This window comes from Arthrobacter sp. ISL-48 (assembly GCF_018613805.1).
Lineage (GTDB): Bacteria > Actinomycetota > Actinomycetes > Actinomycetales > Micrococcaceae > Arthrobacter.
On record NZ_JAGGPL010000003.1, the window covers coordinates 341,887 to 569,442 of the forward strand.

General features: G+C 64.6%; 218 protein-coding genes, 7 tRNA genes, 1 other RNA gene, 3 pseudogenes and 1 riboswitch (2 of these 230 cut by a window edge). Of the genes and pseudogenes, 82 read left to right on the top strand and 147 right to left on the bottom strand.

Annotated elements, in window-relative coordinates:
- Window positions 1-610 carry the 3' portion of a hypothetical protein gene (locus J7E83_RS05400; RefSeq protein ID WP_214959775.1) on the top strand. Its footprint begins 206 nt before the window's first position, so only the last 610 of its 816 coding nucleotides appear in the window; the start codon falls outside the window, past its left edge; its stop codon occupies window positions 608-610.
- A gap of 17 nt (window positions 611-627) precedes the next feature.
- On the opposite strand, the gene J7E83_RS05405 is transcribed toward J7E83_RS05400, so the two are convergent.
- On the bottom strand, window positions 628-1,620 hold the full coding sequence (locus J7E83_RS05405; RefSeq protein WP_214959777.1) for an NAD-dependent epimerase/dehydratase family protein: 993 nt from the start codon (window positions 1,618-1,620) through the stop codon (window positions 628-630).
- Window positions 1,621-1,741: 121 nt separating this feature from the next.
- Between J7E83_RS05405 and J7E83_RS05410 the strand changes: the two genes are divergently transcribed.
- Both J7E83_RS05410 and J7E83_RS05415 read left to right on the top strand, forming a co-directional pair.
- Entirely contained in the window at window positions 1,742-2,434 is a 693-nt protein-coding gene (locus J7E83_RS05410) for a mechanosensitive ion channel family protein (protein ID WP_214959779.1), read from the top strand.
- 4 nt (window positions 2,435-2,438) lie between these two features.
- Window positions 2,439-2,891: a globin gene (locus J7E83_RS05415; protein ID WP_285289310.1), complete on the top strand. Its 453-nt coding sequence runs from the start codon at window positions 2,439-2,441 to the stop codon at window positions 2,889-2,891.
- Window positions 2,892-2,895: 4 nt separating this feature from the next.
- On the opposite strand, the gene J7E83_RS05420 is transcribed toward J7E83_RS05415, so the two are convergent.
- Window positions 2,896-3,570: a hypothetical protein gene (locus J7E83_RS05420; protein ID WP_214959781.1), complete on the bottom strand. Its 675-nt coding sequence runs from the start codon at window positions 3,568-3,570 to the stop codon at window positions 2,896-2,898.
- Between the two features lie 63 nt (window positions 3,571-3,633).
- Between J7E83_RS05420 and J7E83_RS05425 the strand changes: the two genes are divergently transcribed.
- The gene (locus tag J7E83_RS05425; protein WP_214959783.1) at window positions 3,634-4,614 is read left to right on the top strand and encodes an acyl-CoA thioesterase II; all 981 of its coding nucleotides are present in this window, start codon (window positions 3,634-3,636) and stop codon (window positions 4,612-4,614) included.
- Window positions 4,615-4,805: 191 nt separating this feature from the next.
- Window positions 4,806-4,961, top strand: a complete 156-nt coding sequence (locus J7E83_RS05430; RefSeq protein WP_214959785.1) for an ATP-binding cassette domain-containing protein — start codon at window positions 4,806-4,808, stop codon at window positions 4,959-4,961.
- Here the strand turns inward: J7E83_RS05430 and J7E83_RS05435 are convergent.
- On the bottom strand, window positions 4,958-5,704 hold the full coding sequence (locus tag J7E83_RS05435; protein WP_214959786.1) for an SDR family oxidoreductase: 747 nt from the start codon (window positions 5,702-5,704) through the stop codon (window positions 4,958-4,960). The genes J7E83_RS05430 and J7E83_RS05435 overlap by 4 nt on opposite strands.
- Before the next feature lie 80 nt (window positions 5,705-5,784).
- Between J7E83_RS05435 and J7E83_RS05440 the strand changes: the two genes are divergently transcribed.
- Window positions 5,785-6,627, top strand: a complete 843-nt coding sequence (locus J7E83_RS05440) for a sigma-70 family RNA polymerase sigma factor (protein WP_214959788.1) — start codon at window positions 5,785-5,787, stop codon at window positions 6,625-6,627.
- 52 nt (window positions 6,628-6,679) lie between these two features.
- Here the strand turns inward: J7E83_RS05440 and ettA are convergent, their stop codons facing one another.
- The 5 genes from ettA to J7E83_RS05465 form a co-directional block, all read right to left on the bottom strand.
- Window positions 6,680-8,362 (bottom strand): energy-dependent translational throttle protein EttA, encoded by a 1,683-nt coding sequence (gene ettA, locus J7E83_RS05445; protein WP_214959790.1) that lies wholly within the window; start codon window positions 8,360-8,362, stop codon window positions 6,680-6,682.
- 44 nt (window positions 8,363-8,406) lie between these two features.
- Window positions 8,407-8,949 carry a DUF6993 domain-containing protein gene (locus tag J7E83_RS21050; RefSeq protein ID WP_251043457.1) on the bottom strand — a complete coding sequence of 181 codons (543 nt, stop codon included), beginning with the start codon at window positions 8,947-8,949 and terminating at the stop codon, window positions 8,407-8,409.
- Between the two features lie 64 nt (window positions 8,950-9,013).
- Window positions 9,014-9,568, bottom strand: coding sequence for a single-stranded DNA-binding protein (locus J7E83_RS05455; protein ID WP_214959792.1), 555 nt, complete (start codon window positions 9,566-9,568; stop codon window positions 9,014-9,016).
- A gap of 206 nt (window positions 9,569-9,774) precedes the next feature.
- Window positions 9,775-9,850, bottom strand: a tRNA-Arg gene (locus J7E83_RS05460).
- A gap of 84 nt (window positions 9,851-9,934) precedes the next feature.
- Window positions 9,935-11,164 (bottom strand): ROK family transcriptional regulator, encoded by a 1,230-nt coding sequence (locus J7E83_RS05465; protein ID WP_251043458.1) that lies wholly within the window; start codon window positions 11,162-11,164, stop codon window positions 9,935-9,937.
- Window positions 11,165-11,306: 142 nt separating this feature from the next.
- On the opposite strand from J7E83_RS05465, the gene xylA reads away from it, so the two are divergent.
- Window positions 11,307-12,494 (top strand): xylose isomerase, encoded by a 1,188-nt coding sequence (gene xylA / locus J7E83_RS05470; protein ID WP_214959794.1) that lies wholly within the window; start codon window positions 11,307-11,309, stop codon window positions 12,492-12,494.
- 122 nt (window positions 12,495-12,616) lie between these two features.
- Window positions 12,617-14,038, top strand: coding sequence for a xylulokinase (xylB, locus tag J7E83_RS05475; RefSeq protein ID WP_214959796.1), 1,422 nt, complete (start codon window positions 12,617-12,619; stop codon window positions 14,036-14,038).
- A gap of 125 nt (window positions 14,039-14,163) precedes the next feature.
- Here the strand turns inward: xylB and J7E83_RS05480 are convergent, their stop codons facing one another.
- From J7E83_RS05480 to J7E83_RS05490, 3 genes are read right to left on the bottom strand one after another with little or no spacing between them, the layout of a single operon-like run.
- Complete coding sequence (locus J7E83_RS05480) at window positions 14,164-15,021, bottom strand: sugar phosphate isomerase/epimerase (RefSeq protein WP_214959798.1); 858 nt, start codon at window positions 15,019-15,021, stop codon at window positions 14,164-14,166.
- Window positions 15,018-16,232: a dihydrodipicolinate synthase family protein gene (locus J7E83_RS05485; protein ID WP_214959800.1), complete on the bottom strand. Its 1,215-nt coding sequence runs from the start codon at window positions 16,230-16,232 to the stop codon at window positions 15,018-15,020. The genes J7E83_RS05480 and J7E83_RS05485 overlap by 4 nt, the downstream gene beginning before the upstream one ends.
- Complete coding sequence (locus J7E83_RS05490; protein ID WP_214959801.1) at window positions 16,232-17,401, bottom strand: Gfo/Idh/MocA family protein; 1,170 nt, start codon at window positions 17,399-17,401, stop codon at window positions 16,232-16,234. The genes J7E83_RS05485 and J7E83_RS05490 overlap by 1 nt, the downstream gene beginning before the upstream one ends.
- A 188-nt stretch (window positions 17,402-17,589) precedes the next feature.
- On the opposite strand from J7E83_RS05490, the gene J7E83_RS05495 reads away from it, so the two are divergent.
- Window positions 17,590-18,702, top strand: a complete 1,113-nt coding sequence (locus J7E83_RS05495; protein WP_214959803.1) for a LacI family DNA-binding transcriptional regulator — start codon at window positions 17,590-17,592, stop codon at window positions 18,700-18,702.
- A gap of 2 nt (window positions 18,703-18,704) precedes the next feature.
- Window positions 18,705-19,451, top strand: a complete 747-nt coding sequence (locus J7E83_RS05500) for an alpha/beta hydrolase (RefSeq protein WP_214959805.1) — start codon at window positions 18,705-18,707, stop codon at window positions 19,449-19,451.
- On the opposite strand, the gene J7E83_RS05505 is transcribed toward J7E83_RS05500, so the two are convergent.
- A complete protein-coding gene (locus J7E83_RS05505; protein WP_214959808.1) occupies window positions 19,427-20,221 on the bottom strand; it encodes a sugar phosphate isomerase/epimerase in 795 nt (264 codons plus the stop codon). The two genes, J7E83_RS05500 and J7E83_RS05505, sit on opposite strands and share 25 nt — an antisense overlap.
- Before the next feature lie 178 nt (window positions 20,222-20,399).
- On the opposite strand from J7E83_RS05505, the gene J7E83_RS05510 reads away from it, so the two are divergent.
- Window positions 20,400-20,564 (top strand): hypothetical protein, encoded by a 165-nt coding sequence (locus J7E83_RS05510; RefSeq protein ID WP_251043459.1) that lies wholly within the window; start codon window positions 20,400-20,402, stop codon window positions 20,562-20,564.
- A 35-nt stretch (window positions 20,565-20,599) separates the two neighbouring features.
- Here the strand turns inward: J7E83_RS05510 and J7E83_RS05515 are convergent, their stop codons facing one another.
- Complete coding sequence (locus tag J7E83_RS05515; RefSeq protein WP_214959810.1) at window positions 20,600-21,502, bottom strand: aldose 1-epimerase family protein; 903 nt, start codon at window positions 21,500-21,502, stop codon at window positions 20,600-20,602.
- Window positions 21,503-21,693: 191 nt separating this feature from the next.
- Here J7E83_RS05515 and J7E83_RS05520 point away from each other — a divergent pair, with 191 nt between their 5' ends.
- Window positions 21,694-22,404, top strand: coding sequence for a DNA alkylation repair protein (locus tag J7E83_RS05520; RefSeq protein ID WP_214959812.1), 711 nt, complete (start codon window positions 21,694-21,696; stop codon window positions 22,402-22,404).
- Here J7E83_RS05520 and mptB read toward each other — a convergent pair.
- A complete protein-coding gene (gene mptB / locus J7E83_RS05525; RefSeq protein WP_214959814.1) occupies window positions 22,387-23,943 on the bottom strand; it encodes a polyprenol phosphomannose-dependent alpha 1,6 mannosyltransferase MptB in 1,557 nt (518 codons plus the stop codon). The two genes, J7E83_RS05520 and mptB, sit on opposite strands and share 18 nt — an antisense overlap.
- Before the next feature lie 196 nt (window positions 23,944-24,139).
- On the opposite strand from mptB, the gene orn reads away from it, so the two are divergent.
- From orn to def, 3 genes are all read left to right on the top strand, one after another.
- Window positions 24,140-24,763 (top strand): oligoribonuclease, encoded by a 624-nt coding sequence (orn, locus tag J7E83_RS05530; protein ID WP_251043562.1) that lies wholly within the window; start codon window positions 24,140-24,142, stop codon window positions 24,761-24,763.
- Window positions 24,764-24,893: 130 nt separating this feature from the next.
- Window positions 24,894-24,966, top strand: a tRNA-His gene (locus J7E83_RS05535).
- A gap of 116 nt (window positions 24,967-25,082) precedes the next feature.
- Window positions 25,083-25,655, top strand: a complete 573-nt coding sequence (gene def / locus J7E83_RS05540) for a peptide deformylase (protein ID WP_214959816.1) — start codon at window positions 25,083-25,085, stop codon at window positions 25,653-25,655.
- A gap of 27 nt (window positions 25,656-25,682) precedes the next feature.
- Here the strand turns inward: def and J7E83_RS05545 are convergent, their stop codons facing one another.
- The 4 genes from J7E83_RS05545 to rnpB all read right to left on the bottom strand — a co-directional run bounded on the left by J7E83_RS05545 (window position 25,683) and on the right by rnpB (window position 29,048).
- The gene (locus J7E83_RS05545) at window positions 25,683-26,480 is read right to left on the bottom strand and encodes an HNH endonuclease family protein (RefSeq protein ID WP_214959818.1); all 798 of its coding nucleotides are present in this window, start codon (window positions 26,478-26,480) and stop codon (window positions 25,683-25,685) included.
- Window positions 26,481-26,594: 114 nt separating this feature from the next.
- The gene (locus J7E83_RS05550; RefSeq protein ID WP_214959820.1) at window positions 26,595-26,804 is read right to left on the bottom strand and encodes a hypothetical protein; all 210 of its coding nucleotides are present in this window, start codon (window positions 26,802-26,804) and stop codon (window positions 26,595-26,597) included.
- Between the two features lie 74 nt (window positions 26,805-26,878).
- Window positions 26,879-28,357 carry a glyceraldehyde-3-phosphate dehydrogenase gene (locus tag J7E83_RS05555; RefSeq protein WP_214959822.1) on the bottom strand — a complete coding sequence of 493 codons (1,479 nt, stop codon included), beginning with the start codon at window positions 28,355-28,357 and terminating at the stop codon, window positions 26,879-26,881.
- Between the two features lie 297 nt (window positions 28,358-28,654).
- Window positions 28,655-29,048, bottom strand: an RNA gene (rnpB, locus tag J7E83_RS05560) — RNase P RNA component class A.
- Window positions 29,049-29,183: 135 nt separating this feature from the next.
- On the opposite strand from rnpB, the gene J7E83_RS05565 reads away from it, so the two are divergent.
- Together J7E83_RS05565 and J7E83_RS05570 are read left to right on the top strand one after the other, a co-directional pair.
- Window positions 29,184-29,348 (top strand): hypothetical protein, encoded by a 165-nt coding sequence (locus J7E83_RS05565; RefSeq protein WP_251043460.1) that lies wholly within the window; start codon window positions 29,184-29,186, stop codon window positions 29,346-29,348.
- Complete coding sequence (locus J7E83_RS05570; RefSeq protein WP_214959824.1) at window positions 29,342-30,106, top strand: YaaA family protein; 765 nt, start codon at window positions 29,342-29,344, stop codon at window positions 30,104-30,106. The genes J7E83_RS05565 and J7E83_RS05570 overlap by 7 nt, the downstream gene beginning before the upstream one ends.
- 4 nt (window positions 30,107-30,110) lie before the next feature.
- Here the strand turns inward: J7E83_RS05570 and J7E83_RS05575 are convergent, their stop codons facing one another.
- The gene (locus J7E83_RS05575; RefSeq protein ID WP_214959826.1) at window positions 30,111-30,848 is read right to left on the bottom strand and encodes a zinc ribbon domain-containing protein; all 738 of its coding nucleotides are present in this window, start codon (window positions 30,846-30,848) and stop codon (window positions 30,111-30,113) included.
- Window positions 30,849-30,971: 123 nt separating this feature from the next.
- Window positions 30,972-31,904: a Nif3-like dinuclear metal center hexameric protein gene (locus J7E83_RS05580; protein WP_214959828.1), complete on the bottom strand. Its 933-nt coding sequence runs from the start codon at window positions 31,902-31,904 to the stop codon at window positions 30,972-30,974.
- Between the two features lie 99 nt (window positions 31,905-32,003).
- Here J7E83_RS05580 and msrA point away from each other — a divergent pair, with 99 nt between their 5' ends.
- The 3 genes from msrA (at window position 32,004) to epsC (ending at window position 34,153) form a co-directional block, all read left to right on the top strand.
- Window positions 32,004-32,528, top strand: coding sequence for a peptide-methionine (S)-S-oxide reductase MsrA (gene msrA, locus J7E83_RS05585; protein ID WP_214959830.1), 525 nt, complete (start codon window positions 32,004-32,006; stop codon window positions 32,526-32,528).
- Window positions 32,529-32,593: 65 nt separating this feature from the next.
- Window positions 32,594-33,529 carry a cysteine synthase A gene (cysK, locus tag J7E83_RS05590; RefSeq protein ID WP_214959831.1) on the top strand — a complete coding sequence of 312 codons (936 nt, stop codon included), beginning with the start codon at window positions 32,594-32,596 and terminating at the stop codon, window positions 33,527-33,529.
- Between the two features lie 39 nt (window positions 33,530-33,568).
- The gene (gene epsC, locus J7E83_RS05595; protein WP_214959833.1) at window positions 33,569-34,153 is read left to right on the top strand and encodes a serine O-acetyltransferase EpsC; all 585 of its coding nucleotides are present in this window, start codon (window positions 33,569-33,571) and stop codon (window positions 34,151-34,153) included.
- A gap of 3 nt (window positions 34,154-34,156) precedes the next feature.
- On the opposite strand, the gene J7E83_RS05600 is transcribed toward epsC, so the two are convergent.
- Window positions 34,157-34,990 carry an oxidoreductase gene (locus J7E83_RS05600; protein ID WP_214959835.1) on the bottom strand — a complete coding sequence of 278 codons (834 nt, stop codon included), beginning with the start codon at window positions 34,988-34,990 and terminating at the stop codon, window positions 34,157-34,159.
- A gap of 119 nt (window positions 34,991-35,109) precedes the next feature.
- Window positions 35,110-36,546, bottom strand: coding sequence for an NADP-dependent phosphogluconate dehydrogenase (gndA, locus tag J7E83_RS05605; protein ID WP_214959837.1), 1,437 nt, complete (start codon window positions 36,544-36,546; stop codon window positions 35,110-35,112).
- Between the two features lie 273 nt (window positions 36,547-36,819).
- Here gndA and J7E83_RS05610 point away from each other — a divergent pair, with 273 nt between their 5' ends.
- Window positions 36,820-37,545 carry a FadR/GntR family transcriptional regulator gene (locus tag J7E83_RS05610; protein WP_214959839.1) on the top strand — a complete coding sequence of 242 codons (726 nt, stop codon included), beginning with the start codon at window positions 36,820-36,822 and terminating at the stop codon, window positions 37,543-37,545.
- A 91-nt stretch (window positions 37,546-37,636) separates the two neighbouring features.
- Complete coding sequence (locus J7E83_RS05615; RefSeq protein ID WP_214959842.1) at window positions 37,637-38,701, top strand: D-2-hydroxyacid dehydrogenase; 1,065 nt, start codon at window positions 37,637-37,639, stop codon at window positions 38,699-38,701.
- Between the two features lie 155 nt (window positions 38,702-38,856).
- Here the strand turns inward: J7E83_RS05615 and J7E83_RS21585 are convergent, their stop codons facing one another.
- The 8 genes and pseudogenes from J7E83_RS21585 to J7E83_RS05650 form a co-directional block, all read right to left on the bottom strand.
- Window positions 38,857-39,186 (bottom strand): hypothetical protein, encoded by a 330-nt coding sequence (locus J7E83_RS21585; protein WP_396020494.1) that lies wholly within the window; start codon window positions 39,184-39,186, stop codon window positions 38,857-38,859.
- A gap of 340 nt (window positions 39,187-39,526) precedes the next feature.
- Window positions 39,527-40,282 (bottom strand): annotated as a pseudogene (locus tag J7E83_RS21590) (MFS transporter); the annotation flags it as partial.
- A gap of 89 nt (window positions 40,283-40,371) precedes the next feature.
- Complete coding sequence (locus tag J7E83_RS05625; RefSeq protein ID WP_214959844.1) at window positions 40,372-41,169, bottom strand: IclR family transcriptional regulator; 798 nt, start codon at window positions 41,167-41,169, stop codon at window positions 40,372-40,374.
- Between the two features lie 243 nt (window positions 41,170-41,412).
- The gene (locus J7E83_RS05630) at window positions 41,413-41,703 is read right to left on the bottom strand and encodes a hypothetical protein (RefSeq protein WP_214959846.1); all 291 of its coding nucleotides are present in this window, start codon (window positions 41,701-41,703) and stop codon (window positions 41,413-41,415) included.
- Window positions 41,704-41,843: 140 nt separating this feature from the next.
- Window positions 41,844-41,916: transfer RNA gene (locus J7E83_RS05635), tRNA-Val, on the bottom strand.
- Window positions 41,917-42,005: 89 nt separating this feature from the next.
- A complete protein-coding gene (locus J7E83_RS05640) occupies window positions 42,006-42,926 on the bottom strand; it encodes an NAD-dependent protein deacetylase (protein ID WP_214959848.1) in 921 nt (306 codons plus the stop codon).
- Between the two features lie 6 nt (window positions 42,927-42,932).
- Window positions 42,933-43,436 (bottom strand): peroxiredoxin, encoded by a 504-nt coding sequence (locus J7E83_RS05645; RefSeq protein ID WP_214959850.1) that lies wholly within the window; start codon window positions 43,434-43,436, stop codon window positions 42,933-42,935.
- The gene (locus J7E83_RS05650; RefSeq protein ID WP_214959852.1) at window positions 43,433-43,852 is read right to left on the bottom strand and encodes a DUF3052 domain-containing protein; all 420 of its coding nucleotides are present in this window, start codon (window positions 43,850-43,852) and stop codon (window positions 43,433-43,435) included. Before J7E83_RS05650 ends, J7E83_RS05645 begins: the two co-directional genes overlap by 4 nt.
- A gap of 399 nt (window positions 43,853-44,251) precedes the next feature.
- Here J7E83_RS05650 and aceE point away from each other — a divergent pair, with 399 nt between their 5' ends.
- The 6 genes from aceE (at window position 44,252) to J7E83_RS05680 (ending at window position 52,310) form a co-directional block, all read left to right on the top strand.
- Window positions 44,252-47,020, top strand: a complete 2,769-nt coding sequence (gene aceE / locus J7E83_RS05655) for a pyruvate dehydrogenase (acetyl-transferring), homodimeric type (RefSeq protein ID WP_214959853.1) — start codon at window positions 44,252-44,254, stop codon at window positions 47,018-47,020.
- 243 nt (window positions 47,021-47,263) lie between these two features.
- Entirely contained in the window at window positions 47,264-48,508 is a 1,245-nt protein-coding gene (locus J7E83_RS05660) for a CdaR family transcriptional regulator (RefSeq protein WP_214959855.1), read from the top strand.
- Window positions 48,509-48,595: 87 nt separating this feature from the next.
- Entirely contained in the window at window positions 48,596-49,525 is a 930-nt protein-coding gene (locus J7E83_RS05665) for an ACP S-malonyltransferase (protein WP_214959857.1), read from the top strand.
- Window positions 49,522-50,583, top strand: a complete 1,062-nt coding sequence (locus J7E83_RS05670; protein ID WP_214959859.1) for a beta-ketoacyl-ACP synthase III — start codon at window positions 49,522-49,524, stop codon at window positions 50,581-50,583. The genes J7E83_RS05665 and J7E83_RS05670 overlap by 4 nt, the downstream gene beginning before the upstream one ends.
- A gap of 82 nt (window positions 50,584-50,665) precedes the next feature.
- Window positions 50,666-50,911, top strand: a complete 246-nt coding sequence (locus tag J7E83_RS05675; protein ID WP_214959861.1) for an acyl carrier protein — start codon at window positions 50,666-50,668, stop codon at window positions 50,909-50,911.
- Window positions 50,912-51,074: 163 nt separating this feature from the next.
- Window positions 51,075-52,310, top strand: coding sequence for a beta-ketoacyl synthase (locus J7E83_RS05680; protein ID WP_214959864.1), 1,236 nt, complete (start codon window positions 51,075-51,077; stop codon window positions 52,308-52,310).
- 163 nt (window positions 52,311-52,473) lie between these two features.
- On the opposite strand, the gene J7E83_RS05685 is transcribed toward J7E83_RS05680, so the two are convergent.
- Window positions 52,474-52,977 carry a DUF3145 domain-containing protein gene (locus J7E83_RS05685; protein WP_214959866.1) on the bottom strand — a complete coding sequence of 168 codons (504 nt, stop codon included), beginning with the start codon at window positions 52,975-52,977 and terminating at the stop codon, window positions 52,474-52,476.
- Window positions 52,978-53,372: 395 nt separating this feature from the next.
- Here J7E83_RS05685 and J7E83_RS05690 point away from each other — a divergent pair, with 395 nt between their 5' ends.
- Entirely contained in the window at window positions 53,373-54,269 is an 897-nt protein-coding gene (locus tag J7E83_RS05690) for an SDR family NAD(P)-dependent oxidoreductase (RefSeq protein WP_214959868.1), read from the top strand.
- Window positions 54,270-54,290: 21 nt separating this feature from the next.
- Here the strand turns inward: J7E83_RS05690 and J7E83_RS05695 are convergent, their stop codons facing one another.
- Window positions 54,291-55,217 (bottom strand): tyrosine recombinase XerC, encoded by a 927-nt coding sequence (locus J7E83_RS05695; RefSeq protein WP_214959870.1) that lies wholly within the window; start codon window positions 55,215-55,217, stop codon window positions 54,291-54,293.
- Between the two features lie 77 nt (window positions 55,218-55,294).
- Window positions 55,295-55,774: pseudogene (locus J7E83_RS05700) on the bottom strand (DNA-processing protein DprA); the annotation flags it as partial.
- A gap of 45 nt (window positions 55,775-55,819) precedes the next feature.
- Between J7E83_RS05700 and J7E83_RS21060 the strand changes: the two are divergent.
- The 11 genes from J7E83_RS21060 (at window position 55,820) to J7E83_RS05750 (ending at window position 64,465) form a co-directional block, all read left to right on the top strand.
- A complete protein-coding gene (locus J7E83_RS21060; RefSeq protein WP_214959872.1) occupies window positions 55,820-57,235 on the top strand; it encodes a recombinase family protein in 1,416 nt (471 codons plus the stop codon).
- 1,326 nt (window positions 57,236-58,561) lie between these two features.
- A complete protein-coding gene (locus J7E83_RS05710; protein WP_214959873.1) occupies window positions 58,562-59,350 on the top strand; it encodes a hypothetical protein in 789 nt (262 codons plus the stop codon).
- 68 nt (window positions 59,351-59,418) lie between these two features.
- On the top strand, window positions 59,419-60,198 hold the full coding sequence (locus J7E83_RS05715; protein WP_214959875.1) for a hypothetical protein: 780 nt from the start codon (window positions 59,419-59,421) through the stop codon (window positions 60,196-60,198).
- Window positions 60,199-60,201: 3 nt separating this feature from the next.
- Window positions 60,202-60,327 carry a hypothetical protein gene (locus J7E83_RS21365; RefSeq protein ID WP_285289311.1) on the top strand — a complete coding sequence of 42 codons (126 nt, stop codon included), beginning with the start codon at window positions 60,202-60,204 and terminating at the stop codon, window positions 60,325-60,327.
- 5 nt (window positions 60,328-60,332) lie between these two features.
- Window positions 60,333-60,578: a hypothetical protein gene (locus J7E83_RS05720; protein WP_214959877.1), complete on the top strand. Its 246-nt coding sequence runs from the start codon at window positions 60,333-60,335 to the stop codon at window positions 60,576-60,578.
- A gap of 97 nt (window positions 60,579-60,675) precedes the next feature.
- Window positions 60,676-61,068: a hypothetical protein gene (locus J7E83_RS05725; RefSeq protein ID WP_214959878.1), complete on the top strand. Its 393-nt coding sequence runs from the start codon at window positions 60,676-60,678 to the stop codon at window positions 61,066-61,068.
- On the top strand, window positions 61,068-61,370 hold the full coding sequence (locus J7E83_RS05730) for an HNH endonuclease (RefSeq protein ID WP_214959879.1): 303 nt from the start codon (window positions 61,068-61,070) through the stop codon (window positions 61,368-61,370). Before J7E83_RS05725 ends, J7E83_RS05730 begins: the two co-directional genes overlap by 1 nt.
- Window positions 61,371-61,522: 152 nt before the next feature.
- Complete coding sequence (locus J7E83_RS05735) at window positions 61,523-61,918, top strand: hypothetical protein (RefSeq protein WP_214959881.1); 396 nt, start codon at window positions 61,523-61,525, stop codon at window positions 61,916-61,918.
- A gap of 171 nt (window positions 61,919-62,089) precedes the next feature.
- Window positions 62,090-62,395 (top strand): hypothetical protein, encoded by a 306-nt coding sequence (locus J7E83_RS05740; protein ID WP_214959883.1) that lies wholly within the window; start codon window positions 62,090-62,092, stop codon window positions 62,393-62,395.
- A gap of 685 nt (window positions 62,396-63,080) precedes the next feature.
- Complete coding sequence (locus J7E83_RS05745; protein WP_214959886.1) at window positions 63,081-63,995, top strand: DUF4393 domain-containing protein; 915 nt, start codon at window positions 63,081-63,083, stop codon at window positions 63,993-63,995.
- Window positions 63,996-64,084: 89 nt separating this feature from the next.
- Window positions 64,085-64,465 carry a hypothetical protein gene (locus J7E83_RS05750; protein ID WP_214959888.1) on the top strand — a complete coding sequence of 127 codons (381 nt, stop codon included), beginning with the start codon at window positions 64,085-64,087 and terminating at the stop codon, window positions 64,463-64,465.
- A 6-nt stretch (window positions 64,466-64,471) separates the two neighbouring features.
- On the opposite strand, the gene J7E83_RS05755 is transcribed toward J7E83_RS05750, so the two are convergent.
- From J7E83_RS05755 to J7E83_RS05835, 17 genes and pseudogenes are all read right to left on the bottom strand, one after another.
- Window positions 64,472-64,921, bottom strand: coding sequence for a hypothetical protein (locus J7E83_RS05755; RefSeq protein ID WP_214959890.1), 450 nt, complete (start codon window positions 64,919-64,921; stop codon window positions 64,472-64,474).
- On the bottom strand, window positions 64,918-65,685 hold the full coding sequence (locus J7E83_RS05760) for a TIGR02391 family protein (RefSeq protein ID WP_214959892.1): 768 nt from the start codon (window positions 65,683-65,685) through the stop codon (window positions 64,918-64,920). Before J7E83_RS05760 ends, J7E83_RS05755 begins: the two co-directional genes overlap by 4 nt.
- 80 nt (window positions 65,686-65,765) lie before the next feature.
- Window positions 65,766-66,497 (bottom strand): annotated as a pseudogene (locus J7E83_RS05765) (DNA-processing protein DprA); the annotation flags it as partial.
- Window positions 66,498-66,509: 12 nt separating this feature from the next.
- A complete protein-coding gene (locus J7E83_RS05770) occupies window positions 66,510-68,054 on the bottom strand; it encodes a YifB family Mg chelatase-like AAA ATPase (RefSeq protein ID WP_214959894.1) in 1,545 nt (514 codons plus the stop codon).
- Window positions 68,054-68,410: a YraN family protein gene (locus tag J7E83_RS05775; RefSeq protein ID WP_214959896.1), complete on the bottom strand. Its 357-nt coding sequence runs from the start codon at window positions 68,408-68,410 to the stop codon at window positions 68,054-68,056. Before J7E83_RS05775 ends, J7E83_RS05770 begins: the two co-directional genes overlap by 1 nt.
- 155 nt (window positions 68,411-68,565) lie before the next feature.
- The gene (locus tag J7E83_RS05780) at window positions 68,566-68,892 is read right to left on the bottom strand and encodes a DUF2469 domain-containing protein (protein WP_056335405.1); all 327 of its coding nucleotides are present in this window, start codon (window positions 68,890-68,892) and stop codon (window positions 68,566-68,568) included.
- Window positions 68,893-68,946: 54 nt separating this feature from the next.
- On the bottom strand, window positions 68,947-69,705 hold the full coding sequence (locus tag J7E83_RS05785) for a ribonuclease HII (protein WP_214959898.1): 759 nt from the start codon (window positions 69,703-69,705) through the stop codon (window positions 68,947-68,949).
- Between the two features lie 2 nt (window positions 69,706-69,707).
- The gene (lepB, locus tag J7E83_RS05790) at window positions 69,708-70,583 is read right to left on the bottom strand and encodes a signal peptidase I (RefSeq protein ID WP_214959900.1); all 876 of its coding nucleotides are present in this window, start codon (window positions 70,581-70,583) and stop codon (window positions 69,708-69,710) included.
- Window positions 70,584-71,261, bottom strand: coding sequence for a signal peptidase I (lepB, locus tag J7E83_RS05795; protein WP_214959902.1), 678 nt, complete (start codon window positions 71,259-71,261; stop codon window positions 70,584-70,586).
- An 84-nt stretch (window positions 71,262-71,345) separates the two neighbouring features.
- A complete protein-coding gene (rplS, locus tag J7E83_RS05800) occupies window positions 71,346-71,705 on the bottom strand; it encodes a 50S ribosomal protein L19 (RefSeq protein ID WP_214959904.1) in 360 nt (119 codons plus the stop codon).
- A gap of 249 nt (window positions 71,706-71,954) precedes the next feature.
- Window positions 71,955-72,767: a tRNA (guanosine(37)-N1)-methyltransferase TrmD gene (gene trmD / locus J7E83_RS05805; protein ID WP_214959906.1), complete on the bottom strand. Its 813-nt coding sequence runs from the start codon at window positions 72,765-72,767 to the stop codon at window positions 71,955-71,957.
- Window positions 72,768-73,346, bottom strand: a complete 579-nt coding sequence (gene rimM, locus J7E83_RS05810; RefSeq protein WP_214959908.1) for a ribosome maturation factor RimM — start codon at window positions 73,344-73,346, stop codon at window positions 72,768-72,770.
- Window positions 73,347-73,451: 105 nt separating this feature from the next.
- The gene (locus tag J7E83_RS05815; protein ID WP_056349097.1) at window positions 73,452-73,694 is read right to left on the bottom strand and encodes an RNA-binding protein; all 243 of its coding nucleotides are present in this window, start codon (window positions 73,692-73,694) and stop codon (window positions 73,452-73,454) included.
- A gap of 1 nt (window position 73,695) precedes the next feature.
- Window positions 73,696-74,118: a 30S ribosomal protein S16 gene (gene rpsP / locus J7E83_RS05820; RefSeq protein WP_214959910.1), complete on the bottom strand. Its 423-nt coding sequence runs from the start codon at window positions 74,116-74,118 to the stop codon at window positions 73,696-73,698.
- Between the two features lie 215 nt (window positions 74,119-74,333).
- Complete coding sequence (locus tag J7E83_RS05825; RefSeq protein ID WP_214960979.1) at window positions 74,334-74,783, bottom strand: hypothetical protein; 450 nt, start codon at window positions 74,781-74,783, stop codon at window positions 74,334-74,336.
- 103 nt (window positions 74,784-74,886) lie between these two features.
- The gene (locus tag J7E83_RS05830) at window positions 74,887-75,762 is read right to left on the bottom strand and encodes a VOC family protein (protein WP_214959912.1); all 876 of its coding nucleotides are present in this window, start codon (window positions 75,760-75,762) and stop codon (window positions 74,887-74,889) included.
- A 108-nt stretch (window positions 75,763-75,870) separates the two neighbouring features.
- The gene (locus tag J7E83_RS05835; RefSeq protein ID WP_214959914.1) at window positions 75,871-76,953 is read right to left on the bottom strand and encodes an amidohydrolase family protein; all 1,083 of its coding nucleotides are present in this window, start codon (window positions 76,951-76,953) and stop codon (window positions 75,871-75,873) included.
- Between the two features lie 74 nt (window positions 76,954-77,027).
- Window positions 77,028-77,135, top strand: a riboswitch (TPP riboswitch).
- Window positions 77,136-77,153: 18 nt separating this feature from the next.
- Between J7E83_RS05835 and thiC the strand changes: the two genes are divergently transcribed.
- Window positions 77,154-78,962: a phosphomethylpyrimidine synthase ThiC gene (gene thiC / locus J7E83_RS05840; RefSeq protein WP_396020519.1), complete on the top strand. Its 1,809-nt coding sequence runs from the start codon at window positions 77,154-77,156 to the stop codon at window positions 78,960-78,962.
- A 46-nt stretch (window positions 78,963-79,008) separates the two neighbouring features.
- On the opposite strand, the gene J7E83_RS05845 is transcribed toward thiC, so the two are convergent.
- Complete coding sequence (locus J7E83_RS05845; RefSeq protein ID WP_214959919.1) at window positions 79,009-79,743, bottom strand: alpha/beta fold hydrolase; 735 nt, start codon at window positions 79,741-79,743, stop codon at window positions 79,009-79,011.
- 103 nt (window positions 79,744-79,846) lie between these two features.
- Window positions 79,847-81,430, bottom strand: coding sequence for a signal recognition particle protein (gene ffh, locus J7E83_RS05850; protein ID WP_214959921.1), 1,584 nt, complete (start codon window positions 81,428-81,430; stop codon window positions 79,847-79,849).
- Between the two features lie 151 nt (window positions 81,431-81,581).
- On the opposite strand from ffh, the gene J7E83_RS05855 reads away from it, so the two are divergent.
- Entirely contained in the window at window positions 81,582-82,985 is a 1,404-nt protein-coding gene (locus J7E83_RS05855) for a glucose-6-phosphate dehydrogenase (protein WP_214959924.1), read from the top strand.
- 128 nt (window positions 82,986-83,113) lie between these two features.
- On the opposite strand, the gene J7E83_RS05860 is transcribed toward J7E83_RS05855, so the two are convergent.
- Window positions 83,114-83,452: a P-II family nitrogen regulator gene (locus J7E83_RS05860; RefSeq protein ID WP_003806050.1), complete on the bottom strand. Its 339-nt coding sequence runs from the start codon at window positions 83,450-83,452 to the stop codon at window positions 83,114-83,116.
- A complete protein-coding gene (locus J7E83_RS05865; protein ID WP_214959926.1) occupies window positions 83,449-84,825 on the bottom strand; it encodes an ammonium transporter in 1,377 nt (458 codons plus the stop codon). Before J7E83_RS05865 ends, J7E83_RS05860 begins: the two co-directional genes overlap by 4 nt.
- Before the next feature lie 225 nt (window positions 84,826-85,050).
- On the opposite strand from J7E83_RS05865, the gene J7E83_RS05870 reads away from it, so the two are divergent.
- Window positions 85,051-86,289, top strand: a complete 1,239-nt coding sequence (locus tag J7E83_RS05870) for an MFS transporter (protein WP_251043462.1) — start codon at window positions 85,051-85,053, stop codon at window positions 86,287-86,289.
- Between the two features lie 3 nt (window positions 86,290-86,292).
- Here J7E83_RS05870 and ftsY read toward each other — a convergent pair whose 3' ends face one another.
- From ftsY to coaD, 7 genes are all read right to left on the bottom strand, one after another.
- The gene (ftsY, locus tag J7E83_RS05875) at window positions 86,293-87,498 is read right to left on the bottom strand and encodes a signal recognition particle-docking protein FtsY (RefSeq protein WP_214959928.1); all 1,206 of its coding nucleotides are present in this window, start codon (window positions 87,496-87,498) and stop codon (window positions 86,293-86,295) included.
- Between the two features lie 60 nt (window positions 87,499-87,558).
- A complete protein-coding gene (gene smc / locus J7E83_RS05880; RefSeq protein ID WP_214959931.1) occupies window positions 87,559-91,158 on the bottom strand; it encodes a chromosome segregation protein SMC in 3,600 nt (1,199 codons plus the stop codon).
- Between the two features lie 163 nt (window positions 91,159-91,321).
- Window positions 91,322-92,269: a bifunctional DNA-formamidopyrimidine glycosylase/DNA-(apurinic or apyrimidinic site) lyase gene (mutM, locus tag J7E83_RS05885; protein ID WP_214959933.1), complete on the bottom strand. Its 948-nt coding sequence runs from the start codon at window positions 92,267-92,269 to the stop codon at window positions 91,322-91,324.
- Window positions 92,270-92,275: 6 nt separating this feature from the next.
- On the bottom strand, window positions 92,276-93,004 hold the full coding sequence (gene rnc / locus J7E83_RS05890; RefSeq protein ID WP_214960983.1) for a ribonuclease III: 729 nt from the start codon (window positions 93,002-93,004) through the stop codon (window positions 92,276-92,278).
- 21 nt (window positions 93,005-93,025) lie between these two features.
- Window positions 93,026-93,229, bottom strand: a complete 204-nt coding sequence (gene rpmF / locus J7E83_RS05895) for a 50S ribosomal protein L32 (protein WP_009356569.1) — start codon at window positions 93,227-93,229, stop codon at window positions 93,026-93,028.
- A gap of 36 nt (window positions 93,230-93,265) precedes the next feature.
- Entirely contained in the window at window positions 93,266-93,790 is a 525-nt protein-coding gene (locus J7E83_RS05900) for a DUF177 domain-containing protein (protein WP_214959934.1), read from the bottom strand.
- Between the two features lie 136 nt (window positions 93,791-93,926).
- Window positions 93,927-94,415, bottom strand: coding sequence for a pantetheine-phosphate adenylyltransferase (coaD, locus tag J7E83_RS05905; RefSeq protein WP_214959936.1), 489 nt, complete (start codon window positions 94,413-94,415; stop codon window positions 93,927-93,929).
- Between the two features lie 43 nt (window positions 94,416-94,458).
- Between coaD and J7E83_RS05910 the strand changes: the two genes are divergently transcribed.
- The gene (locus J7E83_RS05910) at window positions 94,459-95,688 is read left to right on the top strand and encodes an aminotransferase class I/II-fold pyridoxal phosphate-dependent enzyme (protein ID WP_251043463.1); all 1,230 of its coding nucleotides are present in this window, start codon (window positions 94,459-94,461) and stop codon (window positions 95,686-95,688) included.
- Window positions 95,688-96,473 carry a spermidine synthase gene (locus tag J7E83_RS05915; protein WP_214959940.1) on the top strand — a complete coding sequence of 262 codons (786 nt, stop codon included), beginning with the start codon at window positions 95,688-95,690 and terminating at the stop codon, window positions 96,471-96,473. The genes J7E83_RS05910 and J7E83_RS05915 overlap by 1 nt, the downstream gene beginning before the upstream one ends.
- Window positions 96,474-96,476: 3 nt before the next feature.
- On the opposite strand, the gene rsmD is transcribed toward J7E83_RS05915, so the two are convergent.
- The 5 genes from rsmD to J7E83_RS05940 form a co-directional block, all read right to left on the bottom strand.
- A complete protein-coding gene (gene rsmD, locus J7E83_RS05920; RefSeq protein ID WP_214959942.1) occupies window positions 96,477-97,100 on the bottom strand; it encodes a 16S rRNA (guanine(966)-N(2))-methyltransferase RsmD in 624 nt (207 codons plus the stop codon).
- A gap of 54 nt (window positions 97,101-97,154) precedes the next feature.
- Window positions 97,155-99,434 (bottom strand): ATP-dependent DNA helicase RecG, encoded by a 2,280-nt coding sequence (locus J7E83_RS05925; protein WP_214959944.1) that lies wholly within the window; start codon window positions 99,432-99,434, stop codon window positions 97,155-97,157.
- Window positions 99,424-100,416: a DAK2 domain-containing protein gene (locus J7E83_RS05930; RefSeq protein ID WP_214960987.1), complete on the bottom strand. Its 993-nt coding sequence runs from the start codon at window positions 100,414-100,416 to the stop codon at window positions 99,424-99,426. The genes J7E83_RS05925 and J7E83_RS05930 overlap by 11 nt, the downstream gene beginning before the upstream one ends.
- Window positions 100,417-100,438: 22 nt before the next feature.
- A complete protein-coding gene (gene thiL, locus J7E83_RS05935) occupies window positions 100,439-101,389 on the bottom strand; it encodes a thiamine-phosphate kinase (protein WP_251043574.1) in 951 nt (316 codons plus the stop codon).
- 206 nt (window positions 101,390-101,595) lie between these two features.
- Window positions 101,596-102,972 carry a hypothetical protein gene (locus J7E83_RS05940; RefSeq protein WP_214959946.1) on the bottom strand — a complete coding sequence of 459 codons (1,377 nt, stop codon included), beginning with the start codon at window positions 102,970-102,972 and terminating at the stop codon, window positions 101,596-101,598.
- 200 nt (window positions 102,973-103,172) lie between these two features.
- On the opposite strand from J7E83_RS05940, the gene J7E83_RS05945 reads away from it, so the two are divergent.
- Window positions 103,173-103,697, top strand: coding sequence for a DUF3515 domain-containing protein (locus J7E83_RS05945; protein ID WP_214959948.1), 525 nt, complete (start codon window positions 103,173-103,175; stop codon window positions 103,695-103,697).
- Between the two features lie 69 nt (window positions 103,698-103,766).
- Here J7E83_RS05945 and J7E83_RS05950 read toward each other — a convergent pair whose 3' ends face one another.
- The 6 genes from J7E83_RS05950 to leuC form a co-directional block, all read right to left on the bottom strand.
- Complete coding sequence (locus J7E83_RS05950; protein WP_214959950.1) at window positions 103,767-104,915, bottom strand: D-alanine--D-alanine ligase family protein; 1,149 nt, start codon at window positions 104,913-104,915, stop codon at window positions 103,767-103,769.
- A 2-nt stretch (window positions 104,916-104,917) separates the two neighbouring features.
- Window positions 104,918-105,970, bottom strand: a complete 1,053-nt coding sequence (locus J7E83_RS05955; RefSeq protein ID WP_214959952.1) for an NAD(P)H-dependent glycerol-3-phosphate dehydrogenase — start codon at window positions 105,968-105,970, stop codon at window positions 104,918-104,920.
- The gene (locus J7E83_RS05960; protein ID WP_214959954.1) at window positions 105,967-106,743 is read right to left on the bottom strand and encodes a 1-acyl-sn-glycerol-3-phosphate acyltransferase; all 777 of its coding nucleotides are present in this window, start codon (window positions 106,741-106,743) and stop codon (window positions 105,967-105,969) included. Before J7E83_RS05960 ends, J7E83_RS05955 begins: the two co-directional genes overlap by 4 nt.
- Before the next feature lie 10 nt (window positions 106,744-106,753).
- Window positions 106,754-108,079 carry a UDP-N-acetylglucosamine 1-carboxyvinyltransferase gene (murA, locus tag J7E83_RS05965; RefSeq protein WP_214959956.1) on the bottom strand — a complete coding sequence of 442 codons (1,326 nt, stop codon included), beginning with the start codon at window positions 108,077-108,079 and terminating at the stop codon, window positions 106,754-106,756.
- Between the two features lie 167 nt (window positions 108,080-108,246).
- On the bottom strand, window positions 108,247-108,849 hold the full coding sequence (leuD, locus tag J7E83_RS05970) for a 3-isopropylmalate dehydratase small subunit (RefSeq protein WP_214959958.1): 603 nt from the start codon (window positions 108,847-108,849) through the stop codon (window positions 108,247-108,249).
- Window positions 108,850-108,857: 8 nt separating this feature from the next.
- Window positions 108,858-110,312 carry a 3-isopropylmalate dehydratase large subunit gene (leuC, locus tag J7E83_RS05975; RefSeq protein WP_214959960.1) on the bottom strand — a complete coding sequence of 485 codons (1,455 nt, stop codon included), beginning with the start codon at window positions 110,310-110,312 and terminating at the stop codon, window positions 108,858-108,860.
- A 122-nt stretch (window positions 110,313-110,434) separates the two neighbouring features.
- Here leuC and J7E83_RS05980 point away from each other — a divergent pair, with 122 nt between their 5' ends.
- Together J7E83_RS05980 and J7E83_RS05985 are read left to right on the top strand one after the other, a co-directional pair.
- Window positions 110,435-111,154, top strand: a complete 720-nt coding sequence (locus J7E83_RS05980) for an IclR family transcriptional regulator (RefSeq protein ID WP_066292257.1) — start codon at window positions 110,435-110,437, stop codon at window positions 111,152-111,154.
- A 77-nt stretch (window positions 111,155-111,231) separates the two neighbouring features.
- Entirely contained in the window at window positions 111,232-111,771 is a 540-nt protein-coding gene (locus tag J7E83_RS05985) for a DUF1697 domain-containing protein (protein ID WP_214959961.1), read from the top strand.
- A 12-nt stretch (window positions 111,772-111,783) separates the two neighbouring features.
- Here J7E83_RS05985 and J7E83_RS05990 read toward each other — a convergent pair whose 3' ends face one another.
- The 4 genes from J7E83_RS05990 to J7E83_RS06005 all read right to left on the bottom strand — a co-directional run bounded on the left by J7E83_RS05990 (window position 111,784) and on the right by J7E83_RS06005 (window position 115,569).
- Complete coding sequence (locus J7E83_RS05990) at window positions 111,784-113,400, bottom strand: GTPase (RefSeq protein WP_214959963.1); 1,617 nt, start codon at window positions 113,398-113,400, stop codon at window positions 111,784-111,786.
- Complete coding sequence (locus J7E83_RS05995; RefSeq protein WP_214959965.1) at window positions 113,397-115,178, bottom strand: dynamin family protein; 1,782 nt, start codon at window positions 115,176-115,178, stop codon at window positions 113,397-113,399. The genes J7E83_RS05990 and J7E83_RS05995 overlap by 4 nt, the downstream gene beginning before the upstream one ends.
- 101 nt (window positions 115,179-115,279) lie before the next feature.
- A tRNA-Glu gene (locus J7E83_RS06000) sits at window positions 115,280-115,352 on the bottom strand.
- Window positions 115,353-115,497: 145 nt separating this feature from the next.
- Window positions 115,498-115,569: transfer RNA gene (locus J7E83_RS06005), tRNA-Gln, on the bottom strand.
- Between the two features lie 334 nt (window positions 115,570-115,903).
- On the opposite strand from J7E83_RS06005, the gene J7E83_RS06010 reads away from it, so the two are divergent.
- Window positions 115,904-117,289 (top strand): hypothetical protein, encoded by a 1,386-nt coding sequence (locus J7E83_RS06010; RefSeq protein WP_311379585.1) that lies wholly within the window; start codon window positions 115,904-115,906, stop codon window positions 117,287-117,289.
- Window positions 117,290-117,318: 29 nt separating this feature from the next.
- Here J7E83_RS06010 and J7E83_RS06015 read toward each other — a convergent pair whose 3' ends face one another.
- The 5 genes from J7E83_RS06015 to J7E83_RS06035 all read right to left on the bottom strand — a co-directional run bounded on the left by J7E83_RS06015 (window position 117,319) and on the right by J7E83_RS06035 (window position 121,800).
- A complete protein-coding gene (locus J7E83_RS06015) occupies window positions 117,319-117,564 on the bottom strand; it encodes a hypothetical protein (RefSeq protein WP_214959969.1) in 246 nt (81 codons plus the stop codon).
- A 278-nt stretch (window positions 117,565-117,842) separates the two neighbouring features.
- The gene (locus J7E83_RS06020) at window positions 117,843-118,592 is read right to left on the bottom strand and encodes an HAD family hydrolase (RefSeq protein WP_214959971.1); all 750 of its coding nucleotides are present in this window, start codon (window positions 118,590-118,592) and stop codon (window positions 117,843-117,845) included.
- Window positions 118,592-120,103, bottom strand: a complete 1,512-nt coding sequence (gltX, locus tag J7E83_RS06025; protein WP_214959973.1) for a glutamate--tRNA ligase — start codon at window positions 120,101-120,103, stop codon at window positions 118,592-118,594. Before gltX ends, J7E83_RS06020 begins: the two co-directional genes overlap by 1 nt.
- 80 nt (window positions 120,104-120,183) lie before the next feature.
- Window positions 120,184-120,960: a fumarylacetoacetate hydrolase family protein gene (locus tag J7E83_RS06030; protein ID WP_214959975.1), complete on the bottom strand. Its 777-nt coding sequence runs from the start codon at window positions 120,958-120,960 to the stop codon at window positions 120,184-120,186.
- Between the two features lie 42 nt (window positions 120,961-121,002).
- Window positions 121,003-121,800, bottom strand: a complete 798-nt coding sequence (locus J7E83_RS06035) for an MBL fold metallo-hydrolase (RefSeq protein WP_311379586.1) — start codon at window positions 121,798-121,800, stop codon at window positions 121,003-121,005.
- A gap of 125 nt (window positions 121,801-121,925) precedes the next feature.
- Here J7E83_RS06035 and J7E83_RS06040 point away from each other — a divergent pair, with 125 nt between their 5' ends.
- Window positions 121,926-122,522, top strand: a complete 597-nt coding sequence (locus J7E83_RS06040; protein ID WP_214959977.1) for a hypothetical protein — start codon at window positions 121,926-121,928, stop codon at window positions 122,520-122,522.
- Between the two features lie 110 nt (window positions 122,523-122,632).
- Here J7E83_RS06040 and J7E83_RS06045 read toward each other — a convergent pair whose 3' ends face one another.
- The 12 genes from J7E83_RS06045 to ilvD all read right to left on the bottom strand — a co-directional run bounded on the left by J7E83_RS06045 (window position 122,633) and on the right by ilvD (window position 139,554).
- Window positions 122,633-123,745: a branched-chain amino acid aminotransferase gene (locus J7E83_RS06045; protein ID WP_214959980.1), complete on the bottom strand. Its 1,113-nt coding sequence runs from the start codon at window positions 123,743-123,745 to the stop codon at window positions 122,633-122,635.
- Window positions 123,746-123,883: 138 nt separating this feature from the next.
- Window positions 123,884-124,936 (bottom strand): 3-isopropylmalate dehydrogenase, encoded by a 1,053-nt coding sequence (locus J7E83_RS06050; RefSeq protein ID WP_214959981.1) that lies wholly within the window; start codon window positions 124,934-124,936, stop codon window positions 123,884-123,886.
- Between the two features lie 47 nt (window positions 124,937-124,983).
- A complete protein-coding gene (locus tag J7E83_RS06055; protein ID WP_311379587.1) occupies window positions 124,984-125,739 on the bottom strand; it encodes a class F sortase in 756 nt (251 codons plus the stop codon).
- 116 nt (window positions 125,740-125,855) lie between these two features.
- Window positions 125,856-126,665: a hypothetical protein gene (locus J7E83_RS06060; RefSeq protein ID WP_251043466.1), complete on the bottom strand. Its 810-nt coding sequence runs from the start codon at window positions 126,663-126,665 to the stop codon at window positions 125,856-125,858.
- Between the two features lie 204 nt (window positions 126,666-126,869).
- A complete protein-coding gene (gene metG / locus J7E83_RS06065) occupies window positions 126,870-128,429 on the bottom strand; it encodes a methionine--tRNA ligase (protein ID WP_214959983.1) in 1,560 nt (519 codons plus the stop codon).
- Between the two features lie 33 nt (window positions 128,430-128,462).
- Window positions 128,463-129,218 (bottom strand): ABC transporter ATP-binding protein, encoded by a 756-nt coding sequence (locus tag J7E83_RS06070; protein WP_214959986.1) that lies wholly within the window; start codon window positions 129,216-129,218, stop codon window positions 128,463-128,465.
- Complete coding sequence (locus J7E83_RS06075) at window positions 129,215-132,010, bottom strand: ABC transporter permease (RefSeq protein ID WP_214959988.1); 2,796 nt, start codon at window positions 132,008-132,010, stop codon at window positions 129,215-129,217. Before J7E83_RS06075 ends, J7E83_RS06070 begins: the two co-directional genes overlap by 4 nt.
- Before the next feature lie 219 nt (window positions 132,011-132,229).
- Complete coding sequence (gene serA, locus J7E83_RS06080) at window positions 132,230-133,819, bottom strand: phosphoglycerate dehydrogenase (protein ID WP_214959989.1); 1,590 nt, start codon at window positions 133,817-133,819, stop codon at window positions 132,230-132,232.
- 125 nt (window positions 133,820-133,944) lie between these two features.
- Window positions 133,945-134,970 (bottom strand): ketol-acid reductoisomerase, encoded by a 1,026-nt coding sequence (gene ilvC / locus J7E83_RS06085; protein ID WP_214959991.1) that lies wholly within the window; start codon window positions 134,968-134,970, stop codon window positions 133,945-133,947.
- A gap of 91 nt (window positions 134,971-135,061) precedes the next feature.
- Window positions 135,062-135,574 carry an acetolactate synthase small subunit gene (gene ilvN / locus J7E83_RS06090; RefSeq protein ID WP_055796055.1) on the bottom strand — a complete coding sequence of 171 codons (513 nt, stop codon included), beginning with the start codon at window positions 135,572-135,574 and terminating at the stop codon, window positions 135,062-135,064.
- A 2-nt stretch (window positions 135,575-135,576) separates the two neighbouring features.
- A complete protein-coding gene (locus J7E83_RS06095) occupies window positions 135,577-137,484 on the bottom strand; it encodes an acetolactate synthase large subunit (protein WP_214959993.1) in 1,908 nt (635 codons plus the stop codon).
- 348 nt (window positions 137,485-137,832) lie between these two features.
- Complete coding sequence (ilvD, locus tag J7E83_RS06100) at window positions 137,833-139,554, bottom strand: dihydroxy-acid dehydratase (protein ID WP_214959994.1); 1,722 nt, start codon at window positions 139,552-139,554, stop codon at window positions 137,833-137,835.
- Window positions 139,555-139,833: 279 nt separating this feature from the next.
- Between ilvD and J7E83_RS06105 the strand changes: the two genes are divergently transcribed.
- The 3 genes from J7E83_RS06105 to J7E83_RS06115 all read left to right on the top strand — a co-directional run bounded on the left by J7E83_RS06105 (window position 139,834) and on the right by J7E83_RS06115 (window position 142,223).
- Window positions 139,834-140,940, top strand: coding sequence for a hypothetical protein (locus J7E83_RS06105; RefSeq protein ID WP_214959997.1), 1,107 nt, complete (start codon window positions 139,834-139,836; stop codon window positions 140,938-140,940).
- Entirely contained in the window at window positions 140,894-142,030 is a 1,137-nt protein-coding gene (locus J7E83_RS06110; RefSeq protein WP_214959999.1) for a PQQ-dependent sugar dehydrogenase, read from the top strand. The genes J7E83_RS06105 and J7E83_RS06110 overlap by 47 nt, the downstream gene beginning before the upstream one ends.
- 117 nt (window positions 142,031-142,147) lie before the next feature.
- Window positions 142,148-142,223 (top strand) — tRNA-Lys (locus tag J7E83_RS06115).
- 255 nt (window positions 142,224-142,478) lie between these two features.
- Here the strand turns inward: J7E83_RS06115 and J7E83_RS06120 are convergent.
- On the bottom strand, window positions 142,479-143,372 hold the full coding sequence (locus tag J7E83_RS06120) for an SDR family oxidoreductase (RefSeq protein WP_214960001.1): 894 nt from the start codon (window positions 143,370-143,372) through the stop codon (window positions 142,479-142,481).
- A gap of 272 nt (window positions 143,373-143,644) precedes the next feature.
- On the opposite strand from J7E83_RS06120, the gene J7E83_RS06125 reads away from it, so the two are divergent.
- The 3 genes from J7E83_RS06125 (at window position 143,645) to J7E83_RS06135 (ending at window position 144,991) form a co-directional block, all read left to right on the top strand.
- On the top strand, window positions 143,645-144,118 hold the full coding sequence (locus J7E83_RS06125; protein WP_214960004.1) for a hypothetical protein: 474 nt from the start codon (window positions 143,645-143,647) through the stop codon (window positions 144,116-144,118).
- On the top strand, window positions 144,115-144,297 hold the full coding sequence (locus J7E83_RS06130; protein WP_214960006.1) for a hypothetical protein: 183 nt from the start codon (window positions 144,115-144,117) through the stop codon (window positions 144,295-144,297). The genes J7E83_RS06125 and J7E83_RS06130 overlap by 4 nt, the downstream gene beginning before the upstream one ends.
- Before the next feature lie 151 nt (window positions 144,298-144,448).
- Window positions 144,449-144,991: a hypothetical protein gene (locus J7E83_RS06135; RefSeq protein ID WP_214960008.1), complete on the top strand. Its 543-nt coding sequence runs from the start codon at window positions 144,449-144,451 to the stop codon at window positions 144,989-144,991.
- Window positions 144,992-144,993: 2 nt separating this feature from the next.
- On the opposite strand, the gene J7E83_RS06140 is transcribed toward J7E83_RS06135, so the two are convergent.
- Window positions 144,994-145,449, bottom strand: a complete 456-nt coding sequence (locus J7E83_RS06140; protein ID WP_214961001.1) for a MarR family winged helix-turn-helix transcriptional regulator — start codon at window positions 145,447-145,449, stop codon at window positions 144,994-144,996.
- 95 nt (window positions 145,450-145,544) lie between these two features.
- Between J7E83_RS06140 and bcp the strand changes: the two genes are divergently transcribed.
- The 8 genes from bcp (at window position 145,545) to J7E83_RS06180 (ending at window position 155,525) form a co-directional block, all read left to right on the top strand.
- Complete coding sequence (gene bcp / locus J7E83_RS06145) at window positions 145,545-146,018, top strand: thioredoxin-dependent thiol peroxidase (RefSeq protein ID WP_214960010.1); 474 nt, start codon at window positions 145,545-145,547, stop codon at window positions 146,016-146,018.
- 131 nt (window positions 146,019-146,149) lie between these two features.
- A tRNA-Leu gene (locus tag J7E83_RS06150) sits at window positions 146,150-146,231 on the top strand.
- A 263-nt stretch (window positions 146,232-146,494) separates the two neighbouring features.
- The gene (locus tag J7E83_RS06155; RefSeq protein WP_214960012.1) at window positions 146,495-147,163 is read left to right on the top strand and encodes a fasciclin domain-containing protein; all 669 of its coding nucleotides are present in this window, start codon (window positions 146,495-146,497) and stop codon (window positions 147,161-147,163) included.
- A 140-nt stretch (window positions 147,164-147,303) separates the two neighbouring features.
- On the top strand, window positions 147,304-148,977 hold the full coding sequence (locus J7E83_RS06160) for an ABC transporter substrate-binding protein (protein WP_214960014.1): 1,674 nt from the start codon (window positions 147,304-147,306) through the stop codon (window positions 148,975-148,977).
- A 79-nt stretch (window positions 148,978-149,056) separates the two neighbouring features.
- Window positions 149,057-150,559, top strand: coding sequence for a malate:quinone oxidoreductase (locus tag J7E83_RS06165; protein WP_214960016.1), 1,503 nt, complete (start codon window positions 149,057-149,059; stop codon window positions 150,557-150,559).
- 24 nt (window positions 150,560-150,583) lie between these two features.
- Window positions 150,584-153,805, top strand: coding sequence for an efflux RND transporter permease subunit (locus J7E83_RS06170; RefSeq protein ID WP_214960018.1), 3,222 nt, complete (start codon window positions 150,584-150,586; stop codon window positions 153,803-153,805).
- A 113-nt stretch (window positions 153,806-153,918) separates the two neighbouring features.
- Window positions 153,919-155,043: an LLM class flavin-dependent oxidoreductase gene (locus J7E83_RS06175; RefSeq protein ID WP_214960019.1), complete on the top strand. Its 1,125-nt coding sequence runs from the start codon at window positions 153,919-153,921 to the stop codon at window positions 155,041-155,043.
- Window positions 155,043-155,525: a MarR family winged helix-turn-helix transcriptional regulator gene (locus J7E83_RS06180; protein ID WP_214961003.1), complete on the top strand. Its 483-nt coding sequence runs from the start codon at window positions 155,043-155,045 to the stop codon at window positions 155,523-155,525. The genes J7E83_RS06175 and J7E83_RS06180 overlap by 1 nt, the downstream gene beginning before the upstream one ends.
- Before the next feature lie 15 nt (window positions 155,526-155,540).
- On the opposite strand, the gene J7E83_RS06185 is transcribed toward J7E83_RS06180, so the two are convergent.
- Both J7E83_RS06185 and J7E83_RS06190 read right to left on the bottom strand, forming a co-directional pair.
- Complete coding sequence (locus J7E83_RS06185; protein ID WP_214960021.1) at window positions 155,541-156,347, bottom strand: transglutaminase family protein; 807 nt, start codon at window positions 156,345-156,347, stop codon at window positions 155,541-155,543.
- 69 nt (window positions 156,348-156,416) lie between these two features.
- Complete coding sequence (locus tag J7E83_RS06190; RefSeq protein ID WP_214960023.1) at window positions 156,417-157,268, bottom strand: hypothetical protein; 852 nt, start codon at window positions 157,266-157,268, stop codon at window positions 156,417-156,419.
- A 215-nt stretch (window positions 157,269-157,483) separates the two neighbouring features.
- Here J7E83_RS06190 and J7E83_RS06195 point away from each other — a divergent pair, with 215 nt between their 5' ends.
- The 3 genes from J7E83_RS06195 (at window position 157,484) to J7E83_RS06205 (ending at window position 159,904) form a co-directional block, all read left to right on the top strand.
- Window positions 157,484-158,473, top strand: a complete 990-nt coding sequence (locus J7E83_RS06195; RefSeq protein WP_311379588.1) for an alpha/beta hydrolase — start codon at window positions 157,484-157,486, stop codon at window positions 158,471-158,473.
- Between the two features lie 154 nt (window positions 158,474-158,627).
- Window positions 158,628-159,290 (top strand): DUF1684 domain-containing protein, encoded by a 663-nt coding sequence (locus tag J7E83_RS06200; RefSeq protein ID WP_214960027.1) that lies wholly within the window; start codon window positions 158,628-158,630, stop codon window positions 159,288-159,290.
- Between the two features lie 107 nt (window positions 159,291-159,397).
- A complete protein-coding gene (locus J7E83_RS06205; RefSeq protein WP_214960029.1) occupies window positions 159,398-159,904 on the top strand; it encodes a GtrA family protein in 507 nt (168 codons plus the stop codon).
- Between the two features lie 12 nt (window positions 159,905-159,916).
- Here the strand turns inward: J7E83_RS06205 and J7E83_RS06210 are convergent, their stop codons facing one another.
- The 6 genes from J7E83_RS06210 to J7E83_RS06235 all read right to left on the bottom strand — a co-directional run bounded on the left by J7E83_RS06210 (window position 159,917) and on the right by J7E83_RS06235 (window position 166,382).
- Window positions 159,917-161,074, bottom strand: a complete 1,158-nt coding sequence (locus J7E83_RS06210) for a cysteine desulfurase family protein (protein WP_214961005.1) — start codon at window positions 161,072-161,074, stop codon at window positions 159,917-159,919.
- Between the two features lie 7 nt (window positions 161,075-161,081).
- A complete protein-coding gene (gene nadC, locus J7E83_RS06215) occupies window positions 161,082-161,978 on the bottom strand; it encodes a carboxylating nicotinate-nucleotide diphosphorylase (protein WP_214960031.1) in 897 nt (298 codons plus the stop codon).
- Window positions 161,971-163,755, bottom strand: coding sequence for an L-aspartate oxidase (locus J7E83_RS06220; protein ID WP_214960033.1), 1,785 nt, complete (start codon window positions 163,753-163,755; stop codon window positions 161,971-161,973). The genes nadC and J7E83_RS06220 overlap by 8 nt, the downstream gene beginning before the upstream one ends.
- Window positions 163,755-165,071 (bottom strand): quinolinate synthase NadA, encoded by a 1,317-nt coding sequence (gene nadA / locus J7E83_RS06225; protein ID WP_214960035.1) that lies wholly within the window; start codon window positions 165,069-165,071, stop codon window positions 163,755-163,757. Before nadA ends, J7E83_RS06220 begins: the two co-directional genes overlap by 1 nt.
- Window positions 165,068-165,778: an NrtR DNA-binding winged helix domain-containing protein gene (locus J7E83_RS06230; RefSeq protein ID WP_214960037.1), complete on the bottom strand. Its 711-nt coding sequence runs from the start codon at window positions 165,776-165,778 to the stop codon at window positions 165,068-165,070. The genes nadA and J7E83_RS06230 overlap by 4 nt, the downstream gene beginning before the upstream one ends.
- A gap of 124 nt (window positions 165,779-165,902) precedes the next feature.
- Window positions 165,903-166,382: an Lrp/AsnC family transcriptional regulator gene (locus J7E83_RS06235; protein ID WP_214960039.1), complete on the bottom strand. Its 480-nt coding sequence runs from the start codon at window positions 166,380-166,382 to the stop codon at window positions 165,903-165,905.
- Window positions 166,383-166,556: 174 nt separating this feature from the next.
- On the opposite strand from J7E83_RS06235, the gene J7E83_RS06240 reads away from it, so the two are divergent.
- From J7E83_RS06240 to J7E83_RS06270, 7 genes are all read left to right on the top strand, one after another.
- Window positions 166,557-167,936, top strand: coding sequence for an amino acid permease (locus J7E83_RS06240; protein ID WP_214960041.1), 1,380 nt, complete (start codon window positions 166,557-166,559; stop codon window positions 167,934-167,936).
- A gap of 158 nt (window positions 167,937-168,094) precedes the next feature.
- Window positions 168,095-169,132: a thiamine pyrophosphate-dependent enzyme gene (locus J7E83_RS06245; RefSeq protein WP_214960043.1), complete on the top strand. Its 1,038-nt coding sequence runs from the start codon at window positions 168,095-168,097 to the stop codon at window positions 169,130-169,132.
- 82 nt (window positions 169,133-169,214) lie between these two features.
- Complete coding sequence (locus tag J7E83_RS06250; RefSeq protein ID WP_251043584.1) at window positions 169,215-170,180, top strand: alpha-ketoacid dehydrogenase subunit beta; 966 nt, start codon at window positions 169,215-169,217, stop codon at window positions 170,178-170,180.
- A complete protein-coding gene (locus J7E83_RS06255) occupies window positions 170,173-170,502 on the top strand; it encodes a biotin/lipoyl-containing protein (protein WP_214960047.1) in 330 nt (109 codons plus the stop codon). The genes J7E83_RS06250 and J7E83_RS06255 overlap by 8 nt, the downstream gene beginning before the upstream one ends.
- Window positions 170,503-170,506: 4 nt before the next feature.
- Window positions 170,507-171,334: an alpha/beta fold hydrolase gene (locus tag J7E83_RS06260; RefSeq protein ID WP_214960049.1), complete on the top strand. Its 828-nt coding sequence runs from the start codon at window positions 170,507-170,509 to the stop codon at window positions 171,332-171,334.
- A gap of 54 nt (window positions 171,335-171,388) precedes the next feature.
- Complete coding sequence (locus J7E83_RS06265) at window positions 171,389-172,372, top strand: serine hydrolase (RefSeq protein WP_214960051.1); 984 nt, start codon at window positions 171,389-171,391, stop codon at window positions 172,370-172,372.
- Window positions 172,373-172,509: 137 nt separating this feature from the next.
- The gene (locus J7E83_RS06270; protein WP_214960053.1) at window positions 172,510-173,157 is read left to right on the top strand and encodes a phosphoribosyltransferase; all 648 of its coding nucleotides are present in this window, start codon (window positions 172,510-172,512) and stop codon (window positions 173,155-173,157) included.
- A gap of 10 nt (window positions 173,158-173,167) precedes the next feature.
- On the opposite strand, the gene J7E83_RS06275 is transcribed toward J7E83_RS06270, so the two are convergent.
- The 3 genes from J7E83_RS06275 to J7E83_RS06285 form a co-directional block, all read right to left on the bottom strand.
- Window positions 173,168-174,499 (bottom strand): MFS transporter, encoded by a 1,332-nt coding sequence (locus J7E83_RS06275; protein WP_214960056.1) that lies wholly within the window; start codon window positions 174,497-174,499, stop codon window positions 173,168-173,170.
- A gap of 192 nt (window positions 174,500-174,691) precedes the next feature.
- A complete protein-coding gene (hpaB, locus tag J7E83_RS06280; RefSeq protein WP_214960058.1) occupies window positions 174,692-176,146 on the bottom strand; it encodes a 4-hydroxyphenylacetate 3-monooxygenase, oxygenase component in 1,455 nt (484 codons plus the stop codon).
- A gap of 59 nt (window positions 176,147-176,205) precedes the next feature.
- Window positions 176,206-176,742, bottom strand: a complete 537-nt coding sequence (locus J7E83_RS06285) for a flavin reductase family protein (protein WP_214961007.1) — start codon at window positions 176,740-176,742, stop codon at window positions 176,206-176,208.
- 162 nt (window positions 176,743-176,904) lie between these two features.
- On the opposite strand from J7E83_RS06285, the gene J7E83_RS06290 reads away from it, so the two are divergent.
- The gene (locus tag J7E83_RS06290) at window positions 176,905-177,639 is read left to right on the top strand and encodes an IclR family transcriptional regulator (RefSeq protein ID WP_214960060.1); all 735 of its coding nucleotides are present in this window, start codon (window positions 176,905-176,907) and stop codon (window positions 177,637-177,639) included.
- Between the two features lie 50 nt (window positions 177,640-177,689).
- Here the strand turns inward: J7E83_RS06290 and J7E83_RS06295 are convergent, their stop codons facing one another.
- From J7E83_RS06295 to J7E83_RS06310, 4 genes are all read right to left on the bottom strand, one after another.
- Window positions 177,690-179,039, bottom strand: a complete 1,350-nt coding sequence (locus tag J7E83_RS06295) for an MFS transporter (RefSeq protein WP_214960062.1) — start codon at window positions 179,037-179,039, stop codon at window positions 177,690-177,692.
- A 164-nt stretch (window positions 179,040-179,203) separates the two neighbouring features.
- The gene (locus J7E83_RS06300; protein WP_214960064.1) at window positions 179,204-182,329 is read right to left on the bottom strand and encodes an AAA family ATPase; all 3,126 of its coding nucleotides are present in this window, start codon (window positions 182,327-182,329) and stop codon (window positions 179,204-179,206) included.
- Window positions 182,326-183,516, bottom strand: a complete 1,191-nt coding sequence (locus J7E83_RS06305) for an exonuclease SbcCD subunit D (protein ID WP_214960066.1) — start codon at window positions 183,514-183,516, stop codon at window positions 182,326-182,328. Before J7E83_RS06305 ends, J7E83_RS06300 begins: the two co-directional genes overlap by 4 nt.
- A 56-nt stretch (window positions 183,517-183,572) precedes the next feature.
- The gene (locus tag J7E83_RS06310; RefSeq protein ID WP_396020497.1) at window positions 183,573-184,604 is read right to left on the bottom strand and encodes an MIP/aquaporin family protein; all 1,032 of its coding nucleotides are present in this window, start codon (window positions 184,602-184,604) and stop codon (window positions 183,573-183,575) included.
- Between the two features lie 161 nt (window positions 184,605-184,765).
- Here J7E83_RS06310 and J7E83_RS06315 point away from each other — a divergent pair, with 161 nt between their 5' ends.
- Window positions 184,766-185,869: an ADP-ribosylglycohydrolase family protein gene (locus tag J7E83_RS06315; protein ID WP_214960068.1), complete on the top strand. Its 1,104-nt coding sequence runs from the start codon at window positions 184,766-184,768 to the stop codon at window positions 185,867-185,869.
- Here J7E83_RS06315 and J7E83_RS06320 read toward each other — a convergent pair.
- Window positions 185,856-186,452 (bottom strand): DUF4395 domain-containing protein, encoded by a 597-nt coding sequence (locus J7E83_RS06320; RefSeq protein ID WP_214960070.1) that lies wholly within the window; start codon window positions 186,450-186,452, stop codon window positions 185,856-185,858. The two genes, J7E83_RS06315 and J7E83_RS06320, sit on opposite strands and share 14 nt — an antisense overlap.
- Window positions 186,453-186,536: 84 nt before the next feature.
- Window positions 186,537-187,550: an exonuclease domain-containing protein gene (locus tag J7E83_RS06325; RefSeq protein WP_214960072.1), complete on the bottom strand. Its 1,014-nt coding sequence runs from the start codon at window positions 187,548-187,550 to the stop codon at window positions 186,537-186,539.
- An 88-nt stretch (window positions 187,551-187,638) separates the two neighbouring features.
- On the opposite strand from J7E83_RS06325, the gene J7E83_RS06330 reads away from it, so the two are divergent.
- Entirely contained in the window at window positions 187,639-188,394 is a 756-nt protein-coding gene (locus J7E83_RS06330; RefSeq protein WP_214961011.1) for a VTT domain-containing protein, read from the top strand.
- A gap of 79 nt (window positions 188,395-188,473) precedes the next feature.
- On the opposite strand, the gene rdgB is transcribed toward J7E83_RS06330, so the two are convergent.
- The 6 genes from rdgB to clpS all read right to left on the bottom strand — a co-directional run bounded on the left by rdgB (window position 188,474) and on the right by clpS (window position 192,865).
- On the bottom strand, window positions 188,474-189,145 hold the full coding sequence (rdgB, locus tag J7E83_RS06335; protein ID WP_311379589.1) for an RdgB/HAM1 family non-canonical purine NTP pyrophosphatase: 672 nt from the start codon (window positions 189,143-189,145) through the stop codon (window positions 188,474-188,476).
- On the bottom strand, window positions 189,142-189,900 hold the full coding sequence (rph, locus tag J7E83_RS06340) for a ribonuclease PH (RefSeq protein WP_251043468.1): 759 nt from the start codon (window positions 189,898-189,900) through the stop codon (window positions 189,142-189,144). Before rph ends, rdgB begins: the two co-directional genes overlap by 4 nt.
- Window positions 189,901-190,022: 122 nt before the next feature.
- Window positions 190,023-190,820 (bottom strand): MBL fold metallo-hydrolase, encoded by a 798-nt coding sequence (locus J7E83_RS06345; RefSeq protein ID WP_214960074.1) that lies wholly within the window; start codon window positions 190,818-190,820, stop codon window positions 190,023-190,025.
- Window positions 190,817-191,887 carry a glutamate racemase gene (murI, locus tag J7E83_RS06350; protein WP_214960076.1) on the bottom strand — a complete coding sequence of 357 codons (1,071 nt, stop codon included), beginning with the start codon at window positions 191,885-191,887 and terminating at the stop codon, window positions 190,817-190,819. The genes J7E83_RS06345 and murI overlap by 4 nt, the downstream gene beginning before the upstream one ends.
- Before the next feature lie 32 nt (window positions 191,888-191,919).
- Window positions 191,920-192,489, bottom strand: a complete 570-nt coding sequence (locus J7E83_RS06355; protein WP_214960078.1) for a DUF2017 domain-containing protein — start codon at window positions 192,487-192,489, stop codon at window positions 191,920-191,922.
- On the bottom strand, window positions 192,482-192,865 hold the full coding sequence (gene clpS / locus J7E83_RS06360) for an ATP-dependent Clp protease adapter ClpS (protein WP_214960079.1): 384 nt from the start codon (window positions 192,863-192,865) through the stop codon (window positions 192,482-192,484). Before clpS ends, J7E83_RS06355 begins: the two co-directional genes overlap by 8 nt.
- Before the next feature lie 95 nt (window positions 192,866-192,960).
- Between clpS and J7E83_RS06365 the strand changes: the two genes are divergently transcribed.
- Together J7E83_RS06365 and J7E83_RS06370 are read left to right on the top strand one after the other, a co-directional pair.
- Window positions 192,961-194,289: a nicotinate phosphoribosyltransferase gene (locus tag J7E83_RS06365; RefSeq protein ID WP_214960081.1), complete on the top strand. Its 1,329-nt coding sequence runs from the start codon at window positions 192,961-192,963 to the stop codon at window positions 194,287-194,289.
- Between the two features lie 9 nt (window positions 194,290-194,298).
- Window positions 194,299-194,937 carry an isochorismatase family protein gene (locus tag J7E83_RS06370; RefSeq protein ID WP_214960083.1) on the top strand — a complete coding sequence of 213 codons (639 nt, stop codon included), beginning with the start codon at window positions 194,299-194,301 and terminating at the stop codon, window positions 194,935-194,937.
- Window positions 194,938-194,950: 13 nt separating this feature from the next.
- Here the strand turns inward: J7E83_RS06370 and J7E83_RS06375 are convergent, their stop codons facing one another.
- The 8 genes from J7E83_RS06375 to J7E83_RS06410 all read right to left on the bottom strand — a co-directional run bounded on the left by J7E83_RS06375 (window position 194,951) and on the right by J7E83_RS06410 (window position 204,451).
- Window positions 194,951-196,732 (bottom strand): DEAD/DEAH box helicase, encoded by a 1,782-nt coding sequence (locus J7E83_RS06375; RefSeq protein ID WP_214960086.1) that lies wholly within the window; start codon window positions 196,730-196,732, stop codon window positions 194,951-194,953.
- Complete coding sequence (locus tag J7E83_RS06380) at window positions 196,732-197,073, bottom strand: DUF3039 domain-containing protein (RefSeq protein WP_214960088.1); 342 nt, start codon at window positions 197,071-197,073, stop codon at window positions 196,732-196,734. The genes J7E83_RS06375 and J7E83_RS06380 overlap by 1 nt, the downstream gene beginning before the upstream one ends.
- A 136-nt stretch (window positions 197,074-197,209) precedes the next feature.
- Window positions 197,210-197,992, bottom strand: coding sequence for a glucosamine-6-phosphate deaminase (gene nagB / locus J7E83_RS06385; protein ID WP_214960090.1), 783 nt, complete (start codon window positions 197,990-197,992; stop codon window positions 197,210-197,212).
- A gap of 42 nt (window positions 197,993-198,034) precedes the next feature.
- The gene (locus J7E83_RS06390; protein WP_214960092.1) at window positions 198,035-199,606 is read right to left on the bottom strand and encodes a transporter; all 1,572 of its coding nucleotides are present in this window, start codon (window positions 199,604-199,606) and stop codon (window positions 198,035-198,037) included.
- Window positions 199,588-200,382, bottom strand: a complete 795-nt coding sequence (locus tag J7E83_RS06395) for an ABC transporter ATP-binding protein (RefSeq protein WP_214960094.1) — start codon at window positions 200,380-200,382, stop codon at window positions 199,588-199,590. The genes J7E83_RS06390 and J7E83_RS06395 overlap by 19 nt, the downstream gene beginning before the upstream one ends.
- A 139-nt stretch (window positions 200,383-200,521) precedes the next feature.
- Window positions 200,522-201,619: an NADH:flavin oxidoreductase/NADH oxidase gene (locus J7E83_RS06400; protein WP_214960096.1), complete on the bottom strand. Its 1,098-nt coding sequence runs from the start codon at window positions 201,617-201,619 to the stop codon at window positions 200,522-200,524.
- A complete protein-coding gene (locus J7E83_RS06405) occupies window positions 201,619-202,620 on the bottom strand; it encodes a tetratricopeptide repeat protein (protein ID WP_214960098.1) in 1,002 nt (333 codons plus the stop codon). Before J7E83_RS06405 ends, J7E83_RS06400 begins: the two co-directional genes overlap by 1 nt.
- A 70-nt stretch (window positions 202,621-202,690) precedes the next feature.
- Window positions 202,691-204,451, bottom strand: a complete 1,761-nt coding sequence (locus J7E83_RS06410; RefSeq protein ID WP_251043469.1) for a hypothetical protein — start codon at window positions 204,449-204,451, stop codon at window positions 202,691-202,693.
- Between the two features lie 206 nt (window positions 204,452-204,657).
- Here J7E83_RS06410 and J7E83_RS06415 point away from each other — a divergent pair, with 206 nt between their 5' ends.
- Window positions 204,658-205,968 carry an AI-2E family transporter gene (locus J7E83_RS06415; RefSeq protein WP_214960100.1) on the top strand — a complete coding sequence of 437 codons (1,311 nt, stop codon included), beginning with the start codon at window positions 204,658-204,660 and terminating at the stop codon, window positions 205,966-205,968.
- A 13-nt stretch (window positions 205,969-205,981) separates the two neighbouring features.
- Here J7E83_RS06415 and J7E83_RS06420 read toward each other — a convergent pair whose 3' ends face one another.
- Together J7E83_RS06420 and J7E83_RS06425 are read right to left on the bottom strand one after the other, a co-directional pair.
- Window positions 205,982-206,782 carry an alpha/beta hydrolase gene (locus J7E83_RS06420; RefSeq protein ID WP_214960101.1) on the bottom strand — a complete coding sequence of 267 codons (801 nt, stop codon included), beginning with the start codon at window positions 206,780-206,782 and terminating at the stop codon, window positions 205,982-205,984.
- 60 nt (window positions 206,783-206,842) lie between these two features.
- Window positions 206,843-207,211: an ATP/GTP-binding protein gene (locus tag J7E83_RS06425; protein WP_214960103.1), complete on the bottom strand. Its 369-nt coding sequence runs from the start codon at window positions 207,209-207,211 to the stop codon at window positions 206,843-206,845.
- A 102-nt stretch (window positions 207,212-207,313) separates the two neighbouring features.
- Here J7E83_RS06425 and nucS point away from each other — a divergent pair, with 102 nt between their 5' ends.
- Together nucS and J7E83_RS06435 are read left to right on the top strand one after the other, a co-directional pair.
- Complete coding sequence (gene nucS / locus J7E83_RS06430; RefSeq protein ID WP_214960105.1) at window positions 207,314-208,009, top strand: endonuclease NucS; 696 nt, start codon at window positions 207,314-207,316, stop codon at window positions 208,007-208,009.
- Between the two features lie 327 nt (window positions 208,010-208,336).
- Window positions 208,337-208,540, top strand: a complete 204-nt coding sequence (locus J7E83_RS06435; protein WP_011692441.1) for a cold-shock protein — start codon at window positions 208,337-208,339, stop codon at window positions 208,538-208,540.
- A gap of 189 nt (window positions 208,541-208,729) precedes the next feature.
- Here J7E83_RS06435 and J7E83_RS06440 read toward each other — a convergent pair whose 3' ends face one another.
- The 19 genes from J7E83_RS06440 to prmC form a co-directional block, all read right to left on the bottom strand.
- Window positions 208,730-211,279, bottom strand: a complete 2,550-nt coding sequence (locus J7E83_RS06440) for a bifunctional lysylphosphatidylglycerol flippase/synthetase MprF (protein ID WP_214960107.1) — start codon at window positions 211,277-211,279, stop codon at window positions 208,730-208,732.
- Window positions 211,276-212,586, bottom strand: a complete 1,311-nt coding sequence (locus tag J7E83_RS06445; RefSeq protein WP_214960109.1) for an alpha/beta hydrolase family protein — start codon at window positions 212,584-212,586, stop codon at window positions 211,276-211,278. The genes J7E83_RS06440 and J7E83_RS06445 overlap by 4 nt, the downstream gene beginning before the upstream one ends.
- A gap of 5 nt (window positions 212,587-212,591) precedes the next feature.
- Window positions 212,592-213,023 (bottom strand): DUF2550 domain-containing protein, encoded by a 432-nt coding sequence (locus tag J7E83_RS06450; protein ID WP_214960111.1) that lies wholly within the window; start codon window positions 213,021-213,023, stop codon window positions 212,592-212,594.
- Between the two features lie 10 nt (window positions 213,024-213,033).
- Complete coding sequence (locus J7E83_RS06455) at window positions 213,034-213,318, bottom strand: F0F1 ATP synthase subunit epsilon (protein WP_214960113.1); 285 nt, start codon at window positions 213,316-213,318, stop codon at window positions 213,034-213,036.
- Between the two features lies 1 nt (window position 213,319).
- A complete protein-coding gene (gene atpD, locus J7E83_RS06460) occupies window positions 213,320-214,774 on the bottom strand; it encodes a F0F1 ATP synthase subunit beta (RefSeq protein WP_214960115.1) in 1,455 nt (484 codons plus the stop codon).
- Between the two features lie 86 nt (window positions 214,775-214,860).
- Window positions 214,861-215,751, bottom strand: coding sequence for a F0F1 ATP synthase subunit gamma (locus J7E83_RS06465; protein WP_214960117.1), 891 nt, complete (start codon window positions 215,749-215,751; stop codon window positions 214,861-214,863).
- Between the two features lie 71 nt (window positions 215,752-215,822).
- Window positions 215,823-217,460 carry a F0F1 ATP synthase subunit alpha gene (gene atpA, locus J7E83_RS06470; RefSeq protein WP_214961025.1) on the bottom strand — a complete coding sequence of 546 codons (1,638 nt, stop codon included), beginning with the start codon at window positions 217,458-217,460 and terminating at the stop codon, window positions 215,823-215,825.
- 83 nt (window positions 217,461-217,543) lie between these two features.
- The gene (locus J7E83_RS06475) at window positions 217,544-218,371 is read right to left on the bottom strand and encodes a F0F1 ATP synthase subunit delta (RefSeq protein ID WP_214960119.1); all 828 of its coding nucleotides are present in this window, start codon (window positions 218,369-218,371) and stop codon (window positions 217,544-217,546) included.
- Complete coding sequence (locus tag J7E83_RS06480) at window positions 218,371-218,922, bottom strand: F0F1 ATP synthase subunit B (RefSeq protein ID WP_214960121.1); 552 nt, start codon at window positions 218,920-218,922, stop codon at window positions 218,371-218,373. The genes J7E83_RS06475 and J7E83_RS06480 overlap by 1 nt, the downstream gene beginning before the upstream one ends.
- A 53-nt stretch (window positions 218,923-218,975) precedes the next feature.
- Window positions 218,976-219,194: an ATP synthase F0 subunit C gene (gene atpE / locus J7E83_RS06485; RefSeq protein WP_003804776.1), complete on the bottom strand. Its 219-nt coding sequence runs from the start codon at window positions 219,192-219,194 to the stop codon at window positions 218,976-218,978.
- 79 nt (window positions 219,195-219,273) lie between these two features.
- Window positions 219,274-220,074, bottom strand: coding sequence for a F0F1 ATP synthase subunit A (atpB, locus tag J7E83_RS06490; protein ID WP_214960123.1), 801 nt, complete (start codon window positions 220,072-220,074; stop codon window positions 219,274-219,276).
- A gap of 81 nt (window positions 220,075-220,155) precedes the next feature.
- Complete coding sequence (locus tag J7E83_RS06495; protein WP_214960125.1) at window positions 220,156-220,497, bottom strand: hypothetical protein; 342 nt, start codon at window positions 220,495-220,497, stop codon at window positions 220,156-220,158.
- The gene (locus J7E83_RS06500) at window positions 220,490-220,972 is read right to left on the bottom strand and encodes a hypothetical protein (RefSeq protein WP_214960127.1); all 483 of its coding nucleotides are present in this window, start codon (window positions 220,970-220,972) and stop codon (window positions 220,490-220,492) included. Before J7E83_RS06500 ends, J7E83_RS06495 begins: the two co-directional genes overlap by 8 nt.
- Window positions 220,973-221,056: 84 nt before the next feature.
- Window positions 221,057-222,082: a glycosyltransferase family 4 protein gene (locus J7E83_RS06505; protein WP_214960129.1), complete on the bottom strand. Its 1,026-nt coding sequence runs from the start codon at window positions 222,080-222,082 to the stop codon at window positions 221,057-221,059.
- On the bottom strand, window positions 222,079-223,947 hold the full coding sequence (locus tag J7E83_RS06510) for a nucleoside-diphosphate sugar epimerase/dehydratase (RefSeq protein WP_214960131.1): 1,869 nt from the start codon (window positions 223,945-223,947) through the stop codon (window positions 222,079-222,081). The genes J7E83_RS06505 and J7E83_RS06510 overlap by 4 nt, the downstream gene beginning before the upstream one ends.
- 154 nt (window positions 223,948-224,101) lie before the next feature.
- Window positions 224,102-225,088, bottom strand: a complete 987-nt coding sequence (locus tag J7E83_RS06515) for a glycosyltransferase (protein WP_214960133.1) — start codon at window positions 225,086-225,088, stop codon at window positions 224,102-224,104.
- Window positions 225,089-225,094: 6 nt separating this feature from the next.
- Window positions 225,095-226,003 carry a glycosyltransferase gene (locus J7E83_RS06520; RefSeq protein WP_214960135.1) on the bottom strand — a complete coding sequence of 303 codons (909 nt, stop codon included), beginning with the start codon at window positions 226,001-226,003 and terminating at the stop codon, window positions 225,095-225,097.
- Window position 226,004: 1 nt separating this feature from the next.
- Entirely contained in the window at window positions 226,005-226,880 is an 876-nt protein-coding gene (locus J7E83_RS06525; protein ID WP_311379590.1) for an L-threonylcarbamoyladenylate synthase, read from the bottom strand.
- A 15-nt stretch (window positions 226,881-226,895) separates the two neighbouring features.
- A protein-coding gene (prmC, locus tag J7E83_RS06530) for a peptide chain release factor N(5)-glutamine methyltransferase (protein WP_214960137.1) crosses the window boundary here: on the bottom strand, window positions 226,896-227,556 show its 3' portion. The gene runs 209 nt beyond the window's last position; 661 of the gene's 870 nt are visible here — the last part of the coding sequence; its start codon lies off the right edge, out of view — the gene reads right to left on this strand; it ends in the stop codon at window positions 226,896-226,898.

A 227,556-nucleotide genomic window follows, 5' to 3' on the forward strand; every position in this document is an offset into this window, starting at 1 on the left:
GGTACCTCAACCGTTCGCCCTCAACCTCTACCAGGAGGGGGACTTCGTGCCGCAGTACACCATCAACTGGTGTGTTGCGGCGAGCATCCAGATCGCGCACAACCTCATCGACGACACCGGCGGCGGCACATGGGCCGATCCCGCTCAGCAGGGCGAATTGTGGGAGATGGCCCGGGCAGGGTCGTCCAACTCGTTCAACGGTGCCAACCCGTTCGGTTGGGCGAAGGTGCTGACCGAGGCGGGGATGGGGCCATACACCGTGGTCAGCATCGCCGACTATGAGGATGCGCTGCAGACCGCGGCGCGCGCCATCGCCGACACGGGCCGGCCGGTCGGTCTGGTCATGTGGAGTGGTCGCCACGCCTGGGTGATGAGCGGGTTTGAGTCGCTCGGCGATCCCGACACGTTCCCCGAGTTCCTGGTCACCGGCATCCGCGTCCAGGATCCGCTCCATCCGTACGGCAGCGGGCAGTGGGGTCCGTCGCCCGCGCCCAACAGCCTGCTCACCCCCGAGCAGCTGGCGACGCAGTTCGTGGTCCGCGAACCGCGACGCTGGAGCGGCGATCTGCCGACCGGCTACCTGTTGGTACTGCCGCTCGCCGAGGCCTGATCAGCCCTTCGCAGCCGTCATGTCGTTTCCATCAGTTCCCTGGTCAGGCGGGCTTCGGTGGCGGGCGCCAGCCCTGCCTTGCGGTGGCGGCCGAGGCCGCGGCTGCGTTCATCCTCGAGCGTGTCGCTGAGGGTTTCCTGCCATGGCCGCAGGGTCATTCCGGCAGCTTTCGCGGCCGTATTACTACGGCGGCAGAAACCGTCATGGTCCGGCGGCAGCCACAGGGGCATCGAATCGGGACCGGACCAGTAATCGATCCCATGGGCGGCCAGCCAGTCCTCCGGTGCCAGGAGGACCTGCCCCTGATAGCCTGCAACGCTCCCGGACGCCGCGACATACTCACCGAACGGGACCTGCTCCCCTACGGCGTTCAGAGCTCCGGTGATGCCGCGGGCCGCAGCGTCAAGAATCCATGTTGCGAGGTCCCTGACGTCGATGACCTGGGTGGACTGCCCTGCGATGTCCGGAACCAGGGCAGGCTCTTTGTCCCGCGCGAACCTGGCCGGCCAGTAACCGTACCTGTCGGTTCCGTCGCCCGGGCCGCCGATCAGGCCGGCGCGGCAAAGGTGGGCCTTACCGGCGGCAGCCTCCAGCGTGGCCTGCTCGATGGCCGATTTTGACTCCCCGTAATTCTCCGGCGTGGAGGCTGTCCCCGCGGGCACCGGCGGCAGGAGCTCCGCGTCTTCGTCCGCCTGGGGGGTGGAGTGGTCCGCGTAGACGGAGCAGCTGGAAACGAAGGTCCAATGGGCCGCCCGACCTGCAAGGCTCGCGAGGGCCTCTTTGGCCAGCTCTGCATCACGTGCGACTTCGATGACCGCATCCCAGTCTCCCGACGCCTCTGCATAGCTGTTCGCGCCCAGTGAACGGTCGGCTTTGAGCCACCGGACACCGCCGGGTGGCTCGGCCGCAGAACCGCGGGCCAAGCACGTGACCCTGTGACCTGCGGCAACGGCTTGACGGGCGATTTCTGCAGAGAGGAAGGCGGTTCCGCCCAGGATGAGGATGCGCATGAGTACACGCTACGGCGCTAGGGTTAAAGGAGAATAGAGCCTTATGCGCGCAGCGAAACACCGCGCCTGGCTTTCATCATCCCCGGCTGGCGCCGGAGAGCCCCAAGGAGCAGCCCCGCCTATGTTCAGCATGTTGTCCATCACCCCTCCCCTGACCTCCCAACCCGATGGAATCAGTGTTCCCGGCATTGTGATCAGCCTCGGCATCGGTGTTGCCGTGTGGCTGGTGGCAACTTTCCTGATTTCCCGGATCAGCAGGCGCGTGGCTTCCGGCAGCAACTTCTTCAAGAAACCCCATTTCAAATGGGTTGCCCCGGCGCTGCGGGCCTTGGACCACGAACGGCGCGTGCAGCGCGCAGAAACCATCGGCTCACTGCTCAACAGCATCGTCGGAGTCCTCGTGGCCGTGATCACCATCATGTACGTGCTGCAGAACCTCGACATCAACATCACCCCGCTGCTGACCAGTGTGGGAATCCTGGGTGTTGCCATCGGTTTCGGCGCCCAGCAGCTGATCCGTGACTTCCTGGCGGGGATCTTCATTACCATTGAGGATCAGTACGGGATCGGGGACGTCATCGAGACCAGCGAGGTCGTAGGTGTTGTTGAGTCCATGGGGCTGCGCATCACCCGGGTCCGTTCCGAGGACGGCGCCATCTGGTATCTCCGCAATGGCGAGATCCTGCGGGTGGGCAACCGTTCACAGGGCAATTATGTGCCGCTGCCGGATACATCCGGGGCCGGCTCTGACGAGGCCGCGGGCGGGCACACCTCCGCGGACAACAAAAAGACTGAACAAAAGGCCGGAGAATAGCGATATGACCACACCTGCCGAACCGCAGCAGCCGCGTCAGCTGATGCAGAACGATCCCTTCAGCCAGCCCGGATACACGGACAATTTCTACGATGCCGTGGGCGGCCACGAGACATTCGTGCGGCTCATTGACGTCTTCTACGACGGCGTGGCAACAGATCCGTTGCTGCGCCCCATGTACCCGGAAGAAGATCTGGCGCCCGCCAAACGGCGTTTCCTCATGTTTCTGGAGCAGTACTGGGGCGGCCCCACCACGTACGGCGAGGAGCGCGGCCACCCCCGGCTGCGGATGCGGCACATGCCGTTCCAAGTCACTCCAGAGGCCAAGGACCGCTGGCTGTTCCACATGCGGGCGGCTGTTGATTCACTTGAGCTGCCCCCGCTGTATGAAACAACACTGTGGGACTACATGGAACGTGCGGCGCTTTCCATGGTGAACAGCGCATCTGACGCCTGAGGCTTCAGGCCCCAGAGGTTAGCCCCAGGCCGCTGCCGGTCCGCACGAGGACATGCCCGCGCGTTCCGGTGAGACGGTACCATCGGCCCGCACGGTAGAGCTTCTGATCCCCGTCCGCGAGGAAGCCCAGGGTCAACGCGGCGAACGCTGCTCCGGCCGGTACTCCCGACTCATCGATTGCCCGGCCCCAGACCGCTGCCCGGGCGTTGTTGACGATCAGGGCTCCGGGTTTGTCCGGCACAATCCCGGCAACCTCGGTGATGCCCGCTTCGGCGGCCCGCCGCAAATCGGAATCGGGAACGGAAGTGACCAGCTCCCAGCCCGTCCTCGGGGCGCTGACTCCTGTCCATGATTCGGTGACAGTGGACGGCGGAACGGGAAGTTCGACGTCGTCCTCCCCCGCCCGGGCCAGCCTGTCCAGGACCGCCGCGAGTGGAACGGTAACATCCACGGCGGACCGTTCCGCCAATCCCATGGTGCGCAGGCCCAGGATGGTGGGCGTAGCCTCACCCAGCAGCCGGGGCCTGAGCACACAGACGTAGGCGGCGAGAACGGAACCGGCGGCCTGAAGCCGGATGGCGCCGTCGTCAATTGCTTTGGCTCGCGTCGCGAAGGTGCGCAGGTCCGCGAGATCGCGCGGATCTGCGAACCGAAAGGAGTGGGTGAGTAGATCAGACACACTAAGAACACTACCGTCTGCACCCCGGTTGAGCAGTGCCGGGGCGGCGTCTAGAGTCGAACCATGACTGAAGCCGAAGCCGGATTGCTGGCGCCGCCCAGCGGGGACCCCACCTCATCGCTCATCAAACTCCTGGATCTGGGCCAGCTTGAAGGCGCCCGGACAGACGAGGACATCTTCCTGGGACCCTCGCAGCAGCAGCCCCATCAGCGGGTGTTCGGAGGCCAGGTGCTTGCGCAGTCCCTCGTCGCCTCGATCCGGACCGTGGATGCTGACCGGTTTGTGCATTCGATGCACGGGTATTTCCTCCGCCCAGGGGATGCCAATCAACCCATTACGTTCGGCGTCCAGAGGCTGCGCGACGGGCGGTCATTCTCGGCACGCCGTGTCCACGCCTACCAGGACGGCGTGCCGATCCTCTCCATGATCGCGTCCTTCCAGGGCGAGGATGAAGGCGTCGAGCACGAATCCACGATGCCGAAGGGCATCCCGGACCCCGAGTCGCTTCCCAGCACGGCAGACTTGCTGGGGAAATTCGATCATCCCGTGGCGCGGCACTGGTCCTACGAGCGGCCTTTCGACATCCGGCATGTGGACCCGCCCCTCTACGTTTCCGCCAAGGGCAAAAAGGAAGCGCGGAACGCTGTCTGGATGAAAACATTCGGCCCAATGCCCGATAACCCCAACCTGCACAGGGCGGCCCTCGCCTACGCGAGCGACTACACCATCCTGGAATCCATCCTGCGCCGGCACGGGCTGAGCTGGATCACGCCGGGCATGAACGTTGCGAGCCTGGACCACGCCATGTGGTGGCATCGTCCCGCACGGGTGGACGAGTGGCTGCTCTACGTGCAGGAGTCCCCGAGCGCCCAGGGCGCCCGCGGGCTTGCAACCGGCAAGATCTTCAACCGGGACGGGCTGCATGTGGCATCAGTGGCGCAGGAGGGGATGGTCCGCGTCCCCACAGATCTGAAGAACAAGGTGGTAGGCGCCTTCCAGACCAAGGTGCTCGAACACCAGATCCGAAAAGCCGGGCGGGACTAACGCCTTGACCAGTGGGCTTACCTTGAGGACTCCTGTCCTATACGAACGATCAATCGCTGCCACAAGCCACTGACAGAAATAGGAATCGAATCCCTGTTCGCATCAACTGGCGTGCGAGAGCCGCGTCCTGAGGTACGTCCAGCGCGCCTGCCAACGTGGGCAGATCTTCGCGAGTATGCGGACCATAGGGCTTGAACAGGATTGGGCAAAAGGTTCAAGCAGTTGTCGGTGGGCAGCAGCAGCGCCTCGCGCTGTTTATTGCCACGATTCATAGCCCCCTTCTTCTGCTTCTGGACGAGCCAACGGCCGGTCTGGAGCCGCCGTCGTTGGACACTTTGCATTCCTAATTGGTGGCGAGGAAGGAGCTCCACGTGATGGAGGCTCGTTGTGGCGCGGCGGACAGGTTATGGCCGGCGCGGTAGGCGGTCCCGGCTGTGCCAGGCATGCCGAATCCGTGGATGCCACGAGAAAGTCGTTTCGCGTCGTTGTACATGCGCGTCACGGTGATGGCGTCGAGCACTTCAGGACCGGCCAGATCGCTGACCCGACCCGAGGGCGAGCCGCAAGCCAATTGCTGAACGTGCGCAGCGACCGCGTCAACGTCGATAGATTCGAAGTGCAGGTCGCGCGGAGCCAGTCGCAGCCGGGACATGGTACGCGCCACAGGAAGGACAAAGTCGTGCAATTGCGCAATCCGCAGGATGGTATTCGGAACACCGGAGTCCGCATACGCGTGCTCGGCGGCGGCCTTCTTGCGGAAGTAGCCGATGGGCATTCGGTCGGCGCCGACGACCGAGATAAGTAGCAGATGGTCGATACGGGCAATACGAGCGGCCTCCGCGAGCCTGTGGGCGGCGATGTCGTCTCCGCTGGCCCCACCGGCCAGATGCAACACCGTTCTGATGCCGTGAAGGGCGGCTTCGAGCCCTATGCCTTTGACGGTGTCGCCGTACACGTGTTCGATGCCCTGAGCGTTCTCGCGAGTGTGGCGGGTCAAGACTCTGACGTCGCTTCCCGCCGCTCTCAACAGCGGCACGACACGGCTACCGATCGTTCCCGTACCGCCCGTGACCAGAATTGGTTCGGTCATGTCACATTCCTTTCCGTGTCACACACCGGTTGGTGTGCTCGTCAATACAGTGATGACGAGCCGGCGAGGGAGAATGTGACATGGGCGAACACGTGCTGCTGGAGCGGCGTTTCGAAGAGGCACGACCACGACTGCTTCGGATTGCCACGCAACTGCTCGGGTCCAAAGTCGATGCCGAGGACGCGGTGCAGGAGACCTGGCTTCGCCTAGCCCGCGTCGAAACCAGCGATATCGACAACCTCAACGCCTGGCTGACAACGGCCGTCTCGCGCATCTGCCTCGACATACTGAGAACTCCACGCCGTCGGCGAGAACATTCATGGCACATCGAGCCGTGGCCCCTTGATCATGCCTCGACCAGCCCCGACCCAGTCGATGTGGTCGCCACCGCAGACCGTGTGAACGTCGCCCTGCTCGTCGTGTTTGAGACACTGACACCGATCGAAAGAATCGCATTCGTGCTCCACGACATATTTGGGCAACCGTATGCGGAGATCGCGCTCGCGGTAGGTAAGTCACCCCAAGCCACGCGCAAGATCGCATCACGAGCTCGTCAACGCCTGCGGGAAGCGCCAGAACCGGCGCCAATCGATCGCCGCTCCAACAGGAAAATCGTCGAAGCGTGGCTTGCAGCCGTCGAGCACGGTGACCTACGCGGCATCCTCGAACTGCTCGATCAGAACGCAGTTCTGCACGCGGATTTCGGCGCGACCACCCAAACTGTTGTGGGAGCAGACGACATCGCCGCTCAGGCAGTGCTCTCCGCAAGGCTGGCCTCCCACTCGACGCCCGTCCTCATCGACGGACGGCCTGGAGTCGCCGCGGTGATCAACGGCCAGCTCGTCTCAGTCATGGTGTTTCACATCGCCGACAGTGTCATCACGGCTCTGGACGTCCTCGCTGACCCGACGCGTCTTGCCTGACCACGAAAAGAAGCCGGCACCCTTGTGGGGTGCCGGCTTCTTTGTGCCTTAATCAGTCGCGGGTCAGGCGGCGGTGCGTGACGCGGTGCGGCTTGGCCGCATCGGGACCGAGGCGCTCCACCTTGTTCTCCTCGTAGGATTCGAAGTTACCCTCGAACCAGTACCACTTGGAGGGGTTCTCCTCGTCGCCTTCGTAGGCCAGGATGTGGGTAGCCACCCGATCCAGGAACCAGCGGTCGTGGGATACCACCACGGCGCAGCCCGGGAACTCGAGCAGCGCGTTTTCCAGGCTGCTGAGGGTCTCGACGTCCAGGTCGTTTGTCGGTTCGTCAAGGAGCAGCAAGTTGCCGCCCTGCTTGAGAGTGAGCGCCAGGTTCAGCCGGTTGCGCTCACCACCGGAGAGCACACCAGCCTTCTTCTGCTGGTCCGGGCCCTTGAAACCGAAAGCTGCAACGTACGCGCGGGACGGCATTTCGACGTGGCCCACCTGAATGTAGTCAAGGCCGTCTGAGACAACCTCCCAGAGGGACTTATTGGGGTCAATGCCCCCGCGGCTCTGGTCCGCATAGGAGATCTTGACCGAATCGCCTATCTTCAGGTCGCCGCCGTCGAGAGGCTCCAAGCCAACGATCGTCTTGAACAGCGTGGTTTTGCCAACACCGTTAGGGCCGATGACGCCTACGATGCCGTTGCGGGGAAGCGTGAAGGACAGACCGTCGATGAGAGTGCGGTCCTCGAAGCCCTTCTGCAGGTTCTTTGCTTCGAGCACCAGGCCGCCCAGACGGGGTCCCGGCGGTATCTGGATCTCTTCGAAGTCGAGCTTCCGGGTACGGTCGGCCTCTGCCGCCATTTCCTCGTAGCGGGCCAGGCGGGCCTTGGACTTGGTTTGGCGGCCCTTGGCGTTGGAGCGGACCCACTCAAGTTCTTCGGTGAGGCGCTTGGCCTGCTTGGCGTCCTTCTTGCCCTGCACTTCAAGGCGCGCGCGCTTCTTCTCCAGGTACGTGGAGTAATTGCCCTCGTAGGGGTACAGGTGGCCGCGGTCCACTTCTGCGATCCATTCAGCCACGTGGTCAAGGAAGTAGCGGTCGTGGGTGACGGCCAGTACTGCACCGGCATAGCTGGAGAGGTGCTGCTCGAGCCACAGCACGCTCTCCGCGTCCAGGTGGTTGGTGGGCTCATCGAGCAGCAGCAGGTCAGGCTTCTGCAGCAGGAGCTTGCAGAGCGCCACACGGCGGCGCTCACCGCCGGAAAGCAAGGTGACGTCAGCGTCTGCCGGCGGGCAGCGGAGGGCGTCCATGGCCTGCTCAAGCTGGGAATCGAGGTCCCAGGCGTCGGCGGCGTCAATGGCTTCCTGCAGGTGGCCCATTTCTTCGAGCAGGGTGTCATAGTCAGCGTCCGGGCTGGCCATTTCCTCCGAGATCTCGTTGAACCGCTGGATCTTGCCGTAGATCTCGCCAACACCTTCCTGGACGTTGCCCAGGACGGTCTTTTCCTCGTTCAGCGGCGGTTCCTGGAGCAGGATCCCCACTGTGTACCCAGGGCTAAGCCGGGCCTCACCGTTGGACGGAGTGTCGAGTCCGGCCATGATCTTAAGGATGGTGGACTTACCGGCACCGTTCGGTCCAACAACACCAATCTTGGCGCCCGGGAAAAAGGACATGCTTACGTCGTCGAGAATGAGTTTTTCGCCAACGGCCTTACGGGCCTTGGTCATTGTGTAGATAAATTCCGCCATGGTCCAAATCTAGTGGGTGGCGGGCATATCTCACATTCGCAGCGTCAGGGCGGTGACCCCACAAAGCACTTTCCGCTTGCCAGGACGGGAAGAATGCTCACCGTCACCCCGCCGTCACGGATCTGGCCCACCACGCAGTCTTTGCCCCGCACCACCCCAGCCTCGATAGCGTCAGCTTCCAGCCCGGTCGGGGTCCGGCTCTCCGATACTTCAAGGTCAGCGGCCGGGATACCCGCACCGGTCAGGGCGTCGGCCAGCTGGGCAGTAGCCGGCTTTGGCGTCCCAGCCGCCAACCGGGCGAGCACGTCCGTGACTGTCTGCCTCAACGCAGCCGTGGCAGGGTCCTCGACCGCCGCCGACGCGCTGGGGCCGGCTGTGGTGACGTCCGCCGATGTGGATGCGGGATCCGGCGTGGATGCTGCCGGGCCGGGCTGCTGCCCGACGGTGCATGCCGACAGCGCCACAACAACGGCAATGCAGCCAGCGGCAGCGAAGGAACCCAGGCGTGTCGGAACACCGGCGCCTGACGACGACCCCGGCCCGGCAACTTCTGGTTTTTTCCGCCGGGGATCGCTGGTGCTCGTCATGCCGCCCATTCTGCCATGCCACGGCGGAGGTGTTCGCCGACGCATGGAGGGAGGAGCGAATCGTTCAGGCCGCAGATCCTGCTAGTTCCCCGGTTTCCGTATCCACGGAGACGTAGTCGCCGTTTACGTCCTCTACCATGACATCCTCCGGCGTGGCGTCCTCCTCGGCGAAGTCGCGGTCTTCGAAAACGCTGCCTGCAGTATCAGGCCCGTCCTCAGCAGAAGGCACCTCATTCGGCGTCGCCTGCGGGCTGTTCTTGACCGTCCGGATGAAATTGGCCGAGCCCAGGGTCAGATCGTGGCCCACGGAGTCCGCATCGATTTCTGCAGAATGGTAGATCCGGCCATCCTTTTCCCAGCTGCGCATCCTCAGCCGCCCTGTGACAATGACAGGCTGCCCTTTGCGGATGCTGCAGGCCAGGTTTCCGGCCAGCTGACGGTAGCCCTGGACCCTGAACCAGTTGGTATGGCCATCGACCCATGCGCTCGCGGAGCGGTCGTACCGCCGGCCTGTGGAGCCAATCCGGAATGACGCCGTGGCGACTCCTCCGGGCGTAGTGGATGTGGAAATGTCCGTGGCGACGAAGCCGCGGACCGTAATGAAGTCACCCATGTTCATGTTCATGTCCTGTCTCGAATGGTGTTGCCTTAGCGGCAAATCCAGCTTCGCGCGGACATGGTTCAGGAGCGAGGGACGAGTTTTCCTATGTGCATAACCAAGCCCGGGAGCCCTTGTTGAGGACAAGAACCGGCAGGGCCGTTCCGGCAGACTATAGAAACCGAAAAGGCTCCGGCTGCGCTTCCGCAGGCCGGAGCCTCTCGTAGTGGTGCCCCAGGAGGGAATCGAACCCCCGACCGGCGGATTAGAAGGCCGCTGCTCTATCCCCTGAGCTACTGGGGCACGTGGCACCGAACGTGAAGTCCGGCGCATCAGAAAGTTTACATTGCCCGACGTGCAGGCCGTGTCATCCGCCTCCTTGGCCGACTATTGCTGGGCCCTGAGCCGGTAAGGGGCATCCACGAGGGAGCGGACCACGCTACCGGCGGCGCCCAGTAGAGCTCCGGCTTCCCCCACTGCCGACAGGCTGATGTCTTCCGGCCGCAGCTTTCCCGGCGCGTACCTTGCCAGGCTTTCGGTGAGGGCGGGCTGAATCCACTCGCCCAGGGTGGCAAAATGGCCGCCCAGCACCACCGACGAAATGTTCAGCAGCCTGGCTGTTGAGGCTAACGCCACGCCAAGGTAGTGCCCTGCCCGGGCCACAGCATCGGCGGCCGCGGCGTCTCCGGCTGCGAGCGCGGCCTGCAGCCGCGCCAGGCTGTCGGCCCTGCCGTGTCCTACCAGCCCGGCGGCGAAAAAAATCGCATCCTGGCCGGCAACGGTTTCCAGGCAGCCGGTACCGCCGCAGGAGCACGCCGCACCCTCCGGCTGGACCACCACGTGCCCCAGCTCACCGGCATGGCCGTCCGGCCCGGTGAAAAGCTCCGAACTGATCACCAGGCCGCCACCCACACCCACTTCACCGGAGACAAACAGGAAGTCAGCCCCTCCGGCCGGCCGGTACCCCAGCTCCGCCAGGGCCGCTGCGTTGGCTTCGTTGAAAAGCGTGGTTCCAAGTGGCACCCCCGGAAGCAGAGAGCCAAGATCCAGAACTTCCAAGTTCCAGCCAAGGTTGGGCGCCATGATCACGGTCTCCGCCTTGTCATCCACGAGTCCGGGAACTGCCAGCCCTCCACCCAGCACCTGGATTCCTTGCGCCTCCGCAGCAGCGCGTAATTCCGCCGTTAGGGCGGCGAGCGCTGCGACCACAGGACCGGCAGCACTGTTCCGGTTGTCCCGCTCCCGGGTCCGGTGAAGCAGGAGGGTGCCCGAAAGATCGGTCACGCCGGCAGCAATGTAATCCACATTGATCTCCATGCCCATCACAGCGCGCGCGGGGTTCAGCTCCATGCCCACCCCGGGACGGCCGCGTTCCCCCTGCGGGTTGAGCCCGATTTCGCGGATAATTCCTGCGTCCAAGAGGTCCAGGACCAGGCTGGAGACTGAGGCTTTGGTCAGTCCTGTGGCCGCGGCCACCTGAGCCCGGGTGACGTGGGTGCTGGGCGACGATTGCACGATGCACCCAAGCACCAGGGAGAGGTTGCTCCTGCGGACATCGCCCATGTTGCCGGGGGTCCCGGTATCGGGCGCACCCGCAGCCATTGTTGAATTCGCCATGCCCACCTCCTCGGAGTGAATCAAGGCATCATGATGCCCGTCTCTATTGACCTTAGCTCATTTACGCTTATATAGTTCAAGCGATAAACTAACTCGCGGAAACGCACGATTCCGCACTCCACCACGACTGCAAGGATGCATCATGACCCTCCAGCCCACACCCGGCGACAAGTTCACCTTCGGCCTCTGGACGGTTGGTTGGACCGGTGCGGATCCCTTTGGCGTAGCCACACGCAAGGCACTGGATCCGGTAGAGGCCGTGCACAAGCTCAGCGACCTTGGCGCCTACGGCATCACGTTCCACGACAATGACCTTGTCCCGTTCGATGCCACGGTCTCCGAGCGCGATTTGATCCTGAAGAACTTCCGGGCTGCCCTGCAGGAAACCGGCCTCAAAGTCCCGATGGTGACCACCAACCTGTTCAGCCACCCCGTCTTCAAAGATGGCGGATTCACCTCCAACGACCGCTCAATCCGCCGTTTCGCGCTGAGCAAGGTCCTGCGCAACATCGATTCCGCCGCCGAATTCGGCGCCGAAACGTTCGTGATGTGGGGCGGCCGCGAAGGCAGCGAATATGACGGCTCCAAGGACCTGTCAGCCGCCCTGGACCGTATGAAGGAAGGCGTGGACACCGCCGCCGCCTACATCAAGGAGAAGGGCTACAACCTCCGCATCGCGCTGGAGCCCAAGCCCAACGAACCCCGCGGCGACATCTTCCTTCCCACTGTCGGCCACGGCTTGGCCTTCATCGCCCAGCTCGAACACGGCGACATCGTTGGCCTCAACCCCGAAACCGGGCACGAGCAAATGGCCGGGCTGAACTTCACCCACGGCATCGCCCAGGCCCTGTGGGCCGGCAAGATCTTCCACATCGACCTCAACGGCCAGCGCGGCATCAAATACGACCAGGACCTGGTATTCGGCCATGGCGACCTGACCAGCGCCTTCTTCACGGTGGACCTGCTCGAAAACGGCTTCCCCAACGGCGGCCCGAAGTACGACGGCCCCCGTCACTTCGACTACAAGCCCTCACGCACAGACGGTTACGACGGCGTCTGGGAATCCGCTAAATCCAACATGTCCATGTACCTGCTGCTCAAGGAGCGCGCGCTCGCCTTCCGGGCGGACCCGGCCGTCCAGGAAGCCCTGGCAGCTTCCGGCGTCTTCGAGCTCGGCGAAGCCACGCTCTCAGCCGGGGAGACAGCCGGAGACCTCCTCGCAGACACGGCAGCTTTCGAGAATTTCGACGCCGACTCCGCCGGAGAGCGTTCCTTCGCCTTTGTGCGGCTCAACCAGCTGGCCATCGAGCACCTGCTGAACGCCCGCTGATCCTGCTGCCAGCAGCAGACCAGCACCAGCACCGAACAGCAGCACAACCGGCAATCTGCCGCTGAGCCGTTTCCGCCGCCGGGTCCTTCACCCGGCGGCGGACTTCAGAGAAAGTTCGACCCATGGCCCTCGTAGCCGGCATTGACAGCTCCACCCAGTCCTGCAAGGTGGTAATCCGGGACGCTGACAGCGGCGCCCTGGTCCGGCAGGGCCGGGCCACCCATCCCGACGGCACCGAGGTCCATCCGGATGCCTGGTGGGACGCTCTGCAACAGGCCATCAACCGGGCCGGAGGGTTGGCCGATGTCAGCGCCATCTCGGTCGGCGGCCAGCAACACGGCATGGTCTGCCTCGACCATGACGGCAACGTCATCAGGCCGGCGCTGCTCTGGAACGACACCCGTTCAGCCCAGGCCGCACTGGACATCATCCGGGATGCGGGCAACGGAGACCCTGAACTGGGCGCCTCCTACTGGGTGTCCGCCACCGGAACCGTGCCGGTGGCCTCGCTGACGCTCACAAAGCTGCGCTGGCTGGCAGAGAACGAACCGGAGAACGCCGCCCGGGTTGCCGCTGTCTGCCTCCCCCACGATTGGCTCTCCTGGCGTCTCGCCGGCTTCGGCCCCGGAACCGGGAAAGCTGGGCTGGCAGCACTTCGTACCGACCGTTCCGACGCTTCCGGGACGGGGTATTACTCCGCTTCCTCGGGTGAATACCTTGCCGATGCCCTGCGGGCGGCCCTCGGTCATCTCCCCCTGCTTCCCGCCGTCGTCGGCCCGCTGGACATCGCGGGCAAGACGCCCGAAGGGGCACTCATCGGCCCTGGTGCGGGCGACAATGCAGCCGCCGCACTGGGCGTCGGAGCGGGGGTGGGTGACGTGGTTCTGTCCCTGGGCACCTCCGGAACGGTATTCGCCGTCTCCTCAGGTCCGTCCGCTGACCCCTCCGGGCTCGTGGCCGGATTCGCGGATGCGACAGGCCACTACCTGCCGCTCGCCTGCACCTTGAACGCAACCCGCGTCTTCGACGCCACGGCGGCACTGCTGGACGTCAGCCTGGAGGAGTTCAACGAGCTGGCGTTGTCAGCCCCCGCGGGGGCCGGCGGCCTGACCCTGATCCCCTATTTCGACGGCGAGCGGACACCAAACCTGCCCGACGCAACCGGATCGCTGCACGGCATCACACGGACGAACTACACGCCCGCTAATCTGGCGCGCGCCGCCGTCGAGGGCGTGATCTGCTCGCTCGCCGACGGCCTCGCCGCCCTTCAGGCGCAGGGCGTTGAGGCCCGGCGCATCATCCTCATCGGCGGCGGAGCGCAGTCGCCGGCGGTCCAGCGGGCGGCCAGCCAGCTGTTAGGGCTGCCCGCCCTGGTCCCCACTCCGGGTGAATACGTAGCGGACGGCGCTGCGCGCCAGGCCGCGGCCGTCCTCGCGGGCGCGTTCCCCGACTGGTCGGCCTCTGGCGCCGAGCTTCCAGCGGAGCCTTCGGACGGCACCGTCCTGGCAAGGTACCGCACGCATGCGCACGCCTACATGCCATAAGGTTTGTGCCATCCAACGCAGAAGAGGACCCCACCGCCCATTTCACGGGGCGGTGCGGGTCCTCTCTTGTGGTGGGGCGCGGGCCGCTGCCGTGACGTCAACAGGGGCCCGCGGTCTGAATCAGGTCAGGCGTACGGGAGGACAAGCTCCGCGTAGCGCTCCTTGATCGTTTCCAGGACGCTGCCGCCGTCTGCGTCCCAGATCTCCTGATTGAAAATTTCAACCTCGATATCGCCGGTGTACCCGGCATCCCGCACCCAGGTGCCGATGGTCGCGAAGTCGACGATGCCGTCGCCCATGTATCCACGGGACAGCAACGGATCCGCCGCGATGGGCATGTTGAAGTCGCAGACCTGGTAGGAAGCAATCCTGTTCTCACGGCCGGCGCGTTCGATCTGCGCCTTCAGCTCCGGATCCCACCAGACGTGGAAGGTATCGACGGCGACGCCCACGGCACGTGCGTCATACGGCGCAGCGAGGTCCAGGGCCTGGCCCAGCGTGGAGATGAGGGCGCGGTCGGCTGCGTACATCGGATGCAGCGGCTCCAGGACCAGTCGGACTCCGTTCTCGGCTGCGAACGGAACCAGGTCAGCCAGGCGGTCGGCCACGCGCTGGCGGGCCGCCACCACGTCCTTCTCCCCCGGCGCCAGCCCGCCGACCACCAGGAACAGTTCCTGGGTGTCCAGCGCCACGGCCTCAAGGATCGCTGCACGGTTGTCTGCCAGCGCGGCGGCCTGGCCGGCGGCGTCAGCAGCCGTCAGGAATCCTCCCCGGCAGAGCGAGGAGACCCGCAGTCCGGCATCCTTGATCAGCTTTGCAGCCTTGTCCAGGCCCGCCTCCTCGACGCGGTCCCGCCACGGGCCGATAGCAGGAATTCCCGCGGTGACGCAGCCCTCAACGGCTTCGGCCAGCGTCCACTTCTTGGTGGTGGCGCTGTTCAGCGAGAGCCGTGAAAACGGGGACGGTCCTGAATTGGCTGTCATACTCCCACCCCGTTGATCCGCAGGTAGTCGGACATCCGGAACGCTGCCAGTGCGGGGTCCTTCAGCAGCCCCGCCCGGTCAGCGAGCTCGAAGGTTTTGGCCAGATGGCAGACCGAGCGGCCCGAATGCAGGCCGCCCACCATTTGGAAGCCTGGCTGCTTGCCGTTGAGCCAGGACATGAACGCGATCCCAGTCTTGTAGTAAAACGTGGGGGCGCTGAAGATGTGCTTACCCAGTTCCCGCGTTGTGTCCAGGATCTCGCGCGCCTTGACCGCGTTGCCGGCATCGTAATTCTGCAGGGCCACCGAAGCGGCCGGGTAGATGGCGGCGAAGATGCCCAGCAGGGCGTCCGAGTGGTGGCTGCCGTCGCCGTCGATCAGTTCCGGGTAGTTGAAGTCGTCACCGGTGTAGAGGCGCACCCCTTCCGGGAGCGCAGCACGGAGCGCCACTTCGTGGCTGGCATCCAGCAGGGACACCTTGACGCCGTCAACCTTGTCCGCGTTGTCACGGATCAGGCCCAGGAACGTGCTGGTGGCGGCGGCGACGACGTCGGAGCCCCAGTAGCCCGCGAGGGCGGGGTCGAACATGGTCCCGAGCCAGTGCAGGATGACCGGCTGGTCCACTTCCTGGAGCAAGGTGGAGTAAACCTTCAGGTAGTCTTCAGGACCGCTGGCCACCTTCGCCAGGGCACGTGACGCCATCAGGATGACCTTGGGTCCAGCCTCGCTGACGACGGCGATCTGCTCGCGGTAGGCCTCGAGGACTGCTGCGAGTCCTGCCTGGCCGGCGGGCAGCGTGGCGATGTCCAGCTGGTCGGTGCCGGCGCCGCACGACACCAGGTCGCGGACGGTCTTGCCTGCGGTGGCGGCGTTCCCCGAGGAGACCACCGAGGAGGCTTCCACGCCGGTGCGCTTGATGAGCTGCTGCGTGGCGGCCCAGTCCAGGCCCATGCCGCGCTGGGCGGTGTCCATGGCGTCGGCAACGCCGAGCCCATAGGACCAGAGCTCGTGCCGGTAGGCCATAGTGGCGTCCCAGTCGAGCCGGGCCGGTGCGCCCGGGGTGTTGTCGGCCAGGACTTCAGGAATCACATGCGCCGCGGCGTAGGCGCGTCGGGCCGTCAGCGGGGCGGACGGGCGCGCCCAGGAGGTGCCGCCCTGCAGGCGGTACTCGCGGGTGCCGCCGTCGTCGGAGGGAAGGATCAGGGACGTCATCAGAGCGTGATCTCCGGGATGTCGACGGTGCGGCGTTCCTCGTTGGACTGCAGGCCGAGCTCGGCGAGCTGCACGCCGCGGGCGGCCGAAAGCAGGCCGAAGCGGTGTTCGCGGCCGGCGACGACGTCGCGGAGGAACTCTTCCCACTGCAGCTTGAAGCCGTTGTCCAGCTCTGCATTGGCCGGGACTTCCTGCCACTGGTCACGGAAGGATTCGGTGACGGGCAGGTCCGGGTTCCAGACCGGTTTGGGCGTGTGGGCGCGCTGCTGCGCAACACACTTGTTCAGGCCTGCAACGGCGGAGCCGTGCGTCCCGTCGACCTGGAATTCGACCAGCTCGTCGCGGTAGACCCGGACTGCCCAGGAGGAGTTGATCTGGCCAATCACCGGCTCACCTGCCGGCGTCTCAAGTTCGAAAATGCCGTAGGAGGCGTCGTCGGCGGTCGCGTCGTACTCCTTGCCGGCCTCGTCCCAGCGGGCAGGGATGTGGGTGGCGGTCTTGGCGTTAACGCTCTTGACCTTGCCTATGATGCCTTCGAGGACGTAGTTCCAGTGGCAGAACATGTCGGTGGTCATTCCGCCGCCGTCTTCCTTGCGGTAGTTCCAGGAGGGACGCTGGGCAGCCTGGATATCGCCTTCGAAGACCCAGTAGCCGAACTCGCCGCGGATTGACAGAATGCGGCCGAAGAACCCTTCGTCCACCAGGCGGCGGAGCTTGACGAGGCCGGGAAGGTACAGCTTGTCGTGCACAACGCCGGCAGTGACCCCGGCTTCCCTCCCGATGCGGGCCAGTTCGATGGCCTCCTCGAGGGTCTCAGCGGTGGGCTTCTCGGTGAAGATGTGCTTGCCGGCCAGCATGGCCTTCTTGAGGGTGGCAGCGCGGAGGCTGGTCATGGACGCATCGAAGATGATGTCGACGGTGGGGTCGTTGATAACGGAATCGAGGTCCGTGGTCCACTCGGACACTTTATGCAGCTCAGCCAGTTCGCGGATTTTTGCCTCGTTACGGCCTACGAGGATTGGTTCGACCTGCACCTTGGTGCCGTCTTCATTCGTGAAGCCTCCCGCGTCACGAATGGGGAGGATGGAACGCAGCAGGTGCTGGCGGTAGCCCATCCGGCCGGTGATGCCGTTCATGGCAATACGGATCGTCTTTGTTTCGAAGCCCATGTGTCCTCCACGGTGAGTGAGCAGATTACTCAAGCTGATTGGGAAAGCGCATTCCCACTGCATTCAATAATGCCTCGAAGGGGGCGGAATTGGCAAGCGCTTTCCGGAAAGATCCTGAACTGCCATAATGTGGGCAGCCCGCAAAGGTGCGCACAACAGCACCGTCAGTACAAGGAACAGGAGATGCCGTGGCTGCAAGTACCCTCACCGAGGTGGCCCGGCTGGCCGGAGTGTCGCCGGCCACAGCATCCCGGGTCCTCAACGGTTCCGCCCGCAAACCCGGCCAGGACATAGCAGAAAGGGTGCGCCAGGCTGCCGATTCCCTCGGTTACATCCCCAACGCCCAGGCCCAGGGCCTCGCCAAGTCGAGCTCAGGGCTGATCGGGCTGATCGTCCACGACATCGCCGATCCATACTTTGCCGCCATTGCCTTAGGCGTGCAGGAGGCGGCAAGAGAACAGCGCAAAATGGTGCTGCTTGCCACCACCGCTGGCGCTCCCGCCGATGAAAAGGAAGCCGTGGCCGCTTTTGCCGCACGCCGCGCCGATTCGATCGTCATTGCGGGTTCCCGATCCTCCCGCCCCGAGGACAAGGAAGGCAATGCCGAACTGGCTGCTGAACTGGACCGATACTGCCGAAATGGCGGGCACGTTGGCGTAGTTGGCCATCCCGTGGTGGGCGCTACTGCCGCAGGCGGCTACCACGTGGTCACGGTGCCCAACGAGGAGCTGGCCGCCAGTCTCGCGGCAGAACTCACCGCCTCCCAGGAAGGCGATTTTGTCATCATCGGCGGCCCCGAGGGATTGTTCACGTCCGATGACCGCGTCAGAGGTTTCCAGCGGGGACTGGCCAAGGCTGGCCGGCACCCCGCTGAGGTCCTGCGCAGCGCCTTCAACAGATCCGGCGGCTACGAAGCCGGGCTCGCCCTGGCTGCCCGCATCAAGGACGCCCGCCGCGACGGCAGCAGTGGTGCAGGCTCAGAGCGTGCCGGTTCCAAAGGCACCAAGCGGATCTGTATTTTCGCCGTAAACGATGTCATGGCCATCGGTGCCGCCGCAGCACTGCGCTCCGAGGGGCTGCGCATCCCCCGGGACGCCACGATCGCCGGCTTTGACGATATCGAGACGCTGCGGGATTTCCGTCCCGCCCTCTCCACCGTGCGGCTTCCCCTCGAGGAAATCGGCAGGCAGGCCACCCGCAGTGCAGCCCGGGCGGACGCCGGAACGGACGACGCCGAAGGGGCCACTTCGCCAATTTCCGGCCAGATCACGCTGCGGCGAAGCACCGAGACGGCGGCCTGAGCATGAAACCCGGTTCCCTGACAGCGGTCCGCACCGAAGGCTCACTGCCTCGACCGGCCATCCTTGTCCTCCCCGGCGGCGGCTATGCGGGCCAGGCCGATCACGAGGCCGAGCCGGTGGCGCAGTGGCTCTCCTCGCTCGGAATCCATGCCTATGTGCTGCGCTACCGGGTTTCCCCGCACCGCCATCCCGCGCCGCTGGAGGATGCCAAGGATGCACTCCTTCGGATCCGAGGGGGCAGCCACGGACTTGCCGTGGACAGTTCCAGGGTTGGCGTCCTGGGCTTTTCTGCCGGCGGGCACCTGGCTGCCACGCTGTCCACAGCCACAGGCACTGGAAATGAGGAGCTGGATGTTCCGGCCGCAGTACCGGACCTGACCGTGCTGTGCTACCCGGTGGTCTCCTACCAGGAAGCAGCCCACCAGGGGTCCGTGGACAACCTGCTCGGGGAATCGCCGTCGGACGACCTGCTCCATGCGGTATCCGCCGACCAACATGTCACGGGATCCACTCCCCCGGCGTTTCTCTGGCACACGGCCGACGACGAGGCCGTGCCCCTCCATCACAGTCTTGCTTACGCCGGGGCGCTGGTCCGTGCCGGCGTGCCGGCTGAACTCCATGTCTTCCCGCACGGACGCCATGGCCTGGGACTCGCGCCGGAAGACCCGGGGCCGGACCAGTGGACCACCTTGTGCGCAAGCTGGCTTGCACGGGCCGGGTGGACTCAGTCTTCGCCCAGCGCGATGTGATTCAGGAATCCGGCATCCGAGCTGACATTGGCGGGAAGGTCCTCCGCGACGAACTCGAGCATCATGTCAAGCGGCCGTCCGGCCTCGCGCAGGATGTCTGCCACTGACTGCCAGAGCTGCTTCCGCCCGCTGAGGGGCAGCCGCTCCTGCTCCGGCCACCAGGAGAAGCAGTGTACGCCGGAAACGTACGGCAGCACGCGGCGAAGGGATTCGAGCGCAGCCTGGTCGGAAAGTCCGACCGCGGGCTGCCAGTAGGTCCTCACGTTGACCCGGTCCACCCGCTCCAGGAGCTGGAGGGTCGTGTCGGCGGAGTCCGTCAGCGTGCCGCCGTGGTATTCGAAGGCGATCTCCAGGGAGCGTTCGGACGCAAGCTCCGCTATTCGCCGTGCGTCCTGAACCACCGCGTCCCATGCGTCGGGGCCGGCTTGGGCCGAGCCGTGTTCACCGGCCCAGACCCTGATCCTGGGGGCGCCGAGGCGAACGGCAAGATCGGCGGGGGCGGCAAAGTCACCGAAGCTGCCCACACGGTAGTACGAACCCAAGGAGAGCACTTCGAGGCCGGACGCCGCCGTGGCATCCCGCGCCTCATCAGCAGAAGCGGCATCGCGGATGTGCACGTCCGTTCCCCACTCGATGCCGGCCAGGCCCGCCTCGCTGACCACATCCACGACTTCGCCGATGTTGCGCTGGCGCAGGGTCACAGAGCAGATACCGGGGATAAGGGCTGACCTGTTCCAGTCCGCCAGTTCCGGGTGCTGTCCAAGAGTCATAGACGTTCTTTCCGTTGCAGCAGCCCCCGTCAGGAGGAAGCGGAATGGTACGGGATCGCAGTCCAGATTAGGGGAATGCGCTTGCCAAGTAAAACGGCGCACCCGCGGACTCCGCAGCGGCGTTGCCCCCGCACTGCTGCAGGCCGCCGTCGAGCACGCCAGACTTCATGGCGCCGTGATGGTGGAAGGTTACCCCGTCGATCCCGCCTTGCGGCCAAAGGCGGGGGCGGCTGACCTCTATCACGGGACGCTGAACCTCTTCCTGAAGGCAGGCTTCAGGGTGGCCAGCACGGCCGTCCCCGGGCGTTCCGTAGTGCGCCTCCGCCTGGAAGGTACCGACTGATCCTGGGCACAGGAGCGTGGCGGAGGCTGGAGATCCTAGTTCAGTGCCCGGATGGTCCACGCCGCCTTGTGCGATTCGCCGGCGTGGAGATGGATCACGTCCGTTCCTGAGTTGAACGCGTCCGGCGGGCAGGTCATGGGCTCAACGGCAAGGCCTAGCCGGTCCGTGCCCGTGGGCTTGTCCGCTGTGTGGACCTGCACCCATGGCCAGGTCGCGTCCCATTGGAGTTCCACTCCGGTTCCGGCCGGATCCAGGAGACGGACAGCAGCAAGCCCGTCGTTGCCGCGGATAATGCCGGTGAAGGCGTGGTCTATCCTCACGGAACCCAGGCGGCGCGGGGCTCGGAAGTCGAACTCGTGTCCCTCCACCCCCTGCATGCCTTCCGGAAGCAGCCGGTCGGCGGAAACTGTCATGAACTCCTCCGCCGGCAGTTCCAGCGTCCAGTCATCCAGCGGTGACGGACCGGCCACAAGGTACGGATGCGGGCAAAGCCCGTACGGGGCAGCCTCAGTTCCGCTGTTCACCGTCTGGACCTCGCTGCGGAGCCCGTCGTCGGAGAGCGAATAGGTGACGGTCAGCTCCAGTCCGGACGGATACGCCTCGCTGGCTTCCACCGTGCAGCCGAGTGTGACCGCTTGGCCAGACTTGCCGCGCAGCTCCCACTCCGTCTCGGTGACCAGCCCATGGAGGGCGGCGCCGCGCTCGGGTTCGTTGATATCCGCCTGGAAGGTGTTTCCCGCGTAGCTGTACCTGCCGTCGGCGACGCGGTTAGGCCACGGGGCGCAGATGACTCCGCGATAGTCCGGGATTGGACCTTCGGCGCCGAAGCTGACCACAAGATCCCGACCTTCGTACCGGAGTTCGCGCAGGGCCCCGCCGCGGGTGGTAATGATGGCCGAGTACGGCCCGAATGCGATGCTGTGTTCCGTAACCGGCATAGTGGAGATCCTCTGCGTCACCGTCAAGTTGTTAGCGCTAACCACCATAGCGCACCCTTGTCCTCGCCGCTGGCCTGACCACGGGAGGTTGAGAGTTTCGGACAGTCGGGTGTTGCCCACCGTATAAGCATTGACGCAATTGCACCCGCCTGCTCTTCGTTACCCGGAGACCGTCTGGCTAAAGTGGCAAGATGTCGAACACGGAGGTGAACAGCGAACTGCTGGCCGCGATCCGGACGGCACTGCAGCAACGCGCCGACCCAGCCCGTGCCGCTGGAGCCCAGGCATACATGAAATCGTCCATCCCATCCCTGGGCGTCGTGGTCCCCGAGGTCCGGAAGCTGACGCTGGGCGCAGCCGCAGACTATCCCTTCGAATCACTGGAAGAGCTGCGCTCCAGCGTCCTGGAACTGTGGCGGGGGGCGACGGTCCGGGAAGAGCGTTACGCAGCAATCGACCTCACTGGCCTCCGCCTCGCTGCACGTGAGCCCGCGATGCTGCCCATCTACGAGGAAATCATCCGGAGCGGAGCCTGGTGGGACTTCGTTGACGGCGTCGCGGTACGGCTCTGTGCGCTGCTGCAGGCCCACAGGCCCATGATGACGGCGGTCCTCCATGACTGGAGCAGGGACAAAGACCTCTGGATCAGGAGGGCCTCCATCACCGCCCAGCTGAAGGCTAAAGCCCAAACCGACACCGAACTGCTCCGTGACGTCATCGAGGCGAACCTGGCGGATCCGGAGTTCTTCATCCGCAAAGCGATCGGATGGGCGCTGCGGGAGTACGGCAAGACCGATCCGGATTGGGTCAGGGACTTCGTAGCAGGCGCGGGGCTTAGTCCGCTGTCCCGCCGGGAAGCGCTGCGGAACCTGGAACCGGCTCAGCTAGATAACAGGGCGTGAGGTGACCGGCTGATCCGGCTTGCTGAACAGCTGCTTAGTGCGCGGATCCAGGAAAATCAGGTACAAGGCAAACATCAGCGCGATGATCGCGGCCGCGTTGCGTGCGAGCGCCAGTGCCAGGCCCAGGTCTTCCGTCTGAAGGTACGGGAAGACCTCCAACTGGTCCGAGATGGCGTAGACCATAAAGAAGGAGACGATGAAGTAGAGGGCCTTGACCTGCCAGTCGTCCCGGATACCGGTGACGGCAAACAGCGGGATCAGCCAGACCACATACCAGGACTGGATCATGGGCGCGAGGATCACCACGGCCGCAAATGCGAGCGTCAGCCGCCGCATCAGGCGGTCATGGTCACCCCTGAAAATTTGCCACGCGACGATGCCCACGGCAAGCAGCTTCCCGGCGTCGTACACCCATTTGGCGAGTCCCCAGCCATCCAGGCTGAACGTGTTGGCGATAGACGCGACCACCAGCCCCATCAGCCCCACCGGGGCGTACCAGATCCAGATGCTGCCCGGAGCCGACAGTCCGTTGATCCAGCCGAACCCGAAGCCGTTGACCCGGCTCATGGCATAGAGCAACGCGAGGCTCAAGCCCGCTGTGAGGCCCCAGAAGACGAACTTCCTGGGCCAGCTCGCACCCTTCCCGGCCCAAAGGAGTCCGATGAACGGCAGGAAAACGATCGTGATGGGTTTGACCGAGATGGACAGGGTGACCAGCACAATGCCGAGCACCACGCGCCGTGTGGCGCAGTAATACAGGCCGGCGAGGGCCAGCCCGATCATGAGGGCATCGTTATGGACACTGGCGATGAAGTTCGTGAGGAACAGAGGGTTGGCCGCCGTCAGCCAGAGGGCACGGTGCGGGTTGACGCCGTGCAGCTCGGCCAGTTTGGGGACATAGACGATGCAGAGCACAATGCCAATCATGGCTGCCAGCCTGAACAGCATCACGCTGGCTTCGGGTTGCACATTGGTGGACCAGACAACGAACTGCTCGATCCACAGGAACAGCTGGCCGTAAGGCACCGGAGCCTCCGTCCACATCTTGTCCGCACCAAGCTGGAAGTAGTTGGACAGGGCCGAAATGCCATTCTCGTAGGGGTTGAAGCCCTCCACCATCAGCCTGCCCTGCCCGATATACGCGTACACGTCCCGGCTGAACAGCGGGACGGTGAACATCATGGGCAGGCCCCAGGCCACCACCGCCTGCAGTGTTGCACGGCGGGCCTGAAGTCCCCAGACCCTGACCCGCTGGCCGAGGCGTAGCCACGCGCGAACCAGCAGCATGCCGCCGATCGCCAGGAGAATGATGGACAAGGCAACCCCGATTGCCTCGGTACGCATCCAGATAAAGAGCGGCATCCTCCGGAGTTCGGAGACGGGTGCAAGCCAGCCCACGCCCAGGGAGCCGATCATCATGAAGACCGAGCCGACAAACCCGGCAAAGAGTGGAGACAGGGGGTTGTCCACTTCGGCCGCAACAATCTCCGGCATCGTGTTGGCGGCCATCTCCCCCGTCGCAGGCACAGGCGCCGTCATCTCAGGATCGTCCAATCTCTTGCGATGTGCGCTTCTGCCCCGCGGACCGCGCACGCCAGCCATGGCATGTTACGACGGCGGAAAAGCCACCGCCGTCGTAACCGAAATCCTAGCATCGGACGGCTGCTGCGGGCCGAAACGGTAGGCTGGTCCGGTGCCTATAACTAACGAACGCATCGTCTGGATCGACTGCGAAATGACCGGCCTGGACATCAAGGACGACGCCCTGATCGAGGTGGCGGCCCTCGTGACGGACTCCGAGTTGAACATCCTGGGTGACGGTGTTGACGTGGTCATCAAGCCCGACGACGCCGCACTCGCCCAGATGAACGACTTCGTCCGCGACATGCATACCCGGTCAGGACTGCTGAAGGAACTGCCCCACGGAAAGACCATGGCCGAAGCGGAGGCCGCCGTCATGGAGTACATCGAAGCGTGGGTCCCGGACCCGCGCAAGGCGCCGCTGGGCGGCAACTCGGTGGGGACTGACCGGGTATTCCTCTCCCGGGACATGCCGGCAATCGTCGAGCACCTGCACTACCGAGTCATCGATGTGAGCACCATCAAGGAACTCTCGCGCCGCTGGTTCGCCCGCGCGTACTTCCAGTCCCCGGCGAAGAAAGGCGGCCACCGCGCGCTCGGGGACATCAAGGACTCAATCGACGAGCTGCGCTACTACCGCGAGGCGGTTTTTGTCCCCCCGCCGGGCCCGGACAGTGCAACCGCCCAGCGGATCTCCAGGCGGATTGCTGCGGGCACGGGCACCGGCGAAACTGCGCGGGAAGCCTCAACCACCACCACGGGGCCAGCGGATAAGTAATCTGCACCACGTTTGGGGGAATTTCCGGCAAAAACGGTAAAAGTGGCAAAACCAGCCCGGAACAGCAGGTAAGCTATTTGAGTTGCCTTCTCAGACAGCCGGCCAAACCGGAAGATCTGAACGGTACATGGTGGGCTTAGCTCAGTTGGCAGAGCGCCTGGTTGTGGTCCAGGAGGTCGCGGGTTCAACCCCCGTAGCTCACCCTCACAGGGCGGCAGTAGCAGTCGTCCGAATGGAGGCCGCACCGGATATCCGGTGCGGCCTCCATTTTTTTGCACGAGTGCCTGCGTCACGCCACAACCCGAAGGACCCGCCTGACATGACTGTTCTGCCAATTACCATTTGGGGCGAACCGGTGCTGCACCGTCGGGCGGCCGAGGTGGAGGTGTTCGACGACGACCTTCGCACCCTGATTGCCGACATGTTCGAGACCAACGACGCCGCCAACGGGGTGGGACTGGCAGCCCCACAGGTGGGTGTGGGCAAGAGGATTTTCGTCTACAAGTTCGCCAACGACGACGAAGCACCTCCCTCCGGCGTCCTTGTCAACCCGATCCTGACCCTTTCCAAGATCTCCGGCGCACTCCCCGATCCGGACGAGGAAGAAGAGGGATGCCTCTCATTCCCCGGCGGCACGTATCCCCTCAAGCGCGCAGAATGGGCGCGGGTGAAGGGCTTTGACGGCGAGGGAAAGCCCGTCGAATTCGAAGCGACCGGCTGGTTCGCCCGGGTCATCCAGCATGAATACGACCACCTGGACGGCAAGCTGTATGTCGACCGCCTGCTGGACCGGTACGCACGGAAAGCCAAGAAGCAGGCCAAGAAAAGCGGCTGGGGAGTTCCGGGGCTGACGTGGATGCCGGGCGTGGATCCGGACCCCTTCGGCCACTAGGTTTCCCGGACCATTCAGCGTTGATGGTCATCCGGCCGTGATGGTGGACTGGTCTGGGCAGGAGTCCAGGACCCGCTTCATGGCATCCTTCTCCGCCTGCGTCACCCAGAGGCCGTAGGCCGTCTTGACGGAAATCTGCCGGGCCACATAGTGGCAGCGGAAGTTCTTGTTTTTCGGCAGCCACGTAGCTGCGTCGCCTGCGCTCTTCTCCTGGTTGGCCGGACCGTCTGCGGCGATGAGGTTCAGCGGATCGTTGGCCAGGCTCTGGCGCTGCAGCAGGGTCAACTGCTGTGCGCCCTTCTGCCAGGCGTCGCCCAGCGCCACGACGTGATCGATCTGGACGTCCTTGCTGCTTTCCGGCCCGCGGCGGAAATCGACCATTTTCCCTGTGTAGGGCTCATGGAAAACACCCGAGGACACCTTGCATTTGGAGCCCTCGGTGAAGCCCACTGCCGTCAGGTCACGGCGCAGGATGTCGTTGCGGGTATCGCAGCCGTTCCGGTCGACGTCCAGCCAGGCCTGCCCGAACGCTTCGCGCTGGTAGTTATCCTTGGGCGCGCGTCCCTTGACGGCGAGTCTCTCCAAGGCTGCCACAGCTGAGCCGCCCGGCACAGGGTGGACAGGTGTGACGGGCTTCATCCACGAACTGTCGAATACCGGAGCCTGACTTGGCCCGGCAAGATCGGGTTCCGCGGCTGAGAACTGGCCAGCCGCGAAGAACCATACGGCCGAGGCCGCAACGGAAGCAGCCAACAGCAGCAACAGCGCCCAAGCCTGCCGTGAGCGGCGGCGGGCGCGGCGGTACTCGGACCAGCGGATGGTCATGGGCATCCTGCCCTTCCGGAAACGTAGTGCACCAGAAGAGCCTAGGCCACCCCACCGACTCCCAGACCGATATCCACAGTGTGGAGGACAGGTATCCTGCCAGGCGAGGCCTTCCTACTGCTCCCGGGTCACTCTTCGGAGGTCTTCCTCGGCCAGGTGCAGGAGGTCCTCGAGCTGACGCACGCGGTCCTCGCGCACGTCCCCGGCTCTGTGCGCCTCCCGGGCCTTGTCCAGAAGCCGGATGGCCTCCTTATGGTTGGCCTTGGCCACGTCCAGGGCGTGTTCGAGGGTGGTGTCGTGCTGGAGGGTAGTTTCGTTGTCCATGCCCCCAGTGTGGTCCCGTTTCCCGGCTGATTCCAGTGAATCAGCCGGGAAAATGCCCAGAACCGGAGGGCCGGCTAAACGGCGATAGCCGCGAGGGCTGCTGCAGTTTCCTTGGCGGGGAATGACGGCGGGTTGACGCCGGCCATTTCCTCCATCACACGGACCACCTGGCAGCTGTAGCCGAACTCGTTGTCGTACCAGACATAGAGAACCAGGTTCTTGTCATTGGAGATGGTGGCGAGGCCGTCAACGATGCCTGCCCGGCGCGAGCCGACGAAGTCAGTAGAGACCACTTCGGGGGAATCGATGTAGTCGATCTGCTTGCGCAGCTCCGAGTGCAGCGACATCTCACGCAGGTAGTTGTTGATTTCGTCCTTGGTGGTCGCCTGCTCGAGGCTGAGGTTCAGGATCGCCAGGGAGACGTCCGGGGTGGGGACGCGGATGGAGCTGCCCGTAAGCTTGCCCAGCAGTTCGGGCAAGGCCTTGGCGACAGCCTTGGCGGCCCCAGTCTCCGTAATCACCATGTTCAGAGCGGCCGAGCGGCCGCGCCTGTCGCCCTTGTGGAAGTTGTCGATCAGGTTCTGGTCGTTTGTGAACGAGTGGACGGTCTCCACGTGACCGTGGACCACGCCGAACTTGTCGTTGATGGCCTTCAGGACCGGCGTGATGGCGTTGGTGGTGCAGGAGGCAGCTGTGACGATCTTGTCCGAATCGAGAATGGTGCCGTGGTTGATGCCGTGCACGATGTTCTTCAGGTCGCCCTTGCCCGGAGCCGTGAGGAGGACGCGGGACACGCCGTTGCTCAGCAAGTGCTGGGAGAGTCCCTCGGCATCGCGCCAGCGGCCGGTGTTGTCCACCACCAGGGCGTTGCGGATGCCGTAGGACGTGTAGTCGATTGTGGCCGGGTTGTCCGAGTAGATGACCTGGACCTGGACGCCGTTGGCGGTGATGGTGTTGGCTTCCTCATCCACGCGGATGGTTCCCTCGAAGGAACCGTGCACCGAGTCGCGGCGCAGGAGGCTGGCGCGCTTGGACAGGTCCTTGTCCGAACCGCGGCGCACCACGATGGCGCGCAGGCGAAGGCCGTGGCCGCCGCCGGCCTTTTCGATCAGGAGGCGCGCCAGCAGGCGCCCGATGCGGCCAAAGCCGTACAGCACGACGTCGGTGCTGGTGCGGTCATCGCCACCGCGCTTGCCCACGACATCGGCCAGTTCGGCGCGGAGGAATTCCTCCAGCGTGGCGCCGTCGGCTTCGGCTTTGAACTTCTGGTTGAGGCGGGCAATGTCGATGGCCGCCGCTCCCAGTTCCAGCCCGGCTAGGGCATTGAGCAGAGGGGCGGTCTCCTCCAGGAGCAGTTCATCCTTGCTCATGCGCCGGGCGAAGCGGTGCGCCTTGAGGATGTTCATGGTGGATTTGTTGATCAGGCTGCGGCCGTGGATGCTGGTCACCACGTTGTTCTCGCGGTACAGCCGGCCGATCACCGGAATCATCGCCTCGGCGAGGGCCTCCCGGCCCATCCACGTATCAAGACAAGAATCTGACGTCTGGCTCACAGAACTACCTTCCTCGGTTCAGCCGCATACGTCTTCGTGTGCGGTTGTCTGCCACCTGATGATGTCCAGGGGCACCGGCACCGGCGGGATTCGGTCCACCCCGGGTGCCTGGATCGTGTGCAAAGAAAAACCGCCGGCTGCGAACGCGGCTCCGGCGGAGAACTTCTACGTCCGGTTCCATTCTAAATTGGCGGGCAGTCCCCGGAGTGCTTGAGCCGCGTGAAATCACTCACACGGACTGTCACACAAGCCGGCCGCGGGCGAAAGCCTGGCAGTGCGGGAAATCACGGTGGGTGATGGATGGGTTGACCGATACGCCGGGTTCTGTGCTCCCGTGCCGTTGCCAGCGCGGGAGTAGCGGCCATCCATCTACGAGCGCCGTTGCCGGCGCCCTCCAGCGGCCTACCCGGACACTCGGGCGAGCAGCCCTCAAACGTGCCCTGTCTGGCCTTGCTCCGGGTGGGGTTTACCTAGCCTTCCCGGTCACCCGGGAAGCTGGTGGTCTCTTACACCACCGTTTCACCCTTACCTGGTCTTCCTGCCGCTTTCAAAACGGCGCGAGGCAGGCGGTCTGTTCTCTGTGGCACTGGCCTGCGGGTTACCCCGAGTGGGCGTTACCCACCACCCTGCTCTGCGGAGCCCGGACGTTCCTCGAGCCACTTACGTGACGCGCGGCCGCCTGGTCAACCCATCCGTCACCCAGTCTACGGGCTCCCAGGTCCCGTCAGCCCCGTCAGCTGCCGCGCCGCGCTACAACAGGCCCACGGTGGGATAATGAGGCAAGGCCCGACTCTTCGTAAGGGAGGGCATCCAGCTTCCAGACAGCATGAAGCGCGCCATGGCCCGGCAGGCCGAGGCCGAACGCGAGAAGCGTGCCAAGATCATCGCTGCCGAAGGCGAGGCCATCTCCGCGGCCGCCCTGGGGGACGCTTCCGACACCACGATGGCCCCACCCGCTGGCTGCTCCGCCGGTAGGATCGTACGGTGCTGATTCTGCTCCCCCCATCCGAAGGCAAGACCCCCGCAGCCGGCGGATCCGCCGTCGACTGGCCTTCCCTGAGCTTCCCGGCACTCAACAGCTACCGCGCGAAAGTCCTCGAGGCCCTCGGAACGGTCAGTGCGCACGAAGACGCCCTCGCCCTGCTGGGCGTCGGCGCCTCGCTGAAGGACGACGTCGAACGCAACACGCGGCTGCACGCCGAACCGGCAGCGCCCGCGCACCGGATCTACTCAGGTGTCCTCTATGACGCGCTCGGCTACAAGAGCCTGACGCCAGCGCAGCGCCGGAAGGCGGATGACTCCGTGCTGGTGATTTCAGCCCTCTGGGGTGCCATCCGCTTCGACGACCGGGTGCCCGCCTACCGGCTGTCGATGGCGACGTCACTGCCCGACGTCGGCCGCCTCGCCTCGTTCTGGAAGCCGCAGCTTACGGACGCCCTTACCGAAATGTCTGCCGGGGAGCTGATAGTGGACTGCCGGTCCAGCACATACGCGGCCGCCTGGACGCCGCCGCCCGTCCGGACGGTGGCCGTCAACGTCTTTACCGAGGTCAACGGAGTGCGGAAAGTGGTCAGCCACTTTGCCAAGCACACCAGGGGCGAGCTGGCACGGCACTTGCTCGTGCGGCGAGGAAACGCCCCGCAGACGCCTGCGCAGCTGCTGAAGGCCGCCCGGGAGAAGTGGGATGCCGAGCTCGTGGACGGCTCAGCCAGGAAACCGCACGCCCTGAACATCATCCTGCCCAGCTAGGGGGTCAGTTCCATTCCGCCGAGCGGACCAGGATGCAGCCGGAATCCGGGCAGAAGACAATGTCATCCTCAGAAGCGGACTTGATCTCTGCCAGGTCCCCGGGGCTGAGCTTCATCCCGGAGGCCTCCGAGGTTCCATGGAACAGGCGGGCGGCGCCCACGCCGCGCTTGGCCAGCGTCTTCTCGTAGACCGCCAGCATTCCGGCCTCGAGCCCGGCCGCGAACTCGGCGCGCTTTCCGCGGACGACGGCAGCTTCGGCTTCAACTTCTGCCAGGGCTTCGTCAAGCTGGGCACGGATGGTGCCGAACGAGGCCTGGATGTCGTCCACGATCAGCTGCTGGGCGGCCTGCCTGGCACGGAGCGAATCGAGACGCTCCATCACTTCCAGCTCCACGTCCTCAAGGTCCGAGCGCCGCTTGTTCAACGAGGCAATGTCCTTCTGCAGGGCAACGAGGTCCTTGGACAGCCCTGTCCCACTGTTCAGCCGGGCTTCGTCGCGCTCGACGCGGGAGGCCACCTGCTCCACGTCCGCCTCTGCGCGCTTAAGTTCGGCTTCGGCGTCGTGGACGGCCATCTTGGCTGCGCCCAGTTCACCGCTGGCCACCGAAAGCGCCGACTGCAGGTCCTCGATCCGGGGATCGGATTCAAGGGCACGGCGGCGGTTGGACAGGGACTTGAGCTTAGCGTCCAGCCCCTGCAGTTCGAGCAACTTCAACTGTTCCGCCGGTGCTGCCTTAGCCACTGCTACCTCCGCTTGATCCATCCGGCCGGAGCCGGGCACCGTACCGGCGCTCTATAGACTCTAGCGCCTGGCCTGCTCCCCTGCCTCGCTACGCTCCGGCCGGGGCCCCCGCGCACGCCAGGCTTAGCCCGGAGTCAGAATGAAGTCCCACGGATCACTGTTGGTAGTGCTCACCTGGATCTCAACATCATGGCCTTGGTCGGCCAGCACGTTGCCCAGCGCGGACGCAGCGGCGGGTAGCCACAGCCATTCGCTGGCGAAGTGCGAGACGTCAATGAGGTAGGGCCGGCCATTCACCGCCTCTTCCCTGGCCTCGGAGGCCGGGTGGTGCCGGAGGTCGGCCGTGACATACACGTCAGCATTGCTGGCCCGCACCTCGTTGAACAGTGAGTCTCCGGCCCCGCCGCACACTGCGACGCGGCGCACCAGGCCATCCTTGTCCCCGGAGACCCGGACTCCCCCGGCTACCGACGGAAGGATGCCGAACACGCGTGCGGCGAATTCGCCAAGGCTTGTGACCTCCGACAGCTCCCCGACTCGCCCGATCCCTTCTTCCGGCAGGCCGTTGGTGGCTGCTGTCAGCGGGGCCACGTCCTCGAGCCCCAAGGCGTCTGCCAGGACATCGGAGACACCCCCGACGGCGGAATCACCATTGGTGTGGACTGTCAGCAGGGCGGTGCCAGATTCGATGAGCCGGTGGATCGCCTTTCCTTTTGCCGAGGTTGCCGCAACCGAGGTGACGCCTTTAAGGAGCAGTGGATGGTGGGTGATAAGCAGTTCGGCCCCCCACTCCACGGCTTCCTCAATGACCTCCAGCGTGGGGTCCACGGCGAACATCACCCTGGTGACAGGTGATGCGGGGCGTCCGGCCACCAGTCCCACTTCGTCCCAGTTCTCCGCCAGGGACTCGGGCCAGAGTTCCTCGACCGCCAGCAGCAACTGGCCCAGGGTGGGGGCGTCCGGCTTGTCGGGGGCAGCCGTTTCCCCTGACGCGGTGTCAGGGGTGCCACTGCCGTCTCTGTCCGCATCTGTAACGCCGGTATTTACGGGTTCCATAGTCTCAGTTTTACCCCATCGGTTCGTCTGGCCCGCACGTGTAACAGTCTCGTAAGGTGGTGGGGGAATCATCCAGGACCGCCGACCATTGAAGAGATCATGAAAACTTTTGTTCTTGGCGGAGGCTGCTTCTGGTGCCTCGACGCCGTTTACCAGAAAACCAAGGGCGTCAGTTCGGTGGTTTCCGGCTACACGGGCGGGCACGATCCGCAGCCGGACTACTACTCTGTCTGCAATGGCACCACAGGGCACGCCGAGGTGGTGGCCGTCACCTTTGACGAGGACATTATTCCTGCCGAGGTCATCCTGGACATGTTCTTTGCCCTCCACGATCCCACCACGCTCAACCGGCAGGGATATGACGTCGGCACACAGTACCGCTCGTCCATGTTCTACCAGACAACCGAGGAGAAGATCCTCTTCGAGGAAGCGATCGAACGGAACCAGGCGCTGTGGGCGCATCCGATCGTCACTGAAGTCAGCAGGCTGCCGAGGTTCCATGTTGCGGAGGATTTCCACCAGGACTACTACGCCAAGCACCCTGAACAGGGTTACTGCCAGGTGATCATTAACCCGAAGCTGGCCAAGGCGAGGAAATATTACTCTGCATGGCTTAATGCTTAGCGGCTGCTGTGCAGCCGTCGTTAGGCTGACCTCAGTATTCACTCTTCAGAGATAGGCATATCTACATGGCACGGATCTATGACGATGTAACGCAACTGGTCGGCGGGACCCCGCTGGTCCGCTTGAACCGGCTGACCGAAGGGCTGGACGCGACGGTTGCCGTCAAGCTTGAGTTCTATAACCCGGCCAACAGCGTCAAGGACCGCATCGGCGTAGCCATCATTGACGCCGCCGAAAAGTCAGGCGCCCTCAAGCCCGGCGGAACCATCGTCGAAGGAACATCCGGCAACACCGGCATCGCCCTGGCCATGGTGGGCGCTGCCCGCGGCTACAAGGTCATCCTGACCATGCCCGAGACCATGTCCACCGAACGCCGTGTCATGCTCCGCGCCTTCGGCGCCGAGATTGTCCTAACCCCAGGCTCCGAAGGCATGCGCGGGGCCGTGGAAAAGGCCCAGGAGATCGTGGCCAACACGGAGAACTCGATCTGGGCCCAGCAGTTCGCCAATGAGGCCAACCCCAGGATCCACCGCGAAACCACGGCCGAGGAAATCTGGGAAGACACGGACGGCAAGGTGGATATCTTTGTCTCCGGCATCGGCACCGGCGGTACCATCACCGGCGTCGGACAGTTCCTGAAGGAGCGCAACCCGGACGTCCAGATCGTGGCGGTCGAGCCGAAGGACTCCCCCATCCTGAACGGCGGCGCGCCGGGACCGCACAAGATCCAGGGTTTGGGCGCGAACTTTATCCCCGAACTGCTGGACACAAATATCTACGACGAGGTCCTGGACGCAACCCTTGAGGACTCCGTGGCCGTGGCGCGGGACCTGGGCGTCCGCGAAGGAATCCTGGGCGGCATCTCCTCGGGCGCCATCGTCTGGGGCGCGCTGGAACTGGCTAAGCGCCCCGAGAACGCCGGCAAGCTGATTGTGGCTGTCGTGTGCGACTTCGGTGAGCGTTACATCTCCACCGTGCTCTATGACGACATCCGCGGCTGATTAGTCCGCCATCCGCCCGTTTCCTGTAGAAAGATCTTTGTGGGCTTTTTCGCAAGACTAAAAGAAGACCTCGACGCCGCCCGGTCCCACGACCCGGCGGCTCGAGGTTCTTTTGAGAACTTTTTCGCCTATTCAGGGCTGCACGCCATCTGGGTCCACCGGCTGACCCACTGCATGTGGCAGAACCCCGGCCTGCGCTTCCCGGCACGGCTTGTGTCCCAGCTTGGCCGGTTCCTTACGGGCATCGAGATTCACCCCGGTGCCACGATCGGCCGGCGCTTCTTCATCGACCACGGCATGGGCGTGGTCATCGGGGAGACCGCCGAGATCGGCGAGGACGTGATGATCTACCACGGAGTGACCCTCGGCGGCCGTTCACTGGCGAAGATCAAGCGGCACCCAACCATCGGGGACCGGGTGACCATCGGTGCAGGGGCCAAGATCCTGGGCCCCATCACCATCGGGCGGGACAGCGCCGTGGGCGCCAATGCCGTGGTGGTGAAGGACGCTCCGCCGGAATCGATCGTCACCGGCGTCCCTGCCAGGTGGCGCCACCGCGACGCCCAGCGTGAAACCAAACCAGCAGTCGACCCGGCCGAGTACGACATCGAATACCGGATCTGACCCTCATCCGGCCACCCGTTTGAGCACCGCCATCACCGCCGCATCAAAAAGCCGGTCTGGCAGGAGACGCCTGAGGCCCAGAATGACTGCCGCTCCCCTGCCCGCCGGATACCTGGTCCTGGGGCGCACGGAGGTGGCGGCGTGCAGCACAGCGTCGGCAATGACCTCCGGCAGCGTGGACGTCTCCGGCCGGTCCGTGGAAGCCAGCACGGCTGCCATCTCCTTGGCCTGGGCTGCGTAGGGACCCCGGCCGCTGCTGGCCAGCAGGCCCTGGGCGGAGATCCGTCCCCATTCACTCTGCGTGCTGGCCGGTTCGATGATGGACACAGTGATGCCGTGCGGCTTCAGCTCCAGCCGCAAAGCGTCGCTCATCCCCTCAACAGCGAACTTCGTTGCGTGGTACCACGAGCCCAGTGGCTCATAGAACTTGCCGCCGATGGATGAGATGTTGATGATCCTGCCCCGGCCGGCCTGGCGCATGGAGGGCAACACCAGCTGGGTCATCCTGGCGAGTCCGAAGACATTGACGTCGAACTGCCGCCGGCCCTCTGCCAGGTCCACCTCCTCCAACGCCCCGAACGAGCCATAACCGGCGTTGTTGACGAGGATGTCGATCGCGCCGCTCTCGTCCAGGACCCGGCCGACGGCGGTACGCATGGATTCGTCGTCCGTCACGTCGAGTGCCAGGACGTGCACGCCGAATGCCTTCAGCGGTTCCATCCTCTCCACCCTGCGCGCCCCTGCAAAGACGGTGAACCCGTGGCTGCTGAGTTTCTTCGATGCTTCGAAACCAATCCCGGCGGATGCTCCGGTGATGAGGGCTACTGGGTTGGCCATGCTGGACTCCCTGGATGGACGGACACCGCAGCCGGGAACACCAACGGCCGGCAGCTCCCAGAATATCCGGGAAGTGCCGGCCGCAGTTTGTGCAGCTTGTTGCTGAACCTGGCCCGAAGTTAGTGCGTGTCCACGGCTTCGATTTCGGACTTGTCTTCGCCCCAAAGCGTGTGGAACGTGCCCTCGGCGTCGATGCGGCCATAGGTGTGTGCACCGAAGAGGTCCCGCTGCCCCTGGATCACAGCGGCTGGCAGGCGCTTGCGACGCAGGCCGTCGTAGTAGGCGAGCGAGGAGGAGAAGACAGGTACGGGGATGCCCAACTGGACGGCGGTGGAGACCACGCGGCGCCAGGCGGGCAGGACCTCGGCGATGGCCTTGGTGAATGCCGGAGCGAACAGCAGGTTGGCCGGCTTGTCCTCGGCGGCGTAGGCCTTGGTGATCTCCTTCAGGAGCTCGGCGCGGATAATGCAGCCGCCGCGCCACAGCGAAGCGATCTCATCCAGCTTCAGGTCCCAGCCGTACTCCGTAGCCGCTGAGGTCAGCATGTCCAGGCCCTGGGCGTAGGAGACCAGTTTCGACGCGTACAGCGCCTGGCGGACGTCCTCGACGAAGCTCTCCGGAACCTCGACATTGATTTCCTCACCGGCCAACAACTCCTGGGCAAGTTTGCGCTGCTCCGCCTGGGAGGACAGCGCGCGGGCAAACACGGACTCGGCGATGCCTGAGGTGGGCGAACCGAGCTCAAGGGCGGAGATGACGGTCCAACGGCCGGTGCCCTTCTGGCCCGCGGCGTCCACGACTACGTCAACGAACGGCTTACCAGTCTTGGCGTCCACGTGCCCCAGGACCTCGGCGGAGATCTCGATCAGGAAAGAGGCCAGATCGCCCTTGTTCCACTCAGCAAAGATCTTGGCCTGCTCGGCAGGCTCGATGCCCGCGCCGGAGCGGAGGAGGTCAAAAGCTTCGCCGATAACCTGCATGTCTGCGTACTCAATGCCGTTGTGGACCATCTTGACGAAGTGGCCGGCTCCGTCCGTGCCAATCCAGGCACAGCAGGGCTGGCCGTCAACGTTGGCAGCGATCTTCTCGAGCAGCGGGCCCAGTGCATCGTAAGACTCCCTGGAGCCGCCCGGCATGATGGACGGGCCGTTGAGCGCACCTTCCTCACCACCGGAGACGCCGATGCCCACGAAGTGCAGGTCCTTCTTAGCCAGTGCGGCCTCCCGGCGGCGGGTGTCCTCGTAGTGTGAGTTGCCGGCGTCGATGATGATGTCGCCGGCTTCCAGCAGCGGTTCAAGCTGCTCGATGACCGAGTCAACCGGCTTGCCCGCCTTGACCATGATCAGGACCCGTCGAGGCTTCTCGAGGGAATCAACCAGTTCCTGAAGGGTTTCAGTCCGGACGAAGTCGCCGTCCTTGCCGTGCTTTTCGAGCAGTGCATCAGTCTTCTCGACCGACCTGTTGTGCAGGGCGACAGTGAAGCCGTTCCGGGCCAGGTTGCGGGCCAGGTTGGCGCCCATCACCGCGAGGCCGGTGACACCGATGTGTGCTGACATCAAAACTCCAATTCATTTCTGTGCATTGTGTGTGCAGTGGGTTCCGCACTTCCTGCGGAACACGCTCTTAAGGACCAGTGGCTTTCAATAAACCATATGTATTTCCGCGGACTACGGGAAAGTGGCGCCCACGTGGTGGAAAGCTGCGCGTCACATTCAGTCTAGAATGTCTCCGCCAGCCTGCTCCGCGCGTCCGGGCGTGCCGTTGACGGGCTGCCACGGTCGGATCCTTGTTGCCTGTCGGCAGCTCTTCCTCCGATTATGCTTACCCCTATGTCAACCAGCCTCCACCACCGTGCCATCGAAAATCTTGGCACCAGGATCGTCACCGGCAATCTTCCCGCCGGATACGTCATGCTGGCCGAACAGCTCGAGGACGAGCTGAAGGTGTCCCGCTCCGTCGTCCGGGAGGCGGTGCGGGTATTGCAGTCCCTGGGCCTGGTTGAGACCATCAAGCGGGTGGGGATCCGCGTCCTGCCGTCCAGGAGCTGGAACCCCTTCGACCCTTTGGTGATCCGCTGGCGCCTCGCGGGGGAAGGCCGCGGCGCGCAGCTGCGCTCCCTCGCCGAACTGAGGTCCGCCGTCGAGCCTGTTGCCGCTGAGCTGGCGGCGGTTAATGCCCCAGCAGAACTGAGACGCGAGCTGGTGGACATTTCGCACGCAATGCGCGACGCCGGCCACAGGGGTGACGTGCCCAGGTTCCTGGAGTTGGACATCCACTTCCATTCCCTTCTCCTCTCCGGTTCCGGCAACGAAATGTTTGCAAACCTGATGGGCCAGGTTGCCGAGACCCTGACCGGCCGTACGGTGCACGGCCTGATGCCCGACCATCCTCACGAGACCGCCCTGCAGTGGCACGTGGATGTGGCAGAGGCCATCGCGGCGGGCGACGGCACCGGGGCACGGGACGCATCGGACCGGATCATGCGCCGCACCATGGCCGAAATGGAACCGGCCTGGGCGGAGCAGCCACGGGTTTTTATTCCTGTGAGCCGCTGACCAGTCACCCCGCCGGTCCTCATGCCCTCCTTGGGTCCCGCGTTGTGTCTTACTGAAGGGAAGCTGTTCAGTATCCTAACCTTCATTCAGTATGATGAACAGCATGACGTCTGAGACCATCATCGCGATCGCCGTTCCGCTCGAAGCGGAGCTGGTCGACGGGATCCGCGCTGTCGATCCTTCCATTACCGTTCTCTACGATCCGGAACTTCTGCCTCCAGAGCGGTTTCCGGCGGACCACTCCGGCGATCCCGGTTTCCGGCGCTCTGCAGAGCAGGAGCAGCGCTACTGGGCCATGCTTAACCGCGCCCAGGTGCTCTATGGCTTTCCGAACGAGAACCCCGCGGGCCTTGCGCGGATTGCCCACGAAAATCCGCGGCTCCAGTGGGTACACGCCATGGCCGCCGGAGCCGGCGGCGCCGTCAAGGCGTCCGGCCTGGACCAGGAGACGCTTCAGAAGTTCAAAGTCACCACCTCCGCCGGTGTCCACGCCCTGCCCCTTGCCGAATTCGCCGCGCTCGGGATCCTCAACGGCTTCAAGCGCAGCGCCGAACTGGCACAGGACCAGGCCGCAAAGGTGTGGCCCGAACTGCGGACCCCAACTCGGCTGGTGAGCGGTTCCACCCTGGTGGTGGCCGGCCTCGGCGAAATCGGTCTTGAGACCGCCCGGATTGCGCGTGCGCTGGGAATGAAGGTCAGCGGCACCAAGCGGACCGTGGAACCGATCGAGGGCATCGAGCAGGTCGCGGACAATGATGGCCTCACCGGGCTGCTGGCCTCCGCCGACGCCGTCGTGAACACGCTTCCGGGCACCGTGTATACGGAAAAGCTCTTCAACCGCCGGATGTTTGCCGCAATGAAGCCCGGTACCGTCTTCGTCAACGTGGGACGTGGCACGGTGGTGGACGAGGACGCCTTACTGGAGGCCCTGGACAACGGGCAGCTCTCGTACGCCTGCCTGGACGTCTTTGCAGTGGAGCCCCTCCCCCAGGACAGCCCGCTCTGGAGCCATCCTCATGTCATGGTGTCGCCGCACACCTCGGCGCTCAGTGCGGCGGAGAACCGCCTCATCGCGGAGCGCTTCTGCAGCAACCTGCGGGCCTTCCTCGACGGCGGCGACCTCCTCCATGTGGTGGACCCTGTTCACTACTACTGACCCACATTCTCTCAAGGCAGTCGGCACCGGAGTCCGCGCAGCAGTAACAGGAAACCCAGCAGTAACACGAAACCCAGCACTACCAGGAAACGGCACCGCAGTAAGGCGGCCTCCCCGTTACGGGAAGACCGCCTTCTGACAGCGTCCTGGCAGCTTTAGCTTGCGTCCTCCAGGAGGCCCAGGTCGCGGCCCCTGGTCTCCGGTGTGAAGAACGTGGTGCCGAAGGAGATCAGCGCCAGTACCAACGAATACAGGGCAGGGACCAGCCACGAATGGTTGGTGGCGGCCAGCAGCGTCACGCCGATCAGCGGCGCAAATCCCCCGGCCAGGACGGCGGAGAGCTCGCGGCTCAGTGCCACGCCGGTGAAGCGGTGCTGGGAGCCGAAAAGTTCTGGCAGCAGCGCGCATTGCGGGCCAAGCATGGACTGCACACCCAGGGCGATGCCCATCACCATGACCACCCAGACCAGGGTGACATTGCCCATGGTGACCAGCTAGAACGCCGGAAGCGCGATGATGGCTTGGAAGAGGGCGCCGTAGCGGTACACGGGAATTCGACCGAACCGGTCAGACAGGGCGCCGAAGGTCACCACCATTACGGCTGCGAATCCCGCGGCAATCAGCAGGCCTGTGGGGCCGATGAACTTGTCCCCCGGAAAGACGCCAGCTGGCATGCTGATGAAAGAGATCAGGAGCGCCGAGTAGATCGAGGAATTTCCGTTTTCGCCCATCCGCAGTCCGATACCGATGAGCACGTTTCTTCTTGGAGTGCTTCCAGATCTGCCCCACGGGATTCTTGACCACGGCCTTGTGCTTTTCGAGCTCCTGGAAAACCGGAGTCTCCTTGAGGCGGAGCCGGATGAACACGGCGATCGCAATCAGGATGACGCTCGCCAGGAAGGGCACGCGCCACAGCCACCCAAGCAGGATGCCCTTGTCAGCCAATGCCATCAGGGCGAACGTGCCGGCCCCCAGCAGGGTGCCGAACTGGATGCCGACGAAAGGCAGGGAGGCAAAGAAGCCACGACGGCGGCGCGGGGCAACTTCTGAGATTAGTGTCGTGGCGCCTGCCTGTTCGGCGCCCGCACCCAGGCCCTGGAGGATGCGCAGCGCCACCAGCAGCACGGCACCGAGCATGCCGGCCTGCTCGAATGTAGGCAGGAGGCCGATTGCGAAGCTGGCCATTCCCATGATGCCGATAGTGAGGATGAGCACCATCTTCCGCCCAAACCGGTCTCCGATGTAGCCGAAGACCACCCCGCCGAAGGGCCGGGCAGCAAAACCCACGCCGTAGGTCGCAAAGGAAGCGATGACTGCGCCGCTTTCCCCTAGCGGTGAGAAGAAGAGCGGTCCGAAAATGAGGGCTGATGCCAGGCCGTAGATGTAGAAGTCGTAGTACTCCAGCGCGGATCCCACAGAACTGGCAAGAGTTGCCCTTCGCAGCTGTTCCGGATCGGCTACGGCGCCGTTCACATCAGCTTGCGGTGAATTGGTACGGGTTGTCACATGCACTCCCTCAAAAACACTCCAGAACCCCCGTTGGCCTGGTGGGACAGCGACGACGCCTGCCGCGTCGATCACGATATTGAACAGAGTACAGTAAGTTGAACAGGCCGCAAGAGGGCGTCACGCATTGCAGTGAAGCTCGTGCAAATAACACCAAAGGGGCGTCAGCCCATGGGATTGCCCAGTGAGCGGGCTAGTTCCTTCAGTTCCTTCACCATCAACGAGCCCTGCTCGGGCGAGTAGGTTGCCTTCAGGGCCGTGACGGACAGGCCGAGGCTGGGGCCGTGTGCGCCCCGGGTAGGCACCGAGACGGCCAGGCAGACCACACCCGTCGTTGATTCCTCATCTTCGAAGGCATATCCCTGAGCCCGGATGGTGTTCAACTGGAACTTAAGCTCGGCACCGGTCCTCAGCGACTTCGGGGTGAGTACCGGAAGCGCGGCATCATCCGGGAACATGCTCTCAATATCGTGATCGTGCAGGCGCGCCACCAGCGCCTTGCCCACCGCACACAGCGAAACGGGCATCTTATCGCCAATGTTGGACGTAAGCCGGACGGCTGGATGGCCCTCATAACGCGCCAGGTAGATCACGTTGGTCCCGTCAAGCATGGCAATGCGGACCGTCTCGCCGGAAAGTGTGGGCGCCTGTTCACAGTAGCGGTAGAACTCCTGCACCTCGTCGAGCCGGCTGAGGTAAGCGGCCCCTAGTTCCACTAGCTTGCGGCCCAGGGTGAACTCGGCTCCCTGCCGGTTGATGAGCCGGGCCTCCTCGAGGGCCAACAGCAGATTCGACGTTGAAGACTTTGGGATGCCCAATTCGCGGGCAAGATCACTCAACGTCAGCCTCCCCGTCGCTGACGTGGCAAGCGCCTCCATCACCGCAGCCGCCCGGGTGACAGCTGGCGCCGGTGACGCGCTTCCCAGCCCCTCGGAGGTTCGGGAAGTGCGGGAATCTGCCATGATTCTCCTTAGTAGCGGGCGCAATTGCTCTTCTGCATCTATCGTTCATTCCAGTGAACAACGACCATCCTAATGGCTAGTCCGGTTGGAAGCACGGTGTGTGTGCTGCGCAACATTTCAGGGGGGATGGTTGTGGTGTTTTTTGTTTCAGGAAGTTCACGGTATATTCATTTCAGACCCTCCACCGCGGCATCCCCCAATAGTCGCGGTGGAGGGTTTTCCAATGCCCGGGATTCCGGGTAGTCAGGCGACGTCCGCCACGGACTCCCTTAGCCTCCAGCCGCCGCCAAGACCGTCCCGCTCGAGCAGCATGGTGGTCAGGGCTGACCTCGCGTTGTTTCCCAGCCGGACCTGGACCTGCAGGACCTCGACATCAACCCGGCTGAGGCCCCGGGGCATCCTGCGCTGGGCCTCCCACCACCGCACCCGCTCAAACCATCTGACCGTCTCGGCACCTACGGCCCATTCGCGGCCGTTGCTGACCACCGCCGTCGGCATTCCGTTTGCTGCCGTTTTCACCACCACATGTTCCATACCCGAAACAGTAGGCAGCGGCACGGACAATTAGGGGCAACCCTCGAGCAGCCCGTCAGGCCCGCCGGCGGAAGCGGTCCTGCGGCGCAAAAACCCCGCCGCTCCAGCCTCATGGACCTGGAACAACGGGGTTTCGTCTGTGGGTCCTACCGGGATCGAACCGATGACATCCACGGTGTAAACGTGGCGCTCTACCAGCTGAGCTAAAGACCCAAAGTGCCGGCTCGCGCGTTCTCCACGCTTCAACCAACGAACATAGACTCTACCCGAACAGCGGGACCAAATGCCAATCGGCGCAGAGCCTAAAGGGGCGGCAGTTCGGCGGCCAACCAGGTCAGGGATTCGCTCACGCCGGCATCCAGCTTGATCGTTGCCCGGTCGTCCCCGCGGGTTTCGCCCCGGTTGATGATGACGACTGGCTTCCCGTCCTTCGCGGCGTGCCGGACGAACCTGAGCCCGCTCATCACTGTCAGCGACGACCCAGCAACCAGCATCGCACCGGCGTCGTCCACTATCGCGTATGACCGCTCAACGCGGTCTTTGGGCACGTTTTCGCCGAAGTAGACGAAATCCGGTTTCAGTGTCCCCCCGCAGGCGGGGCAGACGGCGACCACAAAACTGCTGATCAGCGCGCGGTCCTCCACGGTGGCGTCGGCGTCGGGTGCCATTTCCACCAGTCCGGACTGTGTAGCCTGCTCCAGAAACCCCGGGTTGAGCTCCTCCAGCACCGCAGCAAGAAGATGCCGGGAGTAGGTCCGCCCGCAGTCGAGGCACACCACCTGGTCGTACCGGCCATGGAGGTCCACCACATTGAAGCTGCCGGCATCCTCGTGCAGCCGGTCCACGTTCTGGGTGATGACGCCGGAGAGCAGCCCGCGGCGCTCCATTTCGGCCGCCGCGCGGTGCCCCGGGTTCGGATCGGCGTGCCGCAGGTGGGACCAGCCGACGTGGTTCCGCGCCCAGTATCGCTGGCGGCTGGCCGCGTCGCGGACGAACTCCTGGTAGGTCATGGGCGAACGCGGCAGGGAGCCGGGTCCGCGGTAATCCGGAATGCCTGAGTCTGTGCTCAGCCCCGCGCCCGTCAGCAGCGCTATGCGCTTTCCGGCCAGGAGGTCGCGGATTCTTTTCAATGCTTCGAGATCCCGGTCCGATGGGGCGGCAGGGCTGACGGCCGGCATGCTGGCGAAGCCTGTAAGTCCGACGCCATGCCGTTTCTGTTCCATCCGGAGTCAGGCCGGTCCCAGGCCCGCCAGAGCGCTGCGGTACTCAGCCAGCTCGCGTGCCTGGCCACGGGGGTTCACCACGACATAGCGGATTATGCCGGCTTCGTCGATGATGAAGGTTCCCCGCCGCGCCATTCCGCTCTCAGGGTCGAAAACGCCATAAGCCCTGGCCACGGCCCCATGCGGCCAGAAGTCAGCCAACAGGTCAAAGCCGTAGGCTTCCTTCTCCGCATAGGCCCTCAGGCTGAACTTGCTGTCCACCGAGATGGCAAGGACGGTGGCGTTGGCGTCTTCGAAGGAAGCAAGGTTGTCTCTGATTTCGCATAGTTCCCCAGTGCAGATGCCGGAGAACGCGAAGGGGTAGAACACCACCACCACGTTTTTTCCACGGAACGATGACAGACTGATCGGTTCGCCGAACTGGTTGGTGAGTTCAAAATCAGGAGCAGACTGCCCGACTGCGGGGACAACTCCCTGGCTGGCAACCGTCCCGGTGAGGGCTGATGTCACTTGTTCTTCCTGGTCACCAGCCGCGTTGCGCTCCAGTCCTTGGAGACGCCCACCGATGTGGTGCAGTGAAGCCCGGCTGTAGGGGCCGCTTCCTGGATCTCGGCCGGCGACACGTAGCCGGAACGGCCGGACTTGGGTGTCAGCACCCAGACCACGCCACCCTCTCCGAGTGTCGTCAATGAATCAACAAGGGTGTCGACAAGATCGCCGTCGCGGTCCCGCCACCAAAAAATAACAGCGTCCACGACGTCGTGGTCGTCCTCATCAAGGAGTTCGGAACCCGTGAGTTCCTCAATATCGTCACGTAAGTCGAAATCGACGTCGTCGTCGTAACCGAACTCCTGAATCAGATCCCCGTTTTTGAAACCCAATTTTTCCGCCACATTTACCGAAGTGGCGGCGTCGGCCTCGCTCACGTGTTCCTCCAATGCCTAATACATGCAGTGCGCATAGTGATTTCCATTACTCCAAGCCAACACCCTTTGTGCCTGCGCTTCAAGCTGCCGGCACCGCGATCCGCCATATTCTGCGTCACATCCTGCGCCCGCAACCCACATCGCAGCGGCTTTTCGTCACACAACCATTATGAGGGCGAAATACAACAGGGGTGCCACGGACGCGGCTACGCATCGCACTGCGGTCAGAGTTAGAGTGACTCATGACAACTATGCCTGCGGGGCGACCGCCCTGGAACTCAAGGCAGACATAGGCGTGATAGGACCCTGCCCGGCGCACATGACCGGGCTGTTGTAACCGATACGTCGCACACGTCGCATTTACGCCGGACAGTCACCCTGCCCGGCCTGAGGGCGCCGATGCATGCGCGCAAAGAGAGGTTGGACGTGGCTGCAGGAGAAGATACCTCCCATATCCTTAGCGGGTTGACTGACCAGCTGCCCGATCGTGATCCGGAAGAGACCGCCGAGTGGGTTGAGTCCCTGGATTCGTTGATCAAGGAGCGGGGCACGGAGCGTGCCCAATACATCATGCGGAGCCTGTTGCAGCGTGCCGGTGCGCAGAGCGTCGGGGTGCCCATGGTGACCACCACTGATTACGTGAACACCATCCCGGTGGACCAGGAAGCACAGTTCCCGGGTAATGAGGAGTTCGAGCGCCGGTACCGGGCGTACATGCGCTGGAACGCGGCGGTGATGGTGCACCGGTCCCAGCGGCCCAATATCGGCGTGGGCGGGCACATCTCGACCTACGCCGGGGCAGCCACGCTGTATGAGGTGGGTTTCAACCACTTCTTCCGCGGCAAGGACCACCCGGGCGGCGGCGACCAGGTCTTCTTCCAGGGCCACGCGTCCCCGGGAATGTACGCCCGCGCATTCATGGAGGGGCGTTTGTCCGAGGAGGACCTGGACGGCTTCCGGCAGGAGAAGTCCCGCGCCGGACACGCCCTCTCGTCGTATCCGCACCCGCGGCTGATGCCGCACTTCTGGGAATTCCCGACCGTGTCAATGGGCATCGGGCCGATGAACGCGATCTACCAGGCCCAGTCCAACAGGTACCTGCATAACCGGGGGCTAAAAGACACCTCCGACCAGCAGGTCTGGGCGTTCTTGGGCGACGGGGAAATGGACGAGCCCGAGTCCCGCGGCCTGCTCCAGCTCGCTGCGAACGAGAACCTGGACAACCTGAACTTCGTGATCAACTGCAACCTCCAGCGCCTGGACGGGCCGGTGCGCGGCAACGGCAAGATCATGCAGGAACTCGAAGCGTTCTTCCGCGGTGCGGGCTGGAACGTCATCAAGGTCGTCTGGGGCCGTGAATGGGACGAGCTTCTCACCAAGGACACCGACGGGTCGCTGGTGAAGATCATGAACGAAACCCTCGACGGGGACTACCAGACCTACAAGGCCGAATCCGGCGGGTTCGTCCGCGAGCACTTCTTCGGCAAGACCCCGCAGACCAAGGACCTCGTCGCGGACCTGACCGATGACCAGATCTGGAACCTCAAGCGCGGCGGCCACGACTACCGCAAGGTCTACGCCGCGTACAAGGCAGCGACCGAGTTCAAGGGCAAACCCACCGTGATCCTGGCCAAGACCGTCAAGGGCTACGGACTTGGACCGCACTTCGAGGGCCGCAACGCGACCCACCAGATGAAGAAACTCACCCTCGATGACTTGAAGAAGTTCCGCGACCACCTGCGGATCCCGGTCACTGACGAACAGCTGGAAAAAGACCCCTACCAGCCCCCGTACTACCACCCCGGCACCGGCGCCCCTGAAATCAAGTACATGATGGAACGGCGCTCCGCCCTCGGCGGGGCCGTCCCGGAGCGCCGCGCCAAGCACCAGGGCATCGAACTGCCCGACGCCAAGACCTACGAGGTCGCCAAACGCGGGTCCGGGAAGCAGCAGGCCGCCACGACCATGGCGTTTGTCCGGCTCCTGAAAGAACTGATGCGGGACAAGAACTTCGGCAAGCACATCGCCCCGATCATCCCCGACGAGGCCCGGACCTTCGGCATGGACGCGTTCTTCCCGACCGCGAAGATCTACAACCCCAAGGGCCAGAACTACCTCTCCGTGGACCGGGATCTCGTGCTGGCCTACAAGGAATCCCCCGCCGGCCAGCTTATCCACCCCGGCATCAACGAAGCCGGCGCTGTCGCGGCGTTCACCGCGGCCGGCACCGCGTACGCCACCCACGGCGTGCCTCTGGTCCCGGTCTACGTCTTCTACTCCATGTTCGGCTTCCAGCGCACGGGCGACGCGTTCTGGGCCGCAGCTGATCAGATGACCCGCGGCTTCATCATCGGCGCTACTGCAGGCCGGACCACCCTCACCGGCGAAGGCCTCCAGCACGCTGACGGCCACTCCCCCCTGCTCGCTTCCACCAACCCGGCAGTGGTCACTTACGACCCCGCCTACGGGTACGAAATGGGCCACATCATCCGCGATGGCCTCGAACGGATGTACGGACCGGAATCGGCAGACCGGAACTTGATGTACTACCTCACGGTCTACAACGAGCCCATCATCCAGCCCGCCGAACCCGAGGAACTGGACGTCGAAGGCGTCCTAAAGGGCATCTATCTGCTCGCCCCGGCAAAGATCGATGGTCCCCGGACCCAGATCCTGGCCTCCGGGGTCTCGGTTCCTTGGGCGCTGGAGGCACAGCAGCTCCTCGCCGATGACTGGGGTGTCTCGGCCGACGTCTGGTCCGTGACATCCTGGAACGAGCTGCGCCGTGACGGCATGGCTGCGGAAGAGGAGGCCTTCCTCAACCCCGGCCAGACCGCCCGTGTTCCGTTTGTGACACAGCAGCTCGCCGGTGCCACCGGCCCGGTCGTCGCAGTCTCGGACTACATGAAAGCCGTCCCGGACCAGATCCGCCAGTTCGTACCCAACGAATTCGCGTCCCTGGGCGCCGACGGCTTCGGCTTCTCCGACACCCGCGCCGCGGCTCGCCGCTTCTTCAAGAACGACATCCACTCCATCGTGGTCCGTTCCCTGGAAATGCTGGCACGCCGTGGTGAGGTGGACGCCCAGGCGCCTATTAAGGCGATCGACAAGTACCGTTTGCACAATGTCAATGCCGGCTCCACCGGCAACGCAGGCGGCGAGTCCTAGGAACCTCCCAGAGTTTTTGTCCAGATATTGCCCCGAAACGGGCGTGAAGTCCCGATAAGGGGACAAAAACTCAGCGAGAAGAGATAACGGCGGCCCTCACCGAAAGGCGGGGGCCGCCGTCGTCGTCTGCTGTCATCTGCGGTCCCCTGTTCGTCCGGCAGAAGACAACTGTGACGCACCACCAGCCGCGTTGTAGCCTTTGCACAAATGGAGGTTGGTGGACAGGCACCGTATGCTCAAAGAATGCCAGAGCCAACCACCCCGCCTGTGAAGCGCAAGCCGTCCTCGCGCGGCACGACGCCGGAGAAATCCGAAACCCTGAAAAAGCTCCGGGCGAGCGTGGGCCAGCTGTCCACCACCACAATGCGCCAGCTGGAAAAATCACTGCCCTGGTACAGCCGGCTTAGTTCCGACGAACGCTCGGCACTCGGCATGGTGGCACAGAACGGCATCGCCGCATTCGTCACCTGGTACGAACGCCCCAGTTCGCCGTCGTGGATCCTCACGGATGTCTTCGGCACTGCCCCCACGGAACTGACACGGTCCATCAGCCTCCAGAAGGCCCTCCAGCTCATCCGGATCGTGGTTGAAGTCGTGGAGGACCAAGTCCCTGTCATTGCCCCCGAAGCTGACCAGCCGTCGCTCCGGGAAGCGGTCCTGCGCTACTCACGCGAAGTCGCCTTCGCCGCAGCGGACGTCTATGCGAGGGCTGCCGAATCCCGGGGATCGTGGGATACGCGGCTGGAAGCACTCATCGTTGACGCCATCCTGCGCGGCGAGAACACGGATGCCTTGCGTTCCAGGATCGCTGCCCTCGGCTGGAAAGCGCAGGAGCGTTTCACTGTGATGGTAGGGAATTCGCCCTCTGAACCCAGCGCGAGCTACGTCAGCGAACTCCGCCGGACCGCCGGACGCTATGCCGAGGACGCCCTGGTCGGCATCCAGGGTGACCGGCTTATCCTGATCCTGGGCGGTGTCCAGGACCGCGAGACGGCTTACCTGAAGCTCAGCGAAATGTTCGCGCCCGGGCCTGTCGTCTACGGGCCTGAGGCCAGCTCCCTGCTTGAGGCCAGCGGCTCTGCACAGTCCGCCTTTGCCGGTCTCACCGCCGCCCGCGCCTGGCCGTCCGCACCACGCCCGGTGGCAGCCGACGATCTATTGCCGGAACGCGTCATCTCCGGAGACGACGCCGCCCGCCGGTCCCTGGTCAAGAACATCTACCGTCCGCTGGTGGCGGCCTCCAACGGGCTCGTGGAGACGCTGGGCACCTACCTTGAGCTGGGGCATTCCCTCGAGGCGACCGCCCGCGAACTTTTCGTCCACGCCAACACTGTCAGGTACCGGCTGAAGCGCGTGTGTGACGTCACTGGCTGGGACCCGCTCCTTCCCCGGGAGGCATTTGTGCTCCAGGCGGCCCTCGTTGTGGGCCGGCTTTCTGCACCTCCGAAAGCTCCCGCGGAGCGTCATCCGGCGCGGAACCAGAGTTGATGCGTTGTAGACTTCCTACAACCTGATCCCATGAGCTTGGTGCAGTGAAACACCGCTGATCGCACACTAATTTGGAAAGCTGGACATGTGCTTGCAATAGTCTGCCCTGGACAGGGCTCACAGACCCCGGGTTTTCTGGCCCCCTGGCTGGAACTGCCATCGGTAGCAGGCCAGCTGGCCTCCCTGAGCGAGATAGCAGGCATCGACCTGACCGCCCACGGGACCACCTCCGACGCGGAGACCATCAAGGACACCGCCGTCGCGCAGCCGCTCATTGTTGCGGCCGGCCTCGTAACCGCGAGTTCGTTGTTCGACGTCGAGCTCAGCTCGCTTCCAGTCGTCCTTGCCGGGCACTCGGTCGGTGAGATCACGGCGTCCGCCCTCGCGGAGGTCCTCACCGAGCAGGAGGCCATGACCTTCGTACGGGAGCGGGCCAACGGCATGGCCGCTGCTGCTGCCGTGGCCCCTACCGGCATGAGCGCCGTGGTGGGCGGGGACCCGGCCGAAGTCCTGGCCGCCATCGAGGCCTCCGGCGCAACGCCGGCCAATGTCAATGGTGCGGGCCAGACCGTGGCCGCGGGAACCTTTGAACAGCTTCAGTCGCTGGCAGACAATCCTCCCGCCAAAGCACGGGTCATTCCCCTCAAGGTGGCCGGCGCCTTCCACACCGCCCATATGTCACCCGCAGTCAGCGCCCTCGAGGCACTGCAGCCGGAGCTCAAGCCGCAGAAGCCGCAGGTTCCCCTGCTCTCCAACTTCGACGGCCGCGAGGTCATCGACGGCGCTGCTGCCGTGGACAGCCTGATAGCCCAGGTGTCCCGCCCCGTCCGCTGGGACCTCTGCATGGAAACGCTGGTTCAGCGCGGCGTCACCGGTGTCATCGAACTGGCTCCGGCCGGCACCCTGGCCGGCCTCGCCAAGCGCGGGATGCCGGGCGTAAAGACGGTCGCCGTCAAAACCCCGGCCGACCTCGCTGCAGCCCTGGCACTCTTCGCAGAATTGGAGGGCAACGCATGAGCGTTCCCACACTGAAACAGGCCCCCGTCAACGAGCACACCCGGGTCCTCGGAATCGGCGCTTACCGCCCGGATATCATCGTGACCAATGACGATGTCTGCCAGTGGATCGATTCCTCAGACGAATGGATCCGCCAGCGCACCGGAATCGTCACGCGCCATCGCGCCCCGGCCGATGTCAGCGTCATCGACATGGCCGAAGGTGCGGCGCGGGAGGCACTGCTGAAGGCAGGAATCGAGGCTTCCCAGCTGGGGGCCGTCATCGTCTCCACGGTCACCCACCCCTACGCCACGCCGTCGGCGGCCGCCAGCCTCGCTGACCGCCTCGGAGCCACTCCCGCTCCGGCCTTTGACATCTCGGCAGCCTGCGCCGGGTACTGCTACGGCATCGCCCAGGGCGACGCACTTGTCCGCTCCGGCGCAGCCGACTACGTCCTGGTGGTGGGCGCGGAGAAGCTTTCCGACGTGATCGACAACCATGAGCGGACCATTTCGTTCCTTCTCGGCGACGGCGCCGGCGCCGTAGTGATCGGCCCCTCCGACGCCCCTGGAATCGGCCCCTCGGTATGGGGTTCGGATGGCAGCAAATGGGATGCGATCGGCATGACACGCTCCATGCTTGACGTCCGGGACCTCAGTGCCTCCGCCCGCCAGGCCGACGAATCAGATGACCTGGCCATTATCTCGGCGGCGCAGGACCTCTGGCCCACCCTCCGTCAGGACGGACAGACCGTCTTCCGCTGGGCCGTGTGGGAAATGGCCAAGGTGGCCCAGCAAGCCCTCGACGCCGCCGGAATCCGCGCCGAGGACCTTGTCGCCTTCATCCCCCACCAGGCCAACATGCGCATCATCGATGAAATGGTCAAGAAGCTTCAGCTTCCAGAGACCGTCACCGTTGCCCGGGACATCGCCGACGCTGGAAACACCTCGGCTGCCTCCATCCCCCTCGCCACCCACCGCCTGCTCCAGGAGAACCCTGGGCTCAGCGGCGGCCTCGCCCTCCAGATCGGCTTCGGCGCCGGCCTGGTGTTCGGTGCCCAGGTAATCGTCCTTCCCTAGGAACGCCCCAATCCAGCCCGCATCCGCGGTCTGCACCGTTTCCGGCAGCCCCTGCCGGCAATAACAAGAAAAGGAGCCATCAATGGCTAGCAACGAAGAGATCCTGGCCGGTTTGGCTGAAATCGTCAACGAAGAGACCGGCCTGGCCCCTGAGGCTGTGGAGTCGGACAAGTCCTTCACCGAGGACCTGGACATCGACTCCATCTCCATGATGACCATCGTGGTCAACGCTGAAGAGAAGTTCGGCGTGCGCATCCCCGATGAAGAGGTCAAGAACCTCAAGACCGTAGGAGACGCCGTCAGCTTCATCGCCGGCGCCCAGGCCTGACCAAGGCTCCAGCCACTTACGGCTGGCTGGACTGCCGGTCCGGTTCTTTTCACCGGACCGGCAGTCCACCGCATCCACACCGGCAGTCAGATGCCGCACACCCCTCACGCGGGACCGCCGGAGACAACCGGACACGGCCTGCCCACCGACAGAGAGTAATCCCATGACACGCAAAGTAGTCATTACCGGTCTGGGTGCCACCACGCCCATCGGCGGAGACGTACCCACTATGTGGAGGAACGCGCTTAAGGGGGTCTCCGGTGCCCGCACCCTGGAGGATGACTGGGTTTCCAAGTATGAGCTTCCCGTCCACTTCGCGGCACGTTGCAGCACTCCCGCCCTCGAGGTCCTGGGCCGGGTTGAGGCCAAGCGGATGGATCCGTCAACCCAGTTCGGCGTGATCGCCTCCCGCGAGGCTTGGGCAGACTCCGGTATCACAGAGATCGACCACGACCGCCTGGCTGTCGCCTTCGCTACCGGCATCGGAGGCGTCTGGACCCTCCTGGACGCGTGGGACACCCTGAAGGAAAAGGGACCCAGGCGTGTTCTTCCCATGACGGTGCCCATGCTGATGCCCAACGGCGTAGCAGCGGCGGTCAGCCTCGACCTTGGCGCCCGTGCCGGTGCCCACACCCCCGTCTCCGCCTGCGCCTCCGGAACCGAAGCCCTGCACCTTGGCCTGGATATGATCCGGTCGGGCAAAGCTGACGTTGTCATGTGCGGCGGCGCCGAGGCGGCTATCCACCCCATGCCCCTCGCGGCGTTCGCATCCATGCAGGCCCTCTCTCGCCGGAACGACGATCCGCAGGGCGCCTCGCGTCCTTACGATCGTGACCGCGATGGCTTTGTCATGGGCGAAGGCGCCGGTGCCCTGGTCCTCGAGGCCGAGGAACACGCCCTGGCCCGCGGCGCCCGCATTTACGGCGAGCTCGCCGGTACGTCCGTCACCGCAGACGCGTACCACATCACGGCCCCGGACCCCGCGGGCCTCGGCGCAACCCGGGCGCTGAAGGCTGCGATGTTCGACGGCCGGATCCAGGCTGAAGACGTTGTGCACGTCAATGCCCACGCAACATCCACTCCCGTGGGCGACAAACCCGAGTACACTGCGCTGCGTGCCGCCCTGGGCACCCATATCGATCATGTGGCAGTCTCTGCCACCAAGTCGCAGATGGGCCACCTCCTGGGTGCCTCAGGCGCCGTGGAGGCGGTCCTCACCGTACTCGCGGTTTATGAACGCAAGGCTCCGGTCACCATCAACCTCGAAAACCAGGATCCGGAGATCCCGCTCGACGTCGTCACCTCTGCCCGCGACCTGCCCGCCGGCAACATCGTGGCGCTGAGCAACTCGTTCGGCTTCGGCGGGCACAACGCCGTCATCGCTGTGCGGAGCATCTAGCACTCCACCTGAAAGAGGAGGCACCGCCAGTGGCGGTGCCTCCTCTTTTGCTATGGGGTCTTGCTGTGTGCGGACGCCAGACGACAAGGCGCCGAAGGGTGGGGATAGCCGACGGCTGGACGGTCGACGGATGGACCATCGACGGCTGAACGGTCGACGGCGGTCAGCCCACCTGGTGCAGCCAGCGCACGGGAGCGCCCTCGGCAGCATGCCGGAAGGGCTCGAGCTCTTCGTCCCAGGCCTCTCCGAGTGCCAGGGACAGCTCGTGGTAGACGGCAGAGGGATCGCCGGCGCCGGACTCGTAGGCGTAACGGATCCTGTCCTCTGACACCATGATGTTGCCGTGGACGTCCGTCACGGCATGGAAGATGCCCAGCTCGGGCGTGTGGGACCAGCGGCCTCCGTCCACGCCCTGGCTCGGTTCCTCGGTGACCTCGTAGCGGAGATGTGCCCAGCCGCGGAGTGCCGATGCCAGCTGCGATCCCGTGCCTGGAATACCCGTCCAGGAGAGCTCGGCCCGGAACATTCCGGGCGCGGCAGGCTGAGGGGTCCACTCAAGATCCGTCCGCTTGTCCACGACGGATCCGATGGCCCACTCGACATGCGGGCACAGTGCGGTAGGGGCCGAGTGCACGAACAACACACCGCGGGTCATTGCAGCAGACATTCCATCCTCCATAGCTGTAGGTACGTCTTCCCCAACGACCTCTGCCTGGATGGAACTGTCCTGTGCCGTCTCCCTCACGGCGCCGATTCCCTGCCTGATTATTAAGCTGTGTCCGGACTTGCCGTGACGCGCGAAGCGATTGAGCTTCAAGCGACACTTGAAAGTTGCCGGACGTGACTCTTATTGTGCCGTACACCGCCTAATTACGCCAGTGCAATTCACCATATCAACGTGCGGGTACGCATTTCTGCCTCACGGGCGCGGGACTCTGTGGGACGCTGTCTACAGAAATGGCTCCGGATGTACCATGACTGCATGACGGGCTCACGGATTCTGCGTTTCGGATCACCCCTGATCATCAATGCTTTCAAGGCCGGGCGATAACCGTGCCCTCAATGGATAGACGCGTGGCGCTCGTCACCGGCGCGACCGGAGGCCTTGGGAAGGCGATCGCTGCAGCGCTGGCGCGCGGAGGCGCGAACGTCGTGGTCGTTGGACGGTCGCAGGAGCGGGCCGAAGATGCGATGCGTGACATCCGGGCGGCCATCCCGGCCGCAAAGCTGGAGCCACTTGCCTGCGACCTCTCAAGCCAGGCATCAATCCGCAACGCGGGCCACGAGTTCCTTTCCCGCCACGACAAGCTGGACGTAATGGTCAACGCTGCAGGCGTGTTCCGAAAGGAACGTCACGAGACTGCCGACGGTCTCGAGCTTACGTTCGCCACAAACGTGATGGGCTACTTCCTACTCACGAACGTGCTCCTGGACCCCCTCAAGATAGCCGCAGCGCGAGGCGCAGACTCCGAAGTCCCCAATGTCCCGGCAGGCCCATTGAAGGCGTCGCGGATCGTGAACATCGCGTCCAGGTACTCGAATGGACCCTGGGCCACGAAGCTCGACTTCGACGACCTCCAGACTGCCAAGGCCAAATACAGCTTCATGCGGGCGACGCCCCCTACGATGCTTGCCCGCGTTCTTTTAACCCAAGAGCTCGCTGAGCGACTGCGCGGGTCAGGCGTGGTGGTGAACGCCGTCCACCCGGGGCTCGTCAAGCACACGGCACTGCTCCAGGACGTGGGCGGCCCGTTCCGCCTGATGACGAATACGTTCGGTGCGTCCGCCGAGAAGGGCGCCGACACCCCTGTGTGGCTCGCGACCTCCCCGGACGCGGCGGCGGTCACGGGTAAGTTCTGGGCGAAGCGCAAGGAACTGCCGACACCTGGCATGGGTTCGGATCCGGAGGCACGGAAGCGGTTGTGGGAGGAGTGCACGCGGCTGTCCCTGCCAGCATGACCCGGTTCCCACGCCCCCTCGTCAGGCCCGTGGGTGTGCCTGCTGGTAGCTCTTCCTGAGCCGGTCCACTGATACGTGGGTGTAGATTTGGGTGGTGGCCAAGCTGCTGTGCCCTAGAATTTCCTGGACCGCCCGCAGGTCCGCACCCCCGTCCAGCAGGTGCGTGGCTGCCGAGTGGCGGAGGGCATGCGGTCCTGTGGCGGAGGTGTCCCCCAGGGCCTCCAGCAGGTCCTTCACGACCGCCCGGACCTGGCGCTGGTCCACCCTGTTGCCCCGGGAGCCCAGGAACAGGGCGGGCCCGCTGCGCTCCTTGGCCAGCACGGGCCTTCCGCGGCGGAGCCAGTCGTCGACGGCGACGGCAGCGGGGACACCATAGGGAACGGTGCGTTCCTTATTGCCCTTGCCCACCACGCGGAGGGTGCGACGGTCCGGGTTGAGGTCATCCACGTCCATCCCTGCGAGTTCCCCAACCCGCAGGCCGGTGGCATACAGGAGCTCCACCATGGCACGGTTCCGGACAGCCAACGGCGAGCCGTCAGCCGCTGCCCTCTCCAGGCCGCCCAGCAGCCTGGCGATCTGCTGAGACTGCAGCACCCCGGGAAGTGACTTTTCCGTCCGCGGGGCACGGAGCCGCAAGGCAGGGTCGGTGTGGATGATCTCCTCCCGCATAGCCCATGCGGTGAAGGACCGCGCTGTGGCCGACCTCCGGGCCAGTGTGGAGCGGGACATCCCGGCCTGGCTCTGTGCCCCAAGCCAGCGCCGCAACGTCCCCAGCTCAAGTCCGGGAAGATCGGTGATGTCTTCGGAGGCGGCGTACTCCAAGAGGCTTCGAAGGTCCGAGATGTAGGCCCGCATGGTGTGGGCTGACCTTGCGCGTTCGCCTTCGAGGTACCTGCCAAAACTGCCGATTGCTTCTTCCAGCGCCGGGGGCAGTTTCTGATTCTCCACGTTCCTACTTTCCCAGCATTCGGCCCATAATCAGGGACGGACACAGTAAACTGCGGTGAATCCGGCGCCCATTCATATCAGCAGGATTCCTTGGCCCGCTTCCATCCTCCCCTCTCGGCGGCGGCAAGCCCCAGCAGCCCCAGCCTGCCCAGTCCCGCGCGCACTGATTCCGGACTCAGCCCGGCGACAGCACAGAGTTTATCCACGGAACTTGTGGTCCTCAGCGGGAGGGCATCGAGAAGGATCAGGTCCTCCAAGGTCAGCCCGTCGTGATCGGCCGAGCGACTCGCTCTGGGCTCGACGAGTGCTTCCCCGCTGGGCGAGGCCAGCTCAGCGACTTCGGCGGCGTCAGTGACGCAGACGGCGCCTCCCTCCCGGAGCAGCCGGTGGCAGCCTGCCGAATTGGCGCTGTGAACGGAGCCCGGAACGGCGCCCACCGCCCGCCCGAGGGTTTCCGCATGATGGGCCGTATTCAACGCTCCGGAGCGCCAGCGGGCTTCCACCACCACCGTCACTGCTGACAGGGCCGCGATGAGTCTGTTCCGCTGGCAGAAACGTAGAATACATGAGTCGTGTAAACGACGCCGAGAAGAGGAGCGCCAGTGACCACCGCCGCCATATATGCCCGCCAGTCGGAAGACGTCAAAGAGGGCATCGCCAATCAGCGCAAGCGCTGTCGCGCCCTGATCGAGGCCCGAGGCTGGACGGTCGCTCGCGAGTATCAGGACAACGACACGTCCGCCGCCAAGGAGCGCGGCCCCGGCACCGCATGGCATCAGATGCTCGGCGACCTTCGTCACGGCTCCCTCGACGTCGTCGTAGCCGTCGACCTCGACCGACTCCTCCGTTCAACCCGCGACCTGATCGCCATTACCGAATCCGGCGCCCGCGTGCTGACCGTCGACGGCGAGATTGACCTCACGACAGCCGACGGCGAGTTCCGCGCGACCATGCTCGCCGGTATCGCCCGCTTCGAGGTCCGCCGCAAGTCCGAGCGCCAGAAGCGAGCCAACGAAGCCCGCACGGCCAAGGGCCGCCCCGTTCCCGGCCGTCGCCGTTTCGGCTATGAAACCGACGGCATCACGCCGCGAGAGTCCGAGGCTGTGGCCGTCCGGCGCATGTTCGATCACGTCGCCACCGGCGGCTCCGTCCGCTCTCTCGCAATGACGCTCAGCGCTGAGGGATATACCACCGTCACCGGCCGTCCATGGACCGCCGTGCGAGTACGCGACGTCCTGCTAAATCCACATTACGCGGGAAAGGTCACCTACCTTGGCGAAGTGATCGCCTCCGATGTCGTTACACCGATTGTCGAGGAGTCCCTGGCCTCCGAAGTCGCCGCGATCCTCCGTGACCCGTCCCGCACGACGAGCCCCGGCCCGAAGCCTAAGCACCTGCTCAGCGGCCTGTCCAACTGCGGCGTGTGCGGCGCCCCGATCTTCTACATGCGGACCTACCTTTGCCGCGTATCGGCGGGCCACACGTCCATCACAAAGGACCGTCTAGAGGCCCGCGTCCGCGACGAGCTCGCCAAGACGTTTATCGCAGGAGGCCCCGGCCTCTTCCCGGCGTCAGGCAACGGCACCAACGTCGCCGCCCTGATCGCCGCCCACGAGAAGAACGCCGCCGACGTGGCCGCCGTGCTCGCCGACCGCGAGGACGGGCTCGTGCCGCCGAAGGTGGCCCGCGAGAAACTGATCGAACTGAAGGCCGCCCGCGAGGCTATCGAGGCCGCACTCGAACGCGCCCGCACCGAGAAGGGCGCCGCCTCGGCATTGCTCGAAATTGCCCAAGGGCTCCTAGTCCAGCCCACGGCGACCATGCACGAGTTCGCCGAGATGAAGGCGACCGTCCTCGAACGCTTCGACGCCCTCGACCTCGACCGTCAGCGCGAGATTATCCGCGCCCTCTTCTACATCGAGATCCGTCCCGGCCGCGACATTTCCCGCGTCTGGATCGAGCACAAGCTCGCGACCCACCTGAACCCCGACGCCGAGGAGGCGAGTTACGACGACTGAACCCAACCACGCCCGCGACCGCATCCACGGCGGCGGCCAGCCCTTCGAGGGCAGCTATCAACCCGACGCCGAGGACTTCCGCCGCTGGCTCCTAGTGGACGCCGAGCGCGTCGTCCGCGCCGAGGAGGAGCGCCTCGACCCGCACCCCGACGATTGACCGCGTGTAAACACCCTGAAAGGCCCTGCCAGCAACGGCGGGGCCTTTTTCGTGGCGCCAAGCGGCCCCCCGCTCCAGCGCTACTGGTCACATCTCACACTGTGTTGTTGAGCAGATCGGGCTCGCGGGGCAACCTCCTACCTAGGAGCACACGCCGAGGCGGCCGGTGCGGCGCCGAGCGGGAAACGTCCACGCCGACGACCGGGCGAAGCATGACGATATGACGGTTCTAACGTCATGCTCTATCTCCCCTAAAAGACTCTCTCTCTTATACCCCCTATAGGGGATGACGTTCGTTTCGTCATATCGTCATGCCCTGCCATTCCGCCGCCCACGGCCTCCTCCTCAGTTAGAAAAACTTCGCCGAGGAGTGAGCAAAACAGGCCCCCTGGCTCCCTCTCTCTATGTACCCACCTTTGCCGTTTCGCTCGGTGCCTCACGGCCAGCACGGCCTCAAACCGGATAGCCGCCTTCTGGCGATGCTCGGCTATCTCCCTCTCTCGGCGGCCCTTTCGAGGGGCGTACCGCCGCCGAGACGACGGGCGTGAGCTCCGCACCGTGGCCGCGTTAGATGCTCCGCCCGTCACCAACTTCCCGACCGCTCGCGGGTAACCGAGCGGCATTTTTCAGTCCTATTTCTGTGACACCGAGAAAGGAGCGACGCCGTGCTCTGTACCGTATGCCGAACAAGCAAGCTGGCCGGACGTCAGGAACTGTGTTCCGACCGATGCCGCCAGCGCCGTAGCCGCGCCCTACGCGCCGATCGCGTCAAGCGTGCCCGAGAGATCCTTGACCGGCAGAGCGTGGCGCTCGCTTCCGGCGCCGATCCGGCGCTCGTAGCCGCGCTCGCGAGAGACGCCAAGCGCCTTCTCGACGGCGTGTAAACGCATCGCCGAGGCGGGCGAGCCGCCCCTTCCCGGCCAACTTCCCGGCGTATGGGCCGAGAGAGGCCCGAAGGGTGGTCCAAACCGGTCACGATGACGAAACTACGTCATGTCTCTATTACTCCCTAAGAGTCTCTCTCTCTTTACAAAGTAATCAGTAATGACGAAGAAACGTCATCGTGACCAGTTTGCGCCACCCACCGCATATACCCCGCAAACCGGCCGCCACCGGCCCCCGCTACCGGCGTCCCCGCCGCCAACCCCTACTACCCGAAAGCATCGCCAGTGCTACCCTACGAACTTGCCCTAGCCGCCCTCCGAGACGGCCGCCGCTACGCCAAACGGGCCGAACAGCCCGTCAGGCTGAAGACCTACTCCGGCGCCTCGCTGGAGATCCCCGGCCCGCTCCTCCTCGCCGAGGTCTACGCCCTGCCGTGGCTCCGCTCCGGCGTCGATGCCTACCGCTCCGGCTCGGCGCTCCTGACCCGCCCGCTCGAAAGTGGCCTAAAACCCCTGGCCCTTCATCAAGGCGCCCTCTCCGACGAGCTTCTAGCCGCCCTCCAGCGGCTCCCAGAGCTCGCTACGACCCAAGCCGGCCGTCCTTATCGCAACCTCCGGCTCTACCTGACCGAGGCGACGCCCGCCGCCCGCACGGCCTACCTCGCCCAGGTCGTCGCCCACCTTCGGCGTCTCCTGCCCGTCTACCGCCCGCCAGCCTCCGAAGAGGAACGGACCCCGGCGAAGACCGACGCCGAACGCAAAGCCGCCAGCCGCGAGCGCGTCCGACAAGCCGAAGAGGCGTCAGCCCGCGAGTGGCTCAAAGGCTTCCTCACCGGCTGGGACGGCGACGTCGACACCCCCGCCCCCGGCTCCCGCTGGATCGCCTCCGAGCTCTACGAGACGGCCGCCGAGGTTATCGGCGACTACGTCGAAGACGAAGAGGAACGCGAGGACGGCGGACTCTACGCCGTACCCCGGCAACGAGTCTTCTACGCCGTCGCCGACGAGCTCCTCGGCGCCCGCCGACGCGGCGCGAAAGGCTCCGCAATGCTCTACCTGATCCCCGGCGCGTAGCGCCCCATAAGCCTCCGGCCCGCCCCGGCCGGAACCCAAGAAAACACCCCTCGAAAGGACCCCACACAATGAACGCAATGATCTCCGACCGCACCGAGCGCAAAATGACCGCCTACGACAGTAGCGGTATCGCCAAGTACGTTTTCGAGAGCGACGAGGCGCCTGCATGGCTCGTAGCTTCCGTTCCCGGCGCCGCTGAGGCCCGCGAGGCATGGCTGGCCGCCAACGAGCGAGGTCGCGAACTGACCCGCGCTAAGAGGGCCACCGAGAAAGCCGCCCCGGCTACGAAGTTGACGAAGATCCAGAATGGCGTCGGCGTTACCGCTGGCCCTGCACACGGCGTCACTTACGCCGAATGGGAATCAGGACAGTTTGCTATCCGCGAGGCCGAGAACGCCGTCGCTGCTCAGGCCCGCCGCTCCCTCGCGGCGCTGAAGAAGTACGACGGGGCTGTCTACGGCAACACACTCACGGCGGACGAGCTCCGCCAGTGCGCCGCTGAGCACGCGCTGAAGAAGCATGAAGAAGCCGTCGTCGCTTGGGAAGCCTTGAAGGCCATTCTCGGCGAACGTGACGCCGCACGGAACGCCGCTGGTCGTCCCGGTGCTCACTGGGCTACCCGCTCCAAAGCGGTAACTGGCGAGCTCGGTTCCGAAGCTAAGAGCGAGCGTATCCTCGACGCGCGTATCGAATCCTTCGACGTCGAAGCCGTGCGGCTTGCCTCGACCGGCGAGAAAGTTATGTCTGCCGCCGAGATCCTGGCCGCAGAAACGAAGGCCCTCGAAGACGCCTTCAAGGCCGGAGCCGTCGCCGCCCGCAAGCGTGGCCGCGCTCAGGGATTCAACTAGAACATGAGCGACGCAATCGCCCGAGGGCTCACGCAAGGCATGACCGGCGCCGCGCTCCTGAGCTACGCCATAGGCCAGCTTGACGCCCGCGTTACCGCAACAACCAACCCCACCGACAAAAGGAAGTAACCCTAATGGCCGACGTATACAACATCGTCAACGAGATCGTCTCTAAGGAAATCCGCAAGCGCGACGAACTCCCCGAGGACTACCGAGAGGCTGACGCGGGTACTCGCCGTCACGTCGAGCGCATGGCCGAAGAGAGCGGCGACACTCCGGAGAACGTCTGGAAGACAATCCGTGCCCGGCACGCGCAGGACAAGGCCAACGGCGACGGCGGGTTCGACGCCGCCGCGATCGCCAAGGCATCCCGCCAATAATCCTGGCCTCACCTAGAACCCGCCTCGAAGGGCGCTGAGAATCCACGCTCTCGGCGCCCTTCGGCGCACCCCGCCCCCGCACAGAAAGCCCCGACCCATGGAACGTCAGCCCCACCACAAGCCCCGCACGCGCACCGAGTGGCGCAACGCTTACCGAGACATCGTGCGCTCGAAGATGAGACACGCCCGCGCCTTCGTCGAGACCTGCCCTGAAAATACACCGAAGGGAATCCGCCAGCCGATGCAACTCAGCGAGTGGCTGGCCGCTTCGCCCGAGGAGCGCGATCAGGTAGCTTACGAAAACATGAGAGCCGAGGCGCTCGCTATCGTCGGCGAGCCGCCCGCGCCTTTGCCCGCTGGCAAGAACGTACTGACAATGTCCGAGCTTCAGCGCCGCATCCTCCGCGTTCCTGATTCTCAGCGCGGCGAGCTCTTCGATCAGTTGACAAAGCAGTACGCGATTATCGAAGACGCGGGAGTACCGGCGTAATGGCTTGGAACACAAGCAACCGCCGCGACCGTCTGCCCCGCGACTGGCATATCCGCCGTGCTCGTGTCCTCCGGCGTGACGGCTACGGGTGTCAGGCCCTCGACTCTCTCGGCGCTAAGTGCGGCGAGCCAGCGACGGACGTCGACCACGTCAACCCCGGCGACGACCACGGCTACGGCAACCTTCAAGCCTTGTGCCGCTGGCATCACGCACGCAAGAGCTCAGCCGAAGGCGCCGCCGCTCGGCGTCCGCGACCGACCCAACGCCGAGAGGCCGAGCGTCACCCCGGCATGCTCGCTTAGCTCGGCGACCGCCTAGACCCTGGCCTACCCCTCCCCCTACCCCCTTGCTCCTCTGTCGAAGGGGCATAGCGCCTAACAACGCGCGCAAGTCTGAGGGTTTTTCAAAAAATCGCACTTTTCCCAGCTTTTCATCCTTGAACGGAGGACCAACCTTGACCGAATCACAGCCACAGCACCGCAAACTCCGATCCGCCGCCGAGCTCAGAGAGCAAGCCCGCGCCACTCGTGCCGAATCCTCGAAGACCGGCGCCAAGACCGGCAACGCGAACGCCCGGGGCGATCACCACCGAACCATTCAGGCCGTGCGCCCGCCCGCGTCATCTTGGGTCACCCGCGCAACCGCCGACGTCGCGGCCCTGAGGAAAGACCCGAGCCCCCTCGGTCGCCGCTACGCCGCCGCTATCTCGGCGCCTCGCCCCGGCCAGCGGCTTCCGTACATCGACAAGCCCTACATCTACAGCGACGCCGACGGAGTAACCCGCTACGTCGCTACTCTCAGCCAAGCCAAACGAGGCGTCGACCTCGCCCACCTCCAGAGCGGCCGCTAGTGCACCGCTCGCGGCGCTTCCCTGGCCTCAGCCCCGGCGAAGGCCGCGCCCGCGAGGCCATAAAAATCAACGCCGTGTAATCGCCCTTGGCCTCGGCGCCGTGAGCATATCCGGCGCCGTGGCTCTCTTACATCCTGTAGTCCCGCCACCGCGCCACGAAGGAGCAACCCTATGAACTTCAACGAACCCGACCTCATGTTCGCCCTCGGTGTTCTGGAGCGTGACGGCAAGTTCCACCGTCCCCGCACGGCACCCGACGGCCGACGCCGGACGGTAGTCGAGGCGATCCTTGGCAAACGCGACGCCGACAAGCTCGCGGCCTTCCTCGGCGTCGAGGCGCGAGCGAACGGCTCGAAGTATAGCGTCCGCGTCCGTGGCACTAACGCCGAGGAACTCCTCACGGAGCTCATGCCCCGGCTCTCCGAGAGCTCGCAGGGCTTCGCCGTGGCCGCCATGACCCGAGGCCCGCAGAAGTAGACGCCGAACACCCCCGCTAGTCACCCCACACCTACAAAGGAGCTCCACGCATTGAAGCCCGCAACTTTCAACCACTACACCGGCCCGATTCTCCAGTCCTTCGACGACGACGGCGCCCTCGAATCTCAAACTTGCGTCCGTTGCCGCGTCGAGCGACGTGCTTGCAGATTCTCCCGGCGTGGTGCCTCGCCTACCGGTCGTGGAATCGTCTGTGATTCCTGCAAGCGGCGCCAGCGTGCCGCCGCCCGCAAGGCCGCATATCTCGCGGCGAACAGCACGAAGCGCGATGAATCCCGCAAACCGAACGGCTAGAAGCCGCCCAGACAAAAGGCCCCTCTCCGAGCCCAGGAATTGATTCCTAGGCCGCGAGAGGGGCCTTTCTGCGTTAATCAGCGGGGCTTACAGAGCTGCTCCGCGAGCGCCCGCAACAGCCTCCACCAAGGCCGCAAATTCCACGTCACTTATGGCGTCGCCGAGGATCGCGTCGAGCTCCGTTGCTACGGCATAGACCTGTTCCTGAATCACTGCTTGTCCCCTTTCAGCTTCGCCGATCGGCCTCTCCGCTCGGCGCCCAAGAGCACATTAACAGCTTTTGCGAACGGCTCTCACCACGAGCGGCGACCCTCGTATAGCGCCTCACGCGGGGCGGCCTACTTTCGCCCGAGTAGAGCGGTATGCTCTGGACATGACTGGAGATCCGATCATTGGGGCGGCTGGCGTCATCGCCGGGAAGATCGTAAAAGGGGCAGCGCAGGACATTCGCGAAACCGAGCAAACGATAAACAAGGAACTCGTGGCTGCCGCCAAGGAAACTGAGACTTTCAAGCAAGCGGCGAACACACGCGCCAAGCGAATTGCAGTCAAGGAAGCACTCTTCCTGCAACTCTTTCGACCTATTCGCGGACTTATTGGACTGAGCGCAGAGTACTTCGAGAATAACTTCGACGAGGACATGCGAGAACGCATAGCAGCCATTCCCGAAAAGCACCGCGTAGCGCCCAAGCCTATAATCGCTGCCCCTGCCATGCAAGGTCTTGCATTCAGCCTGGACGAGCCAGATCTGAAAAAGCTCTATTTAGACCTGCTGGCATCCGCCTCCGATGACCGTCAAATCAACCGCGTGCACCCTTCCTTTGTCGAAATTATTCGTCAACTTACCGGTAAGGAAGTGGAGTTACTCGAGTACCCACTCGGCACAGGAACTAGCGTCCCAGTAGCCAGAATTAGAAGAAAACTGACCAGCCCAGCAAGCGGCTGGTCAATCCTGCGCACTCACCTACTACCACTGACGGATTCCGAAACAGGGCTTGACGCGGAAAACGAACTCGACGCCACCTATGTTGACAACTGGATCCGACTTGGCCTCATAGAGGTTACGTACGGCACTTTCCTAACGCGGGAGGGCGCGTATGACTGGGTTGAAAACCGTCCTGAATTCAAACAGCTTCAATCCCTCTATACAAACGAAAGCTCGGCCGTTGAAGCAGAGCACGGCATTCTCCGGAGCACTGATTTTGGGTCTTCGTTCGCTGACGCTGTCGGCATGAGGCCAGCGAGTTCTAGGACTACTACAGAAAGCCCAACGGACTCCTCGGAATAGCAGAGGCTTACACGTAGGCAGGAACTGCCCTTGCCAATGTCGCGCGAGCGGATAGAGTGCGCAACAAGACTTCTAAGCATTGGGGGATCATGAAGCACTCACTCGCGCTATCGGTCGCGTCGGCAGTTCTATTTACCACCGGTTGCGGCGGCCCTGCCGCACCTCAGCAATCTCCGACACCGGCTGTAGCCCCCACCGTGGATAAGTACGCTCAAACGTGGAGCAAGAAGTATTCAGAGACGACCTGCACTGACTGGCTCAAAGTCATGACGCCCGCCCAGCAGTTTGCCGCCGCCGCCGACATACTAACGAGCGGGCGAAACAAGATAGACAAAGGCACCGGGATGCCCTCGGACTCCCTAATCAAAGACTTCCAAGCGGCGACAACTGACTATTGTGTAATCCCGAGCATGACGCTGACTGACGCGACCTATGCCGTTTACATGGACAGTAAGAAATACCGGCCATGACCGCCGCTAACGCCGCCGGTTTTCTTCGCGGATCTCCTCGGCGACTGCCGTAAGCGCCAGGTGCGCCTCAATGGACTTCTTAAGCCACTCCGGCGTTTCTTCCTCGGCTAGTACCGCCTGGATCTCCTCGGGCGTCTGGTCAACGAGGGACTCCCAGCTTCGCGGAACGCGATCCGGGCCCAGTGCTCCAACCAAGGCGCTCGCTTCGGCGCCCATGTCCCGGCTTACGGCAGTGTCGGAATGGCCGCCGCGAGTCAGGTTCTTCGTCAGTCTCAGTAGCGTTTCGAGCTCGAACATCAAGTGAGCTTGTTTCAGGGCGCCGCGCCGGTCCTCGTCGGCGATCCTGCGGGCGTTCCTGCGGTCCAGTGCCGACACAACCAGGGCCACAATCGAGGCGCCGACGGCAACCACAACGGCGGCGACCTGAACCCAGAGTGCAATTTCTTCTTTCGTCATGGCTGCACCGCCCCATCTACCGGCGCTGACATACCGCCGACCTCCACCCCAGCGGGCGGTGCCTCCTCAACGGAGCACTCTTCAATCCACCGGGCGATCACGGAGAACACCGCGAGTAGTTCAAGCGCTTGGTGTTCTCCAAGGTCTGTGTCGCCGTGGTGGGCCAGTGGGTTACGAATCGCCATGAACGCGCCCCGCGAGAAGGACACAGCACCGCTCTGGCGTGTTGCCCAACTTTCGCTTGTCCTATCCCCAGCGAACCGGAGCCTTGGAGCCTTTTCGGATGGTGCGTGCGGAGAAAAGGAATCAGCACAGAGTTTGGCGTCGCTCATATCCCGGCGTCCAACCTTGTTTTGAAGTTCCGCGTTTACCATCTTGGCAGCCGTTTCAACTGCGTCAGCATAGTGTCCGCTGGCCCACAACGACTGGGCGCCACGCCAAACCCACGGATGGAGACGATCCGCCCGTAATCCGGGTGCTACCGGCTGGAGGTTCTTCTCTATCTCAGCCGCGTAGATGAGCTCTCCTCGGATCTGCTGGATGCTCTGCATGAGGTATTCGTAGCTTCGGCCGTAATGCCAGCTCCATTCCTTGAAGAGGAACTCAGCAATGGCGGTGACAGGAACCATTTTCAGTTCTAATTCCTGTATCGCTGACCGCGTCGCTGCGGAATTCTTCGCGCCACGCGCCAGCCGCAGCATCTCAACGGCAACTTCCAAGTCATTGAGTTTGCTCTGAGCCCACTCAATACGTTCTACTTCCATGCTCACACCCTAGCGATTGTGGGTGACATTCAATCACTCAACGTTCGGCGTGGCAGTACGTGAAAACCGTGGTATACATATATTTGACGTTTCTGTTGCAGGAACCGATAGCGGGTGGGTGCCGACCCCGGCGGAACCTCCGCGATCACAGCTCCCTGGTTGCAGACCGCACGCAGGAGATCCTCATTGCCGGACGGGTAGAACCTGTCCACGCCGCCTGCCATGACCGCGATGGTGGGGACCGCCGCCGATCCCCCGGCTAAAGCTGCCCTGTGGGCGTGGGCATCGATGCCGTAGGCACCTCCAGAAACCACGGTGAAGCCGCGCTGCGCCAGCGAATAGGCGAGATCGCCGGTCACCGAGGCACCGTAGCTTGTGCTGTCGCGGGAACCGACCAAGGCGACGCATTTGGCGGCACTGGGCAGCTTCTGTTCCAGGCCGCGCCACCAGAGGCAGATGGGTTCGTGGATACCCAGGTCGGCGAGTTGTACGGGCCACAGTTCGTCAGAGGGCACAATCAGCCTGCCACCCAGACGTGCCATAGTGGCCAGGTCCCGCTCGGGTGCGAGGTCGGGAATCCGCGGCGCCCAACGTTTGAGTGCCGCGGCCATCCCGCCCCAGCCGGTCCCGGCGCCGGTGTCCGCCAGGAGTCCCGTGATCTCCCGTTCAATCGCCGGCCCTGGAGCCAGCTGGCCTGTTGCGATCCTCAGCGCGTCCTGGGCTCCGGCGGCGTGCACAAGGGCAAGGCCGGCAGCGTCCTGCGGCTCCATCAGCCGCGAGAGGGCAGCTCGCGCAAACCGTTCGTTATCCATTTGCCTTTTCCTTCATGCGGCTGCCGAGGCAGCCTGTCGGAGGCTGAGCGCCTGTCCAATGTCGTTGGTGTCCGGTCTCTCCCGATGCGCGAGATCGGCCACTGTCCAGGCCAGGCGCAGCACCCGGTCGTAGCCCCGGGCGGTCAGCACACCCCGCTCCAGTGAATGGTCCAGGATCCTGGTGGCGGCCGCAGGCAGCCGGAGCTCGCCGCGCAGGATCCGCCCCGGCACCTGCGAGTTGGTTTCCAGGCCGAGGGATATGAGCCGTTCGGCCTGGCGGCGGCGGGCCTCACCGACCCGCTGCGCCACGGACGCGGTATCCTCCTCCGAACCCGCCTGGCCAAAGTCGGCCAGGGAGACGCGCTCCACCTGGAGCTGGATATCTACCCGATCCAGCAGCGGGCCGGACATCCGGGCGAGGTACCGGCGCCGCATCATGGGGGAACAAGTGCAGTCGAGCCCCTTCCCCGAGGCCTTGCCGCAAGGGCATGGGTTCGCCGCAAGGACCAGTTGGAAACGGGCAGGATAGGCCGCGGTGCCTGCGGAACGATGGATCACCAGTTCGCCACTCTCCAATGGCTGCCGGAGGGCATCCAGGACGCGTCGTTCGTATTCGGGTGCCTCGTCGAGGAACAGGACGCCACGATGCGCCCGTGATGCGGCGCCTGGGCGCGGCAGCCCTGAACCTCCACCAATGATGGCCGCAGCGGTAGCCGAGTGGTGCGGGTTTTCGAAGGGCGGCCGCCGGAGTAGCTGGACGGCGGACGACGGGAGTCCGCACAGCGAATGAATGGCCGTGACTTCCATGGCTTCCTTGTCTGCCAGGTCAGGCAGCAGGCCAGGAAGTCTCTCCGCCAGCATGGTCTTGCCTGCGCCGGGCGGCCCGGTCAGGAGCAGGTGGTGCGCTCCGGCCGCGGCCACTTCCAGCGCCCGACGGGCATCTCCTTGGCCGGACACGTCGGCCATATCCGGTACCGTCAGGAGGCCCGCCGAAGCATCCGCGTGATCGGCCTCGTCCTCAGGGTCAAAGTCCAGGGCGAGCTCCTGCGGGTCGGCGCCGAAATCGAAGGCAAGCCGGGCCAGCGTGCGGTAGCCCCGGACGTCGGCTCCCGGAACGAGGGATGCCTCGGCCAGGTTGGCTTGTGCCACCACGACGTCCGCGTATCCGGCCTGCACAGCTGCCATGACGGCGGGAAGGATCCCCCGTACCGGCCTGAGCCGGCCGTCCAGCCCCAGTTCGGCGATGAAGACCGTCCGCTCCGTAGGTCTGATGTCATTCGCGGCCCGCAGCACCGCCATCGTGACGGCCAGGTCGAAGCCGGAGCCCCGCTTAGGCAGGGACGCCGGGATGAGGTTGGCCGTGATCTTTCTCCGGCTCAACGGTATCCCTGAGTTTTTTGCGGCGGAACGAATGCGCTCCTTGGCCTCATTCAGCGCGGCATCGGGCAGACCCAGAATCACAAACGCGGGAAGCGTCTGTCCGATGTCCGCCTCGACCTCCACGATGTACCCGTTCAGCCCCACGAGTGCCACCGAGTAGGTCCGGCCCAAAGCCATTAGCCCACCCCCTTGAGGTGTTCCACCAGGGGTTCGCCGGCGCCGTCGTCCAGCACGGCGATCACATCCACGCGGCGCAGCGGCATCCGCAATTCCCGATCCCGGCACCAGGCGGACCCGAGCCGGTGCAGACGGGCCAGCTTGTCCGGCCCCACCGCCTCAAAAGGATGCCCGTAGTCAAGGGAACGACGGGTCTTGACCTCGGCAATGACCAGGGCATCGCCGTCCAGCGCCACGATGTCAATCTCACCTTCGGTGCAGCGCCAATTGCGTTCCACGACCAGCATGCCCAGTGATTCAAGGTACCCGGCAGCGAGCTCTTCCCCGCGCCGGCCCAACAGGTCTTTGGATTTCATCTCTACCTCCGCAACCAGCCTGCAGGGGCAGAAGCACGGAGGACAGGGAGCTACTTCCCTATGTGGGTAACCCGGCTACCGCGCCGGTGTGTGGAGGAAGAGTCCCCCAGTGGGCGGCACCGGGCGACGGTACCGGCCGGAAGTACCTGCGGGCATCAGTTGCCGAGGTCAACGTCCTTCGGCAGCGCCAGTTCCTCGTTGCGTGGAAGCTCTTCCACGTTAACGTCCTTGAACGTCAGGACGCGGACACTCTTGACGAAGCGCGCCGAGCGATACACGTCCCACACCCAGGCGTCCTGCAGCGTCAGGTCGAAGTAGACCTCGCCGTCGGCACTGCGCGCCTGGAGGTCAACGTGGTTGGCCAGGTAAAACCGGCGTTCTGTCTCGACGACGTAGCTGAAGAGTCCGACAACATCGCGGTATTCACGGTAGAGCTGCAGCTCCATGTCGGTTTCATAGTTTTCAAGATCCTCAGCACTCATGCTTCCATCTTGCACCATCCATCGCGCCACGGGCGCCACGGATTGCGGCGGACATCAGAGTTCGCCGGGTTCGTCGCTGAGTTCGCCGCCCAGGAGGTTCCAGCTCACCCGGTGGTACGGCGTGGGCCCGGCAGCGCGGAGCACGTCGCGGTGGAATGCCGTGGCATATCCCTTGTTCACGTTCCAGCCGAAATCCGGGTATTCGGTGTGAAGCTCGCACATCCGCTGATCGCGTTCCACCTTGGCGATGACACTGGCCGCAGCGACGCTCAAGCACTGCATGTCTGCCTTAATGCGGGTGTGGACCGGCGCGTTGCATCCGGGTTCGGACGCCGCGTCGTCAAACAGGGAGAGCTGGGCGGCGGGCGAGAGCCAGTTGTGGCTGCCGTCCAAGAGCACCATGTCCGGTGTGACACCGGAGGCAAGGATGTCAAACCAGGCGCGCGTGCCCGCGAGGCGCAGGGCCGAGATGATGCCCAGCGCGTCGATCTCTGCCGCAGTGGCATGCCCTACGGCAGAAGCCACGCTCCACTTACGGACCAGCGGTCCCAGTCGCTCCCTGTCGGCCGGATTGAGCAGCTTGCTATCCCGCACGCCCGGGAGCGGCTTCTGCTTGTCAAGGTCCACAACGGCGATCCCGACGCTCACCGGCCCGGCCAGGGCGCCCCTGCCTACCTCGTCGACGCCGGCCAGGAAGCGGGCGCCCTGTGCTTTGAAGGTCCGCTCATGGCGGAGGGTGGGAGCTTTGGACCTGATACCTGTGGCGGGGCGCGCGGCCGCCCTGGCCGCGGTGGCTGGTATTGCTGGGGACATGGCTAACCGGCCGGCGGCACATTCCGGAACACGTCCGGGTAGTTGTCCAGGGCAGTAATCCGGTTCAGCGGCCAGGCAATGACAGCCGCCTTGCCCTCGATGTCCGGGAGGTCGATGAATCCGCCGTTGTACTCCAGATGGGAGCGCGAATCGGCGGAGTGGTTCCTGTTGTCGCCCATGACCCAGACTTTCCCTTGCGGAACAACGACATCGAAGTTGCGGATCTGCGGGACCTCGGCGCGGTTCACATAGGTTTCATCAATCGCGGATCCGTTGATGGTCAGTTTACCGCCGGCGTCGCAGCAGACCACGTGGTCGCCGGGGAGTCCGATGACGCGCTTGACGAGGTGCTGCTCCGAGTTGTCCGGCAGCAGGCCGACGAAGATCAGACCGTCCTGCACCCAGGGAAACGGGCCCTCGGACTTTGCCTGCGCCGCCGGCAGCCAGCCCTTGGTGTCCCGGAAGACCACCACGTCCCCGCGGGAAAGGGCGAACGGTTCGGGCACCAGGAGGTTCACAAAGATGCGGTCATCGATGTCCAGGGTGTTGACCATCGATTCGGACGGAATCCAGAACGCCCGGAACAGGAAGGTCTTGATCAGGAACGACAGAACCACGGCGATCACCACCACGGTGGCGATTTCCTTCAGCCAGAGAAACAGCGGGCTGGAGGCTGAGGCCTCGGACTGGGGGGCGGCCGAGCGCCTTCCCGAAGCCGGTGGCCGTGGACTGGCGGCATCGGCGGCGGTGTCGCCCTGGGCAGCCTCGGCGGCTACGTCGGGCACGGCAGCTGAGGTGCCGGCAACGCTGCCGGGAGCCGGGGTCTCCGGTGTCCCTTCATGGTGCGGATCAGGTGTCCCTGGCTGGTTCTCGGGCATCTACTGTCCGTTCTCTGTTGTTGTTCCTGCCGCTGCCGGCCGTGGTACTGCTGCAAATCTATCAAGCGGCCAGATGATCTGGACCGGCCGTCCGATAACCCTGTCCACCGGCACCATTCCGCCGCCTGGTGCGCCGAGCAGGCTTCGGGAATCCGCCGACAGTGAGCGGTGGTCCCCGAGCAGCCACAGCCGGCCTTCGGGAACGATAACACTGAAGGCCTGCTTGCTCGGAGCGTCACCGCTGTAGACGTAGGGTTCTTCGAGCGGCTCACCGTTAACTGTGACATGCCCGGTGGTGTCGCAGCAGACCACTCTGTCCCCGGGAAGTCCGATGACCCTCTTGACGTATGTGGTGTCGCTGCCCGCCAGGCCGAGCCATTGTCCGGCTGACGCCATGGAATCAGCGAGTGGGCCTCGCCCACTGTTGAGGGGGGCAAAGGTGCCCCGTCCGTCAAAGACCACAATGTCCCCTCGGCGGATGGGATCCGAATGGAAGTCAGTCCGGGAAACCAGGATGCGGTCCCCGCCTTCCAGGGCTGGTTCCATGGACTCGGACGGGATGTAATAGACATCCAGCCACAGTGACCGGACAAGCCCGCTGATGGCGACGGCCATCAGCAGGGCCAGGAACACAAAACGCCAGCCCATTCTTCTGGGCTGGCGTTGTGTTTGGTCCATGATCCGTATCCTGGGGCGCTGTTGCGAATGGCTCCGGCGCTTGGCCTGGTACAGCTGGGCCTTGCCGTGTAGGTCTCTGAAGACTTACTTGGCGGCGGTGAAGTCGCGCTTCTCCTTGATCTTCGCAGCCTTACCGCGCAGTGCACGCATGTAGTAAAGCTTGGCGCGGCGCACGTCACCCTTGGTGACGAGTTCGATCTTTTCGATGATCGGAGAGTGCACCGGGAAGGTACGCTCCACACCGACGCCGAAGGAGACCTTGCGGACCGTGAAGGTCTCGCGGATGCCGTCACCCTGGCGGCCAAGGACGAAGCCCTGGAACACCTGGACACGCGTGTTCTTGCCTTCGATGATGTTCACGTGGACCTTGAGGGTGTCACCCGCGCGGAACTCAGGAACATCTGTGCGCAGCGAGGCTGCATCTACGGAATCGAGAATATGCATAATTGCACTCCTGGTGAACGCCACAGGTCATTCACTTTGGGTCACGGCGGCCAGGCCCGGACGCGCAGTACGCGCCGGAAATTGCTGCCGAAAGTGTTTGGTCCGGTCCCGTCACTGACTGACGGGTACCGGTTGTCAGGCTGTTGGTTGCGCTCCCCCTGTGGCAGGTGCGGACCCAGCAGACACAAGGGTTAATTTTGCCACACTCGGAGGCATACAGCCAATTGCACTGGACACCGCGTGCACGCTTCAGGCGGGTCCGGAAGGCTCGCCGGCCCGCCGCGCACGGAGGTGACCGTCGACGACGTCGTACCCGAGGTCGGCGAGAACCGTCCGGTCCGGCCGCGGCAGCGTCCCGGCGTCGAAAGTCTCGAGCAGGTCCGGGCGGCGTTCAGCCGTCCGCCGGTACTGTTCGTGGCGGCGCCACTGCGCGATCTTTCCGTGGTTGCCGCTCAGCAAGACCGCCGGCACGTCACGGTCCCGCCAGCTGGCCGGCTTGGTGTAAACCGGATATTCCAGGAGGCCGTCGGAATGGGATTCCTCTACTAGGGAGTCGGGGTTCCCCACAACTCCCGGCAACAGCCTGCCGACGGCCTCCACCATGGCCAGCACGGCAACTTCGCCACCATTCAGGACGTAGTCCCCAAGGCTCACGGGCCGCACCGTGAAATGCTCCTCTGCCCATTCGATGACGCGCTCGTCAATGCCCTCGTAGCGGCCGCACGCAAAAACGAGCTGGTCCTCCTCCGCGAGCTCGTAGGCGAGCGCCTGGTTGAAGCGCTCCCCCGCCGGCGACGGAACAATGAGCACAGGCTTGGAGTCCTGAACTCCGCGGGCTTCAGCCACGGATACAAGAGCCTGCGCCCAGGGTTCAGCCTTCATCACCATGCCCGCGCCGCCACCGTAGGGAGTGTCATCCACTGAGCGGTGCTTGTCTGTGGTGAAGTCCCGGAGGTCATGGACGTGCAAGTCCAGCAGTCCGTCCTGGCGGGCCTTGCCAATGAGGGACAGTTCCAGGGGCGCCAGATACTCCGGAAAGATACTGACGACGTCGATGCGCATTTAGGCGTTGTCCTCGGGTCCGCTGGTCCCGGCTCCCCGATCCTCGGCATCTTCGGCCGCGTCTGCGTCGTCGGCGTTGACTTCGAAGAGGCCTTCCGGTGGCGTGACCAGCACAAATCCTTCGTCAACGTTGACCTCGGGGACAATCTGTTCCACGAACGGGATCAGGATCTCCTTGCCGTCCGGTGTTTGGACCACCAGCAGGTCCTGGACAGGCAGGGTATGGAGTCCGGAGACCTTGCCAACCACACGGGAGCCTACACGGGCCTCCAGGCCCACGAGCTCATGTTCGTACCAGCCTTCGTCGTCGTCCTCATCCAGCTCTTCGGTTTCGATGAACAACTTGGCGCCGCGGAGGGTCTCGGCCTGGTTGCGGGTTTCAATTCCGTCGAACGCAAGCAGGAGGATGTCCTTGTTCCAGCGCGCGCTGTCCACGGTCAATGGCCCCGCGGAGGCCGGTTCGACCACAAACTCGGTACCCGGAACAAAGCGGTCGGCCGGGGCATCGGTTAATACCTGGACCGTGACTTCCCCCCTGATTCCGTGGGGTTTGCCGATTCGTGCCACCTGAAGCTGCATCTGTTCCTCTGTTTCCGTCTTGCAAATTGCGCTGTGTGCTGAAAGCACTCCGGCCCCTCCACCTGCGGGTGGAGGGGCCGGAGCAAAACTGATATTGCCGAGCGCTTAGCGGCGGCGATCGGTATCGACGACGTCGACCCTGACCGGCTCGCCGTCTGCCAAGGCAGCCACCACAGTGCGCAGAGCGCGTGCGGTGCGGCCCTGGCGGCCGATCACCCGTCCAAGGTCATCCTGATGAACGCGAACCTCGAGGGTGTCCCCGCGGCGGTTGTTCTTCGAGCTGACCTTGACATCCTCCGGGGAATCAACGATTCCACGGACCAGGTGTTCGAGCGCTTCTGCCAGCAATCTACTCAGCCTCGGTGGTCTCTGCTTCGGCGTCGGCCGGGGCCTCTGCTGCCTCAGACTGCTTTGCCTTCTTGGTGATGGCTTCCGGGATGATCACGGAACCCTTCTCCGGGGCAACGAATGCAGCCTTCGGAGCCTTGGTCTTCAGGGTGCCTTCCTGGCCCGGGAGACCCTTGAACTTCTGCCAGTCGCCGGTGATCTTGAGGATCGCTGCAACCTGCTCGGACGGCTGGGCGCCGACGGACAGCCAGTACTGTGCACGGTCGGAGTTAACCTCGATGTATGAGGGCTCCTCGGTGGGGTGGTACTTGCCGATCTCTTCGATGGCGCGGCCATCACGCTTGGTGCGTGAGTCTGCGACGACGATGCGGTAGTACGGTGCGCGCATTTTGCCAAAGCGCTTAAGGCGAATCTTTACGGCCACTTTTGTGGTCACTCCTGTTTCAGAAAAAGGGGTGAACCCGGCGTTCTGCACCCGTGGGGCGGGCCATACTTGCGGGTTCGAAGGACAGGATCCGGACGTGGAGAGAGGGGCCACGCAGATCGAGTACCTGTTTATTGTGCCAGATCGGCGCCGGGATTTCGACTTGACCCAGGCGGCAGGCCCCAGAGGCCTGCCGCGAACTCCGGCGTGGACGGTCAGGAGGACCAGACGTACAGCCCCGTGCGGTGCGCGTCGTCGATTCCGGCCGCCAGCCCTGCCAGCTGCTGGACGTACTTCCGGGCCTCGTCGGCTCCGAACGGCATGTCGTCCTGCGACGCCCATTTCTCCGCCACATCATCCAGGACGTTGCCTTCGCCCTCGGTTTCGTAGCTGAGCAGGTCGGCGAGCGCCCGGATCATGGCGGGCGGGACTCCCAGCAGCGAGTCGCTGGCCACGTCCACCATGGCAAGTTCGTAGTCGGCGCCGCCAGCGTGGACGGCCGCGCCCGCGAGGTCGCCAAGCTGTTCGATTTCGAAGTCGCTGATCCCGGGAATCCGCAGGCCCTGCTCCGGGGGCGAGTCAGCCGATGAGCCTTCCTCGTCCAAGACGCGTGCGCGCTTCAATGCGGCGTCGTGGGTTGCAACAAAGATTTCGGTGAAGCCCATGGGGATCGCCCTCATTCCGTCGACGGTGCGGCCCTGGCAGGCGGCAAAGAGCGCCGCCCCGGCCGTTCGGAATCAGCCTAACGCACAGGGGAACCGCACTTACTCAGCGGACAGCGACACGGATGCGGTTGCGCCACGGATCCTCGAACCGCAGCTCGGCTCCCGTGTGGTGGGCCTCCACGCCGGCGACCTTCAGGCGGTCGGCAAGGGCGCCGACGTCGTCTTTGTTGGGGACTTCAATGAGCACCTCGCCGAGTCCGAGCGTGTCCTTGCGGGGACCCGCACCGCGGCTGTTCCACACGTTCATGGCCATGTGGTGGTGGTAGCGTCCAGCCGAAACGAACAACGCCTGCCCATGCCAGCCCGCAGTCTTCTCAAACCCCAGCGTGCCCACGTAGAAATCATGGGCGGAATGCACGTCGCCTACCTGGAGGTGGACGTGGCCCACGCCCGCTTCGCTCCGCTGCTGGCCGTCCACCGATTCCTGGGTCAGGTGCTCCTGCAGGTAGCGCTGGGGCGGCAGGGCCAGGCTGTCCATCACCACATCCTTGCCGTTCCACGACCACCGTTCACGTGGACGGTCCCAGTACAGTTCGATGCCGTTGCCTTCCGGATCGTTGAAGTAGAACGCCTCGCTCACAAGATGGTCGGCGCTGCCCGTAAAGGACCGGGGCTCATATTGTGCGGCAGTGGCTACGGTGGCCGCCAGCGATGCCTGGTCGTCAAAAAGCAGGGCGGTGTGGAACAGCCCGGCTTCGCCCCTGCCCGGCAGATTCAGCCCGGGCGCGGGCGCAAGGTGCACCAGCGGCCTCTGGAGCCTGCCAAGATAGAGACCGCCGTCCTGCTCGGCGACAATCTCCAATCCCAGCGCACGCTGGTAGTAGTCGGTCATCAGCTTCATGTCCCCCACCTTGAGCATCACGGTGCCCATGGCGAGGTCGGCAGGAAGAAGATCCTGGCTGGTGGCTTCTGCAGTCATTGAACACTCCCGGTTCACGCGGCCTCCGGACGAGGCCCTCATAGATCTAAATCACTTGAAGCTTCAATTTATTCCACAAGGCGGCGGCGGATTCCAGAGGTTTGTCGTTCACCGGATCAGATGCCCGCCCAGCACTACATGCTTGAGGCTGGAGACGGTCGACAGCATCTTTCGCGGGTCCTCCTGGCAAAGGACAACGTCTGCCGGAGCGCCTTCCACCAGGCCGTCCGCCCCAAGCCATTCGCGGGCACTCCAGCATGCGGCATCAAGGGCGGAACTTATGGGTAGCCCCGCCCAGTGAAGGGCCAGGATTTCATCCGCGATCCGGCCGTGCCTGATCACGCTTCCGGCATCGGTGCCGGCATAGATGCGGACTCCGGCCTCGAAGGCTTCCAGCACTCGCTCTGCCCGTCGTTCCCACAGCGCACGTATGTGCGAGGCGTAGCGGGGAAACTTGGGTTCCGCCCGGCGGGCAATGCCAGGAAAGGTGGCGATGTTGATGAGCGTGGGGACAATCGGGACTCCCTGGTCCACGAGCCTGGGAACATGCCGCGGCAGTAGCCCGGTTGCGTGCTCGATGCAGTCGATGCCAGCGTCAAGCATCTGGTCCAGGGTCTCCTCAGCAAAGCAGTGGGCTGTAACCCGGGCACCTTCGTCATGCGCCGCCTGCACGGCTTCCTTAACGACCGCAGCGGGAAACGACGGCGCCAGGTCGCCTATGTCCCGGTCGATCCAGTCCCCCACGAGCTTGACCCAGCCGTCGCCGGCCCGCGACTGCTTCCGGACGGCCTCGACCAGACCGTCGGGCTCCACTTCGATGGCGAAGTTCCGCAGGTAGCGGCGGGTGCGGGCGATGTGCCGGCCGGCCCGGATGATCCTTGGCATTGCGGGGTTCTGCTGTAGCCAGCGGGTATCACTCGCGGCGCCGGCGTCCCGGACAAGGAGTGCTCCCCCGTCGCGGTCGGCCCGGGCCTGCTCTTCGGCCACATGATCCGGCACCCCGCCGTCTGGTCCCAGGCCGATGTGGCAATGGGCGTCAACAAAGCCTGGGAGCACCCAGCCGGACACGACACTGTCTGGCGGGACGTCAGGACGGTGGAAGGTCAGCCGGCCATCCACCGACCACAATCCGTGGCGTTCCTGGTCCGGTCCCGTGAGGACTGTTCCGCTGAATTCGATGGTTTCGCCCATTGACCCAGCCTAATCCGCCCGAAACGCCGCCGGCCCCTGCACTCACCTTCAGAGCCTGGGCCGTGGTAGCTTCGTCTTGACCACACGGGTGCCCCTGCAGGGGCTGAGATCAGGCTGACGCAGCCTGCGACCGTTGAACCTGTCCGGGTAATGCCGGCGAAGGAAGTGAGTATTCCGTGAATACGCAAGAAACACAGCTGATCCATGACCAAAATGAAGCTGGCAACAGTGAAACTGGCCCCGCTGAATCCGGCCCGGCCGAGACGCAGTCGCTGAAGTCCCACTCACTGGCCTTCATCAGCGATGATGCCGCGGGAATCAGGGTCCCGGTAACGGAAATCGCCCTGGAGCCCTCGCCCAACGGACTGGCGAACGACCCTTTCCAGGTGTACCGGACAGCCGGCCCCGGTAGCGATCCCGTGATTGGCCTCCGGCCATTCCGGTCTGAATGGATTGAAGCCCGCCGCGACACTGAGCCCTACAGTGGCCGGGAGCGCAGCCTGCTCGACGACGGCCGGTCCGCCGTGCGCCGGGGCGCCGCGTCCGCGGAGTGGAAGGGGGCGCAACCGGTGCCCCGCCGCGCCGCCGAAGGCAAGACTGTAACCCAGATGCACTATGCCAAACAGGGCACCGTCACGCCGGAGATGCGGTTCGTTGCCCTCCGTGAGAATTGCGACGTGGAGCTTGTCCGCAGCGAAGTGGCCGCGGGCCGCGCCATCATCCCCAACAACATCAATCACCCCGAGTCCGAGCCGATGATCATCGGCAAGGCATTCCTGGTGAAGATCAACGCGAACATCGGCAACTCCGCCGTCACCAGTTCCATAGCGGAGGAGGTGGACAAGCTGCAGTGGGCCACCCAGTGGGGCGCCGACACGGTGATGGACCTATCCACCGGCGACGACATCCACACCACCCGGGAATGGATCATCCGCAATGCCCCCGTGCCGATCGGCACGGTGCCCATCTACCAGGCACTGGAGAAGGTCAACGGTGAAGCCAACGCGCTCACCTGGGAGATCTTCCGCGATACGGTCATTGAGCAGTGCGAGCAGGGTGTGGACTATATGACCATCCACGCCGGGGTGCTGCTGCGGTACGTTCCCCTGACAGCCAACCGCGTCACGGGGATTGTGTCCCGCGGCGGTGCCATCATGGCCGGCTGGTGCCTCGCGCACCATCAGGAGAACTTCCTCTACACCCACTTTGACGAGCTCTGCGAGATCTTCGCGAAGTACGACGTCGCGTTCTCGCTGGGCGACGGCCTGCGGCCGGGTGCGACGGCGGACGCCAACGACGCCGCGCAGTTCGCCGAACTGGACACCTTGGCCGAGCTCACCCAGCGCGCCTGGGAGTACGACGTGCAGGTCATGGTGGAAGGGCCCGGTCACGTACCGTTCCACCTGGTCCGCGAAAATGTGGAACGGCAGCAGGAACTCTGCAAGGGGGCGCCGTTCTACACCCTGGGCCCATTGGTGACCGATGTGGCACCGGGCTATGACCACATCACCTCAGCCATCGGCGCCACGGAGATCGCCCGCTACGGCACCGCCATGCTGTGCTATGTGACGCCGAAGGAGCACCTGGGCCTGCCCAACAAGGACGACGTCAAGACCGGCGTGATCACGTACAAGATCGCCGCACATGCCGCCGACCTTGCCAAGGGCCACCCCGGCGCGCATGAGCGGGACGATGCCCTGTCCAAGGCCCGGTTCGAGTTCCGCTGGCGCGACCAGTTCGCGCTGTCCCTGGACCCCGTCACCGCCGAAGCCTTCCACGACGAGACGCTGCCGGCGGAACCCGCCAAGACGGCACACTTCTGCTCCATGTGCGGGCCCAAGTTCTGCTCCATGAGGATCAGCCAGGACATCCGGGACGAATACGGGTCAGCAGAGTCCCAGGCAGCGCTAGCTGAGATGGCCGCAGGCATGCGGGAAAAGAGCCAGGAGTTCCTGGCGGCAGGCGGCAAGGTGTACTTGCCCGAGCTGGAACTGCCCGCGCCGCGCTAGCCTGACCAGGCTGGCCAGGCCCGGGCGGTCAGGGACTGCAAGCGCGTCAGGATGCCCGGGATGCCTGGCCGCGGCTGACCTCGCCGATGAAGGAACGGATCGCGCGGTCACCCTCGGCCGAGTCCTGGGGCCGGTGCCCTCCCGCAGCGATGCGGTGGAGGGCGCCGGTTTCACGCAGGTAGCCGGCAATTTCCTCGTAGAGGGGTTCCCATCCTCCGGTCAGGACAAGGGTGGGCACGCCCGGGACGATATGCAGCGGAGCTTCCCAGGGCGGGGACTGCAGCCGTAGCCGGCGCGCTGACCGTTTTTCCTCGGGCGTGGACGGCTGGTGCGGTCCGGCCGAGAACACGCGACGGACAAATTCCCGTTGGAAGTCCTCATCGCCCAGCTGGTGGCGGACGTCAAAGAGCGGCTGCATCAGCGTGCGGTGCGCCGCTGTGGCAGGCAGCTCAGCCGTCAGCGACAGGCATGCTGGTTCCACCAGCGTCAGGGAAAACACCAGGTCCGGACGTTCAACTGCGGCCATCATGGCAGAGATGGCGCCCTGGGAATGTGCCACGACGTGACCGCCTGCAGCGCCCCGGCCGTCGTCCGCCAACGACCGCAGGACGATGGCGGCATCTTCGGCGAAGGACGATTCGACCGGTTCAGCCACGGGATCGAAGCCGTGCCGCCGCAGGAAAAGCGCGTCATAGGCCAGGGCCATCCCATGCTGGCGGGGCCAAGCCGCCGCGCCAAAGCTTCCGGCGCCGTGGACGAACACTACCCTCTGCTTGAACATGACCCAACCCTATTCCACGGCTCCGACATCCCAACTGGATAGCAGTAAACGTCGTTCTGAGCCCCCGGAACAACGTTTTCTGCCAGCCAGCCGGGGGGTGTGACTATTTGCCGAGGAACTTGTCGAAGCCCTTGGGCAGGTTGAGCTGCGAGGGATCAAAGTCATCGGACTGCTGACCGAACGCCGCACCGGTGGGAAGCGCCTTCGCGGCGCCCGCGCGCCTGGCCTCGGCCTCCCGAAGTTCCTGGGCGGCCTTGGCTGGGTTGCCCGAGCGGGCCTTCTTCTTGGGTGCATTCTTGGCACCCTTTCGGGCGCCGCCGCCTTGGCCGCCCATTCCAGGCATCCCAGGCATCCCGGGCATGCCGCCGCCCTGGGCCATTTTCTTCATCATTTTTTGGGCCTGGGCGAAGCGTTCGAGCAGGCCGTTGACCTCGGAAACGTGGACGCCTGATCCGCGGGCAATACGTGCCCGGCGGGAGCCGTTGATGATCTTGGGGGCAACGCGCTCGTGCGGCGTCATGGACCGGACGATGGCCTCGACGCGGTCGATCTCGCGTTCGTCGAATTGCTCGAGCTGCTGGCGGATGTTCTGCGCGCCCGGCATCATCATCAGCATCTTTTTCATGGAGCCCATGTTGCGGATCTGCTGCATCTGGGCCAGGAAGTCGTCCAGGGTGAAGTCTTCCTGGTCGGCGAACTTCTTCGCCATCCGGGCTGCTTCGTCCTTGTCCCAAGACTTTTCGGCCTGCTCGATGAGCGTCAGGACGTCGCCCATGTCCAGGATGCGCGAGGCCATCCGGTCCGGGTGGAAGAGTTCGAAGTCGTCCACGCCTTCGCCGGTGGACGCAAACATCACAGGCTTGCCGGTTACGGACGCAACCGAGAGCGCGGCACCGCCGCGGGCGTCGCCGTCGAGCTTTGACAGCACGATGCCGGTGAAGTTGACGCCCTCATCGAAGGCCAGCGCCGTGTTCACGGCGTCCTGGCCGATCATGGAATCGATCACGAACAGCACTTCGTTGGGCACGATGGCCCGGCGGATCTGCCGCGCCTGCTCCATCATGTCCGCGTCTACGCCGAGGCGGCCGGCCGTGTCCACGATGACGACGTCGTGCAGCTTCTGGCGCGCTTCTTCAACACCTGCCCGCGCGACGGCGACAGGATCGCCGGCGGGATGATCGAGTTCGGAGGTAGCACCCGGGTGCGGGGCGAAGACGGGCACGCCGGCGCGTTTGCCCACTACCTGCAGCTGGGTGACAGCGTTGGGGCGCTGCAGGTCGCAGGCCACGAGGATGGGGCTGTGGCCCTGGGCCTTGAGCCATTTGGACAGCTTGCCGGCCAGCGTGGTCTTGCCTGCGCCCTGGAGGCCGGCGAGCATGATGACGGTGGGGCCAGTCTTGGCGAGCCGGATGCGCCGGGTCTCACCGCCGAGGATCTCGACAAGTTCCTCGTTGACGATCTTGACGATCTGCTGGCTCGGGTTCAGGGCCCCCGAAACCTCGGCGCCCAGGGCACGCTCACGTACGCGGCCCGTGAATTCACGAACCACCGATACGGCAACGTCGGCATCCAGGAGGGCGCGACGGATCTCCCGGACTGTGGCATCGACATCGGCCTCGGTGAGGCGGCCCTTGCCACGGAGATTCTTGAAGGTTGCTGTCAACCGGTCAGAGAGTGAATTGAACACGCGCCGTGCACTTCTTTCAGTGGATCTACGGATGGCGGCCCTTCGGCACACCAGCGTCTCGGCTGTTGCTTAGAAACTTCCAACTGCCTTGACAACGGGACTCGACTATCTAGGGTACCAAGACGGGCCTCCAAGATGGCATGCTGGCACAGTGACGAGTCAAACCACTGTTAAGACATTGCTGATTCTTGGCGCCTCAGGCGACCTCACGGGGCGGCTTCTGCTTCCCGGACTTGCCAGGCTGGTGGCCACCGGCAGGGCCAAGGGGCTCAAGCTTGTAGGTGCCGGGTCCGATCCATGGTCGCCGGACGAGTGGCGGGACCGGGTCCACTCCACCTTCGCCGAGGCGGGAAAGCATGACGCCGCGGGGGCGAAGGCGCTGGCCGCCGTCGAGAGGGACACCGCGTACCACCAGCTGGACGTCACAGCGGACGGACCACTCGCATCCCTGCTGGCGGAGCTTGAGGGTCCTGTGGCGGTCTACTTCGCCTTGCCGCCGCATATCAGCCAGAAGGCTTGCGAGGTGCTCCACCCGGGACAGGTTCCGGAGGGTACGCGGCTGGTCATGGAGAAGCCTTTCGGCTCCAGTGAGGAGTCAGCGCGGGAACTCAACCGGACGCTCCTGACCCTCGTCCCGGAAGACCACATTCACCGCGTGGACCATTTCCTTGGAAAGGCCACCGTCCTGAACATCCTCGGCCTCAGGTTCGCCAACAACTTCCTGGAGCCGGTCTGGAACCGCGAACATATCGCCAAGGTGGAGATCATCTTCGACGAAGATCTGGCCCTGGAAGGCCGTGCCCGTTACTACGACGGCGCCGGTGCCTTGCGGGACATGATCCAGAGCCACCTGCTGCAGGTCATGGCCCTGATGGCCATTGAACCGCCGGCGACGTTGGGCGAGCGGGACCTCCGCGATGCCGTCGCAGCCGTCCTCCGGGCCAGCAGCATCAAGGCACCCTACAAAACAAGCACGCGGCGCGCGCGCTACACGGCCGGAAGCATAGACGGCAGGCAGGTCATCGACTATGTCAAGGAGGAGGGTGTGGACTCGGGCAGGAACACGGAAACGCTCGCCGAGGTCCAGGTGGACATTGACAACTGGCGGTGGAAGGGCGTGCCCTTCATCCTGCGCTCAGGGAAGGCGCTGGGCGACCAGCGGAAAGAAGCCGTGGTCACTTTCAGGCCCGTACCGCACCTGCCCAAGGGCTTCTCCGGCGTTGACTCCCCCAACCAGCTCCGGATCGGTTTCGGGCCGGACACGCTTGAGCTCGACGTCGATGTCAACGGTCCGGGGGACATCTTCAGCCTGGACCGCGCCACCCTCAACGCGCAGTTGAATGCATCCGACCTGCTGCCGTACGGCGAAGTACTGGAAGGCGTCCTGACCGGCGATCCCTTGCTGTCGGTCCGCGGCGACACCGCGGAGGACTGCTGGCGGATTGTTGAGCCGGTACTCAAGGCCTGGTCCCGCGATACGGTCCCGCTGGAGGAGTACGACGCCGGCTCGTCCGGTCCGGCGCGATGGTCAGGGTCCGTACCCGCGGCGCAGTAGCCCTGGCGAGGTAACCGGCCAAGCCTGAAACCCGCCGCAGCGAACGCAGAAGGGCGGGCAGGGAACCTTTCCAGGTTCCCTGCCCGCCCTTTCCGTCTCTGTGTCCGCTGCTCCAGATCCCGGCGGCTCTAGATGGCGGCTACGCCGCGTTCCCCGGTGCGGACCCTGACAGCTTCGAACACATCAACGGTCCAGACCTTGCCGTCACCCGCGCGTCCGGTGTTGGAGCTGGCGATGATGACGTCCAGGATGTCATCGGCCTGCTCGTCCGTAGCCAGCACCTCGACCCGGATCTTGGGCAGGAGGTCCACGTTGTATTCAGCTCCGCGGTAAACCTCCGTGTACCCGCGCTGCCGGCCGTAGCCACTGGCCGCGCTGACCGTCAGCCCCTGGACGCCGTAGGCTTCCAGGCCTTCCCGGATGGATTCGAGTTTCTCCGGCCTGACGATTGCTGTAATCAGTTTCATGCCCCCACGCTTTCCTTGCCTGTTGCCGACTCGGCCTTCTTCGCTTCGCTCCTGGCACCGGCCTGGTCAGCCGCGGTCACGCCGTCTTCGGTGAAGCCCTTGCCGGTGATCAGTTCGTGCAGCGGCTGGAAGCTTCCGCCGTGGCCGCCCACACCGAATTCGTAGGCCGTCTCGGCGTGCAGGCTCAGGTCAACACCAACCACTTCCTGCTCCTGCGAAACGCGGAAGCCCATGGTCTTGTGGATGGGGTAGGCGATGATGAAGGTCATCACGGCCGTGAAGATGATGGACAGGACTGCAGCCAAAGTCTGCGCGACGAGCTGGCTTGTGCCTCCGCCGTAGAACAGGCCGGCCTGGCCCTGGCTGGGGGTTGCCAGGAAGCCGATCGCCACAGTTCCGACGACGCCGGAGACAAGGTGGACGCCGACGACATCGAGCGAGTCGTCGTAGCCGAACTTGAATTTCAGGCCGACGGCGAGGGCGGAGGCCACACCGGCGACGACGCCCAAGGCAATCGCACCCAGCGGGGAGACGTTGGCGCAGGCCGGGGTGATCGCGACGAGGCCGGCGACTACACCGGAGGCGGCACCAAGCGAGGTGGGGTGGCCGTCGCGGAAGCGTTCCACGGCGAGCCAGCCGAGCATGGCGGCGGCCGGGGCGGCCAGGGTGTTGATCCAGATCAGGCCCGCCTGCTCAACCGTGGCTGCGGCTCCGGCGTTGAAGCCGAACCAGCCGAACCACAGGATTGCAGCGCCGAGCATCACGAACGGGATGTTGTGCGGGCGGTGGTTCGGATCCTTGCCGAAGCCCTTGCGGTTGCCGATGATCAGGACCAGGATGAGGCCGGCCACACCGGCATTGATGTGGACCACGGTACCGCCGGCGAAGTCGATGACCGGAGCGAACGTCTGGCCGAACCAGCCGTCCTTCGAGAAGAGTCCCCCACCCCAAACCATGAATGCCAGCGGCGCGTAAACGAGCGTGGCCCAGATGGGTGTGAAGATGACCCAGGCTGAGAACTTTGCGCGGTCGGCGACCGCACCCGAGATCAGCGCCACAGTGATGATGGCGAAGGTGGCGGCGTAGCCTACCTTGAGCAGATCTGCGGGATCCGTGAAGTTGTGCAGACCGAAGTGGCTGAACGGGTTCGCGAAGATCTGGAAAAAGTTGTCTTCGTTGGTCGTGGCCATGGAGGCGCCCCACAGCACCCACGTGATGCCAACAGTTGCGATGGCGATGAAGCTCATCATCATCATGTTCAGGGCCGACTTGGCGCGAGTCATGCCGCCGTAGAAGAATGCCAGGCCCGGGGTCATGAACAGCACGAGTGCTGAAGCGACCAGGAGCCAAACGAGACCTGCGGTGAGTTCCATGGTCTGCGTCCTCTCTTGCTTTAGATGCGGAATTCTCCGCCTGTCCCAACGCCGTTTGCGTTCTGTTTCAAGTTTTGCCTCGCTGTGTTTCGCCGGCGGAGGTTTTACATTGCCGGTTTGTTACAACAACCTCTAGGAAGTAAATGGTGCATATCTGGCTTGTTACGGTTATGTTTCAGCAATTTCGCAAGGACTCCCCCGCCTGAACTGCAAGGACACCGCACCATGACGGCACCACCCCGCGTGAGCCGCGCCACAACACGGATTTTGGCCGTTCTGCGGCCCCAGCGCGCGCCGCTGCCGCGCGACATCAAGGTGATGCTCGCCGCGGCGTTCCTTATTGCGCTCGGATTCGGGCTGGTAGCGCCGGTGTTGCCGCAGTTCGCCACGACGTTTGACGTGGGGGCGACGGCCGCAGCAGTGATCGTGAGCATCTTTGCCCTCATGCGCCTGGTTTTCGCGCCCGCCGGCGGTGCGCTGATCGGACGACTCGGCGAACGGCCGGTGTATGTGGGCGGATTGCTGATCGTGGCGGCCTCAACGGCCGCGTGCGCCTTTGCCCAGGACTACTGGCAACTGCTGGTGTTTCGCGGCCTTGGCGGTGCTGGTTCGGTCATGTTCACAGTGGCCTCCATGGCACTCGTGGTCCGGCTGGCGCCGCCCGAAAGCCGCGGCAGGGTCTCCGGCGCCTACGCATCCGCTTTCCTGATCGGGAACGTGTGCGGGCCCATCGTCGGCGGAATGCTGGCCGGGTTCGGGCTGCGGGTGCCCTTCCTGGCCTATGCAGCCGCCCTGGTGCTGGCGGCCGCGGTCGTCCAGACCCAGCTCAGCCACCGGCCCGCAGCCGACCGGTCCGCCGGAAGCGGTGCGCCGGACATGCCTGTTGCCGAGGCACTTCGCCTGGGCACCTACCGTTCGGTGCTTCTCTCCAGCTTTGCCAACGGCTGGGCCACGTTCGGTGTGCGGATGGCCACGGTTCCGCTGTTCGCGGTATCGGCGCTGGGATCAGGCCCTGAAGCCGCCGGCCTGGCGCTGGCGGTCTTCGCGGCGGGCAACGCCGCGGCCTTGACGTTTTCCGGCCGCCTGACGGACAGCCTGGGCCGCCGCCCGATGATGGTTTCCGGGCTTCTTGTCGCCGGGATTTCCACAGCGGCCATCGGTTCCACCCGTGAGCTGGCCTGGTTCCTGGTGGCCTCAGCCCTGGCCGGCATCGGGTCCGGGCTGCTGGGACCGGCCCAGCAGGCCGCCGTCGCCGACGTCATTGGAAACGAGCGTTCCGGGGGACGGGTGCTCGCCATCTACCAGATGACCTCGGACACGGGCGCGATTGCCGGACCGATCCTGGCGGGCATGTTGGCGGACAGCCTGGGTTACGGATGGGCGTTCGCGGTGACCGGGGGCGTGCTGGTTCTGGCTGCGGCTGCGTGGACTGTCACACCGGAGACCCTGAAGGCCAGACGCTGAAGGTCAGTTGAGAAGCGCGTCAACGAAGCTTTCGGCCTCGAAGGGCGCGAGGTCGTCGGCGCCCTCACCCAGGCCGATCAGCTTGACCGGCACGCCGAGCGACTTCTGAATGGCGACGACGATGCCACCCTTGGCCGTACCGTCCAGTTTGGTCAGGACAATTCCGGTGATGTTGACCACCTCGGAGAAGACGCGTGCCTGGTTCAGGCCGTTCTGGCCGGTGGTGGCGTCCAGCACCAGCAGCACTTCGTCCACCTCGGCCAGTTTTTCGATGACCCGCTTGACCTTGCCTAGCTCGTCCATGAGGCCGACCTTGTTCTGCAGGCGCCCGGCGGTATCGATCATGACCACGTCGACTTCCTGGTCGATGCCTGCCTGGACAGCCTCATAGGCGACAGAAGCGGGATCGGCGCCGTCGACGTCGGACTTCACGGTGGGGACACCGACGCGCTGGCCCCATGTTGCCAACTGCTCGGCCGCCGCGGCCCGGAAGGTGTCCGCGGCGCCCAGGAGGACGTCCTTGTCTTCCGCCACGAGCACACGCGCAAGCTTTCCCACGGTGGTTGTTTTGCCCACGCCGTTGACACCAACCACCATCATGACGGCCGGCTTGTCCGCGTGCCGGTCGATATTGAGACTGCGGTCCATGGTGGGATCGACCAGCTTGATGAGTTCTTCGCGGAGCAGCGCCTTGACCTGCTCCGGGGTCCTGGTGCCGAGCACTTTCACACGCTCCCGCAGGGCATCGACCAGCTGCATGGTGGGCTCGGTTCCGAGGTCGGCCAGCAGGAGGGTCTCCTCGACTTCGTCCCAGACGTCTTCGTCAATCGTGTCGCTTGAGAGCAGGGCCAGGAGGCCTTTGCCGAGGATGTTGTTGGAGCGGACCAGCCGCTCCCGCAGGCGGGTGAGGCGGCCAGCTACAGGAAGAGGAGTCTCAACCCGGATCGTTTCCAGGCCCGCGGCGTCGTCGGGCACCTCAGTGGTTTCCAGGTCCTCGAGGTCGACGCCGGCAGGTGCCTTGCGTTCGGCCGGCGCCCCCAGTGGGTCCTCCAGCAGCGTTCCGGCGCCCTGCGGGCCGGGATCGTTGGCGTCGCGGGTGCCTGGGTAGCGCGTGATGTTCTTCCGCGTCTTCATCAGGACCGGAATCAGTCCGCCAACAACCACCAAGGCAGCAACAATGGACACAATTATGGGGAGGATGTCATTCACTCCCCTAGCTTCTCACAAACGCCGAAGGCGCTTCCCGGGCTGACCGGCGAACGCCAGGTGCTACACGTCTGCGCCCAGGCGCTGGCTGATGACAGTGGACACACCGTCGCCGCGCATGGTGACGCCATAGAGCGCGTCGGCCACTTCCATGGTCCGTTTCTGGTGGGTGATCACGATGAGCTGGCTGGACTCCCTGAGTTCCTCGAAGATGGTAATGAGCCGGCCAAGGTTGGTGTCGTCCAGGGCTGCTTCCACCTCATCCATGACGTAGAACGGTGAGGGCCTGGCCTTGAAAATGGCCACGAGCAGGGCGACGGCGGTCAGGGAGCGTTCCCCGCCGGACAGCAGGGAAAGTCTCTTGATCTTCTTGCCGGCCGGACGTGCCTCCACTTCAATGCCCGTCGTGAGCATGTCCGAAGGGTCAGTCAGGACAAGGCGGCCTTCACCGCCGGGAAAAAGTCGTTCAAAAACCCGGACAAACTGTGCCTGGGTGTCCTCGAAAGCTTCCGCGAAGACCAGCTGGACCCGGTTGTCCACTTCCTTGATGATGTCCAGCAGGTCTTTGCGGCTGGCCTTGAGATCCTCCAGCTGAGTGCTGAGGAACTGGTGCCGCTCCTCGAGCGCTGCGAACTCCTCTAAGGCGAGGGGGTTCACCCGGCCCAGGCTGGACAGGTCCCGCTCGGCCTTCCGAAGCCGTTTCTCCTGCTCCTCGCGGACGAAGGGCTTTCCCTCGACCACCGGAGCGCCGTTGTCATCCACCGGTGTCCTGAGCGCGGCCCACTTGTCTTTGGTTTCCTCGGCCGGTACCGGTACGGGTACGTGGGGGCCGTAGTCCGCCACCAGCATGTCGGGGCTGATCCCGAGTTCGTCGATGGACCGGGTCTCGAGGGCTTCGATGCGTGCCCGCTGCTGGGCCCGGGCCAGTTCGTCGCGGTGGACCGAGTCTGTCAGTTCCGCCAGTTCCCGGGCGAGGGCCTCGTTGGCGGTCCTGGCCTCGAGAAGAGCACGGTCCCGCTGCTCCCTGTTTTGTTCCGCCAGGTCGCGTTCCCGCCGGGCCAGCTCCACGGACAGGTCAACGAACCGGGTGGCCAGCTCCACCGCGGCTGACACGGCGGCAGCACGCCTGGCCTGGATGCGGCGGCGCCGGGCCCGTTCCGCTGCCTCTTCACGGGCGCGGCGTTCAGTGGCCGCTGCACGCTCCAGTGACACGGCGCGGTTGCTCGTGGCTGTCAGCTGCTCCTCGGCGCTGCGCAGCGCCAGCCTGGCTTCCATCTCGGCAGAACGCGCCAGCGAGGCCGCCAGTGCCAGGGCATCACGTTGTTCGGTGGACGGTTCCTCCTCTGCCGGCGCCTCCTGGGCGGCAGCAAGCCGCGCAGTAATGGCCGCGAGCGCCGCGTCCTCGGTCACCACGTTGGCCTCGGCTGTGGCGAGGGATGCGGCAAGCCTGTCGCTCTCGCCCACCGCGCTGCGCAGGACCGAGTTAAGGTGTCCCAGCCGTTCTGCTACGGCGGCGAGGCGGGCATCGGATTCGTGCAGCCTGTCCAGGGCGGCGTCGGCCCTGTCCTGGGCTTCCGCCCGTCTGTTCTCAGCGCCGGCCAAGGCGAACCTGTTCCGCTCCAGCTCCGCGGTGACGGCTGCAAGCCGGGTCTCGGCGTCGTCAACGGCCGCCTGCACCTCGAGGAGCGATGGCGCCTTCGCAGAGCCGCCGGTAACCGTCAGTGCAGTGAAGACGTCACCGGCCCTGGTGACAACAGTCAGTTCAGGCTGCTCTGCGACCACTTGGGCGGCTGCGTGCAGGTCCTCGACGACGGCGACCCCGGCGAGGAGGGCAGCGACGGCACGCAAGGTGGCGTCCGGCCCCGAAACGAGGCCAGCAGCACTGCGGGTGCCCGAGGGCAGCGCGCCTGGAACTAACTCCGTTCCGCTGGCCGGATCCTGGGACGCCGGCCCCGATTCCAGCAGGAGCGAGGCGCGTCCGGCGTCGTCGTCCTTGAGGAGCTGCACCACAGCCCCGGCCGTCGCCGGATCCCGGACCAAAATCGCCTCCGCAGCATCACCGAGGGCGGCGGCAATAGCGGTTTCGAATCCTGCCTCAACACTGAGCTTCGACGCGAGCGTTCCCGCGACGCCTGGCAGTCCTGAGTTGAGGGCGTGTTCGCCGCCGTCTTTGCGGTTCAGCCCGAGCTGGAGTGCATCCCGCCGCGCCACCAGCGTGTCACGTTCGCGCACAGCCTCCCCCATGGCGGAGGTGAAGTCTTTGATCTCCTGGAGTACCGCATCCAGCTGCGCACTGGCCAGTTCATAGTCGGCGTCGAGGGTCTCCTCGCCATCCTCAACGCCCGCTACCTGGCTCTCCAGTGCCGTGAACTCCTCCTGCGCCCGGCGGCGGCGCTCCCCGCCGGCCGCGACTGAATCCCGCAGCCTGCCCAGCTCGGCCTGGGCTGATTCCACCCGTGACCGGGCCGCGGCCACTTGACCGGCAAGCCGGGCCAGTCCCTCCCGCCGGTCGGCGGCGGCGCGCAGGACAGCCGTCAGCCGTTTCTCCTCGGCGAGCGAGGCCCGCTCAGCCTCCGCTTTAGCCTCGGTGGCGGCATCAAGGGCGCTGCGTTTATCCAGGATGTGGCGTTCAAGTTCCGCCAGCTCCTCCCGCACCCGGCCAGCCTGCCGCTCCAGCTGCTCCGGATCCCGGCCGGAATATGGTTCAGCGTCCACGGAGCCAAGCAGCCTGCTGCGCTCCTGGGCGAGCGATCCCAGGGAACGAAGCCGTTCCCGGGCCGTTGACAGGCGGTACCAGGTGTCCCGGGCAGCGTTGAGCCTGGGCGTTGCCTCCGCGGCAAGCTGCTCAAGGGCCGCCTGGCCCCTGCGGCCCGATTCGAGCTCCTGCTCCACAATGGCCCGGCGGGCCTTCAGGACCGCTTCGTCAGCTACGTCCTGCTCAAGGGAAGTCTGAAGCTGGACAAGGTCATCGGCCAGGAGCCGCGCACGGGCATCCCGGACGTCGAACTGGACGCGCTGGGCCCGACGGGCAACTTCGGCCTGCTTGCCCAGCGGCGTCAGTTGCCGACGGATCTCCCCGGTGAGATCACTGAGCCGCTGCAGGTTGGCCTGCATGGCCTCGAGTTTGCGGACCGTCTTTTCCTTGCGGCGGCGATGCTTGAGGATTCCTGCAGCTTCTTCGATGAAGCCGCGGCGGTCCTCCGGGGTGGCATGAAGCACTTTGTCCAGCTGGCCCTGGCCCACAATGACATGCATTTCCCGGCCCAACCCTGAATCGGACAGCAGCTCCTGGATGTCCAGCAGCCGGCAGCCGGCGCCGTTGATGGCATACTCGGAGCCGCCTGTCCGGAAGAGGGTGCGCGAGATGGTGACCTCGCTGTATTCGATGGGCAGCGCACCATCCGTGTTGTCGATTGTCAGGGAGACGTGTGCCCGGCCCAGTGGCGGCCGGCCGGACGTGCCCGCGAAAATGACGTCCTCCATCTTGCCGCCGCGGAGGGTTTTGGCACCCTGCTCCCCCATTACCCAGGCCAGGGCATCCACCACGTTGGATTTCCCGGAACCGTTAGGCCCCACCACGGCTGTAACGCCTGGTTCAAAATCGAAGGTCGTGGCGGACGCAAACGACTTGAACCCCCGGACGGTCAGGCTCTTGAGGTGCAAGGTGTTTCGGATCTCCTGAGTGGCTGAAGCGGCTTCTCTGCTGCCCCAAATCTACTGCCTGCTGGCGGATTTCCGCGGATTTCGGGGACCTCCACCCTACGGAACCGCAGAATCCGCACGCTTTAGTTTCCCGTACGAGCGTCCGCCGTCTACCAGCGCCCGTTTACCATCGTCCTCTTCGCGGCTTTGGCTGGCACACCGGACACGTGTAGGAGGAACGGTTCATGAATTGCTCCCGCCGGATGATTGAGGTAATTCCCTCAGTGGCGCAACGGCCGCAGGGCTGCCCTTCCCGGCCGTAGGCATTGAGCGAACGCTCGAAGTATCCGGAGGCACCATTGACGTTCACGTAGAGGGAATCGAAGCTGGTCCCACCGGCTGCAAGGGCGTCGAGCATGACGTCGCGTGCACAGCCCAGGACTTTTTCGGCCTCCTTCCGGCGCAGGGTGTCGGTGGGCCTGGCATAATGCAGTTTTGCCCGCCACAGGGCCTCGTCGGCGTAGATGTTCCCGATGCCAGACACCAGCCCCTGGTCCAGCAGCGCACGTTTTAGGCCCGTTTTCCGTTTCCGGAGCCTGCGGTAGAACAGCTCAAAGGAAAAGGCCGGGTCCAGCGGATCCCTGGCGATGTGGGAGGCTTCCTCCGCGATCAGCGGAAGGGGGGATTCAGCAAGGCCGCCAGGGGCGCCGTCGTCGGTGGGGACCAGTGATGTGACGAACAGGCCGCCGAAAATGCGTTGGTCCACAAACCGCAGCTGTTCGGGCGTCCCATCCCGGGTGCTCAGGCGCAGCCTGACCCTAAGGTGCTTCTCGTCAGGCACGCTGTCGTCCTGCATGAGTAGCTGGCCGCTCATGCCGAGATGCGCCATGAGCGCGACGGCGGGAGGTCCGGCGAAGTCAGCGCCCTCCTGCAGGGGCATCCACAGGAACTTTCCCCGACGGACCACGTCCATCACCGTGGCGCCCACGAGGTTGCCTGTGAAGTCCTCAGGGCCGAGGGCGTGGCGGCGGATGGAACGCTCGTCCAATACGTCCACCGCAGTGATGGTCCGGCCCCGGGCCCAGTTCACGAGCCCGCGGCGGACGACCTCCACTTCCGGAAGTTCCGGCACAACAGCCTAGATGCCTGGAGCAGAATCGGCGCGGCCGGCAGCCTGCACGGAAGCAACAGCCCCGGAGAGTACCCGCCAGGCGTCGGCCGCGGCTTCCTGTTCCGCTTCCTTTTTAGAGTGTCCGGATCCCTTTCCGTAGGCGGTGCCGCCTATTTCCAGTACAGCCGTGAACGTGCGGGCGTGATCCGGCCCGGACCCCTGCACCGCGTAGTGGATACTGCCGAGCTGCCGGCTCGCCGCCAGCTCCTGGATGCTGGTCTTCCAGTCTGTTCCCGCACCGAGGGCGGCGGCGTCCTGCAGGAGCGGCCCGATCAGGCGCATCACCAGCTGCCGGGCGGTCTCGATGTCGTTGGACACATAGGTGGCACCAATCAGGGCTTCCATGGTGTCCGCCAGGATGGAGGCTTTGTTCTTGCCCTCGGTAAGCTTTTCGCCCTGTCCGAGGTAGATGTAGTCGCCAATGCCGAGGCTGCGGCCGATACCGGCCAAGGCGCGGGTACTGACGACGGCGGACCGGCGTTTCGCAAGGTCGCCTTCGGGCAGGTTGGGGTTGTCACGGTAGAGGGCATCCGTCACGGAGAATCCAAGGATGGAGTCGCCCAGGAATTCCAGCCGCTCGTTCGTGGGGATACCGCCGTTTTCGTAGGCGTAGGAACGGTGCGTGAGCGCAAGACGAAGCGTCCCGGCGTCAATGGAGACACCGAGACGCTTCAGAAGCTCTTCAGTTGAAGACATCATGCCAGCCTGAATGGCCGATTAGACGTCTGCGACCTTGCGGCCCTTGTACTCAAGGAACAGCGCAGTGCCAGCCGAGTCGGTGACGACCTTTGCCTGGTGCGGCAGGCTGTAGGTCACCTGGCCGTTCTCTACGGTCTTCACCAGGTGGGGGGCGGTTGCCTTCCACTGGGAGCGGCGGGCGCGGGTATTCGAGCGAGACATTTTCCGCTTGGGAACAGCCACGGCTAACTCATTTCTCTCTAGACAAACACGTACAAATCAATTTTGCCGGTCAGGCTTAGCCATATCAGCTAGGGCAGCCCAGCGAGGATCCAAGACCTCGTGGTGGTGCCCCGGCTCGTCTTCCAGGCGAGCTCCGCATTCGGAGCAAAGGCCCTGGCAGTCTTCCCGGCACACCGGCTGGAACGGCAGCATGGTAACAACTGCGTCCCGCAACACCGGTTCAAGATCGATTACATCGTGCTCGACTCGACGTTGCTCTTCATCATCTTCTTCATCTGAAAGCAGGACGCCTTCATAGAAGAAAAGTTCTTGCACATTGACCTCGAGGTCATACGCAAGGGGATCCAGGCATCGGCCGCATTCGCCGGATACTTCGGCGACCGCGGTTCCTGATACCAGAATTCCTTCGTGTACGGCCTCAAGCCTCAGGTCCAGCCCGATATCCGAGCCTTCCTGAACGCCAATGAGTGCCACACCAAGATCACCTGGTGCGGGTACATGTTCCTGCAGTGTCCGCATGCTTCCCGGGCTGCGCCCAAGGTCCTTGACGTCGAACGCCAAGGGCGAACTAGCATCTCGTTTAATGAGAACTCCTGTTGAACATATGACCGACGTACCATCTTAGCCTGAAGAACCTTAGGGACTCAAACCAGGCCATGGAAGGCCGCCGAAGTACCGGACTAGCTTACCCTCTTGCCTATTGATCCGCCGCAGACTCGCCAGCAAGGAGCCTCTTTTGGACGGAACGGGGCACATAATCGGAGACGCTGCCGCCAAGGCCCGCCACTTCCTTGATGAGGGTGGAGGACAGGTGCAAGTAATGGGCCTCCGCGGGAAGAAACACTGTTTCCACGCCGCTGAGCTGGCGGTTCATGGTGGCCATGGGAAGTTCGTAGTCAAAGTCGGACGAGGACCTCAGGCCCTTGACGATGGCTGAAACACCCCTTTGGCGGCAATACTCCGCCAGGAGTCCGTCGCCGACCGGCTCCACCACGATCCCTTTCAGCGATGCCAGGGTTTCCCGTGCCATGTCGATCCGGTCCCCCAGGCTGAACCTGTACTTCTTCGCATAGTTGGTGGACACAGCCACGATGACCTCATCGAAGAGGCCGGCGGCCCGGGCAATGACCTCGAGATGGCCGTTGTGGATGGGGTCGAAGGATCCGGGGCAAACAGCGCGTCTCATGCTCCGAACCTATCGCATCGGGACGCCGGGATACCATGACTGGATGCATCCACCAAGGGAACTTTTCAAGGCCACGGCTCCGGCCCCCTGGCAGCGGGCGGCCCTGGGGGCCAACTTGCTGGGCCCCGAGGGCGGACTGGGCATCACCATCTTCGAAGAGATGACAACGCTTGCCCAGCAGACGGGCGCCATCAACCTTGGACAAGGTTTTCCTGACGAAGACGGGCCGGCGGAGATCAAGGCTGCCGCGCAGGCCGCGATAGCGGCCGGTGCCAACCAGTATGCGCCGGGCAAGGGCATTCTTGAACTGCGGGAGGCGGTGTCAGCCCACCAGCAGCGGTTCTACGGGCTCGCCCCGGACCCGCAGACTGAAGTCCTGGTCACCACCGGCGCAACGGAAGGCATCGCGGCTGCACTGCTGGCGTTCGCTGGTCCAGGTGATGACGTGCTGACCTTCGAGCCCTTCTATGACTCCTATGGAGCTGTCATCGGGCTCTCCGGCGCAAACCACATCACGGCGCCGTTGCTGGCCCCGGATTTCTTCCCGGACATGGACGCACTCGAGGCGGCCTTCAGCGGGCGCACACGGATAGTGCTCCTGAACAATCCGCACAATCCCACGGGAGCGGTTTTCCCGCGCGATGTCCTCGAGCGCGTAGTCGAACTCGCCCGGCGCCACGACTGCCTGATCATCACCGATGAAGTGTACGAACACCTTACCTTCGGCGTCAGCCACATCCCCGTAGCAAGCCTGCCCGGGGCTGCGGAGAGGACCATCACCATCTCCTCCGCAGGAAAGACCTTTTCCTTCACAGGCTGGAAGATCGGCTGGCTCTCCGGCCCCCGAGAGCTGGTATCCGCCATCCGCACGGTGAAGCAATTCCTCACCTACAGCTCCGGAACTCCGTTCCAGGCGGCCATCGCGACGGGCCTGGCGCTCCCGGATGAGTTCTACCAGGGCATCTCGGACACCCTCCGGCACAAGCGCGACATCCTCAGCGAAGGGCTACGGGCGGCGGGATTCGATGTCTTCACGCCACAGGGGACCTATTTTGTGAACGTGGATACGGCTCCACTGGGCATCAGCGACTCCGTTGACCTGGCCCGGAGACTACCGGCTCTGGTAGGAGTGGCCGCCATCCCCGTTCCCGTCTTCTGCCATCCGCAGGGCGCCGAAAGGACGCGGAGCCTGCTTCGGTTCGCGTTCTGCAAGAAGGTGGAGGTCCTGGAAGAGGCAGCCGCCCGGCTGGCAAGTCTCAGCGGAAAGCTCTGATGCCTCAGGCCGGCAACACACGCGCCAGGTTCCTCAGGACCACGGGCCAACACGCCTCCATCACGCCGGATGCTTTCACCGAAGGAGCCTTCGTCCTCAGCATCGGTGGCGCTGAACAGTCGCACGTGAACCTCGCGCGCCCCGAGGAGATCTTTTACGAATACCTGCGCAGGATCGGCCACTTGGTGGATCTCGCCGCGCCCGCGGGCAGGCCGGTCAGCGCGCTCCACCTGGGGGCGGGCGCGCTGACGCTGGCCCGCTACATCCAGGCCACCCGGCCCGGCTCCGCCCAGTATGCGGTGGAGCTGGAGCGCGAGCTCCTGGATTTTGTGCTGCAGCAGCTCCCCCTCCCGGAGGGAACAGAGCTGCACACTATCATCGGCGACGCCCGGCATGCCCTGGCCTGGCTGGATCCGGGTCTGCGGTTCGACGTCGTGATCCTGGACATCTTCTCCGGCCCCGACGCTCCGGAACACATCGCCTGCATGGAGTTCTACCAGGAGGCCCGCGCGCGACTGGCCCCTGACGGGCTGTTGATCGTGAACGTCGGCGACGATCCGGGACTCACCCTGGTGCGCAGCCAGGTGGCCGCAATGCGGCGCGCCATGGCCGACGTCGCCGCCTTCGCTGAAGCTGGAATGTTTGCCGGCCGGTACCCCGGCAACATCATCCTCGCCGGGACGCAGACACAGTGGCCCGTTGAATGGACAGCCGAACTGACAGCACGGGGCCCCCACCCGGCGAGGGTCCTGACCGGCGTGGACCTGGACCCACTGGCGGGCTGAGCCTCAGCTGCCGTGGGGTCCCTGTTCGTCAATAACCAGGTCCTCCTGGCTGGCGTCAGATACCGAGGGCTCTGCGAACCAGAGCCGGGTTTCGCCGTACTTCTTCTCCGCAAAGCGTTCCATACCGTCCGGCCAGCCCGGTTCCGGTGAACGGGACGACCTCTCAACAACTACCACGGCCGACGGTGCGAGGTGGGCGGAGAGCTTCTCCAGCACCGCAGACAAGGCCGGTTCGTCCAGCGGATACGGGGGGTCGAGGAAAACCAGGTCCCAACTGCTGCCATCCCCGGCCCGCTCCAGGAATGACTCCACCCGGGAGCGGTGCACCGTGACCGCCTTGCGTCCCACGACTCCGTTGATGAGGTCCGCGTTGCGCTGGCAGACGGCGCTTGCCTTGGCATCGAACTCCACAAGGTCCACGGCCTCCGCGCCCCTGCTGCCGCTCTCCACGCCCAACGACCCCGACCCCGCATAGAGGTCCAGGACGCGGGATCCGGCAATGATTCCGAAGGCGTCGAGGCGAGAGAACAGCGCTTCCTTGACCCGGTCTGTGGTGGGCCGGGTCAAGCTACCCGGAACATTTACCAGTGGAGTGCCGCCGGCGGCCCCCGCAATGATCCGGCTCATGTCCGGACCGTGCGTTTCCAGTCCGGGGTTCCGGCTGTTTTGTTCAAAGCCGCGCTATCCGCGTTCAAGGAACGCCTCCTTCTCAGGGTTCAGATACTCGTCGATTGCCTCGGCCAGCCATGGATGGCGGACCAAGGAGGGGTCCCGGCCCACGATGTCCTGGGCGTCCTCCCTGGCGCGGGCAATGACGTCTTCGTGCTCAAGCACCCTGAGCAGCTTCAGGGTGGAACGGCCGCCCGACTGCGACGCGCCAAGGATGTCCCCCTCGCGCCTGAGCTTCAAGTCCTCCTGCGATAGCTCAAACCCGTCAGTAGTGGCAGCAACGGCATCAAGCCTCCGCCGGCTCGGATGGCCGGGTTCCAGCGTGGTGACCAGCAGGCAGGTTCCGGGCAGGCCGCCGCGGCCGACGCGGCCGCGCAGCTGGTGCAGTTGGGAGATGCCGAACCTGTCGGCGTCGAGGATGACCATCAGGGTGGCGTTGTGGACATCGACGCCCACCTCGATCACGGTGGTGGAGACCAGCAGTTTGGTCCGGTTTGCCGTGAAGTCCGCCATCGCAGCCGACTTCACCGCCGGCTCCTGCCGTCCATGCAGCGGCGCCAGAGTGACTCCCGCAAGGGACGGCTCCTGCTGAAGATGTTCAACAACGGCGGTCACCGACGCGAGCTCGCGTGCGGCGCCGTCCAGGTCCGCCGCGGCCGGCTCCGCTTCCCCCGGACTGAAGTCGCCGTCATCGTCCGTTCCGATTCTGGGGCACACCACGTAAACCTGATGCCCGGCGTCGACCTCCTCGCGGGAACGGGACCAGATACGGCTCACCCAGCCGGGGTTCTCGGCGAGTCCCACCACATGGGTAGAAATGGGGGCCCTGCCCACGGGAAGTTCGTTCAGCACCGACGTTTCGAGGTCGCCGAAGACGGTCATGGCCACGGTGCGGGGAATGGGCGTGGCCGTCATGACCAGCAGATGCGGAGGCCTGCTGGCCTTGGACCTCAGGACATCGCGCTGCTCCACACCGAAGCGGTGCTGTTCGTCCACCACGATCAGCCCAAGGTCGTAGAACGACACATTCTCGCTGAGCAGTGCGTGCGTTCCGATCACGATCCCGGCCGTCCCGGATGCCGCGTCCAGCATGGCCTGCTTACGGGCCCCGGTGGACATGGAACCGGTCAGCAGGGTGACCTGCACGGCATTGCCCCCAAGGCCCGCCAGCAACCCGTCCCCGGACAGCATAGGATCGCGCGACAGGGAGCCCAGGGTGCGGCGGATCGATTCGAAGTGCTGGGCGGCGAGCACTTCCGTGGGGGCCAGCAAGGCTGCCTGCCCTCCCGCATCAACCACCTGCAGCATGGCCCTGAGGGCCACGATGGTCTTTCCGGAGCCCACCTCGCCCTGAAGCAGTCGGTTCATGGGGGCGTCCTGTCCAAGTTCCTCGGAGAGCGTCTTGCCGACGGCGGCCTGGCCAGCCGTGAGGGTGAACGGGAGCTGCTTGTCAAAGGCGGCCAGGAGGCCGTCCGCCACGGGACGCCTGGCCGTGGCTTCCTCAGCAGCAAGCTGCGCACGGCGCCTGGCCAGGGCGGACTGCAGCACCAGGGCCTCCTGGTACCGGAAGCGGTCCCTGGCGTGCTGCCAGTCGGCGGGAACCTGCGGTGCGTGGATGAGTCGGTAAGCCTCGGCGACGGGCAGGAATTTCTCCCGGGCGGAAACCGCTCCGGGTATCGGATCCGGCAGCGTGCCCAGGTCCACAGTTTCCAAAAGCGTGGAGATGACTTTCTGGATGGACCAGCTGGTGAGCTTGGCTGTGGCCGGGTAGACCGGAATAGGCATGGCAGCAAGCTGCTCCGGGTCCTTTCCCTGCGTGAAGGGGTCCTCGTCCAGGAGGAGGAAATCCGGGTTGGTAAGCCCCAGGGAACCACCAAACCGGGTGACCTTACCCGAGAACAAGGCTCTGCGCCCCTGCAGGAGCTCCGCTTTGGCGCGGTACCCGTTGAAGAAGCTGACCTTGAGGGTTCCCGGGACTTTGCCGCGGTAGTCGCGGCCGCCCACCAGCCGCAGGCCCGATTTCCCGTCGTCGTCGGAAATGACGACGTCGGTAATGTTTCCCCGGCGTGCCCGCATGGAGCGGGTGCTGCTGGACACGACCCGGGCTATCAGCGTGACTTCCTCATCCAGCGGGACGTCGCTGATGGGTGTCAGCTCGCCCCGGTTCAGGTACCTGCGGGGGAAGTAGTTCAGCAGGCCGCCAACGGTGGTCAGTCCGAGATGCTTCTCTATGACAGCAGCGGACCGCTTGCCGATCCGGCGTTCAAGGCCCAGGTCAAGTTCAGCGCTCATGCCCATTGGAGTTCACCGGGTCAGCTTCGGGGTCGCGGGGCAGTGCGAGCTCGCTGACCGTGATGTGGGTGGGGTCCCCGAGGGAACGGATCAGCCGGACGGCCGGGTCCGCATCCGGGACGTGCACGTGAACGCGCCAGCGGTAGTTGCCCTCGGCGTCCGAGGCGGCGCCGACCTGGCTCATGATGACGGATTCGCCGATCTCATCGAGGCGCTGCCGGAGGGTGGCCGCGTTCAGGGGTGAAAGGCTGATGGTGCACATGACTTCCACGCCGTCGTCGTCGGGCATGTCGTTATGGATGTGCGGATCCTGAACGTCGTAACCGTGCAGCCCGTCCAGGAGCTCGCTCTGCAGTTCCTCCCCCAGGACAGCGGAGCGGAGGCAGTCAAGAATGAGGAGCATGCCGACGCCTCCGGCATCTACCACGTGCGCGGCCTGCAGGGCGTCCAGCTGGCCTTCCGTGCGGATCACCGCCGCCAGAGCAGCCTCAACAGCAGCGTCCAGCGCCAGTCCGAGGGCGTGGTTGCTGTCGTCGCCATTTTGCCCGGCATCCACCGCGGCCGCAGCCCGGGCTGCAGCTTCCATCACCGAGAGCATGGTCCCCGGAACGGGGTCGCTCAAGGCGGACCAGGCACGGATCTGGGCGCGGTTAAGGGCTGCGGCAAGGAGCGTGGAGGTCAGGCGCGGGTGGCCTGCCAGCGGTTCAGCCGCTGCGCAGAGGAAAACGGAGAAAAGCGTTCCGGAGTTTCCGCGGGCCTGTTCCATGGCAGCCTGCCCGGCCAGGGCCAGCACCGCGCCCACGTCGGGCTGACGGACGTCGGACCGGCCCGCGTCCGTGTGGAGGGCCTGGGCGGCGGCGCGGACAGTCAGATAGAGGTTGGTGCCGGTATCGCCGTCCGCGACCGGGAAGATATTGATGGCATTCAGGCGGTCGCTGTGATTGCCGATAGCCGTTTCGGCCTTACCCAGCCACCGCTTCATCGCTTGCCCGTTGGCGGCAACCTTAGTCTGCAAAGTGATCCCATCCCCCGGTGCCACTGGCCCGGCCCGCAATTTTAACGCCCGGGTTTTCGGTGGACCCCAGGGCTTGTACTGAGCCTATCGCAGTGAATCCGGAAGGCAGCTGAATGCCCGGAGGGAATGTGGCAAGGAGCCCGTGGTCCTCTCCGCCGCCAAGTACCCACGCCAGCGGGTCGATGCCAAGCAGTTCCGACGCCGGTTCCAGGCGTTCGCCCAAACGTTCCAGCTCCCGGGGTTCCAGGTCAAGGACGACGGTGCTGGCACTGGCCAGCCGTGCTCCGTCCCGGACCAAGCCGTCCGAAATATCCAGCATGGCCGTGGCCCCTGCTGCCCGGGCCACGGGTCCGGCCCACAAGGGTGGCCGGGGCCTGCACTGGATGTCCAGAAGTCCCCGCTGTTCCGGTGACAGGGAATGCACGTCCACGTCCGATTCCAGGAGGGCCAGTCCCGCGGCAGCCTGGCCCACGGTGCCGGCCAGGGCCAGGACATTGCCGGGACGGGCACCCGAGCGCAGAACGGCACGGCCCCCGTTCAGAGTGCCCAGGACCGCGACGCTGACCGAAATTTCCCGGCCCCGGCCCAGGTCTCCGCCGGCCACCGAACAGTCCGCGGCGCCAAGATCCCGGATGCCGGCGATGAGGCCGTCAGCAAGGTCCTCCACCCAGCCGACCGGGGTATCCGGAGGCAAGGTGAGACTGACCACCATGGAGGTGGCGGTGGCACCCATGGCGTTGATGTCACTGAGATTCTGCGCGGCCGCCTTCCAACCTACGTCAAACCCCGTGGTGCGGTAGCCGTTGGCCCATTGAAGCCGGAAATCCTGGTCCTGCACCTGCGTATCGATGCTGATGACGGTCCTCCCGTCGGGAGCAGAGATGATGGCGGCATCGTCTCCGGGACCCAGCAGCGTGGCCGTGGAGTGCGCGCCACCCATGGAAAGACGCGGAAATATCCTGGCCAGCAGTTCGGATTCGGACAGGGCGCCGACGGCCGACGGCGGTTCAAAGTTGGTCTGGGGTTCTCGGTGGAGCAGATTCTCGGCGGGATCTTCGGGGCGGGTTACACGCTTTTCAGGCACGCCACTACGCTACAACGCGGCTGGGACATTCATTGCCGGTACAGGCTGTTGGCCGAACCTCCTCAAGAGGACCTGAGCTCGCTGCAGGGGATTTGGACCTGGTCAAATTTCCACGCCACCGGTGCTACCAGCACAGCCGCAGTGGGAAGGGACGGATCAGCTTCACAGGCCGCCCGGGCTTCGCTGACGCCGGCTGACCAGGACGGGCCGGCATCACGGACCGTCGAGGCCGGCAGGTAGCTGGCGAGGAGAAAGGCAACGAACATTCCGGCGACTGCGAAAGCCGTCCTCTGGTTGACGTGCCCCCGTGTGAGTGCCACGGCCGCGGCCAACGGCACCAGCAGCAGCAGGAACATGGCCGGCGCCGCCGCATAGCGGATGTAGACGAACTCGGTGGCCCAGTCCGTCGCCGTGTAATGGGCATAGTTGAATATGGTGCTGCCGCTAAGCACCACGGAGGCCACCCAGCAGAGCACCGAGGCGCCCAGGGCACCGAGCGCCGTGAGCTTCAGCCCGCGGCCGCCGGCTACGAGGACGTACGCGAGAAGGGCCACTACCAGCAGGCACGGAATGAAAAGCGCCCAGCCTCCAAAAGAGATGATGTTCGATGCCAGGGTCCGACTGTCGGCGTGCCAGATGGAGCCGATCGGCAAGAGCCCGAATCCTAGAAGCACCGATGGAATATCCACGGCATCAGAGGGGGCGGCACCGCTGAAACGCGGTTTCGTCAGAGTGGTCAGGACCTGCAGGACCACGCCCAGCGCCAGGCCGGCGGGGGCCGCGAAATTGCGGCGCCGGAAAGCGGCCCAGACGGCCAGAGGCAGGAACATGCCGGTGATGATCTCACTGGCAGCTGTAAGGAAGGCAGCAAGGAACATCCCTCCCGCTGCCGCGCGGGACTTGGGCTTGTATAGGAGGAGCCAGGGCATGAGCCAAAGGAGGTACCAGTGGAGGTTCGCGGCGTTCCCCAGCACCTCGTGCGGACCGATCGGCAGCAGTACGGGGATCGCTGCGATCATCAACCGGACAGGGACGGCCTCCGTGACCGAACGTGACAGGTGGACGACCGCCACGGAAATGGCTCCAACTGCCAAACAGGTCAGGAGTGACATTGCCAATGCATAACCTTGGAGCGGCACGACGGCATGGGCCAGGCTTGCCAGCATGCGCGGGATCACGTGGAGGTACCCGTCGTAAGAAAGCGGGATGCTCATCAGATCTCCATTGGCGAGAACGTCCCGCAGGAATACCCCGCCATTCTCAGCCCAGACGGTCCTCCGGGCCAGTAGCGGAAGCCTCCCCCAAGCCAGCAGCCCGAGGGCCACTGCGGCTACCGCCCACAGCAACACCTTGGTGCCTTTAATGACCGCCGGGCTGGCCGTCCTCGTCTCTTGGGGCCCTATTCTCCGCGGAGAAGAAGCGTCGATAACTTTAGTCATTTGGTCAGTAGCCTATCGCCCTGCAGCCTGGTGTTACGCCGCCGGACAAAGGACCCGACCCGGTGCAGGCGCGGCGGCTACGTTGATGCTCCTGCATCCCAGGAGGCTGACACCCTCGACGTGCGGAGATACGGATCCAAGCGTTCGAAGTGCAAATCCCAGGATTGGCGCAGCAATCGCTGAATGGAGATGATGGGTTGATGCGCCACACCCCCTTCTCTGCAATATCCGTGCCTGCCGCGGCGGCGTTCACCAGGGCTGCCGGCGCAGCGACCGTCGTGGTTGCAGCACTCTCCCTGACCGCGTGCTCTCCGGTTGTGGACGTGACCGCAGCGAAGGACGCCGCGAACCCCGCCTGCGCTCCCATGATGGTGGCATTGCCGGATGCCATCGGCGATTCCCGGCTGCGGAAGACGAACAGCCAGGCCACCGCGGCCTGGGGCGATCCGTCCCAGGTGGTCCTGCGCTGCGGCGTGAACGTTCCGGGTCCGACCACTGACCGCTGCGTCAGCGTGAACGGCATCGACTGGGTCATCAAGGAAGGCGACCCGGTATGGACGCTGACTACCTTTGGACGTGATCCCGCCACCGAAATCCTGATGGACCCGGACAAGATCAGCTCCGCCACTGTCCTTGCCGATCTTTCTGGGCCGGCTGGAAAAATCCCGGCCACCCGAAAGTGCGTTGGCCAGGAAGACCTGCAAAACCTGCCCGCCACCCAGTAGGCCACTGTTGGGCCCACGCCGGCAGGGTTCCCTTGCCGAAGCGGAGCGAGGTCAGGGTGCCGGTGGGGACTAGCGCAGGCCCGTCTTCCGGTGCAGTGCAAGGTAGATCAGTTCGTCGATCAGGTCCGCATAGTCCAGCCCCGATGCCGCCCACATCTGGGGGTACATGCTTTTGGGCGTAAATCCGGGCATGGTGTTGATCTCGTTAATGATCAGCTCGCCGTCGGGTGTGTAGAAGAAGTCGACGCGGCTCAGCCCTTCGGCGCCCACAGCGTCAAATGCTGCGGCCGCCAACTCCTGTACCCGGGTGATGGCCTCCTCCGGTATGTCGGCAGGGCAGCTCAGCGCTGCGGCGTCGTCCTCCACGTATTTGGCGTTGAAATCATAGAATTCGTGGCTGCCGCCGGCTACGGAAATCTCGCCCGGCATGGACGCGCGGGGCGTATCGGTCCCGCGGCCTTCCAGGACGGCGCACTCGATTTCGCGGCCTACGATGCCGGCTTCGATCACGAGCTTGAGGTCGTGGCGGCGGGCTTCCTTGATGGCGGCGTCCAGGCCGTCCAGGGAATCCACCTTGGAGATGCCCATGGACGATCCGGCCCGGGCCGGTTTGACGAACACCGGAAAGCCGAGCCGGTCCACCTGCTTGCGGACCGATTCGGCATCCTTGAGCCACTGCCGGTCCGTAACGGCGACGTAGGGTCCCACAGGAAGGCCTGCAGCCTCAAAGACCACTTTCATGTAGTGCTTGTCCATGCCCACGGCAGAGGCGAGTACCCCGGCCCCCACGTAGCGGGTGTCCGACAGCTCCAGGAGCCCCTGGATGGTGCCGTCTTCACCGAAGGGCCCGTGAAGCAGCGGGAAAACCACGTCAACTGTTCCGAGTTCCTGCGGAACGGCGTTCGGGGAGGCCACGATCAGCTGGTGCTCACCGCCGATTTCGGCCAGTGTGACCGTTTCCGACGACGGCGGTACTTCCGGCAGTGACGTCGCGGACAGTGACCACTGGGCTGTGTCGCTGGCAGCAAGCACCCATTGTCCCGACTTGGCGATACCGATGGGAATGACGTCGTATTTGTCTTTGTTGATCGCGCCGAGCACTCCGGCAGCCGTCACGCAGCTGACGGCATGTTCGCTGGACCGGCCGCCAAAAAGTACCGCCACACGGGGCTTGGCCCGAGGGGCTGATTCCGGTGGGGTCGGGGTGTCTTTGGACATCGTCAGTAATCGCCTTCAGGTTTCAGGTCCCGCGCCAGCAGCAGCGGCCCCAGTTGGTCAACGGACAGTTTGCCGGCGAGAACCGCAACCACGGCGGCGGTGATGGGCATTTCCACACCCAGCTTCCCGGCGAGCTCGTGCACGGCCTGGCCCGACTTGATGCCTTCCGCTGTCTGGGTCATCTTCTGGGCCACCTCCTCCAGGGTGAGGCCCTGGCCCAACAGCCGGCCGGCCGTATGGTTCCGGGACAACGGCGAGGAACACGTTGCCACGAGGTCGCCCAGGCCTGCCAGTCCAGCCATGGTCCGGGCTTCCCCGCCCAAGGCAAGGGCCAGCCTGGATGTTTCTGCCAGACCCCTGGTAATCACGGAAGCCTTGGTGTTGTCCCCCATCTGCTTTCCTTCACAAATACCCACGGCCAACGCGATAACGTTCTTGACGATGCCACCGATTTCGACGCCGACGATGTCCCCGGTGGTGTACGGACGGAAGTAGGGAGCCGTGCAGCTCCTGGCGATCCAGCCTGCCGCCGCCGGATCCGTGCAGGCCACGACCGACGCCGTGGGCTCCTCGCGGGCAATCTCCATGGCCAGGTTCGGCCCCGAAACCACCGCAACGCGGTCCTGGGGTATGCCCAGCTCCTCGCCGATGACCTCGCTCATCCTTGCGTCCGTGCTGAGTTCCAGGCCCTTCATGAGCGACACCACGACAGCATCCGGAGCAATCAGGGGCTTCCATTCCCGCAACTGGAGCCGCAAGGATTGGGCGGGCACAGCGAGGACCACGAGGTCAGCTCCCGCGAGCACTTCACGCACGTCGGTTGACGCCGTGATACTCACGGGCAACTCAGTGTCTTTCAAGTATTGGAAGTTGCGGTGGATGCTGTTGATCTGTTCCACCACTTCGCTTCGCCTGCCCCACAGCCTGATGCTCCGCTCGTCCCCGGACGCTGTGGCAGCGTCGGCGAGAATCTTGGCGAATGTGGTCCCCCAGGATCCGGCGCCCAGGACGGCAACAGACCGGGCCGAACCCAGGTGAATCCCGTCAGCAGTCACGGGGTACCCGCCCCTTCGTCCGGCTGGACCGGCTGGCCGCGTTCCACAAAACGTCCGTGCTTGGCCTGGTTGTGCTTGGCAGGATCCCACCGCTCAGCGGGCGCCTCCTGGCCCCTGATGCCGGCCAGCAGAGCGGTGACTGCGTCCATAATGACATCGGTGGCGGCCGCCAAGGTGGCCTTGTCCAGGGGACGGCCGGCGAAGGCGCTCAGGTCCACAGGATCCCCCACCACAACGCGCGATGTTTTGCGTGGGAACAGGTGGAACCGCTTTGCGTATCGAGGCAAGACCTCGTGCGCACCCCAGTGCGCGATGGGCACCACGGGGATTCCGCCTTCGAGGGCCAGCCTGGCCGCGCCGGTGTGGCCCTTCATGGGCCACAGGTCGGGATCGCGGGTGAGCGTCCCTTCGGGATAGATGATGATGGCGCCACCCTCAGACACGATCTCCTGGGCGAGCCGCAGCGAGCGGTTCGCACCCGCCGTCGAGCGTTCCACCGGGATCTGCTTGGTGGCCCGCAGGATCCAGCCCAGCACGGGGACCTTGAAAAGGCCGGCCTTGGCAAGGAAATGCGGGGCCCGCTTCTGGTTGTACAGCATGTGCCCCACGATGAGGGGATCGATTTCCGTGCAATGGTTGGGAGCCGCGATGAAGCCACCCGCAGGCAGCTTCTCGGTGCCCTCCCATTTCTTGTCCATCATGACGTTCAGCAGGCTGCGCGCTATCGCGGCGATGACTACAAACGTGGCCTGGCTCTTGGCCGTTTCCTTCACGTGCGCAGCGCTACTTGGTTGCGGTGATGTCGAAGTCGGCGCCGAGGCCGGCCAGTTTTTCAGTGAACCGCTCATAGCCCCGGTTGATGATGTCGATCCCGGTGACCCTGGAGGTGCCGGTAGCGGCCAGGGCGGCGATCAGGTGGCTGAACCCGCCGCGCAGGTCCGGGACGTCGATGTCGGTCCCCTTGAGCTGGGTGGGCCCGGAGATCACGGCGGAATGAAGGAAGTTGCGCTGGCCGAACCTGCACGGCACACTGCCCAGGCATTCCCGGTGCACCTGGATGCTGGCTCCCATCCGGATCAGGGCGTCGGTGAAGCCGAAGCGGTTCTCGTAGACGGTCTCGTGCACGATGGACACGCCTTCTGCCTGGGTCAGCGCAACCACCAGGGGCTGCTGCCAGTCGGTCATGAAGCCGGGATGCACATCCGTCTCCAGGACCAGCGGGTTGAGCTTGCCGCCGCGGTGGTAGAAGCGGATGCCGTCCTCGCCGATGTCCATACCGCCGCCCACTTTGCGGTAGGTGTTCAGGAACGTCATCATGTCCCGCTGCGAAGCGCCTTCAACGAAGATGTCGCCGCGCGTCACCAGGGCGGCTGATGCCCACGACGCCGATTCGTTGCGGTCCGAGAGGGCCCGGTGGTTATAGCCGCCCAGGTCCCGGACGCCTTCGATGCGGATGGTCCTGTCCGTCTGGACGCTGATGATGGCGCCCATCTTCTGCAGTACCGCGATGAGGTCAATGATCTCGGGCTCCGTGGCAGCCCCGGAGAGTTCGGTGATGCCTTCGGCGCGGGTGGCGCTCAGCAGGACCTGCTCAGTGGCGCCGACCGAAGGGTAGGGCAGGGAGATTTTGGCCCCGTGCAGGCCTTTGGGCGCCGAGATGTGGATGCCGCCGGGACGCTTTTCAACCACGGCGCCGAAGCGCCGCAGGACGTCGAGGTGGTAGTCAATGGGCCGGTCGCCGATCTTGCAGCCGCCCAGGTCCGGGATGAAGGCTTCGCCAATGGCGTGGATCAACGGACCACAGAGCAGGATAGGGATCCGGGAATCACCGGCGTGGGCGTCAATAGCCGTGCTCGGAGCAGTCTTAGCCGCCTTGGGATCCAGCGTCAGGTCACCGTTAACGGGATCCTTGACCACCGTCACTCCATGCAGCTGCAGGAGCGAGGTGACTACCTCAACATCCTTGATTTCCGGAACGTTCCGCAACACCGATGGTTCGTTTCCCAGCAACGCGGCCACCATAGCCTTGGGAACCAGATTCTTGGCCCCACGGACGCTGACGCGGCCTGTAAGCGGGACTCCGCCGCGGATTGTCAGAACACTACTCATATACCGGTTTCCTTACGATTACTCGCCCCCAAATACTTGCAAAGGCTCCAGCTAAGCATAGGAGGTCGTGTTACCGAACCGAAATACGGGGGCGTCCTCGATGAGAAACGCGGCCGCTCACGCGGCCCGGAACGCGCCGTCCCGAGCCGCCGTTCGGGGCCGGCTTTTCAGGACAGGCGGGCCGGGAGGGTCGTCGGTTTGAACGCTGGACGGGTGGCCTCGTAGGCGGTGATGTCCGCTTCGTGCTGGAGGGTGAGGCCAATGTCATCCAGGCCTTCCAGCAGGCGCCACCGTGTGTAGTCGTCAATCTCAAACGGCGCCACGATGTTGCCGCAGATGACCGTCTTGGAGACCAGGTCCACGGTGACTTCGGTGCCAGGGGCGTTTTCCAGCTCTTTCCAGATCAGTTCGATGTCGTCCTGGGCCACCTCGGCTGCCAGCAGCCCCTGCTTGCCCGAGTTGCCGCGGAAGATGTCGGCGAAACGGGACGAGAGGACGGTTTTAAAGCCGTAGTCCTTCAGCGCCCAGACGGCGTGTTCACGGGAGGACCCGGTGCCGAAGTCCGGTCCGGCCACCAGCACGGAACCGATGTTGAAGGGGGCCTGGTTCAGGATGAAGGATGGGTCCTTGCGCCAGGCGGAAAACAGCGCGTCCTCGAAGCCTGTGCGGGTGATGCGCTTGAGGTAGACCGCGGGGATGATCTGGTCGGTGTCGACGTTGCTCTGCCGCAGCGGAACGCCGATGCCCGTGTGCGTAGTGAACTTTTCCATGGCGTCTCCTAGGCTGCGTGGGTGCGGATGGCGGCGGATTCGGGGGCCGGATCAAGGTCCGACGGTGAGCTCAGTGTGCCCCGGACGGCCGTGGCTGCTGCCACCACCGGCGAAACAAGGTGGGTCCGTCCGCCCTTGCCCTGGCGTCCCTCGAAGTTGCGGTTGGACGTGGAGGCGCAGCGTTCCCCGACCTCCAGCTGGTCCGGGTTCATGCCCAGGCACATGGAGCAGCCGGCGAAGCGCCACTCCGCCCCGAAGTCCTTGAAGACCTTGTCCAGGCCTTCAGCCTCGGCTTCAAGGCGCACGCGTGCCGAGCCCGGCACCACCAGCATCCGGATGTTGGGGTCCTTCTGGCGTCCGCGGACGATGTCAGCGGCAGCCCGGAGATCCTCCATGCGCGAGTTGGTGCAGGAGCCCAGGAAGACCGTGTCCACGCGGATCTCCTTCATGGGCGTTCCAGCCTGGAGACCCATGTACTGCAGGGCGCGCTCGGCGGCGGCCTTGGCGTTTTCGTCGCCGAAGTCCTCGGGGGACGGCACCTTGGCAGAGAGTGAAACACCCTGGCCAGGGTTGGTGCCCCACGTGACGAACGGCTCCAGCGTGTCGGCGTCGAGGTCGACTTCGACGTCGAACGTGGCGTCGTCGTCGGTCCGCAGGGTATTCCAGTACTCGACGGCGGCATCCCACTCTGCCCCCTGCGGCGCGTGCGGGCGGCCAAACATGTAGTCGTAGGTGGTCTGGTCTGGCGCCACCAGACCGGCACGGGCGCCTGCCTCAATGGACATGTTGCAGATGGTCATCCGGGCTTCCATGGACAGCGCACGGATGGCGGAACCGCGGTACTCCAGGACGTAGCCCTGGCCTCCGCCGGTGCCGATCTTGGCGATCACGGCGAGGATGATGTCCTTGGCACTGACGCCGGGACGCAGCGCGCCTTCAACGTTAATGGCCATGGTCTTGAACGGCTTCAGGGACAGGGTCTGGGTGGCCATGACGTGCTCCACCTCGGAAGTCCCGATGCCCATGGCCAGCGCGCCGAAGGCTCCGTGGGTCGACGTGTGTGAATCACCGCAGACAACGGTCATGCCTGGCTGGGTCAGGCCAAGCTGCGGGCCCACAACGTGCACAATCCCCTGCTCCGCGTCACCTAGTGAATGCAGCCGGACGCCGAATTCGGCACAGTTGTTCCGCAGTGTCTGGATCTGGGTGCGGCTCGTCAGGTCGGCGATTGGCTTGTCGATGTCCAGCGTGGGAGTGTTGTGGTCCTCCGTGGCGATCGTGAGGTCGGGACGCCGCAGCTTCCGGCCGGCGAGCCGCAGGCCTTCGAATGCCTGCGGGGACGTCACCTCGTGGACAAGGTGAAGGTCGATGAAGAGGAGGTCGGGCTGGGCATTGGCTCCTTCGCCGTCGCCTTTGCGCACCACGTGTGCGTCCCAGACTTTCTCGGCCAGTGTCTTTGCCACGGCCATCTCCCTTCACTGCTGTTGGCTATTGTTTGACTGCTAGAACCACTGAATCAGCACGGCTGTGTAATATGCCAGCGGAAAGATTTGCATCTCAGATATTGAGACGGCAATATCATTACATGGACAATTCTAGTGGAGTCGGTGTCATTGATAAAGCGGCCCATGTGCTTGACGCACTTGAGGCAGGACCCACCACCCTGGCGCAGCTGGTAGCGGCCACCGGGCTGGCGCGGCCCACCGTCCACAGGCTGGCCCTGGCACTGGTCCACCACCGGCTGGTCAGCCGCGACATCCAGGGAAGGTTTGTCCTCGGAAGCAGGCTCGTTGAACTGGCATCCGCGGCGGGCGAGGACCGCCTGATCGCTTCCGCTGGACCTGTCCTGATGCAGCTGCGCGACGCCACCGGCGAGAGTGCACAGATCTTCCGCCGCCAGGGAGACTGGCGTGTTTGCGTGGCTTCGGCTGAACGCCCCATTGGCCTCCGTGACACCATCCCCGTCGGAACCCAGCTGTCCATGAAAGCCGGCTCCGCCGCCCAGGTCCTCCTCGCATGGGAAGACCACGACCGCCTCCTTGAAGGCCTTCAGTCTGCGCGATTTACGCCCACCGTATTGGCGGGCGTACGACGGCGGGGCTGGGGCCAGAGCCTCGGCGAACGGGAGCCGGGAGTCGCCTCGGTTTCCGCGCCGGTCCGCGGACCTTCCGGACGGGTAATCGCCGCCGTTTCCATTTCCGGGCCGATCGAGCGCCTGACCCGCCAGCCCGGCCGCCTGCACGCTGAGGTGGTGTGCAACGCCGGCCGTATCCTCACCGAGGCCCTGCGCAAGAACAACGACTGACGGAATCCCGGGGCCGGGTGCTCCTCCCCCGCCACCTGCCATCAGCCGCCCTGCCCCAAAAGGTTAGGCTGTTCGGCATGAGCAGCTACGCAGTCTTTCTCCGCGGCATCAATGTGGGCGGAATCAATATCAGGATGGCGGACCTCAAAGACGCCCTCAAGTCGTGCGGGTTCGGGGACGTGAAGACCCTGCTGGCCAGCGGAAATGTAGTTCTCACCAGCGAACAGGATGCTGGCGCCGTCAAGCAGCAGCTCGAAGAATGCCTGCGGAAATCATTCGGCTACGACGCATGGGTTGTTGTCCTGCCCGCGCAGCGCGTGTCGGAACTTGTGGACGCCTGCCCCTATCCGGAAGACGACAAGCGCACCCACACCTACATCACGCTGGCCTCGGACACTGCCATGCTGGATGAGCTTGATGCAGCGGGAGCCGCGCTTGAGGGCGCGGAACAGAAACGGCTCGGACCGGAGGCGCTGGCCTGGCTGGCCCCGGCCGGAGGAACTCTGGAGAGCCCTTTCAGCAAGATCTCTTCAAAGGCCAGATTCAAAGCGACAACCACCACCCGGAACCTTCGGACCCTGATCAAGGTCCGGGACGCCGCGGCAGCGCTGAACTAGCTCGTGGCCGGCTTATTTGCCCCCGGCCCGCTTCAGCGCGGCATTGAATGACCTGAGCCGGTTCACCTCTGCTTCCACGGGCTTCACCACCAGCTCATCAGCTACCCCTCCGACGGCGGTCCTGAGCCTTTTCCTGGCCTTCGTGGCCCGCGCCCGGGCTGCCGCCGCGCCTATGAACCGCCCTGTGACAGCCAGGAAGACCCCAAGAACCACTCCCCCGGCAATCATCAGGGTAGGGACCGGCCAGCCCTCCACGCGGGGCACTTCCGGGACAGGCATCTGGAAGTACCCCAGGGCAGCCAGCACACCAAGCCAGCCCAGCCCGCCCAGGACCATGAGCAGGGCGAGCCACTGGACCACGTTGAAAAGTGCCCACCACCAGGACTTCCGTGCCGCCATCAGGTCCGTCCCGGCAATAGCCTGATCCAGGGCGTCCGGCAGTTGTTCCCTCCCCTCGCGGGCGGCGCCCCGGATCACTGCGCGCCACGGCCCGGGAGCACCGGCACTCGCGTTGTCAGCGAATTCCCGGACGGCAGCATCCGTCCGCGCCCTCTCCGGGGCGCCTGCGGGAGGAAGCGATGTCCGGCTTAGCTCAGAGGGTGAGGACCTGCGCAGGTTGAGCCGCCGCAACGGATCCGGCCTGAACCGGAGCAGCCAGCGCGTTACTGGCCACCCAGTGCGCCGGGAAGATTCCAGGCTGTAGGACCGGGCGACGGCCTCAACCACCAACGGGACGTTGGCAGCCGTCGCCAGTTCATCGGCAAGCCGGAATCTTGCTGCGGGCCTGACGCCCGCGGCCTCACCATCGCCGGAAGCCTCCCTTAGCCGCCGGGAAGCGCGGGTAACGTCGGCCGCCAGCCGTTGTGACAGCGCCTGGCGCTGCACCGCCACGTTCCGGATCGCGCTCCGGACGCCGTCGACGCCCGTGCCCAACAGCGCCGAGGCTCCGAGGACCTGCACTGTCCCCAGTCCGTCACGGGCCAGGATCCCCTTAAGCGATTGCAGCACGGGCTGCACATCCCTTTCGGGCAGCCGGTCCACCTGGTTGAGCACCACCAGGGTCACGGCGCCATGCGCGGCAAGGGGCGTCAGGAATTCATTGTGCACCGCGGCATCTGCATATTTCTGGGGATCCAGCACCCAGACCAGGACATCCACCAGGCCCACCATGCGCTGCACAATTTCGCGGTTGGCAGCCCTGGTGGAATCGAAGTCCGGCAGGTCCAGCAGGATCAGCCCGGTACCCTCGTCCGCGAATCCGTCCACCGGGGCGGCGTGGTGCCGGCTGCGCACCTCCAGCCAGTCCAGCAGCGGTTCGCTGCCGCCTGCTCCCCACACTCCCGCCAATGGTTCCGACGTCGTCGGCCGGCGGGCCGCCGCCGTCGCGATTTCAGCGCCGCTGACCGCGTTGAAGAGGGATGACTTGCCGCTGCCGGTCGCGCCGAAGAACCCCACGACTGTGTGGTCGGCCGACAGGGAACGGCGGGAACTCGCACGTTCAAGGAGCTGGAAGACGTCCGCCAATGACTCGTCGGGCAAAACACCCTCGGCGAGTTCACGGGCGTCATTCAGGGCTTCAAGCCGGCGGTCCAGCTGCGACGATTCGCGTGCATCGCTGTGGCGGCTCATGCCTGGCCGGCCAGCAGCGCCAGGGCCGACGCGTGGCCGGTCAGCACAGGCTCGGCGTCCGGGTCGCCGTCGGGGAGCAGGTCAAGGAACTTCCGTTGCTCCGCCCTCAGCAACTGCTGGCACCGTGCATGGAGGTCCTCGCGGGCTGTCTGTGCAAGGCGGCGGACTGCACCTTCACCGAACACTGCTTCCAGCAGCTTCTGGCCAACAACGGCGGTGCCTCCCGCTACGCCGATCTCCAGCCCTGTGAGGCCTGCAGTCATAGAGAACACCACGATCATGAGCGCGGCACCCAGTCCGTTGATGCCGAAGGAAAGCAACCTGGCTTGCGTCCGCTTGCCCTGGCCTTCAGTCCGGATCAGTTCCATCAGGCTGCCCTGCCAGGCCCTGATCTCTGCCGCCGTCCGTTCGGCGAATCCGAAACTGGTCCCGGACAGATCCTCTACCCCCAACAGCTGGCGCCCCGCGGGGTCGGACCGCCACCGCTGGTCGGTTTCCTCAGCGGCCGTTGCCGCCTCGTCAAGGATTACTGCCTGCAGGCCTGTCTCGATGGCCACCTCCACCCTGACGGCCGGGGGCGGCTCGCCGCGGAAGAACGCCCCCGCACGGTCCCGGAGCCGTCCGATGTTCTGCTCGAGGTTCCGGAAAAACTCCCCGGTCCCCACGAAGTCCTGCCAGCGGGCCAGCACTTCACCCCGGAGCAGGGCACCGTCCTTGGTGGCGTCCAGGATGCGAACGGCTGCGTCACGGTACGCAGCCGTTGCCTGGGCCTCGAGCATGGCCGCGGCCCGTTGCTGCTCACCCGCCGCCTGTGCCACGCCGGCGACTCGTGCCGCGAGTGCCCTCACTGTTCCGTTGAGGGTCCGCCGGGCGATCGCGGCCCGGCCGGCTGCGTCCGCTGCCAGTTCCTGCAGCCACTGGCGCAGTGGATCCACGGCGTCGGGCGGCAACATCCCCAACGGGTCGAGCTCTGTCTCCCGCACGATGAAGAGCCGGGCTGCCCCCAGGCCTTCCTTGTGCAGCAGGCCGCGGAGATCGGCACTTACTTCCGCTTCTGCCTCCGGCGGGACCCGGTCCAGTACCACGGCCACCATAATGTCCCGCGAGGCCGCATCCAGGAGCAGCTTCCAGGGGACAGCGTCAGCGTAACGGTTGGCCGTGGTCACAAAGACCCACAGATCCGCGGCGGCCAGCAGCTGGCCGGCGAGTTTTCGGTTCTCATCGGAGATGGAGTCGATGTCCGGAGCGTCGAGCAATGCTATGCCTTGCGCAACTGCCGGATCAGCCACAAGAACCAGGGAGGAAACCGGGCCGGCATCGGGAGTGGCGCCAGCCGGGCTGGCAGGAATGGGATACGTGGAGACACTTCCCGTAATCCGGTTCAGGCTGGGCAGGATTCGTTGGCCTTCGAACCAGCCCCCATCTGCGGGGTGGTGAAGGAGGATGGGTTGCCTCGTGGTGGGCCTGATGGCGCCCGAACGTGTCACCGGATGCCCGGCCAAGGCGTTGACCAGCGTGGATTTGCCGGCACCGGTGGAGCCACCGACGACGGCGAGCAGCGGAGCATCCAGGTTGCGGTAGCGCGGCAGGATGTAGTCATCCAGCTGGGCGACGGCGTTCCGGACTTCCAACCGCGCCTGCGCCGCATCGGGCAGGGCAAGGGGCAGGGACACGAAGGACAGATCGTGCCGCACGGCCTCAAGCAGTCCGACGGCAGCTGCCGCGGACGGGTTCGGCTTTCGGGTTGGGGGCCGGGCCGGGTCAGGGTGGGAGGTCACAGCATCATCATGCCAGTTCAGCGTGCCCGCTGGCCCTGTCTATCAACAATTCAGCAACAACGAAAACGGCCCCGGGCACTTGCCCGGGACCGTCATATTCGTGACCCCAGCGGGATTCGAACCCGCGTTACCGCCGTGAGAGGGCAGCGTACTAGGCCGCTATACGATGGGGCCCTGCACTTCCAGGAAGCTCCTGCTTCCCACCAGCATTTCTACCGGTCAGCCAAGTGAGTATTTCACACACTCAGCACTTGTTTCAAACCGAAAAACCGTTCTGAAACCTCTGATTTCCGACCCGTTCCTGCGACTGAAATCAGAGCTGGGATACCAGGACTCGAACCTAGAATGACGGTACCAGAAACCGTAGTGTTGCCAATTACACCATATCCCAATGATACTTTCGGGCCGGATTTTCGGGCTTCAACCCGCGCTCCGTGCGCCTCAGCACGAGAAACTACTTTACCCGAGACTTTTGGCTCGCACAAATCGAAGCCAGCCATAGCCGCCGCGACCGCTAGGGACCACGTTGCTCAGTGCGAGCTCCTATGGCGTGACTCAAAACCCTTGCCATTTGCCCCTGCACAAGTTTACTCTCGGTAAGTTACCGGAGAGTAACCACCTGTCGAGTGATGCAGAGCCAAGCATTCGAGTGCCAGGCGCATCACCGCCAAAGGTGGCGGGCGGCAACTTTGGCTGCCCGCTTAAACCGTCGAGAGGATCCATCTGTGACACAAAGTCGTGGCGCCACTGCCGGCAAAACCCGGCCCCATGCACAGCAGCTCACCATCGGCACCCTTGCCTTGCTGCTGATTGGGCTGCTGGCGTTCTACACCCTGGTCACCGGCCGGATCACCGATGGGTCCGCCAAGCTCCGCGACGGGACGAGCCAAGCATCTGCGGGGGCCGAGCAGCTCAAGGACGGTGCTGGTCAGCTGGCAGTCGGCGCAGGCCAGGCTGACGCTGGCGCCGGCAAGCTCTCCTCCGGCGCGGAAAAGATCTATCTCGGCGTTACAGAAAAGCTCGCCCCCGGTGCCGACAAGCTCCAGGCCGGAGCCGATGAGCTGGCCTCCGGGGCAGTGAAGATCGAGACCGATGTCAACAACAAACTCGCTCCTGGTGTCTATAAGGTCGACGACGGCGCCAGGAAGCTTGCCTCCGGAGCCTCCCAGCTTTCCGCCGCCCTGACACCTACTGCAGGCGGTAACGCGGACAACAACCTGGCCGACGGTGCCGGCCAGCTCGACGCAGGTGCTGCCCGGCTGGCTGCTGGTACAGGTGACCTCGCCGCCGGCACCGTACAGCTGAAGGGCTACCCCGGGGCCAACAACAACCCCGAGGCAGGCACAGGCACGGCCGCCCTGGCGCAGGCCCTCGATCTCCTGCAGGCGGCAGCATCGGATCCCCTGCAGGGACTGGTCCCGCTGGCCGCGGTCAAGGACAAGATCGCGAAAATCGCCGCCGGCGCCCACAAGCTCGACGCCGGGGCGTCCCAGCTGCAGGCCGGGGCAGGACAACTGCGCGACGGGGCCGGGCAGCTGCACGCCGGAACGGGAAGGCTCACCGACGGCTTCAGGACACTCGCGGCAAAACTCAACAGCCAGGATCCCAACAACCCTGGTGTTGTTATGGGAACGGAACTGCTGGCGGATGGAACGTCGAAGATTCGGACCGGCATGGATGGTGTGCCTGGAGATCCCGAGCATCCGGGACTCATCAAGGCCGCAGCCCGGATGACGGACGGCAGCTCCCGGCTGGCGGATGGAACCGCGGCACTCAACGCCGGCATCAAGGGCGACCCGGCTGATGCTGCGAACCCCGGCCTGCTCCGAGGCACGGCGGCGCTTGCTGCCGGCGCCTCCGAGCTCTCTGCCGGCAACACCAAGCTGGCCTCCGGCTCCAGCCAGCTGTCCACCGGCGCGGTCAAACTGGCTGACGGCAATGCCCGGATCGCCGAGGGAACGGGCACCCTCTACTCGGGCGCGGCGGCCGTTTCGCCGTCCAACTTGGTGGGACAGCCCGATGCCTCGTTGGCCCTCGGCCTGGTGGGACTGCTGGGGCTGGGGTCGGTTGCTGCTTTCGTTGTCCTGCGGAAAAGGCGGGCTGTCTTGTAAAGCACCATGGCCCAGGCCTGCGCCCCCGCCTACGGGTTGTTGCCGCTTCCCGGTGTGGCGGGGTCCGTGGGCCGGGCCTGGCCGGTGCCCGGGGCGCGGCGGCCCTGTCCGTTGGCCCCACCCGGTCGCCCGTTCGGGAACCTCTGAGAGAACTGTTGAGCGGCATCCGACTTTGCCATCGAGTATCCGATGGCGCCCCCTCCTCCCCCGGCCAGCAGCACCGCAATGCCGGCTGCAACAAGAATCTTCGGAGTGCTCCACCATCTCTTCTTCACCGGGGATACCGGAGCGTAAGTCCCCGGGCCACCGGTATGGGTTCCGGCTCCACTGGGAGGCGGCCCCGGAATCGGACGCGGGGCATTGGCGGGCCCTGGAACGCTGTGTTGGTTGGTTTCCTGCTCCACGAAGTATCTCCTCAAGAACGAATGGGGTCTGCCCCATCAGTCAAGTGCAGGAAACTGGGGAAATACTGGGCACCAGCCGTGGGCTTCCTGCCGCCGGAAGATTGCCACGCCACGCAGTGGTGGAGCAGGACGGGCTGTAGTGGAGAGCGTTAAGGCGTTCGGATCTCCAGCAGCTCGGCCAGCGATCCGGCCGCGTACCCCTCGAAGCCGGGCGCAGGTTCCCCCGTCCGGTTGAGCCAGACACCCAGCAGGCCGGCCGCCGTCGCGCCTTCCGCATCAAGCAGCCGGTTGTCGCCCACGAAGAGGGTATCCGCAGGGGCTGTTCCCAGGAGCCGAACACCTTCGAGATAGATAGCGGGCTCGGGTTTGGCCACGCCGACCGTGTCCGTGCCGACAAGCCTCGTGACGCGTTCCAGGCCCGCGCTGTCGAGTTTGGCCCGCTGGTAGTCGTGCACGTTGTTGCTGACCGCCCCATAGGGAATGGCGGCATCGTCCAGGAAGTCAAGGAGCGGAACAACGTCATCAAAGGCCTTCACATAGGCCGGCTGCACGCGTCCGTACGCAGTAAGCCACTGGTGCGCTTCTTCGCCCTCGGCGAGATCCACGCCGAAGTGCCCCAAAGCGGCGCGGCCGCGCAGCAGTCGCTGGTCGTTGAACGTCAGCTCGCCGGCCAGGTACCTGTCGTAATAATGGGTGGTTTCGTGGGTGAAGATCCTGCCGAACCTCTCCCACCCGGCCTGGTCCAGGCCGGGCAGGAGGTGCTCGCTGACCTCGCGCAGGGCGGTGGTCATGGCGTATTCAAGGTCCACCAGGGTGTCATCGATGTCAAAAAGAACCCCCCGGATGTCCCCGAAGCGGGTGGCCAGGAAGCCACTCTTGACGTTATCCGGGCCAGCCATCAGCCGCGGAAGGTACGGAGCCGGTTCAGGGACGAATCCTTGCCCAGGATCACCATCGATTCGAACAGCGGCGGGGATATCCGGCGGCCCGAGATTGCGGTGCGGACCGGGCCGAATGCCAGCCGTGGTTTGATCCCGAGGCCTTCCACCAGTGCCTGTTTCAATGCTGTCTGGATGCTTTCCGGATTCCAGTCCTCCACGGGGTCCAGGGCGGCGATGGCGGCGTCGAGCACTTCGGTGAGGTTCTCCGGGAGGCCCTTGCGTGCGTCATCCGCGACGTCGATCGCGTCGTCATTCTTGAAAAGGAACGCCAGCATTTCCGGTGCTTCGCCCAGCAGGGAGATGCGCTCCTGGATCAGCGGCGCCGCCTCGGTAAGGATCTCCTCCTGGCGGGCCGTGAGGCTCTCCCCCACGAAACCGGCCGCGCGCAGGTACGGCACCAGCCGGCTGCGGAAATCCTCGGGATCGAGCATACGGATGTGGGTGCCGTTGATGGCCTCGGCCTTCTTGATGTCGAAGCGGGCAGGGTTGGCCAGCACGTCATGGACATCGAAGTACTCGATCAGCTGATCCACCGTGAAGATGTCCTCGTCCGCAGACAGGCTCCAGCCAAGCAGTGAGAGATAGTTCAGCAGCCCCTCAGGGATGAAGCCGCGGTCGCGAAGCAGGAACAGGTTGGATTGCGGGTCGCGCTTGGACAGCTTCTTGTTTCCCTCGCCCATGACGTAAGGGAGGTGCCCGAAGACCGGCAGGTAGCTGGCGACGCCAATCTCCATGAGTGCCTGGATCAGCACCACCTGGCGGGGCGTGGACGAGAGCAGGTCCTCGCCGCGGAGCACGTGGGTGATGCCCATCAGTGCGTCGTCGACAGGATTGACGAGGGTGTAGAGCGGGGAACCGTCGGCGCGGACGATGACGTAGTCCGGGATGCTGCCGGCCTTGAAGGTTATCTCGCCGCGGACCATGTCGGTGAACGTGACGTCCTCGTCAGGCATCCGGACGCGCAGGACGGGCTTGCGGCCTTCGGCCTTGAAGGCGGCAAGCTGCTCTTCGGTGAGCTCGCGGTCGAAGTTGTCGTAGCCGAGCTTGGGGTCGCGGCCTGCCGCACGGTGGCGCGCCTCGACTTCTTCCGGCGAGGAGTAGCACTCGTACGCATAGCCGGCGTCGATCAGCTTGGCCACCACGTCCTTGTAGAGGTCAAGACGCTGCGACTGCCTGTAGGGCTCATGAGGTCCGCCGACCTCAACGCCCTCTTCCCAGGTGATGCCCAGCCACTTCAGCGCCTCCAGCAGCTGCTGGTAGCTCTCTTCCGAGTCGCGTGCCGCGTCTGTGTCCTCGATGCGGAACACGAAGGTGCCCTTGGTGTGCTTGGCGTGGGCCCAGTTGAAGAGGGCCGTGCGGATCAGGCCGACGTGCGGTGTACCTGTGGGCGACGGGCAGAACCGGACACGGACCGGGGTATCGGCGGTGACGGCAGGGACGGCGACAGGAGCAGCGGAGGGGGTAGTCATAGTGGTATCAACTTTACCAACCGGGGCCCGCCGGTCCGGACCACCCGAACCGGGCGCCGGCTTCCGGTACGCCACAGGGCCTAGCGGCGGACCACCGGGTTGGACAAGCGCCCGATCCCCTCGATTTCCACTTCGTAGCGGTCACCGGCCTTCACCAGGCCCACACCTGCGGGAGTGCCTGTCATAATGACATCCCCGGGCAGAAGGGTGAACGCCTGCGACACGATGGACACGAGTTCCCGGACGCCGCGGATCATCTGGCTGGTGTTGCCGTCCTGGCGGAGCTCGCCATTGAGCCGGCCCTGGATCTGCAGGTCCTCGGTGTCAAGCTCCGTTTCGATCCACGGTCCCAGGGGTGCGGACGTGTCAAAGCCCTTGGCACGGGCCCACTGCAAGTCGGTCTTTTGAACGTCCCTGGCGGTGAGGTCGTTTCCGCACGTATAGCCGAAGATCACGTCGTCAACACGTTCTTCCGGGACATCCTTGCAGATTCGGCCGATGACGACGCACAGCTCGGCTTCGAAGGAGATTTCTTCAGAGAAGTCCGGCAGCACGATGGGATCGTTCGGCCCCACCACAGCGGTGTTCGGCTTCAGGAACAGCAGCGGCTGGGCCGGGACCTCGTTGCCGAGCTCGTGGGCGTGCTCGACGAAGTTGCGCCCGACGCCGACGACCTTACTGCGGGGAATGATAGGGGCCAGGAGCCGCACGTCTTCAAGCTTGTGGCGGACGGAGGTCCGTTCCACTCCATTGAAGAAGGGGTCGCCGTGGATGACAGTGATTTCCTCACTGCCGGGCTCGCCTTCAACAACGCCATAGAGGGGATCAGAATCGACTACAAACCGGGCAATACGCATGGTTCCAACCCTACAGTCTCCGGCCGGGGCCTCCGGGAAGGGTCAGTTGCGCCCGGGCTGTCCCCGCAGGTAGTCAAGCTGGGCAGCCACCGATGTTTCAGCCGCGCGCCTCACGGAAGGTCCGACGTCGGCATACACAGCGTCGGTGACCTCCGGCACCCCGGCGCTTCGGCCCAGTCGCTCAAGTGCTTCCCTAATCTGTGCGAGCCTCTCCTGCCGGTGGTCACGGTAGGCGCGGGTGACGGCGTCAAGGGAAGGCAGGACCGGACCATGGGCGGGCAGGACGGTCGCCGGCCCCAGGTTCTCCAGCTTGTCCAATGAGGCCAGGTAGTCCCCAAGCTTCCCGTCCGGGAAATCCAGCATCGTGGTGCCGCGGCCCAGGATGGTGTCGCCAGTCAGTACGGAACCGTGCGGGCCGTCTCCAGGCAGATGGAAGCATACAGAATCTGAGGTGTGGCCAGGAGTGGCCAGAACGGAGATATCCACCCCGGCTGCCCGGATGACCTCGCCGTCTGCCAGCGGGGACCCTGCATGGCAATGCGCCGGGTCAGCAGCCCTGACCGGGGCAGCCGTCAACTCGTGCAGGCGGCGCGAACCCGCGGTGTGGTCAGCATGCCGGTGCGTAACCAGGATCAGCACTATGTGTGCGTAGTTGGCCAAAGCACGCAGGTGACCTTCAGCCTGCGGTCCGGGATCCACTACAACGACGTCGGGCGATTCCGGCTGCCCGATCAGGTAGGAATTGGTCCCATCCAGGGACATGGGGCCGGGATTGGGCGCCAGGATGAACTTCGTCAGGGCTGAGCTGGGCTGCGGGACAGGGCCGGAAGCTGTAGTCACCGTCCTATCTTTGCATCGGCCGCCGCATTGCCCCCGATCACGCTGCCGGAATAGAAGAGCCTGCGGGCACGGTTGACCACCAGTGAAGACATACGATCTCCACCAGGAAGCCGGAACCAGACACCATGAGCACCACAACCACCCTTGCAGATCTGCTCGCCGAGGCTGATGCCGGCGGCCACGACCACGCCGCAACGGAGAAGAGCAGCGGACTCCAGCACATCCATAACCACGCGACGGGCAGCATCGTCTGGTTCCCCACGTGGAAAAAGTTCCGCGAGACGTCCGATTGGAGCGAGGAGGTAGATACTTTCGTCGAGGACTTCAGATCAGGTGCACGACCCGTGGAAGCAGGGGCGTCAAGATTCCTAACCGCTGACCTCGACGCGCTCCTGAACCGCGCCGCTGCGTCCAGTGATGCCAACATTTTTGTCCAGCAGAACCTTACGAAACACCTGACCCGGACCTGGGCAGTGGGCGACGCCGTTGCCAAAGCAACGGGAAAGGACCTGCCCACCGGCACGACGCCGTCGTCCGTCTTTGCCGACTATCCCTACGACGTGTATGCCCAGGATGGTGGAGCGTTCGCCACAGCGCTCTGGAACGATGTCATTGATGCCCGGCGAAACCGCACCCTGGCCGACGAAGCTGCCCGGAAGGCCCTGAAGCCTGTGTCCCGTAAGGCGCTCAAAAACGCTGCCCGGAAGGCCGCCCGGCGCTGATGCCCGGAGCGCCCTCCGCCATACGAACGACGGCGGCTGCCCGGCACAGTGTTTACGTTTAAACAGTGCCGGCAACCGCCGTCGTAATTCTTGGAGCCTGATGACCGAAACTAGGCCAGCCGGGTCAGCCAGCCGTGGGTGTCCGGAACGGTGCCGGTCTGGATGCCCAGGAGCTTCTCGCGGATGGCCATGGTGGTTTCCCCTGCCGTGGCGTCCTCGGATCCGATGAACTCGGTGGCGTCCTTCAGCAAGCCGATGGGCGTGATCACCGCCGCAGTCCCGCAGGCGAAGACCTCGGCGATCTCGCCGGATGCAACACCGTCGCGCCACTCATCCAGCGTGATCTTGCGCTCGGTCACTTGACGGCCCATATCCTTAGCCACCTGGACCACGGACATGCGGGTAATGCCTTCCAGGATGGTTCCGGTCAGAGCCGGGGTCACGAGGGATCCGTCCTTCATGACGAAAAACACGTTCATGCCGCCAAGCTCTTCGACCGCGTTGTCGTTGAACTGGTCCAGGAAAAGAACCTGCTTGCAGCCGTGTGCCTCCGCCTCCTGCTGCGCGATGAGGGAGGCAGCGTAGTTACCGCCGCACTTGGCGTCACCCGTGCCGCCCCTTCCGGCGCGGGCATACTCCCGAGAGATCCAGATGGAGACCGGTTTGAGTTCCTTGCCGAAGTAGTTGCCGGCGGGGGACGCGATCACCCGGAACGAAACCTCGCGTGCCGCCCGGACGCCCAGGAAGGCCTCCGTGGCGATCATGAACGGGCGAAGATAGAGGGCTTCGCCGTCGCCGGAGGGAACCCATTCCTTGTCCGCCGTGACAAGCTCGCGGATGGCGCCAAGGAAGTACTCCGCAGGAAGTTCCGGAAGGGCAAGCCTGCGGGCGGATTTATTCAGGCGGGCTGCGTTGGCTTCCGGGCGGAAGGTCCAGATGGAGCCATCTGCGTGCCGGTACGCCTTGAGGCCTTCGAAAATCTCCTGGCCGTAGTGGAACACCGCCGCTGACGGATCCAGGGAAATCGGACCGTACGCCTCGACGCGGGGGTTGTGCCATCCGCCTTCACCGTTAGCGTCCACGCTGTAGTCGACGATGGCAGTGTGGTCGGTGAAGTAATCGCCGAATCCCGGGTTGGCCAGGATGGCTGCACGCTCTTCAGCTGACTTCGGGGTTGCCGAGAGCTGCTGGTTGAATTCGACGCCATGGGCAGTCTGAGTCATGGTTCCTCCACGATCGGCCGCCCGTGAAGTGGTTCAACCTTGAACCAGGAGGCGGCATTTGGTGATTCGAAACTAGCTTACGCCGGTTGGCAGAGCCCTCCGAGCCGGGCCCTCAGCTCCGGGCTCTTGGAGCAGGGCCTACAGCGCCGCCGCAATGGCATCGCCGACCGCGCTGGTACTGCGGGTGCCGCCGTCGCGGTTTTCGACGTCGGCAATCACGGCGGCTTCGATCTTCCGTGCCGCCTCGGTGTACCCGAGGTGGTCCAGCAGGAGCGCTGCCGAGAGAATGGCGGCCGTGGGATCGGCCTTCTGCTGCCCGGCGATATCCGGAGCCGAGCCGTGCACGGGTTCGAACATGGACGGCGCGGTGCGGTCCATATTGATGTTGCCCGAGGCGGCCAAGCCGATGCCGCCGGTGATGGCTGCGGCGAGGTCCGTCAGAATGTCCCCGAAGAGGTTGTCTGTGACAATGACATCGAAGCGGGACGGGTCAGTGACCATGAAGATAGTGGCCGCATCCACGTGCAGGTAGTCGTGGGTGACCTCAGGGAATTCCTGTGCCACGGCCTCGACGGTCCGCTTCCACAAGTGGCCCGCGAACACCAGGACATTGTGCTTGTGCACCAGGGTGACGTGCTTGCGCTCCCGGCCGCTGGCGCGTCGGAAGGCGTCACGGACCACCCGCTCCACGCCGTGGGCTGTGTTGAGCGAGACTTCGGTGGCCACTTCGTGGGGAGTTCCGGCACGCAACGTGCCACCGTTGCCCACGTAGGGGCCTTCGGTCCCCTCGCGGACAACGATGAAATCGATGGTGCCGGGGTTGGCCAGTGGACTTCCCACGGTTCCGAAGAGCCGGGACGGCCGCAGGTTGACGTAGTGGTCCAGGCTGAAGCGGAGCTTGAGCAGCATCTCCCGCTCGATGATCCCCGACGGGATCCGGGTGTCACCGGGGGCGGCACCGACCGCACCGAACAGGATGGCATCGCGAGTGCGCAGGTCAGCCAGGACGTGGTCAGGCAGGGTCTCCCCGGTGGCGAGCCAGTGCTCGGCACCGAGCTTGTAGTGGGTCTGCTCGAGGACGACGCCTTCAGCTGCGACTGCCTTTTCGAGGACTTTCAGTGCCTCGGCGATGACCTCTGGGCCAATGCCGTCACCGGGAATGACAGCAAGGTTAATAGTGGATGCGCTCATGATCCAAGAATATTAAGGGGATCCGCATGCCGGACAATCCGTCTCAACTATTGAGACGCCGGGGCGGGTGCTTCCGGCGAGGCCACCACCACCACGTTGGTCCCCCAAAGGTCGTCCGTGTAGCAGGAGATCAGGACCAGCCTGTTAGGCACCACCTGCCAGATGGGGCTGTCCTTCAGGCCTGACTTTACGTAGGTGGTGACCGAGTCCACCCGGTAGGCCACTTCCCCGATGGCGGTGGTAACAGTGAGCCGGTCACCGGCCGCCGCCTTGGTGCTCAGCCTATTGAACGGTGCCTCCTGGTCCTGCCAGCTGTGGCCGGCCACGTACGTGGTATTGACCGAGCCTTCCCCCGGCATTCCGTAGGGGGCCAGCCAGTAGCCGTCCATCGTGGGGGGCGGAACGATGGTTTGGGTCGCCCGGTCGTCGCCACTGGGCTCCAGGGGATGGACCACTACGTCGATCCCGGCCGCGGGGTACACAAGTCTCTGGGGTGGAGCCGCCGGCGGCCCGGGCGGACCCTGGACGCTGGCGGTCTCCGACGGCGTGGGAATTGGTGTGGACGGGGCTGGTGCGGGGGACATCGGCTGCACCGCAACCTCGGTGGCCGGCCGCGGGGAGCTGTCCGGTCCGGCCAGCAGTGGAAAAAGGGCCAAGGCCAGATAGCCCAGGATGCCGCAAAACACCACGAACGCGATGCTCCTGGCAGTGAAGATCCTCCCCTGCCGGGCTTGCGGCACGCGGGCGGTCTCATCCGGTGCTGCAGTTGATGCCGTTGATTCCGGTGAGTGGTCAATGCCCACGGTGCCCCCGCCTGTTGTGCCGAAACGTACCTGGACTCCGGCAGGCGCCGTGCCCTTGCGGCCACGGCGCCTGCCGGAGTCTCATGCAGCGCCCTTGCGGGCGTCAGTTCCCGGTGTCAATCCTTCCGACGGCGGGACACCCCGCCGTTGCCCGGCAGCGTCTTGCGGGCAGCTACTCCCGCTGCTGCGACCAACATGGCAGCCAAGCCTCCCGCCCAGGGGGCAAGAGCAACGTCAGATGACCCTTTCACGGCAGTCTGGACATTGAATCCCTCGTTGATGGCAGCCACGGCACCTGCACCCGCCGGTGCTCCGACAACCGCCCCGCTTGGATTACCGGCACCCGGCACCACTCCCGGCGGCACCACTGGCGGTACGACAGGCGGTACGACTGGCGGGACGACAGGCGGTACGACTGGCGGTACGACAGGCGGTACGACTGGTGGTACCTCTGTGGGGACACACCCGTTGTTGAACGTGGCCTGCCCTTCGACCGTCCAGTTCTGGCCGCCCGGCACGACGGTTCCGCTGTTCGGCGGAATGATGTCCTCACTGAGCTGGTGGTTGGCATTGGCGTGACCGTTGAGGCCGTTCAAGTCAATGGTGATGACCACAAACGGGTTGGTGGTGGACCCGGTGGCGTGGCAGATGGTGATCTTGTCACCGCCATTGCCGTTCGGCTCCTCACCCGGCGCCACGCAGCCGGCGTTCCATATGTCGACCTTGTCCAGGTTGCTGCCCTCAGGAATGACGTCGCCGCCATTCTTCGGGATGATGTCTTCCTCAAGCTGGTGGTTGGAATTCGCATGGCCAGAAAGACCGCTGACGTTCAAGGTTATCTGCACATAGGGGTTGGTGGTTGAGCCCGTGGCGTGGCAGATGGTGATCATTTCAGCGTCGCCCGGTGATTCCGCTGGCGATGCCATAGCCGTTGCTGAGGCACCCAGGATTGCGAGGCCCGTGACACTTAATGCGGCAAGGATCCGTTTCGCTTACGAAACAAGGCTATATACCGCGATACTTGCTCGTCTCCAGTACTCAGTACTCGCTTTCGCGGACGGACACTGCTTGTTTCGACCCGTCAGCTACTCGTTCCGGGCCGGGGCAAGTAGCCCCGGCCGGAGCGTACTCTAGGCCTCGGCCGGTTCCTCGTACTTGGGGAACACCGGTGCCGGCGCAGGCAGCGGCGTTCCCGCGGCGATCGGCGTCGGAATAGCGGCAAACGCGCGGGCTTCGCCCTCAGGCTGGCCAAGGGTTTCCAGCAGCGCCGCCGTGGCGGTGGGCATGACCGGCTGGGCGAGGATGGCAACGATCCGCAGCACTTCCAGGGTCACGTACAGGACAGTGTTCATGCGTTCGACGTCGGTCTTCCGCAGCACCCAGGGCGCTTGCTCGGCGAAGTAGGCGTTCGTGTCCCCCAGCACGCCCCAAATCGCTTCGAGGGCACGGCTGAATTCCTGCTTTTCGAAGGCAGCTCTGGCGGCCTCCAGGAGCCTGTTGGCCTGAGCCAGGATCGCGGAGTCTTCAGCCGAGAACGCGCCCGGAACGGGGACAAGGCCTTCGCAGTTCTTGGCCACCATCGACAGCGAACGCTGGGCGAGGTTTCCGAAATTGTTGGCCAGGTCCGAGTTGGCCCGGCCCACGATGGCCTCGTGGTTGTAGCTGCCGTCAGCGCCGAACGGGACCTCGCGGAGGAAGAAGAAACGCACCTGGTCCAGGCCGTACTGGGAAACGAAGTCTGCCGGCGCAACCACGTTGCCCAGGGACTTGGACATCTTCACACCGTTGTTGTGCAGGAAGCCGTGGATCATCACCCGCTTGGGCAGTTCCAGCCCGGCACTCATCAGGAACGCGGGCCAGTAGATGGCATGGAAGCGGGAAATGTCCTTGCCGATCACGTGCACGTCGGCTGGCCAAAACTTCCGGAACGCATCCGAATCGACGTCCGGGTAACCCACTCCCGTGAGGTAGTTGGTCAGGGCGTCAACCCAGACGTACATCACGTGCTTGTCGTTGCCGGGGACCGGGACACCCCAGTCGAAGGTGGTGCGGCTGATGGACAGGTCCTCCAGCCCGCGCTTGACGAAGCTGATGACCTCGTTGAACCGGGACTGCGGAGCGCCGAACTCCGGCTGTGCCTCGTAGAGTGCAAGCAGCCGGTCCTGGTAGGCGGACAGCCTGAAGAAGTAGCTCTCCTCTGCCGTCCAGGTGACCTCGGTGTCTGTCTCCTTCGAGTAGCGCACGCCGTCGTCCTTGACCACGGTGTCGTCCTCGACGTAGAAGGCCTCGTCCCTGACGGAATACCAGCCCTCGTACTTTGAAAGGTAGATATCGCCGTTGGCTTCCATCTTCTTCCAGATCGCCTGGGAGGCCACATAGTGATCCGCGTCCGTCGTCCGGATGAACCGGTCGTAGGTGATCCCCAGGGCGGAATGAGCGGCCTTATAGACCTCGGCGTTGCGGTCCACGAGCTCCTTGGGGCTGATGCCTTCCTTTTCAGCCGCCTGTGCGATCTTCATGCCGTGCTCATCTGTGCCGGTCAGGAACATCACGTCATAACCGTCCAGCCGCTTGAAGCGCGCCATGGCGTCGGTGGCAATGTACTCGTAGGCATGGCCGATGTGCGGCACGCCGTTGGGGTAGGTGATGGCCGTGGTGATGTAGAACGGCGTTTTCTCTGAAGCAGTCACGAGCGGACGGTACCTTTGGTGCGGAGGGAAGGGCTAGATCAGTTCAGTCAGCGTATCGCTCAGGCGGACCAGTTCGTGGTCATGTGAAGCGACCAGCACTGCGATTCCGTCCGAGGTGGTGTCCTTGAGGATGCTGATGATGCGGTTGGCTGAGGCCCGGTCAAGGCTCGCGGTGGGTTCGTCCACCACCAGGACGCGGGTCCCCAGGATCAGGGCGCGGGCGATCGCCACACGCTGGCGCTCACCGCCGGAAAGCTGGGCGGGACGGTGGCGCATCCGCCGGCCCAGGCCCACGAGGTCCAACAGGTCCTTGGCCATGTCGCGGCGCTGGTCCACTTCGCCGTCCGGCACCGCCGGCAGGAGCACGTTCTCGAGGGCACTCATGCCGTCGATCAGGGCCCCGCCCTGGTCGACATATCCAATCAGCGCGCGGCGGCGGTCCGCGATCTCGTCATCGCCCATGCTTTCGAGCGAGGCGCCTTCCCAGAAGACACGGCCCGACGTCGGCAGTGTCAGTCCCGCTCCGACCGTCAGGATGCTGGTCTTGCCGGAACCGCTGCGGCCCGCCACGCAGTGCATCTCACCCGCGTGCAGGGCCAGGTTGAAGCCTTCCACCACGCTGACGGCTTCGGCTCCGCCCTTGCCGCCGCCATAGCGGATGGTGATGTCGCTCAGTTCCAGCGGTGTCCCGTGGTCCTCGGACTTGACGATGGTGTTGGCGCGGGTCTGGAGAGGGCCGTCGCCGGAGTCGGACCGGCGGCTCCGTTGAACATTCGTCTCGTTTGTCATTGGACCACTTTCGTTGCAATCGGTATCCAGCAAAGTACAGCCACAAGGCCGGCGACTCCGGCCCACAACGCGGCATACGGGGCGAGGAGCAGTCCTATGCCGAGGGCGCCCAGGACACCCAACGGCAGGGCCACGGTCCCCACGAGCGCGTTCTCGAAGAAACGCACCTGGCGGAGCATGTCCGGATTCCAGCCCATGGCCTCAAGGATGCCAAGGTACTGCCGTTTGGCGTTGAGTTCGAAGCGGCCGGTGACCAGGGTGAGCACAAGGCCCACGGCGACCCCTGCAAGGGCGAGAACGATGCTGGGCAGCGCGACGCTGGCTGCTGCCAGCCCGCTCAGCGCGCTGGCGCCGGCGGCTCGGGGAATGTCGATCAGCAGCGCAATCAACCCACCAACCGCTGCTCCGAACACACCTACGGCCACTGCAAGCGACAGGGTGTTGAACTTATTCGTGCTGAGCTGCCGGTTGGCGAACGTCAGTGGTGAATCAACCGGGATCAGCCGCTCATCGTGCTGCGGTTCCTGGTCCACCTCGTCCCGGTGGCGCAACTGTTGGGCGGCGAAGAAGGCAGCGGCGGCATACAGGACAAGGACCGACGCCGACACAATGGCAGTGGTCAAGCTCCAGCTCAGCAGGCTGAGGACTATCCCGGCCGCGGCGAGCAGCGCAGCACCCACACCAAATTCCTCAAGCACCCAGTTCCGGATCCGCCGCTGGGTCCACCCCATCGCGCGGAGGGTCCCGGCCTCCCGCTTGCGTTTCCGGATGTAGCTGACGGTGGACGCCCCGGTCAGCAGAGCTGCGCCACAGAGCGTCAGGAAAAGAAGGGTGACGTTGGTGCCGGTGAGCGAGCCGGAGACTGCGTCTGCGGCGTTCTGCCTGACCCAGGACTGCTGGACGGTGCCCAGCGGGGATTCCTTGCCGGCGTCGTCCTTGGAGTATCCGGGGACAAAAATGCTGACGTCCTCGCGGGCGGAACCGGCCACAACGGTGGCTTCCAGGCCCATCGCACGGATCTCGCCGGCGAGCTTCTCAACATCCGGCTGCGCCTGTTTCCAGCTGCCCGGAGCCTTGGCCCGGACACGCACGGCGTCGATGACCGAGGCGTTGTCCTTGTATCCGCGGGCGGCCGCCAGGCCGTAGAAGTCAGTGATGGCGCCGGCCGACTGGCTCGCTAGTCCCGTGGCGCTCAGCGAGGGCTTCAGTTCCGTGGCAGCAACGGCTTTGCCGTCGGCGTCCTTAGTCAGGCTCAGCGGAGTGGGGTCGTAGCCGCCCAGGGGCAGCCTGTTGACGTCTCCGGCGGCCTTTTCTACGGCGTCCGGGTCAAAGGTCCCGTAGACCATCGCGAGGGGCGCGGCGAGCTTCTCCCCCGTGGCAAGGTTGTCCCGGTAGGACCGTTCGTCCACGGGCTCGCGCTGCGTCCGGTCCACCGGCGCACCATTGGCGCCTTTATCCGGCAGCCGGTTGACGGTGACCCAGTCTCCGGGGACCGCGGACTTTTCGACGGCGCCGTTGCCGGCGGTGTTGCCGTCCTTGTATTTCGGCGCAGCCGCGAAGTCAGTACTCCACGTGGCCGGGGTGTAGAGGCCCTGGTTAAAGTTTCCTGCGCTGCCGAGCAGGCCGGAATGGTCGGTGGATCCCGGCCAGGACAGCGCGAAGGGGTCCTTGGACACAAACGGCAGGTAGTCCTTGCCAAGTGAGCGGCTGGCCGTGCCGACCTCCTTGACAACCTTGCCCGACCCGTCGATCTCCTCGATCTTGACGTTGTACTTCAGGTCCAAGGACGTGCCGGAACGCACAATCAGTGGAATGGCCTGGGAGTCTGCGGTCAGCTGCCCGTCACGTTTGACCTGCTGGTACTGGGTCATCAGGGGTGCCCAGTATTTGAGCTTGACGCCCAGGAAGTCGGGTCCGTCCTTCAGTTCCTCCATGCTGATGCCGTTGGTGAACAGGCTTTCAAAGTGACGGCCGATGGCACCGGCGTTCCGGGCATCAGCGGGCGGTGCCTTTTCCAGCGGCGCGAGGAAGTCGCCCGCAGAGCCGAGCAACGCCCGCTCCGATACCGGGTCGACGGCGACGACGGACTCCGTCACCTCGGGCGACAAGGGCAGGGACACCGACAGGTTGAAGAGATTGTGTTCGGACCCGCCCGCAGGTGCGGGAAACTTAATACCCGTCTCGCCGGCCGGGGCGGCAATGCGGATACTGCTTCCGCCGGCGACTTTCTCCTCAACGAGCTTGGCCTTGCCAAGGCTGCCTTCAGCGGTGGATTTGAACAGGGTCTGCTCTGATACGCCGTCCGAGCCGACGGCGCTGGCCGTGAGGCGGTACTTCTTCGGCGTATCACTCAGGACCGACTCGGCTGCCGGCCACTTACTGGGGTCCGTTGCGCCAGCCGCCTGGTCGGCCGTCGCCGTGCCTGCCAGCCCGGAGTTGTAGCCGAGGTAGTCCATGGCATCGAGCCGCGGCGCTTCCAGGTCCTGTGTCACCCGCGACACCAGGCTGATCGGAGCCGCCACCGAGGTCCCGGAAAGCTTCCGGATGGCGTCCAGCTGGTCAAAGCTGATCCCGCCGCTGCCGTTCGCAATCTCCGGCTGCATGAGCGCCCCGGAACCCGCCTTGGTCTGCACCAGAACGTCATACAGCCCGCGTGAATTCTGATCCACTGTCCGGTCGAGCGCGGCCTGCGACTGGCCCTGGACGAGGACCGACAAGCACATGGCTGCGATCAAGATGGCCGCGGTCAGCAGCAGCACTTTGCTTCTGATGAACCTCTGGACGGCGTTCATTGGGCTCCCTGAAACCTTGATAGCGTGCGCACACCACGGCCCGCGGGCGGCGGACATAGAGGCTTACAGCGGGTGGGCTGAAAGTCGGATGTGCAAAAAGTATTGGCCGGCCTGCCGGCCATGTCCTGAATCAGGACCAAGCCATTGTAAGCAGACCGGCCAATCATACGTGGCCGACGTTAAGACACAGCCACGCGTAATTCACGGTAGTGCGGATTGCTAGTCCTCGAGGTCCACTTCACGGACCATCTCTGCGCCGATGCCGGCCTTGATGGCATCCAGGACCTGCTGGGGAACGGAGCTGTCGATGGTCAGCAGCGCCAGCACCTGCCCGCCCTCGGCCTGGCGGGCCACCTGCATGCCCGCAATATTGATGTTGTTCATGCCCAGGATGTGCCCGATGGTGCCGATCACGCCCGGACGGTCGGCGTAGGCCACCACCACCAGGTGCTCACTGATGGGGATCTCGACGTCATAGCCGTTGAGGCCAACGAGCTTCTCCACTTGCTTGGGACCCGTCAGCGTGCCGGCCACGGAGATCTGGGAGCCGTCGCTCAAAGCACCCCGGATGGTCAGGACGTTCCTGTAGTCCTCAGCTTCCGGCGTCGTGATCAGGCGGGTGTTGATACCGCGCTGCTCAGCGATGACGGGGGCGTTGACGTAGGAGACCTGCTCGGTGACCACATCGGCGAAAATGCCCTTCAGGGCGGCAAGCTCCAGGACCTTGACGTCGAGGGCAGCGATCTCCCCGGCCACTTCGACGTCGATCTGGGTCAGGGACGCGTGCGTCAGGGCGGTGAAGATGCGTCCCAGCTTCTCGATCAGCGGGATGCCCGGCCGGACGTCGGGGGCGATCACGCCGCCCGCGACGTTGACGGCGTCGGGGACCAACTCGCCAGCCAGCGCCAGGCGCACCGACTTGGCGACGGAGACGCCTGCCTTCTCCTGCGCCTCGTCCGTGGAGGCACCCAGGTGCGGGGTCACCACGACGTTATCCAGGGCAAAGAAGGGCAGGTCTGTGCTGGGCTCCTTGACGAAGACGTCCACGGCGGCCCCGGCGATCTGGCGGTCCTGCAGGGCGGCGTAGAGGGCTTCCTCGTCGACGAGGCCACCCCGGGCGACGTTGACCACGTAGGCGGTCGACTTCATCTTGGTGAAGGCATCGGCGCCGAGCATGCCCACGGTTTCCGGCGTCTTGGGCATGTGGATCGTGACGAAGTCGGACTGGCTCAGCAGTTCGTCCAGGGTGACCAGCTTGACGCCGAGCTGCGCGGCCCGGGCGGACGTAATGTAGGGGTCGTAGGCGAGGATCTCTGTGTCGAATCCCTGGAGGCGCGCGGCCACCAGCGCACCGATGCGGCCCAGGCCGATGATGCCGATCTTCTTCTCGAAGAGTTCAATTCCGGTGTATTTGGAGCGCTTCCATTCACCGTTCTTCAGGGCGGCGCTGGCCTGCGGGATGTGGCGCGCCAGGCTGAGGATGTGGCCCACGGTCAGCTCGGCTGCGGAGACGATGTTCGACGTCGGGGCGTTAACCACCATGACGCCGGCCTGGGTGGCTGCCTTGATGTCAACATTGTCCAGGCCCACACCGGCGCGGGCAATGACTTTGAGGTTCTTGGCGGCTGCGATGGCTTCAGCGTCCACCTGGGTGGCCGAACGGACGAGGATAGCGTCAACGTCGGCGATCGCAGACAGCAGCTGGGAACGGTCGGCGCCGTCGGTCTGGCGGATTTCAAAGTCCGGGCCGAGGGCCTCGACTGTGGCGGGCGAAAGTTCTTCGGCGAGCAGTACTACGGGTTTTGACACGGCTGATCCTCTGCGTTGCAGTCCGGGGAGATGGAACAAGTCTAGGCCGATGGAAAGGCCGGGCCCACATTGTGAAGTGTGAACCCGGCCATTTCCGGTGCCTGGGCTATGCGAAAAGCATTGGCCTAGCGGGCTACAGAGCCCTCGGTGTAGTCGTCGTTCGTCTTGATCCAGGAGAACAGCTTGCGCAGTTCACGGCCGGTGGCCTCGATCGGGTGGTCTTCACCCTTCTTGCGCAGTTCGGCAAACTCAGGAGCGCCGGCGTCCTGGTCGTCGATAAAGCGCTTGGCGAAAGCACCGTTCTGGATGTCGGCGAGGACAGCCTTCATGTTTTCCTTCACCTCAGGGGTGATGACGCGGGGGCCGGAGACGTAGTCGCCGTACTCCGCGGTGTCGGAAACGCTCCAGCGCTGCTTGGCGATGCCGCCTTCAACCATCAGGTCAACGATGAGCTTGAGCTCGTGCAGCACCTCGAAGTAGGCGACCTCCGGCTTGTAGCCGGCCTCGGTGAGGGTTTCGAAGCCGTACTGGATGAGCTGTGAAGCGCCACCGCAAAGGACAGCCTGCTCACCGAAGAGGTCGGTCTCGGTCTCCTCGGTGAAGGTGGTCTCGATGACGCCTGCACGGGTGCCACCGATTGCCTTGGCGTAGGACAGTGCCAGCTCCTTGGCCTTGCCGGAAGCGTCCTGCTCGACGGCGATCAGGTCGGGAACGCCGCGGCCTGCTTCAAATTCGCGGCGCACGATGTGGCCCGGGCCCTTCGGAGCGACCAGGGCGACGTCAACGTCGGCCGGCGGCTGGATGTAGCCGTAGCGGATGTTGAAGCCGTGGCCGAAGAACAGAGCGTCGCCGGCCTGCAGGTTCGGGGCGATGTCCTCGGCGTACACGTGGCGCTGGACCTGGTCCGGGGTGAGGACCATGATGAGGTCCGCTTCGGCGACGGCGTCGGCAACGTTCAGGACGCGCAGGCCCTCCGCCTCGGCCTTGGCGCGGGACTTGGAGCCTTCCTTCAGGCCGACGCGGACGTCAACGCCGGAATCGCGCAGGCTCAGGGCATGGGCGTGGCCCTGGGATCCGTAACCGATGACGGCAACGGTGCGGCCCTGGATGATCGACAGGTCGGCGTCGTCGTCGTAGAACATTTCAGTCACTTTGGGTGTCTCCTTATGAGTGGATTCTCTGGGGTAAATAGTCTGTGGTGCTGCGGTACTGCACGGGCATTTGGGTTCCTGGGGCAGGGCCTCAGGCTGAACGCAAAGCCCTGTCACTCATGGAGCGGGATCCCCGTCCAACGGCCAAGGTGCCGGACTGCACAATTTCGCGGATGCCGAAGGGCTCGAGCACTGAGAGCAGCGCCGTGAGCTTTTCGGGGTGGCCTGTTGCTTCAATGACTACTGAGTCTGTGGAGACGTCAACCACTGAAGCGCGGAACAGGTCTGCAGCCTGGGTCACCTGCAGACGTGTTGCGGCATCCGCACGTACCTTGACCAGGATGTGGTCTCGCTGTACGGAAGATTCGGAGGTCAGCTCAACGATCTTGATCACGTTGACCAGTTTGTTGAGCTGCTTGGTGACCTGTTCAATCAGGTCACCGTCGGCGTCGACGACGACGGTCATCCGGGACATGCCCGGGACCTCAGTCGGTCCGACGGCGAGGGAGTTGATGTTAAAGGCACGGCGCGCGAAAAGGCTCGCAACGCGGGTCAGTACACCGGGCTTGTCTTCGACCAGAACGGACAGTGTGTGGCGGCTCATGATCAGTCCTCCTCTTCCCATTCCGGGGTCATGTTGCGGGCAACCTGGATCTGGTCGTTGCTCACGCCGGCGGGCACCATTGGCCACACCATGGAGTTGGGGCTCACCACAAAGTCGATGACCACGGGGCGGTCGTTGATTTCGAGGGCCTTCTGGATGGTTGCGTCGATATCCTCGTCGCGTTCGCAGCGGAACGAGGCGCAGCCGTAGGCGTCTGCCAGCTTCACGAAGTCCGGGATGCGGACGGTGTCGTGGCCCGTGTTCAGGTCGGTGTTGGAGTAGCGGCCTTCATAGAAGAGAGTCTGCCACTGGCGCACCATGCCCAGCGAGGAGTTGTTGATAATGGCAACCTTGATGGGAATCTTGTTGATGGCGCAGGTGGCGAGTTCCTGGTTGGTCATCTGGAAACAGCCGTCGCCGTCGATCGCCCAGACCACCCGGTCCGGATCCCCCACCTTGGCACCCATGGCAGCCGGTATGGCATAGCCCATGGTGCCGGCACCGCCGGAGTTGAGCCAGGCGTGGGGCCGCTCGTACTTGATGAACTGGGCAGCCCACATCTGGTGCTGTCCAACGCCGGCGACATAGATACCCTCAGGTCCGGTCAGGGCACCGATTCGCTCGATGACGCGCTGCGGGGCGCTGAGTCCGTCCTCTGGCTCGGTCCAACCCAGCGGGTAGGTTTCCTTGAGGTTGTTCAGGAAAGCCCACCACGTGGTGAGGTCCGGTGTGCCGGAAGCCTCAAACTGCGAGCGGACCGCCTCGGTGAGCTCGGGAATGATTTCCTTGACCGATCCCACGATGGGCACGTCGGCGGTGCGGTTCTTGGAAATCTCGGCGGGATCGATGTCAGCATGGATGACCTTGGCATAGGGTGCGAAGGTCTTCAGGATCCCGGTGACGCGGTCATCGAACCGCGCGCCCAGGGTAATGAGCAGGTCCGACTGCTGCAGCGCGGTCACGGCCGAAACGGTGCCGTGCATGCCAGGCATGCCCACGTGCTGCGGGTGCGAATCCGGGAAGACGCCACGCGCCATCAAGGTGGTGACCACCGGCGCGCCGGTCAGCTCGGCCAACTCCCGGAGTTCCGCGGAGGCATGGGCCTTCACCACCCCGCCGCCCACATAGAGCACGGGCTTGCTGGCGGCCGCGATCAGCTTCGCTGCTTCACGGACCTGCTTGTTGTGCCCGCGGGTCACGGGACGGTAGCCGGGAAGGTCGATCCTCGGCGGCCAGGAAAAGGTCATCTCGCCCTGCTGGGCGTCCTTGGCAATGTCCACCAGGACCGGGCCGGGGCGGCCCGTGGATGCCAGGTGGAAGGCTTCGGCCATCACGTGCGGGATGTCGTTGGGGTCCGTCACCAGGAACGAGTGCTTGGTGATCGGCATGGTGATGCCAACAATGTCCGCTTCCTGGAACGCGTCGGTGCCGATCACGCCGCTGGACACCTGGCCGGTAATGGCCACCAGCGGGACGGAGTCCATGTGGGCATCCATGATGGCGGTAACGAGGTTGGTGGCACCGGGGCCGGAGGTGGCGATGCAGACGCCAACCCGGCCGGTAACCATGGCATAGCCTTGCGCGGCGTGGCCGGCTCCCTGTTCGTGACGGACCAGCACGTGATTCATGCTGGAAGCCATCAAGGGGTCATAGGTAGGCAGGATCGCGCCACCGGGCAAACCAAAAATATCGTCGACGCCGAGTTCTTCGAGCGAGCGGACAATAGCTTGCGAGCCGGTCATCACTGTTGGGGGTACAACCGTGTTCGGCCCGAGGACAGGAGAGACAGCAGCAAGATCAGCGACGACGGCGGCAGTATCAGCCGATCGGTCGGCGCGTTCCGGAGCCTTGGGGGCTCCAGCGGACTTTGTAGCCATCAGCGAGGGGCTGATCGGCGATCCTTTGCTCATCGGACTCTTCCTTGTGGATCATCTGTTCGTGGAAACTGCGGGAAATAAAAAAACCCCTCAGCCTGGCGGCTCTTCGAGGGGTTTGCGCGTGACGGTTCGTTACCAGTCGGGCTATTGAGCCACGCGCTTGGTAAGGACGACTGCATCTGCAGCGGCGGTAACGAATGCGATCATGCGTTCAGTTTTCCCTCTCAGCAAGATACGTGTCAACGAGGCCCCACGCGATCTCACCATGTGGACACCGTTGTCCACAAATTGAACGCCATCCCAACCAGGCAGCAGCACGTGCCGTTACGAACGCTCGAAACGACAGTTGCCGCTGCCTGGTCGGGTCAGCGCAACAAGGCGCTACCCGCAGTATGCCCCGGTGGAGGCGCTGTGCACCAGCTTGGCGTACTTCGCGAGGACACCCTTGGTGAACTTGGCCGGCAGCGGCTCCCAGCCGACCTTGCGGGTTTCGAGTTCCGCTTCGTCGACCAGCAGGTCGAAGCTGCGCGCGGCAATGTCAACGCGGATGCGGTCCCCGTCCTTGACGAAGGCGATAGGGCCGCCGTCGACAGCCTCCGGGGCAACGTGCCCGATGCACAGGCCCGTGGTTCCGCCGGAGAAACGGCCGTCCGTGAGGAGCAGGACGTCCTTGCCAAGCCCGGCGCCCTTGATGGCGCCGGTGATGGCGAGCATTTCGCGCATGCCCGGTCCGCCCTTGGGGCCTTCGTAGCGGATCACGACGACGTCGCCTGCATGGATTTCACCCTTGTCCAGGGCATCGAGGGCGCCCTGCTCGCGCTCGAACACGCGGGCGGTACCTTCGAAGACGTCCGCGTCAAAGCCGGCGCTCTTCACGACGGCACCTTCAGGAGCCATGGAGCCGTGCAGGATGGTGATGCCACCGGTCTTGTGGATCGGGTTGTCCAGGGCCCGCAGGATCTTGCCGTCAAGGTCCGGCGGGTTGATGGACGCAAGGTTCTCGGCGAGGGTCTTGCCTGTCACGGTGAGGCAGTCGCCGTGCAGCAATCCGGCGTCGAGCAGTGCCTTCATGATGACCGGCACGCCGCCGATCTTGTCCACGTCCGTCATGACGTAGCGGCCAAACGGCTTGAGATCGCCGAGGTGCGGGATCTTATCTCCGATGCGGTTGAAGTCATCCAGGGTGAGCTCGACCTCGGCTTCACGTGCGATGGCCAGCAGGTGTAGGACGGCGTTGGTGGAGCCGCCGAAGGCCATGGTGACCGCGATGGCGTTCTCGAACGCCTTCTTGGTCATGATGTCCCGTGCGGTGATGCCCAGGCGGAGCAGGTTGACGACTGCTTCGCCGGACTTGCGGGCAAACTCGTCACGACGGCGGTCTGCCGAGGGCGGTGCGGCCGAGCCGGGCAGGGACATGCCCAGGGCCTCGCCGATGCAGGCCATAGTGTTGGCCGTGTACATTCCTCCGCAGGCACCTTCGCCCGGGCAGATGGCCTTTTCGATCCGGGTAAGGTCTTCCATGCTCATCTTGCCGGCGGCGCAGGCGCCCACGGCTTCGAAGGCGTCAATCAGGGTGACTTCTTTCTCGGAGCCGTCCTCGAGCTTGACCCAGCCGGGCATGATGGAGCCCGCGTACAGGAATACGCTGGCAAGATCCAGGCGTGCGGCTGCCATGAGCATGCCCGGGAGGGACTTGTCGCAGCCGGCCAGGAGCACGGAGCCGTCGATCCGCTCAGCCTGCATCACGGTCTCCACCGAGTCGGCGATGACTTCGCGGGAAACCAGGGAGAAGTGCATACCTTCGTGGCCCATGGAGATACCGTCCGAGACGGAGATGGTGCCGAACTGCATGGGGAACCCACCGCCGGCGTGGACGCCTTCCTTGGCGCCCTGTGCCAGCCGGTTCAGGGAAAGATTGCAGGGAGTGATTTCGTTCCAGGAGCTCGCAACGCCGATCTGGGGCTTCGCGAAGTCGTCGTCGCCCATGCCGACCGCGCGGAACATGCCGCGCGCGGGGGCGGCGTGGATTCCGTCGGTGACGACCCGGCTGCGGGGCTTGATGTCAGGCTTATTGTCGGTCGCGATCAGGGTGTCCTCACTCATGGGTCAAAGTCTATGACTCAGATCGGGAGGCCAACGACACGGACCGGTCCGTGAAGCCCAATTGCTTGAATATTTCGATCAAGGAATGGACTCTCGTCTCATATATTGAGAAGCATGAGTGTCTGGCCTGAATTGGCGTGTGCAAAATCACCCGCATGACTCCGGCGTTCCGAGCCTGTTATCGCCGGCGGCGCGCGGCGCCGAACCTAGACATGCAGGTTCGGGCCGACGTACCGTCAGGGAACGGCAACCTCGCCATCCGGACCGAAGGGCTCTGTTATGGATTTTGTCTTCTGGATCATCGTCATCGTGCTGATAGTCGGAGTTGTCTGGTGGCTGCTGAACCGCAGCAGCTCCGCCAGGAACAGCGGCGCCGGCAGGCAGGACCAGGCCGGTTCTTCAGCCCAAGGCGATGCGATCCGAGCAGACGGTGCCATGGCTGGCGGCAGCGCGGCGGCCTCCGCCGACGCGGCAGCCACTGCGGGAATCCCCAGTGCGGCAGGATTCGGACGGCCCGCCGAACCGGTTTCCCCAACGACTGCCGATGACGGGCCCGTGGTGTCCGCCGCGGCGCCAGGCTTGGCAACCGAACCGGCCCCCAGGTCTGCAGGCGCCAGCGTCGGCGCCCCCGGGGAGGTCCCGGCTGACGGCCAGGCATCCCCCGCCCGGGAGGATCAGGCTGGACAGGACACTCCTCGCCTGGAGGAGGACTCCAGCAGGCAGGAAAGCGCCCGCACTCAGGAAGACGCGGCAGAGTGGGAGACCCAGTGGTCCGAAGCCAGCGAGTCTCCGGCAGCGCCACATGCGGACTATCCGCAGTCTGGCGAGGGCGCGGGAACAACCGACGGATCATCTGTCCCGGCGGCCCAGGTCCATCACCCGGAGTACACCGGCCCGCATACCCCCACCCTTCCGGGCGCTGAATCAGCCGCAGGCGAAAGTGCCGACGAAAGCACTCTGGGCCCCGCGTTAACCCAGACGCAGGCAGTGACGCGGACTGACGTTCCGGGCGGCGCCGCCGCGGCGCCCGGCGTTCCGGACAACGCGCCGGAGGCCGAGACGATGGACCGCACACAGTCATCAGCGGCGGTTGAAACGGCTGCCAGCCATACGGAGGAACCTGCAGCGGCCGGTGGGGCCCACGGGACAGGTGCCGAACCGGTCGGCCATCTTGCCGCGGATCAGCCGTACGGCCAGGGATCGGCCTCGCCGGGCCCCAATGGCAGAGGCCCCGCGGACTACACCGTCAAAGGGGACGCCGGATCCATGGTCTATTACGAGGAGGGGCACCCGGACTATGAGCAGACCAGGGCCGAAGTCTGGTTTGAGTCAGCGGCCCATGCGGAGGCCGCAGGGTTCCGGGCCCCGAGGCGGAACCGGCTCTGATGGTTCGCCTTCCCGCAGGCACCCTGCCGCCGCCTGGACAGCGTGCTTTAGCCTACTGCTGTCCGGCTGCACAGGCGACGGAAATGGTCCGCCGACGGGCAGCAGCACCAACATCAGCACGGGAGGCAGTACACCGCTCGAAGTAGTGAAGAAACTCGACCTTCAGTTGGAGATTCCCTGGGCAGGCGTTTTCCTGCCAGACGGCACCGCCATCATCTCCGAACGGGGCTCGGCCCGGCTGAAGACGGTCCGCGATGGCAAGCCAGCCACGATCGGCCAGGTCCCCGGCGTCGTCCCGGCTGGGGAAGGGGGACTGCTCGGACTTGCCCTCTCCCCCGATTTCGCCTCCGACAAATACCTGTATCTATATTTCACCGCGGCCCAGGACAACCGGATCGCACGGGTGAAACTCCAGGAAAAGGCTGAAGGATCCTTGTCGTTCGGAGACCCTGACGTTATTTTTACCGGAATTCCCAAAGCGTCCACGCACAACGGCGGAAGGATCAGGTTCGGCCCGGATGGTTTCCTGTACGTGGGCACCGGCGATTCCCAGCGCCGTGAACAGCCGCAAGACCCCAATGCCCTGGGCGGGAAGATCCTGAGGCTGACGCATGAGGGTAAGCCGGCCCCCGGGAATCCGTTTGGCAACGCCGTGTATAGCCTGGGCCACCGGAACGTGCAGGGGCTGGCATGGGACAGTGCAGGCAGGTTCTGGGCCAGCGAATTCGGCCCTGACGTGAACGATGAGTTGAATCTGATCGTTCCAGGCGGCAACTACGGCTGGCCCGCCGTGACGGGCGCCCCTCACCGGGAGGAATTCCGCGACGCCAAGGCCGTATGGCCATCCACGGCGGACTCGTCACCCAGTGGACTCGAAATCGCAGGATCCACGGCCTACCTCGGCGCCCTTCGCGGCCAACGGCTGTGGACGGTTCCCCTGGACAGCGAAGACGCAGGCGCCCCTGTGGCCTATTTCACACGGCAGTACGGCCGGATCCGGGACGTTGTGCGGACGCCGGACGGCGGATTTTGGTTGCTCACCAACGACCAAAACCCTGACTTTGTAGTGGTGCTGGCGCCACCCGGATGAGCCTGCGGCGGACCCCCCGCATCGATTTCACTTGGGCTGAAACTTCGTGTAGAGTTTCATGTCGTTGCGGAGATCAACGGGGAAAGAAAAAAGGCCCCAGGCGATCAAAACAAAGATGCACCTCTAGCTCAATTGGCAGAGCAATTGACTCTTAATCAATGGGTTCCGGGTTCAAGTCCCGGGGGGTGCACCACTGAAGCCCCGCCCTCATTGGCCTAAAGCCATGAGGGCGGGGTTTCGCTTTGCCCACATCAGGCCGAGGGATATGTACGGCATATTTACTTCGCCGAACGTTCGAAATAGCCTGCCGGGTGGCCTGCTGGCATCAAAGCCGTATGTCCGCCACCTTAGCGACCACACTGGTGGTAAGCGGTCTGGTTGCAGTCTGCAGAGGCGGATCAGCCGACTTTGGACGACGTGCCACACCTCTTGCTGACAACCGCGTCCACTACCTAAATTGGTTAGCCTGCTCTCGAAGGAAGTCCGTGGCCGACTTAGCGTTGATCCCCCGCTGGCGCAGGGCCGTGTCGTCCCAAGTGGCCTCCTGCAGGTCCTGGAGCAGCCCGGCACCCAGGGCGGAGGCCAGCGCGTCGTTGCGGCGCTTGAGTAAACGCACGGCAAGGTGGGCTACGGGGCGCGGCATGCGCTGAACCTTCATCTTGCGGTGGGTGAGGTCTTGAGCGATCGCGAGGGCCTCATTCTTCGTCAGGGCCTCGGGGCCTCCGAACTCTATAAGCGCTGGCGGAGCAGGCTCGAGCGCTAACGCGCAAAGCAAAGCAGCAACGTCCTCCGTAGCAACCCAGCGCCTCTTTGTGTCGCCTCTGCCGATTATGGCTACCTTTCCGGCGGCAATGTCAAAGCGTCCCATCGGCGCGAGGTGGACTTCCTGGAAAGCGTCCGAGCGTGCGATGACCGTCTGCATAGACGAGGCGCCCAGGCGTTTCTCGATCGCAAGCTTGGCTTGCTCAAGTGGTGTGCCGATGGCCCCGTCAACCCCGGAGAAGGAAAGATAGACGAAGCGGCGAACGCCAGCGGCTTCCGCGGCATCGACCAGGGAACTCATGCCCTCCTCGTCTACCTCACGGATCGTCGAAGAGCTGGACCCATCAAGACGCCGAGCGATTGCCGTTGCGGTGGCGATCACGGTGTCGACGCCTTCGCATGCAGCCCTAAGGCTGGCAGGTACCGTCAGGTCGCCACGCACTACCTCGGCGCCGACACCGCGCAAAACTACCTCGCCCTCGCTCCCCCTTACAAGGCAGCGGACTGGCTGTCCCTCGGAGCGTAGCCGCCTAGCACAGCGGCTGCCGAGATCACCGGTGGCACCGACGACGAGAATCATGGCAGCTCCACTACAAAAAAGTACGCAAAATGGTTTGGAGGTGACGCGTTAGTCGGAGCCTAGGACCGCGCTTCTCGGGCGTCAACCCCCCGCGACTGTCGCAAGCGCCTGAGCTCAAGAGTTCCTGGGGCCGCTGGTGCTGGGCTTGGTGATTTTCCTGTTCACCAGTTGCAGCTTCTTCTTCGTCGCCGCGCGAAGCAGGAGGACCCCGCCAGAGCGGGACACGGTTCTGATACCCCGGAAGTGTCCGCGCCAGGTCCTAGGCTGGTCCAGTGAATCCGACACCGTCCCCGACACCGCTTGATGTCTTCGTCCACTCCGGCCCCGCCGAGTGGTGGCAAATCGTTGCGGCCCTGGGTCCGTTGGCGATACTGCTCGGTGCCCTCGTCGCCTGGTTCACCTTGCGTCAGCGTTCAAAATCCGACAGGCAGGCCCTGCAGCAGAAGACCGACGCCGACAGCCGGGCTGAATGGTGGAGGCGCACGCAATGGGCGTTGGATCAGGCCCTGGCCTCGGATAGAAACACGAAGGCACTCGGCCTGGCGGCCCTGGCGGTACTAACCCGCAGTGAACTTGCCAGGAAAGAAGAGCTTGAACTGCTCGACATCGCGTGGCAGGCGGTCAACGGGACCTCCGACAGCGACGATGAGCAGGAGACCTCCGACGAGACGGGAGTCATGGACTCCGATGACAACATCGGCGACAATGGAACCACCAGCGAAGACATCGAGGAGGGTAGGCCATGAGCACCAGCACACCGGAACAGAAGAAGGTCCGCGCTCGCCGCCATGCCTCCACTGAGAATTCTGCCGCCGCCGACCACCGGGTTCAAGTCGCGGCCGCAAAGCTGCGGGTGGCATTGGATGAACGTCTGGGCCGTCCGACACCGCAGAAAACGAAGGCTCTCGCCAAAGAGGCGTTTTAGATCCCAGCAAGACCAAAATGAGGCCGCCAGTATTTGGGGCGGCCTCCTCCCAATTTACGAGAGACCCAGCGACTCCACGGTGTCGAAGCAGGTGCTGCGCGTGGCGTCCACGCGGTGAACCCGAGGCCGACCTGGTCCTAGAATCAATCACATGGGCATACAACTTGTCGCCCTGGGAGCCGCGGCAATTCTCCTGGCGGGCTGCTCGCCCGGCAGCAGCGGTGCCACATCACCCGTCCCCGGCACCACAGCGACAGTTACCGCAACGCCGTCTTTACCGCGCGCTCCGACCCCAGTTCCGACGCGGGCGGCCGACGCTACCGCCGTCGGAACGGCGCTTAAGGCTGCTGTCCCGACGATCACGGCGGTCACGACCCTCACTGAGGCCATGGACACCGGCAGGCTACTGGGCCGGCCGGGCCAGTACCTCTCGGCTGCGTGGATCACAGATTCCGGGGCTGCCGAAGGGAGGACCGGCATCGACGGTGGCGCTGTGGTGGAAGTGTTTGCCAACGCCGCTGACGCCCAGGAACGATCCGACTCGATCCAAGGCGTCCTGAAGAAGGCCAGCCCCGTGTTCGGCAACGAATGGCACCATCTTAAGGGCGGCACCCTGTTGCGTGTCAGCGGCAAGCTGGCGGCGTCCACCGACGACCAGTACGCCTCAGCATTCTATGCAATCGGAGGAGCGTGACCTCAGGCCAACGGAGCCTCGTCCACCAGGGCCCTGGTGGCTGGTGCAGCGAACTGGTGCGCCAACTGCCGCACCACAGCCTGGAGTTCCTGCCGAAGTACATCGGGATCGATGGAAGCCGCGGCAAGCACCGAGCGCTCCATTTCCACAGCAGCGGCTGCTGCTTCCTTCCCGCGCTCAGTGAGGGAAACGACGTGGCTTCGGCGGTCCGACGTGCTGCGGACGCGGGCAATATGGCCGTGGGCTTCCAACCGGCTCAACGTCTTACCCATCGTCTGGGCCTGGACGCGCACATACTGTGCGAGCTGTGCTTGGGTCATGGGGCCCTGTGCCGCAAGAACCTCGATGGCGATAACACCGGCATGGGTTAATCCAATTGCGCCGAGCTTTTCATTCCACGAGTGTTCAACGAGGCGCGCCGCAGTGGACAAGAGGCGCCCCGTGGGCCAGCGATCCATATCAGGCATACCAGCAGTATAGCCAAGTGGCGATTAGCACCGGTCCAGTGCGCTTACTAAGCTGGTGTGTCCGGCCTGCTACAAGGAGATAAACATTGACTGACAGACTCATGACCGGAGCCGAGGCGCCCGGCTTCACCCTGAAGGACTCCAACGGCGAGGATGTCAGCCTGGCTTCGAGGCGCGGTCGCAGCACCATCGTCTACTTCTACCCGGCTGCTTCCACCCCCGGTTGCACCAAGGAAGCCTGCGATTTTCGCGACAACCTGGCATCCCTTCAGGCTGCAGGGTTCGAAGTCCTGGGCATCTCCCCCGACCCTGTCGCCAAATTGGCAGCCTTCGCCCACCAGGAGGCCCTGAGCTTTCCGCTGCTGTCCGACGAGGACCACGCGGTGGCGGAGGCGTACGGCGCCTGGGGCGAGAAGAAGAACTACGGCCGGACCTACCAGGGGCTCATCCGTTCCACCATCGTTGTCGATCCGGATGGCAAAGTGTCAGTGGCTCAGTACAACGTCCGGGCAACCGGCCATGTGGCAAAACTCCGCCGTGACCTGAAGCTTGACAAATAGCGGTTACGCCATCCCGGTACGGGCTGACGGGATGCCCGCCAGCCCGACGCTACAATGGAAACTGGCATCCGCCGTCGTACGTTTTCGCGAAGTTTGATTGCGGCTTACCTTGACGGTGTTACGGGTGTCGGGCGCGAGTGGTGAAATTGGCAGACACGCAGGATTTAGGTTCCTGTGCCTTCGGGCGTGGGGGTTCAAGTCCCCCCTTGCGCACAGCTACAGAACAGCAACTGGGAATCCCGGACCAATCGGTCCGGGATTCCGCTGTTTAAACCGCAGGCCACATGCGCATTTGGGGAAATGGCTTCCGGCCGCGAAAAAACTTCCTGATGTCCCACCCATCCACTCCGCTGCAGCGACCGAATACCCATTGAGACACCAGCCAAGGGCAGGTGCCCACCAGTCGGAACAGGCCACGCGGCAGACACCAGGCCAGTCGCAGGGCCAGTAGATCGGCACTAACAAGGAGAACCGAAATGCAGTCATTCCCGCGCACGACCTTCACCGTTGCAGGTGTTGCAGCTCTGCTCAGCCTGACCGCCTGCGGTGGAACCGCGGCCACGTCCCCGAACTCGTCCGCTCCGGCGGCCGCACCGTCCGAATCCAGCATGACGCCGCCGCCATCAGCAAGTTCGGCTGCCGCAATGGACCCGGCCCGCGACCTCGTCGGTGCAGGATGCGCCGGCTACGCGGCCAAAGTTCCCAGCGGCGCCGGATCTGTTACGGGCATGGCACTGGATCCGGTAGCCGTCGCAGCGTCCAACAACCCCATCCTGACAACGCTGACGGCGGCCGTTTCCGGCAAGCTGAACCCGAAGGTCAACCTCGTGGACACGCTGAACGGCAGCGAATTCACTGTCTTCGCGCCGGTGGATGACGCCTTCGCCAAGATCGATGCCGCCACGATCGAAACCCTCAAGACGGACGATGCGCTCCTGAGCAAAATCCTGACGTACCACGTGGTCCCCGGCCAGATCACTCCTGACAAGATTGTCGGCACTCACGCCACCGTCCAGGGCGGCTCGGTGACGGTCACCGGCAGCAAGGACGCCCTGATGGTCGACGGCGCCAACGTCATCTGCGGCGGCGTACACACCGCCAACGCCACCGTGTACCTGATCGACTCGGTGCTCATGCCTAAGTAGCACCAGGAGCATGCTGAGGCCCGGTCATTGCTGACCGGGCCTCAGTTCGTGCCGGGCCCGGGAGCATCAAGGTCCGTCAACTAGACTGGGCCCGGTCCGCAGTCCGCGGTGCCGGCCAGCAGCCCAGAGGTGATAAACGAGTGCCCAGCAGTACATCGCGGCGAACGGTGATCAAGACCGGCGCCGTTCTCCTCGCGTTGACGGCAACGTCCTGCACGGGAGTCCCGGCACCGTCGCCCTCGTCCACCGCTCCTTCCACAACACCGGCTGACGCCGCACCCACGGCCACCTTCAACTTCGGCACAGCATCCCAGCCGCTGGGCCTGGACCCTGCCCTCTCCAACGACGTGGAGTCCTACCGCATCACCCGGCAGATCCTCGAGGGCCTGGTTGGGGTGGACCAGACCACGGGCAAGCCCACTCCCCTGCTGGCCACCGAATGGAGCGAATCCGATGAAGGCCGCTCGTACACGTTCACTCTCCGCAGCGGCGTCACTTTCCAGGACGGGACCCCCTTTAACGCCGACGCCGTGTGCGCCAACTTCAACCGCTGGTTCACCTTCCCGGAAGCACTCCGGAAGCAGGCCCCGGGAAGCTCGTTCAGGGGCGTGTTCAAAGCCCACTCCGACGACGCGTCCCTGTCGATCTTCAAGGGCTGCACCGCCCTGTCCCCAGACAGAGTACAAATCGACCTCACCCAGCGCTTCACGGCCTTCCTCCAGGCGCTGACCCTTCCCGCTTTCGCCATTGCGTCGCCGGCAGCGCTCGCCAAAGGCACCGCCGACGTCCTGGACCGGACACGCGGGGGCCAGCCGCTGTCCGCATTTGCCAGCAGCCCGGTGGGTACCGGCCCGTTCAGCCTGTCGGCGTGGGACGACACCGGCGTCACACTGGTCAGCAACAACGGCTATTGGGGCGGCCGGGGCCAGATTGCCACGATCAACTTTGTCACCTACAACCACCCGGAGACGCGCCTCCAGGCGCTCCTGGACGGCAAGATTGACGGGTATGACGCCGTCACCGTGGGAAACTTCGACCAGTTGGTGAAACGTGGCAAGCAGATTGTCCAGCGTGACCCGTTCTCCGTGATGTACCTGGGCATCAACCAGGACGTGCCGCTCCTCCAAAACGACAAAATCCGCCAGGCGATCGAAATGGCGATCGACAAAGACACCCTGATCCGCAAGTTCTTCATCGACAACACGGCTCAAGCCACGCAGTTCGTCCCGCCCAAGATCAGTGGATTCAACAACAACGCCCCGTCGCTTGGCCACGACCCGGACAAGGCCAAAACCTATCTCGCCGACGCCGGCTACGCGGGTGAGGAACTGAGGTTCTACTACCCGCTCAACGCCACCCGGCCGTACCTTCCCACACCGGAAAAGGTCTATGCCGAAATAAGCCGGCAACTGACCGCCGTCGGACTGAACATCAAGCCCGTGCCGGTGGACTGGTCTGACGGATACCTTCAAAAAGTCCAGTCCCCCGGGGACCATGCCCTCCACCTGCTCGGTTGGAACGGAGCCTATGCGGATCCCGACAACTTCCTGGGACCGTTGTTCGGCGAGAAGAACGGCGAGTTCGGTTATCAGGACCCGCAGGTCTTCTCCAAGATCAACCGGGCACGCGGCATGCCCGAAGGCAAGGAACGCGATGACCAGTACCGCACGATCAATGCGCAGATCGCGGCGTCCATCCCGGCCGTGCCCATTGCCTTCCCCATCTCTGCGCTTGCCCTGTCGGACCGTGTGCTGAGCTACCCAGCGTCGCCTGTCTTAAACGAAGTTTTCACAAAGGTCCAGCTAAAGCCTTGACTGGCAGGGCCAATTTCAGTATGCGGGCTGCCCGGGGATATTCTGTGACAGCCAGAGCCGCTGCTATCGGAGACTGATTGTGACCTTCATTTCCAAGACCCAAAATGCCGACGTCGTCCTGATTGGCGGCGGCATCATGAGCGCCACGCTGGGGGCGTTCATCAAGCAGCTTGAGCCGAACTGGAGCATCTCCGTTTTCGAGCGGCTCGATGAACCCGGGCTTGAAAGCTCCGGCCCGTGGAACAACGCAGGAACGGGGCATGCCGCCCTTTGCGAACTCAACTACACCCCCGCAGCCAAAGACGGCTCAGTGGACCCTTCCAAGGCCTTGCTCATCAACGAGCAATTCCAGCTGTCCCGGCAGTTCTGGTCCCACCTCGTGGAACGGTCGCTGATCGGATCGCCCAAGGGATTCATTAACACCGTCCCGCACATGAGCTTCGTCATCGGCGAAGACAACACCAAATTCCTCCGGACGCGCCATGAGGCACTCAAGCCCCACACGCTGTTCCGCAGCATGGAATACTCCGAGGACCCTGCCCAGATCGCCAAATGGGCGCCGCTGATCGTAAAAGGCCGCGACCGCCAGCAGCGCATCGCCGCGACCCGCGCTGCGGAAGGGACCGACGTCGACTTCGGGGCACTCACCCGGGAGCTCACCACCTATCTGGGGAACAACGGCGTCGAGATCAATTACGGCCACGACGTCACCGGCATCTCCAAGGCTTCCGACGGCGGCTGGGACCTTTCGCTCAAGTACCCGGCTTCCGGGGAACACGGGAAGATCCACGCAAAGTTTGTCTTCGTAGGTGCCGGCGGCGGCGCACTTCATCTGCTCCAGGCCTCCGGCATTCCGGAAAGCAAGGGGTTCGGCGGCTTCCCCGTCTCCGGCCAGTTCTTCCGCTGCACGGACCAATCGCTTGCGGCGCAACACAGCGCCAAGGTTTATGGCCAGGCCTCCGTGGGCGCCCCGCCCATGTCCGTGCCGCACCTGGACACGCGTTACGTCGACGGCAAGCGCTCGCTGCTGTTCGGACCGTACGCCGGTTTCTCCACCAACTTCCTGAAAAGCGGCTCCTACTTGGACCTGCCGCTGTCCATCCGGCCCAGCAACATCATTCCGATGCTGGCCGTAGCCAAGGACAACATGGACCTAACGGCCTACCTGATCAAGGAAGTGGCCAAGCGCCACGGCGACAAGGTGGAGGCCCTCCGCGAGTACTACCCGGAAGCCAAGGACGGCGACTGGGAACTGATTACCGCCGGCCAACGTGTACAGATCATCAAGAAAGACCCGAAGAAGGGCGGCGTGCTTCAGTTCGGCACCGAAGTGATCGCCGGCCGCGACGGATCCATCGGCGCCCTCCTGGGGGCATCCCCCGGTGCCTCCACCGCGGTGCCAATCATGATCGAGCTGCTGCAGAAGTCCTTCCCAAAGAGCTTCAAGGGCTGGCAGTCCAAGCTCAAGGACATGATGCCCGGCTACGGCGTCAAGCTCGATGACAACCCGGACCTGGCGGCGGAGCTGGAGGGTGCAACGGCAAAGGCCCTGCAGCTGGAGAGCGTCTCCGCCTCCCGCTGACCCTCAACCCACAGGAGCTTCGCGATGTTCCGGCTGGCACAACTCTCACTTGCGAACCGGGCCCTGATTGCGCTGGTCACCATCTTCGCGTCGGTGTTCGGCGTGATCACGATGTCATCGCTGAAGCAGGAACTCATACCCTCAATTGAGTTCCCGCAGATCACGGTCCTGACAGCCATGCCCGGGGCTTCTCCTGAGGTGGTGGACAAGCAGGTCAGCGCGCCGCTGGAAAAGGCGCTGAACGGCGTCGAGGGCCTGGAGTCCACCTCCTCCACATCGCGCAATGGCGTGTCGCAGATCACCATGGTCTTCACCTACGGGTCAAACCTGGACCGGGCACGGAACCAGATTGACCGAGCAATCTCCAATGCCAAACGTTCCCTGCCGGAGGACGTCCAGCCACAGGCCATCGCCGGCAGCATCAGCGACTTCCCGATCGTGTTCCTCGCGGTCTCCTCCGACAAACCGCTCAGCGAGCTGAACGCGGACCTGCAGCGACTCAGCGTGCCCTCGCTCCAGAAGATCGACGGCGTCCGGGGAGCCGATGTGACCGGCGGCGCCACCCAACACATCGAGATTCTCCCCCGTGCCGACGCCATGGCCGCCAAGGGCGCCACCATCCAGTCGATCAGGGATGCACTGAGCAACAACGGGGCGCTGATCCCTGCCGGAAGCGTCGAAGAGCAAGGCAAGACACTGTCGCTCCAAATCGGCAGCCCGGTGGATTCCCTGGATGCCATCAAGGCCCTGCCTCTGGGAGGCGCGAAGGATGCCGCCACGATCGGCACCATCGCCGACGTCAATCTGAAGGAGGACGCGCGGACTTCCATCACGAGGACAAACGGCGAGGAAACCCTGGCCGTTTCCGTCACCAAGAAGCCCGAAGGCGATACGGTGGCGATTTCGCATGCCGTGAAGGACTCGCTCGCCGGACTTGAGGCCGAGCTGGGGTCGAACGCCAGGTTCACGGCCGTGTTCGATCAGGCGCCGTTCATCGAGAAATCCATCAAGGACCTCACCACCGAGGGCCTGCTGGGGCTGGGCTTTGCCGTCGCCGTCATCCTGGTGTTCCTGCTGTCTGCCCGCTCCACGCTGGTCACGGCGGTGTCCATCCCCCTGTCCCTCCTGGTCACATTCATCGGACTCACGGCCACGGGCTATTCGCTGAATATCCTGACCCTCGGCGCGCTCACCATCGCCATCGGGCGCGTGGTGGACGACTCGATTGTGGTCATCGAGAACATCAAGCGCCACCTCAGCTATGGCGAGGACAAGGTCACCGCCATCCTGACCGCCATCCGCGAGGTCGCCGGCGCCATCACCGCCTCCACGCTGACCACCGTGGCCGTTTTCCTGCCGATTGCCTTTGTGGGCGAACTTGCCGGCGAGCTCTTCCGCCCCTTCGCGCTGACGGTCACCATGGCACTGCTGTCATCTCTGCTCGTTTCGCTGACGATTGTCCCGGTCCTCGCCTACTGGTTCCTCAAAGGCCCCGCCGGATCCGTTGCCGGGCAGGCTGATGCCCGTGAGGCTGCTGCCGCCTCCCGGGCGAAGGCCCAGGAAGCTGAGCAGAAGAGCGTGCTTCAGCGCGGATACCTCCCCGTTCTGGAAAAGACCCAGAAGCACCCCGTAATGACGCTGATAGCCGCCGCCCTGGTCCTCGGCGGTACCGCTGCCATGACGCCTCTGCTGGCGACCGATCTCCTGGGCCGGTCCGGAGAGAACAGCATGACCGTCCGCCAGGTGCTTCCGGCCGGAACAAGCCTGGCGGATACCAGCGCTGCCGCCACAAAGTTGGAAGAGGTGCTCCGGCGCGTCGACGGGGTGAAGAATGTCCAGGTCACCTCAGGTAACGCCCAGACAGGCTTTGCCGCCCTGACTTCATCCGGTGCGTCCAACTCCACCTTTACGGTGGTTACAGATGAAAAGGCCAACCAGGCCAGGCTGCAGGACACCGTCCGGGCAGAGCTCGCCAAGGTGCCGGACGCCGGGAAGATTTCCGTCGGCTCCCAGCAGGGCGGCTTCGGCACATCCTCCACCGTAGACATCACCCTCAAGGCAGCGACCTCCGCTGACCTTCGCCAAGCCAGTGACGCCATGCTCAAGGCCATGACCGGGGTGCCGGGAACCAGCGAAGTGGCCACCAACCTTGCGGCCAGCCAGCCTGTGGTGCAGGTCAAGGTGGACCGGGCAAAGACTGTCGCGGCCGGACTCAACGAAGAGCAGGTGGCAGGAGTCCTGGCGGCCACCATCAGCCCTGTCCCTGCCGGGACCGTCCGGATCGACACTGATGACTTTCCCGTCCAGGTCGGCGCAGGAACCCGGTTCACCAGCCTCGATGCCGTGAGGAATATCCCGCTTCCGGCGGCCCGCGGACCCGTGACCCTCGGCAGCATTGCGTCGGTGGAGCAGGTGGACGTGCCCGTGTCCATCACGGCGAGCAACGGTCAGCGGACCGCCAAAGTGTCCGTGACGCCGTCGGGCTCCAACCTGGGCGCCGTGAATACAGAGGTGCAGGCCCGCCTGGCCAATGTCCAGCTGCCGCCCGGGGTCACGGCTGAGATTGGCGGCGCCACCACCCAGCAGGCAGAGTCTTTCCGGCAGCTGGGGCTGGCGCTCCTGGCCGCGATCGCGATCGTGTATGTGATCATGGTGGCCACCTTCAAATCCCTCGTCCAACCCCTGATCCTCCTCGTCTCGGTCCCGTTCGCGGCAACCGGGGCGGTGGCGATGCTTCTGGTGACCGGCATTCCATTGGGGTTACCCTCCCTGATCGGCATGCTGATGCTGGTGGGGATTGTTGTGACCAACGCAATTGTGCTCATTGACCTCATCAACCAGTACCGGAAGCCGCGCAACGGCCTTCCCGGCATGAGCGTCGCGGACGCTATCACCCACGGGGCAAGGCAGCGACTTCGTCCCATCCTGATGACAGCCCTGGCGACGGTCTTTGCGCTCACGCCCATGGCGCTCGGTCTGACCGGTGGCGGCGGCTTTATCTCCCAGCCGCTCGCAGTTGTGGTGATTGGCGGCCTGGTTTCCTCCACGGCCCTGACTCTCGTGCTGGTTCCCGTGTTGTACCGGCTCGTGGAGGGGCGGCGGGAAAAGAAGTCGCTGCTCCGCGCCATGCACGAGCGCCTGGAGATTGGCCCGGCGAACGACGTCGACGCCGAGTTCCGCGACTGGACAACCGGAATGACTCCCAAGGTCAGCGGACGCCGGGCCGCCGCCGGCGACGCCACCTAACTGACGGGAATATTCTCGCCGGGACTGCGTTGTATGCGTCAGTACATGCAAATGCATGTAAATCGGGTATAGTGGAATCAAGCCCGCAAAGCTCCCGCAACGGAAGGCACATCATGCAGATCGGCGTATTCAGCGTCAGCGACATCACCACCGACCCCACCACAGGCCGCACGCCCACCGAAAATGAGCGCATCAAGGCGTCCGTGGCGATTGCCAGGAAGGTCGAGGAAATCGGCATGGATGTCTACGCCATCGGCGAGCACCACAACCGCCCCTTCTTCTCGTCGTCGCCCACCACAACACTCGCCTACATTGCAGCCCAGACAGAGCGGATCACACTCTCCACGGCCACCACACTGATCACCACAAATGATCCGGTCAAGATCGCCGAGGACTTCGCCATGCTCCAGCACCTGGCCGATGGCCGGGTGGACCTCGTCCTGGGCCGGGGAAACACAGCACCGGTGTATCCATGGTTCGGCAAGAACATCCAGGACGGCGTGGAACTGGCCATTGAGAACTACAGCCTGCTGCGCCGGCTCTGGGACGAGGACACGGTCAGCTGGTCCGGCAAGTTCCGGACCCCACTCCAGAACTTCACATCCACCCCCCGCCCGCTCGACGGCGTTGCGCCCTTCGTGTGGCACGGCTCCATCCGCACGCCCCAGATCGCGGAAGTCGCCGCTTACTATGGCGACGGGTTCTTCGCGAACAACATCTTCTGGCCTAAAGAGCACTACCAGCAGCTGATCGGCCTCTACCGTGAGCGCTACGAGCACTACGGCCACGGCAAGGCCGACCAGGCGATCGTTGGCCTCGGCGGCCAGTTCTTCATGCGGAAGAACTCCCAGGACGCGGTCAAGGAGTTCCGCCCGTACTTCGACAACGCTCCCGTCTACGGCCATGGCCCGTCACTGGAGGACTTCACGTCACAGACTCCGCTCACCGTGGGCAGCCCGCAGGAAGTCATCGAGAAGACCCTGACGTTCCGCGAGTACTTCGGCGACTACCAGCGCCAACTCTTCCTGATCGACCACGCGGGGCTTCCCCTGAAAACTGTTCTCGAACAGCTTGACCTGTTCGGCGAGGAAGTCCTCCCGGTCCTCCGCAAGGAGTACGCGGCCCTCAAGCCGGCCCATGTTCCTGACCCGCCCACGCATGCCAACCGCGTTGCAGGGATGGTGGGCGCACAGAGCGCCGAAACCACTCCGGCCGAAACCGCAGTGTCGGGGGCGTGATGAACGCCTCCGGATCCGAATCGCCCGTGCGCCTTGCGGCTGAGACGTGGGAGTCGCTGTTCAGGGCGCAGGTAGCAGTAATGAGGAAACTCCAGGCCGGACCCGCCTTTCGGAAACTGGCCCTCAACGAGTATGACGTCCTCTTCACCCTCTCCCGGTGCCCCTCGGGTTGGCTGCGGTTGAACGAACTGAACGACCAAGTCCTGCTGAGCCAGTCGAGCCTCAGCAGGCTCGTGGAGCGGCTGGAGAAGCGCGGCCTCGTCGCACGGATGCCGGCCCCTGAGGACGGCCGCGGCGTGCTGCTGAAGCTGACGGAAGAGGGCGTGGAACTCCAGAAGGACATAGGCCGCGAGCACGTCCGGGACATCTCCGTACTCATGGGCCCCGCCCTGACTGCTGCCGAGCAGAGGGAACTTAAGCGCCTGACCGAGAAGCTCCGCAGTTCCGTGGGTGCGCGGCCGGCCAAACAGCCGGCCAGCTAGGCCCGGGGCAGCCCGTCAGGCCAACACAACCAGCCTGGCAGGATCTTCGAGCGGCAGGTTGCCGTTCACCACAGCGGTGACGCTCATCTGGTTCAACGTCAGGCTGCCACCCACAGTGGACAGGAAGGCTGTGTCGGCAGAGTCCCGTCCCGCAGTGATCCTGAGCATCGACTCACGCGGGGCAAGCCCTGTGGGGTCGATGATGTGCCACGCTCCGTTCACGTACGCCTCAGCCACAGCATGGAAATCCATGGGGCTCAACCCCGGGGCGTATACAGCCGCAAGACGGGCCGGGATGTCCTTTGAGCGGAGCAGGGCGATGGCCAGGTGGGCGAAGTCGCGGCATACTCCACGACGGTTCAGGAGTGTCTCCACAGCCCCATCTGTCCCCCGCGACGAACCGCTGATGTACCTCAGCTCACCGTGGACCCAATTCCGCACGGCATGGAGCAGTTCCTCACCGTGCAGCCCACCGAATTCCGTGTAGGAGGTGGGCAGGAGCCGGTCCGATTCGGCGTAGCGGCTAGGCCGAACGTAGCGGATGAGCTCGTCCAGCGTTGCCTCCTCGGGGACCGCCTGCCCTGTCACGGTCGCGGAATAATCGACGGTGACCTCAGAGGGATCGGCAAACTCCATATAGTGGAGCCGGCCGCCGTGGTGGTCCGGCAGTTCTGTCAGCCGGACGGGCTCCCCGCCCACAGTGACAGACAGGGCTTCGTCGAGCGAGGTGTAGCCGGGGTTCCTGGCCACCGCTATGGCCAGGGCTGCCTTGGTCTCGGCCACTGTCCTGAAAACCAGGCGGGCAGCTACGGTGCGTTCCATGTATCTCCGGGGGTGAGGTGGTGCGGAACAGCCGCTGTTCCGGCCCGGTATTGAGGACCGGCAGCGGGACTAGTTCTTGATCTTCAGAGACATTAGCATCCGTTGGACATTAGCGAATTCAGCGCTCTCGGCCACGTACTTGGCCGCCTGGTCCAGGGTGTCATAGGCCTTGGCGGGAGCCACCTTCTCATCCGGGGCAAACGCCTTGAGCGCTCCCACGTCACCGAAGGAATAATCACCCTTTCCGTCCGGACCGCGGACAACGTTGCGCAGCTCGCACGCCTGCCCGTCTGCCCCGCCCACGATGTTGGTGATGCCGTACGAGCCGAAGTACCGGTAGCCCTGGATCACACGGAACACGACATGCGGGGCTATGGTGCCCTCCCCCGCCAGCGCGGGAACTTCCACAGGCACGCTGCTGACAACCGTGTAGGGCCGGCGTGCCGCTTCAGCACACTCGGACGCCGACGGCGGCAGTCCTGTCCGCAGGGCCGCGACAAACGTGCCGTCCTGCTTCTTCACCTCGATCCTCAATGCCCCGGCCAGGGTCCCTTCCTCAGGGCTGAGGGATTGGGCGATCCACTCCTCCGGCAGCTCGAAGCTGACCGTCTTGCCGGGATCCGAGAAGGTCTTCCAGGCGGACGCCGTTGCTCCGGGTCCAGGGGAGGCGGGCGCCGTTGTGGGCCCACCCGTCGTTGGGCCTGCTGTTGCGGCCCCCGCCGCCGGGTCTGAGGCTGCGGAGCCCGGTGTTCCCGTTGAGCCGGCGGAACTGGCCGCCGCGGACGTGTCCGGCTGCGCCGTCCAGGAGGGCTGCGCGTTGCCCTGGTTGCTGCACCCGGCGGCGAGTCCGCCAGCGATCAGTAAAGCCGCGATTCGCAGCCCGAATAACGTGGCTTTGCCTGCCGTTGCCTTCCGTGTCATGGAGACAGCATAGTTGTGGAAAGTGATGCATCCGTGAAGCCAGGCCTTAGCATGGTCAAAACGGGGGCCAATGGGGGGAGCTTGTTATGGGTTCGTTGGAATCGACGCAAACTGGTACTCGTGAGCAGGAATCATTGCGAACAGCCCTGGCAGGATCTTCCGGTTTAAAAGCAGGGGCTTCCCGGCTAAAGGCAGCATCGAAGGTGCGCCGGTCGGTGCGGCTTCGGAAGAGGGATCTTTTCGTCGTCCTGGTCCTGGTGGTCCTCATCGCTGTTTCGGCCACGCCCTGGCCTTCCGCGCTCGTAATTCGCAGTGTTTTCGGGCGTGGGGCCGAGTCCACTGTTGACGAGATGACGCCGTACGTTCCGGATACTCCCTTGCGGACACGCAGCGGAGTCGTCTATAAACCCGGCGCAACTTTCGACGTTTTCACCCCGGAGAGCGCCACGGGCCCCCTTCCCACGATCGTATGGATCCATGGCGGCGCGTGGGTCTCCGGCGCACAGAGCGACGTAGAACCTTATCTTCGGATCCTGGCGGCCCAAGGCTACACAACTATAGGCATCGGCTATCCGATCGCCCCCGAGGCGGTTTACCCGGCTGCCGTTCAGGACATCAATGAGGCGCTCGCGTACATCAAGGCGCATGCCGGCGATCTGCAGGTGGATTCCAGCCGGATTGTGCTGGCCGGAGATTCTGCCGGCGCGCAGTTGGCCAGCCAGATGGCTACCCTGACAGTCAACCCTGAATACGCGAATCTGCTCGGGTTGGAGCCCGCACTTCAAAAGCAGGAACTTGTCGCAACGATCCTCCATTGCGGGGTCTATGATCTGCAGGCCATGGCGGATCTGAATGGAATTGCAGCCTGGGGCTTCAAAACCGCGTTGTGGGCCTACACCGGTACCAAAGACTGGTCCGACACCTACGCCGGCAGCACCATGTCCACAGTTGAATTCGTGACGGGTGACCTTCCTCCAACCTTCATCAGTGGGGGCAACGGCGACGGCCTCACCTGGTTGCAGTCCGTTCCGTACAGCAACAGGCTGAGGGCTGCGGGTGTCCCGGTGACGGAACTGTTTTGGGGCGCTAATCACGAACCCGCACTACCTCACGAGTATCAATTCCATCTGGACTTTGCAGAGGCCCGTGAGGCGCGGGACAAGACCTTCGACTTCCTGTCCGAGCACACGGCAAATCCACGCTGACCGATCCAGGAGCCTATGAGCGGGTCTGGCGAGCATTAGTCGACTGGACATGGGTGGCGCCGGTTGCGATCCGTTCTACCCACAGGGGGCCGCCACTCCCGGTGTGTCGGCCTCCTGACCGGGAGCGGGCGCGGAGGGGACTAGGCTTGGGGATATGGCGGATGAGCAGTACGGCGCGGCCGAAGACAGCCTGGCGGACATCTCCGCCATCGACATTGCCGACTGGCGGCTACGGACCTTTGCCATGTACGACACCGTCCGCAGGATTGCCGTGGAAAGTCCATCAGAGGCACACACATATTGGCGGCAGGAACGCGACCGCATGTTCGCAACCCACGCGGCGTCCGCGCTGACGCAACAGGATAAAGCCCGCTTTTCCGGGCTGAAGACTGCAGACTACGATCCTATCTACCGCTTCCACGTGCCGCTGACGAAGGAAGGGGCAGGCCGCGAGCTGAATGTGGAAACAGCCACCGACGGCGTGGTGCGGTTTGTCCGGCTAGGCACCTTCGACCTTCCTGAGATGGGCCAGCTGGCCGTTTGGAAGCTGCACGGCTACGGCGGCGGGATCTTTGTTCCCTTCCGGGATGCCACTGCGGGCCAGCCCGGCGGCAGTTACGGCGCAGGCCGGTACCTGCTGGACACCATCAAGGGCGCCTTCCACGGCGTCCATGGCTCCGGTCCGAGCGCGGAATTTGTCTTGGATTTCAACTTTGCGTACAACCCATCCTGCGCCTACAACGAGGCTTGGACCTGCCCGCTCGCTGGACCGTCCAACCGCCTTGCCGTCGACATTCGGGCGGGCGAACTGTACTGAATATCACCCCGCTCCAGAGATTTCACCAGCGGGTTCGGGACAGTCTGGAAGATAGTGAAGCTGCGCCGGCGAGGGGTTTCACAGCCTAATGTGTCAGGCTTGACCCCATGGAATCCCCTGCTGCGCCCGCCCACCAGCTGACCCAGCAGCCCCGGCTCGGTGAAGCACCGCGCCGGGCACCGGCGACCAGGCATTACCGTGGAATGCTCCGGTTTCCGGTAATCCGCCAACTCATCCGCTTTACGGGCGTGGGCATCGTCTGCACGGCCACATCCCTGGCGCTATACGCGGTGCTGCGTCCCTGGCTGGGGCCGCAGCTGGCAAATGCGGCCGCCCTTATCGTCACGTCCTTGATGAACACCGCACTGAACCGCAGACTGACGTTCAAAATCACCGAGCAGCGCAGGATGGCCCGCGACCATGTGAACGGCCTGTTCGTGATCGCGGTGGCCCTGGTCCTCACTGGCGGCAGCCTGGGAGTCCTGCATTGGCTGAATCCTGACGCCACGGTGGCCGATGAACTCTGGACCACCACGTTGTCAGGCTTCGTGGCAACCGCCGTCCGCTTCACCATGCTGCGGCACTGGATCTTCCGCCGCGCCCGCCACCGGTAGGACCCCTGCGGGTCAGCCGCGGCCCAATGTCCGGACGCTGGCAACGGCAGTTTGGATCGCCTGCGCGGCCGCCTCCAGCTCTGCGCCACTGACGGTGGAGTCGAAACTGAAGCGCACGGCCGTCTGGGCCACGTCCGCCTCGATGCCCAATGCGGTCAGGACAGGAGAGGGCGCATCGGAACCTGCGGCACATGCCGAACCGCTCGAGCACACCACGCCCTGCCGTTCCAGTTCCAGGAGCACCGATTCCCCGCTGGTGCCGGGGAAGCAGAATGACGCCACGGACGGCAGCCGTTCGGTGGGGTGCCCGGTAAGCACAGCCCCGGGAACGGTGCTCAGCACCGCTCCGATGAAGCTGTCCCGAAGGGCAGCGACGCGTTCCGCGGCCGGCGTCTGCTGGGCCTGTGCCAGTGTCAGGGCGTTGGCCAGGCCCACGGCGCCTGCCACGTTTTCCGTCCCGGAGCGGCGCCCCCGTTCCTGGCCACCGCCGTGCACAAGCGGCTCGATCCGCGTCCGGCCGCGGACATAGAGCACACCGCAGCCCTTGGGTGCCCCGAGCTTGTGGCCTGAAATGCTCAGCGCATCCACCCCCAGCGTCGTGACATCCAGGGGCAGCCAGCCGGCAGCCTGCACGGCGTCGGTATGGAAAGGGATGCCCCGCGAACGCGCCAGCGCCGCGAGCCGGGCGATCGGCTGCACAGTGCCTACCTCGTTGTTGGCGTACATCACGCTGACCAGCGCAGTCTCTGGCTGGAGCACGGCAGCGAGGGCCTCCGGCGTCACCCGTCCGGTCCCGTCCACTGGAACCACGTCCACCGCAAAACCGTGGAACCGCTCCAGATACCGGGCCGATTCCTCAACGGCGGGATGTTCGACGGCGCTGATCACCACCCTGTTCAGCATCGGCTCAGTGGCCTGCCGCGCCAGCGCAATGCCCTTCACGGCCAGGTTGTCCGCCTCCGTGCCGCCCGAGGTAAACGTCACTTCGCCGGATCTGCAGCCCAGCACGCCGGCAACAACTGCCCGCGCCCTTGCGAGCGCATTCGCGGCGGCTTCGCCCAATGAATGATGGCTGGACGGGTTGCCGAACTCGCCAGTCAGGTAGGGCCACATGGCGTCCAGCACTTCGCGCCGGACGGGCGTAGTGGCCGCGGCGTCAAGGAAGATCATGGCGTCCTCAATCCACGGCCAGCTCGACATCGAGGCCCAGGTCCAGAGCGGCCACGCTGTGCGTGAGCCCGCCGACGGAGATCACGTCCACGCCCGTGGCGGCGATCCCCGCCACCGTCTGCAGGTTCACGTTGCCGCTGGCCTCCACGCGGGCGCGGCCGCCAACCTGGGCAACGCCGGCTTTCAGCTCATCCACCGTGAAGTTGTCCAGCATGATGGTGTCCACGCCGGCGGCCAGTACCGGTTCAATCTGCTCCATGCTGTCCACCTCCACTTCGAAGTGCGTGGTGTGGCCGAGTTGCGCTTTCGCCGCGGCCAGGAGTTCCGTGAGCCTGGCGGGGTCCCCTCCTGTCATGACGGCAAGGTGGTTGTCCTTGGCCAGCACGGCGTCGGACAGGCTGTACCGATGGTTGGCGCCGCCGCCGCAACGGACTGCGAACCGTTCCAGCACACGCAGCCCGGGAGTTGTCTTGCGGGTGTCCGTGATCCGGGCGGAGGTGCCTTCTGCCAGCTTCACGAATTCCGCGGTTTTGGTGGCGATGGCGGACATCCGCTGCACCAGGTTGAGGGCGACGCGTTCGGCCAGCAGCACCGAGCGGGCCCTGCCGCTGACCCGCGCAAGGCTGGTACCGGCGTCGAACGCTTCACCGTCCGTGAGCAGCAGCTCCACTTCCGTGTCCGGATCGATCAGCAGCATGGCGTCGCGGAACACGGTCGCGCCGCTGAAGACGCCGGGCACTCGGGCGTTCAGCACGGCCGTGGCCTGCGCCTCGGCCGGAATCAGCAGCTGTGAGGTGATGTCGCCGGCTGGCGCGTCCTCGGCGAAGGCCCGTTCCAGGATTTCCCGCACGGGGGCCGACGGAAGGGACAGCCCAATCCTGGAGGCTTTAGAGGCTTTAGTCATGGACGAGGCTCGCTTTCGGGCGCATTCGGTAGGTCTCTTGAAATTCTTCGGCGCCGGCATCGTCAATGCCACCCTCGGGCAGACGGCTGTCACTGCGGTAGTGGGCTCCCACGGATTCCCGGCGCTCCAGCGCGGCGCGCACCAGCAGCTGCGCGGCCAGCAGCAGGTTGGCGTCCTCGATGGACTGCGGATCATCTGTACCAGGAACGCATTCAGGACGGACGACGGCGGCCCAGGCTTCCAGCACCAGCTCCGCCTCCCGCAAAAGCACCCCATTCCGCAGCACCCCGGCCTTGGCAGTCATCAACCGCCGAAGAGCATCCCGAGAGAACGGCTCAGAAACAGCTACACCATCCCAATCGGACGCTCGTTGTGTTTTCAAAGCGGCACCCAAGCGGCGCTGCCCGACGTCGTCCGAGGGTGTTCCGGAAGCGAGCGTCAAGGGGAGGCCGCCAGCGGCCGAGACAGCGAGCGGAGGAACAGCGTCGGACGGCGCCCCAACCGAGTCGTCCTGCCCAAGGAATCCTTCAACAGCGCGCCGTCCGAAAACCAACCCTTCGAGCAGCGAATTGCTGGCGAGCCTGTTGGCTCCCTGGACGCCGGTGCAGGCCACTTCGCCAGCAGCGAGGAGTCCGGGCACGCTGGTCCGCGCGTGGAGATCGGTAGTGACGCCACCCATCCAGTAGTGGGCGGCCGGAGCAACGGGCACGAGGTCCCGGGCCCAGTTTATGCCGGCTTCGCGGGTGCGCTGGCTGAGTGTGGGGAAGCGCTTCTCCAGGAAACCCGGGCCGTTGGCCGCCTCAATCAACCGTGCATCGAGGTACACGTGGCCGTTGGGGTCTCCCAGTTTGGCGAGGTGGAGGGCGATGCTGCGAGAAACCACGTCCCGGGGCGCCAGTTCAGCGTCCGCGTGGTATTCAGGCATGAAGCGGCGGCCTCTGGCATCGAGAAGCACTGCGCCTTCACCGCGTACTGCTTCGGAGATAAGCAGCGGATCCCGGTCGACCGCCTGATCAGCCGTCTCTCCGACGGGCACGAGGCAGGTGGGATGGAACTGAAAGAATTCCAGGTCGGCCACGGCTGCCCCCGCACGCCAGGCAAGGGCGAGCCCGTCTGCCGTTGCAACTGCGGGATTGGTGGTTTGGGCGAAGAGCTGCCCGGCGCCGCCGGTGGCCAGCAGCACAGTATCGCCCGCCACACTTTCCCTCCGGCGGTCATGGATGAACTCGACACCTGTCACCCTCCCCCTGGACAGGACCAGCGCGGTGGCACGGGCCTGCCCGATCAGCCGGATGGTTCCGTCAGCCCAACGCGCCAGCACGGCGCGGATCAGGGCATTCGCCACCCCGGCGCCCGTGGCGTCGCCGCCGGAATGCAGGATGCGCGGTGCAGAATGGGCTGCCTCGAGCCCCAGGGAGAGGCCGCCGTCGTGGTCCATATCGAAGTCCACGCCATAGCGCCGGAGCCCGGCGATGTCATGGCGCGCCTCCGTGCAGAGAACCCGCACGGCCTCTTCATTGCAGTGGCCGGACCCTGCCTTGAGGGTGTCGGCGATGTGCGCCGCCACGGTGTCTCCTGGCGCCGGATGGTCCAGGACGGCGGAAATGCCGCCCTGGGCGTAGTAGGTGTTGCTTTCGGCAAGGGCTCCTTTGGTCAGCAGCACGACGTCCACGCCCGCATCGGCGGCCAGGAGCGCGGCATACAGCCCCGCGATGCCGCTTCCGACGACGATGAGCCGCCGGCCCGCCGGGGTGTGCTTTACGTGGGCCCGGGTCATTACGGCTTGGCGGCGAGCATGCGCTCGAGCGCGGTCCTGGCATTCGCCTGTACGGCGTCCGCAACGGTGATCCGGTTGACGATGCGGCCCGCTACCAGTTCTTCGAGGACCCAGGCGAGGTAGCCGGGGTGAATCCGGTACATCGTGGAACACGGGCAGATGACGGGGTCCAGGCAGAAGATGGTGTGCTGCGGGTATTCGGCAGCCAGCCGGTTCACCATATTGATTTCCGTGCCGATGGCGAACGTGGTGGGCTCGGTGGCTGCAGCGATGGCCTTCTTGATGAAGTCGGTGGATCCGGCGGAGTCTGCCGCGTCCACCACCTCCATGGGGCACTCGGGGTGGACGATGACCTGGACTCCGGGGAAGTCAGCCCGCGCCTTGTCGATCTGTGCCACATTGAAGCGCTTGTGCACGGAGCAGAAGCCGTGCCAGAGGATCACGCGGGAATTGAGCAGTTCCTGTTCGGCGTTGCCGCCCAGTTCTTTCCGCGGGTTCCACATGGGCATCTGTTCCAGCGGCACACCCATGGCCTTGGCGGTGTTGCGGCCCAGGTGCTGGTCAGGGAAGAACAGGACACGCTGCCCGCGCTGGAACGCCCATTCGAGGACGGTCTTGGCGTTCGAGGAGGTGCAGACGATGCCCCCGTGTTCACCGCAGAAAGCCTTCAGGGCTGCGGAGGAATTCATGTAGGTGACGGGGATGACCGGGACCCGGCCGTCGGCGTCGGGCTCTGTCCCGAAGATTTCCTCGAGCTGCTCCCAGCACTCTTCCACCGAGTCGGTGTCCGCCATATCGGCCATGGAGCAGCCGGCGGCCAGATTGGGGAGGATGACCGCCTGTTCCGGCGTCGAGAGGATGTCTGCGGTTTCGGCCATAAAGTGCACGCCGCAGAAGACGATGGCCTCGGCGTCGGGTTTGGTCAGCGCCGCATTGGCCAGCTGGAAGGAATCGCCGACAAAGTCCGCATACTGGATGACTTCGTCGCGCTGGTAGAAATGCCCCAGTATTACGGCGCGGTCACCCAGAGCCGTCTTTGCGGCGCGGATTCGGGCATCCAGCTCGGCGTCGCCGGCCAGCTTGTATTCTTCCGGCAGCTGGCCCTGGCGGGGCGTGGCGGCCGGGGCGACATCCGCGCTGGACGCTCCGGGGCCGTAGGCGGGGACGCCGGCGAGCGACTCGGCAAGGTCGTAGTCCCACGGGCCTTTGGCAAGTGCAGGGCTGCAGGTGCTGCCTGCACCGTTGTGTGTGGCCAGTGCGCCCTTTTCGGCCTGCTCGCGCGTGATCAGCTGGATTGCTGTGTTGACGCTGCTCATGGTGTGCTCCTGTTATCTGGGTCAAGGCCGGGGCGGCCGGTGAAGCGGTAGAGGCGTGGGGGGCGGTGTTTTCCGCCCTGGAGGTACTCACCGGTCTCTTCGATCTCCGGCGTGGACATGATCTGGCGGCGGAAGTTGGCGGGGTCCAGCTGGCGGTCCAGCACCGCCTCATATACTTCCCGGACCTGGGCCAGGGTGAAGTACTCCCCCAGCAGGTGGTAGGCGACGGAACCGTAGGCAAGCTTGTTGCGCAGGCGCCAGAGGGCGTAGTCGACGATCGCGTTGTGGTCGAAGGCGAGCTCCCCGAGGCGGTCTGCCCGGAACCACTTGACGTTCTCGGATTCGTCGGCGAGTGCAGCTTCGGTGGGCTGGACGAGCGCCCAGTAGACGATCGAGACAACCCGCTGGCTGGGCGATCGGTGCAGGCCACCAAAGGCGTATAGCTGCTCCAGGTAGCTTGGGGCCAGGCCTGTTGTCTCCCGCAGATTCCTCGACGCCGCATCCTGCAGGGACTCAGTGTGGGTCAGCGGTCCTCCAGGGAGGGCCCACAGGCCCTTGAAGGGCTCGCGGATGCGGCGCACCAAGGGCATCCAGAGCGTGGGCCGGCCCGACGTTTCACTGGGCCGGAGGGCAAAGATGACAGTCGAGATAGCAAGTGAGGGGGGCGCCGTCTGACGCTCGGCAACGTTCGCTGAACTGGTGTACATCCGCCCTCCCCCTTCTCACCAACGCCGTTTTAGTTATAGTCATCTTGACCAAAACTAATTCTACGGCGGCGGCCCCCGGAATCAAAATGTTTCGGCGGAGCCGCCCATTAGCAGGAACTGTGGGCTATTCCGGCCTGGTGGAAGCTGCCGACTCCAGCAGACTGAGGGTCCTGCCTTGGAAATGGGTGTTGAGGACTATAACCGACGAGGCCCGCTGCACTGTCCTGGTTGCGATCATCGCATCCAGCACCCGCTGAAGGTCCGGGTTGGACCGTGCAGCAATTCTCGCCATCAGGTCCGAGCTCCCTGAGACCGTGTGAATTTCGATCAGCTCGGGAATCGCTGCCAGCGCCTCGGCTACAGCATCGTGGCCCAGATCCTGATTAATGGTCAGGGAACAGAATGCAACCACCGGGAATCCGAATTTGGCTGGATCCGGCTGGGGAACCCACGAACCGATCACGCCGGCCCCGGTCATCCTGTCGAGCCTCGATTGGATCGTTGCCCTGGCCACCCCAAGGATTCGCGAAGCCTCCAGTACCGATGCCCGGGGGCTGTCAGTGAAAAATCGGACAATTTTGGCGTCCAGAGCATCAACGTTCATGCATTCTCCTGTCAGCACGCGCGGTGAGGCAGCAATCTGGTATGCCTTTGGCGCCTTGATAAATCAAAGTGCATCCATGGTTGCACACGGTGGCGCTTCCCGCGACGGACAAGGCGGTAAATTCGAGTGGTCCCACAAGGACTGACCCCCTACACCCCAAGAAGGTTCAAAGCCATGACGATGAAGTCCACGCTGGTGGTCCCACAAGCCCGCCTCGGCCACAGCATGAAACCCCGCCAGCTCACGATGATGGGATTGGGCAGCGCCATTGGGGCCGGCCTGTTCCTGGGCTCCGGGGCAGGAGTGCAGGCCGCCGGCCCGGCGGTGCTGATCTCCTACCTTGTTGCGGGGACGTTGATCATCCTGGTGATGTGGGCACTCGGTGAAATGGCGGCCGCCGATCCCACCAGCGGTGCGTTCTCGGTATATGCCGAACGCGCCCTGGGCAAGACCGCCGGGGCAACCGTGGGCTGGCTGTGGTGGCTACAGCTGGTGGTGGTCATTGCCGCGGAAGCCCTGGGGGCGGCCGGATTGTTGTTCTCCATCTGGCCCGACATTCCGGTTTGGGCACTGGCCCTGATCTTTATGGTGCTTTTTACCGCCATCAACCTCGCCGGCGTCAGGAACTTCGGTGAATTTGAGTTCTGGTTCGCCATCCTGAAGGTTGCCGCCATCGTCCTGTTCCTGGCGGTAGGCGCTCTCGTCCTGCTGGGTCTCCTGCCGGAAGTGGAATCGCCCGGGCTGTCCAATATCACCACGGACTTCGCGCCGACGGGCCTCGGCGGAATCGCCACTGCGCTATTTGTGGTGATCTTCGCCTTCGGGGGGACCGAGATCGTCTCCGTTGCCGCCGCCGAAACCGAGGACCCGGCGCACAGCGTGGGCAAGGCGATCCGCACCGTCGTGTGGCGGATCCTGGTCTTCTACATTGGTTCGGTGTTCGTGATTGCAGCCGTTCTCCCGGCCACTTCCGGCGGACTCGCCTCACCGTTCGCGGGCGTCCTTGACGCCGCCCGCATCCCCGGTGCCGGAACGGCAATCACCCTGGTGGCCGTCGTCGCACTTCTTTCAGCCCTGAACGCTAACCTCTACGGTGCGTCCCGCATGGTGTATTCATTGTCCCTGCGCCGCGAAGCTCCGGCCTTCCTTTCCAGGCTGAGCGGCGCGGGCGTGCCCACGCTTGCAGTTTGGATTTCAGTGGCCTTCGGTTTCATTGCCACAGTCCTTGAGCTGATATTTCCGGAACGCATCCTGCCGGCCCTGTTCCAGCTGGTGGGCTCCACCTGCCTGGTGGTGTGGGGCACCGCCCTCGTCTCACAACTGATCCTCCGCCGGCGCGCGGACAGCAACGGCACTCCCCTGCCCCTGCGGATGAAGGGCTTCCCGGTGCTGACCATTGTGGGCCTGGTGCTCCTGGGCCTGATCTTCGCCGTCGGCTTCAGCGCCGAAAGCAGCCGTGGCCAGCTCCTCAGCACCCTCACGCTGGTAGCTTGCCTGGCCGCCGCGTGCTGGATCGGCGCCCGGCTCACCACCGGTGAGCGCGAACCCCATTAAGTAGCGCCGACGGCGAGCGCGGCCCCAGCCAGGACTGCAACCGCCCAACTGAACAAATTGCCATGCGCTTGGGCTGAAAAATCGGCAACTTCTGGCAGTCTGACCAACAATTACTGAGCTGATTGCGCGTCGCCAGGCCGGTGACTAAGGTCACAGCCATGGACACCCTTCCTCCCCCGGACTCCGGCAGTGCAGCTGTCCCTCTAACCTCCAGGCAGCTCCGCGAACTGTATTCGCTCATGGTTGCCGTCAGGCATCTGGACAGCTCCGCAGTCGCGTGGCAGCGGCAGGGCATCATCCCCGGCTACGCACCCGAACTGGGGCAGGAAGCAGCCCAGGTAGGCAGCGGCTACGCTGTCGACCTGGCCCGGGACTTCGTCTTCCCCACCTACCGCGAGATGGGCGTCGCTCGGGCCATGGGCGTGGACATGGTGGCCTACATGGCAACGCACAAAGCCACCTGGCACGGCGGGCTCTACGATCCGATCGAATCCCGGCTGGCCCCGATCCAGGCCGTGGTGGCCGGCTCGGTGCTGCACGCCGTGGGGTGGGCGCACGGCCAGACCCTGGCGGGTAGGGACGGCGTGGCAATGAGCTACTTCGGCGACGGCGCCTCCTCCCAGGGCGATGTCCACGAAGCCATGAACTTTGCCGCCGTGATGAAGGCTCCGGTGGTGTTCTTCGTCCAGAACAACGGCTGGGCCATTTCGGTCCCCGCGGACCGCCAGGTGGCCGGCGGCTCCGTAGCTGCCCGGGCGGGAGGCTACGGCATCCCGGCTATCCGGATTGACGGCAACGACGTCGTGGCAGTCTTCGAGGCAACCCGACGTGCACTGGCCCACTGCCGGGCTGGCAACGGTCCGGTCCTGGTGGAGGCCATGACGTACCGCCGCGGCCCGCACTCCACGTCTGATGACCCGGGCCGCTACCGTTCGCTCGCCGAAGAGCGCGACGGCGCAGGCGCAGATCCGCTGGAACGCTTCCGGCAGCGGCTGCTCGCCGACGGAACTGCGGACGAAGCGTTCTTCGCTGCCGCCATGGCTGATGCCAAGGCAGAAGAGGAAGAGATCCGCGCGGGCATCCAGGCACTCGGACCGCGCCCCGGCGAAGAGATGTTCAGCCTCGTCTTCCAGGAAACTACCCCTGTCCTGCAGGCCCAGGCCGCCATCTGGCGCGAGGAGTCGGAACATGTCTAACGCCATCGTTGAAAGCGGGGCCACCGTGCGCCATGGAGCTGAAGAGGGCGGACCCGGAGAGAATGGACGTGAACAGCTCTCCATGCAGCAGGCCCTGAACCGAGCATTGGATGAAGTACTTGCGGAGAGCCCGAAAACCCTGGTTTTCGGCGAGGACTGCGGCCGGTTGGGCGGCGTCTTCCGGATCACTGACGGACTGCAGGCAAAGTACGGCGAAACCAGGGTGTTTGACACCCCGCTTGCTGAGTCCGGCATCCTGGGCATGGCCGTGGGACTCGCCATGGCAGGCTTCCAGCCCATCCCCGAGGTGCAGTTCGACGGTTTCGCCTATCCGGCCATCAACCAGATCGTCTGCCAGATCGGCCGGATGAACTACCGCAGCCGCGGCACGCTTCCCATGCCCATCACGCTGCGCGTACCCAGTTTCGGAGGCATCCGCGCGCCGGAACACCACGGCGAATCCCTGGAGGCGCTCTTCGCGCACGTTCCCGGGCTCAAGGTAGTCTCGCCGTCGAATCCGCACGAGGCCTACCATCTGCTCAAATATGCGGCCACGCGGCCTGACCCGGTGATTTTCATGGAGCCCAAGTCCCGTTACTGGCAAAAGGACGGCGTCGACGTTTCCCACGGCGGCTCCCCCACCGGCGCGAAGGTCATGCGCCCGGGGCGGCACCTCACGCTGGTGGCGTGGGGTGCCATGGTGGGCCGCTGCCTTCAGGTGGCGGACCTTGCGGCCGAGGACGGGGTGGACGTCGAGGTCCTGGACCTGCGCTGGCTCAAGCCCATCGACGCCGAGACACTGGCGACGTCTGTACGGAAGACGCGGCGCGCCGTCGTCGTCCATGAAGCGCCCCTGACCTCGGGACTCGGCGCCGAAGTGGCGCAACTCATCACGCAAGGCTGCTTTGATACCCTCAAGGCGCCCGTGGAACGGGTGACCGGCTTTGACGTCCCTTACCCCTCAGGCGACCTCGAAGATGAATACATCCCCAACATTGACCGCATCCTCAACGGAATCCAGCGGGTCTTGGAGTACCGCCGTGGCTGAAATCTCATTCCCGCTACCGGACCTGGGCGAAGGCCTCATCGAGGCGACGGTGCTTGAATGGCTCGTTTCGGAGGGGCAACAAGTGGAGCGGAACCAGCCGCTCGTGGAGGTCGAAACGAGTAAGTCAGCCGTTGAACTGCCCAGTCCGCAGGCAGGTAAAGTGGTGCGTACCTTCGGTCGGCCCGGCGACAGGATCAATGTCGGCGAGCCCCTGATTGTGTTCGAGGTGCCGGATGACACTGCCGGGATTGTGGGCACGGTCCCGAAGGATGAGGCACCGAAGCGCCGGGTCCGCCTGAGCGCCGTACTTGATGAGGACTGACACCATGAGCGGCAGGCACACCGGCGGGCAGCATTCCCACACCGTGGAAGGGACCGATCCGCAGCTGTATGTGCAAGTGCATGATCCCGCGTCTGACGCCGGGCTCAGGCCCGTCCTGCTGCTTCATGGTTTTTCGTCGTCCAGCAAACTCAACTGGGAGGACACCGGGTGGGTGGCCGCCCTGCTCGAGGCAGGCCGTCGCGTCATCACTGTGGACCTGCCCGGCCACGGCCGCAGCGGCGCACCGGAGGACCGGGACTCCTACGCCCCCAGCCGGATCCGGGCGGATCTGCTCCAGATAGCGTTCGACGCCGGCGTGCGGCCTTTGCAGGACGGCGATCCTTCCAGCGGGCTGGACGTGGTGGGCTACTCGATGGGTTCCCGGCTGGCCTGGGAGTTCGGTGCCACCCAGCCGGAAATCGTGCACCGGCTGGTCCTTGGAGGCCCGAACATTGCTGATCCGCTGGCCGCTTTTGACCTGGTGGCAGCGCAGGACTATCTCGCTGACGGCACGCCCATCGCGGACGAATCCACCGCCGGCCTGCTCAAGATGGCCCAGCTGCTCCCGAGCAACAATATTTTCGCCCTGCTTTCCCTCATCGAAGCCATCAAGGCCGAGCCGTACGATCCGGCCGAAGCCGTCCCGCATATGCCGATGCTCCTCGTGGCAGGGGAAAAGGATGACCGCGCGGCCACCATGCCGCAGCTTGCCGAGCTGGGCATCAAGGCGGGGTCAATGGCTGAGCAGTTGGTGCTCCCCGGACGCAACCACACCAACGCCATCACCAGCAGGGCCTTCAAGCAGGGTGCCATTAACTTCCTCGCTGTCTGACTCCTGACAGGAGTTTCATAGCTACTGCAAAGCCTGTGTTGGTTTGATCGGCATATGTACGATCGATCCCAGCGCCGCCCCCGTCTCCGGAGGGTCCTCGCCGGACTCGTGGCGGCGCTCCTGGCAGGCACCGTTTACGCCGTGGTCCAGGCCTCGCCGTCGCGGCCGGCACCTCCGTCGGCTACCACGTCGGGGGTGAACTCCGCGGCGGCACCGCCCTCTGCCTCGGCGTCGCCCGCAGCGCCTCCACCCGCGCCTGTACCCGCGCCAGCCGTGGCGGCTGCAGCTCCGGCTGCGGCGCCGTCGACCGGTTCAACGGGCAGCAACCCGGTCCAGGTTGCTACCTCGGCAATCGGGAGTCAGCTCGGGACCGCGATTGCCGGCATCATCAGCGCCAACAGCCAGTACCAGGTGGGAGTGGCGCTTATTGACCTGGGCAACGGCGCTCTCCACCAATACGGTGTTGAGGAACCTTTCGAGGCGGCCAGCACGGCAAAGATCCTGACAGCGGCGGCCTACTATCAGCTGGTGGAAGCGGGCGCAGCGTCCCTTGACGACCCGCTGGGCAACTATACGTCGGGCTTCCAGCTCCAGGAGATGGTCCAGGACAGCGACAACGATTCGTGGAGCCTGCTGATGGATGCCGTGGGCCACCCCCGCCTCCGCGCCTATGCGGCATCGATCGGCGTCACCTATGACCCGGAGGTGAACACCCTCTCCACCGGAGACATGGCCCATATCCTCGCGCAGCTGTACACAGGAAAGCTCCTGGACCAGGAACACACTGCGCAGTTGCTGTCCTACATGCAGAACACCAACGATGAGGACCTCATTCCTGCCGCCGTTCCGGATAACGTAACCGTCTTCCACAAATACGGCCTGCTAGACGACGAACTTCACGACGCCGCCATCCTCACCGAAGGCGCCGCCAGTTTTGTCCTGGTGGTCTACACCAAAGGTCAGGACCTCAGCGATGATCCGGAGCGGACAGCGGTGATCCACGACATCACCCGCACCGTCACCGCGGCCCTTTTCTGACTTCCGGCTCCGTCTTCCGGCTCCGTCTTCAGGCTCCATCGGGCTCCATCTTCATCCGCCTGGATCCGCTGCAGCGCCTCCCGGCATGACCCCGGCGGAAGGTAGGCTGGAGACGGCGGAAAGCCGGAGAGGGACCAATGAACACGCGTTTTGAAGACCGCACAGATGCTGGCGAGCGCCTGGCCGCGGTACTGACGCAATTCCGCGAACGCCCGGACGCGATCATCCTCGGACTTGCCCGTGGCGGCATTCCCATTGCGGCGGCCGCGGCGAAAGCCCTCTACCTGCCGCTGGGAGCCGTACTGGTCCGCAAACTGGGCATTCCGGGCCATGATGAGACCGCCTACGGCGCCCTTGCCTGGTCCCAGGGCCGCGTTGTACGGCTGCTCAACAGACCCCTGGTGACCCGGATCCTGGAACAGGGCGTGCGCCGGGAGTGGCTTGACCAGGTGGAGAACCGGGAGCGCGCCGAACTGCTCCGCCGTGTTGGACGCTATCCCGGTACGGGTCACGACCTCACGGGCAGGACAGTCCTGCTGCTTGACGACGGACTGGCGACCGGAGCCACCATGAGGGCGGCGGCCGAGGCCGTCCGCGCCGGAGGCGCTGCCCAGGTGGTGGCGGCTGCCCCCGTGGGTTCCCTCGAGGCAGAGGCAGCCGTGTTAACGGTCTGCGACGCGGTCCTCTGCCTCCACCTGCCCGGAAAGTTCCGCGCGGTTGGCAGCTTCTACCGCCACTTCGAGCAACTGACGGACGACGAAGCAATCAGCCTGCTGCGGCAGTAGTCCCCGGACTCTAGTGCCGGCTGACTCCCAGCAGCTTTCCCTTGGTCTCCTTGGCCAGCACCACACCGATGGAGGAAATAACGCACAGGATCATGATGTAGATGCCGATGGAACCGGTCCATTTGGTGGTCTGGAGCAGCCACTCTGCGATGCTGGCGGCGAAGGCACCGCCCAGGATCGCCCCGAACGCATATCCGATCGAGATGCCGGAATAACGGACATTAGCAGGGAACATCTCGGCGTACATCGCGGACATGGGGCCATAGGAGAGCCCCAGGCCGATCGTCAGCACAAACAGTGCCAGCCCATACAGCAGGACGTCCTTGCTATCAATGAGGGCGAACATCGGGATCATCCAGGCGAAGATGATGGCGTAGCCCGCCAGGAAGGTCTTGACGCGGCCGATGCGGTCAGAGAGCCAGCCGCCGACCAGGGTGAAGATCAGCCAGCCGAAGGACGCGAGCGTCGTGGCGAGCAGCACCTGTGGCACAGGCATCTGCAGGGACCGCGTGGCGTAGGAAATGAAGAACGCGATCAGGAGGTATCCGGCAGCGTTGTTGGCGATAAAGATCATGGTTGAGTAGAGCACCGGTGTCTTGTGATGCCGGATCAGTTCGCCCAGCGGTGCCCGGCTCTCGGCCTTACGGGCCGCCATCTCCTGGAAGACAGGGCTCTCCGCAACAGCCCGCCGGATGAGGTATCCCACCACAATCAGCACGATGGACAGCAGGAAGGGTACACGCCATCCCCAGGCGGCAAAGTCCTCCTTGGACATGCCGCTGTTGAGGAAGAACAGCAGGCCCGTCGCCAGGATCATACCGATGGGGACGCCGATCTGGGGGTACGCTCCGAAGATGCCCCGCTTGCTCATCGGTGCATGCTCCACGGCCATCAGGGCGGCACCACCCCATTCGCCGCCAGCCGAAAAGCCCTGGATGACACGGAGGGTAATCAGCAGGATCGGGGCCAGGACACCGATCTGGCTGTAGGTAGGCAGGACGCCGATCAGGGCCGTGGCAGCGCCCATCATCACCAGCGTAAACACCAGCATTGCCTTACGGCCTAGCTTGTCTCCGAGGTGGCCGGCAATGACGGCTCCCAGCGGACGGAAAAGGAAGCTGATGCCGATCAGGGCGAAAGAGAGGATTTGCGCCGCGCCCGGATTGGACTGCTGCAGCGGGGTGAGGAACAGAGGTGACAGCAGGGTGCCCGTCAGCTGCGCAAAGATAAAGAAGTCGTACCACTCGATGGTGGTGCCGACCAGCGTCCCGGCGAGGACCTTGCGCTCCTCATGTTTGCTGCTGGGGCCCGTCTCTGAATCAACGGAGGAAGTTGCGGTCATTGGAACTCCATGGCTGGGGGCACTGTTCGTACCAAAGATTGGTTGTTGCCGCCGTACGCTTTACTGATCGAACGGTCAGTTAGTTTGAGAATACTATGAAAATGTGACAAAGGGCACTAAGTACGGGGCAGCGGATCGAGCCGCCCTGCTGGAGCCTCACCACGGGTGCCCAGGGTTACAGGGAGCGGCCCCTCATTCCTCACGCGCCAGGAACTCCCGGATCCGCGCTCGGACGGGCTCGCGGTCGTAGCTGTTGACCATCGCCCCGGCCATCCGGACAGGGTCTCCGAAGAAGAAGTACTCATAAAGGGACTGGCGGCCCGAGAACCCGGAGATGGACGCATCAAAGGCCAGCTTGAACAGCCGTACCCGTTCCGGTCCGGTGAGGGTCTTGCCCTGCAGGTACATATCGATATCCGCCCTGGCCTCGCTGTTGACGTCGGCTTCACCGGGCAGGGCCATCAGGCCGGACGCCGAGAACTTCCGGATGATCTGAGGGAAGCGCTGGGCGATCTTCGGATACCAGTTCCTTGCAGCGTTCAGTGTGGACCACTTGGGCAGCATCACTCCGGCCTCGTTCAGCTCGGCATCCGCCTCCGAAGCCCGCACCAGGGCCTTGCCGATTTCGACGTCGACAATCAGTTCGGCAATGTCCTCCTGGATGTGCTGGAAACCGTCGATTCCGATGGAATCTGCCAGCTCGGAAGCCAGCCCCAGGAAAAACTCGCTCTTCGCGATGGTGCGCGTGACCACCTGGTGGGTCATAAGCGCGCCGGCACCGGTCTCCGAATAGAACCCGTTGCACAGTTGCGGGTTGCCGAGCATGAAGATCCGGTCGCTGGGAACGAACACGTTGTCAAAAACGGCCACCGCGTCCATCTCCTCGTAGCGCGATGCCAGCGGCTCATCGTGCGTGCTGCCCCCGTTGTACAGCGAGGTGCGGCACAGATAGCGCAGGCCCGGCGCATCGTTAGGGATAGCGAAGGCATAGGAGTACGGCGCATCCTCGGGTGTCCCGCGCAGCACGGTGGAGGGGAACACCAGGAGCTCGTCCGCAATCGGCGCTATGGTGGCCAGCATGCGGGCGCCGCTGATCACAATACCGTCCTCACGCTCCTCGACGATGCGTGCCGAGAGCTGCCCGCCAAGCTGCTCGGATCCCGACACCGAACGGTTGACCTGCGGCGGGATCAGGGTATGGGTCGCCAGAACATCGTTTTCACGGGCCCACTCGTAGTAGCTGCGGATGTTTTCGCCGAATTTGGGGTCGGCCTGGGAAAACCACTTTTCCGCGGTACTGAGGGCCGTCAAGGAGGAGTTCATGTAGTCCCCGGTGCGGCCCAGGAAGCCGTTGGAGTATTCGGCCCAGGTTGAGATAGCGCGACGGCGGCGCTTCAGGTCGTCCACGCTTCTGGGCACGAGGAAGGATGCGTTCACCAGGTCACCGGTGGTGGGCGACGTGTAGGTCAGGGCCTCCTGATGGACCGGATCGTGCTGCATGTCGAAAAGCCTGGCGTAGGTGCGGGCCACGTTGGCAAAGGACGGATGGTCGGCAATGTTGTCGGTGACCAGTTCGCCGTCGATCATGACATGGGGCTTCATGGAATTGAGCTTGTCCAAGTACTGCTGGCCGGTGCGGATGCCCATGGTGTTTCTCCAGTCGTCGTTGAGCTGTTAAGGAGTTTCTTGCGGTTGCTTCCGGGGAATCAGAGGAGTTCTTCCATGCCGAGCTGACTCTCGGGAATGGTGGTGAAGCTGCTGTTGGCGAAGGCCAGGGCATCGCCGTTGCGGTAATCGAAATCAGCGACCTCCCCCACGTACAGGGTGTGGTCCCCGCCGTCGTACGCTGCCCAGGGCGTGCACTCGAAATAGGCCAGGACGCCGGAGAGCCGCGGCGCCGTCCTGCCCTCCACCCACACGGGATCCGGTCCAGGCCGGCCTGCAAAGTGCATTGCCAGCTCGCGCTGCTCCGCCCCCAGGATGTTGACGGTAAAGGGCCGCCCGGCCAGTTCATCGTGGGCCTTAGTGCTCCGTGCGATGCTGACGAGCACCAGGGGAGGTTCCATGGACACCGACGTGAACGAGTTCACCGTGATGCCATGACGCTTGGTGGCGCCGTCGAACGTCACGATAGCGACCCCCGTAGCGAACCGGCCCAGGCTGCCGCGGAAGTGGTGGTTCCGCGGGGCCGGGGTCCGGCCAGCAACCGGAGGCTCCGATTGGTTCCGGGACTTGGACATCATCATTGATCCTCAGCAGGGTTGGCGCTATGCATAAAGTTCTGGACTACCACGAGAGATAGTTCTATATTTGAACTACCAATTCATATATAGAACGCTACTCGAATGTGAGACCCACCACAAGACCCAGTGGCCCGCCCGGCGCCGCCGCCTAGGATGGACTCCATGAACCCCACAGCCTCCGCACCTGCAGGAGCAGCGCAAGCCCAGGCCTCGCCCTCGCAGACCCTGTCGAGGGGAATCCGCGCCCTGGAAATCCTGGCTGCCGCCCAGAACCCGATGACCATTGCAGAGCTCGCCGACGCCATGGGCGTGCACCGCTCCGTGGCCTACCGGATCCTGCGCACCCTGGAGGACCACTCGCTCCTGGTGCGCGACGACGCCGGCCGCGTGCAGCCGGGACCTGGGCTCGCTGTGCTGGCGCGCGGGGTCTCCCGGAACCTGCAGACGGCCGCCCTGCCCGAACTTACGCAGCTAGCCAATACTCTGGACATGACGGCATTCGTGACCGTGTGGGACCACCAGGAGTGCATCACCCTGGTGACCGCGGAGCCACGGCATTCCGGGGCGACTGTGGCCCAGCATCCGGGCACGAGGCACCCCATCAATGCGGGCGCCCCAGGCATCGCCATCCAGTCTGCTCTGACCGAATCCGAGTGGAACCAGCTGGCCACCGGTATCGCCTACAGGCCTGAAGCCGCTGAAGCCCGCAGGGCAGGCTACTCCAGCAGCCACGACGAGGTCATCGCCGGGGTTTCATCGCTCGCAGCTCCCGTCCGCGTTCCGGGCGGACGACCCGCCGCGTTGGCCGTTGTCTATATCCGTTCGGCTCATGACCCGGCCAACGTGGGCTCTGCCCTCGTTGAAAGCGCGGCCCGGATCGAGCGCCAGCTGGCGTGACGGACCCCGGCTCTTGGCCACTGCCCTTCGGCACCCTTGGCCGCGTTTCCTCACGCCTTCTTCCGGCGAGTACGACGGCGGAGTACGACGGCGGAGGCAGCGCCGAGCAGCAACAGGGCCATTGCGGCGCCCACAGGAACGAGGAAGGCGGTTGAGTAGCCGTGCACCTGCGCGAGCTGGCCGGCTACAGCGGATCCCAACGCAGTTCCGGCAACAATGCCGCTGGCAAGTGCGGTCATCACAGTGCCGAGCCGTCCCGGCGGGGCCACGAGCCCGCCGATCGTAAACACCGTAACCATCACCGGCCCCACGGGCAGGCCCAGGATGAGAAGCACCGCCACCATACCGCCGGCGGTCAGCGGCACCATCAGCAGGAAGGCCAGCCCAGCCATCAGGGCTGCACACGCCAGCCACCGGGCGGAGGCTGAGAAACCCCGCGGCCAGTAGGCCACTGACAGTGCGGCGCCCGCCGAACTCAGTCCCATCACGGCATACAGCAAACCCGCCATCTCGGACGTGGCGAAGCTGGCGGAGAAGGAGCTGAGGGCTGTCTGCGTGGAGCCGAAGAACGTGCCCATGCAGACCATGGCCAGGACGGGCAGGACGACGGCCGCAGAGATTTTCGGAGCGGCACGGCCAGCGGTCCGGGGTTGCCGGGTCATAGTTCTGCCCGGGGCGACCGGCTTGTTCCGGGCAACAGGCTTGTTCCGGGCGACCGCCGCGTGCGTGCGGTGGACCGCGAACGCTGGAACCAGCGTGATGGTCAGGGCGGCAGCGAGAGCCAGCGGCAGCCACGGCGCCACCAGGCTGGCGAGGACGCCCACCAGGGCCGGGCCCAGCACAAAAGTGAGTTCGTCGGCCGTGCTCTCATAGGACAGGGCTGTGTCCAGGTCTTTGACATTGTCTGCCCCGCCCCCCGCAGTGAGTGCCATCCAGCGCACGCGTGCCAGAGGACCCACCTGCGGGCAGCTTGCTCCTGAGGCGAAGGCGGCGGCGAGTACGGCTGCAGGGAAGCTGTCAACCGCGCCCATCACGGAAGCCGCGGCGATGAGCGCCAGGACAGCCACGGCATTCAGCACGGCCGCCACGAGCAGGACCGGGCGCTGGCCCCTCCGGTCGGCGAGGGCACCGAGCACCGGCGCCCCGATGGCAGAGCCTATTCCCACTGCGCCGGCAGCTGTGCCGCCCAGGGCAAAGGAACCGGTGACCGACGTAACAAGGGTCAGGGCCCCGACGGTGAGCATCGCGAGCGGGAGCCGGGCCAACAGGCCCAAGGGAATGAAGCTGCGGCCGGCCAGGAGGGGGAGCCTCGCAAACCGGCCGGGCGCCTGGGTCGCGGCAACGTCCTGATGATGGGCGGGGACCGATGGGCTATGGGACGGGAGGATTGAAGAGTTCATGATTCCGGGCTCGTTCAGTTCTGCGCATCGTCCCTCCTCCCGATGCGCGCAACCCGGTAACTGTCCGATTATATCCGTCTGCGCGGCTGGGCTGTGCCCGCACGCAGCCGATCGGCCGTCAGGGCACAGGGCATCCTGTCAGGCCGTACGGTCAGGGCATGATGTCAGGGCATACGGTCAGCAGTGTCGGAGATGTGAAGCGTTGAGCCGTTGCGGCCCTTGACCACCTGAAGCTGGGTCCCGATGCGCTGTTTCATTTCGCCCACATGGCTCACCAGGCCAACGACCCGGCCGCCGTCACGGAGGCCTTCAAGGGCGTCCATCACCTGTTCGAGCGACTGCTCGTCCAGGCTGCCGAATCCCTCGTCGACGAACAGGGTGTCGATCTGGATGCCCCCCGATTCCTGTTGGACGACGTCGGCGAGGCCCAGCGCCAGTGAGAGGGAGGCCATGAAGGACTCCCCACCGGACAGGGTGGAGGTATCCCTGCGATGTCCTGTCCACTGGTCCACCACTTCCAGACCCAGCCCGGATTTGGCGCCTCGCGCTGCCTTCGCGTCGCTGTGCTGCAGCAGGTAGCGGCCATCGCTCATCGCCACCAGCCGCTCCGAGGCGGCCAGTGCCACCTGCTCAAGACGTGCCGCCAGAACGTAGCTGTTCAGACTCATGCGGTAGGAGTTTTCACCGCGGCCTGCCGCGGCATCTGCCAAGGCAGTAAGCAGCTGCGCACGCTCCCTGGGCGCGTGCCCCGAGCGGGCAAGCTCCGCGTAGTCATGCCTGATCGCGGTCAGCGTCTCCAGGCACCGTGAAGCCAACCCAGCGGCGAGGCCGGCGTCGCGGGCCTCACTCCGGGCCCGCGTAGAGTCGGCGCGTAGCTCAGCCAGCCGGGCCTCGTCCACCACGAGGTTCCCCGCCTGTTCCTTCAGTGCCAGCACCACGTCATCGGAGGCGAAGAGTTCGGCAATCCTTGCCTGTTCATCGTGGCCCGCCCGGACTTCCGCCTGCAGGGACGCGGCCTCGTCCTTTGAAAGCAACTGCGCCCTGGCGTCCTCGGCTGAGCTGAACCCGGCTTCCGGCAACGCGAGTTGCAGCTGTTGCCGGGCCTCAGCGGCCCGGGTCCTGGCCTTCTCCAGCTGGGCTTGCGCTTCCACCGCCTTCTCGAGGGTGCCTGCGGCATCCTGGAGGGAACGCAGCCGGTGAGTGAGGCTGCGATGGCCGGCGCGAAGCCCTGATAGTGCTTCGTCCAGGGAGGCGCGCTGGTCCAGCACCTCGGAAAGGGCAGACTCCACCTGGGCGTGCTCCGTCCCGGCGCTGTTCCTTGCCGAGTCCGTGGCTTCAATCCTCGCCTCCACGGCCTCCAAACGCTGGCGCAGGTCCGCGAGTTCCTCCCCGGCCTGCCGCGAGCGTTCTGCTGCCGTGCGGGATGCTGCCGCAATTCTGAGGGCTTCTTCTTCCGGCGTGTCCCCGCCTTGGCTTGCGAGAACAGCTACCCGCTGGCTGGCCTCAGACAACTGTTCGCTGGCCCCGGCCAGCTGGGCCTCAGCGGCCTCATACGCCTTGCGGGCCGCCTCCTCCGCCTGGCCCAGCCCCAGGGCCGAGGCGGCTCCCTCCACCGGCGCCGGATGCTCCGGGCTGCCGCAGACAGGACAGGCCGTCCCGTCTGCCAAGTGTGTGGCCAGTTCGGCCGCGGCATTGGCAAGTCTTTCTTCCCGCCGGTCAAGCCAGCACCGCTTCTTCTCAAGCTGGACCTCCCGGGACGCGTCGTGGCGCTCCCTGGCCAGATCCTGTGCTGCCAGCGCTGACTGGAAGCGGCGGACAACGTCAAGCAATTCATCGGCCGCAGTGGCTTCCTTCGCGTGAAGAACCGCGGCCGACGCCAGTTCCTCGATCGGCGCAAGCCCTGCGGACAAGGCGGCCTGCTCGGTCCGGAGCGTGCCGAGCAGTTCCCCGAGCCTAAGTCGCGCCAGTGCTAGATCTTCCTGCTTCTTCTGCAGTGCTGCGGTTCTGGCAGCCAGGGATTGGAGCCGCTCTTCGTCAGGCAACCGGGCTTCCACGACAGCGAGGAGTGAACGAAGCCGGTTAAGTTCGCCGACTGCGTCAAGGGCGACCGCGTCCAAGGCACCGCTGTCCAAGGCGCCGCTGTCCAAGGCGCCGCTGTCCGCAGTGCTGGTGGGGCCGGACATTTTGGCATCCAGTGCGCCGAGGTCCAACTGCGCCAGCTCAAGGTCCTCCCCCGCGGCCATCCGCAGCAGCGTCATAGCTGACTCCATGGCTCCGGCTGCGTTGTGCAACTGTGCCTCACTGGTCTCTACGGCCCGGAGCTGACCGCCGAGAACTTCCGCGCGCCGGTGCTGTTCAAGACGCGCGGTGTGGGTTTCAAGGACAGGCAGTAACGCTGCTGCCGCAGTTTTCCGTGCAATTGCGGCCGCTAGCCTTCGGTGCCTTTCCGTGCGCGCCAGCTCGGTCTCCAGCTGGCCTGTCCGCAGCCGGCTCAGCGTTTCCGCCTCCTCGGCCACGCCAGCCAGCTCCGTGCCACGTCGGGTTACGGCATCCTCCAGCCAGCCCATCCTGGCCGGAGCGTCCTCCAGCGGCGGGCCGGCGGGGTCATCGATGCCGAGGGCGGATGCCTCAGCTTCGGCCCGGGCTGCCAGCAGGTCCAGCTCACCGTTGAGGCGCGCCACATCGTTTCGCGCAGCCTGCGCCCGGAGTATCAGTTCCTGTTCCACTGCTTCAAAACGCTGGGTCCCGAAGAGTTTCTGCAGCAGCTCCAGCCGATCGGCCGCCTTGGAGCGGAGAAAAGCTGCGAAGTCACCCTGCGGCAGCATCACCACCCGCGTGAATTGTTCCCGGTCCATCCCGAGAAGGGCGGTTATTTCCGCGCCGGCTTCGTCGTTGCGGCCCGATTTTTCCGTCCAGACCCCGCCGATCCGTTCCCGCAGGAGGGTCTTGGCCTGCTGGGTGGTGAAGCCGTTCTTGCCCCGCGCACTGGGCTTGTCCCAGGCGGGCGACCTCGTTACTTCGAACTGGCGCCCTTGGGCGGAGAATTCGCAGGTGACGGCCGGTTCCAGGGCCGGCTCTGCGTGATCGCTGCGAAGTCGCTTGCCGTCCTGGCGTGCGCCGGGAACGGATCCATACAGGGCAAAGCAGATGGCGTCCAGCACGCTGGTCTTGCCAGCACCGGTGGGGCCGTTGAGGAGGAAGAGCCCGTGCGCACTGAGCCGGTCGAAGTCGACTTCCTCTGTGCCGGCAAAGGGCCCGAAGGCGGAGATCCTCAGGCGGTGGATCCTCATTGCGAAGCCTCCTGCAGACGGACGTTGTCCAGTGCTGCGGCCAAGGCGGCGCGCTCGGCCGCGTCGGTTTCCCGCCCCCGCACGTGTTCCAGGAAACCACAGCAGACGGCGAGATCATCCTTGGCTTCGGCCAGCCTGCTGCTGTAGCTCGACGCAGCCTTGGCGGATCCGCCCTGGGGATCAAACCCTAGGACCAGCGTGTCCGGAAAGCGGGCGCGCAGCCGCTCCATTGCCTGGGCGGGCCTTTGGGCATCTGTCAGGGTGATCTGACAGTACGCTTCCTCCGCCCATGCGTGGTCCGGGGACTCGAGCAGTCCGGAAAGTTCGCCGCGGAGCACGGCCAGATTTCGGGGCGCTTTCCACTGGAGTTCAGAGATCCCTGTCACCCCTGCAGGTCCGACGTCGATGATCCAGCTTCCCTTGGTGTGAGTGGCCTCGGAGAAGGAGTAGGCGAGCGGGGACCCCGAATACCGCACCTGCGGTGAAAGGGACTGCCGGCCATGAAGATGGCCGAGTGCGGTGTAGCTGAAGCCGTCAAAGAGGTCCAGGGGGACTGCGCCCACTCCCCCGATGCTGAGGTCCCGTTCACTGTCCGAGCTGATGCCGCCGCTCGCGAATGTATGCGCAAGGACTACGGAGTGGACGGTCCCGACTGCCCTGCGGCGCTCCAGGTCCTGGCGGATGAGCCCGGTGGCCGCCCGGGTGACCTCGAAATGGCTGGCTGTTTCGACGCCCAGCCGCTCGGCGACCAAGCGGGGTTCCAGCCACGGTATGCCGTAGATCGCCAGCACGGCATCTGAGCGGGGCTCATCTTCAAGGCCCGGCTCTTCAAGGGGCAGGAGCAAAGGCTGGTCCAGGTCGGCCAGCCGGGTCCGGAGATGCACGCCCCCGCGTTCCAGCAGCCGGGACGCAAAACCCAGCCTGATAGCGGAGTCATGGTTGCCGCTGGTCAGCATCACCTTCGCGCCGGCGGCGGTCAGCCGGACCAGCGCATCATCCAGCAGGCCAACCACGTCCACCCCCGGCAGCGCGCGGTCGTAGACGTCCCCGGCTATCAGGACTACGTCAACCTCGTGCTCGGAAACAGCCCCGACGAGCTGGTCGACGAAGGACCGCTGGGCGTCCAGCATTCCGACCCCGTGAAACGACCGGCCCAGATGCCAGTCAGATGTGTGCAATAACCGCATATTCCTAAGCTATCGGCTGCCACTGACAGTTCGAGCAACCGCCGCAGCAGGCATCCCTAGCTGCGTTTTCCGTCGAAGAAGTCCTGCGCCTCATCGCGGCCGGCACCGTCTGCGCCGGAGGGGGTCGCGCCGGTGCTGCGCACGGTGTCATCACCAGCAGCCGCCGGACGATCCGCACCGAAAACACGGTCCTCATCTGAAACACTGTTTTCCGCAGGAACATTACCGCTGGCAGGAATAAGGTCGTTTTCGTCCTCGCGGGATTCTGCGTCTTCAACATCCTCAAGAGCGGCAGCGTCGGCATCTGTGGCCGGAGCAGCAGCCGGAGTTTCGGCGAAACCGCGGAACACGAGCCCGGCAATGGCTGCGCCCACCAGCGGTGCAACCCAGAACACCCACAGCTGTTCCAGGGACCAGCTCGAGCTGAACAGGGCTGAGGCCGTGGCACGGGCCGGATTGAAGGGAGCATTGCCCACCGACTGGCCCAGCTGCAGCAGGACGGCGAAGGCCAGGCCTACGGCGACCGGGGCAGCGGCTCTGTTGAGGTTGTTCCGGGCTGTCGTGCCGAGGAAAATGGCCATCAGGATGGCGGCGCCGAGCACTTCGAGCAGGAGGACACCCGCAAGCGGGGCCTGGATGACTGAGTGCTCGCCGAAGCCGGCCGTCACGGTGTCGAAGGCCGTCCGGCTGTCCTGAATGCTGGGCAGGGTCCGCAGGATTCCAAACAGCGTGAGTGCACCAAGTATGCCGCCCACCAGTTGTGCGCCGACGTAGGCAGCCGCCTCTCCGAGGCGGATTCGGCCCGCAACTGCGTTACCCATGGTCACTGCAGGATTGAAATGACCGCCGGATACATAACCAAAGGCAAACATGGCCGCGGTGACCGCAAGCCCCGCAGCCAGCGCCGCGGGCACAGGACTGGACTGCGGGATCGAGAACAGCGGCACACCAAGACCGGCGACCACCACGAACAGGCTGCCAAACGCTTCCGCCGCGAGCCTGGGCACCAGTCCGTGGCGGGCTTCGGAAGCGACGCCGGCCGGCGGCTCGGCGTTGTGTGCGTGATGAACGGGCACGGGCATCGTCATGGTGGGGCGGTCCTTTGGATTGGGGTTCTATGGATTTGGCAGGCCGAGCGGAAGATGCTCATCTGCAGCCTTGCATTCTGCCAGCGGAATCTGAACGTTGGCTGGATCCGAGCTTATCGCCCTGTAAGTCCAAGGGTTCCCGCCGCGGTAAATTTGCTGTCATGAGTACTGATCCTGGCGCCGATACGCGGCAACCCCCGTTGGAGTCCCGCATCCACGGCTGCCTTCTGGGCGGTGCCCTGGGAGACTCGCTGGGCTACGCCGTCGAGTTCGATTCAATCGAGGAGATCCGCGGCCGTTTCGGGAACGACGGTCTCAGGGAATTTGCTGCGCTCGACGGCGGCAGCCACTTTTCGGACGACACGCAGATGACGCTCTACACAGTGGACGGGCTGGTGGAGGCGCTTGAGTGGGCCAACTCAGGTGTGGGTGCCGACGTGAACGCCTGCCTGTGGCTCGCCTATCTTCGATGGCTGGCAAGCCAAGGTGAGGCCGCGCCGCCCTCGGCTCCGGAACCGCAGCCCCGGTGGATCGACAAACAGGCGGTCCTGAGGCACCGCCGGGCCCCCGGAAACGCCTGCCTCACCGGGCTGGCCAGCGGAGAAATGGGGACAGTTTTCCGCCCCGTGAATCCGCAGTCGAAAGGCTCCGGCACAGTGATGCGGTCCGCCCCGTTCGGCCTGGTTCCCCACATAACGCCCGACGCCGTCTACAAGTTGAGCGCCGATGCCGCCTCACTCACGCACGGACATCCCTCCGCCCGGCAGAGCGCCGGAGCCTTCAGCCTGCTGATCCATCGCCTGGTTGCCGGTGACAGTCTGCACGCGGCTGTCGCCGCGGTCCTGGCGGAGGTCCGTGGCCTCGACGGACTTGCCCCCGAGCTGCCGCAACGGCTGGAAGCCGCGGTGCGCCTGGCCGGTTCGGGCCCAACAACGCCGGAGGAACTTGTCCGGGAGCTCGGGGAGGGCTGGGTTGCAGAGGAGGCTCTCGCCGTCGGGCTTTATGCCGTCCTGGCCACAGCACCTGACCTGGACAGCAGTGGCGCCCGGAACCCGGATGACGCGCCCGAGAACCACTTCCGGGCCGCCGTCGCCCTGGCCGTCAACCACAGCGGGGACAGCGATTCCACGGGTTCCATCGCCGGGAACATACTCGGAGCCTTTTACGGCGAGGCCTGCTTGCCGGCGTCATGGCTGGACGCACTTGAGGCTCCGGAGGTCATCCGCGGCATGGCTGATCGGCTGGTAGCTGTTACGACTGCCTGAGCGAAATGTTGTTGCAGGCTTCGCAGACATCCTCGGGGATCAGGCCACGACGCTGGAGCAGACCGAAAATCACGCATCCAAGGCAGAAGCCGGCAAACGCCTCCAGCGACGCCGCTGCTACCAGTATGGCCAGCGCAACCCAGGCCGCCGGAACGGCGCCTGCTACGAACAGGACCAGGGCCGCGGTGGAAACGAAGGCCCCGATTCCCTGGGCAAAGCGCTTGGGCGGTCCCGGAACCAGTCGTGCCCGCCCCAGGCGTGGTGCCAGGACCTTGACAGAGAGCAGCGCCAGCGGCGAGATCCGTGGCCCGAAGAGCACCCGCAGCCAAAATCCGGCCGCTATGACCAGCAGTCCCCACCCTGAGCCGGACAGCAGCGTGACTGCGGCGAGCAGCACCACCAGGCCTGCGGTGATGCGGGCGGCGTATTCGTTGACTGGGTTGGGAAACGCGAACACGGCACGCCAGTCCACACCTGCCCGAATGGGCTCGGAGCGGACGGGATCAGGACTGACAGGCTCGGGACTCACGGGGGCAGGACTGTCCCATACAGCCGCGGGCTCCGTACTGCTGGGTTTGCTCATGCTGCAAGGCTAGGAGCGGGGACCCGCGGCTGGGAAGGTTTGTTGCGCCAGATGAACCTGCGCAAGGATGTCGGTACCTGGAACCTAGGTTGTCGCGGCGGCTGCGAAGCCGCCGACCATCTGCTGGAATTCACCCTCGGACAGGACTTCGATGGGTTGGCCACGCCCGTGCAGTTCCAAAACACGCCGTGCCTTGCCGGTCAGCCTGCCGGAGCGCAGATCGGAGGCCACGAAACCGTCCCCGACGACCAGCACGGTAGTCCGGGCAGTCACCCGGCTTTCCGGCCGGGCACCCAGCTCAGCCGACCGCACCTTGGCTTCCGGCCGTCCCATGGAGAGAACTCCGGTGAACACCACGGTCTGGCCGTATAGCGGATGCCCGGGGTCGGCATCCGGGTTCGGAAGCGGGTTGGTGCCTTCCTCCGGCCACCCGGACCGGAACGGCCGGACCAGCGCAGCGCCGTTTCCTCCGGCAGCACCGGAAAGCGCGGTGAGGCTGGGCTTGGACAGGGCGTCGTGGGCAGGATCAAACGCCTGCTGATGGGGCAGATTAAGCCCGAGCGAGAGGTACAGCTCGGCAATGCTGTTGGCACTGTTCCGCGCGGCGATGTCGATCAGGATGCCGGCGCAGGCACGGGCGTCTTCGGCGGCGTCGTGGTGGTTGACCAGCGGGACGCCTGCTTCCTCCGCGGCAAACGGCAGCGAATTGGAGACCAGCGAATAGCAGCGTCGGGAAAGCATCACGGTGCACACGTAATCGTAGGCCGGACCGGGTAGTCCGGAGACTTCGAGACCGGAACGGATGACCCCCAGGTCGAAAGCGGCATTGTGTGCGGCCAGGATGTCGCCGCCAATGAACGCACCGATTTCGGGAAAAAGCTCACCAAACCGGGGAAGGCCTGCCACGTCCTCGGCCCTGATGCCGTGGATCCTGACGTTGTGGTAATCAAAGTGGTCGTGGTTGGCGGGCGGGCGCATCAGCCAGGATGCCTCATCCACAATCCGGCCCCCACGGACCTTCGTCACGCCCACCGCGCACGGCGAGCCCCGGAAGCCGTTGGCCGTTTCGAAGTCGATCGCCGTAAAGTCCAAACCCACGGGGCAACCATACCGCCGAAAAGCGCACAGGCCCGTCAAGTACCCTTGAGGGGTGAACTTTCCTGTGACGAACCACCTCGCCGTGTCCATGCTGGGCGGTGCTGGACCGGTCCAGCCGCAGCTGGCCTCGTTCCTCCCCGACTGGCTGAACCCCCAGGTCTTCCTGGCCGATCCCGCCCTGGCGCCCTGGGTAGTGCTGCTCGTGTGCGGCATCGTTTTCGCCGAGACAGGCCTGCTGGTGGGTTTCTTCCTCCCGGGTGACTCGATGCTGTTTACCGCCGGCCTGCTGGTGGCTACCGACACCATCAAGTTCAATATCTGGCTTTTGGCCCTGCTGATCGTTGTCTCGGCTATCATCGGCAACCAGACCGGCTACCTCATCGGGTCAAAGGCCGGTCCGGCGATCTTCAACAAGCCGAACTCGCGCCTGTTTAAGCGCGAGAATGTCGATAACGCCCACGCCTTCTTCGAAAAGCATGGCGGCAAGGCCCTGATCCTGGCGCGCTTCGTCCCCATCATCAGGACTTTCGTTCCGGTCATCGTGGGGGTTGCCCAGATGAGCAAGCGGAAGTTCTTCCTGTTCAACGTCATCGGCGCGGTCCTATGGGGCGGCGGGGTCACCCTCCTCGGCTACCTCCTGGGCGACAAGGTGCCGTGGGTCCGGGACAACCTGGACATCATTTTCATCGCCATCGTGCTGGTCTCGGTCATTCCGATCGGCATCGAGGTGCTCCGGGGCCTGTCAGCGAAGCGCCAGGCTGCCCAGTTCGGAACCAGCGCTGTTGACGAGTTCATCGAGGAGCACGAACCCGAGGCTGAGCGGAAAACGCACCGGGAGAACTGACTCCCACTGGAGTTTTGTGCCAATATCGCCCTGTGAAACCCCACTTGACCGCGATAACCGGACAAGAACTCCGGGCTTGCTACTTCAGAGCCTCCACGATCGCAGGAAGCAGCGCCCGGAAGGCCTTGCCCCGGTGGCTGATCGCGTTCTTCTCGGACGGCGACAGTTCAGCGCAGCTGCGGTCCTCACCCAGCGGCTGCAGCACCGGGTCGTAGCCGAAGCCACCCGCGCCACGCGGCTCGCGCAGCAGCACCCCTTCAAGCTGGCCGTACTCCACCACTTCGCGGCGGGCGCCGCCGTCGCCCGCCGCCGGAACGGCCAGCGCCGCGGCGCACACAAAGGCCGCGCCCCGGTGCGCGTCCGGCACATCGTTGAGTTGGTCCAGCAGGAGCCTCAGGTTCGCCGCATCGTCACCGTGCCTGCCGGCCCACCTGGCGGAAAAGATTCCCGGCGCGCCGCCGAGGACATCCACTGCAAGCCCCGAATCATCGGCGATCGCCACCAGGCCCGTGGCGTCGGCCACCGCGCGCGCCTTCAACAGAGAATTCTCGGCGAACGTCACGCCCGTTTCGACGACGTCCGGCGCACCTGCCGCTGCGGCATCCACCACCTGGGTGTCGACGTCGAGCCCCGGGACCTGGTCACGCAGGAGTTCGCGGAGTTCCTTGAGCTTGCCCTTGTTATGCGTAGCGAGGACCAGACGCGGCGCGGCTCCGTCCGGCACCGACCCTTCCGGAACGGGCAGGCTCACAAGGCGTCCGCGAGGGTCTCACGCTGGATGGCCGCCAACTGCGTGGTACCCAGCAGTGCCAGGTCCAGCAGCTTGTTGAGCTCGTCCCGGTCGAAGGGCGCGCCCTCTGCGGTGCCCTGCACTTCCACGAACTTGCCGGATCCGGTGACCACCACGTTCATGTCCGTCTCGGCGCGTACATCCTCGACGTAAGGCAAGTCCAGCATGGGGATGCCGTCGATGATGCCCACGGAGACCGCCGCGATGGTGTCGATCAGGGGCTGGGCGTTCTTGGCGATGAGCTTGTTGTCCCTGGCAAACCGGATTGCATCAGCCAGTGCCACGTAAGCCCCGGTGATGGCCGCCGTGCGCGTTCCGCCGTCGGCTTGGAGGACGTCGCAGTCCAGCACAATCGTGTTCTCGCCCAGGGCCTTGGTATCGATGATGGACCGCAGGGAACGTCCGATCAGCCGGGAAATCTCATGCGTGCGGCCGCCGATTTTCCCCTTGACCGATTCACGGTCAGAGCGGGTGTTGGTGGCCCGGGGCAGCATGGCGTATTCGGCGGTGACCCAGCCGCGGCCTTCGCCCTTGAGCCAGCGCGGCACTCCTGCCGTCAACGAAGCCGTGCACAGGACCCGGGTATTGCCGAACTCGATCAGGGCCGACCCCTCGGCCTGCTTTGACCATCCGCGTGTGATGCTGATGGGGCGGAGCTGGTCGGGTATGCGACCATCGCCGCGCACTACGGGCACTGCCGTTGCTTCAGAAGTCATGCCTCTAGCTTATCGAGTTGCCGCAGGCCGTCCCGCCACCCGACGACTGCAGGGCTAAGGACGCCGGGGCGAAAACCTGCTGGAGTTTCCGTGCTCAGACCAGGGCCACGCCACAAGGCCGCCTAGATCGTGTAATGCACGCCGGCCACGGCAACCGCGACGTCGCCGCCGAATACCGGCCGCGCCTCGGCCATGACCTTCGTCTGTGACGTCCAGACCGGAATGTGGGTGAGCAGGAGCCTTCTGGCGCCCGCCGCGGCCGCAGCCTCCCCCGCACGCTTGCCCGTCAGGTGCACGTCCTTGATGCCGTCGTCCCTGCCTTCTTCGAACGCCGCCTCGCACAGGAACAGGTCCGCGTCCTTGGCTGCCTCCTCCAGCCCGGCGCAGGAGTCCGTGTCCCCCGAATAGGTCAGGACACGCATGGCCATAGTGCCGTTCTTGTCCGGCTCGCTGACTTCCACCCGGAGGGCGTAGGCCTCCTCCACCGGATGGTTCACCGCGAACGGGGTAATGGTGAAGGGCCCAAGCGCCACGGGCTCCCGCTCTGTCCAGTTCGTGAAGTCGAATTCCCCGTGCATGCCCGGGTCCAGGTCCAAACCGTACGCTGTGGCCATGCGGTCAGCCGTTGCCGCCGGGCCCCACACCGGGATCCTGCCGCGTCCCCAGCCGCCGGGCTTCCAGCGGACCGCCACGTGCAGTCCGCACAGGTCCATGCAGTGGTCCGGGTGAAGGTGCGTCAGGAAGATGGCGTCGATGTCTTCGAGGTCTGTGTAGCGCTGGATCGCCCCAAGTGCGCCGCTCCCCAGGTCCATCACGATCTTCCAGGTCCGCTCGCCATCGTGGGCAGTCAGGAGATAGCACGACGCCGGCGAACCCGGTCCCGGAAAGGAACCCGTGCAGCCGACGATGGTGAGCTTCACAGGCCGGGACCTCCGGTCCGGTTGCTGCCGACAAAGTTGGAGATCCGGGGCTGCGCGGCGCTGCCCCTCGCCGAGGCGCTCTGTGCCGCCGCGATCATCTCCGGCGTGATCCGGGCCAGGCTGCCGGTGGGGTATTGGGCGGCCACGTGGTCCACGTGCCGGACGGAGAGCACTTCCGGCCCCAGGAACCTGCGGGCAAGTGCCTCGAACTGGCCGGCGTCTCCGGTGGCGATGAAGTGGTGCTCCGGCGGCGTTGCCGTGGTGCGCTGCAGGTCATGGGTAACCAGGGCGCGGTAGACGTCCTTCGCTGTTTCCTCGGCGCTGGACACGAGCGTCACGTCCTCGCCCATCACGTAGGAAAGAACCCCGGTGAGCAGCGGATAATGTGTGCAGCCCAGCACAACAGTGTCCACACCGGCGGCCTTCAACGGTGCCAGGTATTCCTCCGCTACGGCCAACAGCGCAGGGCCTGTGGTGATACCGGCCTCCACGTAGCTGACGAAGTCGGGGCAGGCCACCGATGTGATCTCGAGGTCCGGAGCGGCGGCAAAGGTGTCCTCATATGCCCTGGAACCCACGGTGGCGGAGGTGCCGATAACGCCAATTCTGCCGCTCCTGGTGGCGGCCACGGCACGCCTGACGGCCGGCTGGATCACCTCGATGACCGGGATCCCGTACCGGGCGGTATACCGTTCGCGGGCGTCCCGCAGGACAGCGGCCGACGCCGAGTTGCAGGCGATGGTGAGCAGCTTGACGCCGGAGTCCACGAGTTCGTCCATCACGCCCAGGGCGTTCGCCCGGACTTCGGCGATGGGCAACGGGCCATAGGGCCCGTGCGCGGTATCCCCGACATAGAGAATCGACTCGTTGGGGAGCTGGTCGATGATGGACCGCGCCACGGTCAGCCCGCCAACGCCTGAATCAAAGACGCCGATGGGCCGCGGTCCCATCTGGCTGCCGGGAGTGCTGCTGGCTGGGGACTCCGCTGCAGCTGCCGCTGGCGGATCCATGCTCGAGGCTGTTGTCATGATTATTCGAGGATAGGTCTTCCCTGTTGGCTCAGCCATCACATTGTGGCGTCCGACTCATGTCTAATTTGTCACAATTGCCGGGAATCCAGTGTCTGGAGCATCGCCTGCACCAGGGACTCCTGCAGCCAGGTGGCGAAGTTGTAGACCAGTGCGAGGTAGCTTTCCACATCCTCGGCCTGGGACCAGTCCTGCATGAGGTGGACGTGCTCGGCGTCCTCCTCGTCCCGGATGTCCAGGCGTTCAGCCAGCACCAGGCGGACGTCGTTCAGGGCCATGGACCAGTGCCTTGCGCCCTCGGGGGTAAGGACGATTTCATCCTTATCCAGGTCAAGCGCGGCAGCCCGCAGGGCGCCGATCTTTGTTTCCCGCAGCGAACGCTCCGTGAGCTGGCGGAACTCCAGGGACGCGCCGTCGTCGTTCTTCATCACGTTGGGCAGGAGTCGCTTGACGGCCCGGTCCGTGGGCTCGCGGACATCCATGTCCAGCCCGATCATGGCGGCCAGCGGGTCCTGGCTGGCGCGGTCCTCCGGCTGGAGCATGGAGATGACGTCGTCCATCAGGCTCCGGAGCAGCTCGCGTTCGGCCGGTTCAAGGAAGCCGGTGATTCCCTTGAGTCCGTTCTTGAATGCCTTAGCCACGTTTCCCCCTGCCCTGCCCGGGACCGCCGGACCTGCCCGGTTTGCCGCCCTGGCCGCCGCTTGCCTTCTCCACCGTGGCCCACAGGCCGAAGCCGTGCATCGCGACGGCATGCCGCTCAACCTGCTCCTTGCTGCCGTGGGCAACTATGGACCGGCCCTTCTTGTGGACCTCCATCATGAGCTTGTTGGCCTTGCTCTCCGAGTATCCGAAATAGCTCTGGAACACGTAGCTTACGTAGCTCATCAGGTTGACGGGATCGTTCCAGACCACCAGGTTCCAGGGGATGTCCGGTGCGGTCAGGGAGTCCGAGGACGTCTCTGTTCCGGTCCGGGTGCCCTCCTGGGTATCAGGGCCGAGCGCAACGCTTGAAGTCATCTGTCTATTCTATGGGGATGCTGGGCCCACGCCCGCGAGGGTCCCGCGGCCAAGCGAAGCGAGACGTGGGAGCGGGTGGGGACTAGAGTGAATTTGTGAGTACCTCTGCCGGCTGGGACCATCCCCGCACGTCTTTTTACACAGACCACTACGAGCTGACTATGCTGCAGGCGTCGCTCCACTCAGGCGCCGCCCACCGCAGATCAGTCTTTGAAGCGTTTGCGCGGCGGCTTCCGGAGGGCCGGCGGTACGGCATCGTCGGGGGAACGGGAAGGCTGCTGGAAGGCATCGCCAACTTCCGCTTCGGCGAGGCTGAACTGGAGTTCCTGGGCCGGGCCGGCGTGGTCAACGCCGACACCCTGGATTATCTGGCCTCTTACCGGTTCTCCGGGGATATCTGGGGATACCCGGAAGGGGAAGCCTACTTTCCCTATTCGCCCGTACTGATCGTGGAGTCCACGTTCGCCGAGGCGTGCATGCTGGAGACATACCTGCTGTCCGTCCTGAACCACGACAGTGCCATAGCGTCGGCAGCGTCACGGATGATCACCGCCGCGGGCAACCGGCCCTGCATTGAGATGGGTTCCCGGCGGACGCACGAGGAGTCAGCCGTGGCTGCCGCCCGCGCCGCCGTGATCGCCGGATTCGACAGCACGTCCAACCTGGAGGCGGGCATCCGGTACGGCATCAAGACTGTCGGCACGGCCGCGCATTCCTTCACCCTCCTCCATGACACCGAGCGGGATGCTTTTGAGGCCCAGCTGGCCTCGCTGGGCGCCGGGACCTCACTCCTGGTGGACACTTACGACGTCGAGGCCGCTGTCCGCTCGGCGGTGGAGCTGGCCGGACCCAGGCTCGGCGCGGTGCGGCTGGATTCCGGGGACCTCGTGGCCCAGGCGCAGTGGGTCCGACAACTGCTGGACCAGCTGGGCAACGAGACCACCAAGATCGTGGTGACGTCCGACCTGGACGAGTTCGCTATTGCGGCGCTGCAGTCCGCTCCCGTCGACTCGTACGGGGTGGGCACGTCGCTGGTCACCGGTTCCGGCGCGCCCACGGCCAGCATGGTCTACAAGCTCGTGAGCCGCGCTGACGATTCAGGCGGCTTCGTCCCGGTGGCAAAGGCGGCCAAGAACAAGACCAGCACGGGCGGCCGCAAATACGCGCTGCGGAAACTCAACGAGCGCGGCATCGCCACCCAGGAAATCGTGGGGATCGGCCATCACCCCGAAGACGACGGCAACGACCGGCCGCTGCTGCAGCAGTTCATGAAGAACGGTGAACTGCTGCCCGGCTGGACAGGCCATGAAGGAGTGGTCCGCGCGCGGCAGCGGCACTCGGACAGCATGGCGGAACTGCCGGCGGTGGTCAACCGGCTCCAGCGGGGCGAAGCCGCCATCCCTACTCTCTATGAAGAAAACTGAGGAGAACTGATGTCCCGGACCCTGATCATCGTTGACGTCCAGAACGATTTCTGCGAAGGCGGTGCCTTGGCAGTAGACGGCGGGGCCGACGTCGCCGGCGCGATCAGCGAGTACGTGGACGCCCACCACGGCGAGTTCGACCACATTGTCGCCACCCAGGACTGGCACATCGATCCCGGTGCGCATTTTTCGGAGGCACCGGACTTCAAGGAGAGCTGGCCCCCGCACTGCGTGGCCGGCACCCGCGGCGCCGAGCTGCACCCGGACCTGGACACCGAATACATCCAGGCCTACTTCCGGAAGGGACAGTTCGCCGCAGCCTACTCAGGCTTCGAGGGCCTCCTGGCGCCCGAGGACGCGGTTCCCACGGGAGAACGCCAGCCGGGGGCACTCCCCGCATCTGGCGGCGAGGAACCGTTCGCACCAGCGGATGACGCCATCGGGCTGGACGACTGGCTGCAGAGCCACGATGTCGAGGACGTGGTGGTGGTGGGAATCGCCAGCGATTACTGCGTGATGGCCACCTCCCTGGATGCCGTCCAGGCAGGCTACTCGGTAACAGTCATCCGTTCACTGACCGCCGGGATCGCCGAGGACCTGGAAGACGCCTTTGCTGAGATGGAACTCGGCGGGGTGGACATCGCCTGACGGATTCCCCGGCCTATTTCCGGCCGACGAACCAGTCCTGGAGCTTCCGCAGCCTGGACTGGAGCTGCTCCTCGTTAGCCTGCGCCACCGGAGGGCCGCCGCAAACAGTGCGCAGCTTGGTGTGGACCACACCGTGCGGGGTACCCGTCCGGGCAGACCACGCTGCTACGTTCTTGGCCAGTTCGTTGCGGAGGTCCATCAGCATCCGATGGTCCGGTACCGCCGGCGCCGCGGGTGGCGCCGCGGCAGGAGACCTACGGTTTTTCCTGGTGAGCTGTTCGTGCTGGCGCTGCCGCAGGAGGGTACCCACCTGCTCTGCGTCGAGCAGGCCGGGGATGCCCAGGAAGTCCAGCTCATCCTCTGAGCCCACCTCTCCCCCAGTGCCGAACTCGCCGCCATCGAACAGTACCCGGTCAAAGGAAGCCTGCGAGTCGAGGGCCTCGAACTTTCCCTTTGTGAGGCTGTCGGAAGCCTTATCCTCGCGGTTTGCCTCCGCCATCAATGACTCTTCGGGGTTAAAGAGGCCGTCCCCGTCCTCTTTCTCCGGGCGGTCCAGGGCGTGGTCGCGTTCGGCCTCCATCGAGTTGGCCAGGGCCATCAGCTGCGGCACGGACGGAAGGAACACCGAGGCAGTTTCGCCGCGTTTCCGGGCACGCACGAAGCGGCCCACGGCCTGGGCGAAGAACAGCGGCGTCGATGTGGAGGTGGCATAAACCCCGACTGACAGCCGGGGAACGTCTACGCCTTCGGACACCATCCGGACGGCAACCATCCATCGCTTCTCGCTCGTCGTGAATTCCTCGATCTTGCTTGAGGCTTTCGCGTCATCGGAAAGGATCACGGTGGGCGATTCGCCCGTGATCCTTTTCAGCTGGCCGGCGTAGGCCCGTGCGTCCTCATGGTCGGTCGCGATGACAAGTCCCCCGGCGTCGGGGACAGTCCTGCGCACCTCGCTGAGTCGCTTGTCCGCCCCGGCCAGGACGGCTGGAATCCATTCCCCGGTGGGATTCAGTGCCGTCCGCCAAGCCTGCGAGGTGACGTCCTTGGTGACGGCGGCCTCGCCCAGGGAAGCGGCCATCTCTTCCCCTGCGCTGGTACGCCAGCGCATCTGGCCCGAATAGGCCATGAACATGACGGGCCGCACCACGTGGTCACGCAGCGCGTTGCCATAGCCGTAGGTGTAATCGGCCTTTGAGCGCCGGATGCCGTCCCTGTCCTCGGCATACTCAACGAAGGGTATGGGCGAAGTGTCCGAACGGAACGGCGTTCCGGTGAGGGAGAGACGCCGGACGGCAGGGTCAAAGGCCTCCCGCAGTCCGTCACCCCACGAGAGTGCTTCGCCACCATGGTGGATCTCATCGAGGATCACCAGGGTGCGGGCCGCTTCCGTCTTGGCCCTGTGCAGCATGGGTTTGCTGGCGACCTGCGCGTACGTCACGGCCACGCCCGTAAAGCCGCGGCCGTGCTGCCCGTCCGAGTTCTTGAAGTTGGGGTCGATGGCGATGCCGACGCGTGCGGCTGCGTCTGCCCACTGCCGCTTAAGGTGGTCAGTCGGTGCCACGATGGTCACCCGGTTGACGGCCCCGGACTCGATGAGCATGGACGCCACCCGCAGCGCGAAAGTGGTCTTGCCGGCTCCGGGCGTAGCCACGGCCAGGAAATCCCGGGGACCGGACCTGAAATAGAGATCCAGTGCTTCCTGCTGCCAGGCACGGAGTTTCTGGGCGGTTCCCCAGGCTGCGCGTTCCGGATAGGCCGGAGGCAGGGTGGGACCGCCAAAGAGTGTTTCCGTCACTACTTGTTGTTGCCCGGGTCCCCTCCGGGACCCTTGCCGCCGTCGTTGCCCGGGCGGAGGCCTTCATAAACCTCTTTGCACATCGGGCACACCGGGAACTTCTGCGGATCCCGGCCCGGCGTCCACACTTTGCCGCACAGGGCAATGACGGGATCACCCGTCAGCGCGGATTCCATGATCTTTTCTTTGCGCACGTAGTGCGAGAAGCGCTCCCGGTCGCCGGGCTCCACTTCCTGGCGCAGTTCCTCGCGCTCAATGGTGGCCGTGGACGTTCCAGCCCCGGAAAGCTCGCGCATCGGGTCGTTTTCGAGAGGGTCCGTCGTGCTAGTCATGGCATCCATCTTAGCCTTTCCGCCCGGCGGAAGTTCGACGCCGGCGGGAGCGTTTTTCGGCCAGCGCCGGGACCACCGGACAGCCGCCGTCGACATTTTTACTCCGTGCGCACCGCTAAAGGACCTGCGCCCACAGTCATTGCGCCTACAGTCCCTGCCAGGGGGGCTTGTTGTCGTAGGTATGCCGGTAAAAGTCCGCAAGCTTCAAGGACGATGCCGACGCCTCGTCCAGCAGGACAGTGGCGTGCGGGTGGAACTGCAACACTGAGGCGGCACAGATCGCCGCAACCGGCCCCTCCACAAAGTCCCGGACTGCCTGCGCCTTCTGCGCGCCCGTGGCCACCAGCAGTACGTGCCTGGCCTCGAGAATGGTGCCCAGGCCCTGAGTCACCACATGGTGCGGGACCTCGGCCATGTTGTTGAAGAACCGGGCATTGTCGCGCCGCGTCTGTTCGATCAGGCTCTTGATGCGCGTCCGGGACGCAAACGACGAACCCGGCTCGTTGAAACCGATATGGCCATCTGTCCCCACCCCCAGGATCTGGAGGTCCACCCCGCCAAGGGCATGCATCAGTTCCTCGTAAGCCTGGCATGCGGCCGGGAGGTCAGCGGCAGCCCCGTCCGGGCTGTGGACGTTTTCCGGGGAGATATTCACCCGGCTCGTGAACTCGCGGCGGATGACCTCGCGGTAGGATTCCGGATGGCCCGGCTCCAGGCCCACGTACTCATCCAGGGCAAAGGCGTGCGCCTGGCCGAAATCCAGTCCATCGCGTTCGTGCCTGGCCGCGAGCTCATCGTAGATCGGCAGGGGTGACGATCCTGTGGCCAGTCCCAGGACGGCATGGGGCTTGCGTCCGAGCAACGACTCTATGGCGTCGGCAGCAAGCTTCCCGATCTGTTTGGTACCCGGAAGAATAACGACTTCCATGGTCAACCGCCTTTCTGGTGAGAGGTTTCTGGTGCGGCGGAGTCAGCGATTAACGGTCAGCTGCGCCAGCAGCTCAGGTCCGCGGGCATCGAGCCACCGTCCGCCCAGCCGGACTCCTGCCACAAAGAAAACCAGTCCCAGTATCAGGCCCGCCGCGAGGTTGATCCATCCGAACAGCGTGTCGCGGGTGACAAGCTGGACGATCAGAAGCGCCACTTCAGGCAGCACCAGGAGCGCCAGGATCGCCATGCCGGCGAACTGCACGGCCATGGTCTGGCCGACGTTGCCCGGCGGCTTCTTGAAGGGGCTGTCCCCCGGCAAGGGAACGGCCACCGTGTAGCGGGCAGAGACTACCGACGACAGGCCAAGTCCCGTGAACAGGATCCCGAGGCTCAGGCCCAGCTGGCCGGGGAGTTGCTCCCAGCCGCCGGTGAACACGAAGTGTCCCACAGCGAAAACAAGCACCACAGGCAGCGCAAAAGCGAGGCAGGCGAGGGCCCTGCCCAGCCTGTCATCCACGCCGCGGACGCCCGTGGCCAGATGCAGCGCGAATGCGGTGTTGTCGTACGACACGTCGGCGGAGATCGACCAGGCCAGCAGGAAGGCAGCCAACGGAGCAGCGAAGGTGAGGCTGCCGTAGTCACCGGACTGGCTGCCCTGGAACAGCAACAGGATGGGCAGCAGCGGAATCACCACCAGCGAACCGGCGTAGCGGGGATCGCGGAGCCAGTACGTGAGGGACCTCGCGATCACAGCGCCTGCCGGGGTCGAGGGCAGAATCCCGAACAGTCCCATTTTCCCGCCCCTCCGGCTCCCGCTTCCGGCGTACGGCGGATTAACCAGGGCCCGCTCCAGCAGGAGCTTCCAGCACCAGGCGAGACCGGCCAGGGTGGCCAGGGCGATGAGCAGCTTGGCTGCCGCCTCGCCGGGCCGGCCGGCGGCAAGGTCGCCGCCAAGGGACCAGGGCGCGCCCAGGGGTGTCCAGGCCATGGTCCGGGCGAGTTCCGGGAGGAAGCCGGCGGAGGCTGAGATTCCCCGGGAGACCCCGGCCACGATGGGGCCCATCAGGACCAGGGGAACCATGAAGGCGATGCCGCTCACGTCCTTGAAACGGCGGGACGCTGCCAGGCTGGCCGTTGCCGTGGTCACTACTTTGGACAGCACGATGCAGCTGAGGACGCCCAGGCAGGCACCGGCCAGCGCTCCCAGGGCGGGAAAGAGTCCCCGGGACCAGGTCCACACGGTGGCGAGCGCCACGAGCGCGGTGGCCAGGCCAGGGATGCCGATCAGGCCGCCGAGTGCCAGCCCCGCCAGCATGTGCCGCATGGGGATGGCATACGTGGTGAAGCGGGCAGGATCGAGGGTGAGGTCGGCGGCCGAGGCCACCACCGGAATGAGGCCCCAGCCCAGGATGGCAGCGGAACCGCCCAACACTACCGCTGTCTGGGCGAGCCCGGGGTCCGCCTGGCGGAGCAGCACAAGTGCGACCACCAGCGCCGCGACCAGCCCGAGGGCATAAAGGCCGCCAAAAGCCATGCCAACCAGCTGCCACGGGCTCCGGCGCAGACCGTTGCGGAGCAGGGTCAGCTTGAGCCTCAGAAGGTGCGCAACCATTCGAGGCCTTCCGTGTGGTTGCGGCCGCCCACCAGCTGGACAAACCTGTCTTCGAGGGAGGCGCCCGCGCGGACTTCGTCCACCGTCCCGGCGGCCAGCAGCCGGCCCGACGCCACCACCGCCACATGGTCGCACATGCGCTGGACCAGGTCCATGACGTGGCTGGAGACGATGACAGTCCCGCCGGAGGCGACGTACCGGTCCAGGATGGCCCGGATATTGGACGCCGACACAGGGTCCACCGATTCGAACGGCTCATCGAGCACCAGCAGGCGCGGAGCGTGGATCAGTGCGGAGGCCAGGGCGATCTTTTTGGTCATGCCCGCCGAATAGTCCACCACGAGGGTCCCCGCGTCCTGGCTCAGGTCCAATGCTGCCAGGAGTTCCGCCACACGGGAAGACACCACATCCCTTTCCATCCCGCGCAACAGCCCTGCATAGCTCACCAGCTGTTCCCCCGTGAGCCGGTCAAAAAGCCTGATCCCGTCGGGAAGGATGCCCATCAGTTTCTTGGCCTCAAGCGGCCTGGCCCAGACGTCGACGCCGTGGACCACGGCCGTGCCGAAGTCTGGACGCAGGAGCCCCGTTGCCATGGACAGTGTGGTGGTCTTGCCGGCGCCGTTGGGCCCGACAATGCCGAAAAAAGAGCCTGCCGGCACATCCAGGCTGATGCCGTCCACGGCGATTTTTCCGCCGAATCTCTTGGCGAGGCCGCGGATGGACAGGGCGGGAACCGGGCCGGCGTGCGCCACCGGATCAGGGTGCGGAGCAGTCATACTGCCACCCTAAACCCACCGCCCCGCGGCGGGGGTCCTCCCCCGGGAGTAGGCAGAAAGGAGTAGGCAGAAAGGACGAGGAACAAAGCACCAGGGACAAAAAGCCCCGGGACAGATCTGGAACACCGAGGACCACAAGCTAAAAGGAATGCCGCGGCACGGCTCGTTCGTACTGGGGCGGCCAGGTGATGTCGTGGCCCAGCTCGAAGGCGGCACGCAGCCACCAGTGCGGATCACGCAGGGCAGCCCGGGCAATGAAGACGCCGTCAGCCTGCCCGGTGGCCACAGCGTGCTCGGCCTGGCCTGCCGACGTCAGCAGGCCCACTGTTCCGGTCGGGACTCCCGTTTCCCGTCGGATCCGCGCGGAGAACTCGGTCTGGTATCCGGGCCCCGGCCTGATCTCCTGGTGCGCCACTGCTCCCCCGCTGGACACGTCCACCAAGTCCACTCCATGCTCAGCTGCCTGCGCGGCCAGACGGACGGAGGCCTCGATGTCGATCCCGCCGGCCGCCCAGTCGGTGGCCGATATCCTCAACAGGAGCGGCATCGGCTCGGGAATGACATCGCGCACCGCATCGATGACGGCAAGGAGCAGCCGGTTGCGGCCGGTTTCATCTCCGCCCCAGGAATCGGTGCGGGTGTTGATCAGCGGGCTCTGGAACTGGTGCAGCAGGTAGCCGTGCGCACCATGCAGCTCCAGGGTGTCAAAGCCAGCGTCAACCGCCCGGACGGCTGCGGCAGCAAAGTCGGAAATCACGTCGCGGATCTGCGCCTCGCTCATCGCCGCCGGCTCGGCATAGCCGTCGAAGGCCAACGGCGACGGACCCACGGTGGCCCAGCCGCCGTCAGTCTCCGGCACGCTTCCACGCTTACCGGAGAACGGCCAATAGGTGGAGGCTTTCCGTCCGGCGTGCGCGAGCTGGACACCGATCTTCGCATCAGCGGCCCCCTGCCTGTGCACAAACCCGGTGATCCTTTGCCACGCCTCAGCCTGCGCATCGTTGTACAGTCCGGCGTCCCGCGGGCTGATCCGGCCCTCCGCGTTCACGGCCGCCGCTTCGGTCAGGATCAGCGCGGCACCGCCGGCCGCGAAGGATCCCAGATGCATCAGGTGCCAGTCGTTCGGAACACCTGGCTCGCCGTCGGGCCCGCAGCTGTACTGGCACATGGGTGAAACCCAGCCGCGGTGCCGGAGCTCCAGGGAGCGCAGCTTCAGCGGCGTGAAGAGGGCCGGCACTAGAAGAGGACCCTCGCCAGCCCCTGCCGGGCTTTGGCGACGCGCGGGTCGGAGGTGCCCACGACGTCGAACAGCTCCAGGAGCCGCACCCGGGCAGTGTCCCGCTCCGGACCGAAGTTCCGGCCAATAAAGCTGACCAGCCGGTTCAGGCCGTCTTCCACGTGCCCGCCCGCAATGTCCAGGTCCGCTACACGGAGCTGCGCCTCAAGGTTGTCGGGTTCATCGGCGGCCAGTGTGCGGAGTACCTCGGTATCCTGTGCGGACAGCGGCTGAAGCCGCCCCATCAACTCCACCTGGGCCAGTCCGGCCTTGGCCTCGGCATCAGCCGGCATCTCCAGCAGCGCCTGGCGGTAGGCGGCGCCTGCGGCCGCGTAGTCCCCTGCTTCAATGGCGTCGAAGGCCGCCTGATGCAGCGGGGGAAGCGGCACGGGGCCTGCTTCTTCCGGCACCCCGCCGCCGAGACTTCCGGTGACGCCGTTGGCGGCCGCCACCTTCAGCAGTTCGTCGAGGAGGCCGCGTACCTGCGCTTCGTCGGCGCTGCCCTGGAACAGCGGCACGGGCTGGCCCTTGAGGACGGCCACGGCGGTGGGCACGGCCTGGACCTGGAACGCCTGCGCCAGCTGGGGGAAAGCGTCGATATCCGCCGCCGCCAGCACCAGGCGGCCGCCGTAGCTTTCCACCAGCCCTCCAAGGGTGTCCAGCATGTGCGTGGATTCCGGTGAATAGGCGGCCCAGAGCGCAAAGACAACGGGGACCTGGGCGGACAGCTCCACCAGTTCCTGGAAGTTGCCTTCCGTGACGTCCACGCGCAACTCGCGGGCACCGGCGTCGACGGTTCCGGCATCGGAGAGGTCACCGGACGCGGCAGCAGTTGTCGGGCTGTTTCCGCCGCCTACAGGGGGCGCAGGTCGCTGTTTCAGCGAGGAAAGGTCGACGGCGCCTCGCAGGTTAAGCAGGCTGGCAGCGGCCGGAGGGACTGGACGGGAAGCAGGCGAAGTCATGCTTTCCACTCTAGCCACTCCGGCCGCTGCCGGGGGTAATCAGGGCTGTTCCGGGCCTGGCGGCCAGTGCCTACTTGAAGCTGGCACCCACGAGCCCGCGGGTTGCGGCAATGAGCTTCATGGGATCGGCTGAACCTGCGGGAGGAACGTACACGGCCATCGATTCGGCGAAGCTCAGGACCATTCCCGTGGTCGTTTCCTTGCCGCCAGCGAGGGCTGCAGCGTCGTCTCCGATGGTCAGCTTGTCCCCTGATGCCTTGGGCGTGCCGTCGAAGCCGAAGTTGAGCCGGCCGAGCACCAGGGCGCCGCCGTCGACCGTGCGGAATACGACGGTGCTTTCCGGTACCACCTTGTGGGTGAAGGAGAAGTTGCCGTTCTCGCCCGACTTCACAACTTCGGCCTGGTAGGACAGGGTATCTGCGATGTACGGCGAGGATTCGCCTTCCACCAACTTGTCCTTGAAGCTCGAATCCGGCGTTGTGAGACGGTCGGCGAGTCCGGCCAGTGCCTCCTCGCCGCTGTAGAGCAGGCCTGACTTGTCTTTCGCGGCCAGTGAGTCGGTCCCGCCCCGGGCGATGTTGGGCAAAGTAATGCCCGGCTGGAGCGGGGTGGCCTCGACCAGCTTGTAGTTTTCGCGGGGCGACGTCTGGACGAGCGTCAGTAGCTGCGGGACAACGTTCCCCTCGCCCTGGGTGACTGCCATGACAGATCTCGGCCAGTCCCGCTTACTCGTGACCACGGTGGTGAGGAGCTTGGTCGAGCGGACCGGCATCCGGGCCTCGTAGGAACCCACCTGTGAACGGATCTTGTAGTTCTGGGTGCGGACCTCAAGCTCCGTCCCGCCGACACGGGGGGCAAGTTTGCCGGCGTCCTTCGCCGCATCTCCGGCGTCTGTGGCGCTGGAGACCTGCTCCAGGATGCGTCGGAACTGGGCGTCAAGAAGGACGGGGGAGGCAGTCGCGGCGGCCGTCTGGGATGCGCCGGCGCTGGAATCCGTGGAAGGAGCAGGGGCGGGCGTCGTAGTGGCGCTGGCCGCCACGCCTGTTCCGGCCACAACCGCGGCGGTCACCGCCGCGGTGACGGCGGCCGTGAAAGCGGACTTGGAAGTAGTTGTGGACTCGCCACCTGCCTTGGTTTCGCCAGGCGTGACACTGCCGAGGCGGGCGGAGGACCGGGCTTCCGCCTTGGCGCGGGCCCGCTTGGCGAACCGGCTTCCTGCCCCGCCCTCGCCGTCGGGCTTGCGGGCAGAGAGCACGGCCAGGGCGATGCCGGCGAGGATCAGCAGCCCGCCGATGACCATCAGCGGGATGGCCCAGGGCGTGGAGGTGTCATTCGGAAATGTCATGGAGATGGACGAAGGCGCCGGCTTTGTGCCGTCCGAGGCAAGCAGCAGGGACCAATCGCCGTCTGCAGGAGGAGTCCACGAGTAGTCCAGTTCACCGCTCGCGTTTTCACTGGACACCCACAGGTCCGAACCGGCGGGGTTCGGTGCGGTGGCATCGCCGTCGGCGTGCTCCATCTGGAGCGACTTCCGGTCTTCAGAAACCCCCGTGACGCTGTTGTGGGCGGTCTTGCCCACCCACGCGTCCACATCATCGGGCCGGCCGGCTGCCAGGATGAAGTTGCCGTCACCCTTGATGCTGATCTTCACTGTGCCGCCGTGGAGCGCACGCAGGTGCTGGTCAATGACGGTCACAGGCGCACCCGCGGCATCGGCAGGGGCCGAGGCCGTAAAGGTCTCGGACGGAGCCCAGAAAGTTTTCTGGCCGATACCGGCCAAAAGTGTGAGGAGGCCGAGCAGCACGAGTGCGACTGCAGTCTTGAAACGCAAAGGAAACACCTATCATCAGCGGGGGTTTACCTTCAATAGTAACCGTTTTGTTACCAATAGCTCAGTTGGGTGCCTGAGACCGGCACCGCACCGCTTGATCCGGGCCCCGATCCCCTGCTGTTGACAAGGCTGCTGATAGTGTTTGCGATGATCATCACACAGGCCCGCAGCCGCGGCGCCACGCACGGACAGGCCCCAGAAACACAGTGACTGACAAAACGGACGAGTCCCCCGCGGGACAGGAGAATCCCGCCGCCCCCGACTCCCGGGAGGCCGGCCCGTCCCGGCCCGCTCAGGGCAGGCGCGGCGGATCCGCTGCGGCCGCCCTTCTGGTAGTCATACGCCGCCTTCGGCAGCCGCTCCCGGGAGCACAACCCAGGCTCCGCTTTGAGATGCCGCCGGAATATTCCCACCAGGACGAAGCCGACACGGACGAGTCAGCGCCGACGACCCCGCAGTTCGGCAACCCGGGCCCAAGAATGTCCACACAGCACCCGCTGTACCTTGGGTTCATGGGCACGGTGGGCGTGGGACTTGCCCTGCTGGTCTACTGGATCGGTTCCAACACCACCCAGCTTCTGCTGTGGATCATCGCGGCCCTCTTTATCGCCCTAGGCCTGGAACCGGTTGTGGGCTGGATGGAGAGCCGGAAGATTCCCCGTCCAGTCGGCATCCTCGTGGCTGTATCGGTGCTGGTCAGCGCAGTCGCAGGTTTCTTTGCCACCCTGATTCCCACCATCGTGGCTCAGGTCACCGAGATCGTTGCCCAGGCTCCTGTCTGGGTCCGGGACTTCATTGACTCCGACCTGTTCCGCAGCCTCGATGACCAGTTCGGCCTCCGGGACCGCATCAGTGAAGAACTCGACAAGTTCGTCAAAAATCCCGATGCGGTGGGGGGTATCTTCGGCGGCGTGGTGGGCTTCGGCTCGGTCCTGGCCAACGGACTCTTCGGCACGCTGATTGTTCTCGTGCTCAGTCTGTACTTCCTGGCGGCGCTCCCCGCAATGAAGAAATGGGGCTACCGGCTCGCGCCGCGCTCACGCCGGGCGCGGGTAGCGGCGCTCTCCGAGGAAATCACCCGTTCCGTGGGCAACTATGTGATCGGCCAGGCCTGTGTGGCCCTGCTGAATGCAGCGTTCGCGTTCATCGTGATGAGCATCCTGGGTATCCCGTTTGCGCTCCTGCTTGCCTTCGTGGTGGCACTCCTCGCGTTCATTCCCCTGGTCGGCGGTATGATCGCGGCTGTCGTGGTGCTCCTGGTGTCGTTGACCGAGGGATGGCAGACGGCCGCCGCCTACGGTGTCTGCTACTTCGCCTACCTGCAGTTCGAGGCCTACTTCATCTCGCCCCGCATCATGCAGAAGGCGGTGGCCGTCCCGGGAGCCGTGGCCGTCATCTCAGTCATAGCGGGAGGCAGCCTGCTGGGCGTCCTCGGTGCGCTGATCGCCATTCCCACGGCCGCCGCAATCCTGCTCCTGGTCAAGGAGATCTACATCGTGCGCCAGGACAAGCACTAGTTACTCACAAGCCCTAGGCAGCAGCCGTGGCCACCGGGCCGTCCCACTCGTCCGGAAGCCCGGCGGGACCGGAGCCGGCCTCGGTGACCTCATCCACGATCTCGTTGAGGACCCGGGCGGCATACTTCTCGCCCACCCAAAGGTGCTTGGCGCCGTCGACACCCACCACCCGGGCCTGGGGGACCAATCGGAAGCGCTCAGCAGCGGCGGCGGGCCGCAGATAGTCATCATGCTCGGGCACCAGCACGGTCAGCGGTTTGCCGGCTTCCGCCCATTGCCGTAGGTGGACGTCGGTGGCGCGATGGAGCGGCGGAGAAAGCAGCACAGCGCCCTCCACCTGGGAGGCTACTGGTTCCACCGCCCCGTACATGAGCGCCAGCTCGGTCCCGAAGGACCAGCCCACGAGCCAGCGGTTGGGCAGCTGGCGTTCGACGGCGAAGCGCGCCGCTGCCTCGACGTCGAAGCGCTCACCGATCCCTTCTTCGAACGATCCGTCGCTGGTACCGCGCGGCGAGGCCGTGCCCCGGGTATTGAACCTCAGCACGGCCACACCGGCCAGCGCAGGGAGCCGGTAGGACGCCTTGCGGTACACGTGGGAGTCCATGAAACCGCCATGGGTGGGAAGCGGGTGCAGGGTAATGAGGGTCGCCTGGACCGGACCTGATTCCGGCAACGCGAGCTCCCCCACCAGGGTGTGGCCATCCTCCGTATGGAGTTCAACGTTTTCGCGCCTGGCGGGGAGGACCGTGGACGCCCGGATCGGTGATGGACCCTCAGGCTGGTTGAATTCGTACGACGCCGGATCAAAAGTCATGCCAGCCAGCTTAGCGACCTTCGCAGCACCGTACCGAAGTCCGGGCCGCGCGATGAATGCTCAGCGGTAGCGGTAGCTCCGCGACAGCCAGCAGTTTGTGTGCCAGTGACGCCGTTCGGCGAGCCCGGCGGCCGCCCCGAACAGGTGGTCGTCTTTCCACACCACCAGATGGGCGATTCCCGGAGGCACGGCCGTTGAGCAGCCGGGGCAGATGTAGGTCTTCTCCGCGTTCCTGGCGGTGATGGTCCTGACCATCCACTCGCCGTCGGGCGCACTCTCCCGGCGGGCAATGCCTGCCCGGGCACGCTCCAGGTCCAGCTCGGGGACCTCCCCATTTCCCTTCTTGCCAGCCGCATTGCCTGTGTTCTTACCTGCGGGTCCCGCGCTCTTCCCGGAAACGGGACGGCGGGGACGGTTGGAGCGCGGCATGCTTCCATTCTGCCTCAGCACCAGGCTTGCCTCCGCCCGGAACGGTCGCGGACAGGCCCCGCCCGGCAGGCCGGCCCTCGATGAACCGGTAGTCTGTACGGCGTGCGACTTGTCATAGCCCGATGCTCCGTTGATTATGTTGGCCGGCTCAAAGCCCACCTCCCCCTTGCCACCAGGCTCCTTGTGGTGAAAGCCGACGGGTCGGTGCTGGTGCATTCGGACGGCGGCTCCTATAAGCCCCTGAACTGGATGAGCCCGCCAGCCACACTCCGGGTGTCCTCACCCGAGGACATTGACCTTGAGCTCGGGGTCATGGAGCAGTGGACGGTACAGTCCGCAAAGACCGACGACCGGCTCATCATTAATATCCACGAGCAACTCCACGAGTCCTCCCATGACCTGGGCGTTGACCCCGGCCTCATCAAGGACGGCGTGGAAGCGGACCTGCAGCGGCTGCTGGCCGAACAGATCGAGACCCTGGGCTCGGGCTTCTCGTTGATCCGGCGTGAATATTTCACCGCCATCGGACCCGTGGACATCCTGGCCCGCGACGCCGACGGAGCCACAGTGGCCATCGAGCTCAAGCGCAGGGGCGATATCGACGGCGTCGAACAGCTGACCCGGTACCTTGAACTGCTGAACAGGGATCCACTCCTTGCGCCTGTACGGGGAATCTTTGCGGCACAACAAATCAAGCCACAAGCCAAGGTCCTGGCCACAGACCGGGGAATCGACTGCATCACCCTGGATTACGACGCCATGCGCGGGGTAGATGACAGTGAATCCCGTCTGTTCTGAGTCCATTGTTTCGATCAAAGACCGGTTCAAAAATCCGTCCAACGGGCGCGCGCCGCACTCCCCGTGCCCCCGGCGAGTGGATTCACTCGCTTTTTACCCAAAATTTATCCAATTGGCCGCTTAGACCGTTGACCTAACGGAACTGTCATGGAATTCTTATCTAAGTCTTTGTGTAGGTGTTTTTCATGCTCGCAAGACATGTTGCGAGCGCGAAGCTCCTGCAGCGCAGGTTCCCGTAACCGGCAATCCAGGATTCTTCTCGCGGAGTGACCAAGTCCTGCACGAGGTGTGCTGGACTTAGACAAGTTCCATAATGAGGAGAAATAAATGGCACAGGGAACCGTCAAGTGGTTCAACGCTGAAAAGGGCTTCGGCTTCATCACCCCGGATGACTCCGATGGCGATGTCTTCGTTCACTACTCCGAGATCCAGACCGGTGGCTTCAAGACCCTCGACGAGAACCAGCGCGTTCAGTTCGAAATCGGTCAGGGCGCCAAGGGCCCCCAGGCTACCGGCGTAACGCTGGTCTAGTCCCTCGACGGACGGCCGCGCTTAAGCTTAAGCGCCCTTTCCGCGAATAAGTGGTCTCCGGCATCCGTGCCGGGGACTACTTTTTTATCCAGAGTTTTATTCTGCAGCCTGCCTGACCGTTCTGCTGCCAATATTCTTCAAGACATTATCTGTCACAAACGTTTTCAAATCCTGAACTATCAAAAGTCCTCAGCTCACCCGTCCACGCAGCAATCGGGCGCCCTGCCTGAGCGAGAGCCCGGGCAGATAGGCACGCGTAAGTGCCCTTCCGATCGCTGGCAGCTGCAACGGATCCTGGTAATACAGGTACAGCGTGCGGTAGTCGGGTTTGAAGCGCGATTTGAAGGCCGCCAGCGAACGGAACCCGTAGACAGGCTCCAATGCGTGGCCTACGACGTCGAGGATGCGGAGCACGTTTTCGGCGGGCATGGCCTCCCCTGGCTTCCCCGCCTCCTGCTCCCCGGGAAGTTGAGCCAGCGGCGATCCCGAGAGGGAAATAACACCCACGGTTTTCCGCAGTTCCAGCACTGCTGACGCGATCAGGAATTCCATGACCCCCGGAAATCCCTCTGGAGCCCGCCTCATGACATCGAGGGTTCGGCTGACCAGCCTGCCGCCGTCGTACACGGGGAGCCAGCTGGTAACGCCGTGCACTGTGCCCTCACCGTCCACGGCGAGGCAGCACAGCACTTCATCGTCCATCAACTCGTCGATGCCGCCCAGCGTAAAGCCCATTTCCGGAACAGATTTGGCCGCGGCCCACTCTTCCGACACCTCACTGAGCCTGGCACGAAGGGCAGCCGGCAGCCCGTGGTAAGTCCCCCAGACAGCCTTTACGCCGAGCTTGTCCGCCCGGTTCAGGGCGGTGCGCACGTTCTGCCACTCCTTTCCCTTGAATTCGACTTCCCTCACGGCGAGCCTGGTTTCCTGGGCCACGGCCACCCGGTGGAAGCCCCGCGCCTGCAGCAGCGGCCACAAGCTGTCACTGCAGGAGTAGAACGCCGGAATGAGGGCATGGCTGCTGCAATGCGCCAGGAAGCCTTCGGCCACGGCCTGATGGTTTCGCCGGGGGCCGAACGGGCCTGCGAGTGTGAGCGCGACGCTTCCGTGTTGCTGGTACGCCACCGCACCCCCGCCATCCGGACTGAACCAGTAACTGTTCGGTTCCCAGAGTGCCATCCAGGACAGCGAATCCCCTCCCTGATGCAGGAGGGTCCGGGCCACGGCCCGCCCGCTCCTGCCGGAGTCGTTATTGTGGTGCCGTCCCAGCAGCACCCACCAGACCCCCGCCAGTGCTACTACCCAGAAGACCAGCCCGGAATACGCAAAGACGAATGCTTCCACGCTGTTCCGGTCGGCAAATACCCGACGGTACAGGTTTGGAAGGGGAATCGGAAGGTACTGACGGGACAGTTCGGCCAGCAGGCCCAGCAGGCCTCCATCGCGCGACATTCCTCCGGCCGCCGTCCAGGCCAGGGCATAGCTGATCGAGAGGACCAGCCAGACGCCACACACCACTGCAGCGAGTATTCGGCGGGCAGATGGAACGGTCTCTACCCTGAAGTGGCGGCGGTTGGCCCACAACAGTACCGCCACCAACAACGGCACTGTCACCAGCGGAAGGATGTGGGCAAACCCCGAGCCCATGGCCGCGGTATGGGGGCGGGCCGGATAGTGCGGGATGAGGGCGAACAGGCCAAGGTAGACAGCCGCCAATGCAGCGACCGCCAACTGGATGACGATGGTGATGTTCAATGCCATCCGGCGGCCACGGCGCATTCCGTCGGCGCAGATCAGCAGCAGGACCACAGGAACCACCGCAAGTGCGAGTCCGAACGGCCCCGAGAAGCCTTGCCGTCCGGCCTCGAGGCAGGACGCTTCCACCGTCGCACCGCAATTGAACTCGAGCTGGGTCAGCGTCGGCAACGGGTTCAGGACCACGTCGCGAAGCATGGCAAGTGGACCGGTAGGCGTCGCCGCAACGGCCGTCAGGATGGGGCCCACCGCGAAGACGGCGGCAGTCAGTGCCAGGAGGTTTCTGGTCTCGCGGCCGGTTGAGCGATGCCGGTGAAGCTGACCGTGGTCGCCACGCATCCACCAGCCGGCCGCGAGGCCCAGGACGGCGCCCAAAAAGCCGATCACGGTCTCCGGGTGCCCCACGTAGAGAACCAGCAGCAGGGATGTGGACAGCACTGTGGTCCTGAGTCTCCGTTGCCACAGGACCGGGAGGCGGCCGCTCGCTGCAAGGGAGACGGTGAGGACGGCGGCGTAGGGGCCGATCAGGCTGTTATCCGCCATGAGTCCCAGCCAGCCGTCCCCCGCGTAGCGCGCCAGCTGGGTGAGCAGCAGGAAGACCGTGACGGAAGCGAACTGGCCGCCGAAGAACAGCACGGCAGTAGTAGGTGCCCCCAGCCTCTTCTCGGCAATGCCCACCAGAACAAGGATCATGAGGGCCGCTGATAGATAGGCCAGGGGGTTGGTGGCAAAGAACAACGAGGTGAACACTGACCACCAGTAACCGGACTTCAGCCCGGGTCCGCTGACCGCAGCGACGTAAAGCATTTTCTCCGGTGGCCCGCTCAGGAAGCTCCCCGTCAGAGCGCCGGCGAGGAGAAAAACAGCCAGTAGGCCCAGCGTGAACGGCACCGAACGCAGCCGCGCCACTGTTCTGCGAAGCGCAGGACGCGCCACAGTCGCCCACGCCAGACCTGCCGTTCGGATTCCCGTACCTGCAGTCATGGTTTCAGGCCCCAGTGGGCTGCCAGGAACGCCAACCCGTCGGCCATTCCCTTGGAGGGCGTGTCCCAGGAGTGGCCGGCGTGCTGCACCTGTTTCGACTCAACAGTGAATCCGGCCTTTCGGGCGGAATCGGCCAGGGTCTTCATATATCCGATGAACTCCGGGTCACGCTCACCTGCCGCGAAATACACTGCGCTTGAATCAAAACGGGACCTGGCCATCACAGCCAATGGTGTTTGGCGTTCAAAAGCCGCGGCGTCCCCCGGGAATGAGGCGTCGACCGTCTTCTGCCGCTCCTTGGCAAGGGCTGGTTCAAGTTCGCTGGAGAACGCCAGCACTGAGCTGTAGATGTCCGGATGCCGGGTACCCATCTGAAGTGCACAGGTTGCACCAAAAGAGAATCCTCCCACGGCCCACCGACGATGGTCTGGGCTGACATCCAGCGTGGCAGTGATCCAGGCCGGCACGTCCTTGGACAAGAACGTGTCAGCTCGAGCCATCCGGCTGTCCAGGCAGAGCGTGTTGGCCTGCTGGGAGCCGTTCGGGTCGGCTACCACAACAACGGGCGCCACCCCGGCGTGACCGGCAGCGTAGTCGTCCATGTGTGCACGCAGGGCTCCCCCGGAGAGCCAATCGGATGGACCGCCAGGCTGGCCCGCGAAAAGGAGCAGCACGGGGAGGGCCGGACGATTCACGGCGAAGTAGGCGGGAGGCAGGTAGATGTAGGCGTCGCGTGTGTCCAGTCCCGAGGCAGACCCGGGAATGCTTGCCTTCCGCAGGGCTCCCTCTTGGGGAAGGTCGCCCTGGGGTTGCCAGCCGTCCAGGGGGACGGCGGCTGCAGCACCGCCCTGCCGCATCAGGGCAGGCTCCAAAGAGCTGATCCTGGCCAAGGCGGTGCCCATGAGGTCGCTGACCGTGCGGTTGAGGCCGAAGTAGGCATTGATCTGCACGGTGGACAGCAGGGCCACAAGCAGAAAGGCTACGAATCCCGCACTTCGCTGTCGCCAGGAACTGAGCGGCAGTCGCAACAGCATGAGGACAAGGGCGGCGACGGCGGGAACTGACCATGTGAGGACGTCGAAGGGCAGGTCTTCGGGAAAGGTGGAGAAAACATCAATCAGTGCCCAATGCACCACGGCAACCAGGGCGACGCCGGCGATAACGGAAGAAACCACGTTTACCAGCGAGCGGCTGGTACCTAAAGTGGCGCGAGGCCACACCAGATAGAGTGCTGCGGCCGCACCAAGGATCCAGGCAGCCCAGAAAACCGGGCCGTCGGTCAGCCGGACGTCTGCGATGAAATCCACGCCGGTTAGCGCCAGGTGCCCACGCCGATAACCGGCCCGGCTTCGAGCCAGGAGGACAGCCCGGTGTACGCGTCGAACTTCATGGCCAGCTTCAGATCCAGGCCTTCGTATCTCAGCTCCACGATCACGACGTCGGGCTGGACTTTGACGGCCTCGGCTTCCGTCGGTTTGCGGCGCCCACGGAGTTCCAGGGAACTCCGTTTGAATCTGTGCTTGGGCCGGACGCTCAGCGAGAGCAGCCGGAACCATTCGAGGTCGTTGTCCTGATAACGACAAACCCCCATCTGCCAGCTGTTTCCAGCCATGCAAATGGAGGCGTCCACAGTGCCCAAGGCGCGCCGCAGATTGAAGCGGCGCACCCCGGAAAGGCACAGTGCAATTATCAGCAATCCGAATACGGCTGCCAGGGCGATGAACGGAAGACTCGGAGCGTCCATCAAGGTCGTGCTAGCGGATCCCAGCAGTAGCCGCGTCACCCAGCTGGGCGTTGTCAGCAACAATAACCACGCGGTCGTTGTCGACGGAGAAGAATCCGCCGTCAACAACTACGGCAATGCGGTCACCGGTAACCGGCTGGATTGCCAGTTCACCCTCGGCCAGGATCGCCAGCAGGGGCGAGTGGCCGGGCAGGATTCCGATTTCACCATCGCTGGTGCGGGCCTTGACCATCTTGGCCGCTCCGGACCACACAAAGTGGTCCGCTGCGACAATCTCAACCTCAAGCTCAGCCATATTACTTGGTCTGTTCCTGGATCTTGGCCCACTGGCGCTCAACGTCATCCAGGCCGCCGACGTTGAAGAACGCCTGCTCTGCGATGTGGTCAAGGTCGCCGTCGCAGATTGCGGTGAAGCCTTCTACGGTGTCCTTGATGGATACCGTGGAGCCCTCGACGCCGGTGAACTGCTTGGCGGTGTAGGTGTTCTGGGAGAGGAACTGCTGGATGCGGCGTGCACGCGACACGACGATCTTGTCCTCTTCCGAGAGTTCGTCGACACCGAGGATGGCGATGATGTCCTGGAGTTCCTTGTTCTTCTGCAGGATCTGCTTCACACGGACAGCCGTGTTGTAGTGGTCCTTGCCGATGTACTGGGGGTCCAGGATTCGGGAGGTGGACGTCAGCGGGTCCACCGCGGGGTACAGGCCACGCGATGCGATTTCACGGGAAAGTTCCGTGGTGGCATCGAGGTGCGCGAACGTGGTGGCCGGAGCCGGGTCGGTGTAGTCATCTGCGGGTACGTAGATAGCCTGCATCGAGGTGATGGAGTGGCCCTTGGTGGACGTGATGCGCTCCTGGAGGAGACCCATCTCGTCGGCAAGGTTGGGCTGGTAGCCCACAGCCGACGGCATGCGGCCGAGGAGCGTGGAGACCTCGGACCCTGCCTGGGTGAACCGGAAGATGTTGTCGATGAAGAGCAGCACGTCCTGGTTCTGCACATCGCGGAAGTACTCCGCCATCGTCAGGGCGGACAGGGCCACGCGCAGGCGCGTTCCCGGCGGTTCGTCCATTTGGCCGAATACAAGGGCTGTGTCCTTAAGGACGTTTGCCTCTTCCATTTCGACCCAGAGGTCGTTGCCCTCACGGGTACGCTCGCCGACACCGGCGAAGACGGAGGTACCACCGAAGTTGCGGGCAACACGGGTGATCATTTCCTGGATCAGAACGGTCTTGCCTACGCCGGCGCCGCCGAAGAGGCCGATCTTTCCACCCTTGATGTACGGGGTGAGGAGGTCGATGACCTTGATGCCGGTTTCCAACATCTCGGTAGAGCCCTCGAGGGACGCGAAGGCCGGAGCCTTGCGGTGGATCGGCCAGCGTTCGCTGATCTCAAGTTCCGACTCGGCAACATCCAGCGGCTGGCCGAGGACGTTGAAGATGTGGCCCTTGACGCCGTCGCCCACGGGCACGGAGATCGGTGCGCCACTGTCAACCACGGACGTGCCGCGGACAAGTCCGTCAGTGGCCTGCAGGGAGATGGCGCGGACGAGGTTGTCACCCAGGTGCTGGGAGGTCTCGAACGTGATGGTCTTGGTCTCACCGTTGAGAGTAATCTCGGTGGTGAGTGCGTTGTAAATCGACGGGATTGCGTCAGCCGGGAATTCGACGTCGACAACCGGGCCAATAACACGGGCGATACGGCCGGTGGCACCGGACGTTGCGGCTACGTGTTCGGTAGCAGTGGCAGTCATCTCTCTCACTTCACTCAGTAGATGGCGTGGGGTTAAGTTTATCTGTTGTGGTGCAGGTCCCGCTGGAACCGAAATGCTGCTGCAGGTCAGGACGCCAGGGCGTCTGCACCCGCAACGATTTCAGAAAGCTCCTGCGTGATTTCAGCCTGGCGGGCCGTGTTGCGCAGTCGCGTGTACTTCTTGATGAGGTCCGTCGCGTTGTCGCCGGCGGACTTCATCGCACGCTGGCGGGCAGCAAGCTCGGAAGCTGCGGCCTGCAACATAGCAGCGAAGATGCGGGATTCGATGTAGCGCGGCAGCAGTGCATCAAGGACCTGCTCCGTTTCCGGCTCGAATTCGTACAGCGGCAAGAGGTCCGACTCCGATGGTGCCTGCTCCTCCACAACTTCGAGCGGGAGGAGACGGATGACTGTCGGTTCCTGGGTGACCATGGACTTGAAGCGGGTGTAGATCACGTGGATCTCATCCACGCCGCCCTCGTCGAAGTCCGTTGCAAACTCGGCCAGCAGTGCTTCTCCGACTTCACGTGCGGTGCTGAATTCAGGTGCATCAGTGCCGCCGGTCCAGACCCGCTCGTACGGGCGGTTCCGGAACTCGAAGTACGCCTGCGCCTTGCGGCCGACGAGGTAGGTCTTGACTTCCTTGCCTTCAGCGTGGAGCAGCTCATTGAGACCTTCTGCCTGCTTGAGCACGCTCGCGGAGTAGGAACCTGCCAGGCCGCGGTCCGAGGTAATTACCAGGACGGCGGCGCGGCGGATCTGATCCGGCTCAGTGGTCAGCGGGTGGTCAATCTCGGTCTGGCTGGCGACAGCAGAAACGGCGCGCGTGATCGCGTTCGCGTAAGGCAGTGAAGCTGCTACGCGCGCCCGGGCCTTGCCGATGCGCGAGGTAGCGATCAGTTCCATCGCCTTGAAGATCTTGCGCATCGACGTGGTCGAGCTGATCTTCTGGCGGTAGACCCGAATCTGGGCTCCCATACTTATCCTTTCCTAAGATTCCATTGACCGGGGTGCCGGATCCCTTGGATCCGGCACCCCGTCCAGTGGAACTAGCGCTTCTGCTTAACGATCTTTTCCTGGTCGACGTCGCCCTCGGAGATAGCGTCGTGCTCCTCGTGTCCGGCACCTACCAAGTGGTTGTCCCCTTCACCGAAGAAGCCCTTTTTGAAGTCCACGATCGCGGTCTTCAGTGCTTCCGAAGTGTCGTCGTCCAGCTTGTTGGTCTGGGCCAGCGTTGTCAGGATGGAGGACTTGTGCTTCAAGTGCTCCAGGAACTCGGATTCGAAGCGCCTGACGTCTTCAACAGGCACGTCGTCGAGGTATCCCTTAGTACCGGCCCAGATGGACACAACCTGGTCCTCGACCGGGAACGGCGAATACTGCCCCTGCTTGAGCAGTTCCATCAGGCGGGCGCCACGGGTCAGCTGCTGGCGGGAGGCCGCATCCAGGTCCGAGGCGAACATGGCGAAGGCCTGCATGTCCCGGTACTGGGCCAGGTCCAGCTTCAAGGTACCGGAGACCGACTTCATCGACTTGACCTGGGCAGCACCACCAACGCGGGAGACCGAGACACCCACGTCGACGGCGGGGCGCTGGTTGGCGTTGAAGAGGTCCGACTGGAGGAAGATCTGGCCGTCAGTGATCGAGATCACGTTGGTCGGGATGTAGGCCGAGACGTCGTTTGCCTTGGTCTCAACGATCGGCAGGCCGGTCATGGAGCCGGCGCCAAGCTCGTCGGAGAGCTTTGCACAACGTTCGAGCAAGCGGGAGTGCAAGTAGAAGACGTCGCCGGGGTAAGCTTCGCGGCCCGGCGGACGACGCAGCAGCAGCGAAACTGCACGGTAGGCTTCGGCCTGCTTGGACAGGTCATCGAAGATCACCAGAACGTGCTTGCCGCCGTACATCCAGTGCTGGCCGATGGCCGAGCCGGCGTAGGGTGCCAAGTACTTGAAGCCAGCGGGGTCAGAAGCAGGCGACGCCACGATGGTGGTGTATTCGAGGGCGCCGTGGTCCTCAAGGGTCTGCCGGACGGCCGCGATGGTGGACGCCTTCTGGCCAACACCAACGTAAACGCAGCGGACCTGCTTGGTCACGTCCCCGGAAGCCCAGTTGGCCTTCTGGTTGATGATCGTGTCCACTGCGATGGCCGTCTTGCCCGTCTGGCGGTCGCCAATGATGAGCTGACGCTGGCCGCGGCCAATCGGGATCATGGCGTCGATGGCCTTGAGTCCGGTCTGCATCGGTTCGTGGACCGACTTGCGCTGGGTTACGCCCGGTGCCTGAAGCTCAAGCGCACGGGTGGTTTCAGCCTTGATCTCGCCGAGGTCATCGATCGGCTGGCCCAGAGGGTCAACGACGCGTCCGAGGAACGCGTCGCCCACTGGGACGGAAAGGATCTCACCTGTGCGGTGGACCTCCTGGCCTTCTTCGATTCCGGTGAAGTCGCCGAGGACGATGACACCGATTTCGCGGACATCAAGGTTCTGGGCAAGGCCCAGTGTCCCGTCTTCAAAGCGCAGCAGCTCGTTCGCCATGACCGAGGGAAGGCCCTCAACACGGGCGATGCCGTCACTTGCGGCGGTTACGCGGCCAACCTCTACGCGCTCCGCGTTTCCGGGTTCGTAGGACGCCGCGAACTCGTTCAACGCATTACGGACGTCGTCGGCGTTGATGGTCAATTCGGCCATCTGCAGTCCCTGCTCTCCTGTTTTCGTGATCATCGTTGCTCACGATGACCGGGGTTTCTATCAGTTAAGTTGTGCTTGTCCGGCTAACCGGCCAGTTGGCGGTGAAGCTGGCCCAGCCTGGTGACAACTGAAGCGTCAAGCACTTCATCACCCACCTGGACCCGGATTCCACCGATCAGTGCAGGATCAACATTGAGGTTGACCTTGAGCTCACGCCCGTACAGCGAGTTCAGTCCCGTCTGAAGGCGGCTGAGCTGTGTCGCCGTCAACGGACGGGTAACACTCACTGTTGCAATCCAGCGCTGCTGCCGTTTGGCTGCGAGCTCGGCGAACCGTGTCACCAACCTCGTGGGCTTGATGCCGCGGGGCTGGGAAACTGCCTGGCCAACGAGGACCTTTGCTTCCTCGCTTGCACCGGGCACCAGCTTTTCGGCCAGTGCGACCTTTGCTGCAGCACTGGCCTGCGGCTCAGACAGAGCACTCTGTGCCTCATGGCTTGAGGCAACGGTCTGGTTGAAGGAAAAAAGATCGTTCTCCAGCTCTTCCAGTCCAGAGATTCCGGAGGCAGAAACGGCCGACTTGTTTTCAGCAACGGCAATAACGACCGTCGCGGCAAGAGTCTCGAGTGCATCGCCGATATCTCGAGCCGATGCCCAGCGTGAGCTGGCCAGTCCGCCCGCGATTTCCGCAGCATCAGCGGAGACTTTCCCGCCAACCAGCTGCTTGACCAGCGCCGACTTTTCGTCACCGCTGCGGGACGGGTCAGTCAGGGCGCGGCGCAAGCCAGCCGAGCTGTCCACCGTTCCCAGGATTCCGAAGAGTTCCTTGGCCAACTGCAGCGAGGCCGTTGGAAGCTTGGCTTCCAGTGCGGTCAGCGCCGTGGTCAGCGATTCGCTCGATACACCTGCCATTATTTAGCTGCACCTGCGTTCTGGGACTCCAGATCTGCCAGGAAGCGGTCGACCACACGGGCGGCGCGCTCGTCATCGTTCAGCGCTTCACCAACGATGCGCCCTGCCAGGGTAGTGGCAAGGGTTCCGACCTCGGATCGCAGGGACACTACTGCCGCCTGGCGCTCCGATTCGATCTGCACGTGTGCCTGGGCGGTGATACGGGCAGACTCTGCAGCCGCCTTTTCCTTCAGATCGGCAAGGATCTGTGCGCCTTCACCACGTGCTTCCTCGCGGATGCGGTTGGCTTCCGCGCGGGCATCCGTGAGCTGCTGCTTGTACTCTTCGAGGGCAGCAGATGCCTCTGCCTGTGCCTTTTCGGCCTTGGCAATGCCGCCTTCAATGGCCTCGGCACGCTCCGCGAACGTCTTCTCGAACATCGGGACAACGAACTTGACCACGATGAACATGAGGACGGCAAAGCCCACGAGGACGACAAACATTTCCCAGATGTTGGGAATGAGGGGGTTGGTATCCCCTTCAGCGGCGGCTGAGATGATCAGCTGATTCATATTTCACCCGTCCTTATCTACTCGGTTCTGGATGGTCGCTAGGTTCTGAAGGTTTACTTGAGAACGAAAGCGAAGACCAGGCCCAGGATGGCGAGGGCTTCAGTCAGCGCGAGGCCGAGGAATGCGATCGGCTGCAGGACGCGCTGGGCTTCCGGCTGACGTGCCACACCGTTGATGTAGGCGGCGAACACGAGACCCACACCGATACCACCGCCGATTGCGGACAGGCCGTAGCCGATGAGGTTGAGGGAGCCGTTGATGGAGCCTTCCATTTTTCTTCCTTTCAAGATGCCAACTTCGTGGCAGGTTGTTTGGGTTGCTTCATCCCCGTGAGGGGAAGTTTGTGGGTGCCTAGTGGCTGTCCGCGTGCAGGGCGCCTTCGATGTAGATGGCGGTCAGCAGCGTAAAGACGTACGCCTGCAGGGCCATAATCAGCGCCTCGAGCATGTACATAGCGAGCGAACCGCCCAGGACCAGCACTGAGGCGCCCTTGAGCAGAACGTTTTCCTGCATGACCAGGAACTCAATGCCGGATCCGGCGATCATGACAATCAGGTGTCCGGCCAGCATGGTGGCGAACAGACGGAGGCTGTGTGTAACAGGCCGGACCAGGAAGTTCGAGATGATCTCGATCGGGATCACGATCGGGAGGATGTAGAACGGGACACCGGACGGAACTGTGGCGAGCTTGAAGTACTTAATGCCGTTCTTCTTGACGCCAATGGCAATCCAGGTGACGTACACGATGCCCGCGAGGACATAGGCACCGCCGACATGCGAGAAGCTCGGAAGCTGGATGACGGGGATGGCGCCGTAAATGTTGTTCACCAGGATGAAGAAGAAGAGGCTGAACAACAGCGGGACGTACTTCATGAAGTCCTTGCCGCCGATAATGTCCTTGGCGATGCTGTTACGCACAAAGCCATAAGCCATTTCACCAGCGAACTGGAGCTTGCCGGGGACAAGCTGCTGCTTCCGTGCAGCTAGCAGAAAGAATGTGGCGATAATGACGACTGACAGGATTACCAGCAGCATCTGCTTGGAGAATCCGTCTGCCACCCCCCACGGCAGGATAGCCGGCAGGTGCAATTGTTCAATTCCAGGAGGATTGAACTCTCCTGAATCTTGGGCCGGGAGCGCAAGCGCGATCAACGCGTTTCCTCTCTGCAGTGTCCATCATTGGGCGTTGGTTGGGGATCCGCGGATTTGCGCTCCGCTGTTCCCCGTGTGAAATTATTTGGCATCAGTGTTTCCGTCCGCGGACGGGCCGCTGTCGTCCGCGCCGCTCTTACCGGCTGTGTTTCTTTGACTGGTAAGGCCGTGCATGTGGGAAAGATAAAATCCTCCGGCAGCTCCAAGCAGAGCGCCTGCGAGCACGATCCAGCGGGATCCCCACAGATTATCCAGACCCCACCCTATCAAACTCCAGACGATGATTCCGCCAATTATGTAGCTGAAGACGGCCATCCCGGCGTTGTATCCGCCGTCGCTGTTTTCCGCCGACACGCCTGGTGCGGAACCGGTTCCTGACAACCTGCCGGAACCACTTTTGCCGGAGCGCTTCCGTTCAGACATCGCGCGGTTCCTTGGCTTCGGGGTCGTTGTAAATCTGGAGACGCGCTTTGCTGAATCCGTAGATCTCTGCGGCCTGCCACAGGACTACGGTGGCCACCGCGCCTATCACGAACCACCGGCCGTGAAGCCACGCAGGCGCACCGACCACAAAAAGTACCACCGCGAAACCTACGACCTTGACGAAGTACGTGGCCACGAACATGCCGATGGCACCGGAAGGGTTGTTGCGGCCGATGAAGTGACACACCAGGAGGCTGATCGCAAAGAAGAGCATCACCAGCACGCCGCCGAATGTACTGGACAGGACCCCCTCGGGTCCGTTCAGGATCACGGCCGGAACGCCGGTCAGAATGATCGCCCCCGCTCCCGCGGCTGAACTGAGCAGCAGCAGCCGGAGCCACAAGGACCGGGTGGGACCAGAAACGCCAACGGGTCCGTTGCCGGACACATGTCCGGAGTCGGCGTTGGAGGTCATGAGATCCCAATCGTCGGTGCCTGGGGAGGGCGGGGTGGAGGGCAGCTGTGGCTGCCCCTAAATTCTACACGAGATAGAACACGGCTAGGCCACGGGGGCCCGGGTGACCTTCATACGGCGCCGGAAGCGCCGGATCAAGGCCGGGGACGCCACGTAAAGGCCCAGCACGGCAACGCTCCCGGCCACGCAGAGAGCCACAGTTGGCAGGGTGGCTGTGGCGGCGATGAAGCCAAGAACAATGACGATGACGGTGCAAAGCGTGACCACGGCAGCGGATTGCAGGTGTGAGAATCCTACGTCGGTCAGCCGCTGGTAGACGTGCTCGCGATGGGACGCGTACCAACGCTCCCCCGCTTTGATCCTGCGCAGCAGTGTGAAACCCGTGTCAGCGACATAGACCAGGATCGGCGAAAGCACGTATTCAACATAGACTCCGCTCAGGAAGCCCGCAACGGCAAGGGCTGCGACCGATGCGCCGAGGAGGTAGCTGCCCACGTCGCCCAGGAACACCGTTCCACGGCCGAGGTTCCAGGGCAGGAAGCCAAGGAAGGCCATCGCCAGCACCGCTCCGCCGGCGGTGAGCCAGGGTTGCCCGGCAAGTGCTCCTGCCACAGCATAGGCGGAGCCTGCGGTCACACCGTGCAAGCCGGAAATCCCGTTGATGCCGTCCATGAAGTTGGCAATGTTGACGTAGGCGGCGATGGCGACGGCCGCCAGCGGCAGCCACCAGAAGGACTGGGCGGTCAGCAGCAGCAGTCCGGCGGAGCCCACGGCACCGATCCCCAATTGCGCGGCGGCACGGCCACGGATGGAAAGGCCCCGGAGATCCTCGATCCAGCCCACGGCGGCACTCGCGACAATGAGCCCGAGGACCACGGCGAAGACGGAACGGTCCACCGTGACGGCACCCAGGAATACTGCGGCAAGATAGCCGACGGCGGTGGCCAGCGCGGTGGCCACGCCCATGCCGCGAATGGTCGTCTTGCCATGGGATGACCGGGCGGACGGGACGTCGACGACCCCCATCCGGACCAGCCACGGCTTGATGGCCAGGGGAAGCAGCAGGCTGGCAAGCAGGGTGATCCCGGCCGCGAGGGCAAGCGGCATCATGACGCCACCCTGATATCGCCGGACTCATCAGCCTCGTCGTCTGGGATGTCAGCGATGTAGGCGCCCTGTTCGGCTTCGCAGCGGGCGAGCCAGACGTCGAGGTTTAGCTCGGCCGGATCCTGTTCGGATGCCCTGGTGTGGGAGATCTTCGCGTGCAGGGGCCGCCCGTCCAGCTCTCCGTTGCCCACGAGCTCCTCATGCAGCTTCTCCCCCGGCCGCAGCCCGGTATAGATGATCTCCACCTTCTTGCCGGACATGGCGATCATGCGCTGGGCCACGTCCAGGATCTTCACCGGCTCGCCCATGTCCAAAATCAGGACTTCGCCGCCGGTGCCAATCGCTCCGGCCTGGATCACCAGTTGGCAGGCTTCGGGAATCGTCATAAAGAACCGCGTCACCTCAGGATCGGTGACGGTGACGGGTCCGCCGACGCGGATCTGTTCGGTGAAGAGCGGCAGCATCGAGCCGCGGCTGCCCATCACGTTGCCGAAGCGGACGGAGACAAACTTGCGGCCGGTCTGCCCGGCCATCCACGCGGTCAGCTTCTCGGCGACGCGCTTCGAATGGCCAAGGGCCGTTGTGGGGTTGGCGGCCTTATCCGTGGAAATGTTGACGAAATGTGAAACGCCTGCGCCTTCAGCGGCCCGAAGGACATTGAGCGTACCGCAGACGTTGGTTTTCCAGGCCTCGACCGGATATTGCTGGAGCAGCGGTGCGTGCTTTAGGGCAGCAGCGTGGAAGACAACCTCGGGGCAGCGGTCCATGAAGATGTCCCGCAGGGCTGCCTCGTCGCGGATGTTGGCAAGGACCGTGTCGCGGCCGGCGAGCAGACCGCGGCCGGTGATGGAGATCTGGGTTTGCTGCAGGCCGGTTTCGTCGTGATCGAGCATGATCAGTTCCGCGGGTGAGAACTGGACGATCTGGCGGCAGAGTTCGGAGCCGATGGATCCGCCGGCCCCCGTGACCAGCACCCGCTTGCCTTTGATGTAGCCGGCTATTTCATCGACCTTAATGTCCACGGGCCGGCGGCCGATCAGGTCTTCGACGGCGACGTCACGGAAATCGGAGAACCCGTCAGGGGCACCGCCGCCAAGCATGTCCCTCAACGGGGGAAGCACCAGCACCCTGACGTTCAGACCGGCAACGGCGTCGGAGATCCGGCGCACGACGGACGCCTCCACATGGGCGAAGGCCAGGACCAAAACGGTAGCGTGCGTCCGGCGGATGATGGCCGGAAGATCGTCTCCCCGGCCGAGGACCTGCACTCCGGTCAGCCTCAGGTGCTTCTTGGAGGGGTCGTCGTCGATCAGGCCCACGGGGACATACGGCGAATCGGGGTCCTGCATCATCCGGGTCAGGAGGGAATTACCGAGGAAGCCCGCCCCGTAGATCAGGGTGTTCTGGGCGCCGTCTCCGGGCCGGGACTTGCCCTCGACATAGAGCCGCTTGACGTAACGGGCGGCGCCCATGAACAGGCAGGCAAAGGGAAAGGCGATGAGGCCGACGCTGCGGCCGATTCCGATTTCTGCGTAGAGCACCAGCAGGCTCACGGTGATCGAGGCGGCCACAATCACGGTAACAAAAACAAGGGCCCTGGCTTCCTGGAAACTGCCGAAGGGGTGCCTGCCCCGGTACAGCGCGAGGGTGTAACCGGCCAAAGCCTGGACAACCACGGCAATTGCGGCGATGACCATGGCTCCGGCGAACTGGTCTGCGCGGATTCCCAGTTCGTAGCGCAGCAGCAGCGCCAGGACGATCGCCACGGTCCAGGACATGGAGTCGAAGAACAGCTGGATCCAGATCCAGAGGAGGGGCTTCTCGTCCCGCACTGCTGCGGGTTCGCGCGCTTCAGATTTCGTAGTCAACAGAGATTGCAACCGACTTCCACTACCACGGCGGCCATGCGCCTGTTTCAAGAACTACCCCACCGCGCAACTGTCGGACAGCACCGGGGCCCTAAAACGATACTAATCGCAATCAACGCGGTTATCGGGTACGGGGGCCGCGGGCGGACGCATATTATGCCCTTTCATCCCTCTCCGGCGGGCTGTTCGGCGGCGTCCGGCCTACCGGCGCAGGCACCGGCGGCATGGGTTCCCAGCCCTGGTCGGAGAGGATGGCGCGCGATTCCCGCCAGCCGCGCCACAAGGCACCGGACCCCTTCAGGGTTCGTTCGACCAGTCCCAGGCGGACCATTTCCTTCAGGAACGTCAGGGCCGTCCCCACTCCGAACCCGATTCGGTTGAATTTGCCGTAGGCACGAAGATACTGGGCCACGTGGCCACGGTTCCGCATGACGTAGCGTCGGCTGAGGTCACTGGAGTCATTCAGGTGCCGCAGTCCGAGGTCCACCTGGCGCTGGGCGCGGACCTTTCGGATGACGAACGCGTTGACGTAGACAACCGGCGTCTTTTGGGCGGCCAGCCAGCCGTAGATCAGGTCGTCCCAGGTGATGAAGAAGCGTGGATCAGGCAGCCCGATAGACCGGGCCACCGGAGCCTTCATCAGCATTCCTTCGAAGTTGCCCACGTTGGTCCGGAACACATCGGAATGCCTGAAGACATCCCGTGAGACCGGGAGGAAAATGCCGAGTGCCTCGACAAAATGGTGCTGCCAGAAGAACGGGCTGCCGTTGGCGTCGTAGCGGCGTCCGATCATGCAGGAGTAGTCGGACGTGAAGCGGTCCAGTTCGTCCACCGCCCGCGGCAGTACCTCCACATCGTCGTCCATCAGCCACAGCCATCCGGCGCCGGCTTCGAGAGCAAGCTCGACGCCGCGGGAGAACCCGCCGGAACCGCCCAGGTTCTCCTGGAGCCGTTCGTAACGGATGGGCAGGTCGCCGGCTGCAATGGCCCGGGAAGCGACGTCGGCGGTGTGGTCGCTGCTGGCGTTGTCCACGACGATGATCCCCTCGGGACGCGTGTCCAGGCAGCTAAAGGAATCCAGCAGACTCTGCAGGAAGTCAGCACGGTTGTACGTGACGACGACGGCGAACAGGTTTTCCACGGCGGGCTAGCTGCCGCTGGACATCAGTCGTGCGGGAGAGCCGAAGCCCCTGCCGCGGAAGCCAGTGGAATACGCCCGGAACCAGTGTGCCAGTCCCTTAAGGTCACCGGTCTTCAGGAAGTAGTACGGGAAACCGACGATGTCAGCACTGAACCAGCGCAGGTTACGGTACTTCCGCGTGAGGTAGCCCCGGTTGCGGAAGTAGCAGTAGCGCTTGAACTCGCCCTCCGGGATGACGGGGGTGATGAACCCGCCGAACACGGATTTCATCTCCGTCCAGGTGGCTGGGTGCTGCACGGCCACGGTGGCCAGCGTGCCGTATTTGAGGCCGGCCTTCTTGACCCGGGAGAGGAAATCCACTTCGTCACCGCGGATGAAGAACTTGACGTCCGGGATTCCTATTTTGTAGAAGACTTCGGTGCGGATCAGGGCGCCGTTGAAGAAGTGAACCATATCCGGGAGGTAGCCCATCGGCGCCAGCCGGGACCGGTCGTTGGTCAGGAGGCCGTTGATCCGGAAGTTGAATGAGAGCCGGTTTGGGTCAGCAGTGGAGGCCACGAGAGGGCTCACGATATCGAGGCTGTGCTCTTCGGCGGCCTTGAGCAGTTCCGCCAGGCAGCTGCCATCCTCGGGATGGCCGTCGTCGTCCATCAGCCAGATCCACTCAGCTCCGCTGGCCATCGCGGCCATGATGGCATAGGCGAAGCCGCCGGCACCCCCGAGGTTGGCCTCGGAGCGCAGGTAGTTGATGTTATCCCCGCCCGCGCTCACTACCTCCGTAGCCGGCACCGTTCCCGAGTCCACCAGGGCGATGCTGTGGATGGCCGCCGTCTGGGCCGCCAGCCCGCTAAGCAGCAGGGCCAGTTCCTCGTGGCGGTCAAAGGTTACTGCCGCGACGGCGACTTTGGGCTGCATGTCAGTTCCTCGGTGAATCATCGACGGCGGTTGTCGCGTTACTGTCAGCGGTGGGAGTTTCGGGGGTGGTCCCTTCAGGGACAGCAGGTTCCGCTGCAGGCTCTTCGGCGGCAGGTTCCGCTGCAGGCTCTTCGGCGGCAGGTTCCGCTGCAGGCTCTTCGGCCGCAGGCTCTTCCGCTGCCGGCTCTTCGATCGCCGGTTCTTCGGCCATCGGCACTTCGCCCAGCCCCAGCACACCCGGAACGTGCTCACGCAATTGCGTCAGCGTCACGGCGCCGTTGCGGACCACGCGCAGGTGGGGACCGGTGGCGTCCACGATAGTGGAGGGCACCGCGTCGGCTCCTCCGACCGGGCGGAAACCGCCTTCGAGGTAGACCTCGACTGATTCGGCAAGTTGCGAGCGTGCCTCCTCAGCGGTCTGGGCCGGCGCCTGGCCTGTCCGGTTTGCCGACGACACAGCCAGTGGCCCCGTGAGGGTAAGCAATTCCTGGGCTACCTCGTCCGCCGGCATGCGCAGCGCCACCGTTCCCTTGGTCTCGCCGAGGTCCCAGTCCAACGATGGCTGGGCATGCAGGATCAGGGTCAGCCCCCCGGGCCAGAAGGCCTCTGCGAGCTTCCGGGCGTCAGCGGAAACGTCAGTAGCGAGTCCGTCCAGGGCGTTGAGCCGGGGAATGAGCACCGGCGGCGGCATAGTGCGGCTGCGTCCCTTGGAGACCAGCAGCATGGTGACGGCCTGCGGTGAGAATGCGTCTGCGGCGATCCCGTACACCGTGTCGGTCGGGAATACCACGCACTTCTTTTCGCTGATGGCCCGCTGGGCATGCTCCAGGCCCAGGGCGCGCTGGTCGTCGGACGTGCAGTCGTAGGTTGTGGTCACTGGCCTATTCTTTCATCACTCGTGGTCCGGACCGGCAAGCACGGCGCTGGTGGCGCGTTCCTTGCCGTTGAGATCCAGGTGGGTAGCGATCCCGGTCCAAACACCGGTCCGCTTCATCATTGCGGCGATCCATGTAGCCTGCACTTCGGCGTGCTCCATGACGAAGTAGCCCCCGGGCATCAGGAGCCGGGCAGCTGAGGCGGCTGCCGCCGTCGGAAGGTCCATGCCGTCCGCTCCCCCGCCATATAGTGCCTCCGGCGGATCGTGCAGGGCAACTTCCGGCTCGTTCGGGACTGCTTCCGCGGGGATGTAGGGCGGGTTGGAAACGACGACGTCGAACGTTCCGTTGAGTTCCGGAAGGGCGTTCCGCAGGTCCCCCAGCACAAGGTGGACGCCCAGGGGCGCCAGGTTCTTCGTGGCCCAGGCGTGGGCAAACGCGCTGTACTCCACTGCGTGGACTTCGGCGCAGGGCACCTCGAGGGCGATTGAACCGGCGATCGCCCCCGAGCCGGTGCCCAGATCAACGATCCTTGGGTGGATCATCCCTTTGATGTGGTCGATGACGAGCTGGACCACCGACTCCGTTTCGGGGCGTGGGATGAAGACGCCGGGCCCCACGGCGAGCTTGAGGTAACGGAAATGTGCCACCCCGGTGATGTGCTGCAGCGGAATCCGC

Coding starts and splice junctions, on each gene's coding strand:
- ilvN (WP_055796055.1), bottom strand. CDS start 135,574: ATGAGCCGCCACACACTGTCCGTTCTGGTCGAAGACAAGCCCGGTGTA.
- msrA (WP_214959830.1), top strand. CDS start 32,004: ATGAAAACTTTTGTTCTTGGCGGAGGCTGCTTCTGGTGCCTCGACGCC.
- J7E83_RS21365 (WP_285289311.1), top strand. CDS start 60,202: ATGAGCGACGCAATCGCCCGAGGGCTCACGCAAGGCATGACCGGCGCC.
- J7E83_RS06095 (WP_214959993.1), bottom strand. CDS start 137,484: ATGAGCAAAGGATCGCCGATCAGCCCCTCGCTGATGGCTACAAAGTCC.
- J7E83_RS06405 (WP_214960098.1), bottom strand. CDS start 202,620: ATGACTTCGCCTGCTTCCCGTCCAGTCCCTCCGGCCGCTGCCAGCCTG.
- rnc (WP_214960983.1), bottom strand. CDS start 93,004: ATGTCTTCAACTGAAGAGCTTCTGAAGCGTCTCGGTGTCTCCATTGAC.
- J7E83_RS05410 (WP_214959779.1), top strand. CDS start 1,742: ATGTTCAGCATGTTGTCCATCACCCCTCCCCTGACCTCCCAACCCGAT.
- xylA (WP_214959794.1), top strand. CDS start 11,307: ATGACCCTCCAGCCCACACCCGGCGACAAGTTCACCTTCGGCCTCTGG.
- J7E83_RS06475 (WP_214960119.1), bottom strand. CDS start 218,371: ATGGCAGGTGTATCGAGCGAATCGCTGACCACGGCGCTGACCGCACTG.
- rplS (WP_214959904.1), bottom strand. CDS start 71,705: ATGCATATTCTCGATTCCGTAGATGCAGCCTCGCTGCGCACAGATGTT.
- J7E83_RS05685 (WP_214959866.1), bottom strand. CDS start 52,977: ATGTCTGCTGCAATGACCCGCGGTGTGTTGTTCGTGCACTCGGCCCCT.
- J7E83_RS06050 (WP_214959981.1), bottom strand. CDS start 124,936: ATGAGCGCATCCACTATTAACCTTGCTGTCATTCCCGGTGACGGCATT.
- J7E83_RS05770 (WP_214959894.1), bottom strand. CDS start 68,054: ATGGCTTTGGGCCGGACCTACTCGGTGGCACTCGTGGGGCTGAACGGG.
- J7E83_RS06465 (WP_214960117.1), bottom strand. CDS start 215,751: ATGGGAGCCCAGATTCGGGTCTACCGCCAGAAGATCAGCTCGACCACG.
- J7E83_RS06185 (WP_214960021.1), bottom strand. CDS start 156,347: ATGGAACGCACCGTAGCTGCCCGCCTGGTTTTCAGGACAGTGGCCGAG.
- J7E83_RS06380 (WP_214960088.1), bottom strand. CDS start 197,073: ATGGATGCCATGACTAGCACGACGGACCCTCTCGAAAACGACCCGATG.
- J7E83_RS06155 (WP_214960012.1), top strand. CDS start 146,495: ATGCAGTCATTCCCGCGCACGACCTTCACCGTTGCAGGTGTTGCAGCT.
- J7E83_RS05610 (WP_214959839.1), top strand. CDS start 36,820: ATGTCAACCAGCCTCCACCACCGTGCCATCGAAAATCTTGGCACCAGG.
- J7E83_RS05440 (WP_214959788.1), top strand. CDS start 5,785: ATGGGCGAACACGTGCTGCTGGAGCGGCGTTTCGAAGAGGCACGACCA.
- J7E83_RS05565 (WP_251043460.1), top strand. CDS start 29,184: ATGAAGCGCGCCATGGCCCGGCAGGCCGAGGCCGAACGCGAGAAGCGT.
- J7E83_RS05715 (WP_214959875.1), top strand. CDS start 59,419: ATGAACGCAATGATCTCCGACCGCACCGAGCGCAAAATGACCGCCTAC.
- atpD (WP_214960115.1), bottom strand. CDS start 214,774: ATGACTGCCACTGCTACCGAACACGTAGCCGCAACGTCCGGTGCCACC.
- lepB (WP_214959902.1), bottom strand. CDS start 71,261: ATGGACCAAACACAACGCCAGCCCAGAAGAATGGGCTGGCGTTTTGTG.
- J7E83_RS05455 (WP_214959792.1), bottom strand. CDS start 9,568: ATGAACATGGGTGACTTCATTACGGTCCGCGGCTTCGTCGCCACGGAC.
- J7E83_RS06315 (WP_214960068.1), top strand. CDS start 184,766: ATGAGTACTGATCCTGGCGCCGATACGCGGCAACCCCCGTTGGAGTCC.
- J7E83_RS06170 (WP_214960018.1), top strand. CDS start 150,584: ATGTTCCGGCTGGCACAACTCTCACTTGCGAACCGGGCCCTGATTGCG.
- J7E83_RS05515 (WP_214959810.1), bottom strand. CDS start 21,502: ATGCCGGTTACGGAACACAGCATCGCATTCGGGCCGTACTCGGCCATC.
- J7E83_RS06275 (WP_214960056.1), bottom strand. CDS start 174,499: ATGACCGCAACTTCCTCCGTTGATTCAGAGACGGGCCCCAGCAGCAAA.
- J7E83_RS06075 (WP_214959988.1), bottom strand. CDS start 132,010: ATGAACGCCGTCCAGAGGTTCATCAGAAGCAAAGTGCTGCTGCTGACC.
- J7E83_RS21585 (WP_396020494.1), bottom strand. CDS start 39,186: ATGGGCAATGTCACCCTGGTCTGGGTGGTCATGGTGATGGGCATCGCC.
- J7E83_RS06230 (WP_214960037.1), bottom strand. CDS start 165,778: ATGTACACCAGTTCAGCGAACGTTGCCGAGCGTCAGACGGCGCCCCCC.
- J7E83_RS06130 (WP_214960006.1), top strand. CDS start 144,115: ATGAGCACCAGCACACCGGAACAGAAGAAGGTCCGCGCTCGCCGCCAT.
- J7E83_RS05930 (WP_214960987.1), bottom strand. CDS start 100,416: ATGAAGCGGTGGCTGGGTAAGGCCGAAACGGCTATCGGCAATCACAGC.
- J7E83_RS05690 (WP_214959868.1), top strand. CDS start 53,373: ATGGATAGACGCGTGGCGCTCGTCACCGGCGCGACCGGAGGCCTTGGG.
- J7E83_RS06320 (WP_214960070.1), bottom strand. CDS start 186,452: ATGAGCAAACCCAGCAGTACGGAGCCCGCGGCTGTATGGGACAGTCCT.
- J7E83_RS05485 (WP_214959800.1), bottom strand. CDS start 16,232: ATGACGTCCCTGATCCTTCCCTCCGACGACGGCGGCACCCGCGAGTAC.
- J7E83_RS05860 (WP_003806050.1), bottom strand. CDS start 83,452: ATGAAACTGATTACAGCAATCGTCAGGCCGGAGAAACTCGAATCCATC.
- gltX (WP_214959973.1), bottom strand. CDS start 120,103: ATGACTACCCCCTCCGCTGCTCCTGTCGCCGTCCCTGCCGTCACCGCC.
- trmD (WP_214959906.1), bottom strand. CDS start 72,767: ATGCGCATCGACGTCGTCAGTATCTTTCCGGAGTATCTGGCGCCCCTG.
- J7E83_RS05480 (WP_214959798.1), bottom strand. CDS start 15,021: ATGACAGCCAATTCAGGACCGTCCCCGTTTTCACGGCTCTCGCTGAAC.
- J7E83_RS06480 (WP_214960121.1), bottom strand. CDS start 218,922: ATGAATCAGCTGATCATCTCAGCCGCCGCTGAAGGGGATACCAACCCC.
- xylB (WP_214959796.1), top strand. CDS start 12,617: ATGGCCCTCGTAGCCGGCATTGACAGCTCCACCCAGTCCTGCAAGGTG.
- J7E83_RS06520 (WP_214960135.1), bottom strand. CDS start 226,003: ATGCAGCCCAAAGTCGCCGTCGCGGCAGTAACCTTTGACCGCCACGAG.
- J7E83_RS06190 (WP_214960023.1), bottom strand. CDS start 157,268: ATGACACGGAAGGCAACGGCAGGCAAAGCCACGTTATTCGGGCTGCGA.
- J7E83_RS05680 (WP_214959864.1), top strand. CDS start 51,075: ATGACACGCAAAGTAGTCATTACCGGTCTGGGTGCCACCACGCCCATC.
- atpE (WP_003804776.1), bottom strand. CDS start 219,194: ATGGAAGGCTCCATCAACGGCTCCCTCAACCTCATCGGCTACGGCCTG.
- J7E83_RS05750 (WP_214959888.1), top strand. CDS start 64,085: ATGAAGCACTCACTCGCGCTATCGGTCGCGTCGGCAGTTCTATTTACC.
- J7E83_RS06330 (WP_214961011.1), top strand. CDS start 187,639: ATGCTGGGCGGTGCTGGACCGGTCCAGCCGCAGCTGGCCTCGTTCCTC.
- J7E83_RS06250 (WP_251043584.1), top strand. CDS start 169,215: ATGCAGCAGGCCCTGAACCGAGCATTGGATGAAGTACTTGCGGAGAGC.
- J7E83_RS06070 (WP_214959986.1), bottom strand. CDS start 129,218: ATGACAAACGAGACGAATGTTCAACGGAGCCGCCGGTCCGACTCCGGC.
- J7E83_RS06300 (WP_214960064.1), bottom strand. CDS start 182,329: ATGAGGATCCACCGCCTGAGGATCTCCGCCTTCGGGCCCTTTGCCGGC.
- J7E83_RS05640 (WP_214959848.1), bottom strand. CDS start 42,926: ATGGAACAGAAACGGCATGGCGTCGGACTTACAGGCTTCGCCAGCATG.
- J7E83_RS05775 (WP_214959896.1), bottom strand. CDS start 68,410: ATGAAATCCAAAGACCTGTTGGGCCGGCGCGGGGAAGAGCTCGCTGCC.
- leuD (WP_214959958.1), bottom strand. CDS start 108,849: ATGGAAAAGTTCACTACGCACACGGGCATCGGCGTTCCGCTGCGGCAG.
- hpaB (WP_214960058.1), bottom strand. CDS start 176,146: ATGGGCATCCGCACCGGCCAGCAGTACTTGGACAAGCTCAATTCCATG.
- J7E83_RS06370 (WP_214960083.1), top strand. CDS start 194,299: ATGTCCCGGACCCTGATCATCGTTGACGTCCAGAACGATTTCTGCGAA.
- J7E83_RS06455 (WP_214960113.1), bottom strand. CDS start 213,318: ATGGCTGAGCTTGAGGTTGAGATTGTCGCAGCGGACCACTTTGTGTGG.
- J7E83_RS05405 (WP_214959777.1), bottom strand. CDS start 1,620: ATGCGCATCCTCATCCTGGGCGGAACCGCCTTCCTCTCTGCAGAAATC.
- J7E83_RS05600 (WP_214959835.1), bottom strand. CDS start 34,990: ATGGCCAACCCAGTAGCCCTCATCACCGGAGCATCCGCCGGGATTGGT.
- rph (WP_251043468.1), bottom strand. CDS start 189,900: ATGACTTCTGAAGCAACGGCAGTGCCCGTAGTGCGCGGCGATGGTCGC.
- J7E83_RS06110 (WP_214959999.1), top strand. CDS start 140,894: ATGCGGAGGCCGCAGGGTTCCGGGCCCCGAGGCGGAACCGGCTCTGAT.
- J7E83_RS05670 (WP_214959859.1), top strand. CDS start 49,522: ATGAGCGTTCCCACACTGAAACAGGCCCCCGTCAACGAGCACACCCGG.
- clpS (WP_214960079.1), bottom strand. CDS start 192,865: ATGACTTCAAGCGTTGCGCTCGGCCCTGATACCCAGGAGGGCACCCGG.
- ettA (WP_214959790.1), bottom strand. CDS start 8,362: ATGGCGGAATTTATCTACACAATGACCAAGGCCCGTAAGGCCGTTGGC.
- J7E83_RS05615 (WP_214959842.1), top strand. CDS start 37,637: ATGATGAACAGCATGACGTCTGAGACCATCATCGCGATCGCCGTTCCG.
- J7E83_RS05910 (WP_251043463.1), top strand. CDS start 94,459: ATGCATCCACCAAGGGAACTTTTCAAGGCCACGGCTCCGGCCCCCTGG.
- orn (WP_251043562.1), top strand. CDS start 24,140: ATGACCGGCCTGGACATCAAGGACGACGCCCTGATCGAGGTGGCGGCC.
- nadC (WP_214960031.1), bottom strand. CDS start 161,978: ATGACTAAAGCCTCTAAAGCCTCCAGGATTGGGCTGTCCCTTCCGTCG.
- J7E83_RS06265 (WP_214960051.1), top strand. CDS start 171,389: ATGTACGATCGATCCCAGCGCCGCCCCCGTCTCCGGAGGGTCCTCGCC.
- J7E83_RS06285 (WP_214961007.1), bottom strand. CDS start 176,742: ATGATGTCCAAGTCCCGGAACCAATCGGAGCCTCCGGTTGCTGGCCGG.
- atpA (WP_214961025.1), bottom strand. CDS start 217,460: ATGGCCGAATTGACCATCAACGCCGACGACGTCCGTAATGCGTTGAAC.
- rsmD (WP_214959942.1), bottom strand. CDS start 97,100: ATGAGCCGGATCATTGCGGGGGCCGCCGGCGGCACTCCACTGGTAAAT.
- thiL (WP_251043574.1), bottom strand. CDS start 101,389: ATGGGTGGCGCGCACTCCACGGCCACGCTGCTGGGTCCCGGAGACGAT.
- J7E83_RS06440 (WP_214960107.1), bottom strand. CDS start 211,279: ATGACTGCAGGTACGGGAATCCGAACGGCAGGTCTGGCGTGGGCGACT.
- J7E83_RS05550 (WP_214959820.1), bottom strand. CDS start 26,804: ATGGACAACGAAACTACCCTCCAGCACGACACCACCCTCGAACACGCC.
- J7E83_RS06500 (WP_214960127.1), bottom strand. CDS start 220,972: ATGACCTCCAACGCCGACTCCGGACATGTGTCCGGCAACGGACCCGTT.
- J7E83_RS05785 (WP_214959898.1), bottom strand. CDS start 69,705: ATGTCCCCAGCAATACCAGCCACCGCGGCCAGGGCGGCCGCGCGCCCC.
- J7E83_RS05830 (WP_214959912.1), bottom strand. CDS start 75,762: ATGACTGCAGAAGCCACCAGCCAGGATCTTCTTCCTGCCGACCTCGCC.
- J7E83_RS21050 (WP_251043457.1), bottom strand. CDS start 8,949: ATGACGAGCACCAGCGATCCCCGGCGGAAAAAACCAGAAGTTGCCGGG.
- J7E83_RS06045 (WP_214959980.1), bottom strand. CDS start 123,745: ATGACTCAGACTGCCCATGGCGTCGAATTCAACCAGCAGCTCTCGGCA.
- J7E83_RS05625 (WP_214959844.1), bottom strand. CDS start 41,169: ATGGCAGATTCCCGCACTTCCCGAACCTCCGAGGGGCTGGGAAGCGCG.
- J7E83_RS06220 (WP_214960033.1), bottom strand. CDS start 163,755: ATGACCCGGGCCCACGTAAAGCACACCCCGGCGGGCCGGCGGCTCATC.
- J7E83_RS05465 (WP_251043458.1), bottom strand. CDS start 11,164: ATGGCGAATTCAACAATGGCTGCGGGTGCGCCCGATACCGGGACCCCC.
- nagB (WP_214960090.1), bottom strand. CDS start 197,992: ATGGAAGTCGTTATTCTTCCGGGTACCAAACAGATCGGGAAGCTTGCT.
- J7E83_RS05505 (WP_214959808.1), bottom strand. CDS start 20,221: ATGACTCTTGGACAGCACCCGGAACTGGCGGACTGGAACAGGTCAGCC.
- J7E83_RS06175 (WP_214960019.1), top strand. CDS start 153,919: ATGCAGATCGGCGTATTCAGCGTCAGCGACATCACCACCGACCCCACC.
- J7E83_RS06450 (WP_214960111.1), bottom strand. CDS start 213,023: ATGGACGCTCCGAGTCTTCCGTTCATCGCCCTGGCAGCCGTATTCGGA.
- cysK (WP_214959831.1), top strand. CDS start 32,594: ATGGCACGGATCTATGACGATGTAACGCAACTGGTCGGCGGGACCCCG.
- murI (WP_214960076.1), bottom strand. CDS start 191,887: ATGGCTGAGCCAACAGGGAAGACCTATCCTCGAATAATCATGACAACA.
- J7E83_RS05990 (WP_214959963.1), bottom strand. CDS start 113,400: ATGAGCCGCCACAGCGATGCACGCGAATCGTCGCAGCTGGACCGCCGG.
- J7E83_RS06395 (WP_214960094.1), bottom strand. CDS start 200,382: ATGACTGCTCCGCACCCTGATCCGGTGGCGCACGCCGGCCCGGTTCCC.
- J7E83_RS06205 (WP_214960029.1), top strand. CDS start 159,398: ATGGAATCCCCTGCTGCGCCCGCCCACCAGCTGACCCAGCAGCCCCGG.
- J7E83_RS05510 (WP_251043459.1), top strand. CDS start 20,400: ATGGTGGAAGGTTACCCCGTCGATCCCGCCTTGCGGCCAAAGGCGGGG.
- J7E83_RS05835 (WP_214959914.1), bottom strand. CDS start 76,953: ATGGGCGAAACCATCGAATTCAGCGGAACAGTCCTCACGGGACCGGAC.
- J7E83_RS06420 (WP_214960101.1), bottom strand. CDS start 206,782: ATGACTTTTGATCCGGCGTCGTACGAATTCAACCAGCCTGAGGGTCCA.
- J7E83_RS06030 (WP_214959975.1), bottom strand. CDS start 120,960: ATGCGTATTGCCCGGTTTGTAGTCGATTCTGATCCCCTCTATGGCGTT.
- J7E83_RS05435 (WP_214959786.1), bottom strand. CDS start 5,704: ATGACCGAACCAATTCTGGTCACGGGCGGTACGGGAACGATCGGTAGC.
- J7E83_RS06240 (WP_214960041.1), top strand. CDS start 166,557: ATGACGATGAAGTCCACGCTGGTGGTCCCACAAGCCCGCCTCGGCCAC.
- J7E83_RS05730 (WP_214959879.1), top strand. CDS start 61,068: ATGGCTTGGAACACAAGCAACCGCCGCGACCGTCTGCCCCGCGACTGG.
- aceE (WP_214959853.1), top strand. CDS start 44,252: ATGCATGCGCGCAAAGAGAGGTTGGACGTGGCTGCAGGAGAAGATACC.
- J7E83_RS05745 (WP_214959886.1), top strand. CDS start 63,081: ATGACTGGAGATCCGATCATTGGGGCGGCTGGCGTCATCGCCGGGAAG.
- J7E83_RS06210 (WP_214961005.1), bottom strand. CDS start 161,074: ATGATCTTCCTTGACGCCGCGGCCACTACGCCCGTCCGGCGCGAAGTG.
- J7E83_RS06390 (WP_214960092.1), bottom strand. CDS start 199,606: ATGGTTGCGCACCTTCTGAGGCTCAAGCTGACCCTGCTCCGCAACGGT.
- ilvD (WP_214959994.1), bottom strand. CDS start 139,554: ATGAGTGAGGACACCCTGATCGCGACCGACAATAAGCCTGACATCAAG.
- J7E83_RS05425 (WP_214959783.1), top strand. CDS start 3,634: ATGACTGAAGCCGAAGCCGGATTGCTGGCGCCGCCCAGCGGGGACCCC.
- J7E83_RS05720 (WP_214959877.1), top strand. CDS start 60,333: ATGGCCGACGTATACAACATCGTCAACGAGATCGTCTCTAAGGAAATC.
- J7E83_RS05950 (WP_214959950.1), bottom strand. CDS start 104,915: ATGTCCAAAGACACCCCGACCCCACCGGAATCAGCCCCTCGGGCCAAG.
- murA (WP_214959956.1), bottom strand. CDS start 108,079: ATGAGTAGTGTTCTGACAATCCGCGGCGGAGTCCCGCTTACAGGCCGC.
- J7E83_RS06120 (WP_214960001.1), bottom strand. CDS start 143,372: ATGATTCTCGTCGTCGGTGCCACCGGTGATCTCGGCAGCCGCTGTGCT.
- J7E83_RS05500 (WP_214959805.1), top strand. CDS start 18,705: ATGAAACCCGGTTCCCTGACAGCGGTCCGCACCGAAGGCTCACTGCCT.
- J7E83_RS06245 (WP_214960043.1), top strand. CDS start 168,095: ATGGACACCCTTCCTCCCCCGGACTCCGGCAGTGCAGCTGTCCCTCTA.
- J7E83_RS06435 (WP_011692441.1), top strand. CDS start 208,337: ATGGCACAGGGAACCGTCAAGTGGTTCAACGCTGAAAAGGGCTTCGGC.
- J7E83_RS05740 (WP_214959883.1), top strand. CDS start 62,090: ATGAACTTCAACGAACCCGACCTCATGTTCGCCCTCGGTGTTCTGGAG.
- J7E83_RS06290 (WP_214960060.1), top strand. CDS start 176,905: ATGAACCCCACAGCCTCCGCACCTGCAGGAGCAGCGCAAGCCCAGGCC.
- J7E83_RS06135 (WP_214960008.1), top strand. CDS start 144,449: ATGGGCATACAACTTGTCGCCCTGGGAGCCGCGGCAATTCTCCTGGCG.
- J7E83_RS06200 (WP_214960027.1), top strand. CDS start 158,628: ATGGCGGATGAGCAGTACGGCGCGGCCGAAGACAGCCTGGCGGACATC.
- J7E83_RS06260 (WP_214960049.1), top strand. CDS start 170,507: ATGAGCGGCAGGCACACCGGCGGGCAGCATTCCCACACCGTGGAAGGG.
- mptB (WP_214959814.1), bottom strand. CDS start 23,943: ATGACGGCGCCTGTGCCTGCGACGGGGGAGATGGCCGCCAACACGATG.
- J7E83_RS06235 (WP_214960039.1), bottom strand. CDS start 166,382: ATGAACGTTGATGCTCTGGACGCCAAAATTGTCCGATTTTTCACTGAC.
- J7E83_RS05825 (WP_214960979.1), bottom strand. CDS start 74,783: ATGGGCTTCACCGAAATCTTTGTTGCAACCCACGACGCCGCATTGAAG.
- J7E83_RS06140 (WP_214961001.1), bottom strand. CDS start 145,449: ATGGATCGCTGGCCCACGGGGCGCCTCTTGTCCACTGCGGCGCGCCTC.
- J7E83_RS06105 (WP_214959997.1), top strand. CDS start 139,834: ATGGATTTTGTCTTCTGGATCATCGTCATCGTGCTGATAGTCGGAGTT.
- J7E83_RS05630 (WP_214959846.1), bottom strand. CDS start 41,703: ATGGAACATGTGGTGGTGAAAACGGCAGCAAACGGAATGCCGACGGCG.
- J7E83_RS06505 (WP_214960129.1), bottom strand. CDS start 222,082: ATGATGCCGCTTGCCCTCGCGGCCGGGATCACCCTGCTTGCCAGCCTG.
- J7E83_RS05675 (WP_214959861.1), top strand. CDS start 50,666: ATGGCTAGCAACGAAGAGATCCTGGCCGGTTTGGCTGAAATCGTCAAC.
- J7E83_RS05865 (WP_214959926.1), bottom strand. CDS start 84,825: ATGGAACTCACCGCAGGTCTCGTTTGGCTCCTGGTCGCTTCAGCACTC.
- J7E83_RS06020 (WP_214959971.1), bottom strand. CDS start 118,592: ATGGCTGGCCCGGATAACGTCAAGAGTGGCTTCCTGGCCACCCGCTTC.
- J7E83_RS05915 (WP_214959940.1), top strand. CDS start 95,688: ATGCCTCAGGCCGGCAACACACGCGCCAGGTTCCTCAGGACCACGGGC.
- J7E83_RS06495 (WP_214960125.1), bottom strand. CDS start 220,497: ATGTCTGAACGGAAGCGCTCCGGCAAAAGTGGTTCCGGCAGGTTGTCA.
- lepB (WP_214959900.1), bottom strand. CDS start 70,583: ATGCCCGAGAACCAGCCAGGGACACCTGATCCGCACCATGAAGGGACA.
- J7E83_RS05980 (WP_066292257.1), top strand. CDS start 110,435: ATGGACAATTCTAGTGGAGTCGGTGTCATTGATAAAGCGGCCCATGTG.
- J7E83_RS05925 (WP_214959944.1), bottom strand. CDS start 99,434: ATGAGCGCTGAACTTGACCTGGGCCTTGAACGCCGGATCGGCAAGCGG.
- J7E83_RS05580 (WP_214959828.1), bottom strand. CDS start 31,904: ATGGAACCCGTAAATACCGGCGTTACAGATGCGGACAGAGACGGCAGT.
- J7E83_RS06310 (WP_396020497.1), bottom strand. CDS start 184,604: ATGACGATGCCCGTGCCCGTTCATCACGCACACAACGCCGAGCCGCCG.
- J7E83_RS05845 (WP_214959919.1), bottom strand. CDS start 79,743: ATGTTCAAGCAGAGGGTAGTGTTCGTCCACGGCGCCGGAAGCTTTGGC.
- J7E83_RS05945 (WP_214959948.1), top strand. CDS start 103,173: ATGCGCCACACCCCCTTCTCTGCAATATCCGTGCCTGCCGCGGCGGCG.
- rimM (WP_214959908.1), bottom strand. CDS start 73,346: ATGCAGCTTCAGGTGGCACGAATCGGCAAACCCCACGGAATCAGGGGG.
- J7E83_RS05870 (WP_251043462.1), top strand. CDS start 85,051: ATGACGGCACCACCCCGCGTGAGCCGCGCCACAACACGGATTTTGGCC.
- gndA (WP_214959837.1), bottom strand. CDS start 36,546: ATGTCAGCACACATCGGTGTCACCGGCCTCGCGGTGATGGGCGCCAAC.
- J7E83_RS05755 (WP_214959890.1), bottom strand. CDS start 64,921: ATGACGAAAGAAGAAATTGCACTCTGGGTTCAGGTCGCCGCCGTTGTG.
- J7E83_RS06040 (WP_214959977.1), top strand. CDS start 121,926: ATGAGCACCACAACCACCCTTGCAGATCTGCTCGCCGAGGCTGATGCC.
- J7E83_RS05940 (WP_214959946.1), bottom strand. CDS start 102,972: ATGACTAAAGTTATCGACGCTTCTTCTCCGCGGAGAATAGGGCCCCAA.
- J7E83_RS06270 (WP_214960053.1), top strand. CDS start 172,510: ATGAACACGCGTTTTGAAGACCGCACAGATGCTGGCGAGCGCCTGGCC.
- def (WP_214959816.1), top strand. CDS start 25,083: ATGACTGTTCTGCCAATTACCATTTGGGGCGAACCGGTGCTGCACCGT.
- J7E83_RS06295 (WP_214960062.1), bottom strand. CDS start 179,039: ATGAACTCTTCAATCCTCCCGTCCCATAGCCCATCGGTCCCCGCCCAT.
- J7E83_RS06180 (WP_214961003.1), top strand. CDS start 155,043: ATGAACGCCTCCGGATCCGAATCGCCCGTGCGCCTTGCGGCTGAGACG.
- J7E83_RS05660 (WP_214959855.1), top strand. CDS start 47,264: ATGCCAGAGCCAACCACCCCGCCTGTGAAGCGCAAGCCGTCCTCGCGC.
- J7E83_RS05985 (WP_214959961.1), top strand. CDS start 111,232: ATGAGCAGCTACGCAGTCTTTCTCCGCGGCATCAATGTGGGCGGAATC.
- J7E83_RS05725 (WP_214959878.1), top strand. CDS start 60,676: ATGGAACGTCAGCCCCACCACAAGCCCCGCACGCGCACCGAGTGGCGC.
- J7E83_RS05760 (WP_214959892.1), bottom strand. CDS start 65,685: ATGGAAGTAGAACGTATTGAGTGGGCTCAGAGCAAACTCAATGACTTG.
- J7E83_RS05780 (WP_056335405.1), bottom strand. CDS start 68,892: ATGAGTGCTGAGGATCTTGAAAACTATGAAACCGACATGGAGCTGCAG.
- J7E83_RS05545 (WP_214959818.1), bottom strand. CDS start 26,480: ATGACCATCCGCTGGTCCGAGTACCGCCGCGCCCGCCGCCGCTCACGG.
- J7E83_RS05490 (WP_214959801.1), bottom strand. CDS start 17,401: ATGGGCTTCGAAACAAAGACGATCCGTATTGCCATGAACGGCATCACC.
- coaD (WP_214959936.1), bottom strand. CDS start 94,415: ATGAGACGCGCTGTTTGCCCCGGATCCTTCGACCCCATCCACAACGGC.
- J7E83_RS06060 (WP_251043466.1), bottom strand. CDS start 126,665: ATGGCATCGCCAGCGGAATCACCGGGCGACGCTGAAATGATCACCATC.
- J7E83_RS06305 (WP_214960066.1), bottom strand. CDS start 183,516: ATGCGGTTATTGCACACATCTGACTGGCATCTGGGCCGGTCGTTTCAC.
- J7E83_RS05520 (WP_214959812.1), top strand. CDS start 21,694: ATGTCGAACACGGAGGTGAACAGCGAACTGCTGGCCGCGATCCGGACG.
- J7E83_RS05415 (WP_285289310.1), top strand. CDS start 2,439: ATGACCACACCTGCCGAACCGCAGCAGCCGCGTCAGCTGATGCAGAAC.
- nadA (WP_214960035.1), bottom strand. CDS start 165,071: ATGAGCAGCGTCAACACAGCAATCCAGCTGATCACGCGCGAGCAGGCC.
- J7E83_RS06425 (WP_214960103.1), bottom strand. CDS start 207,211: ATGCCGCGCTCCAACCGTCCCCGCCGTCCCGTTTCCGGGAAGAGCGCG.